201 protein-coding genes and 7 pseudogenes are annotated in these 225,922 nt (G+C 72.1%); 106 read left to right on the top strand and 102 right to left on the bottom strand.

The window, feature by feature from the left end; genetic code table 11:
• Positions 1 to 90: 90 nt before the first annotated feature.
• Complete coding sequence (locus ACH45E_RS30980; protein ID WP_361453426.1) at positions 91 to 336, bottom strand: hypothetical protein; 246 nt, start codon at positions 334 to 336, stop codon at positions 91 to 93.
• Between the two features lie 88 nt (positions 337 to 424).
• Positions 425 to 1,222, bottom strand: a complete 798-nt coding sequence (locus tag ACH45E_RS30975) for an SDR family oxidoreductase (protein ID WP_361453429.1) — start codon at positions 1,220 to 1,222, stop codon at positions 425 to 427.
• Between the two features lie 147 nt (positions 1,223 to 1,369).
• Here ACH45E_RS30975 and ACH45E_RS30970 point away from each other — a divergent pair, with 147 nt between their 5' ends.
• From ACH45E_RS30970 to ACH45E_RS30960, 3 genes are read left to right on the top strand one after another with little or no spacing between them, the layout of a single operon-like run.
• On the top strand, positions 1,370 to 2,407 hold the full coding sequence (locus ACH45E_RS30970; RefSeq protein ID WP_361453432.1) for a PHP domain-containing protein: 1,038 nt from the start codon (positions 1,370 to 1,372) through the stop codon (positions 2,405 to 2,407).
• Between the two features lie 58 nt (positions 2,408 to 2,465).
• Positions 2,466 to 3,131, top strand: a complete 666-nt coding sequence (locus ACH45E_RS30965; protein WP_361453435.1) for an HAD family hydrolase — start codon at positions 2,466 to 2,468, stop codon at positions 3,129 to 3,131.
• Positions 3,132 to 3,190: 59 nt separating this feature from the next.
• On the top strand, positions 3,191 to 4,411 hold the full coding sequence (locus ACH45E_RS30960; protein WP_361453438.1) for an aromatic acid exporter family protein: 1,221 nt from the start codon (positions 3,191 to 3,193) through the stop codon (positions 4,409 to 4,411).
• A gap of 239 nt (positions 4,412 to 4,650) precedes the next feature.
• Here the strand turns inward: ACH45E_RS30960 and ACH45E_RS30955 are convergent, their stop codons facing one another.
• Complete coding sequence (locus ACH45E_RS30955; RefSeq protein ID WP_361453441.1) at positions 4,651 to 5,487, bottom strand: alpha/beta hydrolase; 837 nt, start codon at positions 5,485 to 5,487, stop codon at positions 4,651 to 4,653.
• 168 nt (positions 5,488 to 5,655) lie between these two features.
• Between ACH45E_RS30955 and ACH45E_RS30950 the strand changes: the two genes are divergently transcribed.
• Positions 5,656 to 6,687: an SDR family oxidoreductase gene (locus ACH45E_RS30950; protein WP_361453444.1), complete on the top strand. Its 1,032-nt coding sequence runs from the start codon at positions 5,656 to 5,658 to the stop codon at positions 6,685 to 6,687.
• Between the two features lie 63 nt (positions 6,688 to 6,750).
• On the top strand, positions 6,751 to 6,990 hold the full coding sequence (locus tag ACH45E_RS30945; RefSeq protein ID WP_361453447.1) for a hypothetical protein: 240 nt from the start codon (positions 6,751 to 6,753) through the stop codon (positions 6,988 to 6,990).
• A gap of 27 nt (positions 6,991 to 7,017) precedes the next feature.
• Here ACH45E_RS30945 and ACH45E_RS30940 read toward each other — a convergent pair whose 3' ends face one another.
• From ACH45E_RS30940 to ACH45E_RS30920, 5 genes are all read right to left on the bottom strand, one after another.
• Complete coding sequence (locus ACH45E_RS30940) at positions 7,018 to 8,310, bottom strand: ROK family protein (protein ID WP_361453450.1); 1,293 nt, start codon at positions 8,308 to 8,310, stop codon at positions 7,018 to 7,020.
• An 84-nt stretch (positions 8,311 to 8,394) separates the two neighbouring features.
• Positions 8,395 to 9,372 carry an aminoglycoside phosphotransferase family protein gene (locus ACH45E_RS30935; protein WP_361453453.1) on the bottom strand — a complete coding sequence of 326 codons (978 nt, stop codon included), beginning with the start codon at positions 9,370 to 9,372 and terminating at the stop codon, positions 8,395 to 8,397.
• A gap of 25 nt (positions 9,373 to 9,397) precedes the next feature.
• The gene (locus tag ACH45E_RS30930) at positions 9,398 to 12,562 is read right to left on the bottom strand and encodes a cytochrome P450 (protein WP_361453456.1); all 3,165 of its coding nucleotides are present in this window, start codon (positions 12,560 to 12,562) and stop codon (positions 9,398 to 9,400) included.
• A gap of 128 nt (positions 12,563 to 12,690) precedes the next feature.
• Positions 12,691 to 13,836: a winged helix DNA-binding domain-containing protein gene (locus ACH45E_RS30925; RefSeq protein WP_361453459.1), complete on the bottom strand. Its 1,146-nt coding sequence runs from the start codon at positions 13,834 to 13,836 to the stop codon at positions 12,691 to 12,693.
• The gene (locus ACH45E_RS30920; protein WP_361453462.1) at positions 13,836 to 14,612 is read right to left on the bottom strand and encodes a sporulation protein; all 777 of its coding nucleotides are present in this window, start codon (positions 14,610 to 14,612) and stop codon (positions 13,836 to 13,838) included. The genes ACH45E_RS30925 and ACH45E_RS30920 overlap by 1 nt, the downstream gene beginning before the upstream one ends.
• A gap of 130 nt (positions 14,613 to 14,742) precedes the next feature.
• Here ACH45E_RS30920 and ACH45E_RS30915 point away from each other — a divergent pair, with 130 nt between their 5' ends.
• Positions 14,743 to 15,384 carry a PAS domain S-box protein gene (locus tag ACH45E_RS30915; protein WP_361453465.1) on the top strand — a complete coding sequence of 214 codons (642 nt, stop codon included), beginning with the start codon at positions 14,743 to 14,745 and terminating at the stop codon, positions 15,382 to 15,384.
• Between the two features lie 252 nt (positions 15,385 to 15,636).
• Here the strand turns inward: ACH45E_RS30915 and ACH45E_RS30910 are convergent, their stop codons facing one another.
• Positions 15,637 to 16,551, bottom strand: a complete 915-nt coding sequence (locus ACH45E_RS30910; RefSeq protein WP_361453468.1) for a DUF3626 domain-containing protein — start codon at positions 16,549 to 16,551, stop codon at positions 15,637 to 15,639.
• A gap of 96 nt (positions 16,552 to 16,647) precedes the next feature.
• Between ACH45E_RS30910 and ACH45E_RS30905 the strand changes: the two genes are divergently transcribed.
• The 4 genes from ACH45E_RS30905 to ACH45E_RS30890 all read left to right on the top strand — a co-directional run bounded on the left by ACH45E_RS30905 (position 16,648) and on the right by ACH45E_RS30890 (position 20,910).
• A complete protein-coding gene (locus ACH45E_RS30905; RefSeq protein ID WP_361453471.1) occupies positions 16,648 to 17,142 on the top strand; it encodes an FBP domain-containing protein in 495 nt (164 codons plus the stop codon).
• A 100-nt stretch (positions 17,143 to 17,242) separates the two neighbouring features.
• A complete protein-coding gene (locus ACH45E_RS30900; RefSeq protein WP_361453474.1) occupies positions 17,243 to 18,496 on the top strand; it encodes an FUSC family protein in 1,254 nt (417 codons plus the stop codon).
• A gap of 42 nt (positions 18,497 to 18,538) precedes the next feature.
• Entirely contained in the window at positions 18,539 to 19,570 is a 1,032-nt protein-coding gene (locus ACH45E_RS30895) for a hypothetical protein (protein ID WP_361453477.1), read from the top strand.
• Between the two features lie 134 nt (positions 19,571 to 19,704).
• Positions 19,705 to 20,910, top strand: a complete 1,206-nt coding sequence (locus tag ACH45E_RS30890; protein ID WP_361453479.1) for a lactonase family protein — start codon at positions 19,705 to 19,707, stop codon at positions 20,908 to 20,910.
• On the opposite strand, the gene ACH45E_RS30885 is transcribed toward ACH45E_RS30890, so the two are convergent.
• Complete coding sequence (locus tag ACH45E_RS30885; RefSeq protein ID WP_361453482.1) at positions 20,878 to 21,606, bottom strand: DUF2470 domain-containing protein; 729 nt, start codon at positions 21,604 to 21,606, stop codon at positions 20,878 to 20,880. The genes ACH45E_RS30890 and ACH45E_RS30885 overlap by 33 nt on opposite strands.
• Positions 21,607 to 21,711: 105 nt before the next feature.
• Positions 21,712 to 22,317 (bottom strand): TetR/AcrR family transcriptional regulator, encoded by a 606-nt coding sequence (locus tag ACH45E_RS30880; RefSeq protein ID WP_361453485.1) that lies wholly within the window; start codon positions 22,315 to 22,317, stop codon positions 21,712 to 21,714.
• A gap of 125 nt (positions 22,318 to 22,442) precedes the next feature.
• Here ACH45E_RS30880 and ACH45E_RS30875 point away from each other — a divergent pair, with 125 nt between their 5' ends.
• Positions 22,443 to 23,984 (top strand): cytochrome P450, encoded by a 1,542-nt coding sequence (locus tag ACH45E_RS30875; protein ID WP_361453488.1) that lies wholly within the window; start codon positions 22,443 to 22,445, stop codon positions 23,982 to 23,984.
• Here the strand turns inward: ACH45E_RS30875 and ACH45E_RS30870 are convergent.
• From ACH45E_RS30870 to ACH45E_RS30820, 11 genes are all read right to left on the bottom strand, one after another.
• Positions 23,946 to 24,803 (bottom strand): pentapeptide repeat-containing protein, encoded by an 858-nt coding sequence (locus ACH45E_RS30870; RefSeq protein ID WP_361453491.1) that lies wholly within the window; start codon positions 24,801 to 24,803, stop codon positions 23,946 to 23,948. The two genes, ACH45E_RS30875 and ACH45E_RS30870, sit on opposite strands and share 39 nt — an antisense overlap.
• Before the next feature lie 79 nt (positions 24,804 to 24,882).
• Positions 24,883 to 25,794 carry an RNA polymerase sigma factor SigJ gene (gene sigJ, locus ACH45E_RS30865; protein ID WP_361453494.1) on the bottom strand — a complete coding sequence of 304 codons (912 nt, stop codon included), beginning with the start codon at positions 25,792 to 25,794 and terminating at the stop codon, positions 24,883 to 24,885.
• Positions 25,795 to 25,837: 43 nt separating this feature from the next.
• Entirely contained in the window at positions 25,838 to 26,581 is a 744-nt protein-coding gene (locus ACH45E_RS30860) for a PIG-L deacetylase family protein (protein ID WP_361453497.1), read from the bottom strand.
• 69 nt (positions 26,582 to 26,650) lie between these two features.
• On the bottom strand, positions 26,651 to 27,952 hold the full coding sequence (locus ACH45E_RS30855; RefSeq protein WP_361453500.1) for an alpha/beta fold hydrolase: 1,302 nt from the start codon (positions 27,950 to 27,952) through the stop codon (positions 26,651 to 26,653).
• A 123-nt stretch (positions 27,953 to 28,075) separates the two neighbouring features.
• Complete coding sequence (locus ACH45E_RS30850) at positions 28,076 to 29,101, bottom strand: LacI family DNA-binding transcriptional regulator (RefSeq protein ID WP_361453503.1); 1,026 nt, start codon at positions 29,099 to 29,101, stop codon at positions 28,076 to 28,078.
• Between the two features lie 79 nt (positions 29,102 to 29,180).
• Entirely contained in the window at positions 29,181 to 30,593 is a 1,413-nt protein-coding gene (locus ACH45E_RS30845) for a BNR repeat-containing protein (RefSeq protein WP_361453506.1), read from the bottom strand.
• Positions 30,594 to 30,614: 21 nt separating this feature from the next.
• Entirely contained in the window at positions 30,615 to 30,935 is a 321-nt protein-coding gene (locus tag ACH45E_RS30840; protein WP_361453509.1) for an L-rhamnose mutarotase, read from the bottom strand.
• A 17-nt stretch (positions 30,936 to 30,952) separates the two neighbouring features.
• Entirely contained in the window at positions 30,953 to 32,032 is a 1,080-nt protein-coding gene (rhaS, locus tag ACH45E_RS30835; RefSeq protein WP_361453512.1) for a rhamnose ABC transporter substrate-binding protein, read from the bottom strand.
• 32 nt (positions 32,033 to 32,064) lie between these two features.
• The gene (locus ACH45E_RS30830; RefSeq protein WP_361453515.1) at positions 32,065 to 33,060 is read right to left on the bottom strand and encodes an ABC transporter permease; all 996 of its coding nucleotides are present in this window, start codon (positions 33,058 to 33,060) and stop codon (positions 32,065 to 32,067) included.
• On the bottom strand, positions 33,053 to 34,093 hold the full coding sequence (locus ACH45E_RS30825) for an ABC transporter permease (RefSeq protein WP_361453518.1): 1,041 nt from the start codon (positions 34,091 to 34,093) through the stop codon (positions 33,053 to 33,055). The genes ACH45E_RS30830 and ACH45E_RS30825 overlap by 8 nt, the downstream gene beginning before the upstream one ends.
• The gene (locus ACH45E_RS30820; protein WP_361453521.1) at positions 34,090 to 35,607 is read right to left on the bottom strand and encodes a sugar ABC transporter ATP-binding protein; all 1,518 of its coding nucleotides are present in this window, start codon (positions 35,605 to 35,607) and stop codon (positions 34,090 to 34,092) included. Before ACH45E_RS30820 ends, ACH45E_RS30825 begins: the two co-directional genes overlap by 4 nt.
• A gap of 262 nt (positions 35,608 to 35,869) precedes the next feature.
• Here ACH45E_RS30820 and rhaI point away from each other — a divergent pair, with 262 nt between their 5' ends.
• The 9 genes from rhaI to ACH45E_RS30775 all read left to right on the top strand — a co-directional run bounded on the left by rhaI (position 35,870) and on the right by ACH45E_RS30775 (position 46,344).
• Positions 35,870 to 37,039, top strand: coding sequence for an L-rhamnose isomerase (gene rhaI / locus ACH45E_RS30815; protein WP_361453524.1), 1,170 nt, complete (start codon positions 35,870 to 35,872; stop codon positions 37,037 to 37,039).
• A 147-nt stretch (positions 37,040 to 37,186) separates the two neighbouring features.
• Positions 37,187 to 39,226, top strand: coding sequence for a bifunctional aldolase/short-chain dehydrogenase (locus ACH45E_RS30810; RefSeq protein WP_361453527.1), 2,040 nt, complete (start codon positions 37,187 to 37,189; stop codon positions 39,224 to 39,226).
• On the top strand, positions 39,223 to 40,686 hold the full coding sequence (locus ACH45E_RS30805; protein WP_361453530.1) for a rhamnulokinase family protein: 1,464 nt from the start codon (positions 39,223 to 39,225) through the stop codon (positions 40,684 to 40,686). Before ACH45E_RS30810 ends, ACH45E_RS30805 begins: the two co-directional genes overlap by 4 nt.
• 72 nt (positions 40,687 to 40,758) lie before the next feature.
• A complete protein-coding gene (locus ACH45E_RS30800) occupies positions 40,759 to 41,514 on the top strand; it encodes a (Fe-S)-binding protein (protein WP_361453533.1) in 756 nt (251 codons plus the stop codon).
• Complete coding sequence (locus ACH45E_RS30795; protein ID WP_361453536.1) at positions 41,511 to 42,989, top strand: LutB/LldF family L-lactate oxidation iron-sulfur protein; 1,479 nt, start codon at positions 41,511 to 41,513, stop codon at positions 42,987 to 42,989. Before ACH45E_RS30800 ends, ACH45E_RS30795 begins: the two co-directional genes overlap by 4 nt.
• Positions 42,986 to 43,627 (top strand): lactate utilization protein C, encoded by a 642-nt coding sequence (locus ACH45E_RS30790; protein WP_361453539.1) that lies wholly within the window; start codon positions 42,986 to 42,988, stop codon positions 43,625 to 43,627. Before ACH45E_RS30795 ends, ACH45E_RS30790 begins: the two co-directional genes overlap by 4 nt.
• A 102-nt stretch (positions 43,628 to 43,729) precedes the next feature.
• The gene (locus ACH45E_RS30785; protein WP_361453542.1) at positions 43,730 to 44,587 is read left to right on the top strand and encodes a MoxR family ATPase; all 858 of its coding nucleotides are present in this window, start codon (positions 43,730 to 43,732) and stop codon (positions 44,585 to 44,587) included.
• Between the two features lie 59 nt (positions 44,588 to 44,646).
• A complete protein-coding gene (locus ACH45E_RS30780) occupies positions 44,647 to 45,939 on the top strand; it encodes a VWA domain-containing protein (protein WP_361453696.1) in 1,293 nt (430 codons plus the stop codon).
• A gap of 42 nt (positions 45,940 to 45,981) precedes the next feature.
• Positions 45,982 to 46,344 (top strand): hypothetical protein, encoded by a 363-nt coding sequence (locus ACH45E_RS30775; RefSeq protein WP_361453545.1) that lies wholly within the window; start codon positions 45,982 to 45,984, stop codon positions 46,342 to 46,344.
• A gap of 28 nt (positions 46,345 to 46,372) precedes the next feature.
• Here the strand turns inward: ACH45E_RS30775 and ACH45E_RS30770 are convergent, their stop codons facing one another.
• From ACH45E_RS30770 to ACH45E_RS30760, 3 genes are all read right to left on the bottom strand, one after another.
• Entirely contained in the window at positions 46,373 to 46,741 is a 369-nt protein-coding gene (locus ACH45E_RS30770; RefSeq protein ID WP_361453699.1) for a cupin domain-containing protein, read from the bottom strand.
• A 167-nt stretch (positions 46,742 to 46,908) separates the two neighbouring features.
• A complete protein-coding gene (locus ACH45E_RS30765; RefSeq protein ID WP_361453548.1) occupies positions 46,909 to 47,589 on the bottom strand; it encodes a PAS domain-containing protein in 681 nt (226 codons plus the stop codon).
• Between the two features lie 33 nt (positions 47,590 to 47,622).
• Positions 47,623 to 48,318 (bottom strand): hypothetical protein, encoded by a 696-nt coding sequence (locus tag ACH45E_RS30760; protein WP_361453551.1) that lies wholly within the window; start codon positions 48,316 to 48,318, stop codon positions 47,623 to 47,625.
• Positions 48,319 to 48,388: 70 nt separating this feature from the next.
• Between ACH45E_RS30760 and ACH45E_RS30755 the strand changes: the two genes are divergently transcribed.
• A complete protein-coding gene (locus ACH45E_RS30755; protein ID WP_361453554.1) occupies positions 48,389 to 48,982 on the top strand; it encodes an HD domain-containing protein in 594 nt (197 codons plus the stop codon).
• Between the two features lie 29 nt (positions 48,983 to 49,011).
• Here the strand turns inward: ACH45E_RS30755 and ACH45E_RS30750 are convergent, their stop codons facing one another.
• Complete coding sequence (locus ACH45E_RS30750; RefSeq protein WP_361453557.1) at positions 49,012 to 49,944, bottom strand: LysR family transcriptional regulator; 933 nt, start codon at positions 49,942 to 49,944, stop codon at positions 49,012 to 49,014.
• 102 nt (positions 49,945 to 50,046) lie between these two features.
• Here ACH45E_RS30750 and ACH45E_RS30745 point away from each other — a divergent pair, with 102 nt between their 5' ends.
• A complete protein-coding gene (locus ACH45E_RS30745; RefSeq protein ID WP_361453560.1) occupies positions 50,047 to 50,742 on the top strand; it encodes a type 1 glutamine amidotransferase domain-containing protein in 696 nt (231 codons plus the stop codon).
• Between the two features lie 85 nt (positions 50,743 to 50,827).
• Positions 50,828 to 52,078 (top strand): MFS transporter, encoded by a 1,251-nt coding sequence (locus ACH45E_RS30740; RefSeq protein WP_361453563.1) that lies wholly within the window; start codon positions 50,828 to 50,830, stop codon positions 52,076 to 52,078.
• Between the two features lie 329 nt (positions 52,079 to 52,407).
• On the opposite strand, the gene ACH45E_RS30735 is transcribed toward ACH45E_RS30740, so the two are convergent.
• Positions 52,408 to 53,430 (bottom strand): LacI family DNA-binding transcriptional regulator, encoded by a 1,023-nt coding sequence (locus tag ACH45E_RS30735; protein ID WP_361453566.1) that lies wholly within the window; start codon positions 53,428 to 53,430, stop codon positions 52,408 to 52,410.
• 211 nt (positions 53,431 to 53,641) lie between these two features.
• Here ACH45E_RS30735 and ACH45E_RS30730 point away from each other — a divergent pair, with 211 nt between their 5' ends.
• From ACH45E_RS30730 to hpaD, 9 genes and pseudogenes are all read left to right on the top strand, one after another.
• The gene (locus tag ACH45E_RS30730; protein WP_361453569.1) at positions 53,642 to 55,582 is read left to right on the top strand and encodes a beta-L-arabinofuranosidase domain-containing protein; all 1,941 of its coding nucleotides are present in this window, start codon (positions 53,642 to 53,644) and stop codon (positions 55,580 to 55,582) included.
• Positions 55,583 to 55,613: 31 nt separating this feature from the next.
• A complete protein-coding gene (locus tag ACH45E_RS30725) occupies positions 55,614 to 56,858 on the top strand; it encodes an extracellular solute-binding protein (protein WP_361453572.1) in 1,245 nt (414 codons plus the stop codon).
• A gap of 9 nt (positions 56,859 to 56,867) precedes the next feature.
• Positions 56,868 to 57,836: a sugar ABC transporter permease gene (locus ACH45E_RS30720; protein WP_361453575.1), complete on the top strand. Its 969-nt coding sequence runs from the start codon at positions 56,868 to 56,870 to the stop codon at positions 57,834 to 57,836.
• Between the two features lie 71 nt (positions 57,837 to 57,907).
• Positions 57,908 to 58,669, top strand: a complete 762-nt coding sequence (locus ACH45E_RS30715) for a carbohydrate ABC transporter permease (RefSeq protein WP_361453702.1) — start codon at positions 57,908 to 57,910, stop codon at positions 58,667 to 58,669.
• A 61-nt stretch (positions 58,670 to 58,730) separates the two neighbouring features.
• A complete protein-coding gene (locus ACH45E_RS30710) occupies positions 58,731 to 60,467 on the top strand; it encodes an RICIN domain-containing protein (protein WP_361453578.1) in 1,737 nt (578 codons plus the stop codon).
• Between the two features lie 292 nt (positions 60,468 to 60,759).
• Positions 60,760 to 61,260, top strand: coding sequence for a serine/threonine protein phosphatase (locus ACH45E_RS30705; protein ID WP_361453581.1), 501 nt, complete (start codon positions 60,760 to 60,762; stop codon positions 61,258 to 61,260).
• A gap of 63 nt (positions 61,261 to 61,323) precedes the next feature.
• Positions 61,324 to 62,289 (top strand): pirin family protein, encoded by a 966-nt coding sequence (locus ACH45E_RS30700; protein ID WP_361453584.1) that lies wholly within the window; start codon positions 61,324 to 61,326, stop codon positions 62,287 to 62,289.
• Between the two features lie 859 nt (positions 62,290 to 63,148).
• Positions 63,149 to 63,280 (top strand): dihydrodipicolinate synthase family protein, encoded by a 132-nt coding sequence (locus tag ACH45E_RS30695; protein WP_361453587.1) that lies wholly within the window; start codon positions 63,149 to 63,151, stop codon positions 63,278 to 63,280.
• Positions 63,281 to 63,418: 138 nt separating this feature from the next.
• Positions 63,419 to 64,354 (top strand): annotated as a pseudogene (gene hpaD, locus ACH45E_RS30690) (3,4-dihydroxyphenylacetate 2,3-dioxygenase); the annotation flags it as partial.
• A gap of 181 nt (positions 64,355 to 64,535) precedes the next feature.
• Here hpaD and ACH45E_RS30685 read toward each other — a convergent pair.
• Entirely contained in the window at positions 64,536 to 65,441 is a 906-nt protein-coding gene (locus ACH45E_RS30685) for a LysR family transcriptional regulator (RefSeq protein ID WP_361453705.1), read from the bottom strand.
• 132 nt (positions 65,442 to 65,573) lie between these two features.
• Here ACH45E_RS30685 and ACH45E_RS30680 point away from each other — a divergent pair, with 132 nt between their 5' ends.
• The 4 genes from ACH45E_RS30680 to ACH45E_RS30665 all read left to right on the top strand — a co-directional run bounded on the left by ACH45E_RS30680 (position 65,574) and on the right by ACH45E_RS30665 (position 69,870).
• The gene (locus ACH45E_RS30680; protein WP_361453593.1) at positions 65,574 to 66,692 is read left to right on the top strand and encodes a PrpF domain-containing protein; all 1,119 of its coding nucleotides are present in this window, start codon (positions 65,574 to 65,576) and stop codon (positions 66,690 to 66,692) included.
• Positions 66,689 to 68,140 carry a C4-dicarboxylate transporter DctA gene (gene dctA / locus ACH45E_RS30675; RefSeq protein WP_361453596.1) on the top strand — a complete coding sequence of 484 codons (1,452 nt, stop codon included), beginning with the start codon at positions 66,689 to 66,691 and terminating at the stop codon, positions 68,138 to 68,140. Before ACH45E_RS30680 ends, dctA begins: the two co-directional genes overlap by 4 nt.
• A gap of 72 nt (positions 68,141 to 68,212) precedes the next feature.
• Positions 68,213 to 69,694, top strand: coding sequence for an FAD-dependent tricarballylate dehydrogenase TcuA (gene tcuA, locus ACH45E_RS30670; RefSeq protein WP_361453599.1), 1,482 nt, complete (start codon positions 68,213 to 68,215; stop codon positions 69,692 to 69,694).
• 35 nt (positions 69,695 to 69,729) lie between these two features.
• A complete protein-coding gene (locus ACH45E_RS30665) occupies positions 69,730 to 69,870 on the top strand; it encodes a hypothetical protein (protein ID WP_399041875.1) in 141 nt (46 codons plus the stop codon).
• 18 nt (positions 69,871 to 69,888) lie between these two features.
• On the opposite strand, the gene ACH45E_RS30660 is transcribed toward ACH45E_RS30665, so the two are convergent.
• Positions 69,889 to 71,259 (bottom strand): TIM-barrel domain-containing protein, encoded by a 1,371-nt coding sequence (locus tag ACH45E_RS30660; RefSeq protein WP_399041907.1) that lies wholly within the window; start codon positions 71,257 to 71,259, stop codon positions 69,889 to 69,891.
• A gap of 551 nt (positions 71,260 to 71,810) precedes the next feature.
• Here ACH45E_RS30660 and ACH45E_RS30655 point away from each other — a divergent pair.
• A complete protein-coding gene (locus ACH45E_RS30655; protein WP_399041905.1) occupies positions 71,811 to 72,290 on the top strand; it encodes an FCD domain-containing protein in 480 nt (159 codons plus the stop codon).
• A gap of 120 nt (positions 72,291 to 72,410) precedes the next feature.
• Complete coding sequence (locus ACH45E_RS30650; RefSeq protein WP_361453602.1) at positions 72,411 to 74,339, top strand: right-handed parallel beta-helix repeat-containing protein; 1,929 nt, start codon at positions 72,411 to 72,413, stop codon at positions 74,337 to 74,339.
• A 256-nt stretch (positions 74,340 to 74,595) separates the two neighbouring features.
• Here the strand turns inward: ACH45E_RS30650 and ACH45E_RS30645 are convergent, their stop codons facing one another.
• From ACH45E_RS30645 to ACH45E_RS30595, 11 genes are all read right to left on the bottom strand, one after another.
• Positions 74,596 to 74,976 (bottom strand): alpha-L-fucosidase, encoded by a 381-nt coding sequence (locus ACH45E_RS30645; protein ID WP_399041873.1) that lies wholly within the window; start codon positions 74,974 to 74,976, stop codon positions 74,596 to 74,598.
• A 606-nt stretch (positions 74,977 to 75,582) separates the two neighbouring features.
• Positions 75,583 to 77,928, bottom strand: a complete 2,346-nt coding sequence (locus ACH45E_RS30640) for an alpha-L-fucosidase (RefSeq protein WP_361453608.1) — start codon at positions 77,926 to 77,928, stop codon at positions 75,583 to 75,585.
• Between the two features lie 361 nt (positions 77,929 to 78,289).
• On the bottom strand, positions 78,290 to 79,180 hold the full coding sequence (locus ACH45E_RS30635; protein WP_361453714.1) for an amidohydrolase family protein: 891 nt from the start codon (positions 79,178 to 79,180) through the stop codon (positions 78,290 to 78,292).
• A 5-nt stretch (positions 79,181 to 79,185) separates the two neighbouring features.
• Positions 79,186 to 80,220 carry an aldo/keto reductase gene (locus ACH45E_RS30630; protein ID WP_361453611.1) on the bottom strand — a complete coding sequence of 345 codons (1,035 nt, stop codon included), beginning with the start codon at positions 80,218 to 80,220 and terminating at the stop codon, positions 79,186 to 79,188.
• On the bottom strand, positions 80,217 to 80,975 hold the full coding sequence (locus ACH45E_RS30625) for an SDR family oxidoreductase (RefSeq protein ID WP_361453717.1): 759 nt from the start codon (positions 80,973 to 80,975) through the stop codon (positions 80,217 to 80,219). The genes ACH45E_RS30630 and ACH45E_RS30625 overlap by 4 nt, the downstream gene beginning before the upstream one ends.
• Positions 80,976 to 81,004: 29 nt before the next feature.
• A complete protein-coding gene (locus tag ACH45E_RS30620; RefSeq protein ID WP_361453614.1) occupies positions 81,005 to 81,856 on the bottom strand; it encodes a fumarylacetoacetate hydrolase family protein in 852 nt (283 codons plus the stop codon).
• A 127-nt stretch (positions 81,857 to 81,983) separates the two neighbouring features.
• Positions 81,984 to 82,322, bottom strand: coding sequence for an L-rhamnose mutarotase (locus ACH45E_RS30615; RefSeq protein ID WP_361453616.1), 339 nt, complete (start codon positions 82,320 to 82,322; stop codon positions 81,984 to 81,986).
• Positions 82,323 to 82,588: 266 nt separating this feature from the next.
• Positions 82,589 to 83,476 (bottom strand): carbohydrate ABC transporter permease, encoded by an 888-nt coding sequence (locus ACH45E_RS30610; RefSeq protein WP_361453720.1) that lies wholly within the window; start codon positions 83,474 to 83,476, stop codon positions 82,589 to 82,591.
• Positions 83,477 to 83,560: 84 nt separating this feature from the next.
• Positions 83,561 to 84,475, bottom strand: a complete 915-nt coding sequence (locus ACH45E_RS30605) for a sugar ABC transporter permease (protein WP_361453619.1) — start codon at positions 84,473 to 84,475, stop codon at positions 83,561 to 83,563.
• A gap of 12 nt (positions 84,476 to 84,487) precedes the next feature.
• Complete coding sequence (locus ACH45E_RS30600; RefSeq protein ID WP_361453622.1) at positions 84,488 to 85,852, bottom strand: extracellular solute-binding protein; 1,365 nt, start codon at positions 85,850 to 85,852, stop codon at positions 84,488 to 84,490.
• Between the two features lie 92 nt (positions 85,853 to 85,944).
• Positions 85,945 to 87,060 carry an enolase C-terminal domain-like protein gene (locus ACH45E_RS30595; protein WP_361453625.1) on the bottom strand — a complete coding sequence of 372 codons (1,116 nt, stop codon included), beginning with the start codon at positions 87,058 to 87,060 and terminating at the stop codon, positions 85,945 to 85,947.
• A gap of 127 nt (positions 87,061 to 87,187) precedes the next feature.
• On the opposite strand from ACH45E_RS30595, the gene ACH45E_RS30590 reads away from it, so the two are divergent.
• Positions 87,188 to 87,955 carry a FadR/GntR family transcriptional regulator gene (locus ACH45E_RS30590; protein WP_361453628.1) on the top strand — a complete coding sequence of 256 codons (768 nt, stop codon included), beginning with the start codon at positions 87,188 to 87,190 and terminating at the stop codon, positions 87,953 to 87,955.
• Between the two features lie 96 nt (positions 87,956 to 88,051).
• Positions 88,052 to 88,258, top strand: a pseudogene (locus ACH45E_RS30585) (aldo/keto reductase); the annotation flags it as partial.
• On the opposite strand, the gene ACH45E_RS30580 reads toward ACH45E_RS30585, so the two are convergent.
• Positions 88,213 to 88,446: a hypothetical protein gene (locus tag ACH45E_RS30580; RefSeq protein WP_361453729.1), complete on the bottom strand. Its 234-nt coding sequence runs from the start codon at positions 88,444 to 88,446 to the stop codon at positions 88,213 to 88,215. The pseudogene ACH45E_RS30585 and the gene ACH45E_RS30580 overlap by 46 nt on opposite strands.
• On the opposite strand from ACH45E_RS30580, the pseudogene ACH45E_RS30575 reads away from it, so the two are divergent.
• Both ACH45E_RS30575 and ACH45E_RS30570 read left to right on the top strand, forming a co-directional pair.
• A pseudogene (locus tag ACH45E_RS30575) lies at positions 88,357 to 88,542 on the top strand (aldo/keto reductase); the annotation flags it as partial. The gene ACH45E_RS30580 and the pseudogene ACH45E_RS30575 sit on opposite strands and share 90 nt — an antisense overlap.
• Positions 88,543 to 88,606: 64 nt before the next feature.
• Positions 88,607 to 88,831: an aldo/keto reductase gene (locus ACH45E_RS30570; RefSeq protein ID WP_361453723.1), complete on the top strand. Its 225-nt coding sequence runs from the start codon at positions 88,607 to 88,609 to the stop codon at positions 88,829 to 88,831.
• A gap of 13 nt (positions 88,832 to 88,844) precedes the next feature.
• Here the strand turns inward: ACH45E_RS30570 and ACH45E_RS30565 are convergent, their stop codons facing one another.
• Positions 88,845 to 90,770, bottom strand: coding sequence for an alpha-L-fucosidase (locus ACH45E_RS30565; RefSeq protein WP_361453631.1), 1,926 nt, complete (start codon positions 90,768 to 90,770; stop codon positions 88,845 to 88,847).
• A 285-nt stretch (positions 90,771 to 91,055) separates the two neighbouring features.
• Here ACH45E_RS30565 and ACH45E_RS30560 point away from each other — a divergent pair, with 285 nt between their 5' ends.
• The 4 genes and pseudogenes from ACH45E_RS30560 to ACH45E_RS30545 all read left to right on the top strand — a co-directional run bounded on the left by ACH45E_RS30560 (position 91,056) and on the right by ACH45E_RS30545 (position 95,430).
• Positions 91,056 to 91,775: a FadR/GntR family transcriptional regulator gene (locus tag ACH45E_RS30560; RefSeq protein WP_361453634.1), complete on the top strand. Its 720-nt coding sequence runs from the start codon at positions 91,056 to 91,058 to the stop codon at positions 91,773 to 91,775.
• Positions 91,776 to 92,250: 475 nt separating this feature from the next.
• On the top strand, positions 92,251 to 93,183 hold the full coding sequence (locus ACH45E_RS30555; protein ID WP_361453637.1) for a hydrolase: 933 nt from the start codon (positions 92,251 to 92,253) through the stop codon (positions 93,181 to 93,183).
• A 57-nt stretch (positions 93,184 to 93,240) separates the two neighbouring features.
• A pseudogene (locus tag ACH45E_RS30550) lies at positions 93,241 to 94,314 on the top strand (arabinofuranosidase catalytic domain-containing protein); the annotation flags it as partial.
• A 180-nt stretch (positions 94,315 to 94,494) separates the two neighbouring features.
• Entirely contained in the window at positions 94,495 to 95,430 is a 936-nt protein-coding gene (locus ACH45E_RS30545) for a PHB depolymerase family esterase (protein ID WP_361453640.1), read from the top strand.
• A 35-nt stretch (positions 95,431 to 95,465) separates the two neighbouring features.
• Here the strand turns inward: ACH45E_RS30545 and ACH45E_RS30540 are convergent, their stop codons facing one another.
• From ACH45E_RS30540 to ACH45E_RS30520, 5 genes are all read right to left on the bottom strand, one after another.
• Complete coding sequence (locus ACH45E_RS30540) at positions 95,466 to 96,134, bottom strand: potassium-transporting ATPase subunit C (RefSeq protein ID WP_361453643.1); 669 nt, start codon at positions 96,132 to 96,134, stop codon at positions 95,466 to 95,468.
• A gap of 24 nt (positions 96,135 to 96,158) precedes the next feature.
• Entirely contained in the window at positions 96,159 to 98,288 is a 2,130-nt protein-coding gene (kdpB, locus tag ACH45E_RS30535) for a potassium-transporting ATPase subunit KdpB (RefSeq protein ID WP_361453646.1), read from the bottom strand.
• Complete coding sequence (gene kdpA / locus ACH45E_RS30530; protein ID WP_361453649.1) at positions 98,288 to 99,964, bottom strand: potassium-transporting ATPase subunit KdpA; 1,677 nt, start codon at positions 99,962 to 99,964, stop codon at positions 98,288 to 98,290. Before kdpA ends, kdpB begins: the two co-directional genes overlap by 1 nt.
• Before the next feature lie 8 nt (positions 99,965 to 99,972).
• Entirely contained in the window at positions 99,973 to 100,062 is a 90-nt protein-coding gene (gene kdpF, locus ACH45E_RS30525; RefSeq protein WP_016434100.1) for a K(+)-transporting ATPase subunit F, read from the bottom strand.
• A 425-nt stretch (positions 100,063 to 100,487) separates the two neighbouring features.
• Positions 100,488 to 101,165, bottom strand: a complete 678-nt coding sequence (locus ACH45E_RS30520; RefSeq protein ID WP_361453652.1) for a GntR family transcriptional regulator — start codon at positions 101,163 to 101,165, stop codon at positions 100,488 to 100,490.
• Between the two features lie 96 nt (positions 101,166 to 101,261).
• Between ACH45E_RS30520 and glyA the strand changes: the two genes are divergently transcribed.
• From glyA to ACH45E_RS30485, 7 genes are all read left to right on the top strand, one after another.
• Positions 101,262 to 102,569, top strand: coding sequence for a serine hydroxymethyltransferase (glyA, locus tag ACH45E_RS30515; protein WP_361453655.1), 1,308 nt, complete (start codon positions 101,262 to 101,264; stop codon positions 102,567 to 102,569).
• A complete protein-coding gene (locus ACH45E_RS30510) occupies positions 102,566 to 103,786 on the top strand; it encodes a sarcosine oxidase subunit beta family protein (protein WP_361453658.1) in 1,221 nt (406 codons plus the stop codon). The genes glyA and ACH45E_RS30510 overlap by 4 nt, the downstream gene beginning before the upstream one ends.
• A gap of 10 nt (positions 103,787 to 103,796) precedes the next feature.
• Positions 103,797 to 104,093, top strand: a complete 297-nt coding sequence (locus ACH45E_RS30505; protein WP_361453661.1) for a sarcosine oxidase subunit delta — start codon at positions 103,797 to 103,799, stop codon at positions 104,091 to 104,093.
• Positions 104,090 to 106,933 (top strand): sarcosine oxidase subunit alpha family protein, encoded by a 2,844-nt coding sequence (locus ACH45E_RS30500; protein WP_361453664.1) that lies wholly within the window; start codon positions 104,090 to 104,092, stop codon positions 106,931 to 106,933. The genes ACH45E_RS30505 and ACH45E_RS30500 overlap by 4 nt, the downstream gene beginning before the upstream one ends.
• Positions 106,926 to 107,549 carry a sarcosine oxidase subunit gamma family protein gene (locus ACH45E_RS30495; protein ID WP_361453667.1) on the top strand — a complete coding sequence of 208 codons (624 nt, stop codon included), beginning with the start codon at positions 106,926 to 106,928 and terminating at the stop codon, positions 107,547 to 107,549. Before ACH45E_RS30500 ends, ACH45E_RS30495 begins: the two co-directional genes overlap by 8 nt.
• A gap of 219 nt (positions 107,550 to 107,768) precedes the next feature.
• Positions 107,769 to 111,842, top strand: a complete 4,074-nt coding sequence (locus ACH45E_RS30490; protein WP_361453670.1) for a beta-galactosidase — start codon at positions 107,769 to 107,771, stop codon at positions 111,840 to 111,842.
• Positions 111,843 to 111,951: 109 nt separating this feature from the next.
• A complete protein-coding gene (locus ACH45E_RS30485; protein WP_361453673.1) occupies positions 111,952 to 113,208 on the top strand; it encodes a hypothetical protein in 1,257 nt (418 codons plus the stop codon).
• On the opposite strand, the gene ACH45E_RS30480 is transcribed toward ACH45E_RS30485, so the two are convergent.
• Positions 113,203 to 113,910: a phenylalanine--tRNA ligase beta subunit-related protein gene (locus ACH45E_RS30480; RefSeq protein WP_361453676.1), complete on the bottom strand. Its 708-nt coding sequence runs from the start codon at positions 113,908 to 113,910 to the stop codon at positions 113,203 to 113,205. The genes ACH45E_RS30485 and ACH45E_RS30480 overlap by 6 nt on opposite strands.
• 49 nt (positions 113,911 to 113,959) lie before the next feature.
• The gene (locus ACH45E_RS30475; RefSeq protein WP_361453679.1) at positions 113,960 to 114,796 is read right to left on the bottom strand and encodes an EamA family transporter; all 837 of its coding nucleotides are present in this window, start codon (positions 114,794 to 114,796) and stop codon (positions 113,960 to 113,962) included.
• A 144-nt stretch (positions 114,797 to 114,940) separates the two neighbouring features.
• Between ACH45E_RS30475 and ACH45E_RS30470 the strand changes: the two genes are divergently transcribed.
• From ACH45E_RS30470 to ACH45E_RS30455, 4 genes are all read left to right on the top strand, one after another.
• The gene (locus tag ACH45E_RS30470) at positions 114,941 to 115,531 is read left to right on the top strand and encodes an XRE family transcriptional regulator (RefSeq protein ID WP_361453682.1); all 591 of its coding nucleotides are present in this window, start codon (positions 114,941 to 114,943) and stop codon (positions 115,529 to 115,531) included.
• 36 nt (positions 115,532 to 115,567) lie between these two features.
• Positions 115,568 to 116,056: a MarR family transcriptional regulator gene (locus tag ACH45E_RS30465; protein ID WP_361453685.1), complete on the top strand. Its 489-nt coding sequence runs from the start codon at positions 115,568 to 115,570 to the stop codon at positions 116,054 to 116,056.
• Complete coding sequence (locus tag ACH45E_RS30460; RefSeq protein WP_361453688.1) at positions 116,053 to 116,517, top strand: MarR family transcriptional regulator; 465 nt, start codon at positions 116,053 to 116,055, stop codon at positions 116,515 to 116,517. Before ACH45E_RS30465 ends, ACH45E_RS30460 begins: the two co-directional genes overlap by 4 nt.
• Before the next feature lie 62 nt (positions 116,518 to 116,579).
• On the top strand, positions 116,580 to 116,927 hold the full coding sequence (locus tag ACH45E_RS30455; RefSeq protein WP_361453726.1) for a tetratricopeptide repeat protein: 348 nt from the start codon (positions 116,580 to 116,582) through the stop codon (positions 116,925 to 116,927).
• Positions 116,928 to 117,022: 95 nt separating this feature from the next.
• Here the strand turns inward: ACH45E_RS30455 and ACH45E_RS30450 are convergent.
• The 3 genes and pseudogenes from ACH45E_RS30450 to ACH45E_RS30440 all read right to left on the bottom strand — a co-directional run.
• Positions 117,023 to 117,413, bottom strand: a pseudogene (locus tag ACH45E_RS30450) (M48 family metalloprotease); the annotation flags it as partial.
• Between the two features lie 6 nt (positions 117,414 to 117,419).
• Positions 117,420 to 117,761: pseudogene (locus ACH45E_RS30445) on the bottom strand (BlaI/MecI/CopY family transcriptional regulator); the annotation flags it as partial.
• 23 nt (positions 117,762 to 117,784) lie between these two features.
• Positions 117,785 to 119,194, bottom strand: coding sequence for a PepSY domain-containing protein (locus tag ACH45E_RS30440; protein WP_361453691.1), 1,410 nt, complete (start codon positions 119,192 to 119,194; stop codon positions 117,785 to 117,787).
• Between the two features lie 132 nt (positions 119,195 to 119,326).
• Between ACH45E_RS30440 and ACH45E_RS30435 the strand changes: the two genes are divergently transcribed.
• A complete protein-coding gene (locus ACH45E_RS30435) occupies positions 119,327 to 119,971 on the top strand; it encodes a peptide deformylase (protein WP_361453693.1) in 645 nt (214 codons plus the stop codon).
• Positions 119,972 to 120,195: 224 nt separating this feature from the next.
• On the opposite strand, the gene ACH45E_RS30430 is transcribed toward ACH45E_RS30435, so the two are convergent.
• Positions 120,196 to 121,626 (bottom strand): NAD(P)/FAD-dependent oxidoreductase, encoded by a 1,431-nt coding sequence (locus tag ACH45E_RS30430; RefSeq protein WP_361452655.1) that lies wholly within the window; start codon positions 121,624 to 121,626, stop codon positions 120,196 to 120,198.
• A gap of 120 nt (positions 121,627 to 121,746) precedes the next feature.
• On the opposite strand from ACH45E_RS30430, the gene trxA reads away from it, so the two are divergent.
• The gene (trxA, locus tag ACH45E_RS30425; RefSeq protein ID WP_361452652.1) at positions 121,747 to 122,127 is read left to right on the top strand and encodes a thioredoxin; all 381 of its coding nucleotides are present in this window, start codon (positions 121,747 to 121,749) and stop codon (positions 122,125 to 122,127) included.
• A 20-nt stretch (positions 122,128 to 122,147) separates the two neighbouring features.
• Here the strand turns inward: trxA and ACH45E_RS30420 are convergent, their stop codons facing one another.
• The 3 genes from ACH45E_RS30420 to ACH45E_RS30410 form a co-directional block, all read right to left on the bottom strand.
• Positions 122,148 to 123,593: a benzaldehyde dehydrogenase gene (locus ACH45E_RS30420; protein ID WP_361452649.1), complete on the bottom strand. Its 1,446-nt coding sequence runs from the start codon at positions 123,591 to 123,593 to the stop codon at positions 122,148 to 122,150.
• A 70-nt stretch (positions 123,594 to 123,663) separates the two neighbouring features.
• Complete coding sequence (locus ACH45E_RS30415; protein ID WP_361452673.1) at positions 123,664 to 124,710, bottom strand: LacI family DNA-binding transcriptional regulator; 1,047 nt, start codon at positions 124,708 to 124,710, stop codon at positions 123,664 to 123,666.
• 84 nt (positions 124,711 to 124,794) lie between these two features.
• Positions 124,795 to 125,475 carry a TetR/AcrR family transcriptional regulator gene (locus ACH45E_RS30410; RefSeq protein WP_361452646.1) on the bottom strand — a complete coding sequence of 227 codons (681 nt, stop codon included), beginning with the start codon at positions 125,473 to 125,475 and terminating at the stop codon, positions 124,795 to 124,797.
• A 101-nt stretch (positions 125,476 to 125,576) separates the two neighbouring features.
• Between ACH45E_RS30410 and ACH45E_RS30405 the strand changes: the two genes are divergently transcribed.
• The 3 genes from ACH45E_RS30405 (at position 125,577) to ACH45E_RS30395 (ending at position 128,328) form a co-directional block, all read left to right on the top strand.
• Positions 125,577 to 126,134, top strand: coding sequence for an NAD(P)H-dependent oxidoreductase (locus ACH45E_RS30405; protein WP_361452643.1), 558 nt, complete (start codon positions 125,577 to 125,579; stop codon positions 126,132 to 126,134).
• A 173-nt stretch (positions 126,135 to 126,307) separates the two neighbouring features.
• Positions 126,308 to 127,291 (top strand): alpha/beta hydrolase, encoded by a 984-nt coding sequence (locus ACH45E_RS30400; RefSeq protein WP_361452640.1) that lies wholly within the window; start codon positions 126,308 to 126,310, stop codon positions 127,289 to 127,291.
• Positions 127,292 to 127,323: 32 nt separating this feature from the next.
• A complete protein-coding gene (locus ACH45E_RS30395) occupies positions 127,324 to 128,328 on the top strand; it encodes a helix-turn-helix domain-containing protein (RefSeq protein WP_361452637.1) in 1,005 nt (334 codons plus the stop codon).
• Here ACH45E_RS30395 and ACH45E_RS30390 read toward each other — a convergent pair.
• The 3 genes from ACH45E_RS30390 to ACH45E_RS30380 form a co-directional block, all read right to left on the bottom strand.
• Positions 128,322 to 132,389, bottom strand: coding sequence for a bifunctional nitrate reductase/sulfite reductase flavoprotein subunit alpha (locus tag ACH45E_RS30390; RefSeq protein ID WP_361452670.1), 4,068 nt, complete (start codon positions 132,387 to 132,389; stop codon positions 128,322 to 128,324). The genes ACH45E_RS30395 and ACH45E_RS30390 overlap by 7 nt on opposite strands.
• A 379-nt stretch (positions 132,390 to 132,768) precedes the next feature.
• Positions 132,769 to 133,488, bottom strand: a complete 720-nt coding sequence (locus ACH45E_RS30385; RefSeq protein ID WP_361452634.1) for an alpha/beta hydrolase — start codon at positions 133,486 to 133,488, stop codon at positions 132,769 to 132,771.
• Between the two features lie 20 nt (positions 133,489 to 133,508).
• Complete coding sequence (locus ACH45E_RS30380) at positions 133,509 to 134,480, bottom strand: alpha/beta hydrolase (RefSeq protein WP_361452631.1); 972 nt, start codon at positions 134,478 to 134,480, stop codon at positions 133,509 to 133,511.
• 238 nt (positions 134,481 to 134,718) lie between these two features.
• On the opposite strand from ACH45E_RS30380, the gene ACH45E_RS30375 reads away from it, so the two are divergent.
• From ACH45E_RS30375 to ACH45E_RS30360, 4 genes are read left to right on the top strand one after another with little or no spacing between them, the layout of a single operon-like run.
• Positions 134,719 to 136,599: an amidohydrolase gene (locus ACH45E_RS30375; protein ID WP_361452628.1), complete on the top strand. Its 1,881-nt coding sequence runs from the start codon at positions 134,719 to 134,721 to the stop codon at positions 136,597 to 136,599.
• Positions 136,600 to 136,643: 44 nt separating this feature from the next.
• Positions 136,644 to 137,306 (top strand): hydrolase, encoded by a 663-nt coding sequence (locus ACH45E_RS30370; RefSeq protein WP_361452625.1) that lies wholly within the window; start codon positions 136,644 to 136,646, stop codon positions 137,304 to 137,306.
• Positions 137,307 to 137,326: 20 nt separating this feature from the next.
• Entirely contained in the window at positions 137,327 to 137,845 is a 519-nt protein-coding gene (locus ACH45E_RS30365) for a DoxX family protein (RefSeq protein WP_361452622.1), read from the top strand.
• Complete coding sequence (locus ACH45E_RS30360; protein WP_361452619.1) at positions 137,826 to 138,563, top strand: YoaK family protein; 738 nt, start codon at positions 137,826 to 137,828, stop codon at positions 138,561 to 138,563. Before ACH45E_RS30365 ends, ACH45E_RS30360 begins: the two co-directional genes overlap by 20 nt.
• A 24-nt stretch (positions 138,564 to 138,587) precedes the next feature.
• Here the strand turns inward: ACH45E_RS30360 and glpK are convergent, their stop codons facing one another.
• Together glpK and ACH45E_RS30350 are read right to left on the bottom strand one after the other, a co-directional pair.
• Positions 138,588 to 140,105 (bottom strand): glycerol kinase GlpK, encoded by a 1,518-nt coding sequence (gene glpK / locus ACH45E_RS30355; RefSeq protein ID WP_361452616.1) that lies wholly within the window; start codon positions 140,103 to 140,105, stop codon positions 138,588 to 138,590.
• Positions 140,106 to 140,152: 47 nt separating this feature from the next.
• On the bottom strand, positions 140,153 to 140,920 hold the full coding sequence (locus ACH45E_RS30350) for an IclR family transcriptional regulator (protein WP_361452614.1): 768 nt from the start codon (positions 140,918 to 140,920) through the stop codon (positions 140,153 to 140,155).
• 193 nt (positions 140,921 to 141,113) lie between these two features.
• On the opposite strand from ACH45E_RS30350, the gene ACH45E_RS30345 reads away from it, so the two are divergent.
• On the top strand, positions 141,114 to 141,569 hold the full coding sequence (locus ACH45E_RS30345; protein ID WP_361452611.1) for an ATP-binding protein: 456 nt from the start codon (positions 141,114 to 141,116) through the stop codon (positions 141,567 to 141,569).
• Here ACH45E_RS30345 and ACH45E_RS30340 read toward each other — a convergent pair.
• The 5 genes from ACH45E_RS30340 to ACH45E_RS30320 form a co-directional block, all read right to left on the bottom strand.
• Positions 141,560 to 142,711 (bottom strand): PP2C family protein-serine/threonine phosphatase, encoded by a 1,152-nt coding sequence (locus ACH45E_RS30340; RefSeq protein WP_361452608.1) that lies wholly within the window; start codon positions 142,709 to 142,711, stop codon positions 141,560 to 141,562. The two genes, ACH45E_RS30345 and ACH45E_RS30340, sit on opposite strands and share 10 nt — an antisense overlap.
• Before the next feature lie 102 nt (positions 142,712 to 142,813).
• A complete protein-coding gene (locus tag ACH45E_RS30335) occupies positions 142,814 to 143,572 on the bottom strand; it encodes an IclR family transcriptional regulator C-terminal domain-containing protein (RefSeq protein WP_361452605.1) in 759 nt (252 codons plus the stop codon).
• A gap of 38 nt (positions 143,573 to 143,610) precedes the next feature.
• The gene (locus tag ACH45E_RS30330; RefSeq protein WP_361452602.1) at positions 143,611 to 144,120 is read right to left on the bottom strand and encodes a GNAT family N-acetyltransferase; all 510 of its coding nucleotides are present in this window, start codon (positions 144,118 to 144,120) and stop codon (positions 143,611 to 143,613) included.
• Between the two features lie 289 nt (positions 144,121 to 144,409).
• Positions 144,410 to 145,864: an FAD-dependent oxidoreductase gene (locus ACH45E_RS30325; RefSeq protein ID WP_361452599.1), complete on the bottom strand. Its 1,455-nt coding sequence runs from the start codon at positions 145,862 to 145,864 to the stop codon at positions 144,410 to 144,412.
• 7 nt (positions 145,865 to 145,871) lie between these two features.
• Complete coding sequence (locus ACH45E_RS30320; protein WP_361452596.1) at positions 145,872 to 147,074, bottom strand: polysaccharide pyruvyl transferase family protein; 1,203 nt, start codon at positions 147,072 to 147,074, stop codon at positions 145,872 to 145,874.
• A 175-nt stretch (positions 147,075 to 147,249) separates the two neighbouring features.
• Here ACH45E_RS30320 and ACH45E_RS30315 point away from each other — a divergent pair, with 175 nt between their 5' ends.
• Positions 147,250 to 147,738 carry a DUF1360 domain-containing protein gene (locus tag ACH45E_RS30315; RefSeq protein ID WP_361452593.1) on the top strand — a complete coding sequence of 163 codons (489 nt, stop codon included), beginning with the start codon at positions 147,250 to 147,252 and terminating at the stop codon, positions 147,736 to 147,738.
• 28 nt (positions 147,739 to 147,766) lie between these two features.
• Here the strand turns inward: ACH45E_RS30315 and ACH45E_RS30310 are convergent, their stop codons facing one another.
• Complete coding sequence (locus ACH45E_RS30310; RefSeq protein ID WP_361452590.1) at positions 147,767 to 148,357, bottom strand: HAD-IIIA family hydrolase; 591 nt, start codon at positions 148,355 to 148,357, stop codon at positions 147,767 to 147,769.
• A 208-nt stretch (positions 148,358 to 148,565) separates the two neighbouring features.
• Between ACH45E_RS30310 and ACH45E_RS30305 the strand changes: the two genes are divergently transcribed.
• Positions 148,566 to 149,129: a hemerythrin domain-containing protein gene (locus tag ACH45E_RS30305; RefSeq protein WP_361452587.1), complete on the top strand. Its 564-nt coding sequence runs from the start codon at positions 148,566 to 148,568 to the stop codon at positions 149,127 to 149,129.
• A 455-nt stretch (positions 149,130 to 149,584) separates the two neighbouring features.
• Here ACH45E_RS30305 and ACH45E_RS30300 read toward each other — a convergent pair whose 3' ends face one another.
• From ACH45E_RS30300 to ACH45E_RS30285, 4 genes are all read right to left on the bottom strand, one after another.
• The gene (locus tag ACH45E_RS30300; protein ID WP_361452584.1) at positions 149,585 to 150,112 is read right to left on the bottom strand and encodes a hypothetical protein; all 528 of its coding nucleotides are present in this window, start codon (positions 150,110 to 150,112) and stop codon (positions 149,585 to 149,587) included.
• A 113-nt stretch (positions 150,113 to 150,225) separates the two neighbouring features.
• Complete coding sequence (locus ACH45E_RS30295; RefSeq protein WP_361452581.1) at positions 150,226 to 150,996, bottom strand: metallophosphoesterase; 771 nt, start codon at positions 150,994 to 150,996, stop codon at positions 150,226 to 150,228.
• Entirely contained in the window at positions 150,993 to 151,280 is a 288-nt protein-coding gene (locus ACH45E_RS30290) for a BON domain-containing protein (RefSeq protein WP_361452579.1), read from the bottom strand. Before ACH45E_RS30290 ends, ACH45E_RS30295 begins: the two co-directional genes overlap by 4 nt.
• Positions 151,277 to 151,981: a hypothetical protein gene (locus tag ACH45E_RS30285; protein ID WP_361452576.1), complete on the bottom strand. Its 705-nt coding sequence runs from the start codon at positions 151,979 to 151,981 to the stop codon at positions 151,277 to 151,279. The genes ACH45E_RS30290 and ACH45E_RS30285 overlap by 4 nt, the downstream gene beginning before the upstream one ends.
• Before the next feature lie 218 nt (positions 151,982 to 152,199).
• Here ACH45E_RS30285 and ACH45E_RS30280 point away from each other — a divergent pair, with 218 nt between their 5' ends.
• Positions 152,200 to 153,651 (top strand): cytosine permease, encoded by a 1,452-nt coding sequence (locus ACH45E_RS30280; protein WP_361452573.1) that lies wholly within the window; start codon positions 152,200 to 152,202, stop codon positions 153,649 to 153,651.
• Positions 153,652 to 153,661: 10 nt separating this feature from the next.
• Here ACH45E_RS30280 and ACH45E_RS30275 read toward each other — a convergent pair whose 3' ends face one another.
• On the bottom strand, positions 153,662 to 154,687 hold the full coding sequence (locus tag ACH45E_RS30275) for a YihY/virulence factor BrkB family protein (protein WP_361452570.1): 1,026 nt from the start codon (positions 154,685 to 154,687) through the stop codon (positions 153,662 to 153,664).
• A 38-nt stretch (positions 154,688 to 154,725) separates the two neighbouring features.
• Positions 154,726 to 155,160: a hypothetical protein gene (locus tag ACH45E_RS30270; RefSeq protein ID WP_361452568.1), complete on the bottom strand. Its 435-nt coding sequence runs from the start codon at positions 155,158 to 155,160 to the stop codon at positions 154,726 to 154,728.
• A 74-nt stretch (positions 155,161 to 155,234) separates the two neighbouring features.
• Between ACH45E_RS30270 and ACH45E_RS30265 the strand changes: the two genes are divergently transcribed.
• Positions 155,235 to 155,636 (top strand): AraC family ligand binding domain-containing protein, encoded by a 402-nt coding sequence (locus tag ACH45E_RS30265; protein WP_361452565.1) that lies wholly within the window; start codon positions 155,235 to 155,237, stop codon positions 155,634 to 155,636.
• Positions 155,637 to 155,653: 17 nt separating this feature from the next.
• Here the strand turns inward: ACH45E_RS30265 and ACH45E_RS30260 are convergent, their stop codons facing one another.
• Positions 155,654 to 157,048, bottom strand: coding sequence for a glycoside hydrolase family 43 protein (locus ACH45E_RS30260; protein WP_361452562.1), 1,395 nt, complete (start codon positions 157,046 to 157,048; stop codon positions 155,654 to 155,656).
• A gap of 205 nt (positions 157,049 to 157,253) precedes the next feature.
• Here ACH45E_RS30260 and ACH45E_RS30255 point away from each other — a divergent pair, with 205 nt between their 5' ends.
• Genes ACH45E_RS30255 through fxsT form a run of 5 tightly spaced genes read left to right on the top strand, consistent with a single transcriptional unit; the run spans position 157,254 to position 166,649 of the window.
• Positions 157,254 to 158,678 (top strand): amidase, encoded by a 1,425-nt coding sequence (locus ACH45E_RS30255; RefSeq protein WP_361452559.1) that lies wholly within the window; start codon positions 157,254 to 157,256, stop codon positions 158,676 to 158,678.
• Between the two features lie 27 nt (positions 158,679 to 158,705).
• A complete protein-coding gene (locus ACH45E_RS30250) occupies positions 158,706 to 159,710 on the top strand; it encodes a trypsin-like peptidase domain-containing protein (RefSeq protein WP_361452556.1) in 1,005 nt (334 codons plus the stop codon).
• On the top strand, positions 159,707 to 161,212 hold the full coding sequence (locus ACH45E_RS30245) for a hypothetical protein (RefSeq protein ID WP_361452553.1): 1,506 nt from the start codon (positions 159,707 to 159,709) through the stop codon (positions 161,210 to 161,212). The genes ACH45E_RS30250 and ACH45E_RS30245 overlap by 4 nt, the downstream gene beginning before the upstream one ends.
• Complete coding sequence (locus ACH45E_RS30240) at positions 161,209 to 162,285, top strand: AAA family ATPase (protein WP_361452550.1); 1,077 nt, start codon at positions 161,209 to 161,211, stop codon at positions 162,283 to 162,285. Before ACH45E_RS30245 ends, ACH45E_RS30240 begins: the two co-directional genes overlap by 4 nt.
• The gene (gene fxsT / locus ACH45E_RS30235) at positions 162,282 to 166,649 is read left to right on the top strand and encodes an FxSxx-COOH system tetratricopeptide repeat protein (RefSeq protein ID WP_361452547.1); all 4,368 of its coding nucleotides are present in this window, start codon (positions 162,282 to 162,284) and stop codon (positions 166,647 to 166,649) included. The genes ACH45E_RS30240 and fxsT overlap by 4 nt, the downstream gene beginning before the upstream one ends.
• A gap of 6 nt (positions 166,650 to 166,655) precedes the next feature.
• On the opposite strand, the gene ACH45E_RS30230 is transcribed toward fxsT, so the two are convergent.
• The 3 genes from ACH45E_RS30230 to fxsA are packed head-to-tail and all read right to left on the bottom strand — an operon-like array spanning position 166,656 to position 169,281.
• Positions 166,656 to 167,816, bottom strand: a complete 1,161-nt coding sequence (locus ACH45E_RS30230; RefSeq protein ID WP_361452544.1) for an aKG-HExxH-type peptide beta-hydroxylase — start codon at positions 167,814 to 167,816, stop codon at positions 166,656 to 166,658.
• Between the two features lie 26 nt (positions 167,817 to 167,842).
• Positions 167,843 to 169,072: an FxsB family cyclophane-forming radical SAM/SPASM peptide maturase gene (locus ACH45E_RS30225; RefSeq protein WP_361452541.1), complete on the bottom strand. Its 1,230-nt coding sequence runs from the start codon at positions 169,070 to 169,072 to the stop codon at positions 167,843 to 167,845.
• Positions 169,069 to 169,281 carry an FxSxx-COOH cyclophane-containing RiPP peptide gene (fxsA, locus tag ACH45E_RS30220; protein ID WP_361452538.1) on the bottom strand — a complete coding sequence of 71 codons (213 nt, stop codon included), beginning with the start codon at positions 169,279 to 169,281 and terminating at the stop codon, positions 169,069 to 169,071. Before fxsA ends, ACH45E_RS30225 begins: the two co-directional genes overlap by 4 nt.
• Before the next feature lie 384 nt (positions 169,282 to 169,665).
• Between fxsA and ACH45E_RS30215 the strand changes: the two genes are divergently transcribed.
• The 4 genes from ACH45E_RS30215 (at position 169,666) to ACH45E_RS30200 (ending at position 173,817) form a co-directional block, all read left to right on the top strand.
• Positions 169,666 to 171,120, top strand: a complete 1,455-nt coding sequence (locus tag ACH45E_RS30215) for a chloride channel protein (RefSeq protein WP_361452535.1) — start codon at positions 169,666 to 169,668, stop codon at positions 171,118 to 171,120.
• Positions 171,121 to 171,300: 180 nt separating this feature from the next.
• Positions 171,301 to 171,519 carry a hypothetical protein gene (locus tag ACH45E_RS30210; RefSeq protein ID WP_361452532.1) on the top strand — a complete coding sequence of 73 codons (219 nt, stop codon included), beginning with the start codon at positions 171,301 to 171,303 and terminating at the stop codon, positions 171,517 to 171,519.
• 133 nt (positions 171,520 to 171,652) lie between these two features.
• Positions 171,653 to 173,143: an SPFH domain-containing protein gene (locus tag ACH45E_RS30205; protein ID WP_361452529.1), complete on the top strand. Its 1,491-nt coding sequence runs from the start codon at positions 171,653 to 171,655 to the stop codon at positions 173,141 to 173,143.
• A 218-nt stretch (positions 173,144 to 173,361) separates the two neighbouring features.
• A complete protein-coding gene (locus ACH45E_RS30200; RefSeq protein ID WP_361452526.1) occupies positions 173,362 to 173,817 on the top strand; it encodes a type II toxin-antitoxin system PemK/MazF family toxin in 456 nt (151 codons plus the stop codon).
• Here ACH45E_RS30200 and ACH45E_RS30195 read toward each other — a convergent pair.
• Positions 173,802 to 174,632 carry a TIGR02452 family protein gene (locus tag ACH45E_RS30195; protein ID WP_361452523.1) on the bottom strand — a complete coding sequence of 277 codons (831 nt, stop codon included), beginning with the start codon at positions 174,630 to 174,632 and terminating at the stop codon, positions 173,802 to 173,804. The two genes, ACH45E_RS30200 and ACH45E_RS30195, sit on opposite strands and share 16 nt — an antisense overlap.
• A 254-nt stretch (positions 174,633 to 174,886) precedes the next feature.
• Between ACH45E_RS30195 and egtA the strand changes: the two genes are divergently transcribed.
• The 4 genes from egtA to egtD are packed head-to-tail and all read left to right on the top strand — an operon-like array spanning position 174,887 to position 179,257.
• Complete coding sequence (gene egtA, locus ACH45E_RS30190; RefSeq protein WP_361452520.1) at positions 174,887 to 176,194, top strand: ergothioneine biosynthesis glutamate--cysteine ligase EgtA; 1,308 nt, start codon at positions 174,887 to 174,889, stop codon at positions 176,192 to 176,194.
• A complete protein-coding gene (egtB, locus tag ACH45E_RS30185) occupies positions 176,191 to 177,519 on the top strand; it encodes an ergothioneine biosynthesis protein EgtB (protein WP_361452517.1) in 1,329 nt (442 codons plus the stop codon). Before egtA ends, egtB begins: the two co-directional genes overlap by 4 nt.
• Positions 177,519 to 178,298, top strand: coding sequence for an ergothioneine biosynthesis protein EgtC (egtC, locus tag ACH45E_RS30180; RefSeq protein ID WP_361452514.1), 780 nt, complete (start codon positions 177,519 to 177,521; stop codon positions 178,296 to 178,298). The genes egtB and egtC overlap by 1 nt, the downstream gene beginning before the upstream one ends.
• Positions 178,295 to 179,257, top strand: a complete 963-nt coding sequence (gene egtD / locus ACH45E_RS30175) for an L-histidine N(alpha)-methyltransferase (protein ID WP_361452511.1) — start codon at positions 178,295 to 178,297, stop codon at positions 179,255 to 179,257. The genes egtC and egtD overlap by 4 nt, the downstream gene beginning before the upstream one ends.
• A 48-nt stretch (positions 179,258 to 179,305) precedes the next feature.
• Here egtD and ACH45E_RS30170 read toward each other — a convergent pair whose 3' ends face one another.
• Positions 179,306 to 180,562 carry an extracellular solute-binding protein gene (locus tag ACH45E_RS30170; protein WP_361452508.1) on the bottom strand — a complete coding sequence of 419 codons (1,257 nt, stop codon included), beginning with the start codon at positions 180,560 to 180,562 and terminating at the stop codon, positions 179,306 to 179,308.
• 213 nt (positions 180,563 to 180,775) lie between these two features.
• Between ACH45E_RS30170 and ACH45E_RS30165 the strand changes: the two genes are divergently transcribed.
• Positions 180,776 to 180,991, top strand: coding sequence for a dodecin (locus ACH45E_RS30165; RefSeq protein ID WP_361452505.1), 216 nt, complete (start codon positions 180,776 to 180,778; stop codon positions 180,989 to 180,991).
• A gap of 15 nt (positions 180,992 to 181,006) precedes the next feature.
• Here the strand turns inward: ACH45E_RS30165 and ACH45E_RS30160 are convergent, their stop codons facing one another.
• A complete protein-coding gene (locus tag ACH45E_RS30160) occupies positions 181,007 to 181,498 on the bottom strand; it encodes a hypothetical protein (protein WP_361452502.1) in 492 nt (163 codons plus the stop codon).
• Positions 181,499 to 181,738: 240 nt separating this feature from the next.
• Between ACH45E_RS30160 and ACH45E_RS30155 the strand changes: the two genes are divergently transcribed.
• From ACH45E_RS30155 to ACH45E_RS30115, 9 genes are all read left to right on the top strand, one after another.
• Complete coding sequence (locus tag ACH45E_RS30155) at positions 181,739 to 182,140, top strand: (2Fe-2S) ferredoxin domain-containing protein (protein ID WP_361452499.1); 402 nt, start codon at positions 181,739 to 181,741, stop codon at positions 182,138 to 182,140.
• A gap of 140 nt (positions 182,141 to 182,280) precedes the next feature.
• Entirely contained in the window at positions 182,281 to 184,110 is a 1,830-nt protein-coding gene (locus ACH45E_RS30150; protein WP_361452497.1) for a hypothetical protein, read from the top strand.
• On the top strand, positions 184,097 to 184,642 hold the full coding sequence (locus ACH45E_RS30145; protein WP_361452495.1) for a hemerythrin domain-containing protein: 546 nt from the start codon (positions 184,097 to 184,099) through the stop codon (positions 184,640 to 184,642). The genes ACH45E_RS30150 and ACH45E_RS30145 overlap by 14 nt, the downstream gene beginning before the upstream one ends.
• A complete protein-coding gene (locus tag ACH45E_RS30140) occupies positions 184,639 to 185,727 on the top strand; it encodes a hydrogenase expression protein HypE (RefSeq protein WP_361452492.1) in 1,089 nt (362 codons plus the stop codon). Before ACH45E_RS30145 ends, ACH45E_RS30140 begins: the two co-directional genes overlap by 4 nt.
• A 75-nt stretch (positions 185,728 to 185,802) precedes the next feature.
• Positions 185,803 to 187,599, top strand: a complete 1,797-nt coding sequence (locus tag ACH45E_RS30135) for a nickel-dependent hydrogenase large subunit (RefSeq protein ID WP_361452489.1) — start codon at positions 185,803 to 185,805, stop codon at positions 187,597 to 187,599.
• Positions 187,592 to 188,137 carry a NifU family protein gene (locus tag ACH45E_RS30130; RefSeq protein ID WP_361452486.1) on the top strand — a complete coding sequence of 182 codons (546 nt, stop codon included), beginning with the start codon at positions 187,592 to 187,594 and terminating at the stop codon, positions 188,135 to 188,137. Before ACH45E_RS30135 ends, ACH45E_RS30130 begins: the two co-directional genes overlap by 8 nt.
• Entirely contained in the window at positions 188,134 to 188,748 is a 615-nt protein-coding gene (locus ACH45E_RS30125) for a DUF5947 family protein (RefSeq protein ID WP_361452483.1), read from the top strand. Before ACH45E_RS30130 ends, ACH45E_RS30125 begins: the two co-directional genes overlap by 4 nt.
• Before the next feature lie 12 nt (positions 188,749 to 188,760).
• Positions 188,761 to 188,967, top strand: a complete 207-nt coding sequence (locus ACH45E_RS30120; RefSeq protein ID WP_361452480.1) for a hypothetical protein — start codon at positions 188,761 to 188,763, stop codon at positions 188,965 to 188,967.
• 46 nt (positions 188,968 to 189,013) lie between these two features.
• Positions 189,014 to 189,163 carry a hypothetical protein gene (locus tag ACH45E_RS30115; protein WP_361452477.1) on the top strand — a complete coding sequence of 50 codons (150 nt, stop codon included), beginning with the start codon at positions 189,014 to 189,016 and terminating at the stop codon, positions 189,161 to 189,163.
• A gap of 9 nt (positions 189,164 to 189,172) precedes the next feature.
• Here the strand turns inward: ACH45E_RS30115 and ACH45E_RS30110 are convergent, their stop codons facing one another.
• From ACH45E_RS30110 to ACH45E_RS30085, 6 genes are all read right to left on the bottom strand, one after another.
• Positions 189,173 to 189,697, bottom strand: a complete 525-nt coding sequence (locus ACH45E_RS30110) for a hydrogenase maturation protease (protein WP_361452474.1) — start codon at positions 189,695 to 189,697, stop codon at positions 189,173 to 189,175.
• Entirely contained in the window at positions 189,694 to 191,406 is a 1,713-nt protein-coding gene (locus ACH45E_RS30105; RefSeq protein ID WP_361452471.1) for a hydrogenase maturation protein, read from the bottom strand. The genes ACH45E_RS30110 and ACH45E_RS30105 overlap by 4 nt, the downstream gene beginning before the upstream one ends.
• A gap of 174 nt (positions 191,407 to 191,580) precedes the next feature.
• Positions 191,581 to 192,828, bottom strand: a complete 1,248-nt coding sequence (gene fmdA / locus ACH45E_RS30100) for a formamidase (RefSeq protein ID WP_361452468.1) — start codon at positions 192,826 to 192,828, stop codon at positions 191,581 to 191,583.
• An 85-nt stretch (positions 192,829 to 192,913) separates the two neighbouring features.
• Entirely contained in the window at positions 192,914 to 193,567 is a 654-nt protein-coding gene (locus tag ACH45E_RS30095; protein WP_361452465.1) for an AmiS/UreI family transporter, read from the bottom strand.
• Positions 193,568 to 193,611: 44 nt separating this feature from the next.
• Entirely contained in the window at positions 193,612 to 193,890 is a 279-nt protein-coding gene (locus ACH45E_RS30090; RefSeq protein ID WP_361452462.1) for an FmdB family zinc ribbon protein, read from the bottom strand.
• A gap of 211 nt (positions 193,891 to 194,101) precedes the next feature.
• A complete protein-coding gene (locus tag ACH45E_RS30085; RefSeq protein WP_361452459.1) occupies positions 194,102 to 194,530 on the bottom strand; it encodes a hypothetical protein in 429 nt (142 codons plus the stop codon).
• Between the two features lie 233 nt (positions 194,531 to 194,763).
• Between ACH45E_RS30085 and ACH45E_RS30080 the strand changes: the two genes are divergently transcribed.
• Positions 194,764 to 197,049 carry an ATP-binding cassette domain-containing protein gene (locus tag ACH45E_RS30080; RefSeq protein WP_399041900.1) on the top strand — a complete coding sequence of 762 codons (2,286 nt, stop codon included), beginning with the start codon at positions 194,764 to 194,766 and terminating at the stop codon, positions 197,047 to 197,049.
• A 394-nt stretch (positions 197,050 to 197,443) separates the two neighbouring features.
• Here ACH45E_RS30080 and ACH45E_RS30075 read toward each other — a convergent pair whose 3' ends face one another.
• From ACH45E_RS30075 to ACH45E_RS30055, 5 genes are all read right to left on the bottom strand, one after another.
• The gene (locus tag ACH45E_RS30075; RefSeq protein WP_361452456.1) at positions 197,444 to 198,274 is read right to left on the bottom strand and encodes a lysophospholipid acyltransferase family protein; all 831 of its coding nucleotides are present in this window, start codon (positions 198,272 to 198,274) and stop codon (positions 197,444 to 197,446) included.
• Positions 198,274 to 199,044 (bottom strand): GNAT family N-acyltransferase, encoded by a 771-nt coding sequence (locus ACH45E_RS30070; protein WP_361452453.1) that lies wholly within the window; start codon positions 199,042 to 199,044, stop codon positions 198,274 to 198,276. Before ACH45E_RS30070 ends, ACH45E_RS30075 begins: the two co-directional genes overlap by 1 nt.
• A 157-nt stretch (positions 199,045 to 199,201) precedes the next feature.
• On the bottom strand, positions 199,202 to 199,951 hold the full coding sequence (locus ACH45E_RS30065) for a succinate dehydrogenase/fumarate reductase iron-sulfur subunit (protein WP_361452450.1): 750 nt from the start codon (positions 199,949 to 199,951) through the stop codon (positions 199,202 to 199,204).
• A complete protein-coding gene (locus ACH45E_RS30060; protein ID WP_361452447.1) occupies positions 199,948 to 201,900 on the bottom strand; it encodes a fumarate reductase/succinate dehydrogenase flavoprotein subunit in 1,953 nt (650 codons plus the stop codon). The genes ACH45E_RS30065 and ACH45E_RS30060 overlap by 4 nt, the downstream gene beginning before the upstream one ends.
• A 2-nt stretch (positions 201,901 to 201,902) precedes the next feature.
• Positions 201,903 to 202,574, bottom strand: a complete 672-nt coding sequence (locus tag ACH45E_RS30055) for a succinate dehydrogenase (RefSeq protein ID WP_361452664.1) — start codon at positions 202,572 to 202,574, stop codon at positions 201,903 to 201,905.
• Between the two features lie 120 nt (positions 202,575 to 202,694).
• Here ACH45E_RS30055 and ACH45E_RS30050 point away from each other — a divergent pair, with 120 nt between their 5' ends.
• Positions 202,695 to 203,579, top strand: coding sequence for a LysR substrate-binding domain-containing protein (locus tag ACH45E_RS30050; protein ID WP_361452444.1), 885 nt, complete (start codon positions 202,695 to 202,697; stop codon positions 203,577 to 203,579).
• Between the two features lie 343 nt (positions 203,580 to 203,922).
• Here ACH45E_RS30050 and ACH45E_RS30045 read toward each other — a convergent pair whose 3' ends face one another.
• From ACH45E_RS30045 to ACH45E_RS30035, 3 genes are all read right to left on the bottom strand, one after another.
• Positions 203,923 to 206,067 (bottom strand): EAL domain-containing protein, encoded by a 2,145-nt coding sequence (locus ACH45E_RS30045; protein ID WP_361452441.1) that lies wholly within the window; start codon positions 206,065 to 206,067, stop codon positions 203,923 to 203,925.
• Positions 206,064 to 206,876, bottom strand: a complete 813-nt coding sequence (locus ACH45E_RS30040; RefSeq protein WP_361452438.1) for an SAM-dependent methyltransferase — start codon at positions 206,874 to 206,876, stop codon at positions 206,064 to 206,066. The genes ACH45E_RS30045 and ACH45E_RS30040 overlap by 4 nt, the downstream gene beginning before the upstream one ends.
• A 245-nt stretch (positions 206,877 to 207,121) precedes the next feature.
• Positions 207,122 to 208,117 (bottom strand): SCO0930 family lipoprotein, encoded by a 996-nt coding sequence (locus ACH45E_RS30035; protein WP_361452435.1) that lies wholly within the window; start codon positions 208,115 to 208,117, stop codon positions 207,122 to 207,124.
• Between the two features lie 241 nt (positions 208,118 to 208,358).
• Between ACH45E_RS30035 and ACH45E_RS30030 the strand changes: the two genes are divergently transcribed.
• Both ACH45E_RS30030 and ACH45E_RS30025 read left to right on the top strand, forming a co-directional pair.
• A complete protein-coding gene (locus ACH45E_RS30030; protein ID WP_361452432.1) occupies positions 208,359 to 208,925 on the top strand; it encodes a hypothetical protein in 567 nt (188 codons plus the stop codon).
• 25 nt (positions 208,926 to 208,950) lie between these two features.
• Entirely contained in the window at positions 208,951 to 209,715 is a 765-nt protein-coding gene (locus ACH45E_RS30025; protein WP_361452429.1) for a DUF4239 domain-containing protein, read from the top strand.
• A gap of 60 nt (positions 209,716 to 209,775) precedes the next feature.
• Here ACH45E_RS30025 and ACH45E_RS30020 read toward each other — a convergent pair whose 3' ends face one another.
• Complete coding sequence (locus ACH45E_RS30020) at positions 209,776 to 210,540, bottom strand: LPXTG cell wall anchor domain-containing protein (protein ID WP_361452426.1); 765 nt, start codon at positions 210,538 to 210,540, stop codon at positions 209,776 to 209,778.
• A gap of 334 nt (positions 210,541 to 210,874) precedes the next feature.
• On the opposite strand from ACH45E_RS30020, the gene ACH45E_RS30015 reads away from it, so the two are divergent.
• On the top strand, positions 210,875 to 211,546 hold the full coding sequence (locus tag ACH45E_RS30015; protein WP_361452423.1) for a class F sortase: 672 nt from the start codon (positions 210,875 to 210,877) through the stop codon (positions 211,544 to 211,546).
• 17 nt (positions 211,547 to 211,563) lie between these two features.
• Here ACH45E_RS30015 and ACH45E_RS30010 read toward each other — a convergent pair whose 3' ends face one another.
• Complete coding sequence (locus ACH45E_RS30010; RefSeq protein ID WP_361452421.1) at positions 211,564 to 212,412, bottom strand: polysaccharide deacetylase family protein; 849 nt, start codon at positions 212,410 to 212,412, stop codon at positions 211,564 to 211,566.
• Between the two features lie 168 nt (positions 212,413 to 212,580).
• On the opposite strand from ACH45E_RS30010, the gene ACH45E_RS30005 reads away from it, so the two are divergent.
• Complete coding sequence (locus tag ACH45E_RS30005) at positions 212,581 to 213,042, top strand: universal stress protein (protein WP_361452418.1); 462 nt, start codon at positions 212,581 to 212,583, stop codon at positions 213,040 to 213,042.
• Here the strand turns inward: ACH45E_RS30005 and ACH45E_RS30000 are convergent.
• Positions 212,978 to 214,240, bottom strand: a complete 1,263-nt coding sequence (locus ACH45E_RS30000) for an MFS transporter (RefSeq protein ID WP_361452415.1) — start codon at positions 214,238 to 214,240, stop codon at positions 212,978 to 212,980. The two genes, ACH45E_RS30005 and ACH45E_RS30000, sit on opposite strands and share 65 nt — an antisense overlap.
• Positions 214,241 to 214,344: 104 nt before the next feature.
• Between ACH45E_RS30000 and ACH45E_RS29995 the strand changes: the two genes are divergently transcribed.
• Together ACH45E_RS29995 and ACH45E_RS29990 are read left to right on the top strand one after the other, a co-directional pair.
• Positions 214,345 to 215,313, top strand: coding sequence for a LysR family transcriptional regulator (locus ACH45E_RS29995; RefSeq protein ID WP_361452412.1), 969 nt, complete (start codon positions 214,345 to 214,347; stop codon positions 215,311 to 215,313).
• Positions 215,314 to 215,363: 50 nt separating this feature from the next.
• Complete coding sequence (locus ACH45E_RS29990) at positions 215,364 to 216,791, top strand: amino acid permease (RefSeq protein WP_361452409.1); 1,428 nt, start codon at positions 215,364 to 215,366, stop codon at positions 216,789 to 216,791.
• Between the two features lie 27 nt (positions 216,792 to 216,818).
• Here ACH45E_RS29990 and ACH45E_RS29985 read toward each other — a convergent pair whose 3' ends face one another.
• Complete coding sequence (locus tag ACH45E_RS29985; protein WP_361452406.1) at positions 216,819 to 218,000, bottom strand: CapA family protein; 1,182 nt, start codon at positions 217,998 to 218,000, stop codon at positions 216,819 to 216,821.
• A 221-nt stretch (positions 218,001 to 218,221) separates the two neighbouring features.
• Between ACH45E_RS29985 and ACH45E_RS29980 the strand changes: the two genes are divergently transcribed.
• The 3 genes from ACH45E_RS29980 (at position 218,222) to ACH45E_RS29970 (ending at position 220,244) form a co-directional block, all read left to right on the top strand.
• Positions 218,222 to 218,770, top strand: coding sequence for a sigma-70 family RNA polymerase sigma factor (locus ACH45E_RS29980; RefSeq protein WP_361452403.1), 549 nt, complete (start codon positions 218,222 to 218,224; stop codon positions 218,768 to 218,770).
• Positions 218,771 to 218,910: 140 nt separating this feature from the next.
• Complete coding sequence (locus ACH45E_RS29975; protein ID WP_361452400.1) at positions 218,911 to 219,426, top strand: hypothetical protein; 516 nt, start codon at positions 218,911 to 218,913, stop codon at positions 219,424 to 219,426.
• A 152-nt stretch (positions 219,427 to 219,578) separates the two neighbouring features.
• A complete protein-coding gene (locus ACH45E_RS29970; RefSeq protein WP_361452397.1) occupies positions 219,579 to 220,244 on the top strand; it encodes a zf-HC2 domain-containing protein in 666 nt (221 codons plus the stop codon).
• Between the two features lie 23 nt (positions 220,245 to 220,267).
• On the opposite strand, the gene ACH45E_RS29965 is transcribed toward ACH45E_RS29970, so the two are convergent.
• Positions 220,268 to 221,131: a DNA-formamidopyrimidine glycosylase family protein gene (locus tag ACH45E_RS29965; RefSeq protein WP_361452394.1), complete on the bottom strand. Its 864-nt coding sequence runs from the start codon at positions 221,129 to 221,131 to the stop codon at positions 220,268 to 220,270.
• A gap of 120 nt (positions 221,132 to 221,251) precedes the next feature.
• Entirely contained in the window at positions 221,252 to 223,327 is a 2,076-nt protein-coding gene (locus ACH45E_RS29960) for a SpoIIE family protein phosphatase (protein ID WP_361452391.1), read from the bottom strand.
• A gap of 139 nt (positions 223,328 to 223,466) precedes the next feature.
• Here ACH45E_RS29960 and ACH45E_RS29955 point away from each other — a divergent pair, with 139 nt between their 5' ends.
• On the top strand, positions 223,467 to 224,888 hold the full coding sequence (locus ACH45E_RS29955) for a lipase maturation factor family protein (protein ID WP_361452388.1): 1,422 nt from the start codon (positions 223,467 to 223,469) through the stop codon (positions 224,886 to 224,888).
• Here the strand turns inward: ACH45E_RS29955 and ACH45E_RS29950 are convergent.
• Positions 224,876 to 225,715 carry an amidohydrolase family protein gene (locus ACH45E_RS29950; RefSeq protein ID WP_361452385.1) on the bottom strand — a complete coding sequence of 280 codons (840 nt, stop codon included), beginning with the start codon at positions 225,713 to 225,715 and terminating at the stop codon, positions 224,876 to 224,878. The genes ACH45E_RS29955 and ACH45E_RS29950 overlap by 13 nt on opposite strands.
• Positions 225,712 to 225,922: pseudogene (locus ACH45E_RS29945) on the bottom strand (hypothetical protein); the annotation flags it as partial. The pseudogene ACH45E_RS29945 and the gene ACH45E_RS29950, both read right to left, overlap by 4 nt.

Here is a 225,922-nt window from a genome sequence, read left to right as displayed (position 1 = left end):
CTCGTACTGGACGTACTTGGGTTTTTGGCCGGTGCGGCGAGAGTGCGTGCCGGGCGCCGTGGGTGCTGTGCGGGACTTTCGAAACACCCCCTAGTGCGGTGCCCAGGTGAACTTGCCGCCGCCCACCCAGCGGACCACGTCCGGGTCGTCGAGGTCGTGGACCGTGATGCCGTACGCGGCGGCGGCTTCCAGAACGTCGGTGACGGCGTGCGCCTCACCGACCACCTGACCGTCTATCTCCACGATGCGGAAGGGCGGATCGCCCGGCTTCCCGCGCATCACTCCGTGCACCAGGATCCGCGGGTGGGACATGTAGGGCACTGCTTGTTCGGTCATGCAATTCAGCGTAGAACGCGCGGCGCCCCGACGTGTCATCCGCGACCGCCGCCCGGCGGCTCGGGGGACGGCCGTCTCAAGGGCGCCGTCAGTCGTCGCTGCCGAGGTGCGAGCCGGCCATCGGGCCCATCCGGAGCATGCCGCCGTCGACGGCCCAGGAGGCGCCGGTGACGTAGGAGGCGTCCGGGCCCGTCAGGAAGGCGATGACGGCCGCGACCTCCCGGGCGTCGCCCGGCCGGCCCAGCGGTACGCCGGGGCGGCTCTCGGTGTGCGGGTCCGTGTCCTCCTGGCCGGTCATGGGCGTGGCGATCTCGCCGGGGGCGACGGCGTTGACCGTGATGCCGTACTCGGCGAGTTCCAGCGCCATGACCTGGGTGAGCAGGCCGAGGCCGCCCTTGGCCGCGCAGTACGGGGCCGCGCCCACCCGGGGCTGGTGTTCGTGGACGGAGGTGACGTTGACGATCCGGCCGCCGTCGCCCTGCCGGATCATGTGCCGGGCCGCGTGCTGCCCGCACAGGAACGGGCCGAGCAGGTCGACGTCGATGACCTCGCGGACCTTGTCCGGCTCCAGGTCGAGGAAGGGGGTCGAGGTGCCCGTACCGGCGTTGTTGACCAGGATGTCGAGCCGGCCGAGCCGGTCGCGCAGCTCGTCGACCGCGCCGGCGGCGCCGGGCAGCCGGCCCAGGTCCATCTGCGTCACGACGGCCCGCTGCCCGGCGGCACGCACCTCCTCGGCGGTCTCCTCCGCGCCCTTGAGGTCGGTGTGCCAGGTGATGCCGACGTCCACGCCCTGCCGGGCCAGGCGGACGGCGGTGGCGCGGCCGATGCCGGAGTCGGCGCCGGTGATCACGGCCACCGGGGAACGCGGTACGGCGGGAGCGGACATGACGGGCCTCCTCCACGTGGGGCAGGTGGACGGAGCACCGCAGTACCCGGGTGCGAACCGGGCAAACCGGCAGGCCGCCGTGCGGCCCCCGCGCCGCTGGGGAACCCTGGAGGGGCACGCGCGGAAGGGCGAGGAAGGGGAGGCGCCATGGGCCCCGTCGAGGCACTGGACCGGATCGCCTTCCTGCTGGAGCGGTCCCAGGCGCCGACCTACCGGGTACGTGCCTTCCGCACGGCCGCCCGGGTGCTGACCGGACTGCCTGCCGAGGAGGTGGCCGAGCGGGCGTCGGCGGGGACGCTGGAGTCGCTCAAGGGGGTCGGCCCGAAGACCGCGCAGGTCGTGCGCGAGGCGCTGGCGGGAGATACGCCGGGCTATCTGCGCACGCTGGAGGGCGAGGCGGCCGGCCCGCTCGCGCGGGGCGGCGAGCGGCTGCGGGCGCTGCTGCGCGGCGACTGCCATCTGCATTCGGACTGGTCCGACGGCGGCAGCCCGATCGACGAGATGGGCCGGGCGGCGGCGGGGCTCGGCCACGAGTGGGCGGTGCTGACGGACCACTCCCCCCGGCTGACGGTGGCGCGCGGCCTGTCCCCCGAGCGGCTGCGCGAACAGCTGCGGGTGGTGGCGGAGCTCAACGCGACCTGGGCCCCGTTCCGGCTGCTGACCGGCATCGAGTGCGACATCCTCGAGGACGGCTCGCTCGACCAGGAGCCCGAGCTGCTCGACCGGCTCGACGTGGTGGTGGTGTCGGTGCACTCCAACCTGCGCATGGACGCCCGGTCGATGACCCGCCGCATGGTGGCCGCCGTCCGCGACCCGCACTCCGACGTCCTCGGCCACTGCACCGGACGGCTGGTGACCGGGCGGGGGCGGCCGGAGTCGGAGTTCGACGCGGACGAGGTGTTCGCCGCCTGCGCCGAGACCGGCACCGCCCTGGAGATCAACTCCCGCCCGGAGCGGCTGGACCCGCCCCGGCGGCTGCTGCGGCGGGCGGTCGGGGCGGGCGTGCTGTTCTCCGTCGACACCGACGCGCACGCCCCCGGTCAGCTGGACTGGCAGATCCACGGGTGCGCGCGGGCGCAGGAGTGCGGGGTGCCGCCAGAACGGGTGGTGACCACCTGGTCCCTGGACGAGCTGCTGGCCTGGACGGGGGAGCGCCGGACACCGTCCGGCGTGGCGGGTTCCTGACGTGGTACCCGTGCGACACGAGACGCACCAGCAAGACCCCTGAGAGGAAGGCCCCCGGATGGACCGTGCCCGTGCCGCCGTATTCGACGTGGACGGAACGCTCGTCGACACCAACCACCTGCATGTCGTGACCTGGTGGGAGGCCTTCCGGCAAGCGGGCCACCGCGTGCCCATGCACGCCGTGCACCGGGCCGTCGGGCTCGGCTCCACCGACCTGATCGCCCATCTGCTCGGCGACGCCCGCGACAAGGACCGGGACGGTGAGCTCAGCGCCGCGCACAAGGCGCTGTACGGCCAGTACTTCGACCGACTGCCCGCGCTCCGGGACGCCGGGGAACTGCTCAGGCGCCTGCACGGGGACGGCTGGACGGTGGTCCTGGCCACCTCCGCGAGCGGCGCGGAGCTGGGCGCGCTGCGCCGGGCGATCGACGCGGACGAGGCCATCACGGCAACCGCGAGCGCCGACGACGTGGAGCGGGGCAAGCCCGCGCCCGAGCCCGTCGAGCACGCGCTGGAGCTGGCCGGGGTGCCCGCGGAGCGGGCGGTGTTCGTGGGCGACACCGTGTGGGACATGCGGGCCGGAAGCCGGGCCGGGGTGCGCTGCGTCGGTGTCCTGTGCGGCGGCATCCCGCGCGGCGACCTGGAGGAGGCCGGCGCGGAGACGGTCTACGACGATCCCGCGCACCTGCTGGCGTCCCTGGGCGGCAGTCCGCTGGCCTCTTGACCCGGGGGCCGTGAACTGTGCCGCTTGAGAAAACACGATCTTGGGATACCCGCACCGGCATGACGAGCGTGACATGGATTCCACGGCAGGCGCTGTCCCGGGGCGTGCGCGGCGTCGGCCTGTCCGTCGGGGCGGCCTGGCGCGGACCGGGCCGGGAACGGGACCTGGTGGTGCAGTCGCTCAAGGCCGCCGGGGCCGCGCTGCTGGCCTGGCTGGCGGCGAGCGGGATGGGCGACCCGCTGGCCATGATGGCCCCCTGGGTCGCGCTGCTCATGGTCCAGGCCACGGTGTACAGCTCGCTGAGGCAGGCCACCCAGCAGCTCGCGGCGATCTGCATCGGCACGGTGCTCGCCTCGGCGGCGCACGCGGTCGCGGGGAACACTACGGGCGCGCTCGTCCTGTCCCTGCCCCTGCTGATGCTCCTGGCCAACTGGTCGCGTTTCGGCGAGCAGGGCGTCTATGGCGCGACCACGGCGGTGTTCACCCTCGCCTCCGGAAGCGTCTCGGCGGCCTCGGTCGGGCACCGGCTGGGCCAGGCCGCGCTGGGCGCGGTGATCGGGGTGGCCGTCAACGCGTTCGTGCTGCCGCCGATCCATCTGCGGGACGTGCGGGAGAACCTCGGGGGGCTGGCCCGAGAGGCGGGCGACGTGCTGTGCGAGATCGCCTCCGGGCTCCGCGGCGGGGACTGGGACGCCGATACCGCGGCCGACTGGTCGTACGGCTCGGCCCGGCTCGAGCACCGGCTGGAGTCGCTGCGCTCGGCCCGCGGCTGGAGCCGGGAGAGCCTGCGGCTGACCGACCGGGCCCTGCACGCCCTGGGCCGGGTCCCCTCGGACCTGCCCCCGGAGGAGGAGGACGAGCGGTGGAGCCGGGTCACCGGTCATGTGCGCGCCCTGACCCGGACGCTCGCGGTCGCCGCCGACGACAGCCGTACGGCCGTGGCCCCGGACCCGGCGCTGCTGGAGCCGTACGCGGACCTGCTGGAGCTGATCGCGCGGGCGTGCCATGTGGAGAGCGGCCGGCTGCTCGGGCGGCCCGACGCGGATTCCGCCGGATGTACCGACGGGGACTTCGACAGGGGTTCCGGTGCCGGGCGGGACGGCGACACCGACGACACCGAGGAGGCGCGGCGGGAGCTGCGTCGGCAGCTGCAGGAGGGCCTGCGGGAGCACGCGGGCTGGGAGGCGCCCCGGGCGGCGGTCCTCGGCTCGCTGCTGTTGCTGGCCGAGAACCTGTGGGCGGAGACGGTTCCCCGCGCCCCCGGCGAGTCCGGACAGTGACACACATCACCGCACAGGACGGCACACACCGGAACAACCACCGGTGGTTCCCCGTTGAACCAACCGTGGGTGCGGATGGGACAGTGTCCCCGGGCCTCACCTTTTGCCCACAGGGACGATCGTTCGGCTGAAGCCCTGTGGAGCCTTTCGCCGAGAGGCGACCGCCATCCGCGCCCACACCTCGGCTGCCCCGACCGGTCTTCCCCCGTCCGGTCGGGGCTCTCTCATGTCCGGCTCGGTCATGCCCCGCCGTCGACGAAGGCCCGCAGGTCCGCCGTGAGCCGTTCGCCGTGGGTGAAGGGCAGGCCGTGGCCCGCGTTCTCGTAGACCTTCAGCGTGCCGTCCGGCACGAGCCGCGCCGAGCGGGCGCCGGTCACCTCCAGCGGCGCCGAGAAGTCGTGCGTGCCGTGCACCACCAGCACCGGCATCCGCAGCTTGGGCAGCTCGGCGGTGACGTCCACCGCGACGGCCAGATCCTGTACGGCGATCGACGCGTGCGGGGTGGTGGCCAGGCACCGGTCGATGATGTGGCGCCGGAAGGCCGGCGACACCTCGACGCCGGGCAGGCCGATGCCGAAGAACGGGTCGGCTCCGTCCTCGTAGAAGCCCGCCCTGTCGCGCCGGTAGACCTCGTTGGCGGCGCGCGCGTCGGCGGGGTCCACACCGTCCGGGTTGTCGGCCGTCCGGACCACCCCGGGCGCGATGCCGCTGACGAGGGCGACCCGGGCCACCCGGTCGTCGCCGTGCCGGGTCAGGCAGCGGACCACCTCGACGCTGCCCAGCGAGTGACCCACCATCGTGACCTCGCGCAGGTCGAGGTGGTCGAGGAGTCCGCGCAGGTCGTCGGCGAGGCTGTCGAGGTCGAACCCGCCCCACACGTCGTCGGAGCGGCCGTGTCCCCGCCGGTCCATGCTGACGCACCGGTAGCCCGCCGCCGCCAGCGGCAGCATCTGGAACTCCCACATCTCGCTGCCCAGCCAGGCGCTGTTCACGAAGACGACCACCGGGCCGTCGGCGAGCCCGTAGTCGACGTAGTGCAGGCGTACACCGTCGACGGGGCTCTCGAAGTACGGCATGGGAGTCCTCCTGGAATCCGGTGGGGTGGGTACGTCCTCGATCATTCCGGCCCCGGCGGCCGGGGTCGATTACCTCACGTGTAATGAGCGGCGGCCGGCCGCGTGCATGGTCGGCGAACCGGGTACTCGGAGCGTCCGGCCGTCAGCCGCCACCGAGAGGAGCCGAAGGTGAGCAGCGCAGCGGGCAGCAAGGTCGTGGTCACGGGCGCCACCGGCAACGTAGGTACGAGCATGGTGCGCCTGCTGGCGGAGGATCCGCAGGTCGAGTGGGTACGGGGGCTGGCCCGCCGGACGCCGGAGTGGATGCCGCCGAAGACCGAGTGGTCCCGGGTCGACGTGGCCTCGGAACAGGTCGATCTCGCCGAGCGGTTCGCGGGGGCCGACGCCGTGGTCCACCTGGCGTGGGCGTTCCAGCCGACGCACGACCCGGCGAAGACCTGGCGGACCAATGTCCTCGGGAGCATCCGGGTGTTCGAGGCGGTGGCCACGGCGCGGGTGCCGGTGCTGGTGCACGCCTCGTCGGTCGGCGCCTACTCGCCGGGACCGAAGGACTACGCGGTGGACGAGTCGTGGCCGACGCACGGCTGGCCGGACGCCGCGTACTGCCGCGAGAAGGCCTATCTGGAACGGGCCCTGGACATCTTCGAGCGCGACCACGCCGACGTACGCGTGGTGCGGATGCGCCCGGCCTTCCTCTTCAAGCGGGAGTCGGCGAGCGAGCAGCGCCGGATCTTCGGCGGCCGCTTCCTGCCGGGCCCGCTGGCCCGCCCCGAACTGATGCGCTTCCTCCCGGACGTCCCCGGTCTGCGGGTGCAGGCGCTGCACACCGACGACGCGGCCGAGGCGTACCGCATGGCGCTGCGCTCGCCGGACGCGCGGGGCGCCTACAACCTGGCGGCCGAACCGCCGGTCGACGCCGAGCTGCTGAGCGGGATGCTCGGTACCCGCCCGGTACGGCTGCCCCGGACCGCGGCCCGGTCCGCGCTCGCCGCCGCCTGGGGACTGCACCTGGTGCCGGCCTCCCCGCACCTGTTCGACGCGGTGCTGCGGCTGCCGATCATGGACTGCACGCGCGCGCGTACCGAACTGGGCTGGCGGCCGCAGCGCACCGCGACGGACGTGCTCCAGGAGTTCCTGGGCGGGCTCCAGCAGGGCGCGGGAGCCGGCACGGAACCGCTGCGGGGCCACAAGGTCGGCTGAGGTTTCGCAGGTCAGAGGGCTGGTACTCGTACCCACCGCACAACGACCCGAGGGGAGGACGCCGTGGCCGAAGACCGCCACCAAGAACCTGGTGAGGCGACCCGTCCCGTGCCGCGGGATCTGCCGGACCAGCAGGCCCGACCGGATGAGGACCCGTGGGAGGCGGCGCCGGGCGAGAAGCCCGACGACGCCGCCGAGGAGGACGTGCCCGACACCGACGAGGCCGGGACCGGGCGGCAGGGTGCGCCGCGCTCGGGGACGGAGCAGACCGAGCACCCCGTGCCGGACGAGCCCTCGGCCTGAGGCCTGGGCTCCCGGCCGTGGGCGTCCTCACGCGTCGGGTGCCCGCTCCCGCAGGGCCGTGCGCCAGGCCGGCGACCGGTCCTCGGCGATACGTTCCTCGCGCCGGCCGCCGCGTGCGAAGAAGTCGGCCAGGGGCAGGATCGCCGCTCCCACCGTGACCGCGTCGGGGCCGAGGCGGCCCAGGTCGATGGTGACCTTCTCGGCGGGATGGCGCAGCGCGTACGTGGTGGCGTGCCGGCGTACGGCGGGCAGGAAGCGGGCGCCGAGCTGGAGCCCGGCCCAGCCGCCGATCAGGATCCGCTCGGGCTGGAACAGGTTGATCAGGTCGGACAGGCCGGCGCCGAGGTACTCGGCGGTCTCCTCCAGGACGGCGAGGGCGACCGGGTCCGCGGCCGTGCCCTCGGGCGGGTAGGCGGCGGCGAGCATCGCGGTGAGCGCGGTCTCCTCGTCGGCGCCCTCGGGCGGGCGTCCGCCCTCCTCCCGCCAGCGGTCGAGCAGCGACTCGGCGCCCGCGTAGGCCTCCAGGCAGCCGGGCGCCCCGCAGCGGCAGCGGCGCCCGCGCACCCGTACCGTCAGATGCCCCCACTCGACGGCCCGGCCGTGCTCCACCTCCGGGGTGACGAGGCAGGCCCCGACGCCGGAACCGAACAGCACCACGAGCGCGTTGCGGGCGCCGCGCCCGGCGCCGAACCACATCTCGGCCTGGCCGAGGGTCTTGGCGCCGTTGTCGATGAAGTACGGCACGGTGTCGGGCAGTTGGGAGCCGGAGCGCAGCAGTGACTCCAGCGGTACGGCGTCCCAGCCGATGGTCTGCCCGTGCACCACGGCACCCCGGTCGGCGGTGTGCTCCACGATGCCGGGCACGCCGACCCCGACGCCGAGCAGCCGCTCGGGAGCGGTCCGCGCGCCCGCGAGGACCTCGGCGACGCCGTCGCGGATGTGGCCGACGATGCCGTCGACGTCGTATCCCTGCCGGGTCAAGGGGCGTTCGGCGCGGGCGAGTTCGGTGAGGGTCAGGTCGAACAGCTCGACGCGGACGCGGGTCTCGCCGACATCGACGCCGATCATGTGGCCGCTGTCCGGGGCGACCCGCAGCAGGGTGCGGGGGCGGCCGCCGTCGGAGTCGACGCTGCCGGCCTCCTCGACCAGCCCGTCGGCGACCAGGTCCGCGACCACGTTGCTGACCGAGCCGGAGCTCAGCCCGGTCGCCGGGCCGAGCTCGAAGCGGCTGAGGGGTCCGTCGAAGTACAGCCGTTGCAGCACCGCCGTGCGGTTGCCCCGTCTGAGGTCGCGTACCGTGCGCCCGTTCCGCCCCGCCATGTGGCTCCTTCCGAACCCTGCCCGACCTGCAACATACCTCCGCGGGCGGACTCGGCGCGACATTCGTCCAACCCTTAGTTCACGCTATGAGCTAAGAGGGAGTTCCATGATTTCGTCCAGGGCCGCGACGAGTTCGGGCGCGACCCGTTCCTGGACCCAGCGCCGCTGGCCCTCGTCCGCCTCGCGGGGGACGGTCTCCGTGAGCATGATCAGGTAGAGGTAGGCCCGGTAGAGGGCGAGCCGGAGGAGGGCCGGGATGTCGAAACCGGCCCGCCCGCCGTCCTCCCGGTAGCCGGCCAGGAAGGCCTCGTCCTTCCTGATGTCCCCGAGCAGCGCCAGGGAGACGAAGTCGGCCAGCGGGTCGCCCCAGAACATGCGCTCACCGTCGATCAGTCCGCCGATGCGCACCTTCCCCGCCGAGCGGTCCAGCAGGATGTTGCCCGGCCACAGGTCGAAGTGGACGAGGCTCGGTACGGTGACCTCGTCGAGGGCACCGTAGGCGGTCCGGACGACGCGGGCCACCTCGTCGGCGGGGCGGGGCAGCCGGGCCCCGTAGCGGCGGGCGTCGTCCAGGACGGCGTCCAGCATCGCGGTGAACGCGGTCCGCCAGTCACCGGCGAGGGGGCCGAGCGCTCCGGAGGGATAGCCGAAGCCCGGCCCGGTCACCCGGTGCAGACGGGCCACCTGGCGGCCCAGCTCCGTGCGCAGGGCCGCCCGTTCGGTCTCGGTGACCGAGCCGTCCCAGGGTTCGCCCGGGCAGGCCGTCATCAGCAGATGGCGCACGGCGGTGTCGCCGCCCAGGGCCACGAGGCGTGGTGCCGGCACGCCGGCCTCGGCGGCGCCGCGGTAGAACTCGGCCTCGGAGACGAGCAGCCGTTGCTCGTGGCGCAGTCCGGGGGCGTCCGGCGCGACCTTGAGCACATAGCGGCTTCCGTCGGTGAGCCGCAGTTCCTCGACCGAGTTGTAGGTGCCGCCGTCCAGGGGGCGCAGGTGGGCCAGGAGGCCGGGAGGAATGCCCGAGCCCTCCAGGGCGTGCCGGGCCCGTTCCCAGGAGTCCACCACCGTGTACCCACCCCTCCCCTTCGGGTCAGCCGGCCGCGTACACGTCCTCGACGTAACGGCCCGCTGCCACCAGCGTGTCGAGCCACCGCCCGGCCGCCGCTTCGTCGGCGCCGGGCGTGCGGTCCCGGTACAGCGTACGGAACGCCTCGCGCACGCCGGGCGCCATCCGCGAGCCGTCGCCGCAGACGTACACCCGGGCTCCGGCGCCGAGCAGTTCCCATACCTCGTCGGCCTCGGTGGCGATGCGGTGCTGCACGAAGGTCCCCGCGGTGCTGAAGGCCGGGCGCAGTGAGACGGCTCCGGCGGTCTCGGCGGCGCGGAGTTCGTCCCCGTGCAGGAAGTCGGCGTCGGGGGCGTCGCAGCCGAAGTAGCAGAGTGCTGGCGGGAGTTCCGCGCCGCCGGCGAGTGCGGCGGTGCGGTCGGCGATGGCGCCCCGGAAGGGGGCGAGCCCGGTGCCCGCGGCGATCATGACAACCGGTGCGCCGGCGTCGGTCCTAAACGCCTCCCGGCACGGCTGGACACGGGCGAGCACCGTGTCGCCGGGCTGGAGCGAGGCGAGGTGGCCGGAGCCGGTGCCCCGGTAGACGCCCTTGCCGGAGCGGGCGGGCGCCTGCAGCAGGGAGACCATCAGATCCGCGTGGCCGGGGCCGGCCGCGGGCGAGGAGGAGATGGAGTAGTGCCGGGGGCGCAACGGCGTGAGCAGGTCGAGGAGCCCGGCCCAGTCCAGGGCGCCGCGCAGCGCCGGGTGGTCCTCGATCAGCTCGACGAGGGTGCGCGGGTCGTCGGTCAGGGCGGCGAGGGCGGCCCGCTCGGGCGGGCAGGGGTTGACCGCGGCGAGCGCGGACAGCTGGGCCGGGGTCGGGCGCTCCTGCAACTCCACGTGGTGGGTGAGCAGTTGGCGTACGGTCAGCGGCCGGTCCACCGCGATGCCGTCGCGGCGCGGGCGGGTGGCCCGGATGTCCAGGACGGTGTCGAGGCCGACGCCCAGTGCGGTCGCGGCGCGCTCGACGAGGTCCGGGGCGTTGGCGGGCAGGACGGTGAGGTGGTCGGCGGTGCGGTAGGTGACGCCGTCGGGCAGGGCGACGCGCAGGAACCGCTTGGTGCGCGGATACCCGGGGGCGGTGAGGTCGCGGGCCTCGGTGACCGTCATGGGCAGCAGTCCGTGCCGCTCGGCGAGCGCGTCGAGCGGGCCGCCGGTCAGGGTGCGGACCTCGTACACCGTGCCGGGCTCGGCAGGGGCGCCGGTGGTGGCGTCGGGGTCGCCGTGGTGCTCCAGGATGACGGTCCGCAGTCGGGACGTGAACTCGCGGACGGTGCCGGTCAGGTCGCCGGAGGCGTCGGCGGCGGCGCGGTCGGTGAGCCGGGTGGCGCCGAGTTCGGCGAGGCGGGCGTCGAAGCGGGTCGGGACCTGCTGGTAGGTGGCGGCCCAGTTGCGGTCGCCGACGCCGAGGACGGCGTAGGTCACCCCGGTCAGGTCGGGGGTGCTGTCCAGCCAGGCGGCGAAGGCGGTGGCGTCGTCGGTGGGGCGGCCGTTGTAGGAGGCGGCGGTGATGACGACCGGGCGGTCGGTGGGCAGGCCGTCCGTGTAGGCGTCGAGCGGGGCCACCTGGGTGTCGCAGCCGAGGGCGGCGGCCTCGTCGGCCAGTTGGGCGGCGAACTCGCGGCAGGTGCCGTAGTTGCTGCCGTGCAGGAAGAGGGCGCCGGTGCCGGGGCGGACGCGGGACGGGAGGGCGGCCGTGTGGGTGGCCTCGGGGGCCGGGGCGGGGGTGGCGCCCGGCAGCGGGGTGTGGGCGCGGTCGGCGGGGGTGCGCGGGGTCAGGGTCAGGGTGAAGCCCTCGGGCTTGAGGGTGAGGGTCTCCTTCACGGTGAGCGCGTAGTCGGCGTGGTCGTGCAGCCGGTAGCGGTGGACGAGCATCGCCAGCAGCATCGTCGCCTCGTGCAGCGCGAACTGCCGTCCGATGCAGGCGCGTTCGCCGGTGCCGAACGGTTTGAAGGCGTGCACGGGCCGGGCCGCCTCCGCCTCGGCGGTGAACCGGTCCGGGTCGAACAGTTCGGGGTTGTCGCCCCAGACGGGCTGCCGGTGCAGCATCGGGGCGAGCACGGTGACGGCCTGCCCGGCGCGCAGCGGGATCCGGCCGCCGAGCAGCGTGTCCTCAAGGGCGTGCCGGCCGAAGGCGGCGGCCGTCGGCCACAGCCGCAGTGCCTCGCCCAGGACCTGCCGGGTGTAGGTGAGCCTGCCGACCTCGTCGTACGTCGGCTCGGGGTCGGCGCTGTCGCCCCACAGGGCGTCGGCCTCTCGCTGGACGAGCCGGAGCGCGGTGGGGTGCTTGGCCAGGTAGTACAGGGCGAAGGACATCGCGCCGGAGGTCGTCTCGTGCCCGGCGATCAGGAAGGTGATGACCTGGTTGCGGATGTTGGCCGCGTCCAGCGTTCCCCCGTCGGCGGGGTGTTCGGCGGTGAGCATCAGCCCGAGGAGGTCGTCGGCGCCGCTCTGGTCGGTGCCGGCGCGGGCGGCGATGACGTCGTCCACGACCTGCGCGAGATACGCGGCGTCGGTCCGGAAGGCCGCGTCGGCGACCTCGTAGTCCCTGCCCGGGGTGCGGGCGAGGCGGGTCATGCTCCACTCCAGGCAGCGGACCATCGACTCGACGAAGGGGTGGGGCTCGGCGCGCTCGAAGGAGCCGAAGTCGTAGTCGAATCCGGCGAGTCCGATGGTGTCGAGGGTCATGCGGGTCATGTCGTCGGGCACGTCCACCGGTCGGCCCGCACGCGCGGCACCGTCCCAGGAGGCGATGAGCCGGCGTGCCACCTTCAGCATCACCGGGTGGTAGGTGCGCATCGAGCCGAGGGCGAAGGCGGGCATGAGGATGTCGTGCGCCCGGGCCCAGTTGGGCTCGTCGTTGTACGCGGTGAACAGTCCGTCGGCGGCGAACTCCCGTACGTTCTCCAGGGCGGGGCCGACGTGCTTGGCGAACCGCTGCTCGTCGGCGAGGTCGGCCACCAGGTCGGCGTCGGCCACGAACAGCGTGTCCCGCCCGTGCAGGCGCCGGACGAGGACCGGCCCGTGGGCCCGCATGAGCTCCATGACCTGCTGGATCGGGGTGCGGCCGGGTCCGGTCGCGGTGATGTCGACGACGGGTACGTCGGGGAGGGTGCCGGGGGCCTGGGGGTGCGGCGCGGTGGGGGGCATGCGCGACAACTGCCTTTCGCGGTACGGGTGGTACTGCGCTCCAGCCTGCTCCGCCCGCGGCCTCGGCCGTTACCGCGGGACTACACGATCGTGCAGCCGAAATCCCGCGGCGGGGCTTGCGCCGGCCCTCAGCCCGGGAGTAGGCGCACCTGACCGTCGGGGAGCCTGCGCCACCAGTGCTCGTAGCGGCTGTAGGCCCTGGGTTCACGGCGGGCCAGCAGGGCGGTCAGCGAGCGCGCCTCCTCGGCGAGTCCGTCCCAGGCGGTGGACGTCAGTTCGTGGAAGGCCGTCGCCTCGACGCCGCCCTCGACCGGCCGCCACACGCCCGCGACCCGGCCGTCGACCAGCAGCGTCGGCAGCACGTCGCCGTTGACGCGGATCACCACGCGGCGCAGGTCCTCGGGGATCACCCGGGTGCGGTCGGCGTGGGCGAGGAGGACGCTGTCCCACATTCCGAGGAGGCGGGGCGGTGCCGGTGTGTCGGCGGGCGGGCGCGGCGCGCCGGGAACGTCGAACAGGGCGGTGCCGTCCGCCTCTTTCACCTCCTCGACGGCGTCACCGAGCGCGCGCAGCGTCTGCCGGACCGGTCCCCGGGGCAGCGTGCCGAACTGTGCGATGTCCGCCGGGGACGCCGGTCCGAACGCGGCCAGGTAGCGCAGGACGAGCTGCTCGAGCGCCCGCGGCGCCGCCTCCCGCTCCATGGGCGGCGGCCCCGTCGGCGCCGCGACGAACGACGACCGGGCGCCGAACGACCAGGGCCCGCCGGTCGCGACGTGCAGCAGGTTCGCGTAGGCCTTGAGCCCCCACCAGGCCCCGGTCTTCTTCTCGGCTCCGAGTCGCTCCTCGAGCCACGTCTGCAACTCGGCTGCGGTGCGCGGTCGTTCGGCGAAGGCGTGCAGTTCCGGGAGCAGTTCGTGGGCGTCCGCGGGGGTGAGCCCCGCCGCAGCGAAGCGGTAGCCGAGCCGGGAGGCGTACAGCGTCTGCTGCATCGCCTCCCGGAAGACCCGGTGGTCGCCCCCGTGGACGGCGTGCAGGGTGATCCGCATCAGGGTCGCCTTCACCACGGTGCGGTCGGCGAAGGCGGCGTCCAGCTCGTCCGGGTCGAATCCGTCGACGCGGTTCCACAGCGCCACGTACGGCGAGGCGGGATGCTGGGCCTGGAGCGCGACCACGTGGCGCACGGCCTCGCCGACGCCCAGCGGCTCCCGCCTCAGCAGGAGTTGGCGGGCGAGGGTGGCCCGGTTGAGTTCGCGGGTGGTGAGCTCCGCGGCCATCAGGAGTCCAGCAGGGCGAGTTCCGCGAGGACCCGGCGGACGTGCTCACGGAAGTCGACGCGGCCCACCTCGTGGTGCGCGGCCGGGAAACGGCGGGCGGGCGGCTTGTCCTCCCAGGTGTACTGGGTGCGCTCGGCACGCCGGACGTAGACCATCGCGCCGACTTCGTTGCAGTGGAAGGCGACCTCCAGCTCCGCCAAGCGGTCGCCTCGGGTGCGGTCGGCGAGGACGAAGGTCTGGAAGCGGCCCGGATGGTTCTCGGTGTCCGGGATGTAGTCGTCGATCACCTGCGACTCGTCGAAGAGGTAGCCCTCCTGGGCGAAGGCGTCCAGGACGCTCTCGTACAGCGGGGGCGCGGCCACGTGCACCAGGTCGTGGTCCTGCTCCTCGCTCTCGCGCTCCCAGTCGAGCTGCGTCTTCAGGGACACGACGGTGCCGACCGACCGGCCGCCCAGCTCGGTCACCGGGCACGTCCAGGGGAGCCGCCCGTGGAAAGGCACCCGTTCCTCGGCGCCGGGGGCCACGGTGAAGTGGGAGCGGCGGGCGCTCAGGCTCTTGAACTCCTCCTGCGTGCTGCGGCCCTGGTAGTCGACCATGGTCACGAACAGCCGCAGGTAGAAGTACTCGACCTTGAGGCCGCGGCCGCCGCCCCTGAGTACGATCTCGCCGCCGATGTCCCCGCCGGGAACGGGTGACACGGTCTGGATCTGCGTGTCGATCTCCGCCGGTTCCAGGTTCTCGTCGTCACCGAATCCGAACAGCTGCCTGAGCCCCACCTGTGCCCCTCCCCAGCCCGTGATCAACTCCAAACAGGGTAACTCCGGTGCGGGCGCCGCACCCGAAGTTGCCGCTGACCTGGCCGCTCATCTTTGATGGACGCCGGGCACGGCGCGGCGGGAGGTGCGGATGGAAGCGGGCCGGACCGAGGCGGTGGTGTGGCGCAACCGCGCGCTGACCCTGTTCGACCGGGTCTCCGTGCCGGTCGCGGTGTGCGATGTGTACGGCGTGGTGGTGCTGGCGAATCCGGCGATGGCCGCCGAGTGCGGTACGACGCCGGGGCGGCTGCGCGGGCGGGACGTGCTGGAGCTGTTCCGGCCGCAGGAGGCGACGCAGGTGGAGCGGATCGCCGAGGCGCTGCGGCTCAGGCACCGGTCGCGGTACCAGGTGTCGGTGCGCTGGCGGGCGCCGGGCGGTGCCGAGCGCCGCGGGGAGCTGACCGCGGACCCGGTGAGCGACTCCGTCGAGTCGACGCCGGCGCTGCTGGTGATGCTGCGGGTACTCGACGAGCGCGAGCGGCACACCGAGCAGCCCGCACGGGTCACACCGATGGAGGGCAGAGTGCTGGCCCTGCTCGCCGCCGGCGCCACCACCGCCCGCGCGGCCCGCGAACTGGGCCTCACCAAGGACGGCGTCACCTACCACCTGCGCCGCCTCTCCACCCGCTGGGGCACAGCCAACCGCACCGAACTGATCGCCCGCGCATACGCCTCCGGCGTCCTCGCGGCGGGGGTGTGGCCGCCGGTGGCGAGGGACGCGGAGACGGAGTAGGCGATTCCCGCCGACGAACGCCCGGAGGCCGCCCGTGCACCGGGACTCAGCAAGGACGGGGGCGCCCATCACCTGCGCCGGCTGTCGGCCCGCGCCGCCGCGTGCTCGCGACGGGAGCGTGGCCGCCGGTGGCGAGGGACACGGAAAGCGAAGTAGGTCGTACCCGCCGGCGGACGCCCGGAGGCAGCCCGCCGACCGGGGGTCAAAAGGGCGCGGGGGCGCCCATCACCCGCGCCGGGTGTCGGCCCGTGCCTACGCTTCCGGCGTGCTCGCGACCGGGGTGTGGCCGCCGGTGGCGAGGGGCGGGGAGTAGGCCGTGCCTGCTCCTTCCGGGGCGCCGAAGCGGGCCAGGGTGTGCCAGATCATCTTCAGGTCCTGAAGGGGGTACCGGCCGGTGCGGGCCGCGTCGCCGATGATCCTCGGGTCGAGGACGCCGTGTTCGGCGATGGCCGCGCCGAGGTCGGCGTACTCGGGGCCCCGGTAGTCGGCGTGGCGGCGCAGCTGCGGCACGGTCAGCCGGTAGCCGGGGTGCCATTCCAGCGGGCAAGGCAGGCTGCGGGCGGCGGCCTCGACGGGCGTGCCCCGGTAGCCGGCGTCCAGGACGAGCGCCTCGATGTCCCGGTCGAGCAGCACGCCCCCGTGCACATGCGCCTCGATGTAGTCGTTCAGCGCGTCCTGCTCGTCCGCCTCCGCCAGGGCGAGGAGCGACATTCCGGCGGCCACGCCGAAGTGGGCGGGCTCGGCCGCGCTGTCGGGGTAGCAGAAGGTGGCCCGGGCCTGCGCCGGGGGCGTCAGGCGGAAGTGCGAGGAGCCGAAGCGCGGGGCGGCGCCGACCACTTGGCGGCGGAAGTTCAGGGCGCCGTACACGGGGCGCTCCGGCGGGGGCGCGTCGTCGTAGGAGCCGCCGAAGATGCGGCTCTCCCAGCGCCACCGGTCGCCGCCGGGGTGCGCGGTGAGCCCGCCGTTGCTGGTGCCGGTGACGAATTGCGAGTGGTACGCGCCATCCCTGGCCAGCGCCTGGAGCAGGGGCAGGCCGCCGGAGAGCCGGTCGGGGTGGAAGTTCAGGGTGATGCGCAGGTCCGGGTCGAGGGCGGGGCCCGATGAGACCGTCGTGATGTGGGACAGCGCGGCGTGCGCCGAGCGCGGGAGGTCGTACCCGAAATCCATTGGCTTCCTCTCCCTGGGCCTGCCTATGCTGAAGCCCGTGAACCTAGTGACCCTAGGTTTTTGCCTATTGCTCACTTCGATGTGCCGGGAGCCCTTATGAAATCACTCACCGAGCAGGACATCCGCGACTCCTTCGTCAACTGCTCGAAGGGCGAGGCCAAGCGGCTCACGCTCCCCCGTGATCTCGACCAACGGCCCTGGGATGACCTGGACTTCCTCGGCTGGCGGGACCCCGGCGCCCCCGACCGCAGCTATCTCGTCACCGAGCGGGACGGCGGGCTGACCGGTGTGACCCTGCGCTTTCCCTCCTCGCAGCGCGGGTTCCTGCACCGCAGCATGTGCTCGCTGTGCCTGACGACCCATCGCGGGGGTGGCGTGTCCCTGATGACGGCGCGCAAGGCGGGCGCGGCGGGCCGTGAGGGCAACTCGGTCGGCCTGTACATGTGCACCGATCTGGCCTGCTCCCTCTACGTACGCGGGAAGAAGATCCCGGACTCCGGCGCCCGCTTCGAGGAGAGCCTCACGGTGGAGGAGCAGATAGCCCGTACGACCGGCCATCTGACCGCCTTCCTGGACAAGCTGTACGCCTGAGCCCGGCCCTCTGCCACGGCCACAGCACAATGTGGGCCCCCTTGCCACCCGGCGGATCGGTGTGTTCGATGAGCCACCTGAACGGGAACAGGGGCAAACGATGCGAGTTGTACGTGAGTGGACGGCGCCCCTGTCGCGCTTCCTGCGGCGCCGGCGCGACCCGGTGGTCGTGCAGGCCCTGCGGTCGGCCGTCGCGGCGTCGATCGCCTACGTCATCGCGCTCCGCCTCAGCCCGGAACCGGCCCCGCTGACCGCCCCCCTGACCGCGCTGCTGGTCGTCCAGGTGACGTTCTACGCCACGCTCACCAACGGCATCCGCCGGGTGAACGCCGTGGTCGCGGGGGTCCTCGTCGCCATCGCCTTCAGCCTGCTGGTGGGTCTGACCTGGTGGAGCCTGGCACTGCTGATCGTGGCCGCACTGGCCGTGGGGCACCTGGTGCGGGTCGACGAGTACGTGGCCGAGGTGGCGATCAGCGCCATGCTGGTGCTCGGCGTCACCACCATCGGGTACACCGCCTGGGCCCGGATCGTGGAGACGCTGATCGGCGCGATCGTCGGCATGGGCTGCAACCTGCTGCTCGCTCCCCCGGTGTGGGTGGGCAAGGCCGGGGAGTCCATCGAGGGGCTGGCGCGGCGCCTGCGGCGGCTGATGCTGCGGGTGGGCGAGGAGGCCGCGACCCAGACGCCGGTGGAGGAGACCACCGCACGGCTGTACGAGGCGCGCCGGCTCGACCACGAGATCACGGAGGTGGACGCGGAGCTGCGGCAGGCCGAGGACAGTCTGCGGCTCAATCCGCGGGTGAAGGAGGGCCTGCTGAACCGGGTGGTGCTGCGCACGGGACTGGACACCCTGGAGATCTGCACGGTCGTGCTGCGCGTGCTGGCCCGCTCCTTCACCGATCTGGCCAAGGCCCGCGACCCGGAGCCGCTGTTCGCGCCGGAGACGGGCGCCGCGGTGCAGCAGCTGCTGTCCGAGATCGCCGACGCGGTGGTCAGCTTCGCCGTGCTGGTGACCACCGACCTCAGCCGCAGCGCCGAGTCGGCGGAGGCCCGGCTCACCGCGGAGCTGCACACGGCCGCGGCCACCCGCGACAAGCTGGCCGTGACGCTGCGGGCCGACGCCGAGCGCGACCCCCGGCACTGGCAGCTGCTCGGCGCCGTACTGACCGAGGTCAACCGGATCCTCGACGAGCTCGACACCGAACACCGCTCGCGCCGTCTGCTGGAGGAACTGGACCGCGTCTCCCACGAACAGCGCACCCGGATGCCTCGCCTGACCCGGGTGCGGGAGCGCATGGGGGTGCAGGAGCAGCTGCACCGGAACCGTCTGGGGGCCGGCAGGCGTTTCCCCTGAGAACGGCAATCGAGGGAACTCCAGGGTGAGGGGGGCGTGCGGATGACCGGCACGGCCGTACGGATCGACGGGAACACGCTGCGCCTGCCGGGCGGAGTGGCGGTGCGCTTCGTGCGCACCCTGCGGCTGCCGGAGTCGGGCACCCATCCGCTGCCGCCGGGCCTGGGCGAGTTCCCCGTCCGGCGGATCGCCGACTATGCGGACAGGGTGCCCGAGGAGTGGCGGGCCCGCGGCGGCGTCATGCTGCCGGTGTATCTGCGCGAGGCGATGTGGCTGAGTTTCGCGGGCACCACGGAACCGGCCGCGCTCCAGGTCGGCGTGGGCAAGGTGTGCGCCGTGTCGGGCAAGCCGTTCGGCGACCGGCTCACCCGCGACCCGCAGAACTACCTCGTCCTGCCCCACCAGCCCTGGCTGGACGGCATCAACTCCGGCAAGGGCACGGTCCGCCAGTTCGTGGCGGTGCCGCTGGGGCTGGGCGCCACGGTGGAGGGCCAGGTCACCGGCGAGGAGGGGTGGGGCGGCGTCCAGCTGAGGTCGTTCCCGCTGCGCGAGGATCTCCTCACCGAGTGGCGCGAGGAGCAGCGCGCCCGGCAGGAGCGGACGCGGGGATACGGCGCCGCCCCGATGGCCGCGATGCCCATGGCGGTGGGTGCGGCACCGCCCCCGGCCCCGGCGGGGCGGCCCCGGAAGGCCGCGGCCATGGGACTCGGCGTCGGCGGCTCGATGCGTCAGGAGGTCTACCGGGACGACCGGCCGCTGACCGACTGGTCCCAGGAGCCGTCCGGACGGGTGTTCGTGCACCTGGTCACGCCGCCGGAGTGGCGGCGCATCACGGGCGAGGAGCCCCCGCCGTCCCCGGTGGACCGGGCGGCGTACACCCGGGCGGGACTGCCCTGGTACGACTACTACGACCAGGACGCCGAGGACCTCGCCCCCACGGACGCCCTCGAGTCCGTCAAGCCGGCCGGCGACTGGCTCGGCGACGACCTCGACCCCTGGCAGCAGCCGTCGCCGGGCCAGGTGCAGCAGCTCAAGGACGGGCCGGGTCTGCCGGTGGAGGACGGCGACTGGTAGGCGTGGTGGTCACCGGCACCGGGCGCGTCCATTGCGCCCTGTGCAACCAGCGTTGCCGTTCTTGCACTTGAGGGGCGGTCCGCGCGAAGGTGGCCGTCACGACCGGGGCAACCGACGACCTGAGGTGCGGGCACATGGACAGTGGGGCGCAGGCGGCGAGCGGCGGCTGGAGCAGGCGCCGGTTCGTCGGGGCCGCGGCCGGGACGGCCGCCGTGGTGGCGGTTCCCTCGCCCGCCGCGCCCCGTGGGGACGCGCCGGCACCTGGCGCACGTCCGGCCACCGCGCGGCCGGAGCGCGGGGCGCCCGAGCGGTCCCCGCGCCCGCTCCTCCTTGGCACGTACACCTCCGTCGACGGCGGCGGCACCGGCATCGGCCTCGCCTCGTACGACCCGGCGGCGGGCCGGATCACCGGCGCCGGGACCGTCAGCGGTGTGGCCGACCCCTCGTTCCTCGCGGTGCATCCGGACGGCCGCACGCTGTACGCGGTCGACGAGCGGACGGACGGCGGGGTGACCGCCGTACGCCTGGCCGACCGGAAGGTCCTCGGCACCCGGAGCACCGGCGGCGCGGCCCCCTGCCACCTCTCCGTCCATCCGACCGGGCACTGGCTGCTCAGCGCCAACTACGGGTCCGGCAGCGTGGCCGTACACCCCATCGACACGACGGGCGCGCTCGGCGAACGCACCGATCTCGTCACGCACTCCAGCCCCGCACCCGGCCCCGGCCAGCAGGGTCCGCACGCCCACCAGATCGTCACCAGCCCCGACGGCGGCCACGTCCTCGCCGTCGACCTGGGCACCGACACCGTCTACAGCTACCGCCTGGACGCGACCGCGGGCACGCTCACCGAGGCCGCCCGGGCCCACGCGCGACCGGGAGCGGGCCCGCGCCACCTCACCTTCCATCCGGACGGGCGGTACGCCTACCTGGCCAACGAGGTCGACAACACGGTCACGGTGTGCGCCTACGACCCCGGCACCGGCCGGCTGACGATCGGCGGCCCGCAGTCCACCGGCACCGGCGCGGGCACCAGCTACCCGGCCCAGCTCCTGGTGACCGCGAACGGCGCGTACGCCTACCTCGCCAACCGCGGCGACAACAGCCTCACCCGGTACGCCGTCGAGGCGGACGGCGCCCGGCTCCGCCTCATCGACACCGTCCCGGTCGGCGGGGACTTCCCCCGGCAGATCGCCTTCTCACCGGACGGCGGGCTGCTGTTCGCGGCGAACCAGCGGTCGGGCACGGTGAGCGTCTTCCACGTGGACACCGGCAGCGGGGAACTGCGGCTCGCGGGTGAACCGTTCGCCTCACCGGTCGCCGTCTGCGCGCTGCCGCTGTAGGCCGCGCGGGCAGCGGGGGCCGCCGGCGGCGCTCGCGTGGGAGAGCAGGGCGTGCACGCGCTCGGTGAGCTGGGCGATGTCGTCGGCGGGCGCGTGGAAAGGCAGCCGTACGTCGCCGTGGCCGCGGGCCCGCTCGATGCGCAGCGTCAGTCCGTGGCGGTCCACCGCGAGGGGCGTCACCCGGGTCGCGGCGTGCAGGCTGTCGGGGTCGACGAGCCGGGTGAGCCGTTCGACGGCGTCGGGGTGGGCGTCGGCGAGGTGGGTCAGCAGCCGGGCCTCGGCCGGGGCGAGCGGGTCGGGAGCCGCGGCGGCGAACTCGTCGAGGCCGACGAGCACCGCGCCGGAGGACCGGCGCAGCACCACCCGGGTGGGCCGGAACGCCAGATGGCCGTCCTCGGCGGCGAACCAGCCGGCCAGCCAGACGCGGGCCCGGATCCGGTGCCGCACGGGGACGGGCGCTGCGTCGGCGAACTCCAGCACGGCGGCCGGCTCCCCGCGCGGCGCGCAGACCGCCGCCGCGCGCAGGGCGCTGTCCTCGGGTACCCGCAGCAGCACCCGCCCGTCCTCGTCCACGGTGTGCGCGCCGACGAGTTCCTCGCGCCCGCCGTCCGCCGTCACCGTGCAGGACCACGCCACGGCGAGCACCGAGCGGGCCTGCTCCGCCACGCCGGGCGCGGCCGTCCAGCTGTCACCCATCCCGCAACCCCCTTAGGTAAGCCTTGCCTAACCTATCGAAGATCGTGGTGTGCGCCAACCGCGCCCCGGCCATACCCCTGCCACGGCCGTGCGTTCAGGCCACGGCTAGGCGATCAGGCCGAGCAGCGCCCGCGCGCACAGGTCCCGCACCTGTTCCCGGGACAGGTCGAACCCTCGTAGCCACTCCAGACACACCGCCGTGGTGAAGGCCAGCCAGCCGCGCACCGCGAGGCTGAGGTCGGAGCGCTCCGCGAAGCGCGGGCCGAACTCCGGGTCCGCGGCGAGGGCGGCCAGGATCTGGCGTTCCTGGGCGGCCAGCGCCCGCTGGTAGACCCGGCGCACGTCCTGGTCCCCCGCCGCGTCGGCACGGTGGAAGGCGCGGTAGCCGTGGGCATGGGTCTCGACGTACTCCAGGAAGGCGTCGAGACCGGCGGTGAGCTGCTCACGCACCGGCACCCCGGGCACGGCCTCCGTCATCCGCAGCATGCGTTCGCTCTCGCGCTCGACGACCGCCGCGAAGAAGTCCCTCTTGGTCGGGAAGTAGTGGTACAGCAGCCCGCGCGAGACCCCGGCGATCTCCGCGACCCGCTCGATCCACACGTCGTCGTAGGGACACTCGGAGAACAGCTGCGCGCCCACCGACAGCAACTGCTCGCGGCGCTCCTGGGTACTGAGTCGGCGACGGGTGCCCCCACCCTGGTTCGCGGCCATACCCGCACCTTACTTGACGCGAGTTCAACAACCGGATCACACTGAGAACGCGCTATTGAACCCACGTACAACACGCTCGACCGATGGCGCCTGCCGGGGCACTGAGGATCAAGGGAGATCGCGTCATGGCGGAGACGGGCAGCAGGACCACGGGCGGGGCAGCCCTGCCCAAGGGGTTCCGCGGTGCCGAGCAGGGCTGGCCGGAGCTGGAGCGCATCCCCCACCCGCCGCGCCGGCTGCCGCTGCTCGGCGACGTCCTGGGCGTCGACCGGCGCACACCGCTCCAGGACTCGATGCGGTTCGCCCGCCGGCTCGGCCCGATCTTCAGGCGCAAGGCGTTCGGGAACGAGTTCGTGTTCGTGGCGGGCGCCCGGCTCGCGGCCGATCTCGCGGACGAGACCAGGTTCGCCAAGCACGTCGGCCTCGGCGTGGCCAATCTGCGGCCGGTCGCCGGGGACGGGCTGTTCACGGCGTACAACCACGAGCCCAACTGGCAGCTCGCGCACGACGTCCTGGCCCCCGCCTTCAGCCGTGAGGCCATGGCCGGCTACCACCCGATGATGCTGGACGTGGCCGGCCGGCTGACCGGGCACTGGGACCGGGAGACGGCGGCCGGGCATGCCGTGGACGTGCCCGGCGACATGACCAAGCTGACCCTGGAGACGATCGCCCGTACCGGGTTCGGGCACGACTTCGGCTCCTTCGAGCACGGCCGGCTCCACCCCTTCGTGGCGGCGATGATCGGCACGCTCACCTACGCCCAGCGGCTGAACACCGTGCCCGCCCCGCTGGCGCCGCTGCTGCTGCGCGGCGCCACGCGGCGCAACGCGGCCGACATCGCCCTCCTCAACCGCACCGTCGACGACCTCGTACGGGCCCGGCGCGAGGCGGACGCGGGCGGGGCCGGGACCGGCGACCTGCTGGACCGGATGCTGGCGACGGCGCATCCGGAGACCGGGGAGCGGCTGTCACCGGAGAACGTCCGCTACCAGGTGATCACCTTCCTGGTCGCGGGCCACGAGACCACCTCGGGCGCCCTCTCCTTCGCCCTGTACTACCTCGCCCGGCACCCCGAGGTGGCGGCCCGGGCCCGCGCCGAGGTGGACCGCGTCTGGGGGGACACGCCGGAGCCCGGCTACGACCAGGTCGCCAAGCTGCGGTACGTGCGCCGGGTGCTGGACGAGTCGCTGCGGCTGTGGCCCACCGCGCCCGCCTTCGCCCGCGAGGCCCGGCAGGACACGGTGCTGGCCGGGGAGCACCCGATGCGCCGGGGCGCGTGGACGCTGGTGCTGCTGCCGATGCTGCACCGCGATCCCGAGGTGTGGGGCCCGGACGCCGAACGGTTCGACCCGGACCGGTTCGACGCGAAGGCCGCGCGGGGGCGTGCCCCGCATGTCTTCAAGCCGTTCGGGACCGGGGCGCGGGCCTGCATCGGCCGCCAGTTCGCGCTGCACGAGGCGACCCTCGTCCTCGGCCTGCTGCTGCGCCGCTACGACCTGCGCGCCGACCCCGGCTACCGGCTGCGGGTCTCCGAACGGCTGACGCTGATGCCCGAGGGACTGCGGCTGCGCCTGGAGCGGCGCCCCGTACCCGCCGCGGTGACGGCCCCGGCCGCGGACGGCCCGGCCTCAGCGCCCCGCTGTCCAGTGCACGGGGTGGGCGACTGACCCCGGCAGCCGCGTGCCGGCGCTCCCCCGCGCCGCCTCCAGCTGGGGCTGGGTCAGGAAGAACGCGCCGGTCAGGTCGGCGTCCGTGAGATCGGCGTCGCGCAGGTCGGCGCCGATCAGGTCCGCGCCGCGCAGGTCGGCGCCGGTCAGGTCGGCGGCGATGAGGTAGGCGCCGCGCAGACTGGCGCCGCGCAGATCGGCACCCTTCAGGCGGGCGCCGATGAGGTCCGCGCCCCGGCGGTCCTTCTTCTTGCCGCCCTTCCCGTCCTTCCCGCTCTTGCCGGCGAAGTCCGCCCGCACCAGGTCGCTGGTGCGCAGCAACAGGACGTTGACCTCCTGCCGGTGGGCGGCCACGTCCAGCGCGGCCAGTTCGTCGGGGGTCTGCCGGGTCAGCCGCTCGGTCTTCTCCAGCGCCTCGCGCAGCTCGGCGTGCACGGGGCGGGCGGCGGGCAGGCCCAGCGCCTCGGTGAGGTACCAGAGCAGTTCATGGAGCTGCCGGACGACCGGGAACACGTCGAACATGCGCCGGGCGTCCTCGCGGGAGCCCGTGCGCCAGTCCCGGCCGCCGAAGGTGACCTGGGAGACCTTCTGACCGGCGCCGAAGCAGTCGTAGACCGTGCAGCCGGTGAAGCCCTTGTCCCGCAGCCGGGTGTGGATGCCGCAGCGGTGGTCGCCCCGGAGATTGGGGCAGGGCTGCCCGGCGGGCTTGTCGAGCGCGAAGTCCGCCGAGCGCGCGAAGGGCAGGGCGACACAGCACAGCCCGAAGCACGAGGCGCAGTCCCCGCGCAGTTCCGGCTGGCCGGTTATCTGATCTGGCATGCCCTACAGCCTACTGAGCTGCGGGTCAGCACTCGCCGTGGCCCACGACGGCATGCGCGCGCCGTGCCTGAGGGGCACGTCACTCGGGAAGGGCGGGCAGGTCGAGGCGGGCCAGACGGTCGGGGTCGGCCAGGATGTACATGCCGGTGATCCGGCCGTCGGCCACGGTGAGGGCGGTGACGGACACCGCACGGCCCTGAGGCGCGGTGACGATCCCCAGCGAGCCGTTGACCAGCACCGGCCGCGCGAAGACCGCGAACCGGGAGAACAGCGCCGCCTGTTCGGCCACCGCCTTCGCCCCGTGCACCACCTTGGAGGCGCCCGCGCCCCGTACCAGGGCGCCCGCGTCGGCGCGCAGCACGACGTCCGGGTGGAGGAGCGCGAGGAGTGCCTCGAAGTCGCCGCCCCGGGAGGCGGCAAGGAAGGCGTCCAGCACCTGGCGCTGCCGGCCGAGGTCGGGGTCGGCGGAGGGAGTGGCGCCCTGCACGCGGCGGCGGGCCCGGCTGGCCAGCTGGCGGGTCGCGGCGGGGGTGCGCTCCACGATCGGCGCGATGTCGTCGAACGGCACGGCGAACATGTCGTGCAGGACGAACGCCAGCCGCTCGGCGGGCTCCAGCGTCTGAAGCACCACCAGCAGGGCCAGCCCCACCGAGTCGGCCCGGAGCACCTCCTGCTCGGGGTCGAGGGCCGTCAGGGGCCGGATCACCGGGTCCGGCACGAAGGCGCCGGCCATGTCGGCGATGTCGGCGGTCGGCTCCTCGCGACGGGCGGTGCGCGAGCGCAGCAGGTCCAGGCAGACCCGGCCGACCACGGTCGTCAGCCAGCCGCCCAGGTTCCTGATCTCCGTCGGGTCCGTCCGGCCGAGCCGTAACCAGGCCTCCTGCACCGCGTCCTCGGCCTCGGCGAGCGAGCCGAGCATCCGGTAGGCCACGGCGTTGAGATGCCCGCGGTGTTCCTCGAAGCGGTCGGCCAGGAGCTCGGTGTCGTTCATGTCGTCCCCGTTCGGTCTGTGGTCGCGGGCTGCCTGCCGCGGGCTACCTGGCGAACAGTTCGAAGGCCACCGCCGGCCTGCCGCCGAAGCGTTCGCCGCCGGCCGTGGCGGTCGCGGTGAGGAAGTCCCGGGCGTATGTCTCGGGGTCCTCGTCGGTCAACGCCGCTATGTAGGTGCGGTGTTCGAGCAGGGAACGCACGGCGCGCTCCAGGCCCGGCGTCGCGTCCACGGCGTGGGTCGGCGACGCGGAACCGGCGACGGCCACCCAGCGGACACCGTTCCAGGGGGCGAGGCCCCGCTCGGCGAGTTCGGGGAAGATCCACCGGTTCCCGGCGTCGGCCGCCGCGTCCAGCGTGGCCCGGCCGACGGCCACATGGTCCGGGGTGTTCCAGGCGACGCCGCCCCAGGTGTCCCGGTGGTTGAGGGTGATCACCAGCTCGGGCCGGTGGCGGCGGATCGCCGCGGCGATGTCCCGGCGCAGCGCCGTGCCGTACTCGACGACGCCGTCCCGGTGGTCGAGGAACTCCACGGCCGTAACGCCCACCACGGCCGCGCTCGCCCGCTGCTCCCGTTCCCGCAGCGGGCCGCACTCGGCGGGATCCACGGTGTCGATGCCCGCCTCGCCGCGGGTCGCGAGGACATAGGCGACCTCACGGCCGTCGTCGGTCCAGGCGGCGACGGCCGCGGCGCACCCGTACTCGAGGTCGTCCGGGTGCGCCACCACGGCGAGGGCGCGCCGCCAGTCGCTCGGCATGGGCTTCAGCTGGCCCGTCTCCGGCTCGGTCATGGGCGCAGACTATGCCGCCGGGCCACCGGCGCAACCGCTTTTGTACCGGGCCTCGACGAGCGCCGGGCGTCACACCTCGTCGCGGGCCATCGCCAGCAGCCGGTCCAGTACGCGGGGCGCGCCGACCCGCAGGCCGTCGTGCTCGAACTCGTCGGTGACCCAGGTGCGCAGGCCCCGGATCGAGCGGGCGGTGCGCAGGGAGTGGGCGGTGTCGACGTACATGTCGTCGTGGTAGACGGCGGCGACGGCCGGGACCTCGTTGGCGGCGAGGCGCGCGGGGTCGTAGAGCGGCGGCCAGTCGGTGCGGGCGGCGAGCAGTTCGGCGGTCTCGCGCAGCGGGCGCAGGGCGGGGTCGCAGTCGAAGGTCCAGGGGTGGACGGTCTCGCCGGTGAAGAGCAGCGGCGCGTCGCCCGCGAGCGCCTTGGCCGCGTCGAACTGCGGGAACTCGGCGCGCACCCGTTCCGCGGCCCAGGCGGTGGGGCGGTCGTCCTGGCCGTAGCACGCCTCGTGGACCAGGGCGTACAACGGGTGGCCCGCGTACGACAGCTGGCCCTGCACCTCCTCCTGGAACGCCTCCGACAGCTCCCAGCGGTGCGGGGTGCGGACGAAGGCGTCCTCCAGGAGGAAGTGCAGGCGGTGGCTGCCGTCGCCGGTGCCGAGCAGGATGCCGAGGGACTGGAAGGCCTCGACGGTGAGGCGGTAGCCGTTCGCCAGGACCACGTCGTGGGTCAGCAGGTGGTCGGCGATGCGGCGGGCGCGTTCGACGTCCTGCGGGTAGCGGTCGTAGTGGGCGGTGACCTTGCGTTCGACGCGCGGGTAGGCGGCCCGGTAGACGTCGTCGGCGTGCGCGTCCAGGGAGGGCAGGCCGCCGGTGATCACGGCGGTGCTCAGTCCCTCCGGTGCCAGGGAAAGGTACGTCACCGCGCAGAAGCCGCCGAAGCTCTGGCCGAGGACGGTCCAGGGGGCGCCGCCGGTCAGCCGCGGGCGGATCAGCTCGCAGTCGCGGACGATCGAGTCGGCGCGGAAACGGACGAGGTGGGCGGCCTGTTCGGCGGGGCCGCCGCGCAGCGGGAGCGTCTGCCGGTTGAGCGGCGTGGAGTGTCCGGTGCCGCGCTGGTCGAGGAGCAGGACACGGTGGTCCTCCAGGGCGCGGCCGAGCCAGGCCTGCTTGCCGACGAAACGGTTCGCCCCGAAGCCGGGACCGCCCTGGAGATAGACCAGCCACGGCAGGTCCCGGTCCGCCTTGTCGCTCGCGACGACCTCCCGGGCGTACAGCTCGATGGTCTCGCCCGCCGGATCGGTGTGGTCCAGGGGGACGGTGAAGCGGTGGTCGGTGAGGACGACGCCGGGCTGGCGGTAGCTGACGGTCAACGAATCTCCCGGGACGGACGGATGGTCGCGTCCCAGTTCAGCACATGTCCGTGCGCCTTCCGACCCCCGGGATCATGGAAAGTTACTGAATCGGGAATCAGCGGACCGGGGCAACCGCGGGGTTCAGCGGGTGGCGAGGCTGGAGCGCCGCACCACCAGCTCCGGCTGGAGCACCACCCGGCGGTGTTCGTGCGTGCCGGGGCCGTCCTGTGCCTCCGTCTCCTCCAGGAGCAGTTCCGCGGCGAGGGCGCCCATGGTGACGGCGGGCTGCCGTACGGAAGTGAGTGGGACGGCGGCGGCGGCCGCGAACTCGATGTCGTCGTAGCCCACGATCGCGAGGTCGTCGGGGACGACGACCCCGGCCGCGTACATGGCCTGGAGGACGCCGAGGGCCAGCAGGTCGTTGGCGCAGAAGACGGCGGTCGGCCGTTCGGCGAGGCCGAGTAGGCGGGCGCCGGCGTCCCGTCCGGCGGCCACGTCGAGGCGTTCGGTGGGCAGCTCGCGCAGCGCGTCCGGGCCGAGTCCGGCCTCCGCGAGGGCGTTCAGGGCACCGGTGCGGCGGTCCCTGACCTGGTTGAAGCCGGGCGGGCCGCTGACGTACGCGAGGGAGCGGTGCCCGGCGTCCACCAGGTGCCGGACGGCCAGGGCGCCGCCCGCGACGTCGTCGACGGAGACCGAGCACTCGGTGGTGCCCTCGGCGACCCGGTCGACCAGGACGAAGGGGATGCCGTGCCGCCGGAACGTGTCGATGTTGCGCCCGGTGGCGTCGGCCGGGGTGAGCAGCACGCCGCGCACCCGTTGCTCGGCGAAGAGGGACAGGTACTCGGCCTCCTCGCCGGCGCTCTGCGCGCTGTTGCAGACCATCACGCCGAGTCCGGCCTCGCGTGCCGCCCGTTCGGCGCCGCGCGCCACGTCGACGAAGAAGGGGTTGCCCATGTCGAGGACGAGCAGGCCCATGATCCGGCTGCGGCCGGCGCGCAGCTGACGCGCGGACTCGCTGCGGACGTAGCCCAGCCGGTCTATGGCGGACTGCACGCGGGCACGCGTCTCCGAGGCCACGGTGTCCGGACGGTTGATGACGTTGGACACGGTGCCCACCGACACTCCGGCGACGCGGGCGACATCCTTGATACCCACCGACTGGGCCATCGGGCGGAGACCTCCAGTAAGACGAGGGGGCGGCGGGAGGGCCTTCACATTACCGTCAACCCGCCGCACACCCGACCGGTCAGGCGGGCAGGGCGAAGTCGACGACGTGCAGCGGCGAGGGGGTCGTACCGCTGGACTTCTCCTGGTACAGGAACGACAGCACGTTGTCGGCCTTCACCCGCAGCTCGTCGATCACGACCTCCCCGAAGGCGTTCAGGTCGCTGCCGTCGTACAGCAGCGTCCAGTCGGTGTACCCGGCAGTCTTCGAGGCGCCCGCGATCCGGCCGTAGGGGAAGACGGCGTAGGCATTGTCGTACTTGTCCAGGACCAGCTTGGTGCGCTGGCTGGAGTTCAGCGGGACCGGGATCTCGGTCTTCTGCCAGTTCCCGGAGGAGTTCTTGCGCAGGTGGAAGGCGCGGCCGTTGGCGGTGCGGTCGGCGACGTAATCGGTGGTGCACTGGCCGAAGCGGCCGGGGACGTAGGAGATGACCGCGTGCGGCAGGCCGGTGGAGTCGGTGGCCTGGCTCTCCTGGTTCATCAGGGAGTGGTCCGGGTTCAGCGAGTCGACCACCAGGCCGGCGTCCGTGACCGCCACCGTGTCCAAGGTGCCGGTGGTGCCGACGACGGTGCCCGCGTCGTTGCGCCAGGTGCGGCCCCGGTCGGTGGAGTACACGTAGCCGGTGTCGTGGTTGGTGATGCCGCCGCTGTTGCACATCACGGCGGCGTTCTGCTCCCGCCAGGTGAAGAAGGAGTGCAGGCGGCCGTTGAGGTCGTAGTCGATGCCGTGCAGGTACATGTTGCGGGCCGTGCTGGCGCCGTGCGAGCTGGTGTAGGTGCCGGTGGAGGCGCTCCACTCCCCCAGCGCGGTCCAGGACGAGCCGTCGTACTCGGCGAGGGCGTTGCGTCCGTTGCCGGAGATGCCGACGCGGTAGCTCAGCTGGAGCCTGCCCTCGGGGGTGGAGACGAACTGCGGGTAGGTGAACTGGGTGGTGAGCGCCAGCCCGTCGAGCGAGGTCTGCACGGCGCCGAAGACGGACGAGGTCCATGCGGTGGTCCCCGGGTTGTCGAGGAGTCCGGCGGCCGACTTCACGTAGAAGAAGCCGTCGCTGTGCGAGTCCATGTTCAGGTGCAGCCGGCCGTCGGTCTTCGAGACGCCCATCGAGATGACGTTGTGGGAGTCGTCGCTCTTGAGCCGGTGGGAGAGCGTGACCGTCGACCAGGTGCTCGCGCCCAGCGCCCGGCGGGCGACGACCGCGTCGCGCGTGGACGTGTACCAGGCGGCGTACTGATAGCCCTTGTAGGTCAGCAGGCCGTTCTTCTGGAAGGAGTTGTTGTTGACCAGGCCGTCGTAGGAGACGAAGTAGACGGCTTGGGCGTCGAGTTGCGTGGTGCCCTTCTTGGTGACGGAAGGGCCGGGGGACGCGGCCCGTGCGATGCCCTCAGTTGCCATGGCGGCCAGCATGGCGGACGCGAGCACGGTTCGTCTTCTCATGGATGCGGCTCCTGAGGGCGGTCAGGCGAGGTGGAACACCTCGGTGAGCGGTTTCATCGCTTCGTCGGGCCTGGCGCCGTCCAGTGACTCGAAGAACGGCGCCATCTCCGCCTGCCAGCGGGCGTTGACGTCCGTGGCCTCCATGCCGGCCTGGGCGGCGGCGAAGTCCTCGGTCTCCAGGTAGCCGACGAGCAGGCCGTCGTCGCGCAGGAAGAGCGAGTAGTTGTGCCAGCCGGTGGCGGAGAGCGCTTCGAGCATCTCCGGCCACACGGCGGCATGGCGTTCGCGGTACTCGGCGAGCCGGTCCTCGCGGACCTTGAGGAGGAAGCAGACGCGCTGCATGAAGTACCGCTCCCCTGCTAGAAGTTGAACTGGTCGATGTTCTTGGCGTCGAACACGGTCGGCTTGCCCAGGACGATCACGCCGTCCTTGCCGATGGTGTACGTGGTGTCGCCGGCCTTGAAGGTCTCGCCCTCCTTGCCGCTGATCTGCCCCGACGACAGGGCGACGGCGGTACGGGCGGCCAGGTCGCCCAGCTTCGCCGGGTCCCACAGCTCGAACGCGTCGACGGTCCCGTTCTTGACGTACTTGCGCATGTCGTTGGGGGTACCGAGACCGGTCAGCTTGACCTTGCCCTTGTACTTGGAGCCGGAGAGGTACTGGGCGGCGGCCTTGATGCCGACGGTGGTCGGGGAGATGATCCCCGCCAGCTTCGGGTGCTCCTGGAGCAGGCCCTGGGTCTGCTGGAAGGACTGCTGGGCGTCGTCGTTGCCGTAGGCGATCTTGACGAGCTTGACGTTCTTGTACTTGGGGTCCTTCAGCTCGTCCTTCATGAAGCCGATCCAGGTGTTCTGGTTCGTCGCGGTCTGCGCGGCGGACAGGACCGCGATCTCGCCCTTGTAGCCGATCTGCTTCGCCAGCAGCTGCACCTCGGTACGGCCCAGGTCCTCGGCGCCGGCCTGGGAGACGAACGCGTTGCGGCAGCCGGGGTTGGTGTCGGAGTCGTAGGTGACGACCTTGATGTCGTTCGACATGGCCTGCTTCAGCGCGGTGCACAGCGCGCCCGGGTCCTGCGCGGAGACGGCCATCGCGTTCACCCGCTGCTGGGTGAGGGTGTTGACGTAGCTGACCTGGCCGGAGGTGTCGGTGGCGCTGGACGGGCCGACCTCCTTGTACTTCGAGCCCAGTTCGGTCAGCGCCTTCTCGCCGCCCTTGTCGGCGGAGGTGAAGTAGGGGTTGTTCACCTGCTTGGGCAGGAAGCCGACGGTCAGGCCCTTCTTGGTGGCGGCGTTCGGGTCGGCCTTGCCGGCGGTGGCGGCGGCGGAGTTGTCGTCCTTGACGTCCTTCTTGGTGGTGCCGCCGCAGGCGGTGAGCGCGAGGGCGAGGGAGGTACCGGCGGCGAGGGCCGCGCAGGCACGACGGAGGGATGACTTGCGCATGGCGGGTCCTTTACGAGGGTGAGCGAGCGGAGTTACGAGGCGGCCGGCGTCGAGGCGGCGGCACGGCGGCCCGCTCTCGCGACGGAGATCTGGCGCGCGACCCGGGGGCCGAGCACGGAGACGACGAGCAGCACGCCGGTGACGACGATCTGCGACTGCGCGGAGACGTTGAGCAGGCTCATCACGTTCTGCAGCGCGCCCAGCAGGAACACTCCCGCGATGGCGCCGCCGAGCGTGCCCTTGCCGCCGTCGAAGTCGATGCCGCCGAGCAGAACGGCCGCGACGACGGAGAGTTCGAGGCCGGTGGCGTTGTCGTAGCGGGCGCTGGCGTAGTGCAGGGCCCAGAAGATGCCGGTGAGGGAGGCCATGAGGCCGGTGGAGGTGAACAGGATCAGCTTGGCCCGCTTCACCCGGATCCCGGCGAACCGGGCGGCCTCCTCGCTGGCGCCGACCGCGAACAGCGACCGGCCGAACGGGGTGGCGTGCAGCACGACCACGGCGATCGCGAGCAGCACCAGGAAGGGCAGGAAGGCCTGCGGCAGGAAGCTGCTTCCGACGCGTCCGGCCGCGAAGTCCAGGTACTGCGTGGGGAAGTCGGTCACCGCGTCCGAGCCGAGCACGATCTGCGCGATGCCCCGGTAGGCGGCGAGGGTGCCGATGGTGACGGCGAGGGACGGCAGCCCGAGCCGGGTCACGAGCAGTCCGTTGACAAAGCCGCAGATCAGCCCGAGCAGCAGGCAGATCGGGATGATCGTCTCGATGGCCATGCCGTCGTTCCACAGCTTGCCCATCACCGCGCCGGACAGCCCGGCGGTCGAGGCGACGGACAGGTCGATCTCGCCGGCGACGACCAGCAGCGTCATCGGCAGGGCGATGAGCGCGATCGGCAGGGTGTTGCCGATGAGGAACGACAGGTTGAGGGAGTTGCCGAAGCCGTCGACGAAGCCGAACGACAGCAGCAGCAGGACGATCAGGAGCGCGCCGACGACCGTGTCCCAGCGGATGGCGCGCGTCAGCGAGTCAGGCATGGCGGGCGTTCCTCTTCTTCAGGGCGGAGGCCAGGCGCAGTGCGACGATCCGGTCGACCGCGATGGCGAGCAGCAGCAGGACACCGTTGATGGCGAGCACCCACACGGAGCTGACTCCGAGGGCGGGGAGCACGCTGTTGACGGACGTCAGCAGCAGCGCGCCGAGCGCGGCTCCGTAGACGCTGCCGGACCCGCCGGTGAAGACCACCCCGCCGACCACGACGGCGCTGACGACGGTGAGTTCGTAGCCGTTGCCGGTGCTGGAGTCGACGTTGCCGAACCGGGCCAGGTACATGGCGCCCGCGAGTCCGGCGAGGCCGCCGCAGAAGGTGTAGGCGGCCAGGATCCGCTTGCGCACCGCGATACCGGCGAGGCGGGCGGCCTCCGGGTTCGAGCCGAGGGCGTACAGCTCGCGTCCGCTGCCGAAGTGCTTGAGGTAGTACGCCGTCGCGACCAGCACGGCCAGCGCGATCAGCGCCAGCCACGGGACCGCGGAGATGCCGCCGGAGCCGAAGTCCACGAATCCGCCGGGCAGGTCGGCCGCGGTGATCTGCCGGGAGCCGACCCAGATGGAGTCGACGCCGCGGATGATGTAGAGCGTGCCGAGCGTGACGACGAGCGCGGGTACCTGGCCGAGGCTGACGAGCAGACCGTTCAGCAGGCCGCAGCCGATGCCGAGCAGGACCGCGAGGACGATCGCGACGACCGCGTTCCCGCCGCCGTGCAGATAGGTGCCGGCGGCGAACGCGCTGATGCCGAGCGTCGAACCGACGGACAGGTCGACGTTGCGGGTGATGACCACCAGCGACTGGCCGGTGGCGACGAGGACCAGGATGGTCGCGTTGAGGAGCAGGTCCTTGATGCCCTGCTCGGACAGGAACTCGCTGTTGCCGGCCTGGGTGACGGCGACCATCACCAGGAACACGACGAGGATGGCGAGTTCGCGCATCTTGAAGACACGGTCGACCAGCCGGGTGCCGGTGGACTTGGCCACCTCGGCGACAGGGGTCTCTTCGGGAGCGGCCACCGTCATGCTGCGGCCCTCCCCGTGGCTGCGGCCATCACGGTTTCCTCGGTGGCGTCGGAGCGGGGGATCTCGGCGGTGAGCCGGCCCTCGTGCATCACCAGCACGCGGTCGGCCATGCCGAGGATCTCGGGCAGGTCGGAGGAGATCATCAGGACGGCCACCCCGTCGGCGGCCAACTCGCTGAGCAGGCGGTGCACTTCGGCCTTGGTGCCGACGTCGATGCCACGGGTGGGCTCGTCGACGATCAGCACCTTGGGGCCGGTGGCCAGCCATTTGGCGAGGACGACCTTCTGCTGGTTGCCGCCGGACAGGGTGGAGACGGTGTCGGCGATCCGGGCGTACTTCACCTGGAGCCTGACCGCCCAGTCGAGGGACCGGCTGCGCTCGGCGCCCCGGTCCATCAGCCCGGCCTTCACGGTCGTCCGCAGTCCGGTCAGGCCGATGTTCCGCTCGATGGACATGTCCATCACCAGGCCCTGGGCGCGCCGGTCCTCGGGGACGAGGGCCAGCCCGGCGGACATCGCGACGGAGGGCGCACCGTTCGTCAGCTTCCGCCCGGCGACCTCCACCTCGCCCGCGTCCCACCGGTCGACGCCGAAGACCGCCCGCGCGACCTCCGTGCGGCCGGCGCCGACCAGCCCGGCGAGACCGACGATCTCGCCGCAGCGCACCTCGAAGGAGACGTCGGTGAAGACGCCCTCGCGGGTCAGCCGGCGCACGCTCAGGGCGACTTGGCCCGGCTCGACGTCCTGCTTCGGGTAGAGCTCGTCGAGGTCGCGGCCGACCATGCGCCGTACGAGGTCGTCCTCGGTCATGCCCTCGACCGGTTCGCTCGCGATCCAGGCGCCGTCCCGCAGCGTGGTGACGCGCTCGCAGATCTGGAAGATCTCCTCCAGCCGGTGCGAGATGAACAGCACGGCGGCGCCCTGCTCGCGCAGGGTGCGGACGACGCCGAAGAGACGGGCCACCTCGCTGCCGGTCAGGGCGGCGGTCGGCTCGTCCATGATCAGTACGCGGGCGTCGAAGGAGAGCGCCTTGGCGATCTCCACGATCTGCTGGTCGGCGATGGACAGCCCGCGGGCCGGGCGGTCGGGGTCGAGGACGACACCGAGCCGCTTCATCAGGGCGGCGGTCGCCGCGTGGGTGGCCTTGTGGTCGATGCGGCCCAGCGCCCGGCGGGGCTGCCGGCCCATGAAGATGTTCTCGGCGATCGACAGGTCGGGGAAGAGCGTGGGCTCCTGGTAGATCACGGCGATACCGGCGTCGCGGGCGTCGCCGGGGCCGTGGAAGACGACCGGCTCGCCGTCGAGCAGCACCAGCCCGGCGTCCGGTCGGTGCACCCCCGCGAGGGTCTTGATCAGGGTCGACTTGCCCGCGCCGTTCTCACCGGCGAGGGCGTGCACTTCGCCGGGGAACAGCTCCAGGGAGACGTCCCGCAGGGCGCGTACGGCGCCGAAGGACTTCGAAACACCCTTCAGCGCCAGCACCGGGGCCGGTCCCGTGTCGGACGGGTGGGTCATTGGAGGCTCCTCGACGACGCCGGCGGGACGGCCCTCACGGCGTCGTGAAAGGTTTCAACTGGATGGCCGGGACGTTAGGCATGGCAGACATGTCACGTCAATGGGTAGCGCTCGAAAAGATTTCGATAACGGAAGGTCACGCCCGGATCACGGAGAACAGGCCTGGACGGAAGGCTTGACACACCCCCGGAGGCCCCATAGCTTCCCGTTCTGAATCGTTTCACCCTGAAGCCTCTCCGGCCCGATGTCACAGGAGCCCGAAGTGACCGACCTCGCCGCGGTGAAAGCCGCGCTGAAGACCCAGGCAGTCGAGACGCCGTCGTGGGCGTACGGGAACTCGGGGACCCGTTTCAAGGTGTTCGCCCAGCAGGGCGTGCCCCGTACCCCGCAGGAGAAGCTGGACGACGCGGCGCAGGTGCACGCGGTCACCGGCGTGGCCCCGACCGTCGCCCTGCACATCCCGTGGGACAAGGTCGACGGTTCCGATGGCTACGCAGAGCTGTCCAAGCACGCCGAGGAGCGCGGCCTGAAGCTGGGCGCGATCAACTCCAACACCTTCCAGGACGACGACTACAAGCTCGGCAGCATCTGCCACCCCGACGTGGTGGTGCGGCGCAAGGCGGTCGATCATCTGCTGGAGTGCGTCGACATCATGGACGCGACGGGCTCCCGCGATCTGAAGCTGTGGTTCGCGGACGGGACCAACTACCCCGGTCAGGATGATCTGCGCGAGCGGCAGGACCGGCTGGCCGAGGGGCTGGCGGAGGTGTACGGGCGGCTCGGGGACGGGCAGCGGATGCTGCTGGAGTACAAGCTCTTCGAGCCCGCCTTCTACTCGACGGACGTTCCCGACTGGGGGACGGCGTACGCGCACTGTCTGAAGCTGGGCCCCAAGGCGCAGGTCGTGGTGGACACGGGGCATCACGCTCCGGGAACCAACATCGAGTTCATCGTGGCCACGCTGCTGCGGGAGGAGAAGCTCGGCGGGTTCGACTTCAACTCGCGGTTCTACGCGGACGACGACCTGATGGTGGGAGCGGCGGACCCGTTCCAGCTGTTCCGGATCATGTACGAGGTGGTACGCGGCGGGGGGCTCGGCTCGGAGGTGGCCTTCATGCTGGACCAGTGCCACAACATCGAGGCGAAGATTCCGGCGATCATCCGGTCGGTGATGAACGTCCAGGAGGCCACCGCCAAGGCGCTGCTGGTCGACCGCGTCGCTCTGGCCGAGGCTCAGCGGGCGGGGGATGTGCTCGGGGCGAACGCCGTGCTGATGGATGCGTTCAGCACGGATGTGCGGCCGCTGCTTCGGGAGGTGCGGGGGGAGATGGGGTTGGACCCCGATCCGCTGGGGGCGTATGCGCGGTCCGGGTGGGCTCAGAAGATCGTCGCTGAGCGAGTGGGCGGTGAGCAGGCCGGTTGGGGGGCGTGAGCGTCTGCCTGGTTCTGTGCCTTGCGGACTGCGGGCCACATGTGGCTTGTCGCGCCCACGCGGCGGAGCCGCACATCGATACAGCCCCGCGCCCCTGGGTGGGCTGCTCATCCGCACTCTTTCACGTCACCGAAGGACTGATCATTCATGGCAACGCACCCCGAAGCCGCCGCCCTTCTCGCCCGGTCCCACCGGCTCGGCTCCGATCCCCGGAACACCAACTACGCCGGCGGCAACGCCTCCGCCAAGGGCACTGACACGGACCCCGTCACCGGCGGGGACGTGGAGCTGATGTGGGTGAAGGGGTCCGGCGGGGACCTCGGCACGCTCACCGAGGCCGGGCTGGCCGTACTGCGGCTCGACCGGCTGCGGGCGCTCGTCGATGTGTATCCCGGCGTCGAGCGGGAGGACGAGATGGTCGCCGCGTTCGACTACTGCCTGCACGGCAAGGGCGGAGCGGCTCCCTCCATCGACACGGCGATGCACGGGCTGGTGGACGCGCCGCACGTGGATCATCTGCACCCGGACTCCGGTATCGCGCTGGCCTGTGCGGCGGACGGGGAGAAACTGACCGCCGAGTGCTTCGGGGACACGGTGGTGTGGGTGCCGTGGCGGCGGCCGGGCTTCCAGCTGGGGCTGGACATCGCGGCGATCAAGGAGGCCAATCCGCAGGCCGTCGGGTGTGTGCTCGGCGGGCACGGGATCACCGCGTGGGGCGCCACGTCCGAGGAGTGCGAGCGGAACTCGCTGCACATCATCCGTACCGCCGAGGCGTTCCTGAGGGAGCGCGGCAAGGCCGAGCCCTTCGGGGCGGTCGTCGAGGGGTACGAGGGGCTGGACGAGGGCGAGCGGCGGGAGCGGGCGGCGGCCCTGGCGCCGTACGTCCGGGCAGTCGCCTCCCGGGACAGGGCGCAGGTCGGGCACTTCGACGACAGTGCGGTGGTCCTCGACTTCCTCGCCCGGGCGGAGCATCCGCGGCTCGCCGCGCTGGGAACGTCCTGCCCGGACCACTTCCTGCGGACCAAGGTGCGGCCGCTGGTGCTGGACCTGCCGCCCACGGCTCCCCTGGACGAGGCGATCGCGCGGCTGAAGGAACTGCACTCCGAGTACCGGGAGGAGTACGCCGCCTACTACAAGAGGCATGCTCTGCCCGACTCCCCCGCGATGCGCGGCGCCGACCCGGCGATCGTGCTCGTGCCGGGGGTCGGCATGTTCTCCTTCGGCAAGGACAAGCAGACCGCTCGGGTGGCCGGCGAGTTCTACGTCAACGCGATCAATGTGATGCGGGGCGCCGAGGCGGTGTCGGCGTACGCGCCGATCGAGGAGTCGGAGAAGTTCCGTATCGAGTACTGGGCGCTGGAGGAGGCCAAGCTCCAGCGGATGCCGCGGCCCAAGCCGCTGGCGACCCGGGTGGCGCTGGTGACGGGCGCGGGCAGCGGGATCGGGAAGGCGATCGCCCACCGGCTGGTGGCCGAAGGCGCGTGCGTCGTGGTCGCCGACCTCAACGGCGAGAACGCGGCCGAGGTCGCCGAGGAGCTGGGCGGGGCGGACAAGGCCGTCGCCGTGACCGTGGACGTCACGTCGGAGGAGCAGATCGCCGAGGCCTTCAAGGCGGCGGCGCTCGCCTTCGGTGGTGTGGACCTGGTGGTCAACAACGCCGGCATCTCCATCTCCAAGCCGCTGCTGGAGACCTCGGCGAAGGACTGGGACCTCCAGCACGACATCATGGCCCGCGGTTCGTTCCTGGTGTCGCGGGAGGCGGCCCGGGTGATGATCGCGCAGGGGCTGGGCGGGGACATCGTCTACATCGCCAGCAAGAACGCCGTCTTCGCGGGGCCGAACAACATCGCCTACTCCGCGACCAAGGCCGACCAGGCCCATCAGGTGCGGCTGCTCGCCGCCGAGCTGGGCGAGCACGGGATCCGGGTCAACGGGATCAACCCGGACGGGGTGGTGCGCGGCTCCGGGATCTTCGCGGGCGGCTGGGGTGCCAAGCGGGCCGCCGTGTACGGGGTGGAGGAGGAGAAGCTGGGCGAGTTCTACGCGCAGCGGACCATCCTGAAGCGTGAGGTGCTGCCCGAGCACGTGGCGAACGCCGTCTTCGCGCTCACGGGTGGGGACCTGACGCACACCACGGGACTGCACATCCCCGTCGACGCGGGTGTGGCGGCCGCGTTCCTGCGATGAGCGCCGCCGTGAAATCGTACGCCGCGGTCGACCTCGGCGCGTCCAGCGGGCGCGTCATGGTCGGCCGTGTCGGCCCCGACTCGCTTCGGCTGAGCGAGGCGCACCGTTTCCCCAACCGGCCGGTGCGCGTGCCCGAGGGGCTGCGCTGGGACGTGCTCGGCCTGTACGCGGGGCTGCTGGACGGGCTGCGGGCGGCCGGCGCCGGGTGCGGGGGCCGGCTGGATTCCGTCGGTATCGACAGCTGGGCGGTGGACTACGGCCTGCTGGACGCCGACGGGGCCCTGCTGGGCAACCCCGTGCACTACCGCGACGCCCGTACGGAGGGCGTCGCCAAGAAGGTGTGGGCGAGCGTGCCCGCCGCCGAGCTGTACGCGGCGACCGGAATCCAGTACGCCCCCTTCAACACCCTGTACCAGCTGACGGCCGCCCGGTCGACGGCCCAACTTGGCGCCGCAAAGCGGCTGTTGCTCGTTCCCGATCTGCTGACGTACTGGCTGACCGGTGAGCAGGGCACGGAGCTGACCAACGCCTCCACCACCCAGCTCATCGATCCGCGTACCCGCGACTGGTCGTACGAGGTCGCCGCCCGGCTCGGGATCGACCTCGGCCTGTTCGCCCCGCTGCGGCAGCCGGGGGACCCGGCGGGCATGCTGCGGGCGGAGGTGCTGGAGGAGACCGGGCTGACCGGCCCGGTGCCGGTGACCGCGGTCGGCTCGCACGACACCGCCTCCGCGGTGGCCGCGGTGCCCGCCGGTGGCGAGCGGTTCGCCTACATCTGCACCGGCACCTGGTCGCTGGCCGGGCTGGAGCTGACGAAGCCGGTGCTCAGCGAGGAGAGCCGGGCGGCGAACTTCACCAACGAACTCGGGCTGGACGGCACGGTCCGCTATCTGCGCAACATCATGGGGCTGTGGCTGCTCCAGGAGTGCGTACGGGCCTGGGGCGACCCGGATCTCGGCGGGCTGCTGCGCGAGGCGGGCGCGGTGCCCGCGCTGCGGTCGGTGGTGGACGCGGGGGACGCCGGTTTCCTGGCGCCGGGCCGGATGCCGGAGCGGATCGCCGAGGCGTGCCGGGCGTCCGGCCAGCCGGTGCCCCAGACCCGGGGCGAGGTGACGCGGTGCATCCTCGACTCCCTCGCGCTCGCCCACCGGCGGGCCGTCGAGGACGCCCAGCGGCTGGCCGGGCACCCCGTCGACGTGGTGCACATCGTCGGTGGCGGCACCCGCAACGCGCTGCTGTGCCAGCTCACCGCCGACGCCTGCGGGCTGCCGGTGATCGCGGGGCCCGCGGAGGCGGCGGCGCTCGGCAACGTGCTGGTGCAGGCCCGGGCGCACGGGCCGGCCGGTGACCTCGCCGGCATGCGGCGGCTGCTGGTGCGTACGCAGCCGCTGACGCGGTACGAGCCGCAGGGCGACCCGGCGCGGTGGCGGCAGGCCCAGGCCCGGCTCGCCACGCCGTGAGCCGGGGACTCCCCCGCCCTTCTCTCGCCCACTACGCTGCACTCGTCCGATGACCGACCCCAAGGAGCCGCGATGCGTGTCGCCCTGTTCCTGACCTGTGTCAACGACACGCTCTATCCGGACACCGGCCGTGCGGTGGTGAAACTACTGACCAGGCTGGGTGTCGAGGTCGACTTCCCGATGGCCCAGACGTGCTGCGGGCAGGCGCACTACAACACCGGCTACCGCCGTGAGGCCGAGCCGCTCGCCCGGCATTTCTCCGATGTCTTCGGTGAGTACGAGGCGATCGTGACGCCCTCCGGGTCGTGCGGGGCGATGGTGCGGGAGCTGTATCCGCGCATGGGCGAGCGGGCGCGCGCCGAGGGCCGCGGGGACGCGCTCGCGGCCGTGCTGGCGCCGGTGGTGCCGAAGACGTACGAGCTGACGGAGTTCCTGGTGGACGTGCTGGGGGTGACGGACGTCGGGGCGTACTACCCGCACCGGGTGACGTACCACCCCACCTGCCACGGGCTGCGCGGCCTGGGCCTCGGGGACCGTCCCCGGCGGCTGCTCCAAGCCGTGCGGGGGCTGGAACTGGTGGAGTTGCCGGGTGCCGAGGAGTGCTGCGGCTTCGGCGGGACGTTCGCGGTGAAGAACCCCGACGTGTCGGCGGCGATGGGCGCGGACAAGGTGCGAGGCGCCGAGTCGACGGGAGCGGAGGTGCTGTGCGCGGCCGACAACTCCTGCCTGATGCACATCGGCGGGACCATGACCCGGCTCAGGTCGGGCGTGCGGCCGGTGCACATCGCGGAGATCCTGGCGAGCACGGAGGAGGAGCCGGCGGTATGAGCGGGACGTATCTGGGCATGCCGGCCTTCCCGAAGGCCGCGCACGAGGCCGTGGGTAACGCGACCCTGCGGGGCAATCTGAGGCACGCCACCCACACCATCCGGGCCAAGCGATCCGTGGCTGTGGCCGAACTGGAGGACTGGGCGGAGCTGCGCGAGGCCGGCAAGCGGATCAAGGATCATACGCTCCGTCACCTGGACCACTATCTCGTGCAGTTGGAGGAGTCGGTCACGGCGGCGGGCGGCACCGTCCACTGGGCGGCCGACGCCGAGGAGGCCAACCGGATCGTCGCCGAACTGGTCAAGGCCACCGGAGAGTCGGAGGTCGTCAAGGTCAAGTCGATGGCCACGCAGGAGATCGGGCTCAACGAGGCGCTGGAGGCCGAGGGCATCCGCGCCTACGAGACCGATCTCGCCGAGCTGATCGTGCAGTTGGGCAAGGACCGGCCCTCGCACATCCTGGTCCCCGCCATCCATCGCAACCGGGGCGAGATCCGGGACATCTTCCGCAGCGAGATGCGCCAGTGGGGCCGCCCGGCCCCCGAGGGCCTGACCGACACGCCCGCCGAACTCGCGGAGGCGGCCCGGCTGCACCTGCGGGAGAAGTTCCTGCGGGCCAAGGTCGGCATCTCCGGGGCCAACTTCATGGTCGCGGAGACCGGCACGCTCGTGGTCGTCGAGTCCGAGGGCAACGGCCGGATGTGCCTGACCCTGCCCGAGACGCTGATCTCGGTGGTCGGCATCGAGAAGATCGTGCCGAGCTGGCGGGACCTGGAGGTGTTCCTCCAGACGCTGCCCCGCTCCTCGACGGCCGAGCGGATGAACCCGTACACGTCGATGTGGACCGGCACGACGGACGGCGACGGGCCGAAGACCTTCCACCTCGTCCTCCTCGACAACGGCCGCACCGACACCCTCGCCGACGAGGTCGGCCGCCAGGCGCTGCGCTGCATCCGCTGCTCGGCCTGCCTCAACGTCTGCCCCGTCTACGAGCGGGCGGGCGGCCACGCCTACGGCTCGGTCTACCCCGGCCCCATCGGCGCGATCCTCAGCCCCCAACTGAGGGGAACGGCAAGCGAGATCGACGCCTCCCTGCCGTACGCGTCCTCCCTGTGCGGCGCCTGCTACGAGGTCTGCCCGGTCGCCATCGACATCCCCGAGGTGCTGGTGCACCTGCGGGAACGGGTCGTCGAAGGCGGGACGGTGACGCGGGAGGGCAACAAGGTGGTGCTCCGGCCCGCGAAGGGCCATGCCGCCGAGCGGGCGGCGATGCGCGCCGCCCGCTGGGCGTTCGCCCACCCCGGCGCCCTGCGCACCGGACAGCGGCTCGCCTCCCGCACCCGCCGTCTCCATCCCCGTACGCTGCCCGGCCCGGGCAAGGCGTGGAGCGGCACCCGTGATCTGCCGGCGGTACCCGCGGAACCGTTCCGCGACTGGTGGCAGCGCACCAACGGCGGAAAGGACGGCGCGAAGTGAGCAGCAGGGAAAGAATCTTGGGCCGCGTGCGGCGGGCACTCGCGGACGTGGGACCGGACGACACGCCGTACGAGCAGGCGGTTGCGCGCGACTACCTGCGCGAACACGACGGGCGGAGCGTCGAGGAGACGGTGGAGCTGCTCGCCGAGAACCTGGCGGACTACCGGGCGCTCGTACACCGGTGCACGGCCGCCGAACTGACCGCGACGGTCGGCAGGTTGCTCGCCGAGCGGGGCTCGAAGACGGTGCTGGTCCCGCCGGGTCCGGACGCGGCCTGGCTCGAAGGCCTCGACGTGGAGCAGCTCCCGGACCGCGCCGGGAGCACCCCGCACGAGCTGGACCGGGTCGACAGCGTGGTCACCGGATGCGCGGTGGCCGTCGCCGAGACCGGCACGATCGTGCTGGACGGCTCCCCCGACCAGGGCCGCCGCCGCATCACCCTGATCCCCGACCACCACATCTGCGTCGTCCGCGTCCCCGGCCAGGTCGTCGCCTCCGTCCCGCAGGCCCTCGAACGCCTCGACCCGACCCGCCCGCTGACCTGGATCTCCGGTCCGTCGGCGACCAGCGACATCGAACTGGACCGCGTGGAGGGCGTGCACGGGCCACGGACGCTGGAGGTCGTGCTGGTGGACTGAGCCGGTGCTGGGGTGCACCGGGAAAACCCGTGACAGGCTGGGTGAACAAGCGCTTAGATAGGAGCCCGGACCCGACGCACGACCCGCACCCCGGAGGCCCCGTTGTTCACATCCGTCGACGACGTCTCCGCCCGCCTGGCCGAGACCGGCTACCTGGCCTCGCCCGCCGTCGCCACGACCGTCTTCCTCGCCGACCGGCTGGGCAAGCCGCTGCTGGTGGAGGGCCCGGCCGGGGTGGGCAAGACGGAGCTCGCGAAGGCCGTGGCCGAGGTCGCGGGGGCGCGGCTGGTGCGGTTGCAGTGCTACGAGGGCGTCGACGAGTCGCGGGCGCTGTACGAGTGGAACCACGCCAAGCAGCTGCTGCGCATCAGCGCGGGCCAGGGCGAGACCTGGGACGAGGCACGCACGGACATCTTCAGCGAGGAGTTCCTGCTGCCCCGGCCCCTGCTGACGGCCATCCGCGGCGACGAGCCCAAGGTGCTGCTGATCGACGAGACCGACAAGGCGGACGTCGAGGTGGAGGGGCTGCTGCTGGAGGTGCTCAGCGACTTCCAGGTGACCGTGCCCGAGCTGGGTACGGTCACCGCGACCCGGCGTCCGTTCGTCGTGCTCACCTCCAACGCCAGCCGCGAGCTGTCGGAGGCACTGCGCCGCCGCTGCCTCTTCCTGCACATCGGTTTCCCCGAGGAGGAGCTGGAGCGGCGCATCGTACGGCTGAAGGTGCCGGGGCTCGACGAGGCGCTGGCCGAGTCGGTGGTGCGGGTGGTCGGCGCGCTGCGCGCCATGGACCTGCGCAAGGTGCCCTCGGTGGCGGAGACCATCGACTGGGCCCGCACTCTCCTGGCGCTCGGCGCCGACACCCTGGACGAGACCGTCGTACGAGACACCCTGGGCGTCCTTCTCAAGCACCAGGACGACGTGCTCAAGGCGGCGGCCAAGCTCGACCTGGACGCCGTGTGAGCGCGCCCGGCGTCGCGGAGCGGCTCACCTCACTGGTGGGGGCGTTGCGCGCGCACGGCATGCGGATCGGCACCGGCGAGACCGTGGACGCGGCGGAGGCGGTGGCGGCGCTGGGGCTCGCGGACCGTGAGCTGCTGCGGGAGGGGCTGGCGGCGACGCTGCTGCACGGGCCGGCCCAGCGGCAGGTGTTCGACCCCGTCTTCGACCTGTACTTTCCGCGGGGCATCGGCGCGCCGGAGGGCGAGCGCGCGGGCCGGGAGGAGCTGCGCGACCGGCTCACGGCGGCACTGGCGGCCAATGATGCCGCGCTGATGAGGCAGTTGGCTGCGGAGGCGGTCGACGGGTTCGGCGGATACGGCAACTCGCCGGAATCGCGGGGCTGGTCCTCGTACCAGACCCTGGAGTGGCTGCGCCCGCAGACGCTGTTGACGCGGGTCCGCGAGAGCGTGCGGGCGCGGGACGGGGCGTCGGGGTTCACGGACCGGTTGCTCGACGACGAGATCCGGCGGCGGATCGAGGCGTTCCGCGGGCTGGTGGCCGGGGAGGCGCGGCGGCGGATCGCCGAGCGACGGGACCGGGACGAGCTGGCCCGGCGAGCGGTGGCCACGACGCCCGACCGGGTGGACTTCCTGTACGCGGGGAAACTCCAACTCGCCGAGCTGCGCAGGACGGTTCAGCCGCTCGCCCGCAAGCTCGCCACCCGCCTCGCGGCGAAGCGGCGCCGGGCCGCGCGGGGCAGCGTCGATCTGCGGCGGACGCTGCGCGGGTCGCTGTCGACCGGCGGGGTACCGATGAAGCCGGTGCTGCGCCGGCGCCGTCCGGTCCGGCCGGAACTGGTGCTGCTGTGCGATGTGTCGGGGTCGGTGTCGGGCTTCTCGGACTTCACGATGCTGCTGGTGCAGGCGCTGCACGACCAGTTCAGCAAGGTGCGCGTGTTCGCCTTCGTCAACCGGCTCGACGAGGTGACCGGGCTGCTCCAGCACGGCGCCGCCGACCCGGAGGGGCTCGGCGCCCGCATCCGCGCCGAGGCCACCCTCACCGGCTGGCACGGCAGCAGCGACTACGGCGTGGCGCTGGGCGAGTTCGCGGAGCGGTACGGCGACGCGGTCGGCCCGCGTACCACCGTGTTCGTCCTCGGCGACGCCCGGACCAACATGAGCGACCCGAACCTGGCCGCCGTACGCCACGTCGCCGGACGGGCCCGCCGCTTCTACTGGCTGAACCCCGAACCACGCCCCCAGTGGGGCACGGGCGACTCGGCCGCGCCCGCCTACGCGGAGCTGGTCGAGATGCACGAGTGCCGCACCGCCCGGCAGCTCGGGGCGCTGATCGGACGGCTGCTGCCGGTGTGACACCACGGTGAGCCGACCGGCGGCCGAGCGCCGGAGCGGACGGTGGGCACGGCCCTCGGGGCGAGTGCGACGGCGACCACCTGCCGCCGGGGTCATCCTGACGACACGCTGCCCACGCCCGCGCGGCACTCCCGCAGCGGCGCCCGGGCAGACCCGGAGCTGACGATGGACACGGCCCACGACGGACGCGGCCACGCGCCGCCCGCCACCGGCACCACCCACGGCGACACACTGCCCCACACCCACGCGGCACCCCCGCAGCGGCACCCGGGCGGGGCCGCGGACGGTGGGCACGGCCACGCGACGGGCGCGGCGACGCACCGTCTGCCGCCGGGGCCACCCACGGGGACGCGCTGTCCCCGCGCCCTCGCGGCGCACCCGCAGCGGCGCCCGGCCGCATCATGACGCCGGCGGTGGGCCGCCGCCCGACCCGCTACGTTCCCTCGGCCTTCGCGTACTCCGTCGCCATCTGCCCGGCGAAGTCGTACACGACGACCGGTTCGTCACCGACCACCCAGGCGTCGTGGCCGGGCGGGGACACGAAGACGTCGCCGGGGCCGATCTCGGCCTCGCCGCCCTCCCCGTCCATCCGCACGCGCATCCGACCTTGTACGACATAGCCGTTGTGGTGAACCTGGCAGCTCGCGGTGCCCGCGATCGGGCCGACGGACTCCGACCAGCGCCAGCCCGGTTCGAAGGTGCCCACGGCGAAGTCGAGCCCCGTGAGGTGCACGACTTCGAGGTGGCCCCGGGGGAAGTCGCGCCGCTCGTCGGGCTTCTCGACCGTCTTCACTTCCAGCATGGCCATGACGGTGTCCTCCCTTCCGGCCGCTCACCGCGGCCGGGGCCGGTCCGTCGTCACCCCTCGTCACCCGAGGCCACGTCGGCCCCGTCGCGGCACACGCCGACCGACCCCCACCACTCCATCGTCGGCCCCGCGCCCCGGCCCCGCCATTCGGGGGACAGGCCCTACGCCCGGTCCCCCTCGGACCCGCCGGCCGCCCTGGCCTGCGCGAGGTAGTTGTACGCGGAGGCACGGGAGATCCCGAGGCGCCCGGCGACCTGTTCGACCGCACGGCGCACCGCGAACACGCCCCGTTCGTCGAGGCCCCGGAACAGCTCCAGGCGCTGCGCCCGGTCGAGCTGGGACCAGTCGGCGTTCTGCCGCAGCTGGTGGGCGTCGACGATGGCGTCGACCACCGCGTCGATGTCGTCGCCGAAGGCGGTGGTCGGCGGCTCGGCGGTGTCCGTACCGGTCCCGGCGAGGGCGCCCAGCACGGAGTGCGCCTGGGTCAGCGCGGTGAGGTCGAGATTCACGCACAGCGCGCCGAACACCGCGCCGCCTGAGTCCCGCAGCAGCATCGTGGAGGACTTCACGAGCTTCCCGCCCGGGGTCCGGGTGAGGTAGTTCAGCTCGTCGGCCGCCGCGTCCCCGTGGGCGACCATGCGCATGCCGATCTCGCTCATCGCGCCGCCCACGGTGCGCCCGGTGACTTCCCCGGCGAGGGCGACCACCGATTTCTCCGGCCGCCGGTAGTCGTGCAGGACCACCTCGCAGACCGGGCCGAAGGTCGCCACGATGCCGTCGACGACCGGTCCCAGCGCGGCGATGATCGCGTCCCGCTCCGCCTCCGGGGGCACGTCGGCCATCAGGACTCCTTCACTCGGCGATGCCTGACGAGACTACCCGTCCAGGCCGTGTACGGGGAGTCCAGTCGCGGGAGCCGGGTACGCCGCCGCGCGGCCGGTCTCGCCCGCGCGCCGCCGTACCGCGTACACCGCGTAGGCGTAGGCCGCGTCCAGGACGAAACAGGCCACGTAGAAGTAGTGCATGAGCGAGGTCTCGTGGCGCGGCACCGCGTCCGGGTCGGTGAGCAGCGTCAGCGAGGCGCAGCCGGTGCCGATGAGCTTGGTCAGCGCGATGCCGAGAGACTGGCCGCGGACGCCCCGGCGGGCGGCGAGCATCCCCAGGAACATGGCCGACATCGCCACGTTGCTGCCGAACGCGGTGATGGCGCCCTCGCCGTTGTCGAACTGCTCGGAGGCGAAGTTCATGCCCGGGTAGGCGAGCAGCAGCACGACGGCCAGCGCAGGCAGGAACAACCGGCCGGGCAGGTAGGGGAATTCGGCCCGCCCGAAGCGGACGACGGTGTAACCGATGGCGAGGTCGAAGCAGAACCACACGATGTTGATCACCTGCATGAGACCGGACGGAGGTCTCACGAAGGAGAACATGAACTCCCAGCTGAGATTGGTGGCGAACGCGACCACCGGCATGCCGAAGGTCCGCTCCCTCAGCCCCGTGCGGATCAGCAGCACATAGGCAACCGTCCAGAAGAGACCCGTCCCGAGAAGAAACGCCGTGTGCAACGCCCGCATGGTGACCCTCCGTCAGCTAGCGCCCGTCAGGTGCCGCGTTCCGGTGCGCGGCGGCGACTACTCTGGCACGATGCCCTCGACCGATGTGCTGTCAACTGCCATGGACGACACCGGGAATCCCGCACTGAAGCCGCTGCCCGGGCACGTCGCCGAGTTGCTGCGGCGCGTGGCCGCGCCACCCCGGCTGGTCGCCCACCTCCGGGCGGTGCACGACGTGGCCGTACGGCTCGTCGACTGGGTACAAGTCGACTGCCCTGCGCTGGAGTTCGACCGGGGCGCAGTGCTCTTCGGCGCCGCCACGCACGACATCGGCAAGACACTGCACCCCGCCGAGCTGTCGGGCCCCGGCGCACGGCACGAGGCGGCCGGGCGGGAGCTGCTCCTTTCATGCGGGGTGGGCCCGGAACTGGCCCGGTTCGCCGGGACGCACGCGTCGTGGGCCGAACCGGGCATCCGCGTGGAGGACTTGCTGGTGAGCCTGGCCGACAAGGTCTGGAAGAACAAACGTGTCACGGAGCTCGAGGACCTCGTCGTGGCACGGCTCGCCGAAGCGGGTGGCCGGCCGCCGTGGGAGACGTTCCTGCGTCTGGACTCCTTCCTCACCGACGTCGGTGAGGACGCCGACCGGAGACTGGCCTACCAGGCGTCCCACCCGGTCCGGTGAACCGTACGGGCGGCCACGGCGACCCCTCGCTACCAGGACCGCGCCGCCCGCAGCAGCCGGTCGCGGACGCGCGGCACGTCCGGGTTCTCCGCCGGGCCGGGTCGCTGGACGAGGTAGCCCGTGTTGATGGGCGCGTCCTCGGGTTCGTGGAGGGGTACGAGCGCGCCGGAGGCGAGCTGGTCGAGGCAGAGGTAGCGGGGCAGGACGGTGAAGCCCGCGCCCGCGGCCACGGCGGCCAGCACCCCGCGCAGATCGGGCACGGTCACGGCGGCGGCGCAGGAGAGCCGCCGGCCGAAGGCGTGCCGCCAGTAGCGGCGGGCGATCGGGAGGTCCTCCGCGTATGTGATCAGGGGCACGGAGTGCAGGACGGCGGGTCCCTCGACGGCCAGCCGCTCCTTCACCCGCCCGGCCCAGACGGGGGCGGCGACGAGGACGAACTCCTCGTCCACCAGCGGGACCGCGCGCAGCGTGCGGCCGCGCGGCCGGGACGTCGCGACGACCAGGTCGTGGTGGCCCGCCCGGAGTTCGTCGAGCAGCGCGTCGGTCAGTCCGGTGGCCACGCGCAGCCGTACGCCTTCGGCCACCAGCGGCGCCAGGGCGGGCAGCGCGCGCGTGCAGAGGAGTTCGGCCGGACCGGCCAGGTGGACCGGGTCGGCCGGGCCGCCCGCAGCCGGGTCCGGCCCGGCGACGGCGGCCAGTTCGTCGAGGGGCGCGGCGATACGGGCCGCCAGCTCGTCCGCGACGGCCGTCGGCACGACGCCCCGCGGCAGCCGCGCGAACAGCTCACGCCCGGCCTGCCGTTCCAGCGCGCGCATCTGCGTGGTCACCGTCGGCTGGGACAGCCCCAGCAGCCGGCCGGCGCCGGTGAAGGAGCCCGAGCGGTAGACCGCGAGGAAGGTGCGCAGGAGGTTCAGATCGAGGGAGGTGCTGTCCACGCTTCCGAGTATCCCCGCCACATCCATAGGTTTTCCAATGCCAGGCATTGGATCTTTCATTGGATGCTTATGGGTCCGGTGGCCTACGTTCGATGAACGTCAGTGACCTTCCTCCCCCCGGAGCGACTCATGTCCAAGATCCTTTTCGTGATGACCGGCGCCGACCACTGGACCCTGGCCGACGGAAGCAAGCACCCGACCGGTTTCTGGGCGGAGGAGGCCGCCGCCCCGTACCGGGCGTTCAGGGAAGCCGGTCACGACATCGTCGTCGCCACCCCCGGTGGTGTGGTCCCGACCGTGGACGCGGGCAGCCTGGCCGCCGAGGTCAACGGGGGCCAGGACAACGCCGACGCCGTCCGGCGCACCCTCGAAGGGATGACCGAGCTGGGCTCCCCGGTCCGGCTGGAGGACGTGCGGCTCGACGACTTCGACGCCGTCTTCTACCCCGGCGGGCACGGCCCCATGGAGGACCTGGCCGTCGACGCCGGCTCCGGCCGGCTGCTCGTGGAGACGCTGCGGTCGGGCAAGCCGCTGGGCGTGGTCTGCCACGGCCCGGCCGCCCTGCTCGCGGCGGTCACGGCCGACGGCTCCAACGCCTTCGCCGGGTACGAGGTGGCCGCGTTCACCAACGCCGAGGAGACCCAGGCCGGTTTCGCCGGCAAGGCCAGGTGGCTGCTCCAGGACCGCCTGACCGAGGCGGGCGTGGTCGTCCGGGAGGGCGAGCCGTGGGCGCCGAACGTGGTCGTGGACCGCAACCTGGTCACCGGCCAGAACCCCGCCTCCTCCGCCCCGCTCGCCGTCGAACTGCTGAAGCGGCTGGGCTGAACGCCGGGCCGAACGACGTTCGCCCGAGGGGACGTCGACCGGTGTAGCGTGTGATCCATTCGCCGGGTCGGCAGGGGAGGCGGACGTGACGGCAGCGGAAGGCGATCGTCCGCCGTTATGGGGCACCCGCGCCCGGCGCGTCTTCCTCGCCGTCCAGACCCTGTCGGCCCTCGGTGACTCCTTCGCCTACGTGGCGATCCCGCTGCTGGTGCTGCACAGCACCGGCTCGGTGGTCCAGATGGGCGCGGTCACCGGGCTCACCGGCGTCGCCGCCATCCTCACCGGGCCGTTCGCCGGCGTGATCGCCGACCGGGTCGACCGCAGACGGCTGCTGATGGTCAGCGACACGGCGCGCTGTCTGCTGTACCTGACCGTCCCGGTGGTGTGGGCGTTCGCCACCCCGGTGTGGCTGATCTACACGGTCGTTCCGGTCGCCGGGGTCTTCTCGATGCTGTTCCAGGTCACCTATGTGGCCGTGGTGCCGGCGCTGGTGGGGCCGGGGCAGATCACCCGGGCCAACGGCCGCCTCTACGCGGGTTACGCCGCCGCGGGCGTCGCCGGGCCGGCGCTCGCCGGTCTCGTCGCCTCGTCGGCCGGGCCCGCCACCGCCGTCGGCATCGACGCCGCGACCTTCGCGATCTCCGCCCTCGGCATCCGGTTCGTCCGGTTCGACGCCACGGTCCGGCCGCCCGGCGCGGCCGAACGCCGGCGCCCGCGCGGGGAGTTCCTGGCCGGCGCCCGCTTTCTGTGGGGGCATCCGGTACTGCGCCCGCTGACGGTCCTGCTGTCCGTGCTGACCTTCCTCACCTACGGTCTGACGGACCTCGTGGTCTATCTGGTCAAGCACGAGCTCGGGCACCCGGACGCGACGGTCGGCTATGTCCTCGCCGTCGGCACCCTCGGCACGCTCGCCGCCTCCTTCGTGGTCGCTCGCCTCCGGCGGCGCCTGGGCTTCGGGCTGAGCTGGATCGGCGCCTTCTCCGCCGCGGGCCTCGCCGTCGCCTGCCTGGGCGTGGCCCGGACCGTCCCGGTGGTCGCGGCGCTGGTGACGGTGCAGCTGATGTGCACCGGCGTCGCCGGTATCTGCTCGATGTCCGTGCGCCAGGAGGTCACGCCGGCCCATCTGCTGGGCCGGGTCACCTCGTCGTTCTGGACCATCCACTCGGCCCTGGGCCCGCTGGGCGCCGCCGTCACCACGGCGGCGGCGTCCGATCTCGGCGTCACCACGGTCTGCCTGTTCACCGGATCCGCCGTCCTGCTGGTGGCGCTGACCGGCTCGGTGACCGGCATCCTGCACCCGGAGCCCGGCGAGCCCCGGCTGGAAGAGACGGCATGATCACCACGGCATTCCGGCCGACGTACCAGTAAGGCCGGCGCACACCCCCACCGGACACGCGCCTCTACACACCACCGTCGGCGCCGCCCCTTCCGAACAACCGGCATTCCGCCGCCCGGGCGGACCGGCAGCCGGACGGTGCCGCCGAGCCGCACATCGTACGGACGCCGCCGAGCCCCACGCCGTACGGACGCCGCCGAGCCCCCGCTGGAAAACCCGAGGCACGCCCCCACCGGGCACGCGCCCCCCACACCCCCGTCGACGGCGCCCACCACCCGGACGGCCCGCGCCCCGCCATCCCGCCACCCGGCCGGACCGGCGGAGGCGCTTCAGCTCGACTCGCGTACCACCAGCCGGCACGGCACCGTGTGCACACCGGGTTCCGGCTCGGCGTCGATCGCCTGGAGCAGCAGCAGGGCGGCGATGCGGCCGATCTCGGACAGGTTCATGTCGATCGTGGTGAGCGGCGGGCGGCAGGCCAGTGCCATGGTGTCCCAGTTGTCATAGCCGACCACGGCGATGTCGCCGGGCACGTCCTTGCCCCGTTCGCGCAGCGTGTCGGCGACTCCCCGGGCGATCTGGTCGTTGCCGCAGAAGACGGCGTCCGTGTCGGGGGCGGTACGCAGCAGGGCGTCGGCGGCCCGGCGGCCCCAGGCCTCGCTCCACTCCCCGAAGTGCACGCGGCCCGTGGCCAGGCCGAGTCGGGCGTTGTCCAGGTGCTCGACGGCGTACCGGGCGCGGTCGCGGGCGGCCTGGTGGTGCTCCGGGCCGGTGACATGGGCGATCCGGGTACGGCCGGTGGCCAGCAGGTGCTCGACGGCGAGTTGGGCGCCGCCGTGGTCGTCGGTGACGACGGAGGTGTCGGCGGGGTCGGTGGACGGGGCGAGCGCGTAGACGACGGGTATCGAGGGGTCGAGGCCGGTCAGTGGCGGGCGCGGGTCCGTGCGGCGGCCGGCCACGATGATGCCGTCCACGCGGCGGTCGGTGAGGGTGGCCAGGTGGTGCTGTTCCCGGATGGCGTCGCCCCGGGTGTCGCACAGCAGCACGGAGATCTTCCCGGCGCCGAGCGCGTCCTCGGCGCCCAGCAGCACGGGCGTACTGAACCGGCCGATGCCGTCCGTGGTCATCAGGCCCACCGTCCAGCTCCGCCCGCTGTGCAGGCTCTGGGCATGCTGGTTGGGCCGGAAGCCGAGCGCCTCCACCGCGTCCAGCACCCGCTGCCTGGTCTCGGGACGCATCCGGCCACCGCCGTTGAGCGCCTTCGACGCCGTGCCCACACTGACGCCCGCCAGCGCGGCGACGTCGGCGAGCCGGGCCCGGCCGGCGAGGGGAGAGCCTGGAGCAGAGGTCACGGGCAAACCTTTTCCTGGATGACACGGACGCCTGACATGGTGGCAGTCGCCCAGCGTACCTGCCAAGCGGCTGGGAAACGGAAAAAACTCCTGCCGTGACTCTTGACCGGCCTCCCCCACTGCCCTCTACTTTCACCCCGAGAAAACGGTTGCGCAAAATGGTTGCGCACGGTGGTTCCGTGCCGCCGCCACCTACCGACCCCGGAGAGCCATGCCCCGCACCCCCTCCGCCCCGTCCTCCCCCGTCGGCCCGGTCCGCCCCGGTCCGGAGGCCCATGCCGCGCTGCGCCCCGCGGCCACCCGTATCGACGCCGGCTTCTGGCAAGCCCGCCGCGAGACCAACGCCCGCGTGTCCATCCCGCAGGGCCCCGGCCTGCTGGAGTCCGCCGGCAACCTGCGCAATCTGCGGCTGGCGGCCCCCGCGCCTCAGGCGCTGTCGGATGCGGCGGCCGAGGGCGAGTTCCAGGGCGCCTACCCGTTCGTGGACACGGACGTCTACAAGTGGCTGGAGGCGGCGGCCTGGCAGCTGGCCGACGGCGGTTCGGCGGAACTGGCGGCGGAGGTGGAGCGGATCGTCTCCCTGGTCGCCGCCGCCCAGCAGCCGGACGGCTACCTCAACACCTGGTTCCAGCTGGTCAAGGGGGGCGAGCGCTACCAGGACCTGCGCTGGGGCCACGAGCTGTACTGCGCGGGCCATCTCATCCAGGCGGCCGTCGCCCACCACCGGACCACCGGGCGCACCGAACTCCTCGACGCGGCAAGGAAGTTCGCCGACCACATCGACTCCGTCTTCGGCCCGCCCGGCAGCGGCAGGCCCATCGACGGCATCGACGGGCACCCCGAGGTGGAGACCGCCCTGGCCGAGCTGTACCGGGAGACCGGTGAGCGCCGCTATCTGGACCTGGCCGGCTACTTCGTCGACCGCCACGGCCACGGCCTGCTCGGCGGCGAGGCCTACTGCCAGGACCGCGTCCCCGTGCGCGAGGCGACGAACGTCGAGGGGCACGCCGTACGGCAGTTGTACCTGCTGGCCGCGGCGGCCGACCTGGCCACGGAGACCGGGGAACCCGAACTCCGCGCCGCGAACGAACGGTTGTGGCAGGCCATGACCACCACCAAGACCCACCTCACCGGCGGTCTCGGCGCCCACCACGACCAGGAGGACTTCGGCGACCCCTACGAACTGCCCAACGAGCGCGCCTACTGCGAGACCTGCGCCGCGATCGCCTCGGTGCAGTGGAGCTGGCGCCTGGCCCTGCTCACCGGCCGGGCCCGCTACTCCGACCTGATCGAACGCACCCTCTACAACGGCTTCCTCGCCGGCGTCTCCCTGGACGGCGAGCGCTGGCTGTACGTCAACCCGCTCCAGGTCCGCGACGGCCACACCGACCCCGGCGGCGACCAGTCGGCCCGCCGCACCCGCTGGTTCCGCTGCGCCTGCTGCCCGCCCAACGTGATGCGGCTGCTGGCCTCCCTGGAGCACTACCTGGCGAGCAGCGACGACGACGGCCTCCAGATCCACCAGTACGTCGACGGCGACTACACCGCCGAGGGCGTCACCATCCGCTGCGAGACCGACTACCCCTGGCACGGCACCATCGCCCTCACCGTCGAGGAGACCCCCACCGACCGCCCCTGGACGCTCTCCCTGCGCATCCCGCAGTGGTGCCGTGACCACCGGGTGCGGTGCGGGGACGAGACGTACGACTCCCCCGTCACCGACGGCTGGGCGCGGCTGACCCGCACCTGGTCCCCCGGCGACCAGGTCGTCCTCGAGCTCGGCCTGGAACCCCGGCTGACGGCCGCGGACCCCCGGGTGGACGCCGTACGCGGCTGCGTGGCGATCGAGCGCGGGCCGCTCGTGTACTGCCTGGAGCAGGCCGACCACCCCGGCGGCGGACTGGACGACATCGTCATCGACACCACCCGCCCACTCGCCGTGAAGCACCGCCCGGACCTGCTCGGCGGCGTCACGACGGTCGTCGCGGCGGGCCGGAGGCGGCACATCCCCGACGCGGGCTGGTGGCCGTACGCCACCACCGGCGACTCCCCCGAGACGGACGGCGAGCCCGTCGAACTGACCGCCGTCCCCTACTACGCCTGGGCCAACCGCGAAGACGGCAGTATGCGCGTCTGGCTGCCCACCTCCTGAACAACCCTCCTACGACAACGAGGTCAGCCCCGTGATACCCACCCGCCGCACCCTCCTCGCCGCGACAGCCGCCGTCAGCGCCCTCGCCTCCCTCACCGCCTGCTCAGGCGGCTCCGACGACTCGGGCTCCGCCAAGGCGTCCGGGGGGACGTACACCTTCTGGGACCCGTACCCGCAGTTCGACGCCTCCTCGCCGTGGGGCAGGCTCGTCAGCCAGTGCGGCACGAAGGCCGGGGTGAGAGCCAAGCGCACCGCGTACGACACCACCGACCTCGGCAACAAGGCGCTGCTCGCGGCCCAGCAGGGCAACGCACCCGACGTGATGCTCGTGGACAACCCGGTCGTCTCGACGCTGGTGGAGGCGGGGATCCTCAACAAGACGAGCGACGTCGGGCTCGACACGGCATCGATCCAGAAGAACATCATCGGCGCGGGCACCATCGACAACGCCTCCTACGGCGTCCCGATCGGCGCCAACACCCTCGCCCTCTACTACAACAAGAAGGTCCTGGCTGCCGCCAAGGTCGACCCGGCCTCGATCAAGGACTGGACCTCCCTCACCGCGGCCCTGAAGAAGGTCAAGGCGGCCGGGAAGAAGGGCATCACCTTCTCCGCGATCAACACGGAGGAGGGCAGCTTCCAGTTCCTGCCCTGGTTCTGGGGCGCCGGCGGCGACCTCACCAAGCTGAACTCCGCGAAGGGCACGGCAGCGCTGACCCTGTGGAAGAACTGGGTCGACGAGGGCTACGCGCCGAAGGACGTCCTGCAGAACACGCAGACCACCAGCTGGCAGGAGTTCGCCACCGGCACCTACGCGTTCGGCGAGAACGGCACCTGGCAGCTCGGCAACGCCGACAAGGCGGGCTTCGGCTACGGCATCATCAACATCCCCGCACAGAACGGGGGTTCGGCGCCGGTGCCGACGGGCGGCGAGTTCGTCACCGTCCCCGTACAGAAGGACACCGCGCGCTACGACGTCAGCAAGAAGATCGTCACCTGTCTGACCAGCTCGGCGAACCTGCTGGCCACCGACACCACCCTGACGTACATCGCCCCGACCGCCGCGGTGCAGGCCCAGCAGGTCGAGAAGAACCCGGAGCTCAAGCCGTGGGTGTCCGCCGTGGCCGCCGCCCGTGGCCGCACCAGCGGCGGACTGGGCTCCAAGTACCCCACCATCTCCCAGCCGATGTGGACCGCCGTCCAGTCCGCCCTGTCCGGCGGCAAGAGCGCTCAGGCCGCCCTGGACACGGCCCAGGCGAGCGCCCAGAAGGGCTAGGCCCGCGACATGACCATCGCCCGAGTCGACCGGCCGCGCCGGGCCCCGGCCACGCCGGGGACGAGCGGCTCCGGCCGGCCGCCGCTGGAACGCCGGCAGCGCCGCCGGAGCCGGCTGACCGCGCTCGCCTTCGCCGCCCCGCTGATCGCCTACCTCGCCGCCTTCTACGTCTATCCCCTCTACCGCAACCTCGACCTGAGCCTGCGCGACTACACCGTCCGCTCCTTCGTGGCCGGGGACGCCCCCTTCTCCGGCTGGGACAACTTCCACAAGGTGCTGGACGACCCGACGTTCGGCCCGGCGATGCGGCACACCATGGTCTTCACCTTCGTGTCGATCGCCTTCCAGTACGCCATCGGGCTCGCCCTCGCGGTCTTCTTCAACCGGCACTTCCGGCTCTCCGCCACGCTGCGCGCGCTGTTCCTGATCCCGTGGCTGCTGCCGCTGATCGTGTCGGCGTCCACCTGGTCGTGGATGTTCAACAGCGAGTCCGGCGTGGTGAACTACTTCCTGCACTTCCTCGGCGTGGACCCGGTGGGCTGGCTCACCTCCCCGGACTGGGCGCTGACCTCGGTGATCATCGCCAACATCTGGATCGGCATCCCGTTCAACCTGGTCATCCTCTACAGCGGACTGCAGAACATCCCGGGTGAGCTGTACGAGGCGGCGGCCCTGGACGGGGCGAACGCCTGGCAGCGCTTCCGGCGGATCACCTTCCCGCTGCTGCGCCCGGTGTCGGCGATCACACTGCTGCTCGGGTTCGTCTACACCCTCAAGGTGTTCGACCTCATCTGGATCATGACCAAGGGCGGCCCCGGGGACACCTCCTCCACCCTGGCGACCTGGTCGTACCAGCTGGGCTTCGGCACGCTGCTGCCCAAGTTCGGCCCCGGCGCGGCGGTCGGCGACATCCTCATCCTCATCGCGCTCGTCTTCGGTCTGCTGTACATCCGCGTCCAGAGGAGGCAGGAAGCGTGAAGCCCCCTCCCGTGAAGTCCCCTGCGTCCGGCCGCCGTTACACGGCCATCGGGCTGGTCCTCACCGCGCTGATGCTGTTCCCGGTGTACTGGATGCTGAACGTGTCCCTCACCCCGCAGCAGGACATGCGCAAGGACCCGCCCGACCTGCTCCCGCTGCACCCCACCTTCGAGGGCTACAAGGCGGTGCTCGACGACCAGTTGCCCTATCTCGGCACCAGCCTGCTCATCGGGCTCGGCACCGTCGGGCTCACCCTCGTCATCTCCGCCCCCGCCGGCTACTGTCTGGCCAAGCTGCGCCCGCGCGGCGGCGGCGCGCTGAGCCTGGGGCTGCTGATCGCGCAGATGATCCCCGGCATCGTCATGGCGATGGGCTTCTACGGCATCTTCCTCGACCTGGGGCTGCTCAACTCCTGGTGGGGACTGATCGTCGCCGACTCCACCATCGCCGTGCCGTTCGGCGTGATGATCTTCACCGCGTTCATGTCCGGCATCCCCGGCGAGCTGATCTCCGCCGCCCGGATCGACGGCGCCGGCGCCTGGCGCACGTTTCAGTCGGTCGTGCTGCCGCTGAGCCGCAACGCGATCGTCACGGTCTCGCTCTTCGGCTTCCTGTGGGCCTGGAGCGACTTCGTCTTCGCCAACACCCTGGACGGCGGCGGCGACTGGAAGCCGATCACCCTCGGCATCTACCGCTACATCGGCAACAACAACCAGGAGTGGAACGCGATCATGGCCACCGCCGTCGTCGCGTCCGTCCCGGCAACGGTCCTGCTGGTCCTCGCACAGCGCTATGTGGCCGCGGGTGTGACCGCGGGCGCGGTGAAGGACTGAGCGCGTCAGGACCAGGCCCCCTCCCTTTCCTCCCCTCCCTTCATGAGGAGAACCCCCTTCCATGAGCCGCACGAGACTCTCCGGACGCCTGACGGCCGCCGTGGGCACGGCCGTCCTCACGGCCGCGCTCGCCACCCCCGCCCAGGCGGCCCCCACCGCCGCCACCACCCTGGTGGTCAACGCCGACCAGACCCTGCGCCCGGTCACCCATGTCGCCACCGGCAGCCTCTACGGCCTGGCGGACTCCACGACCCCCGCCGACAGCCTGGTCACCCCCCTCAGCCCGAACACCTTCGTGCAGATGGCCCCCGGCGGCTCCCAGCTGCCCAACGGCGAGCCCAAGCCGGCCGGTGACGCGCTCGTGGTGGCCGCCAAGGCCGCCCGCGCGGGCGCCAAGGTGGTCGTCCGCATGCCGGACTGGTACCCGAACTTCCCCTACAAGTGGGTGAGCTGGAGCGACTGGCTGGCGGCGGTCGACAAGCAGGTCGCCTCCGTGCAGTCGTCCGGCGCCACGGACATCGCCGCGTACGAGCTGTGGAACGAGCCCGACTGGACCTGGGACACCACCAACGCGGGGGCGTTCGACGCCGGTTGGGCACGCACGTACAAGGAGGTCCGCGCCAAGGACACCAAGACGCCTGTCCAGGGCCCGAGTTACTCGGCGTGGAACCAGTCCTGGATGAGCACGTTCCTCACCGACGCCAAGGCCAGTGGCACCGTGCCGGACATCATCGCCTGGCACGAGCTGCAGGGCAGCAAGGACATCGCCGCGCACGTCTCGGCGTACCGCGCGCTGGAGAGCAGCCTCGGCATCAGCCCGCGCCCGATCGCGATAGAGGAGTACGGCACACCCTCCGAGATGGGCAACTCGGGAGCACTCATCAGCTACGCCGCCAAGTTCGAGCGGGCGGGCGTCCACGACGCGGAACTCGCCTTCTGGAACCACTACGGCACGCTCGGCGACACCCTCGTCGACACCGGCGGCTCCCCCAACGGCTCTTACTGGACGTACAAGTGGTACGGCGACATGTCCGGCAACATGCTCGTCACCACGCCGCCCGCCCAGACGGGCATCGACGGCCTCGCATCCCGCAACAGTTCCGGCAACCAGATCAGCGTCATCGCGGGCGGCTGCACGGGCTCCTGCGCGGTGACCGTCAACGGGCTGTCGTCGCTGTCGGCCTTCGGCAGCACGGTACACGTCAAGCTGGAGTACACCCCGAACACCGGGCGTACGACCACCTCCCCCGGCCCGATCACCATCTCGGACGCCGACTACACGGTCTCGGGCGGTTCCATCACCGTGCCGGTCGCGATGAACGCCTCCGACGGGTACCACCTGGTGATCACCCCGAGCGGCACGTCAACCTCGCCGGCCGGGCGCTATCAGATCACCAACAAGAACAGCGGTCTGGCCCTGGACACCCTGAACGCGGGCACCGCCCAGGGCACCTCGGTGGTGCAGGCCACGTCCACCACCGGCACCGACGAGAACTGGACCCTGGTCGCCGCCGGCTCGGGCCTGTACAAGATCGTCAACCAGAAGAGCGGGCTGGTGCTCGGGATCAGCCAGATGAGCACGAGTGACGGCGGCGCGGCCCTGATCTGGGGTGACAACGGCACCGCCGACCACCTGTGGCAGGTCGTCCCGGCCCGGGACGGCTACTACAAGATCGCCGATTACAACAGCGGGCTGCTGCTGGGCGTGGACCAGATGAGTACCGCTTCCGGCGCCCAGGTCCTGCAGTGGAGCGACAACGGCACCGCCGACCACCTGTGGAAGCTGACGGCACGCTGACGCCGGCCCCCGACCGGGGTTCCCGTGCCTGATGTCGGCAGGCACGGGAACCCTGCCCACGTGAACCTGCGCACACTGGGGGCGGTCGGCCGCGTACCGCCCCCGCCGCGGAAGACGCGGAACGCGCGCTGAAGGCCGCCGTGACGGGCGCCGCGACGACGGCCCTCCCACCCGCCGCCCCCGAACCCGCGGCCGGCGCGGGCGCCGCGGCCACCGCACCCGGCGCCTCGCCCTCGCGTCCGGGGCGGCCGTCCTCGCCGCCGCGGCCGTCACCGCGGGCCTCTACGCCACCATGTCGCACCACGGCAGCGGAAATACCTCCACCGTCCGACGCGCTCCCTCCCCCGTCCTCCCCGACGGCTACCACCAGGTCACCGACCGGCGGCTCGGCGTCTCCTTCCCCGTCCCCGACGGCTGGAAGACGGGCCCGGGCGCCGGCGACGAGGTCACCTACACCGACCCCTCCGGCCTGGCCGGGATCACCATCGGCATGGTCGAGCCCGCCGGGACGAGCCCGATGGCCCACTTCGCCGACATCGAGGCCAACACCAAGGCCAACTACCCGACGTACCGGAGGCTGCGGATGCAGCGGACCGCCTTCCGGGGAGAGCCGGCCGTGGTGTGGGAGTTCACCTTCCGGGGCCGCGCCCGCGACTTCCGTGCCGCCGACCTCGGCTACGGCCGGGAGGGCGGCCGGGAGTACGACCTCTACCTCTCGGCCCCCGACGCCCGGTGGGCCACCTTCCGCCCCGTCCTCGACACCCTCCGGAACGGATTCACCGCGACCGGCTGACCGCTCGGGAAGGGGCGGCGGTGTCCGCGCGGGAAGGGGGCGGCAGGGACTAGGTTGGGCGGCATGAGCAACCTTGACCGCGCGCCCGTACCGAGCGTGTGCGGTGGCCGCGGATTCGTCGTCGCCGAGCCCGTCCGCGAACTGCTGAGCCCCCGACACGTCAGACTCGGCGAGTCGACCGAGGTGCGCCGGCTGCTGCCGAACCTGGGCCGCCGCATGATCGGCGCCTGGGCGTTCGTCGACCACTACGGGCCCGACGACATCGCCGACGAGCCCGGCATGCAGGTGCCGCCGCACCCGCACATGGGCCTGCAGACGGTCAGCTGGCTGCACGAGGGCGAGGTGCTGCACCGCGACTCGACCGGCAGCCTCCAGACGATCCGCCCGAAGGAACTCGGGCTGATGACCTCCGGCCGGGCGATCAGTCACTCCGAGGAGAGCCCGAAGTCGCACGCCCGCTTCCTGCACGGCGCCCAGCTCTGGGTCGCGCTGCCCGACGCCCACCGCCACACCGAGCCGAAGTTCGAACACCATCCGGTGCTGCCCACGGTCACCGCACCCGGCCTGACCGCGACCGTCCTCCTCGGCGGCCTGGACGGCGCCGTCTCCCCCGGCACCGCGTACACGCCGATCGTCGGCGCCGACCTCGCGCTCACCCGGGGCACCGACGTCCGGCTGCCCCTCGAACCCGACTTCGAGTACGGCGTCCTCGCGATGTCCGGCGAGGTCCACGTCGACGACGTGCCCGTACTGCCCGGCTCCATGCTCTACCTCGGCTGCGGCCGCACCGAACTGCCGCTGCGGGCCGAGTCCGACGCCGCGGTCATGCTCCTCGGCGGCGAGCCGTTCGCCGAGGAGCTGATCATGTGGTGGAACTTCGTGGGGCGTACGCAGGACGAAATCACCCAGGCCCGGGAGGACTGGACGAACGGGTCGAGATTCGGGGTGGTGAAGGGCTACGACGGGGACCGGTTGCCCGCACCCGGGCTGCCGTCCGTGCCGCTGAAACCACGGGGTCGAGTGCGCTGAGCTGATAGTTTCCAGTACGGCGCACACATAGCAGGCGAAGGGAAGCGCACCCCGACCGGTTCGCTCAGACCACGTGAGCAAACCCCCTGCACACCACCCGTTCCACTCCACCTCGAGGTGCAAGTTTCGCCAGTCGTAGTCAGCTTTGGTCGGACTGATGCTGACTCAACGCTGACTTTACTGACATGCAGTCAGATCTCTGTGGGGACTCCGCTCACACTTCCCGCGTCCCTCTCACTACCGCGTTCTCTAACCCGGTCCGCGAGTCGCCGGCGGATCGCCCTTCCCTCGGCGAGCGCGGAACCCCACCCTCTTCAGAACCATGCTGCCCGCAGCCTCCGGTCATGGGATCTCCACAGACGCAGCGCGTGACGCGACCTGGCGTCCTGACACTGCGCAACACCCCCAATCCCGTCGCAGCCAGCGGCGACACCGTGCACACCCTGCCTGGACACCACATCCCACCCAGCGCACCCAGATGCCCCCCCCAGCCCGACATGATCCAGCCGCGGCCCATGTCATGGAGCCGCAAGACCTGGCCCGCCTGGTTCCGGCCCAACAGCCTGGGCGCGACCCAGGATTCGCAACCTCAGCAGGCTGATCGCCCCAGACGTCGGCATGTACGTGAAGTACAAGGAGACGGCCCGCGGCGGGCTCGCGGTAAACATCATCGAGGGTTCGGGAAACGGGCCCTGAGCAGCGCGTTCGTGTCTTTCCGCGCTGCCATGTCCTTCCCTGCTCACGCGGCGGAAAGTCCCCCGGGAGGTCCCCAGACACGTCGCAGTTTGTGGTTGGGGGGGGCCTGGCGGGAAGCGTTCGAGCAGCGGCGCAAGCAGCAGCCCCAGCAGGGAGATCCGGTATGAAGTTCCGCAGTGACCCGTCCGCCATCCGCGGGTCCATCGCCCCCGTCGTCACCCCGTTCACCGCCGACGGCGCCCTCGACCACGACAGTCTGCGCGACCTGATCCTCTTCCAACTGGATTCCGGTTAGCTCGACGAGACCCTCGAAATCACCGCGGTGACACGGGAGTTGGGTGCGGACGCGGCGCTGTCGCACGCTCAACTGGCCGTCACCGATCGGTGACCGGGTGCCCTTCCTGCCCGGCACCGGCTCCCACAAGACCTCGGCGCCGCCCGCTGGTTCTGGGTCGACATGCTCGGCTTCCACGTGCAGTACGAGGACGCCGAATCCCTGTATCTGCGCGGCACCGACGAGCTCACCCACCACTCGCTGGTCCTGCGCAAGGGCGAGGTCGCGGCCCCCGACCACCTCTCGTTCCGCGTGCGGACCCCGGAGGACGTCGACAAGGCCGAGAAGTTCTTCACCGACCTCGGCCGACCCGTACGGCACGTGAAGAAGGGCGAAGGCACCCACGGTGCAGGCGACGCGGCGCGTGTGATCGACCCGCTCGGCTTCCCCGTCGAGTTCTTCCACGAGATCGAGCACGCCGAACGCCTCATCCAACGCTACGACCTCCGCCACGGCGCCGAGATCGCCCGCCTGGACCACTCCAACATCTGCACCCCCGGCATCCCGGCCGCCTACGCCCACCACGAGTCCCTCGGCTTCGGCTGTCCGGAGACCATCGAGGGCGACGAGCACGAGCTCTACGCGGCCTGGATGTACCGCAAGCAGACCGTCCACGACGTCGCCTTCACCGGCGGCGCCGGCCCCCGTCTGCACCACCTCGGCGTGGCCACGCACGAGTCGCACCAGGTCCTGCGGGCGGCGGACATCGTCGGCGCGCTGCGCAAGGAACACCACATCGAACGCGGCCCGGGGCGCCATGGCGTCTCCAACGCCTTCTACCTGTATCTGAAGGACCCCGACGGTCACCGGGTGGAGATCTACACCTCCGACTACTACACCGGAGATCCCGACCACGAAACGTACCGCTGGAACGTCCACGACGACCGCCGCCGCGACTTCTGGGGCAACGCCGTCATCGAGTCCTGGTACAAGGAGGCCACCCCGGTCCTCGACCTGGACGGTCGCCACCAGCCCGTCTCCGAGGCGCTGCTGGACGAGTCGACCGTCCAGGTCGGCGCGGACGGACTCGGCTGAGCAGACAGTCGGAGCCGGGGCTTCCTGCGGCTCCGGCCGGCAGGGGCGGAAACACCGCGTGCCGTTCGTGCGCGAAGCGGCAACTGCCCAGCATGGTCGGGTCGCCGCTTTCCCGTGCCGGTCCGGACCCGCCGCGCGCACGGCGTCCGCCTCCCGATGTCGCAGATCCGCCGGACGCTGGTCACACGTCAGCGGCCTCGGCGCTGTCCCGCAGGAACCCCGCGAAAGCCTCCGCGGCCGGAGTCAGAGCGTGGTCGCTCATCCGCACGAGGAGGATGCGCCGCACCGGGGCGGGGGGCAGGAGCGGCAGGACGCTGACGCCGCCCCGGATGCCCTCCAGGGCCAGGGTGGGGGCGAGGGCGACACCGATGCCGGCGGCGACCATGGCCTGGGCCTCCTGGTAGTCGTGGGCCTCGTAGGCGATCTGCGGCTCGAAACCGGCCGCGTGGCAGCTGCGGGCGAGGGCCTCGGCCACCGGATGCCGGTCGGCGCGGGTGATCCAGGGATCTTCGGCGAAGTCGGCGAGGGAGGCGGAGGGGCGGCCGGCGAGGGGGTGGTCCCTGCCGACCAGGAGCGCGGGTGGGTCGTCGACGAGCGAGGTGACGACGACGTCCTCGCGGTCGATGCGGTTCCAGTCGTAGTCCCACATCAGGGACATCTCGATCTCGCGGTTCTCCAGCATGGCCCACAGTCCCGCGATACGGGCACTGCGCACCGTCAGCCGTACGTCGGGGTGCGCCTTCCGGAAGGCGATCACGGCCCTCGGGAGGAGGGAGGCACCGACGGTGGGAAAGGTTCCGACCCGGAGCGTGCCCGCGCGCAGGCCGGCGAAGTCGGCGAGGTCGTTCTCCGCGGCCGTCAGTTCACGCTCGATCCGCTCACCCCGCTCAGCCAGCGCACGCCCCGCGTCGGTGACGGTGACGCCCCGCGCATGGCGCTCGAGGAGCGGCTGCCCTGCCTCTGCCTCCAGGCGACTGACCTGCTGCGACACCGCTGACGGCGTGTAGTTGAGGGCCCGTGCGGTGGCCGTGACCGAACCCCGCCGGGCGACCTCGGTGAAGAGCAGAATGCGCCGCACATCGAGCACCTCGCCACCTCCAGCTTTCACTTCAGCTTAATACCCATGCAGATTTCCGAGATTGTACTTCACGGTCTCCGGATCCACTGTGGATCGCACCACGCACGGAAGTGCCGTCGGGTTTTCCACAAGGAGTCTGTTGTGTTGCGTCTGCAGGGCGAGATGATCCGCGGAGGAACCAGCAAGTGCTGGATCTTCGACCACCATGACGTGGTGGCGACCGGTGTGGACGCCGACACCCTGCTGCTCGCCGCCTACAACGCCGCCGACCCGCGCCAGATCGACGGCGTCGGCGGTGCCTCCTCCACCACCTCCAAGGCGGCGATCGTGCGGACCTCGACGGAGCCGGACATCGACGTCGAGTACGCCTTCGCGCAGGTCGGCATCGGCGACGAGCGTGTGGAGTGGACCAGCAACTGCGGCAACTGCGCCACCGCCGTCGCCCTGTACGCCGTGCACAACGCCCTGGTGCCGATCACCTCGGACTCCACCACGGTGCGCATGCTCAATGTCAACACCGGAGCCCGGCTCAGTGGCACCATCCCCACCCCGGGGCGGGCGGCCCCCGACGCGGGCGCGGCCTCCGTGCCGGGTACCGCCGCGCTCGGTGTGCCGGTGCTGCTCGGCTTCGAGGACCCGGCGGGCACGTCGACCGGCCGTGTGCTTCCGACCGGCCACCCCCTGGACACGCTGACCGGGCCCAGGGGCACCGTCGAGGCGTCCCTGGTCGACGCCGGCGCGCCGGCGGCGCTGTTCGATGCCAAGGCGTTCGGTCTCGACGGGACCGAGTCCCTCGACGCGTTCGCGGCGGCGGTGCCCGCCCTGACCGTGCTGCGCCGGCAGGCGGCCCTGGCCATGGGACTGGCCGAGGAGAGCGACCCCGTCAGTCACGCCGTGCCGAAGGTCGGTGTCGTCGCCCGCCCTGCCGCATACCGCACCACCGATGGCATTCTGGTCTCTCAGGACGAGTACGACCTGGCCGTCCGCATGGTCTCCATGCACGCACCCCACCCGGCGATCGGCCTCACCTCCGCCGTCGCCCTGGCCACCGCGGCCGCCATCCCCGGCACTCTCGCCCACCGCGTCGCCCGGCAGACCGCCGACGGCACGCTGCGCCTGGGCACCCCGGCCGGTGTCATCACCGCCCGAGCCGTCCCCGCGGCGGACGGCGCCTCCCCCACGGTGCTGCTGCACCGTGCCGCCCGTCGCATCGCCCGAGCCGAACTTCTCGTTCCCGTCCTGGAAGGACGCCCCGCATGAGCCGCAACGACGCCGCCCCGGGTACCGTCACCGCTCCCCCGAGCCGCCTGCGCAGGGTGCTGTCCCTGCTCTACGTCCAGTGTCTGATCGGCGTCCTGGCCGGGGCCGCCGTCGGCTGGCTGTGGCCCTCCTTCGGAGCCGACCTGAAACCCCTGGGCGACGGGTTCATCGCGCTGGTGCGCATGATGATCGCGCCCGTCATCTTCTGTACGGTCGTCCACGGCATCGCCTCCATGGGCAACGCGCGTGCCGTCGGCCGGGTCAGTCTCAAGGCGCTGATCTACTTCGAGGTCCTGACGACCGTCGCCATGGTGATCGGCCTGGTCGTCGTGAACGTGGTACAGCCCGGCAGCGGCCTGCACGTCGACCCCTCGACCCTGTCCACCAAGGGCCTGCCGCCGGAGGCGACCGCGGGCCACGAGAGCTTCTCCGCGTTCATGCTCGCCATGATCCCGGACACCCTGCTCAGCGCGCTGACCGGCCACGAGATCCTGCCGGTGCTGCTGGTCTCGGTGCTCTTCGGCTTCGGCCTGAACGCCAGCGGGGAGGCGGGTGCGGGGATCGCCCAGGGCATCGAGAAGCTGTCCAAGATCCTTTTCACGCTCATCCGCTGGATCATGCGGCTGGCCCCGATCGGCGCCTTCGGCTCCATGGCCTTCACCATCGGCAACTACGGCCTGGACACCCTGCGCCACCTCTTCCTGCTGGTCGGCTCCTTCTGGCTCACCGCCCTGTTCTTCGTCCTCGTCGTGCTCGGCACGGTCATGCGCATCAACGGCCTGCGCCTGCTGCCCTTCCTCCACTACATCAGGGAAGAGCTTCTGATCGTCCTCGGCACCTCGTCCTCCGAGCCGGTGCTGCCGCGGCTGATGGCCAAGCTCCAGCACGTGGGCGCCTCGAAGCCGGTCGTCGGAATCACGCTGCCCGCCGGGTACTCCTTCAACCTCGACGGCACCGCCATCTACCTGACCATGGGCTCGGTCTTCCTCGCCCAGGCCCTCGGCATCGACCTCAGCCTGACCCAGCAGCTGTCCATGCTCGCCGTCATGCTGCTCACCTCCAAGGGCGCGGCCGGTGTCACCGGCTCCGGGTTCATCGCCCTGGCGGCCACCCTCAGTGCCGTACCGCACGTGCCCGTCGCCGCCCTGGCCCTGATCTTCGGCATCGACCGCTTCATGTCCGAGGCCCGTGCCCTGACCAGCGTCGTCGGCAACGGCGTCGCCACCCTGGCGGTGGCCAAGTGGGAGGGAGCACTGGACGAGAAGCGGGCCAGGGCCGTCCTGCGCGGGGACCTCCCGTTCACCGCGGCGCCCGAGGACGCCCACCTCCCCGAGCGGCAGTCGGAACCCGCGCTCGACGCGGAGGCCGACGAGGGCGAGAAGGGCGGGGAAGCCGACCCGAAAACGGCGGCCGGGGCGGACCGTGAGCCGGTGCCCGCCGCCCGCTGACACTCCGCGCACCGCCGGTCCGGAGCATGGACTCCGGACCGGCCCTTTCTCATGATCAGGAGCACCCCACTCATGGCAGCACCCTGGGACGTCATCGTGGTCGGCGGCGGAAACGCCGGTTTCTGCGCCGCACAGGCGGCACGGCAGGAGGGAGCCCGGGTCCTCGTCCTGGAAAAAGCCCCGCGCCGTTGGGCCGGCGGCAACTCCTACTTCACCGCAGGCGCCATGCGCACCTCTCACGGCGGGCTCACCGACCTCAAGGACCTGCTCGAACCGTCCGCGCGGGACCGCTTCGCCCGCACCGACCTCGCCCCGTACACCGAGGACGACTTCCTCGACGACATGGCCAGGGTGACGCGCGGGCGCACCGACGCCGACCTCGCGCGCGTTCTGGCCGGGGAGTCCCGCGCCACCCTGGACTGGCTGCGCGCCCTGGGCCTGCGGTTCGAGCTGATGTACCACCGGCAGGCGTACGAGGTGGACGGAAGGTACCGCTTCTGGGGCGGCCTCGCGGTCGGCGTGGTCGGCGGCGGCAAGGGGATGATCGAGCAGCATCTGGCGGCCGCCGAACGTACCGGCGTGCGGGTGCGCTTCGAGGCCTCCGTCAGCCGCCTGGCCACCGCGGCGGACGGGGCGGTCCACGGCGTGGTGCTCGCGGGCGGAGAGGTGGTGGAGTCCCGTTCCGTGGTCCTCGCCGCCGGTGGGTTCGAGGCCGACCCCCGGATGCGCGCCGCCCATCTCGGCCCCGGCTGGGACCTGGCCCTGGTCCGGGGCACCCCGTACAACACCGGGGACGGCATCCGTATGGCCCTCGACGCCGGCGCCCAGTCGTACGGCCACTGGAGCGGCTGCCATGCCGTCGCCTGGGACGCGGGCGCACCGGTCACCGGTGATCGCGAGCTGACCAACCAACTCACCCGCGGTGGCTATCCGTTCGGCATCATGGTCAACGCCGACGGCCGCCGCTTCGTCGACGAGGGCGCGGACTTCCGCAACTACACCTACGCCAAGTACGGCGCCGAGATCCTCCGACAGCCCGGCGGTACCGCCGTCCAGGTCTTCGACGCCAAGACCGCGCCCCTGCTGCGCCCCGAGGAGTACGCCTCCCCGAACGTCACCAGCGTCACGTCCGGCTCCGTGCCCGGGCTCGCCCGGGCACTCGGCATCGACGAGGATCAACTCTGCGCCACAGTAAAGGAGTTCAATGCCGCGGTCACCGGCGGCCCGTTCGACCCCACGATCAAGGACAACAGCCGCACCCAAGGGATCACCCCGCCCAAGTCCCACTGGGCCCAGCCCCTCGACACGCCTCCCTACACCGCCTACCGGGTCACCTGCGGCATCACCTTCACCTTCGGCGGTCTGCGGATCGACCCCGACGCGCGCGTCCTCGACACCAGCGGCCTGCCCGTACCCGGGCTGCACGCGGCGGGTGAACTCGTCGGCGGGCTCTTCTACTTCAACTATCCGGGCGGCTCGGGTCTCACCGCCGGTTCGGTGTTCGGCCGACGGGCCGGCCGCTCCGCGGCGGCGGGTGCGCGCTGCGCCGGCTGACCCGGCCGGGTCTGACGGACCCGCCGAAGGTGGTCGTGGTCACGACCTTCGACGACGACGCGTACGTCCACCGCGCCCTGCGCGGCGGTGCCTGCGGCCTCCTCGTCAAGGACTCGGGACCCGCCCTGCTGGTCGAGGCGATCCACCAGCGCGGGCGACGTCGCCGGATGTCATGAGGCGGGCCAGAGCCCCTCTCACCTGATCAGATGACTTACCGGCCGGCCTTCGTAGTGAACAGTGGGATCGTCCGTGGTCAGCTCGCTCGGCCCGAGGCCGCCTCGCGTGCCCACCACGACGGGGCGGAAGTCCCGGTATGCCGGAATCGCGCCGCCCGCGTCGGTGGGCGCCTCGACGAGGAATCGCGCCTCGGCATCGGACCAGCGCAGCGACGTGTACGTGAACTCGCCCCGCTCGTAGCCGAATCCGTCACCGGTATCGTCGTACAGGTCGAACCGGCCGTCAGCACCCGGGTAGACACGGACCTCCAGCGGAGCGTTGCGCATTTCGTCGGCGTGGGGCATCACGGGGCCGAGCGGAAGAACCGACCCGGCCCGCACGAAGACGGGCATGTGCTCGAGCGGAGCCGCGGCATCGATGGTCCGGCCCCCGGTGTGCCGCTCGCCCGTCCAGAAGTCGTACCAGTCGCACCCGGCGGGAAGGTAGACCTGCCGGGTCCGTGTGGACCCGGTGATCGGGATGGAGCCCGGGCCGAAGTACATGGGTTCGGTCACGGGGCAGATCATCAGCGCGGGACCGATCATCAGCTGGTCGTCGATGTCGTACACGGCGGGATCACCGCGGAAGTCGAAGGCCAGCGCGCGCATGCCGATGTAGCCGCGGTGGGCTTCCCAGCCCTGAAGTGTGTAGAGGTAGGGCAGCAGTCGGTAGCGCAGACGGATGAAGGCGAGGATCGTCTCGTAGGTGGTGTCGCCGAGGTCTCCGAAGCGCCAGGGTTCGCGCGGGGTGTCGGTGCCGTGTGAGCGGAACATCGGCAGGAACGCGGCGAACTGCAGCCATCGGACGTAGAGCTCGCGGTAGCCGAGGTCGTCGCAGCCGGCGGGGAAGTCACCGCGCCAGAACCACTGTTCCTTGCGGCCGACGAAGAACCCGCCGATGTCACAGGACCAGCGGGGGTTGCCGGTCATGCAGAAGTTGAGCCCGTCGGCGATCTGGGCGCGCAGCGTGGCCCAGGTCGCGGTCACGTCTCCCGACCAGGTGACCGCTCCGTAGCGCTGCTGGCCCGGGCTGCCGGAGCGGGTCAGCACGACGGGGCGCCTGTGCGGGTCGGCTCCGCGCTGGCCCTCGTACAGGCCGCGGGTGTGCATCAGCGCGTAGGCGTTGAGGTGTTCGGCGTCGAGATACTTCTTGCTCTCGTCGGTGTTGATGCGGGCCCGGGTGGCGGCGTCGGGCTTCACCGTGCCGTTCCAGTCCGCTTCGAACGGCTCGGTGCAGTCGGCCCACCAGGCGTCGACCCCGAACCGGAAGTACCCCTCGTCGGCCTGCTTCCAGTAGAGCTTCCTGGCGTCCGCGCTGAAGGCGTCGTAGGTGGCGTCGTTGCCGAGCAGGTGTCCCCGTTCCCGCAGCAGGGTCTCCAGCGCTGTCCAGCTCTACCCGGGCGGGGTGTTGCGAACCGTTCGGCAGCATGACGACAAGGCAGGAGGAAGTTGTGCTCCGGAACACCGCGGCCGAGGGCGTCAGCTTCACCAGTGGAGTGATGGTCAGCAGCAACCGCTCGCCGATGCTCCTCGCACAGCACCCGGTCCAGCGGATCCGCCGGCATGACGACGGATCCGCGCAGGGGCTCATCGTCACACCATCGCCCCTCTGGTCGGTGCGAATGTGCAGCACAGCGGCCTCGCCCTCCGGCGGGCTGCCCCTCAACCCGTGCCGCCAGACGAACGGCCGATCGGCGGCGGGCACCCGGATCGGAACAGCTCCCGACATCGGTGATGCGCATGGTGTCCCACCTCGCAGAGAAGCCGAAAGCGCACGAGAAACATAATTCGTCATATGAATATCGTCAAGTCTGTCTGGTGCGGGACGACCCTTCGGCCTCCAGGGCTTTGACCACTTCCCGGACGGACGGTGGTGCGACTGACCCCGAAAGGACTGGAACCTGCTGGACCCCGTCGCGCCGATCGTCACCTTCCAGCACGACGACCAACTCGCCGTTCCCGACCGGCTCGTCGGCGCGAGGTCGGCACTGGAGTCCCGGATGGCCGCCCAGGCGGCGGCCCGGGCGACGGAGGGGGACCTCCGCGCCATCGAGGAGCCGCTCGTGCGATGGGACGGGGAGACCGCGCCACCGCACTGCTTCATCGAGACGGATCTCGTCGTCGGCGGCCGGACCATGGAGGCGTCCCGCAACCGGCTCGCCGGCTCCATCGTCCGAAGCCACTCCCAGGCCCAACCGCCTCGCCGTACTGATGCGGCGCCAGTTCACCCGGGATCGCGGGGGGCCGCGAAAACCACAAGTCCCCATCGAGGATGCCTGGCAGCGCCGCCGCTCACCGGCCGACCGTCGACCGGTCTCGCAACCAACGGACAAGTAAAGTTACCGCGCAGTATCTGTTGCAGCAATTCATATGACGACTAATGTAACCGCCGTTTCGTTCCGGCCACTGGAAGGTGCCACGTGCGGTTCACACATTCATTTCCCTCGTCTCAGGGCAGGGCGGGAAGAGCCTGCCTGACAGCGGTCGCGGCCCTCGCCACGGTGACCGCGACGGCGCTGGGCCAGGCGACGCCCGCCTTCGCGGCCCAGACGGCGATCCTCCACGTCTCGCCGGACGGCCACGGCACCAAGTGCTCAGCGGCCCACCCCTGTTCGATCGGGCAGGCCAAGGCGAAGGTGCGGGCCCTCAACTCACACATGAGGGCCGACATCGTCGTCCAGCTCGCGGGCGGCACCTACCGGCTCTCCGCGCCGCTGACCTTCACCCGGGCCGATTCCGGCAGCAACGGGCACACCATCACCTGGAAGGCCGCGCCGGGCGCCCGCCCCGTCCTGTCGGGGGCACGGAAGGCCACCGGCTGGGCACTGCAGGACCGCGCGAAGAACATCTGGAAGGCCAAGGTCGGCACCGGTTTCGACTTCCGGCAGCTGTACGTCGACGGCGCCCAGGCCACCCGCGCCCGTACCCAGCTGAATCGCGCCGACCTGACCTCCGACGCAGGCGGCTACACCTTCACCAGCGGCGCGCTGAAGTACCTGAACAGCCTGGCCGATCCCGGCCGTACCGAGATCGACGCCGTCGGCTCCTTCACCAGCCGCTACTCCCCCGTGGCGGACATCAGCGACGGCGTCATCAGCATGGAACAGCCGGCCTGGAACAACAACACCTTCGGGTACGACACCATCGGCAACCCCTTCCGGCAGGGGCCGCTGTACATCGAGAACGCGTACGAATTCCTCGACTCGGCGGGCGAGTGGTACCTGAACACCCGCACCGGGACCCTGTACTACAAGCCCCTCCCCGGCCAGAACATGTCCACCGTCGACGTGGAGATGCCACGGCTGGAGTCGCTCCTGTCCATCGGCGGCACCTACCATGCCCCCGCGACCCACATCGCCTTCTCCGGCCTGCAGTTCTCGCACACCAGCTGGCTGCAGCCGTCCACCGGCCAGGGGTACGCCGACCAGCAGACCGGCGCGTTCGTCTACGGCGACTGGGCCCGCCCGTCGGACGCGCTGAACTCCTGCCAGTACGGCTGCCCGCTCTTCGAGGCGACCCGTCCCCACTGGCACCAGATGCCGGCCGCCGTACAGGTGTCGGCCGCCTCCCACATCAGCTTCACCGATGACCGGTTCACCCAGCTCGGCCAGGTGGCCCTCGGTATCGGCAACGACGCCGACGCGCACGCCACGGGAGTCGGGCTCGGCGCCGACACCATCAGCGTGACCGGCAACGTCTTCACCCAGGACGCGGGTGGCGGTGTCGTGGTCGGCGGTGTCCAGGCCGACGCCCACCACCCGGCCGACCCCCGCATGACCAACCGGTCCATCACCGTCAGCAACAACGTGATGCACGATCTCGCGCTGGACTACCGCGACATGACGGCCGTGCTGGTCACCTACGCCACCGACGCCACCGTCTCCCACAACGAGATCCACGACATGCCCTACACCGGCATCGCGATCGGATACGGCTGGGGCACCAACGACCCCGGAGGCAGCCAGGACTACGTCAACCGAGGGCTGTACGACTTCCAGCCCGTCTACACCACCCCCACCACCTTGCAGAACCTCAGGATCACCGGCAACCACATACACGACGTGATGCAGACGATGAACGACGGCGCCTGCATCTACAGCCTCTCCGCCGCGCCGGGCACCCGCATCGACCGGAACTACTGCGCCGACAACAACGGCCAGTTCGGCATCTACCATGACGAAGGATCACGCGAGTACTCCGACATCGACAACGTCTTCCGCAACACCGGTGACTGGGACCACGAGAACTCCAACGCCACCAACAACACGGGCGCGCTCACGGTGACGGACAACTGGACGAACAACGGCTCCATCAGCGTGCGCGACGGCCAGCGCGGCAACACGGTGACCGGCACCGTCGTCGTCAGCGACGACAACTGGCCCAGCGGCGCCAAGCGGGTCATGGAGAACGCAGGCGTCCAGCCCAGGTGACCCGCCCGCCGGCGAAGCCGGAAGGTCAGGACAGGGGTTGTTCTGCCCGTATGCACTTCCCTCCGAGCCCTCGGAGGGCGACCTGGGCAGGGGCGACGACCGGTTGCAGTCCGTGTCCGCCTTTGTCCACATCGCCCACCGGGCAGATCCGGGGCATGGCCGGGCTGCTGTCGGACATTTTCGTGACGCCCTCGGCGTCGGAGACGCAACGGAGAAACGGTGCATCATCCAGTGCGTCCGATCGACCCGTATCCGTTCAGGTCGGCTCGCCTTCTCGTCCTCGGTCCCCGGCCGGGCAGGTGCGCCACCTCCCACCGTCGCCCTGCGGGCCCGCACGCGTGGCCGGGGGCAGAGCGCGGCCGTGGATCCCGCCGCGTGAGACGACGTCGACCAGCAGGCGGACGGCGTCCGCCGGATCCAGCAGGTGCTCGGGTCGTTCGGCTTGGTTGTAGCCGAAGGAGAATCCGATACCCCGGGTGTTCTCCCAGCAGGCTGCCCGCTCGTTGGCCCGGTCCGCCTCGTACTCGGAGGTGAGGTAGTCGGCGTGGGCGTTGTCCCAACGGTCGTTCACCACGCCTTCCGGCACGGCGGCGTAGTAGTGGGAGAAGAGCTCCGGCAGGTCCGCCTGGCCCGGCAAGGACGGCCGCCCGCCCATCGGACAGCGCCCGCAGTCTCCCTGCGACACCGAGGCGCGCTACGTCCGCCGGGGACACCGTTCGTGGACCGGCTACCTCGCCCACGTCACCGAGACCTGCGACGACAAGAGCGGCAACGCCATCACGGACGTGGCCACGACGGTCCCCACCAGCGCCAGCACGGCCCTGCCCGGCATCCACACCCGGCTGCTGCCCGCCGAGCACCTGCTCGACGGCGGCCACCTGTCCGTCGTCGGCCTCGACGATGCTGCCCGACGCCACCGTGTCCAGCTGGTCGGACCGGTCAGGCCCGACAACTCCTGCCGGCGCGCGAGCAGGACCGCCGTCGAACGGGAGGACTTCACCATCGGCTTCGACCGCCGCACCGTCACCTGCCCGGCCGGGAGAATCAGCGGGAACTGGCACGAGACATCAGCCCGGGCCCTGACTGGCGCGGTCACCGCCTCGCGATCGAACTCGGCTACAGCGGTGGCCGCTGAGGGACCGCCGCGCCGGCTTCACTTCCCCCGCCGGCGCCAAGGTCGCCGTGGCGCGAGCGGCGTCATGCCGTCGCGACCACGGTCGTGCCCTGGGCGCGCCCTCAGCTCTCAGGCGCGCCAGTGCACTTTGAAGACCCACGCGTGCTGCCCCTCCTTGCGCGCGGCTTCGGGGACGTCGATCACCAGCGCTCCGTCGCTGAAAGTCCATGTCAGGGGGCGGCCGTGCCCGAGCATCGTCACCTTGTCGCCTCTGCGTATCGGGATCGGTGCCTCGACGGTGAGTCTGGCACCCGGCTTGGCCAGGGAGTGGATGTAGAAGGCCTCGTTCGGGCGGACGGTGAAGCGCAGGTCCTCGCCCAGCTCTGCCATGCGGGACCAGTACGTGGTGTCGTAGATCGCCTCGCCGTTGGTCCGCAGCCAGCGGCCCGTCTCACGGAGCCGGGTCTGCATGATCTCGGGGATGGTGCCGTCGGCACGCGGGCCGATGTCGAGGAGGAAGTTGCCGTTCTTGGAGACGACGTCGACGAGGCTGTGCACGACCGCTTCGGTCGTCATGTAGGCGTCGTCGGGTGTGGCCTGGTTGTAGCCGTAGCTGAAGGGGTCCAGGCCGCGGCTGGACTCCCACTTGGCGACGACGGTGTTGTCGTACGTCGTGTACTCGGGCGTGGTGAAGTCGTGGAAGGCGATGCCGGCCCGGTCGTTGACGGTGACCTCGACGGGCCGGGCGCGGTTCTTCGCGTGGTTGAAGTAGTCGGCGAGGACGTGGAGACTGTCGTTGACGCCGCCGATGTCACACCAGATGACCTCGGGATCGTAGCCGTGGATCAGCTCCCTCATCTGCGGAGCCTGGTAGTCCTTCACATAGTCCTTGCCGGCGGTGTAGCCCGTGTACGGCACCGGCTCCTGGGTGTACGGATTGCGCGGGGCGTGCCCCATCCAGGGATTGTCCGGGTTGAACCACTCGGGCATGGAGAAGTACAACCCGCGGTGGAGTTCAGGTGTGTAGCGGCGGGAGGCATCGAAGAGTTCCTTGACGAGGTCTCGCCTCGGGCCCATCTTCACAGAGTTGCGATCGGAGACCTTCGTGTCCCACAGGGCGAAGCCTTCGTGGTGCTTCGAGGTCAGCACGTGGTATTGCGCGCCCGCGTCCCGGAACAGTTCGACCCAGGCGCGTGGATCGAACTTCTCCGCGGTGAACATCGGGATGAAGTCGTCGTAGGCGAAGTCCTCGCCGTACTTCTCACGATGGTATGCGAAGACGGCGTTTCCAGGATCCTGCATGTGGTTCCAGTACCACTCGGCGTACTGCTTTCCGACCGGCGACCAGGCAGGCACCGAGTAGACGCCCCAATGGATGAAGATGCCGAACTTGGCGCCCTGGAACCAGTACGGTGCCTGGTGACCGGAGAGGGAAGCCGCACTGGGCTGGTAGTCGGCGACGCCGAGGGTCAACCGGCTCTCCTGTGAGGCGACCTGGGTTCCACGGCCGGTGACGGTCACCGACCCGTCCCGGGTCGTGCCGGGGGCGGTACCCACACGGTTGCGGATGCCGACGCGGATGCGTGCGTGCTCGCCGGGGTCCAGGCGGCGTATCCGGGCGGTCTCGACGGTGCGGGCCCCCGGAACCTCGACGCGCACCGACACGCGGTCCTCGGCCAGGACGGCGATGGTTCCCGCGTTGACGACGGTGGCTTCGATGCTCTGGGCTCCCGACGATTCCAGGAGCGAGTTCGTGGATCGGGCTCCGCGCAAGGCCAGCGCGCGTCCCTGGGCGGCAGGTTGCAGGGACAGCGCGAACACGTGGAGCGATGGTTTGTTCGCTTGCGCCGGGTTGGTCACCGGGAGCGTGATCGCTACGGCGTCGCGTCGGGCGTCGAGCCACAGTTCGGACGTGCCGATCCCCACACGATGTTCGTCCCTGGTGCCGTCCGGTCCGTAACGGTACGGCGTTGACAGAGATCCACCCGCGGAGTACCAGTCGGATCCGCCGAGGGGGGCGGTCGTGGTCGAGCCGTCCGCGTAGTGGACCGTGGCTTTGCCGGAGGCGTTGCCGTAGCTGCCCGCGGTCAGGAAGACGGCCGAGAGGTAGCGTCCTTGGGGCAGTTCGACGCGCTGGCCGAGTGCGACGACATTGTTCTTCGCGCCGGATGCCGAGGCCGGGAAGACGAAGTGCGCACCATCGACCTCGACACGGCCCGTGGGGAGTTCCTCGCCCGGGAACGTGTAGCCCGAGCCGTCGAAGTCGCCGCCCCGTGCGGAGGCGGTGTCGACCCCGTCGTTGTCGTAGAGGGCATCGAGCGGGACGGGGACGAGGTCGGGGACGGGAGCCCACGGCCCGGCATGTTCAGCGGGTGCTTCGGCGGCGTGTGCGGCCGTAGCTGAGGTGAGGGGAAGGGTTGCGGCGGCGATTCCAGCCGCGGCGCCCAGAACCTGACGTCTCGGATAGGTGTCCATGAGCGACCTCGATTCATCGGATGTCTAATGATTGAGGCGGTGCTCAACACTGTCAATGGTGCCGAAGGAAGGGCAGATTGAAGGAAAGGTGGGATGACATTTGGGGTCCTGGCCCTATAAACCGCGCGCGGTAGGGCAGCAAACACCACGTTCTCGTCGACGGGCAGGGCATCCCGCTCACGGTGTCCCTGACCGGCGGGAACCCCAGCGACGCCACCCGACTCCTGCCCCCCTGCTCGACAGAGTTCCGCCTGCCGCGGGCGTCGGCGGTCGGCCCCGACGCCAGCCCGACGCACTCCTGCCGACCGCGGTGCCGGAGTGGTGGCGTCAACGCCAGGCACGCCGTTGTCGCGACGCGCCGTCACCCACGCGCGGCCGGGAAGCCGGTAGAGGTGAGACCGTAGGTCCGCAGGGCGGTTCCGGTGAAGACCTCGCGGCGTTCGGCGGGATTGAGGGCGGCCGTCAACTCCCGTGCTGTGGCGACGACTTCGGCGTATGTGGCGGCCAGTCGGCAGACGGGCCAGTCGGAGCCGAACATCAGCCGCCGCGGGCCGAAGGCGTCCAGCACCGTGTCCGCGTACGGCCTGAGGTCCTCGACGCTCCACTGGTCCCAGTCGGCCTCGGTCACCATGCCGGAGAGCTTGCAGACGGTGTTGGGCAGGGAGGCCAGCAGGCGCACCGCGTCCGCCCACGGCCGCAGCTCGCCCGTGGCGACGGGGGGCTTGCCCGCGTGATCGAGTACGAAGGTGAGGCCGGGAAGCAGTCGGGCGGTCTCATGGGCGGCCGCGAGCTGGTGGGGCCTGACGACCAGGTCGTACACGAGCCCCGCTTCGGCCACCGCGGCGAGCCCACGCAGCACGTCCGGCCGCACCAGCCAGCGAGGATCGGATTCGCCCTGCACCTGGTGGCGGATACCCACCAGATGCTCGCCACCCGGCCCCTCCCGCAGCGCCGCGAGCGCGCGGGCGACATCCGGGGAGGTCAGGTCGGTCCAGCCCACGACGCCGGCCACCAGGTCGCTGTCCTGGGCCGACGCCAGGAACTCGGGCGTCTCCTCCGGAACGTCGATCGTCTGGACCAGGACCGTCGCGGTGACGCCGGCGGCCCGGGCCTCGGGCTCCAGGTCGGCGAGCAGGAAGTCGCGGCGCAGCGGGGCGAGTTCCCGTCCGGTGATCCAGTCCTGGTCGCGGACGGAGAGATCCCACACGTGGTGGTGTGCGTCGATGACGCCCTCAGCGGTGTTCCCCTCCATGGCGGTCACGCCCACGGCTCCTCGTTCGGTCGACCGGTTTCCTCGACCGGCGTGGCGGCAGGGACGGGGACGTGCGGGGGCAGCAGCCCCTCGGCTCGCAGTCCGTCCCAGACCGCGGCCGGTACCGTTCGCCGCAGCTGGTCCACCGTGTCGCGGACCTCCTCGGCGGAACGCGCGCCGGACAGTACGCTCGCGACCGCCGGGTGTCCGAACGGGAGGCGCAGAGCGGCTGCGCGCAGCGGTACGCCGTGGCGTTCGGTGACTGCCTTCATGCGCAGGGCCCGGTCGAGCACATGTGGTGGGGTGGGCGCGTAGTCGTACATGGCCCCGGGGCTGGGGTCGGTGAGCAGACCCGAGTTGAACACCCCGCCGACGATGACACTCCTGCCGCGGGCGGCGGCCTCCGGCAGTACCTCCGCCAGCCCCTCCTGCTCCAGCAGGGTGTAGCGGCCGGCGAGCAACACCACGTCGATGTCGGTCTCGCGCAGGAAGCGGGCGGGGAGCGCGCACTGGTTCACTCCGATGCCGATCGCCTTGACGACGCCTTCACCGCGCAGCCGTTCCAGCGCCGGGTACGCCTCGGTGAGGGCCTGCTCGGCGTGGTGATCCGGGTCGTGCAGGAGGGCGATGTCCACCCGGTCCAGGCCGAGGCGGTCCAGGCTCGCTTCCAGGGAGCGCAGCACGCCGTCGGAGCTGAAGTCCCAGACTCGCCGGTGGGTGTCGGGCACGGCGAATCCGTGGGCGAGATCGTCGCCGTGGCTGCCTTCAGGGTCGGGTTCGAGCAGCCGCCCGACCTTGGTGGAGACGGTGTACGCGTCGCGGTCGCGGCCGCGCAGCGCGGCGCCCAGGCGTCGCTCGGACAACCCGAGTCCGTAGTGCGGGGCGGTGTCGAAGGTGCGTACGCCCGCGTCCCAGGCCGCCTCCACCGCGGCGAACGCGGCCTCGTCGGTGACCGGGCGGAAGAGGTTGCCGATGCCGGCGGCCCCGAACGACAACTCGGTGATCCGGACACCCGTGCCACCCAGCGTGGTCACTCTCATGAGCCGACCGCCGGGCGCAGCCGGAGCCCCTGCATGCCACCGTCGACGGCGAGGGCAACGCCGGTGACGGATGCCGCGGCGGGGCTCGCCAGGTAGACCACGGCCGCCGCCACCTCGTCCGCGGTGACCAGGCGGCCCAGGGGCTGGCGTGCGTCGAGGGCGGCGCGTTCCGCCTCCGGGTCGTCCGCGGCGTCCAGGAGCCGGGTCACCCAGGGGGTGTCGGCGGTGCCGGGGTTGACGCAGTTGACACGGATGCCCTCACGGACGTGGTCCGCGGCCATCGCCAGGGTCAGCGACAGCACCGCACCCTTGCTGGCGGAGTACACGGCGCGCTGGGGAAGGCCCGCGGTGGCCGCGATGGAGCATGTGTTGACGACCGCCGCGTGCGACGAGCGCCGCAGATACGGCAGGGCGGCCCGGGTGGTGCGCACCGTCCCGAGGACGTTGACGTCGAGGACGCGGTTCCACTCCTCGTCCGGGTTGTCCTCGACGGTACCGACGGCGCCGATGCCCGCGTTGTTGACCAGGATGTCCAGGCCGCCGAGCTGCCCGACAGCGGCGTCCACGGCGACACGTACCGAGGCGTCGTCGCTGAGGTCGGCCTTGATGGCGATCAGCGGCTCGGGGGCGCCGGAGGGGGCGAGGTCGAGGACGGCCACCGTGGCGCCGTGCTCGGCCAGCATCCGGGACGTGGCCAGCCCGATCCCGGACGCGCCGCCGGTGACGACGGCCTTGAGCCCTGACAGGCCGCTCATGCTGCTCGAGTTGCTCACGGGGGCGCCTTTCACGCTTGGCCGAAGGTCTGGAGCTGGGCGCCGAGGCCGTCGACGCAGAGTTCGACGGTGTCGCCGGGGCGGAGGTAGGGGGTGCCGGGGAGGCCGAGGGCCACGCCCGCGGGAGTACCGGTGTTGATGACGTCGCCCGGCTCCAGGACCATGTACTGGCTCAGGTACGCCACGAGGTGGCCGACCGGGAAGATCATGTCGCTGGTGTGGCCGTCCTGCCGCTTCACGCCGTTGACGCTCAGACGCAGTCCGAGGTCCTGCGGATCGCCGGCCTCGTCGGCGGTGACCAGCCACGGTCCGAGCGGGTTGAAGGTCTCGCAGGACTTGCCCAGGTCCCACTGCGGCGAGTACTCCAGCTGGAACTCGCGCTCCGAGACATCATGGCTGATCGCGTACCCCGCGATCACGGCCCGCGCGGCTTCCGGCCCGTCGAGGTAGCGGGCCCGCCGGCCGATGACGACCGCCAGCTCGACCTCCCAGTCGGTCTTCACGGAGCCGCGGGGGATCAGCACCTCGTCGTACGGCCCGACCACCGTCCCCGGGTCCTTCATGAACACCACCGGCCGCGCGGGGATCGCCGCGCCCGTCTCGGCGGCGTGGTCCCGGTAGTTCAGCCCGAGGCAGACGATCTTGCCGGGGCGGGCCACGGGCGCCCCGATCCGCACACCGCCCGCGTCCAGTTCGGGCAGTGATCCCGCCGCGAGGGCCGCCCGGGCCCGCTCGACGCCGTCCGCGGAGAGGAAGGCGCCGTCGATGTCCGAGGCTATGGAGGACAGATCCAGCAGCCGGCCCTCCTCGGTGCGGACGGCGGGCCGCTCCTCGCCGGGCGCGCCGACTCGTAGAAGTTTCACTGGGCGTCTCCTTGCCATGGGTGGTTGTCAGGTGGCTGCAGCCGAGGGGGAGATGCGCGGCCGTCGGCCGTCACTGCACGTCGAACCGGTCGATCACCGGCACGGGCAACGGAGGAGCTGACGGTCGTCACGGTGTGCCGGACTCACTCAGATGCCAGATCTCGGTCAGGTCCGACCAGTTGCCCCCGGTGCCGGTATCGGTCCAGGGCTCCTGACAGGGGCCGGTGAGCTTCCACCAGGCTTGGGTGGCCGCGTCGGCGCCGATCGCGGCCATGTCGGCCTCGAAGTCGTCGCCGTGGTACTCGAAGTAGCCGAACAGCGTGTCCTCGCGCAGAAAGATGCTGTAGTTGCGGATGTTCGCAGCCCGCAGCGCGGCCTCGACGCCCGGCCACACCGCGGAGTGCAGGCGCAGATACGAGTCACGGTGCTCCGGCCGCAGGCGGATCGTCTGGGCAACACGTTTCATCGGGGTCCTTCCGGTGAGTGCGGGCCGCGCTGCCGGACAGCCCGGATCGGGCGTGGCCTCGCGACGCATCGGCGAACGTCGTACGGACGGCGTGGGGCTTGGGACGCCCCCGACGTCAGGGAACGCCGGTTGGGCACGGCGGCCGCGGGCGTTCGACACACTGCCGTGCGGTGTCCTGACGCGGTGCCGAGCACGATCGACGGCTCCCGTCCGTGTCGGCGCGCCATGGGTGGACGGAGGCGTCGCCAGGGGGTGCGGCTGCCGCCTCACTCCTTGGTCGCGCCGGCGAGCATGCCGGACACCAGGGCTCGCTGGGAGAAGAGGAAGACGATCAGGACCGGCACGATCGTGACGAGGGTGGCCAGGGCCAGTTCGGGCCGCATGATCTGGTTTCCCGTGCCGCTGGAGGTGTTGAACAGCGGCGAGGCCGCGAGGAGGTTGTTCAGCCCCACCTGGGCCGGATAGTCGGAGCTGTCGGGCAGCATCACGAACGGCAGGAAGAAGTTGTTCCAGTTGCCGACGAAGTTGAAGAAGCCGACCAGGGCGATCACGGGCTTGGCCAGCGGCAGCGCGACGAGCCGGAAGACCTGCCACTCCGAGCAGCCGTCGATCCGCGCGGCGGCCAGCAGGTCGGAGGGGACGTTGGCGGAGAAGTAGATGTAGGTGAGGTAGACCCCGAAGGGGAAGAAGGAGAAGGGCAGGATCACCGACCAGATCGTGCCGTCCAGGTGAACGGCGTTGACCTCCAGGTAGAGGGGCAGCACCATCGCGGCCGCCGGCATCAGCATCACGAGCATGGTGATGGTCAGCAGCAGCCGTCGCCCGATGAACTGGGTCAGGGCCAGCGCGTAGCCGGCGGGGATCGACGTCACGAGGGTGATGACGAGTGCGCCGAAGGCGTAGACGGCCGAGTTCTGCAACCAGGTGAGGATGGCGCCGTCCTGGAAGGCGTAAAGGTGGTGCCAGGCGTCGGCGATCGCGGTGGGGGAACCGACGGAGAACGGGTTGTCCCGCACGATCTGACTGTCGGTCTTGGTCGGGGCCAGCAGGAGCCACACCACCGGCACACAGAAGAAAAGCAGGAACAGGCCCATGACGAGGATCCAGGCCAGCCGGGCGGCCGGCGACCTCGGGCGGCGGCGCGTTCGGCGCATGGGCTTCCTCGGGCTGGTGCGGGTACCGGCGGTGTCGGCCAGCGGGGCTCGGCGGGCGGTGGGCGTGGAGGCTGTACGCATCTTTCAGTCCCTGTCGAACATGCCGGTGCGGAAGACGACAAGCGCCGCACAGGCGAGGCCCAGCACGAGCAGGTCGACCGAGAGTGCCGCCGCGCCGTTGAAGTCGCCTGCCTGGAAGGCGTACTGGTACGACAGCTGGTTGGGTGACCAGCTGTCGGGGATCAGTCCCCAGCTGGCGACCGAGACCAGTTGCGGCTCGACGAAGAGCTGGGTGCCGGCGGCGAAGGCCAGGATCAGCATGTACGCGATCCACTTGATGATCATGGGGATCTGGACGCGCAAGGCGATCTGGAGGGTGTTGGCGCCATCGATGCGGGCGGCCTCCAGGACCTCGACCGGGATGCTGTTCAGCGCCCCGTACATCACCACGATCCAGCCGCCGGCCCCGGTCCAGAAGGCGATGACCGTGAAGAGCACCGGCAGGTGGCCGGGGGCGTTGACCTCGGCGAGGCTGTTCCAGCCGAAGCCCTCCAGCAGCCGGCCGACGGGGCTGGCCGCCGGGTCGAGCAGGATCAGCCAGAGCAGCACGCTCGCCACCCCGGCGAGGGCTCCCGGCAGGTAGAAGAGGAACCGCAGGGTGGTGGAGGCTCTGCGCATGCGGCCGTGCAGCATCAGCGAGAGCAGCACCACAAGGATCATCAGGGCGCTCAGCCACACCAGCAGGTACAGACCGATGTGCACGAAGGCCGGTACGAAACGGTAGTCGGCGAACGTCCGGGTGAAGTTGCCGAGTCCGACGAGCTGGTTGCGGGAGTTGGACAGCGCCAGCCACACCGCGTAGCAGGTGGGCAGGACGCCGAAGGCGAGCAGGAGGAGGACGTAACCGGAGACGAAGACGTAGCCGGCGCGTCCGGCCGGATTGCGGGCGGAGCGGCCGCGCCGGCGGCCGCCACGCTCCGTCGCGAGGTGGGTGGTCATGGGTCCGCTTCGCTAGTTGACGGTGTAGCCCAGGGACTTGGCCTTGTCGGTGATGGCCGTCTGCCAGGTGCCCAGGGTGTCGGTGAGGGTCTTACCGGAGTTCAGGGCGGGGACCACGGTGGAGGAGTAGATCGCTTCCTGGCTGTACTGAGTGGCGGCCCAGCCGGGCCAGACGAGTCCCGCCGCCTCCTCGAAGACCGGGCTGACGTCCTGGGCGAAGTAGCCGGTCTTCTTCTGGCCGGCCAGCCAGGTGACCGCGGCCTTCTTGTACGCGGGGTAGGTGCCGGCGGTGCCCTGGTAGGCGTCGGAGGTCGTCATCCACGTGACCAGGTCGGAGGCCGCCTTGAGATTCTTGCTGTGGGAGGAGACGAACCACAGACCACCGCCGACGTTGCCGGTGTAGTTCTTGGTGTCGCCCTCGAACTTCAGCGGCGAGGCGGCGGCGATCTGCCCCTTGGGAATCTTGAACGTGGAGTTGAAGAGAACCTGGCCGTACCAGGAGGGGCCGGGGAGCATGAGGACCTTGCTCGCCTTGTTCTTGACGAAGCCGGCGCTGAAGACGGTGTCCTTGGAGACCGAACCCTTGGCGATCAGGCCGTCGAGCAGCTTGGCCATCCGGGTGCACTTGGAATCCTGCAGGTCGACCTTGACCTTCTTGGCGCCGGTCGCCGTGCTGGCAGGGCACTGGCTCGCCCAGAAGTACACCTCGGGGCTCCAGGCGTCCCCGGCGGTTCCGACCAGGTAGCCGGGGTGCTCCTTGGCGGCCTTCTCGCCGAGCGCCTGGTACTCCTCCCACGTGGTCGGAACCTTGTACCCGAACGTGTCCAGGAGCTTCTTGTTGTACCAGAGCACGTTCTGGGCCAGGTCGTTGCGCAGGCAGTAGCTGTTGCCGTTGAAGGTGCAGGGGCGCAGCGCGCCGTCGGCGAAGCCCTTGAGCGTGGACGGGGAGACCACGCCCTGGTTGACGGGCGCGGCATAGGGGGTCTTGCCCTGGGACGCCCAGCTCCCGTCGTTGACATTGGCGCTGAAGGCCACGTCCGGCCACCCGCTGCCGGTCCGGTCGAACAGCTGGACCTTGGTCTGCAGGTCGTTGGCGCCGTTGGCGTCCCCGCTGTACGTGACGATCTTGATTTTCACCCCCGGGTGCGCCTTCTGGTACGCCTGCACGCCGGGCACACGGGCGGCATCCGCCCAGACCGTGATCTCGCCGCCTTTCTGCTGCGCGACGGGCTTGAAGGCCGCGGGGGAGGATGATGTCGCGGGTGCGGGGTCGGTACTGCCGCAGGCGGCGAGCCCGAGCAGGGAGACGGCGCCCAGGACCGCGACGGCCGTGTTTCTGAGCTGGCGGCGGGAGGAAACCGGAACGTCGTCGTTCATGACTGACCTCAGATCTTGGGAAATGGCGCAGTAGCAAGAGGCGCCGCGTTCGGGATGTTCGAGACAGGCGGTCGGGCCGGGGGCTCCGGTCATCAAGCCCGAGGTGGAGTGACAGTCTCCTTGTCGACAAAGGCCTGAAGGGCGGGAGGGTAGTCCAAGCCCGCCGGAAGGGCGACGCCCGGGCCGGTGGGGGCGTGGACAAGGCCTTGGGCGTCGATGCCGCTCTCGCGACTGATGGGGTTCCCCATGACCAGCGACTCGTAGTAGGTGGTGTTCGAGATGGCCATGCACAGATGCCGGTTGGGGATCTCCGGCCCGTGCACCTCGGCGCGCAGCCGGTAGGCGTCGGCGAGGTGGGCGGTGCGCATCGCGCCGGTGAAGCCGCCGCGCAGTTGGGTGGAGGCGCGGACTCCGAAGGTGGCGGCGCCGGCCTGGATGAAGTCGGCCGAGTTCATGTGCGCCCCGTCGGAGGTCTCGGCCACGAGGAGGGGAACGGCCACCGCGTCGGCGAGACGCTTGTACGCGGTGACGCTGAACTCCCGCATCGGCTCCTCGTACCAGAGGTAGCCGGCGTCCGAGAGGGCGCGCCCGAGATGGATCGCGTCGGGCAGGTCGAAGCCCGCCGACCCGTCGAACATCAGCGGGACGCCGTCCCCCACGTGTTCACGCACCGCCACCGACAGGCGGGCGTCGCGGCGGGCGTCACCCCAGGCGTGGAGCTTGATGGCCGGGTAGCCGAGCTCCAGGGCCTGGTCGGCGATGTCCAGGTACTCCTCGACCGAGGAGTAGGTGACAGTGGACGCGTAAGCGGGTATCGAGGTGCGGTAACCGCCGAGCACCTGCCAGGTGGGCCGGTCGGCGAGCCGTCCGGCCAGGTCCCACAGCGCGGTGTCGACCAGACCCAGCAGATAGAGCGGGAGCTCCTCCGTGCGGTCCAGCTCCCACATACGGTGCCAGAGCCATTCCCGCTGCAGGGGATCCTGCCCCACCAACTCCTCGCGCAACACGCGGTCCAGCAGGTCCGCCAGGATGACAGCGCTGCCCCGCCGAGGGGCCATCGCCACCCCCTCGACCCCTTCGTCCGTACAGATGCGCAGCACCGCAGCCTCGCCCTCGGACGGGCTGCCCAGAAGTCCGTCCCGCCACACGAAGGGCGGACTGACTCCCGGCACCCGGACCGGATAGCACTCGACTTCGGTAATGCGCACGGCTTGCACCCCTTGGAGCGGGAAGTACGGCTGCGAAATTTTCGTGTAACGTAAGTCGTCATACGAATGCTGTCAAGAAGTTCTGCACAGTAGACTCGCCGTCATCCGCATCAGCAAGGGGGCACACATGGCCAAGGACAGCACCGGCAGAGCAGGAGAGCCTCCCGTCCTCAAGCCCTGGCCCAAGCGTCCGGCCCGACTGGCGCAGGCCGTCATGGAGAGCCTGACCGACACGATCGTGTCGGGCGTCATTCCTCCAGGATCGACCCTGCCGGTGGAACCCGAGCTCTGCGAGACGTTCGGCGTCAGCCGCATCACCATCCGCGAGGCGGTCAAGTCCCTGGAGGCCAAGGGGCTGGTCCTCGCCCGGCAGGGCTACGGCACCACCGTCACCCCGCCCGAGGAATGGAACCTCCTCGACCCCGTCGTGCTCGCCGCGACGGTCCAGCACGACGACGAACTCGTCGTCCTCGACCAGCTGGTCGACATCCGGTCGACCCTGGAAGCCCAGATGACCGCCCAGGCCGCGGAGCTGGCCACCGACGACGACCTGCGAGCGGTCGAGCGGCTACTCGCCCGGCTCGACGAGGAGACTGTCGTCCCGGCACGCTTCATCGAGACCGATGTGGCCTTCCATGACCGGATCATGCAGGCATCCCACAACAGGCTCGGCCGTTCCATCATCCGGATCCTCCACGCCCAGGCACGCACGACGTACCTGTACAACGGCACACCGGACGCGACCGCATGCGAGCGGGCCAACGCGGAGCACCGCGCAGTCGCCGAGCGGCTACTGGCCCGGGACTCCGACGGGGCCGCGCAGGCCATGGCGGCACACATCCAGACGGCGTGGAGCCGCCGCCGCTTGCCGAACGTGAGCCCCCCCGCCTCCTGAGGGCGCCCGCACCCGACCTCGCCCCCGAGCCGACAGGCCGCGGGCGTTCGCACGCCCGTGCCAACTCCTGCCGAGTCGGCACGCGCGATCGGCACCATGTGGCTCACCGGACCCGGCGTGTGGGGCGAGCCCGCCGACCGGCCCGCCGCCCTCCGCGTCGTCCAGGCCGCCGTCGAACGGGGCGTCAACTTCATCGACACCGCCGACTCCTACGGCCCGATGGTCACCGAGCGGATCATCGCCGACGCCCTGCACTCCTACCCGGAGGGCGTGGTCGTAACGACCACGGTCGGAAACACCCGCCCCGCCCCGGGCGTGTTCGTGCCGGTCGGCCGTCCCGCCTGCCTCAGGCAGCAGGTGGAGCTCCCCTGCGCGAGCTGCGGACCGAGCGGATCGATCTCATGCAGCTGCACCGCATCGGCCCCGAGGTCCCCCTGGCCGACCAGATCGGCGCCCTGGCCGAGCTCAAGGCGGAGGGCAAACTGCGCCACATCGGCCTCTCCGAGGTGTCGGTGGAGCAACTGAAGGGGGCCCAGGGCATCACCGAGATCGCCGGCGTCCAGAACCTCTACAACCTCGTGACCCGCCAGTCGCAGGACATGCTGGACTACGCCACCGCCCGGAGCATCGCGTTCATCCCCTGCTTTCCCGATCGCCGCCGGCAAGCTCGCCCAGCCGGGCAGCCCGGTCGCCGATCTCGCCGCCGAACCGGGGGCCACCCCGGCTCAGGTCGCCCTGTCCTGGCTGCTGCACATCTCGCCCGTCGTCCTGCCCATCCCCGGCACCACCTCCCTGGACCACCTCACCGAGAACCTCCAGGCGGCCAAGCTCTCCCTGACCGACGACGAAGTGGCGCGACTGAATTCGCTCGGCTGAGCCCAGGGCCGGATCACACCGCCACGATCCGCCACTGCTGCCGTGCGGCCCGCGTGTACGTCCACTGGTTGATGTCGGCGCCGTCCGCTGCGGAACCTCCGTCGACGTTGAGAGCGAGTCCGGAGAGGCGGTTGGTGAGGCAGTAGTGGCCGTCGCCGGTCGGAGTGACCGCCCAGTGCTGCTGCGGGACACCGTCGTCCGACCAGATGCCGACGTTGCCGCCGTCCGCCCGCGAGAGCCCGGCGACCTCCAGGAGCGTGCCGCTGCCCAGGTTTCTGACCTTGTAGTAGCCGTCGCCGGTGGAGACGAAGGTCCACTTCTGGTTGGCCTGGTCGCGCCAGGGCCGCTGGCGCACGTCGGTGCCGTTGGCGGTGCCGCCGTCGAGGACGTCGGCCACCTCACCGCTGGCACGGTTCACCAGCCGGTACACCGTCGAGTCCCCCGGCAGAACCCGGGAGACCAGCGCGGGCTTCTTCTTCCGGCCGCCGATCCGCACGTTGCCCACGTTCACGTAGCCACCGGTGCCCTCCACGGCTTCGATACGCACGTAGCCCGCCTTCCGCGGAGCCCACTCCACGACTTTCGTCGCCCGGCTGCCACCCCAGATGCCCTCCGCGGCCTGAGTGAACGTGGTGCCGTCGGTGCTGGTGTGGATCGTGTACGAGATGATGTCGCCGTCGGTCGAGTCGTTGCGGTTCCACTGCTTGGGCAGGTACTCGAGTGTGGAGACGTCGCTCCAGACCCCGCCGAGATCGATCGTGATCGATTGCGGCAGGTCCAGGGACCACGTGGACCAGCAGGTCTCGAAGTTCTTGTCGCTCAGCCCGTCGATCGCGTTCATCGGCCCCTCGCCCTGGTGGAAGCCCGTGGCGTAGGCGCTGACCGGTGTCACCGGGTGTTCGGCGCGCGGAAGTTGGGGCGGCAGCGGCTTGCGTGACGTGTCGGGTCGCCATGCGGCACCCACCTCGGCCAGCCGCTTGACGATGTTGTCGTCCAGCCTGCCGTCGCGGCTGGGCGGGCAGTTGAGGATGAACGAGGTGTACTTGGGCTCCAGATCGACGAGATGGGACAGGATCGACGCTTTGCTGACGGGGTTGGTGGTCGGCGTCGAGGGGTGCCAGAACCATCCGTTGCTGATGGTCTGCCCCTGCAGCGCGGCGTGCGTGTTCCCCTCCGGCGCCGTGATGCCCAGCGGCTCCTCGAAGTAGATCGCGTCGCCGAGGAACGGCTCCGAGAGCCCGCCGTGGTCGATCATGACGATGTCCGGCTGCAGGGACTTCACATGCTCGCGGATCCGCTGGTACGAGACGGCCTGCTGCCCCATCTGCCAGGCGTAGCCGTCCGTGACGAACATGTCGATCGTGCCGTAGTTCGTCAGCAGTTCGGTGATCTGGCCGAGGATGTAGGTCAGGTCGGCGGGCACGATGAACTGGTCCGCGCCCACTCCGTGCCGGCTGTCGTATCCCTGGACGTCGTACGAACGGTCCCAGATCGAGAAGTACAGGCCCACCCGGAGCCCTTCCTTGCGGAAGGCGTTCACGTACTGGGCGACGATGTCCCGCTGGTAGCGGCTGGTGGCGACGTTGTAGTCGTTGTACTCGGTCGGCCACAGGCAGAAGCCGTCGTGGTGCTTGGTGGTCAGCACGCCGTAGCTCATTCCGGCGGCCCTGGCCGCAGCGGCCCACTGCGCGCAGTCCACGCCGCTGGGGGCGAACAGCTTGGGGTCCTGGTGGGGCGCGGCCCACTCCTCGTCGGTGAACGTCCCCATGTTGAAGTGATTGAACATCCCGAACCGCATGTCCACCAGCCTGCTCAGGCTGGACTGCGGGCCGCTGACCGCGACAGCCGGGGTACTGGCGAGCGCGGGCAGCGCCGTCGCCGCGGCGGTCACGCCGGCGGCGGTCAGGAGGGAGCGGCGGGACGGGCTTGCTGACGGCATGGTCTGACTCCTGGGTCCGGGGTGACCCGAACCTCTTGCAGTCGACCTGGTCATGTCAACCACTCCGCTGGGATGAAAAACACTTTCCGCCGAGTGATTCATCCCTTCTATTGAGTTTTCATGTGGTTCGGTACGCGACAGTCATCACATGAATGGGAAGAGGTCGGGCCGCGCCCCCCCTTCACCCGCCCCGCTATCATCAACGTCACCCTTGCCGCACCACACCGAACCGATCGCTTCGCGAACAGGCCCGGAGGCGCAGCACACTCACGGAAGGAGCTCCCGTTGTCCCTGACGGACAGGGCCATCGAGCAGATCCGTGAGCTCATCCGCTCGGGCGCGCTGCCGCCTGGCGCGAAACTGCCCCCGGAACCGGAGCTGGCGGCACAGCTGGGGCTCTCGCGCAATCTGGCCCGCGAGGCGGTCAAGGCGCTGGCCGTCGCCCGGGTCCTGGAGGTCAGGCGGGGCGACGGAACGTACGTGACCAGCCTCCAGCCGAGCCTGCTGCTGGAGGGGCTCGGCGGTGCGGTGGAGCTCCTCCAGGGCGACACGCGTGCCCTGTTGGACCTGATGGAGGTACGACGGCTGCTCGAACCGCTCGCAGCGGGGCTCGCCGCCACCCGGATATCGGATGACCAACTGGCCGAGGTCAAGGACCACCTGGACGCGATGCGCGAGGCACGCGACGATGTCGAGCAGCTCAACGCACACGACGCGGCCTTCCACCGCGCCGTGGCGGCGGCGACCGGCAACGAGACCCTGCTCACGCTCCTGGAGGGCATCTCGGGCCGCACCCTGCGCGCCCGCGTCTGGCGCGGACTGGTCGACGGCCAGGCGTCCGATCGCACCCTCGCGGAGCACGAGGCCATCTACGCCGCCCTCCGCGGCCACGACGCCCCCCTGAGCCAGGCCGCCACCCTGCTGCACGTCAGCAACACCGAGCACTGGCTTCGGGAGCACCTGCGGTCCGGCGACTCCGAGGGCCAGGGGACTCCCGCGGACTGAAGGTCCTGGCTTCGCGTCCTCGGGTCCAGCGCCCATCAGTCATCACATGTCTCAGCCCGAGCGGAACAACCGCCGGGCGGGCAGACGAGGGTGACCGGCGTCGATCACAGCGCTTTCACAGAATCCAGCGACAGCCATTGACCATTGCGATGGGATGTCTATCATCCTGAGAGTCCGAAGAACCGATCGGGGTTCGATATTTCGGACGAGTGTGCAAGAACCCGGGCGCCGGCCGCTCCGGCTCCCGCACGGCGGACAAAGCCACTCACCATCCCTTGGAGTTCGGTATGCCTCCGACCCCTTGACCACGCTGTACGCCTGCTCCCTCCCCCGGGAGCCGTCGGCTCCGGCTGTCCCTCCGACGCCGCGGAGAACGCCGTACAGGCCAACATCGCCGCCGCCGGCTGCCGCTGAGCCCGCAAGCGGCGAACTCCGTTCTTTCACACCCGAGTTGGACGAACGAAGGAGTGAAGTGATGACGAGACCCAAGTTATGGCCCGTCCTGGTGGGGGCGCTTGTCGCTCTGGCCATGGTCACCGGCGGCACATCGCTGCGCACCGGTGCCGGCGACGGTGGGCGGCACACGACCCTCACGGCCGCCCATGCCGCCGCGGCGACCGCCGGTTGCGGCAGGGCCCCCGGCCTGACGAGCGGCACCCACACCCTGCAGATCAACGGCAAGAGCCGCACCTACATCCTGAAGGTGCCGGACAACTACGACAAGAACCACGCCTACCGGCTGGTCTTCGGCTTCCACTGGCTGGGCGGCACCGCCACCGACGTCGCCACGGGCCGCACCGTGGAGAACGGCACCTGGGCGTACTACGGACTCCAGCGGCTGGCCGACAACAGCGCCGTCTTCGTCGCGCCCCAGGGCCTGGGCAACGGCTGGGCCAACTCCGGTGGGGAGGACCTGAAGTTGACCGACGCCGTGATCAGCCAGGTCGAGGGTGCGCTCTGCGTGGACACCACCCGGCTGTTCTCCGTGGGGTTCAGCTACGGCGCGGCCATGACCTACGCGCTCGCGTGTGCCCGGGCGACGGTGTTCCGCGCGGTCGCGGTCCAGTCCGGCGGGCAGCTCAGCGGTTGCAGCGGCGGCACCCAACCCATCGCATACCTCGGAGTGCACGGCATCCGGGACAACGTTCTGAACATCTCCGGCGGACGAGCCCTGCGCGACAAGTTCGTCCACAACAACGGCTGCACCGCCCAGAACCCGCCCGAGCCCGCACAGGGCAGCCGTACCCACCGCATCACCACCTACTCCGGGTGCTCGGCCGGACATCCCGTGGAGTGGGCCGCGTTCGACGAGGGCCACATCGCCGCACCACAGGACGGGGCCGGCGGTGACAGCGGCTCCAGGACCTGGGTGCCGGGCGAGGTCTGGAAGTTCTTCACGCAGTTCTGAAGCCGCATGCCCGTACCGGGTGAGACAGCTGCCCCCCACTCTCGAAGGAGCTCAGTCATGCCCATCCGCTCACGGTTCGGCACGTTGCAGCGCGCGCTGCTGGCGACAGGCGCGGCAGCCGCCCTCAGCGTCGGCGTGCTCACCGGCACGGCGCCGGCCGCACCCGCCGCCGCGGCCGCCGGCTCGGCGCCGTGCGACCTGTACGCCGCCGGCGGCACCCCCTGTGTCGCGGCGCACAGCACGACCCGCGCCCTGTACTCCTCCTACAACGGCCCGCTGTACCAGGTCCGCCGCGCCTCCGACAACGCCACCCGCGACATCGGCGTCCTCAGCGCCGGCGGATACGCCAACGCCGCCACCCAGGACTCGTTCTGCGCCCGCACGACCTGTCTCATCACCGTCATCTACGACCAGTCCGGGCGGAACAACCGCCTCACCCAGGCACCCCCCGGCGGGTTCTCCGGCCCGGCCGCGGGCGGGTACGACAACCTCGCCAACGCCACCGCGGCACCGATCACGATCGGCGGCCACAAGGCGTACGGCGTCTACGTGGCACCGGGCACCGGTTACCGCAACAACAACACCAACGGTGTCGCCAAGGGAGACCAGCCGGAGGGCATGTACGCCGTCCTCGACGGCACGCACTACAACGGTGGCTGCTGCTTCGACTACGGCAACGCCGAGACCAACAGCCGGGACAACGGCAACGGCACCATGGAGGCCATCTACTTCGGCAACATCAAGGTCTGGGGCTACGGTTCGGGCAACGGCCCCTGGATCATGGCCGACCTCGAGAACGGCCTGTTCTCCGGCGTCAACCAGCGCTACAACGCGGGCGATCCCTCGATCAGCCACCGCTACCTGACCGCCGTCGTCAAGGGCGGCCCCAACCACTGGGCCATCCGCGGCGGCAACGCCCAGTCGGGCGGCCTGTCGACCTTCTACAACGGCACGCGCCCCAACGTCGCGGGCTACAACCCGATGAAGAAGGAAGGAGCCATCATCCTCGGCATCGGCGGCGACAACAGCCACGGTTCCGCCGGCACCTTCTACGAGGGCGTCATGACGTCCGGCTACCCCTCGGACGCCACCGAGAACGCCGTACAGGCCAACCTCACGGCGGCCGGCTACGGCAGGTAGAAACCCCAGCCGGTCCGAGCAACTCCTGAACCACGGGCGGCGCGGGAAGAGGGGCGCAACGGTGGAACGGTTCCCCGGCCAGTGGCCTTCTTCCCGTGCCGGCCCCGGCCGCCCGCGCCGTGCCGCACGGGCGTCCGTCGGTCCTGCCGAAGAAGAGGAGGCAATACCCCCATGAACAGGTTGCTTTCCGCTCTGACCGCACTCGCCGCCGCGTGCCTGACGGCGGCGGGTGCGCTGATGGCGCCGGTGCCGGCCTCGGCGGCGACGCGGGCAGCGGCAACGCTGACCGAAGTCACCGGCTTCGGATACAACCCGTCCAACCTGAGAATGTACGAATACGTGCCGCAGAACGCCGGCGCCCACCCGGCGATCCTGGTGGCCAATCACTATTGCGGAGGCTCCGGACCGGCCATGCACTCGGGCAGCGAGTTCGCTTCGCTGGCCGACCAGCACGGGTTCATCGTCGTGTACCCGTCGGTCACCCGCGCCAGCAAGTGCTTCGACGTGTCGTCACCGCGCGCGCTGACGCACAACGGCAGCAGCGACCCGGCGGGCATCGTGTCGATGGTGCGGTGGGAGGAACAGCATCGGGGCGCAGACCCGAACCGCGTCTACGTCACCGGCTTCTCCTCCGGCGCGATGGAGACGAACGTGCTGCTCGGGGACTACCCCGACATCTTCAAGGCCGGCGCGGCGTTCTCGGGCGTGCCCTTCGGCTGCTTCGCCACCACCAACGGCTCGGAGTGGAACAGCGACTGCTCCGGCGGAAGGATCACCAAGGCACCGCAACAGTGGGGCGGCCTCGTGCGCGCCGCGTATCCGGGGTACAGCGGACCCCGGCCGCGCATGCAGGTGTGGCACGGCACCCAGGACACCACGCTGAGCTACGTCGACTTCGGTGAAGAGATCAAGCAGTGGACCAACGTGCTCGGTGTCAGCCAGACGCCGGCCTTCACGGACCACCCCAGGTCGGCCTGGACCCGCACCCGGTACGGCGGCACCGGCACCACCGCCCCCGTCGAGGCGATCAGCGTCCAGGGCGTGGGGCACGGCCTGCCGCAGAGCGGCATGGTACCGATGGCCCTGCAATTCATGGGACTGACCTGACCGGCACCGCGGCGCGTGCGGGGCGCGTGAGGCCGTCACCGCTTGGCCACGAGGGTCTTGAGCGCGATGTTGAGTTCGAGGACGTTCACGCGGGGTTCGCCCATGAAGCCCAGGGTGCGGCCCTCGGTGTGGTCCTTGACGAGCTTCGCCACCTGGGCGACGGACAGGCCGTTCTCCTCGGCGACCCGGTGCGTCTGGAGGCCGGCGTACTGCGGGGAGATGTCCGGGTCCAGGCCGGAGCCCGAGGAGGTGACCGCGTCGGCGGGAACCTGGGAGGGCCTGACCGTGTAGCCGGGCACCGAGTTGTCCTTCATGACGGCGGACTTGGCGTCCTCGACCTGCTTGAGCAGATCCTTGCTGTCGGCGGACAGGTTGGTGGCTCCGGACAGCAGCAGCTTGTACCCCGTGTTGACGCTGTTGGTGCCGAGCCCGTTCGCCGGGCGGCCCTGGAACCACTTCAGGTCCGGGTCCGGGGTCTCCTGGCCCTTCCTCAGCGGCAGGTTGTACCGCTGCCCGATCAGGGAGGAGCCGACGACCTTGCCTTCCGCCCTGATCTCGGAGCCGTTCGCCTTGCCGGGGAACAGCCCCTGGGCGATGCCGGTGACGACCAGTGGGTAGAGGACTCCGGTCACCAGGGTCAGTACGAGGAGGGCGCGCAGGCCCGCGCCCAGCAACCGGGCGGTGTTCACAAAGGAGTTGTTCATGTTCTTCAGCACGCCTTCGAGGAGTTACAGCCCGGGGATCAGCGAGATGAGGAGGTCGATGATCTTGATACCGATGAACGGCGCGATCAGGCCGCCGATGCCGTAGATCCCGAGGTTGCGGCGCAGCATCCGGTCCGCGCTCATCGGCCGGTACCGCACGCCCTTGAGGGACAGCGGCACCAGCGCGACGATGATCAGCGCGTTGAAGACGACGGCCGAGAGGATCGCGGAGTCGGGCGAGGACAGGTGCATGATGTTCAGCCTGTCCAGGCCCGGGTAGACCGCCGCGAACAGCGCCGGGATGATCGCGAAGTACTTCGCGACGTCGTTGGCGATGGAGAACGTGGTCAACGCGCCGCGGGTGATCAGGAGTTGCTTGCCGATCTCGACGATCTCGATGAGCTTGGTCGGGTCGGAGTCGAGGTCGACCATGTTGCCGGCCTCCTTGGCGGCCGACGTACCGGTGTTCATCGCCACGCCGACGTCCGCCTGGGCGAGCGCGGGTGCGTCGTTGGTGCCGTCACCGGTCATCGCGACCAGCTTGCCGCCCGCCTGCTCCCGCTTGATGAGGGCCATCTTGTCCTCGGGCGTGGCCTCGGCGAGGAAGTCGTCGACGCCCGCCTCCTCGGCGATCGCCTTCGCGGTCAGCGGGTTGTCACCCGTGATCATGACCGTCCTGATGCCCATGCGCCGCAGTTCCTCGAACCGCTCCCGCATACCGTCCTTGACGACGTCCTTCAGGTGGATGACGCCCAGGATCCGGGCGCCGTCGGTGTCCTCCACGGCGACGAGGAGCGGAGTGCCGCCCGCCTCGGAAATGCGGTCGGCGAGCTGTTCCGCGTCCTGAGCGACCGTGCCGCCCTGCTCCTCGACCCAGGCGACGACGGAGCCGGCCGCGCCCTTGCGGATCCTCTTGCCGTCGATGTCCACACCCGACATGCGGGTCTGTGCGGTGAAGGCGATCCAGTCGGCGTGCGCCAGTTCGCCCTGGTGGCGTTCGCGCAGCCCGTACTTCTCCTTCGCCAGTACGACGACGGAGCGGCCCTCGGGGGTCTCGTCGGCCAGCGAGGACAGCTGGGCGGCGTCGGCGACCTCGGCGTCCGTGCTGCCCCGCACCGGCAGGAACTCGGCGGCCCGGCGGTTGCCGAGGGTGATGGTGCCGGTCTTGTCGAGCAGCAGTGTGGAGACGTCACCGGCGGCCTCGACCGCACGGCCGGACATGGCCAGCACATTGCGCTGGACCAGGCGGTCCATGCCCGCGATGCCGATCGCGGAGAGCAGCGCGCCGATGGTGGTCGGGATCAGGCAGACCAGCAGGGCCACCAGCACGACCATCGACAGGTGCGTGCCCGCGTAGTCGGCGAACGGCGGCAGCGTGGCGCAGGCCAGCAGGAACACGATGGTCAGGGACGCCAGCAGGATGTTCAGGGCGATCTCGTTCGGCGTCTTCTGCCGGGCCGCGCCCTCGACCAGGTTGATCATCCGGTCGATGAAGGTCTCGCCGGGCCTCGTCGTGATCTTGATGACGATCCGGTCCGACAGCACCTTCGTACCGCCGGTCACCGCGGACCGGTCACCGCCGGACTCGCGGATGACGGGGGCCGACTCGCCGGTGATCGCCGACTCGTCGACGCTGGCCACGCCCTCGACGACGTCACCGTCGCCCGGGATGACGTCCCCGGCCTCGCAGACCACCAGGTCACCGATCCTCAGCTCGGTGCCGGGCACGTGCTCCTCGCCGTCGCCCATGAGCCGGCGGGCGACCGTGCCGGTCTTGGCCTTGCGCAGGGTGTCGGCCTGGGCCTTGCCGCGGCCCTCGGCGACCGCCTCCGCCAGGTTGGCGAAGACCACGGTCAGCCACAGCCAGGCGCTGATCGCCCAGCCGAACCAGTCACTCGGGTCCTTGAACGAGAACGCGGTGGTCAGGACCGAGCCGATCCACACCACGAACATCACGGGCGACTTGACCATCACCCGCGGGTCGAGCTTGCGGAAGGCGTCCGGCAGCGACTTGAGCAGCTGCCTGGGGTCGAACAGGCCCGCGCCGACACGGCCCTCGGCGGCCTTGTGACCGGTGGGGACGTCGCTGTGCGGCGCCCGGGCCGGGGTGACTGCGGACATCGAGTCCTCTTGCTTCTTCGTGTCGGTGGTCATCACGCCAGCCCCTCGGCGAGCGGGCCCAGTGCGAGGGCGGGGAAGTAGGTGAGCCCGGTGATGATCAGGATCGCGCCCACCAGCAGGCCCGTGAACAGCGGCTTCTCGGTGCGCAGGGTGCCCGCGGTGACCGGCACAGGCTGCTGCTCGGCGAGCGAGCCGGCCAGGGCCAGGACGAACACCATCGGCAGGAAACGGCCGAGCAGCATCGCGAGCCCGGTCATGGTGTTGTACCAGTCGGTGTTCGCGTTCAGACCGGCGAAGGCCGAGCCGTTGTTGTTCGCGGCGGACGTGAAGGCGTACAGCACCTCGGAGAAGCCGTGCGCACCGGGGTTGAGCATCGAGTGCGGCGGCGTGGGCAGCGCCATCGAGGCCGCGGTGAACACCAGCACCAGGGCGGGGGTGATCAGGATGTAGCAGGCGGCGAGCTTCATCTCCCGGCCGCCGATCTTCTTGCCCAGGTATTCGGGCGTACGGCCGACCATCAGACCCGCGATGAACACCGCGATGACCGCCATGATCAGGATGCCGTAGAGGCCGGAACCCGTGCCGCCGGGTGCGATCTCCCCCAGCATCATGCTCAGCATGGTGATGCCGCCGCCGAGACCGGTGAAGGACGAGTGGAAGGAGTCCACCGCGCCGGTCGAGGTGAGCGTGGTCGACACCGCGAAGATCGACGAGGAGCCGACGCCGAAGCGGACCTCCTTGCCCTCCATCGCACCGCCCGCGGCCTGCAGCGCCGCGCCGTGGTGGGCGAACTCGGTCCACATCATCAGGGCCACGAAGCCCAGCCAGATGGTGAACATCGTGGCGAGGATCGCGTACCCCTGCTTCACGCTGCCGACCAGCACGCCGAACGTGCGGGTCAGCGAGAACGGGATCACCAGCAGCAGGAAGATCTCGAAGAGGTTCGTGAACGGGGTGGGGTTCTCGAACGGGTGGGCGGAGTTGGCGTTGAAGTAGCCGCCACCGTTCGTACCGAACTCCTTGATGGCTTCCTGCGAGGCGACCGCGCCGCCGTTCCACTGCTGCGACCCGCCCACGCTGTGCCCATGGAAGAATTGACCGACCTCATGGATGCCGGAGAAGTTCTGTATCGCGCCGCACGCGACGAGCACGACGGCGGCGATCGCCGCGCCCGGCACCAGGACGCGGATGGTGCCGCGTACCAGGTCGGACCAGAAGTTGCCCAGTTCCCCGGTACGCGAGCGGGCGAAGCCGCGTACCAGCGCCACGGCGACGGCGATGCCGACGGCCGCGGAGACGAAGTTCTGCACGGCCAGACCGGCGGTCTGCACGACGTGCCCCATGGTCTGCTCGCCGTAGTACGACTGCCAGTTGGTGTTGGTCACGAACGACACGGCCGTGTTGAACGACTGTGCCGGGTTGACCGAGGCGAAGCCCACAGAGCCGGGCAGGACGCCCTGCAGCCGCTGCAGCAGGTAGAGGAAGAGGACGCCGACGGCAGAGAAGGCGAGGACACCGCGCAGGTACGCGGGCCAGGTCATCTCCGCGTCGGGGTTGGCGCCGATGCCCTTGTAGATCCACTTCTCGATGCGCAGGTGCTTCTTCGAGGAGTAGACCCCGGCCATGTAGGTGCCGAGCGGGATGTAGGCCAGTGCCAGTGCGCCTGTGAGGGCGAGGAGCTGGAGCAGGCCGGCGAGTACGGGACCCATGGCTGCTCTCAGAACCTCTCCGGGAAGATCAGGGCGAGGACGAGATAGCCCAGCAGGGCGACGGCCACGACCAGGCCGACGATGTTCTCGGCGGTCACAGCTTCGTCACCCCCTTGGCGACGAGCGCGACCAGCGCGAAACCCGCGAGCGTGATGACGACGAAGGCCAGATCGGCCATCGCGAACTCCTGGAGTGAGGTTCGTTCGAATCGGACGATTCGAGGAAACCTCCTGACCGGCCGGATCGGAGTCCTCGTTGACGGCTCCCATACGGCGGCCCCCGCGGCCTTGACGGGACTCTTACGGCCGACGACGCGACAGCACACGCGGTGCGCCGGGGACCGGGCGGCGCCGCTGGTGTGCGGTGCCGCCCGGTCCCCGGCGCTTGGTCAGGAGCCCGTCACGGCCGTCGGGCTCTGGGCAGGTTGCCCGGGTGAGGGCGCGCCGTCGCGGATCCACAAGGGCACCCGCGCCATGTCAGGGCCGGCCGGCGCGCGATGCTGGGGGCCCGCCGGTCTGAGACCTCAGATCGCTTCGCGAATGGCCCGCTCGAAGCCGTTGACGTGGCTGCGGGCGAGTTCTGCCGCCCTGTCGGGCTCACCGGCGACGAGCGCCTCGATCAACGGTCCGTGCTCCCCGACATGCCCGGCCATGTCGGACAGCCGGTCGATGAACAGGCACCAGATGCGGGTGGCCAGGTTGTCGTAGCGGACGAGGGTGTCCTCCAGGTACGGGTTGTGCGTGGCGGCGTAGACGGCGCGGTGCACCTGGAGGTCCAGGTGCAGGAGTTCGGTGGCGTCCTGACCACGGGAGCCCGCCCCCTCCAGCTCCAGCCGCAGCGCGGTCAGGGCCGCCCGGTCCGCGGCCGTCGCGCGTCGTGCGGCCTGGGCGGCGGCCAGGGGCTCCAGCTCCAGGCGGACCTCGGAGATATGGGCCAGGTCGGTGATGTTGACGTCGGTGGCGAAGGTGCCGCGCCGGGGAAACGTCGTGATCAGACGCTCGTACTGGAGCCGCTTGAGCGCCTCGCGCACCGGAGTCCGGCCGACCCCGAGCAACTGCCCCAGCTGTTCCTCGTTGATCGGCGCGCCGGGGCGGATCTCCAGCATGACGAGCCGGTCCCGGATGGCGCGGTAGGCACGCTCGGCGAGCGACTGCTCGTCCCCCTTGGCGTCTCCCGTGACTGTGGCCGCCACCTGCTGCATGGATGCCCCCTTGACCCGGTGCGATGAGCTCACATACCTTACCGCACAGGCTGATATACCAGTCATCTTTCAGTCGTCTCCCAGGATGGTGTGCAGATGACAACCGCCCCGACCCCGGTCACCTCCACCCTCTCCCGTCCGCTGAGCGAGCTCGACCCCGACGTCGCCGCCGCGGTGGACGCCGAACTGCACCGCCAGCGGTCGACGCTCGAAATGATCGCTTCGGAGAACTTCGCCCCGGCCGCCGTCCTTCAGGCCCAGGGTTCCGTGCTCACCAACAAGTACGCCGAGGGCTACCCAGGCCGCCGCTACTACGGCGGCTGCGAACACGTCGACGTCGTCGAGCGGCTGGCCATCGCCCGGGTCAGGGAACTGTTCGGCGCCGAAGCCGCGAACGTGCAACCGCACTCGGGCGCCCAGGCCAACGCGGCCGCGATGTTCGCGCTGCTCCAGCCCGGCGACACGATCCTGGGCCTCGACCTGGCGCATGGCGGGCATCTGACCCACGGCATGCGCGTCAACTACTCCGGCAAGCTGTACAACGTCGTGCCGTACCACGTGCGCGAGTCCGACATGCGCGTCGACATGGACGAGGTCGAACAGCTCGCTCTCGCCCACCGGCCCAGGATGATCGTCGCCGGCTGGTCGGCGTATCCCCGCCACCTCGACTTCGCCGGGTTCAGGCGGATCGCCGACGCGGTCGGCGCCTACCTGATGGTGGACATGGCGCACTTCGCCGGCCTGGTCGCCGCGGGCCTGCACCCGAGCCCGGTGCCGTACGCCGACGTCGTCACGACCACCACCCACAAGACCCTCGGCGGCCCGCGCGGCGGGGTGATCCTCAGCCGCGCCGGCCTCGCCAAGAAGATCGACTCGGCGGTCTTCCCGGGCCAGCAGGGCGGCCCGCTGGAGCATGTCGTCGCGGCGAAGGCGGTGGCCTTCAAGGTGGCGGCGGGCGAGGAGTTCAGGGAACGCCAGCGGCGCACCCTGGCCGGCGCCCGTATCCTCGCCGGACGGCTGCTGGCCGACGACGTGGCCGAGGCCGGGATCACCGTGCTGACCGGCGGCACCGAGGTCCACCTGGTCCTCGTCGACCTGCGCGACTCCGCGCTCGACGGCAAGCAGGCCGAGGACCGGCTGCACCGCATCGGCATCACCGTCAACCGCAACGCCGTGCCCTTCGACCCCCGCCCGCCGATGGTCTCCTCCGGCCTGCGGATCGGCACCCCGGCCCTGGCCACGCGCGGTTTCGGCGAGGCGGAGTTCCGGGAGGCCGCCGACATCGTCGCCGAGGCCCTGAAGGGCGAACGGCCGGACGACGAACTGCGCGACCGGGTCGGGAAGCTCGCCGCAGCCTTCCCCCTCTACCCCCACCTGCCCCACGTGAACGGAGACGCGGCATGACCGCCGAGCCGCTGCCGGAGCATCCGGACTTCCTCTGGCGCAACCCCGAGCCGCGCTCCTCGTACGACGTCGTCATCGTCGGCGGGGGCGGCCACGGCCTGGCCACCGCCTACTACCTCGCCAAGAACCACGGCATCACCAATGTCGCCGTCCTGGAGAAGGGCTGGCTGGCCGGCGGCAACATGGCCCGCAACACCACGATCATCCGCTCCAACTACCTCTGGGACGAGAGCGCGGCGATCTACGAACACGCCCTCAAGCTGTGGGAGGGGCTGCCCGAGGAGCTGGACTACGACTTCCTGTTCAGCCAGCGCGGTGTCCTCAACCTCGCGCACACCCAGCAGGACGTCCGCGAGGGCGTGCGCCGCGTCAACGCCAACCGCCTCAACGGAGTCGACGCCGAGTGGCTGGAGCCGGACGAGGTCGCCGAGGTCTGCCCCATCCTCAACGTCTCGTCCCGCACCCGGTATCCGGTCCTCGGCGGCACCTTCCAGCCGCGGGCAGGCATCGCCAAGCACGACCACGTCGCCTGGGCGCTGGCCCGCCGCGCCGACGAGCTGGGCGTGGACCTGATCCAGGGCTGCGAGGTCACCGGCTTCGTCAAGGACGGCGACCGGGTCGTGGGCGTCGAGACCGACCGGGGCCGTATCCTCGCCGGCCGGGTCGGACTCGCGGCCGCCGGGCACAGCAGCGTGCTGGCCGCCCGGGCGGGCGTACGGCTGCCGGTGCAGTCCCATCCGCTCCAGGCGCTGGTCTCCGAACTCCACGAGCCGGTGCACCCCACGGTCGTCATGTCGAACCACGTGCACGTCTACGTCTCCCAGGCCCACAAGGGGGAACTGGTGATGGGCGCGGGTGTCGACTCCTACAACGGCTACGGGCAGCGCGGCTCCTTCCATGTGATCGAGGAGCAGATGGCCGCCGCCATCGAGCTGTTCCCGGTCTTCGCCCGCGCGCACGTACTGCGGACCTGGGGCGGCATCGTCGACGTCACCCCGGACGCCTCCCCGGTCATCGGCCCCACCCCGGTCGGGAACCTCTACGTCAACTGCGGCTGGGGAACAGGCGGGTTCAAGGCCACTCCGGCCGCCGGCTGGACCTTCGCGCACACCCTCGCCACGGGCGAGGCGCACCCCCTGAACGCCCCCTTCGCCCTCGAACGCTTCGCGACGGGCGCACTGATCGACGAACACGGCGCCGCGGCCGTGGCCCACTGAGGAGGACCTCGTGCTGCTGATCGACTGCCCGTGGTGCGGTCCCCGGGACGAGACCGAGTACCACTACGGCGGACAGGCCCACGTCCCCTGTCCCGAGAACCCGGCGGGCCTCACCGACGAGCAATGGGCCGAGTACGTCTTCTACCGCGACAACCCCAAGGGCCCCTTCGCCGAGCGGTGGATGCACAGCACCGGCTGCCACCGCTGGTTCAACGTCCTGCGCGACACCGTCACCTACGAGGTGCTCGCCGCCTACGGGCTCGACGAGCCCCGCCCCGAACTGCCCCAGGCCGGAGGGAACCGATGACCGACCAGCGATTCCGGCTCCCGGACGGCGGCCGCGTCGACCGTGGCACAGTGCTGCGATTCACCGTGGACGGACGGGAGTTGACCGGGCACCCCGGGGACACCGTCGCCTCGGCGATGCTGGCGAACGGGCTGGTCCAGGTCGCCCCGTCGCTGTACCGCGGCCGCCCGCGCGGAATCGTCTCCGCGGGCGTCGAGGAGCCCAACGCCCTGCTCCAGATCGAGGGCCCGTGCTCGGAGGGCATGCTCGCGGCGACGGCGGTGGAGCTGTACGACGGACTGAACGCCACGACGCTGTCCGGCATGGGCCGGCTCGACCCGGCCCCCGATCCGGCCGCCTACGACAAGAAGTACGTGCACACCGACGTCCTGGTCGTCGGCGCCGGGCCGGCCGGGCTGTCGGCCGCCGCCGCTGCCGCCGCGTCCGGCGCACGGGTGATCCTCGTCGACGACCAGCCGGAGCCCGGCGGTTCGCTGCTCTCCGGCACGCGGAGCGCCCTGGACCGGACGGCCGGCGCCCGCGCGGCACTCGACGCCGCCCCCGAGGCCGTCGTCCTGCACCGCACCACGGCGTTCGGGTCGTACGACGACAACTACGTGCTGGCCCTCCAACGGCGCACCGACCACCTCGGCACCGCCGCCCCCGAGGGAGTGTCACGCCAGCGGCTGTGGCACATCCGGGCCCGCCAGGTGGTCCTCGCGACCGGCGCACACGAGCGCCCGCTGGTCTTCGCCGGCAACGACCGGCCGGGCGTGATGCTCGCCGGTGCCGTCCGCACCTACCTCAACCGGTACGGCGTGGCGACGGGTTCGCGGGCCGTGGTGAGCACCACCAACGACAGTGCCTACGACACGGTCGCCGACCTGCACGCCGCGGGCGTCGCGGTGGCCGCCGTCGTGGACGCCCGACCCGGGTTGTCCGAGCGGGCCGCCGAGGTCGCCGCGGCGACCGGCGTACGGGTCCTGACCGGCAGCGCGGTCGTCGGCACCGAGGGTGAGGGGCGGATCACCTCGGTCACCGTCCGGGGACTCGACGCGGGCGGCCGACTCACCGGTACTGCCGAACGGTTGGACTGCGACCTGCTCGCCGTCTCCGGCGGCTGGAGTCCGGTGGTGCACCTGCACAGCCAACGTCAGGGACGGCTGCGCTGGGACGAGGACCTGGTGGCCTTCGTACCCGACGGCACCGTACGGAACCAGCACGTCGTCGGTGCGGCCCGGGGAACGTACTCGCTCGACGGGTGCGTGGCCGAGGGGGCGCGAGCCGGGGCGCTGGCCGCGACGGAGGCCGGGTTCCCGGTGCCGGTACCGACGGCGCCGTACGAAGAGCCACGCCCTGACGTGCGCGCCCTGTGGCTGGTGCCGGGCCCCGACGATGCCTGGGACACCCACTTCGTCGATCTCCAGCGCGATGTCACGGTCGCCGACGTCCGGCGGTCCACCGGCGCCGGCATGCTCGGCGTCGAGCACGTCAAGCGCTACACCTCCCTCGGCACGGCGAACGACCAGGGGAAGACCTCCGGCGTCAACGCGATCGGTGTGATCGCCGAGGTCCTCGGCGGTTCGCTGGGCGAGATCGGCACGACGGCCTACCGTGCGCCGTACACGCCGGTGGCCTTCGCCGCCCTGGCCGGCCGGGAGCGCGGCGATCTCTTCGACCCGGAGCGCACGACGTCCATCCACGACTGGCATGTGGCGCACGGCGCGGTGTTCGAGGACGTCGGCCAGTGGAAGCGTCCCTGGTACTACCCCCAGGCCGGGGAGGACATGGACGCGGCCGTGGCCCGCGAGTGCCGCGCGGCCCGTGAGGGGGTGGCGTTCATGGACGCCTCCACCCTCGGCAAGATCGAGATCTGGGGCGCGGACGCGGGTGAGTTCCTCAACCGCGTCTACACCAACGCCTTCAAGAAGCTCAAGCCCGGCACGGCCCGCTACGGCGTGATGTGCAAGCCCGACGGCATGATCTTCGACGACGGTGTGACGCTGCGTCTCGACGACAACCGTTACTTCATGACCACCACGACCGGCGGTGCCGCCGGGGTCCTGGACTGGCTGGAGGAGTGGCTGCAGACCGAGTGGCCCGAACTCGACGTCCACTGCACCTCGGTGACCGAGCAGTGGGCGACGATCGCCGTCGTCGGCCCGCGGTCACGCGACGTCGTCGGCCACCTGGCCCCCGACGTCGACCTGTCCGCCGAAGCCTTCCCGTTCATGGCCTTCCGCGAGACCACCCTGGCCTCCGGCATCCCGGCCCGCGTCTGCCGGATCTCCTTCTCCGGTGAACTCGCCTACGAGATCAACGTGTCCGCGTGGTACGGCCAGGCGGTCTGGGAGGAGGTGGACGCGATCGGGCGGCCGTACGGCATCACCCCGTACGGCACCGAGACCATGCACGTCCTGCGCGCCGAGAAGGGCTACGTCATCGTGGGCCAGGACACCGACGGCACCGTCACCCCGCAGGACGCCGGCATGTCCTGGGTGGTCTCCCGGCAGAAGGACTTCATCGGCAAGCGGTCCCACTCCCGGCCCGACACCGCCCGCGCCGACCGCAAGCAGCTGGTCGGCCTGCTGCCCCTCGACCGCACGACCCGGCTGCCCGAGGGCACCCAGCTCGTCGCGCCGGACGTCAGCCTGGAGGCGGTGCCCGTGCCGATGCTCGGCCACGTCACCTCCAGCTACCACAGCCAGGCCCTCGGCCGCCCCTTCGCCCTCGCCCTCGTCGCGGGCGGACGGGCACGGCTCGGCGAGACCCTGCTCGCCCCCGTGGGCGAGGACCTGGTGCCCGTCGAGGTGACCGACTCCGTCCTCTACGACCCCGAAGGGACCAAGCGCGATGGCTGACCCGACCGACCTCGCCGGACCGGTGGCACTGCGCCGCAGCCCACTGGCGCACCTGGAGGAGCGGATGCGCGCCGCCGCCCTCACCGGGGCCCGCGGCGTCGCGCTGACGGAGCGGGCGTTCCTCACCATGGTGAACGTGCGCGTCGATGCCGCTTCCGAAGCGGCCGAACGCATCGGGAAGGCGTTGGGGGCGCCCCTCCCCCGTCATTGCGGCGGCACCGCCTCCCGCGGCCCCCGCACGGTCGTATGGCTCGGCCCGGACGAATGGCTCGTGGTGTCCCAGCCCCTGGACGCCACTGTGACCGCCGACCTGCGCGAGGCGCTCGCGGGAGAGCCGGGCTCGGTCGTGGACGTCTCGGCGAACCGCACCACGCTCGAACTGAGCGGCCCGGCCGCCCGGCCGGTACTGGAGAAGGGCTGCCCGCTGGACCTGCATCCCCGCGCGTTCGCCCCCGGCCGGGCGGTGTCGACCACGGTCGGCCCTGTCCCGGTACTGCTCTGGCAGGTCGATGACCTGCCGACATACCGGCTCCTCCCCCGCTCCTCCTTCGCCGACTACCTGGGCCGCTGGCTCATCGACGCGATGAGCGAGTACCGCGTCCCGGAGATCCTTTGACGCGTTGTTGGGCGAACGCCGCCGGACTCCCCATTGTGTTGAGCCTTGTGCCCCTTTACTGTTCGGCTTTGCCTGAGTCTGTTTGATACTGATTGCTCAGGCGGTATGGAGGCCGCAGTGCGGAGTAATCGGATCGATTCAGAAGCTGCGAGACCCGGTCGGCGCCGATGGTGGAGGGCGGCCCTCGCGACGGCCGCGACCATCGCCCTGGCCGCGGGCATGACCGCGCCCGCCGCGGCGCGGGACCTCGGCGGGCAGGCACCCGCCGCCGCTCCTGCCGCCGGTGCGGGGGCGCACACGGTGAGCCTCGACGGCTACTCGTTCCTCGTCGACGGCAAGCGCACCTACCTGTGGTCGGGCGAGTTCCACTACTTCCGGCTCCCGAGCCCGGACCTGTGGCGCGACATCTTCCAGAAGATGAAGGCGGCCGGGTTCAACTCCACGTCGCTGTACTTCGACTGGGGATACCACTCGCCGAAGCCGGGGGTGTACGACTTCAGCGGGGTGCGGGACGTCGACAAGCTGCTCGACATGGCCGAGGAGGCCGGGCTCTACGTGATCGCGCGCCCGGCGCCGTACATCAACGCGGAGGTCGACAGCGGCGGCCTGCCCGGCTGGATGACCACCAAGGCCGGGCACAACCGCAGTGACGACCCGCAGTTCCTGAAGTACGCGGACGAGTGGCTGACCCGGATCGACCGGATCATCGCCCGCCACCAACTGACCAACGGCACCGGCTCGGTCATCGCCTACCAGGTCGAGAACGAGTACTACAACGGCTCGGCCGCCGGACACTCCTACATGAAGCACCTTCAGGACAAGGCCCGCGCCGACGGCATCACCGTACCGCTGACCGGCAACAACAACGGCACCTTCAACTCCGGTACCGGCGCACTGGACGTCGACGGACCGGACTCCTACCCGCAGGGCTTCAACTGCTCGAACCCCTCGAAGTGGAACGGCGTACCGGACATCAGCTACGACCACCCGGACGGCAAGCCGCTGTACTCGCCGGAGTTCCAGGGCGGCGCCTTCGACCCCTGGGGCGGGCCGGGCTACGACAAGTGCGCCCAGCTGATCAACGACCAGTTCGCCAACGTGTTCTACAAGCAGAACATAGCCGTCGGCGCCACCGCGCAGAGCTTCTACATGACCTACGGCGGCACCAACTGGGGCTGGCTGGGCATGCCGCAGAACTACACGTCCTACGACTACGGGGCGGCGATCCGGGAGAACCGCCAGCTCGATCCGAAGTACTACGAGGACAAGCTGATCGGGTACTTGACGCAGTCGGTCGCCCCGCTGACCAAGACCGCGGCGATCAGGTCCACCCCGCCGGACAACTCCGCCGTCGTCGACACCGCCCGGATGAACCCCGACACCAAGACGCAGTTCCACGTCCTGCGGCACGGGAACTCCACCTCCACGGCGGTCGACAAGACCCATATCTCGCTGGACCTCAACGCCCAGCCGTCCGCGGACACCACCTACACCTGGGACGACCCCGACTCCGCGCTGCAGTACACCGGTTCGTGGTCGCACGTGGCCGACACGAGCTACACCGGCGGCGACTACAAGCACACCGAGTCCTTCTCCGACAAGGCCGGTGACTCGCTCACCGTCCCCTTCGACGGCACCGCGGTCCGCTGGATCGGCTCGAAGACCAACAACCACGGCAACGCCGACGTCTACCTCGACGGCACCAAGGTGGCGACCGTCGACGACTCCGGCGGCGAGAACCAGGCGGTGGTCTTCCAGAAGACCGGCCTGACGGACGGGGCGCACACCCTGAAGATCGTCGTCGCCGGGAACCACAGCTCGGGGTCCACGGCCAACTACGTGGCCATCGACGCCATCGACGTGCCCAAGGGCGCCTCCGCCGCGGAGCCGACCTACCCGGTCGTACCGCAGCAGCCGGGCACCGCGATCACGCTCGACGGGCGCGACTCGCACGTGATCGTGTCGAACTACCGGCTCGGGGACTCGCAGTTGCAGTACTCGACGTCGGAGATCATGACCCACGCCGCCATCGGCGCCCGGGACGTCGCCGTGCTCTACGGTGACCAGGGCAGCGACGGCGAGACCGTACTGCGCTACTCCTCCAAGCCCACCGTGACCACCAGCGGCGGCACCGCCACGACCACCTGGGACGAGGCCACCGGTGACCTGCGGCTGAACTACACGCACAAGGGCCTGACCCGCATCAGCGTCAGCGGCGGCGGAAAGCGCCCGCTGCTGCTGCTCGTCGGCGACAAGGCCACGGCGGAGACCTTCTGGCGTCAGGACACGGCGACCGGCCCGGTACTGGTGCGCGGCACCCATCTGCTGCGGACGGCGACCGGCCTGGACGGCGGCGACACCGTGGCGCTCACCGGTGACAACGCCGACGACCAGGACATCGAGGTGTTCACCACCGCCGGCCATGTCACCTGGAACGGCAGGGCATTGGACACCCGGGCCACCGGGACGGGCAGCCTCACCGGGAAGATCCCGGTGGCCGCCCCGATCCACCTGCCGGCGCTGACGAACTGGAAGCACGCCGACGAATCCCCCGAAGCGGCCCCCGGTTTCGACGACTCCGGCTGGCAGGTGGCCGACAGGACGACCACCAACAGCGTCTCCGGCGTCAACTCGCTGCCGGTGCTCTACGCGGACGACTACGGCTTCCACACCGGCAACACGTGGTACCGCGGCCGCTTCCGCGCCGGCGGCAAGGAGACCGGCATCCACCTGGTCTCCGACTCCGGCGGTGACGCGCAGGCGTTCTCCGCCTGGCTCAACGGAACCTTCCTGGGCAGCTCCACCACAGGCAGCGCCGACTTCACCTTCCCGGCCGGTGCGGTCAAGTCCACGGGCGACAACGTCATCTCCGTGCTCACCGTGAACATGGGGCACGAGGAGGACTACAACTCGACCAACGGCAACAAGACCGCCCGCGGCCTGACCAGCGCCTCCCTCGTCGGAGCGCCGCTGACCGCCGTCACCTGGCGGCTGCAGGGCGTACGGGGCGGCGAGGACCCCGAGGACACGGTGCGCGGCCCGCTCTCGACGGGCGGCCTGTACGGCGAGCGGGCCGGCTGGTCCCTGCCGGGCTACCCGGACGGCGGGTGGAGCACGGTGTCCCTGCCGGCGAAGGACACCCGCCCCGGGGTCTCCTGGTACCGCACCGACGTCGACCTGGACCTGCCGCACGGCCAGGACACCTCGCTCGGACTGACGTTCACCGACGACCCGTCACGCAAGTACCGTGCCACGATCTTCGTGAACGGCTGGCAGGTCGGCAACTACGTCAACTACCTCGGCCCGCAGCACACGTTCCCGGTTCCCGACGGGATCCTGGACCCGAACGGCCACAACAGCGTCGCCATCGCCGTGTGGAACCTGGACGGCAGCACCGGCGGGCTCGGCAAGGTCTCGCTCACGAACTACGGCAGCTATGCCTCGTCCCTGCGGGTCGCGCAGAACGACAGCCCCCGCTACAGCCACAAGAAGTACGCGATGCCGAAGCGGCCGGGGGCGGACGTCACCCTGGACGTGCCGGACACCGCTCAGTCGGGAAAGGCCTTCACGGCCGAGGCGACGGTGCGGGTACCGAAGGACAGGGCGTCCGCCTCCCGGCTGACGGCCTCGCTCCTGGCGCCCGACGGCTGGAGCGTGAGCGCCACGGGCCCCACGTCGGTCAAGCGCCTGCGCGCGGGCGCCTCGGCCACCTTCGCCTGGAAGGTCCAGCCGCCGGACGGGAAGCTGCCGTCCGCCTCGGCGCTCACCGCCACGGTGCACTACCGGCAGAACGGACGGCAGACCACCAACGGCGACGAGCGCATCGTCGGCGGGATTCCGCCGGCTCCCCCGTCCGGGAAGAGCGCGGTGAGCGACCTGCCGTTCCTGTCGTCCACGAACGGCTGGGGTCCGGTGGAGCGTGACAGCAGCGTCGGCGAGCAGGCGGCCGGGGACGGCCGCCCGATCAGCATCGCCGGCACCGGTTACACCAAGGGCCTGGGCACCAACGCGGTCAGCGACGTCGAGCTCTACCTCGCCGGACAGTGTTCGCGGTTGACGGCGGACGTCGGGGTCGACGACGAGACAGGTGGCGGGGGAACGGTGACGTTCTCCGTGATCGCCGACGGCAAGACCCTGGTGACCACACCGACGCTCCACGGCAAACAGGCCGCGGTGCCGGTCGACGTCGACATCAGCGGCGCCCAGGTGGTCGACCTCAAGGTCGGTGACGCCGGCGACGGCAACGGCCAGGACCACGGTGACTGGGCGAAGCCGACGCTGACGTGCGGCTAGCGTCGTCCGCGGACCGACAGAGCAGCACCGGCGCCTCGGCCGACGGGAAACCGTGGGCCGGGGCGCCGGTCCCTCTCCCCCCACACGCAGGACAAGAAAGGCTCATGCCGTGACTCACCTCCTCCCCAGGCCCTTACGCACCACCGTCCCCGCCGTGGTGGCGCTCGCCGGCGCCCTGAGTGTGCTCCCGGGCCCCGCACAGGCCGTCGCCCGGGACGAGGCACTGGGCACGTACAACCAGAGCCGCGGCACCGTCTCCCTCACGGGCCGGCAGTACGGCACCACCGCCGACGACGTCAACGCGGTACTGGTCTCGGGCGGCACCCTCGGTCTGGACGACTCCACGGTCACCAAGTCCGGCGACACCACCTATCTCGACAACAGCCGCATCTACGGCCAGAACGCCGCGGTGCTCGCCGAGTACGGCGCCGCGATCAACCTCACCGACAGCGAGGTCGTCACGGACGGGACGGGCGCCAGCGGGGTCTTCGTCACCAACGACGGCTCGGCCCTGTCCGTGACGGGCGGCCGGGTCACCACCTCCGGCAGCTACTCCAACGGCGCCGACGCCAATCTCGGCGCCACGATGAGCCTGCGGGACGTCGACCTCAGCACGACCGGGGAGCAGTCCGCCGCCGCGGCGGCCACGCTGGCCGACGCCCGGCTCACCCTCACCGGCGGCACCGCCACCGCCACCGGCCCCTCGTCGCCCGCCCTCGCCTCCACCGGAACGCTCACCGCCTCCGGCACCACGATCGACTCGGCGGACGACTACGCGGCCACCGTGGACGGCGCCAACACCCTCACCCTCGACCAGGTGACCGCCGCCGGCGCGGCAGGCGGCATCAGGGCCTTCAACAGCGCCGGCGGCACCCCGCGCGGCCCCGCCACGGTGACGGTCCGGGGCGGCTCGCTGGACACGGGCGGCGGCGACGCCTTCCGCGTCGACGGCACCCACGCGAACCTCACCGTCCAGGACGGCGCGGCGATCACCGCCGACGGCCGCCTCCTCACCGTGCTGAACGGCGGCACGGCCACCCTCACCGCGGTCGGCGAGGCACTGACGGGAGACGTACTCGCCACCGGCGGCGGCGACGCCACGGTCGCCCTCACCGGAGGAACGACCCTGTCCGGCAGCGCGACCGGCACGGCACTGACCCTCGACGCCGGCAGCGGCTGGAACGTCACCGCCGACTCCGCGGTCACCGCCCTCTCCGATCCCGGCGGAATCTCCGGCGACACCATCGCCAACATCATCGGAAACGGTCACACCGTCACGTACGACCCCGCGCTCAGCGCGAACAAGGACCTGGACGGCCGCACCTACACCCTGCGGGACGGAGGTTCACTGCGCCCGGCTTCATGACCGGGGTGACCCAAGTGCCGGGCCGAGGTAGGCCACCGTGGTCTGTCCGGCGTGCGCGGCCAGGAGGGCCTGGAGTTCCTCGGCCGCGACCTCGAGGAGGTCGCCGTCGCGGGTGGCGTCGAGGGTTTCGAGGAGGAAAGCGACGTGCGTGGAGTCCTCGGTGACGCGGGTGCGGTGGGCGTCGCGGTGGTTCCAGTGGCGGGTCAGGACGCCGGTGGTGTCCGCGTAGATGATCTCGCCGGGCCTGGGGTTCTCCACGGTGCCGGGTTCGCCGAGCGGGGTGAAGGACTCGGTGCCGTCCGCGTGGCGGATGTCGACGTCGCCGGTGACGTGGTCCAGGTCGAAGGCGCCGGCGGGCAGGCCGTGCCGGACGGAGACGGCGTTGTAGGAGTCGACGGCCGGGTTGATGCGCGGCAGGGCGCCCTTCTTGGCCAGACGGCGGCCGAGGGCGTCGACGCTGGGCCGGATGCGGCGGGGGTTGGTGCCGAAGGAGCGGTAGGCGGTGTGCCAGGTCTCGATGCGGGGGTCGGTCTCGCCGGCGGGGTGCCAGGTGCCGTCGGCGAGCTGTTGCTCCAGCTCCGCCAGGGCGGCGGCGGTGTGCGGCCAGGGCTCGTGGCCGCGCAGGCCGGTGGCGGTGACCAGGGCGATGAGGGTGTCGGGGAAGGCCGCTGCGACGGCGGGGGCGAGGCGGAAGGCGGGCATGGGCGGGGTTTCCGTTCCTGTTGTGCGGGAGCCTCTGCTCGGGTCGGGCTCAGGTCAGGGCGAGGAGGCCGACGGCCACGGCGGCGGTGCCCAGGCCGACGAGCTGGCCTCGATGGATGCGTTCGGCGAGCACGCCGCGGGCGAGCAGGACGGTGCCGGCCGGGTAGAGCGCGGTGATCACGGCGACCACGGTCAGGTCCCCGCTGCGAGCCGCGAGCAGGAACAGCAGGTTGGCCAGCGAGTCCAGTACGCCCGCGGCCGCCGACATCGCGTACGCGGGCCGCTCGGCGCCCAGCCTGCGGTGCAGCAGCCCCGCCGCGGCCAGGGTGACCGCCGAGGCGACGGCCCGGCCGGTGATCAGCGGGGCCACCCCGCTGTCGGACGGTGCCTGGTGCAGGCAGATCAGCTGTAGGGCGATGGCGGCGCCCGCGCCGAAGGCCAGCAGCAGCGCCGTACGCGACGGACGGACGGCGCCCGCGCCGTGTCCGGCGCTGACCAGCACCACCGCGGCCAGCGCGAGCGGCAGCCCCACCAGTCCGGCAGCGGTCAGCCGTTCACCCTGGAGCAGTCCGACGCAGACGGGCAGCGCGGCGGAGACCAGCGCGGTCACGGGCGACAGCACGTTCATCGGGCCGATCGCCAGGGTGCGGTAGAGCAGGGCGAACGCGGCGGCCGAGGCGACCCCGGACGCGGCGCCCCAGACGAGGGCGCCCGCGCCGAACGAAGCGCCGAGCACCGGCCACAGCAGCAGCTCGACCGCGAGACTGGCCGGGGCCGCGACCATCACGGTACGCAGCACATGGGCCTTACGGGCGCCGAGGCCGCCGAGGAAGTCGGCGCATCCGTAGGCGAGTGAGCTGCCCAGGGCCAGCAGCAGAGCGATCACGGCACATCCCTTATCATCAGTGGAACGACTAGACCGTACAACGCAACGACCGGCTGATGTCAACCGAACGACCGCGCGGTGCATCGAAGTGGTCCACCGGCAAGGACCGGCAAGGCCGACACGGCCGGCCAGGATGGAGTGCACATGCCCGAGACGGCCGCGGCCCTGCGGACGGTCGCGTACAACGTCCGGGCGGCCCGCACCCGCGCGGGCCTGTCCCTGGACGAGCTCGGCCGGCGGGCCCAGGTGAGCAAGGGGGCCCTGGTGGCACTGGAGAAGGCCCAGGGCAACCCCAACCTCGCGACCCTCGTCCGGCTGGCCGACACCCTGGGCATCTCCGTGTCCGCGCTGATGCAGGGACCGTCCGACGGCCGCGTCCGGGTCGTGTCCGCCGACGCCGTCGCGCCCCTGTGGACCGGAGAGCGGGGCAGCGAGGCCAGGCTCATGCTGACGACCTCGGGCCCGGCGCCGGTCGAGGTCTGGCGCTGGCGGCTGGAACCGGACGAGGAGTACCCGAGCCATCCCCACCAGGCCGGGGTCGTGGAGACCGTCAGTGTCGTCTCCGGCCGGATGACCCTCGTGGTCGACGGCACCGAGCACTCCGTCGAAGCGGGCCAGACCGCCACGTTCGACGGCGACACCCCGCACACCTACCGCGGCGCGGGCAGCGGGACCTGCCACCTGATCATGACGGTCCATCTGCCACCGGGTCCCGCCGTCACGGCCCCGAAATAGTAGCCATGTACATAGTAGCCATGTACCGTATCCGCCATGAGCAGCGGTCCAGAAGGAGCCACGCCCGGATTCCTGGTGTGGCGGTTGTCGATGAAGTGGCGGGTCGCGGTCGACCGGGCGGTGGCCCCGCTGGGCCTCACCCACGCCCAGTACTCCCTCGTGGCGTCGCTGTACGGCATGCGGCGCTCGGGACTGCGGCCCAGTCAGCGCCAACTCGCCGACCACACCGGCCTGGAGCCGCTGTACGTGTCCAAGCTGGCGCGCTCCCTGGAGTCCGCCGGGCTGATCGAACGCGCCAGGGACCCCCGCGACCCGCGCGCGGTGCAGCTCGCGCTCACCGAGCAGGGCCACGAGGTCACCGGGCGGGCCGTCGAGGTCGTACAGGGACTGCTGCGGCAACTGCTGGAGCCGCTCGGCGGACCCGGCAGCCCGAGGGCCCGTGACTTCACCCGCGACCTGGCGACCCTGCTCGACGCACCGCTTGATCCTTTCACCTCGAACGGCAACGAGACGGAGCAGTCATGACCACCACCGCACCGGCTGTCGGCCCCCGCGTCATCGCCCTCGCCCACTACGCCTCCCGGGCGGTCCTGGAGCGCGTACTGGCCTCCCACGGCATCAGCTTCCAGCAGTCCGTCACCCTGCGGCTCGCCGCCGTCGCGGACGGGCCGGTCGAACCGGCCCACCTCGTCGACGGCGTCACCGGCGCCCTGAAGGTGGACGAGTCCGACGTGCGCGGCACGGTCGAGGAGCTGATCACTCTGGGGTTCCTGACCCCCGAGGAGCCGTCCCGCCTCCGTATCACGGACGCCGGACGGGAGTTGTACGCCAGGGTCTCCGCCACGACCGGGCCCGTCACCGCCAGGATCTACGCCGGCATCTCCGAGGAGGACCGGGCCGTCGCGGGCCGTGTGCTCACCCTGATCACCGAGCGGGCCGACGCCGAGCTGGCCGCCCTGGCCGCCCCGGCCACCCTGGCCAAGTAGTGGAATATTGAACAACCGGGTTCCGTTGTGGGCCTCGAAGGAGGTCACCAGTGGAGTCTCGAGTGGACACGACGTACTACGACCAGGGGACCGCGGCGGAGCGCTGGGAGCGGGCGCGGCTGTTCTTCGACGCCAAGGACTACGCGGGCGCGGCCCGTGTGCTGGCCGGGCTGGTCGAGGAGGTGCCGGAGCAGACCGGCCCCCGGCTGCTGCTGGCGCGCTCCTACTACCACTCGGCCCAACTGCGGCGCGCCGAGGCCGAGTTGCGCCTCATCGTCGAGCGCGACCCGGTGGAGCACTACGCCCGGCTGATGCTGGGCCGCACGCTCCAGCGGCAGGGGCGGCACACGGAGGCTGAGTCGCATCTGCGGATCGCCTCGGCGCTCGCGGGCGACTTCGAGACCGTCTGAAACAGGGTGACCGCCGAGTTCGCCGAGGACATGGCGGAGACCAGCGTGCCCACGGCGGCGCCCCAGGGCCAGCAGGGCCGCCACCCTGCGCGGTAGAACAGGGCCCGCCGTTCGGCCGGGGCGAGGCCGTCGAGCAGTCCGCTGGTGACGACCACCCGGCCCGGGGTGCCCGGGAGCGCGTAGGCGTACGGTGCGGTGTCGGGCAGGACGGCCACCGTGGTGCCGAGGGCTCCGGCCGGCGCCCGCCGGGCCCGGCGGGTCACCCGGCGGTGCCGGGCCAGGGTGCGTCCGCAGGCCGCGGCCACCAGGGCCAGGGCGGGGATGGCGGCGCGCCCGGCGATCTCGTCGTGCGGGACGGCGGCCCGTACCTCGGGGTCGGACCAGCCGCCGGGTGGCCGTGAGCGGGTGCAGGTGCCCCTCGGCGAGCCGGGCGACCGGCCCCGCGGACAGCGGAAGCACCAGCGGCAGGAAGACGAAGACCCCCATGGGGCGTCAGTGCGCCTCCCCGGTCTCCGCGGCCTCCAGCAGGGCGCGCAGGACCTGTTCGTCGCCGGGCGGCAGGGCGGTGACGAAGCCGGCGAGGACGGCCTCGCGGTCCCGTTCGCCGTCGAGGAGGCGGCGCATGCGGAGGGCCGCGAGGCGGGCCACGTCGGCGGTCGGCATCCATACGAAGGAGCGGCCCTGCCGTTCGCGGGAGACGACGTCCTTGGCGAGCAGCCGGGTCAGGATGGTCACGACAGTGGTGTGGGCGAGGTCGCCGCCGAGCCGCAGCCGCACCCAGGACGCGGTGACCGGCCCCTCCGCCTCGCGCAGCGCGCCGAGGACCTGGCCCTCCGGCGTCGGCGTGTCGGACCACGCTACTTCACGTCGGCCGCGCTCCCGTACGTCCTGTGCCCACGGCGGTGGGCGATCTCGCCGAGGACGATGTCCACGGCCAGGAAGGCGGCCAGCGGGATGCCGAGCAGGGGGACGAAGTATCCGAGGACGGCGATCGCCGCCATCGCCGGGACCAGGATGTACGGGGGCACCTGCGCCCAGGCGCCGCGCGGGACCGGGCGGCCGAAGGCGGAGCCGCGGCCGCGCTGCCACCACATGCGGTAGCCCCACAGGATCAGCAGGACCAGGGCGAGCGCGAGCAGGGCCAGCGCGATCTGGTTGACGATCCCGAACAGGATGCCGGTGTGCAGGTCGATGCCCCAGCGGGTCAGCTTGGCGAGCACGGGGTGGTCGTCGAACCGCACGACGTCGGTGACCTGGCCGGTGGCCGGGTCGACGGCCACCGCGTCCTGCTTCTCGGGCCAGCTGCGCTGGACCTGCTTGACGACGTACGCCGAGTTCGCGTCGGCGGGCGGGACGATCTCGACCGGGTCGGTGAGGCCCTTCGCCCGCGCCGCGGCGAGCACCTTGTCGAGACCGACGCCGTGCCCGGCGTCTCCTCCGGAGGCGGCGGCCGAACCGTGGCCCGCGTGCTCGCCGCTCGCCGCGGCCGAGACCGAGGGGGTGGCCTGGCCGAGGGAGGTACGCAGTTCGTCGACATTGGCTCCGGCGTACGTGGACCAGGTCAGGCCGGTCGCCGAGAGGAAGAAGAAGCCGGCCGCGGCCCACACGCCGACGGTGCCGTGCAGACCGAGGGTGCGGCGCCGTCCACTGGTGCCGCGCACCTTGCGCAGGGCGCGGCGCCGGGAGAACCACAGCGCCAGACCGCCGCCGGAGATCACCCACAGCCAGCTGGCGGCGAACTCGCTGTAGAGGCGGCCGGTGTCACCGAGGTGCAGATCGCGGTGGAGTTCGTCGATCCAGGTGCGCAGGGGCAGCGCGCCGGTGGATCCGTACTGTTCGAGCGCGCCGCGCACCTTGGCGGTGTACGGGTCGACGAAGACGGCGAGGGTGCGGTCGGCGCCGACGCCCTCGACGCCGGACAGCAGCACCCTGGTCGTCGCGTCGGCCTCCGGCGAGGGGCGTACGGCGGAGACGGTGCCCTCGGGGTGGGCCTTGCGGGCGGCGGCCACCTGCTCGGAGATCGGCAGCTTGCTCTTGCCGGCCGGGACGGTCAGCTCATGGCCGTACACGAGTTTCTCGGCCTGGAACGAGCCCGCGTACAGCAGGCCGGTCACGGCGGCGACGAGCAGGAACGGCGCGACCAGTACGCCCGCGTAGAAGTGCAGACGGAGGATCAGGGGACGCAGCGGGGCCCAGCGGCTCGGGGAGGGGGCCGGGGCGGGGCGTCGGGGAGCCTCGTCCGTGGTGGTCGAGGGAGCGGTGGACATCGGCGGTGTTCTCCGGGGGCTTGTTTCGCACGGTTGGTGGTCCAGTGGTCGGGGCGTCGTACGGTCCAGTTCCCGGCATGTGAAGTGGCGTCCGTCACATGGACGGTGCGGAGGGCGTGCGATCCTGGCGAGATGGCATCTCCCTCCGGTCGTACGCCCCTTGCCGAGCGGGTCGAGGAACTCCTCGCCACCGACGGTCCGTTGCCGATCATGGCGGCCGGTGACCCGGTGCTGCGGGACGGAACCGAGCCGTTCGAGGGCCAGTTGGAGCCCGCGCTGCTGGCCCGGTTCGTCCAGGCGCTGCGCCTCACCATGCACGCGGCCCCGGGCGTGGGGCTCGCCGCGCCGCAGGTCGGGGTGGGACTGCGGATCGCGGTCATGGAGGACCCCGCGCCGGTGCCGGAGGAGATCCGGCTGGCCCGGGGGCGGGTGCCGCAGCCGTTCCGGGTGCTGGTCAATCCGTCGTACGAGCCCGTGGGCGACGGCCGGGCGGCGTTCTTCGAGGGCTGTCTGAGCGTGCCCGGCTGGCAGGCGGTGGTGGTCCGGCACGCCGAGGTACGGCTGCGGGGCGAGGACGAGCACGGGCATGCGGTCGACGAGCTCTTCACCGGCTGGCCCGCCCGCATCGTCCAGCACGAGACGGACCACCTCGACGGCACCCTCTACCTCGACCGGGCCGAGCTTCGCTCCCTGTCCTCACCCGAGGCGATGGCGTCCCGCTGGAACGAGCCGACGCCCGAGCGGGCCGCGCGGAAGCTGGGGTTCGACCTGCCCTAGGCGGTCCGGGCTGCTGGGGGCTCCGCCCCCAGACCCCCGGCCTATGCCCACCCACCACCCGTGCGAGTGGGCTGGGAGGCGTGGCTCTCCTCTGTCGTCGCCGTCGGCTGGAAGGCGAGGCGCGCTCTTGTCAGCCCGTCTGGGGGTGCCCCCTCTGGGGGAGTTTGAGGACGAGGCCGTTCAGGCCGAAGGGGGGTCCAGGGGGCGCAGCCCTCTGGGCATGCTCAGCCCCGGTAAGCCTCCAGCAGCCGCAGCCAGACCTCGCTCAGGGTCGGATACGACGGGACGGCGTGCCACAGGCGGCTGACGGGGACCTGGCCGGCGACGGCGATGGTGGCCGAGTGGATGAGCTCGCCGACACCGGGCCCGACGAACGTGACACCGCGCAGGATCTCCGACTCCAGGTCGACGACCATACGGGCACGCCCCCGGTAGCCGTCGCCGTACAGCCCCGCCCCGGCGACGGACGAGAACTCGACATCGACGGCACGGACCCGGTACCCGGCCTGTTCCGCCTCGGCGAGGGAGAGGCCGACCGCGGCGGCCTCGGGGTCGGTGAAGACGACCTGCGGCACGGCGTGGCGGTCGGCGGTGGCGGCATGGGCGCCCCACGGCTCGGAGTCCGGCACGCTCCCGCCGGAGGCCCGGGCGGCGATGGCGGCGCCCGCGATACGGGCCTGGTACTTGCCCTGATGGGTGAGCAGGGCACGGTGGTTGACGTCGCCGACGGCGTACAGCCACTCGGTGCCGGTGACGCGCAGGCTGTCGTCGACGTCCAGCCAGGAGCCGGGCTCCAGGCCCACGGTGTCGAGGCCGATGTCGTCGGTGCGCGGAGCGCGCCCGGTGGCGAACAGGATCTCGTCGGCCTCGATCCGGTCGCCCGACCCGGTGACGGCCACGACGGTGCCGTTCTCCCGGGTCACCGACTCCACGGACGTGCCGGTGCGGACGTCGACGCCGGCCTCCGTGAGCGCCTCGGCGACCAGTTCACCGGCGAACGGCTCCATCCGGGGCAGCAGGCCCTTGCCCCGGACCAGGACGGTGACCCGCGAGCCGAGGGCCTGCCAGGCGGTGGCCATCTCGGTGGCGACGACACCGCCGCCGACCACGATCAGCCGGCCCGGCGCGGACTTTCCGCTGGTTGCCTCCCGGCTGGTCCACGGCCGCACCTCGGCGAGCCCGGGCAGGTCCGGCAGCCCGGCACGGGTGCCGGTGCACACGGCGACGGCCTGCCGGGCGGTGAGGGTGGTGACGCGGCCGTCGGGGCCGGTCACGGTGACCGTACGGGGCCCGGCGAGCCTGCCGTGGCCCCGGTGGAGGTCGGCGCCGATGCCGTCCAGCCAGCCGACCTGGCCGTCGTCCTTCCAGTGCGAGGTGTACTCGTCCCGCCGGGCGAGCACCGCGGCCGCGTCGAGGGGCCCCTGGACGGCCTGGCTCAGGCCGGGCAGGCGGCGGGCGTCGGCTCGGGCGATGACCGGGCGCAGCAGCGCCTTGCTGGGCATGCACGCCCAGTAGGAGCATTCGCCGCCGACCAGCTCGCTCTCGACGACCGCGGTGGTCAGACCCGCCGCACGGGTGCGGTCGGCGACGTTCTCCCCCACCGGGCCGGCCCCGAGCACGACGACGTCGTAAACGATGGATTCCGTTTCCGTCATGGGCCCAGTCTGGTGGGTGGTGTGCCGGGTGGCCACATGGGTAGGCGGCCGGAATATGTACTCAGCGGGCCGTGTTTTCGCCCACGGCTTCCGCCCCTATGCCCAGGAAGAGGTAGACACATGAGCAGCACCGTGGAGCTCACCAAGGAGAACTTCGACCAGACGGTCACGGAGAACGAGTTCGTCCTGATCGACTTCTGGGCCTCCTGGTGCGGGCCGTGCCGTCAGTTCGCACCCGTGTACGAGCAGGCGGCCGAGGAGAACCCGGACCTGGTGTTCGGCAAGGTGGACACCGAGGCCCAGCCGGAGCTGGCCCAGGCGTTCGGTATCCAGTCGATCCCGACCCTGATGATCGTCCGTGACCAGGTCGCCGTGTTCGCCCAGCCCGGCGCGCTGCCCGAGTCCGCCCTCACGGACGTCATCGGGCAGGCCCGGAAGCTGGACATGGACGAGGTCCGCAAGAGCATCGCCGCCCAGCAGGGCGACGCCGAGGGCGAGTAGCCCCCGGCGCGCCCGGGCTTTTAGAAGGGGTAGGCCGCAACGTCGCCGCGCACCGTCGTCCAGCGCACCTCGGTGAAGGCCTCCAGGTTGGCCTCGCCGCCGAAGCGGGCGCCGGTGCCGGACGCGGCGATCCCGCCGAAGGGGGCCACCGCCTCGTCGTTCACCGTCTGGTCGTTGATGTGGACGATGCCGGTGGGAATGCGCTCGGCCAGGTCCAGGCCGCGTGCCGCGTCCCTGGTGACGATGCCCAGGGAGAGCCCGTACGGGCCGTCCGCCGCGAGGGCGGCCGCCTCGTCGGCGGTACGGAACGACCGCACGGGCGCGACGGGGCCGAACACCTCCTCGGCGTACGCGGGGGTGTCGTCGTCGACGCCCGCGAGCACCGTCGGCCGGTAGAAGAGCCGGTCGTGCGTGCCGCCCGCGGCGAGCTTCGCGCCGCGCGCGGTGCTCGCCCCGACCAGGCCGTGGATCTTGGAGAGCTGGCCCTCGTCGATGACCGGGCCGAGGTGCACCTGGTCGCGGTGCGGGTCGCCGACCGCCAGGGAGTCGGCCTTGGCGGCGAGCCGTTCGACGTACTCCTCGTAGAGGGAGGCGTGCACCAGGTGGCGGCCGGTCGTCATGCAGATCTGCCCCTGGTGGAAGAACGAGCCCCAGGCGGCGGTGGAGATCACGGCGTCGAGATCGGCGTCCTCCAGCACGAGCAGTGCGGAGTTCCCGCCGAGTTCGAGGTGCGCGCGCTTGAGATGGCGGCCGGCCGCCTCGCCGACCGCGCGGCCCGCCGCGGTGGACCCGGTGAAGGAGATGACCGGCACCCGCGGGTCCTCGACCAGGGCGGCGCCGACCTCGGCCCCGCCGGGCAGTACGTGCAGCAGGCCCTCCGGCAGCCCCGCTTCCGCGAAGACGGCGGCGAGGGCGAGCCCGCCGCAGACCGCGGTGCGCGGATCCGGCTTCAGCAGCACCGCGTTGCCCAGGGCGAGGGCCGGGGCGACGGAGCGTATGGAGAGGATCAGCGGGGCGTTGAAGGGGGAGATCACACCGACGACGCCGGCCGGGACCCGGCGGGTGTACGACAGCCGGGGGGCCTCGCTGGGCAGGACCTGTCCGGCCGGGCGGGAGGCGAGGGCGGCGGCCTCGTAGCACTCCTGGGCGGCGACGTGCAGTTCGAAGTCCGCCTTGCCGGGGATGGAACCGGATTCGCGGACGATCCACTCGCGCAGCTCTTCGGCGTGCGCGGTGAACAAGTCACCGGCCCTGCGCAGCACTTGGGCGCGGATGAAGTGGGGGGTGTTGGCCCAGTCCCGCTGCGCGGTACGGGCCGCCCGCGCGGCCGCCTCGACGTCCTCGGGGGCGGCGAGGACGACCGTGCCGAGCGGGTCGCCGGTGGCGGGCTCGGTGACGGAGTACTGAATTCCCCGCAGAACAGGGGAGTTGGCGGACTGCCAGGTCTTGGGTTCGAGCAAGGGCATGGCGGCTCTCCGATCGCCGGGGGGCATTTGGTTGAGCGCGCAACATCCTAGTCCGCGATCAGCTCCGCGATCAGCTGGAGTCCCGCTGCACCACCGACGCGCCCAGGACTTTGTGCGTCTCGGGTGCGGCGCCGGGTTCGCGCACCGCGCGGTCGACGAGTTCGGCGAGGTCGCGGCCGGAGGGCAGCTCGATATGGATCGTGCTGAGCCGGGGCCGCAGCAGCCGGCCGAGCATCAGGTCGTCGGACCCGATCACCGCCGTCTCCTCGGGGATGCGGACACCCTCGTCCTGAAGGGCGCGCATCAGCAGCATCGCGTACTCGTCGTTGTACGCGAACACCGCGTCGAGGCCCAACTCCCGCCAGCGCGCGGCCAGTCGGGCGGCGGCCTGCTCGTCGTGGGCGAGCGGGAGCGCGGTGACCGTGGCGTCCGTGTCGCGCAGGGCCTGCCGTACGCCCTCCAGGCGGGGCCGGGAGAAGACCTCGAGGCCGGGCTCCTCGGGGACGACGACCCCGATGCGGCGCCGGCCGCGGGCGTGGAGGTGGGCGCCGGCACACTGGCCGACGCCGGCATGGTCCATCAGTAACGCGTGCGCCCCCTCGACCCGTTCGGGGCCGAGGGTGACGACGGCTCGGGCACCGGCCCGCTTGAGTACGGCGACACCCGCGGGGCCGGGTCCGGCGCCGGGCACCAGGACGGCGACCGGCCGCAGTTCGGCCCAGGCCCGGGCGGCCTCGTCGCCGTGCAGGCCGACGGTGCCGTACTGCACGACGGTGTAGTCCAACCGGCCGAGGGCCCACTGGAGTTCGTTGATGAACTGGCCGTAGAGCGGGCCGACGGGCACGGTCGGGGCGGGCATCAGCACCATGCGGCTGTGTCCGGCGCGCAGACTGCGGGCCGCCGCGTGGGGCACGTACCCGAGTTCCTTCGCGGCCTGGTGGACACGGCGGCGCGTCGGCTCGCTGATCCGTACCGCACTGGTGTTGTTCAGGACGTAGGAGACGGTCGCGCGCGAGACGCCTGCCAGGCGGGCCACATCGGCGCTCGTGGGAACGGAGCGCGGTGCGGGTGATCCGGGCGGGGGCGAGTTCGGTATCTGCACCATGACGTACCGCATCTTGGCAGAAGGCCTGGGGCCGGGGGCGCGCGGGGGAAGGTGGTTCACGGTTGCACGAAACATCGAACACATGGCCCTCGGGCCTCAGGCGGGCCGCACCGCACCCGTCACGCGGTCGACGAGGTCGGTCCAGCCGGCCTCCAGCCGCTCCATCGGCATCCCGCACTGCCGGGTCAGATGGCTGATCAGGGCGGGGTCGAGATACGCCATCAGTGTCAGGGAGAGCAACTCGCAGTCGGCGTCCGGCAGGATCTGCCGCAGCAGCACCATGACGTGCGTACGCAGGGCCCGGAACGCGGGGTGGGCGAACCGGCGGGTCGGCTCCGACTGGGCGGCCAGCTCCAGATCCAGCCGCTCGGCCGAGCGGTACAGCACCGCCACGCCGAACGCCCGCAGCCGCTCCAGGGGCGGCGCTCCGGGGCCCAGCGGCGGCGGCCCGCCGAGGAAGTCGGCCTGCAACTGCCTGCCCGAGTGGTCGAGCAGCGCCATCAGCAGCCCGGTGCGGTCGCCGAACCGGCGGAAGACGGTCCCCTTGCCCACCTGGGCCGCCGCGGCCACCGCCTCCATCGTGACCCCGGCCACCCCCTGCTCCGCGATCAGCCGGGCCGCGGCCTGAAGGAGCTTCGCGCGGTTTCGGGCGGCGTCGGCGCGCAGGCACGGCTCATCGGGGGCCGGGCCGACCTCCAGCAGCTGGGGCGTGTCGACGGGCTCCTCGGACTTGGGGAAGGGCGGCAGGGCGCTGGACATGAAGACAGCGTAAAGCACCCGGAACAAAACTGGACCGCGGTCCGTTTAGGGTGCTAGAAAGTTAACCGGACCCCGGTCCGGATCGTTACAGCGATGTTTCAGCCCCTTGGAGAACCCCCATGTCTGTTCGCATCCTTGCGCTCGTCGGCAGCCTCCGCGCCGGTTCGCACAACCGTCAGCTCGCCGAGGCGGCCGTCAAGCTCGCTCCCGAGGGTGCCGAGGTCGACCTGTTCGAGGGCCTGGCCGACATCCCCTTCTACAACGAGGACATCGACGTCCCGGGCAGCGTCCCGGCCGCCGCCGCCAAGCTGCGCGAGGCCGCCCAGGCCGCCGACGCGTTCCTGCTCTTCTCCCCCGAGTACAACGGCACCATCCCGGCCGTCCTGAAGAACGCCATCGACTGGCTGTCCCGCCCGTACGGCGCCGGCGCCTTCGGCGGAAAGCCCGTCGCCGTGGTCGGCACCGCCTTCGGCCAGTACGGCGGCGTGTGGGCCCAGGACGAGGCCCGCAAGGCCGTGGGCATCGCCGGCGGCAAGGTCGTCGAGGACATCAAGCTCTCCATCCCGGGCTCCCTGACCCGCTTCGCCGAGACCCACCCGGCCGACGACGTCGAGGTCGCCGCCCAGCTGACCGAGGTCGTCGCGCGCCTGCACGGCAACGTGGGCGTGGCCGCCTGATCCGGGCCACCGCACCCTGAAGGGGCCGCAGCCTCATGGGCTGCGGCCCCTTCGCGTACCACCGGGCCACCCGCCGTACGGCGGGCAGGTTCCGCCGTACGGCGGCCTCCTGGCGGGCGGCGGTGCGCCGATGATGACGGTACGAGCCGCAGCACCCCGTGTGAGGAGAAGCCATGCCTTCGACCCCGCCCCCGCCCCCGTTCGACCCGGAACTCGCCGCCGCCCTGGAGACGATCAGGGACGCGATCTCGCCGGGGCTCACCCCGGAGGAGATCGACACCGCCCGGCAGGGGCCGGGGATCGAACTACTGGCGGATCTCGACCTCACCCTGGGCGGGGTGTTCGACGTGGAGGACCGCACGGTCCCGGGCCCCGCGGACGCACCCGACGTCTCCCTCCTCGTCTGCCGCCCGGTAGCCCCGGCGGGCAGCGGCCCGCTGCCGGTGATCTATCACGTCCACGGGGGCGGCATGATCCTCGGCAACAACCGGGTCGGTGTGGACGGCCCGCTGGAGTGGGCGCGGGAACTGGGCGCGGTCGTGGTCTCCGTCGAGTACCGGCTCGCCCCGGAACACCCTCACCCGGCGCCGGTCGACGACGTCCTCGCGGGCCTGCTGTGGACGGCGGAGCACGCCAAGGAGATCGGCGGCGACCCCGAGCGGATCGTGCTCGCCGGGGCCAGCGCGGGCGGCGGCCTCACCGCGGCGCTCGCCCTGCTGCTCCGCGACCGCCGGGGCCCGAGACCCCTCGGGCAGATGCTGCTGTGCCCGATGCTCGACGACCGCAACGACACCTTCTCCAGCCACCAGATGGCGGGCCTCGGCATATGGGACCGCACCGCCAACGAGACCGGCTGGGGTGCCCTCCTCGGCGCGAGCCGGGGCGGCCCCGACGTGTCGCCGTACGCCGCCCCCGCCCGCGCCACCGACCTCTCCGGCCTCCCGCCGGCCTTCCTCGACGTCGGCTCCGCGGAGACCTTCCGCGACGAGGTGGTCGCCTACGCCTCCCGGATCTGGAGTTGCGGCGGCACCGCCGAACTCCACGTCTGGCCCGGCGGCTTCCACGGCTTCGACGGCTTCGCCCCCCAGGCCGCCCTGTCCCAGGCGGCCCGGACGGCACAGCTTCAGTGGCTGCGCAGACTGCTGGCCGGGGGCTGACCGACCGCGGCGGGATGCCGCACCATGAAGGCATGAAAGAACTGGCCGGGCGGCTGGCCGCGGTGGATCCGGATGCCGGGGCCGCGGTCCGGGTCATCGCCTACTTCGACCGGCTGGCCGAGAGCCGGGCCGGGCTGGAGGCGTTGGTGCGGGGGGCCGCCGTGCTGGCCGGGTGTGCCGCGCGGCTGGTGGATGAGGAGCGGCGGGTCGGGTTGCGGGTGGGGCCCGACGGGCGGCGGGCGGAGGTGGCGGGGGCGCCGGATCCGGGCTGGCCGTGCGCGCCGCTGGTGCCGGGCGGGCCGCCGGCGCTGTGGCTGGAGCGGGTGGCGGCCGAGCCGAGCGTCGTGGACGCGGTGGTGCTGGAGCGGGCCGCGGCGGCCGTGCGGGCGGTGCTGGACCGTACCCGGGGGCGTGCCCCCACCGCACCGGTCGACGATCCGGCGCTGGTGGAGGCGGTCCTGGATGCCGGTGCGAGCGAGCAGGTACGGCTGCACGCGGCCCGGCGCCTCGGCCTGGACGGGAGGGCCAGGGTCGTCGCACCTGCCGACGGGCCGCCCCGGATCGTGCCCCGGGAGGCCGGTGTCGTGCCGCCCGCCGGGCGGGTGGGCGTCGGCCCCGCCGTGCCCGTGCTGGAACTCCCGCGTTCCTGGGCCGCCGCCCGTACCGCGCTGCGGTTCACGAGCGCGCGGGAGCCTGGGCAGCGTGTGGTGTGGGCCGAGGAACTGGGCGATGTCGCGCTGCTCGCCGAGCTGGTCGCGCCGGGTGCCGAGCCGCCGCCCGATGTGCGGGCCGTGGAGGCCGCCGCGGCGGACGCGCCCTGGATGCTGCGCACGCTGCACGCCGTGGCCTCGACGGCGAGTCTGCGGGCGGCCGCCGCCGAGGCCGGCGTGCACCACTCCACGCTCCAGGACCGGCTCGCCCACGCCGAGCACCTGCTGGGCTGGCCCGTGCGCACCCCGCAGGGCCGGTTCCGGCTGCAACTCGCCCTGACGATGAGGCACTTGGCGCGGGACAGGGTCCACGGCGAGGATCAGTAGACGTCGCGGACGTAGCGCTTGTCGGCGGTGAGCTGCTTGACGTACGCCGCCGCGTCGTCCTCGGTCAGTGAGCCATGGACCACGGCGATGTCCTTCAGGGCGCGGTCGACGTCCTTGGCCATGCGGGAGGCGTCGCCGCAGACGTAGAAGTGGGCGCCGTCCTTCAGCCAGGACCACAGCAGGGGGCCGTGTTCGCGCATCCGGTCCTGGACGTAGACCTTGGCGCGCTGGTCGCGGGAGAAGGCGGTGTCCAGGCGGGTGAGGGTGCCCTCGGCGAGCAGGGCGGTCAGCTCCTCCTCGTAGTAGAAGTCGGTGGCCCGGTGCTGTTCGCCGAAGAACAGCCAGTTGGGGGCCTTGTGGCCACGGGCCCGGCGCTCCTGGAGGAAGCCGAGGAAGGGGGCCACGCCGGTGCCCGGGCCGACCATCACCATCGGGGTGGCGGGGTCGGCCGGCGGGCGGAAGTTCGGCGAGCGCTGGACGTGGACGGGCACCGGGGTGTCCGGGTCGGCGTCGGCGAGGAACGGGGAGCAGACGCCCTGCCGGGCGCGGCCGTCCAGGTTCTCGTAGCGGACGACGGACACCGTCAGGGACACCAGATGGGGGTCGGTCAGCGGGCTGGAGGAGATCGAGTACAGGCGGGGTTGCAGACGGCCCAGCACGTCGGTCCAGGCCTGCGCGTCCGCGCGGACCCCGTACTCGGTGACGACGTCCACCGCCTGCCGGCCCCAGGACCACTTCGCCAGCTCGCCCTTGTTGTCCGGGCGCAGCAGCTTGCGCAGCTCGCGCGGGTCGCGGGCCCGGTCGGCGACGAAGCGCAGCAGATCGGGGCCGAGGCGGGTGATGTCCAGGTGGCGCAGGAAGGCGTCGCCGAGGGGCAGTTCCCCCACTCCGTCCACCCGTACCGCCGCCTGGGCGTCCAGGCCGGTGACGGCCAGCCATTCCGTCATCAGCTCCGGGGAGTTCAGGGGCCGTACGCCCAGCGCGTCGCCCGCCTCGTAGACGAGGGGCTCCTCGCTGTCGCGGGTGTCGAAGGTGAAGCGGCGGACCTCCTTGCCCGCGCCGGGCAGGCTGAGCAGCCGGTTGCCGGTCAGGCGGGCGGTGACCGGGGCGGGCTTGCGGGCGCGGCCGGCGGACGGGGCCGACGTGGGGGCCGGGGCGGGGGCCGGGGCCGTCTGGGCGGCGTCCTTGAGGGCGGTGAGCACCTCGTCGAGCCAGGCCTCGGCGGTGCTCTCGTAGTCGGGTTCGCAGTCGGTGCGCGGGGCCAGGCGGACCGCGCCCAGTTCGTCGAGGCGCCGGTCCAGACGGCGGCCGTGCCCGCAGAAGTCGTCGTACGAGGAGTCGCCGAAGGCCAGTACGGCGTAGCGCCGGCCCTCCAGGCGGCCGGCGTCGGGCGCGGCCAGGGTGTCCCAGAAGCCGGCCCCGTTGTCGGGGGCGTCGCCGTCGCCGAAGGTGCTGGTGATCAGCAGCAGGTCGGCGTCGGACGGCAAGGTGGTGAGGTCGGCCTCGTCCATGGCGAGGAGGGAGGCTGCGTGCCCGCCGGAGGTGATCCGGTGGGCGGTGGCGGCCGCGAACTCCTCGGCGTTGCCGGTCTGCGAGGCCCACAGGATCACGACCTGGCGGCCGGCGGCGGTCACGGCCTGCGGGACGCCGGCCGCCCTGGAGTACATCCCGGCGAGGGTGCCGTTGACCCACAGGGCGTGCTCGGGGCTGAACGGGGCGTCCGGCGGCAGCACCGGGACACCGGGGGCGCCGGCGGGGATGCCGGCGAGGAAGCCGACCAGGTACTGCCGTTCGCGCTCGGTGAGCACGGGCGGCGGGGCGGGGTCGAGCCCGAAGACCGAGGCGGCGGCATTGAGCAGGCTCGCGGACACGGGATGCGGCGTCACGACCGCCGGTGTCTCCTCGCGCGCAGGCCGCACGGTCACCGGCGCCGACACCTTGGCCAGCGACACCGCGCACACCTTGAACTCGGGCTGGAAGGACAGCGGGTCCACGGCGTCGTTCGTGACGGCGTTGACGCTGAGGTACTCGCCGAACAGGTCGTTCCAGTGGAAGGGCGCGAAGCAGCAGCCCGGCCGCACCCGGTCGGTGACGACGGCGGGCAGCACGGCGCGCCCGCGCCGGGAGGCGACCTCCAGCGAGTCGCCGTCGGCTATGCCCAGGGCGGCGGCGTCCTCGGGGTGCACCTCGACGAAGGGGCCGGGGTTGAGCTTGTTCAGCTTGGCCACCTTCGCCGTCTTGGTGAGGGTGTGCCACTGGTGCTGGAGCCGGCCCGTGCCCAGCACGTAGGGATAGTCGTCGTCCGGCATCTCGGCGGGCGGCAGATGCGGGCGGGCGTGGAAGACGGCGCGGCCGGAGGGGGTGGGGAAGGTGAGGCTGCCGTCCTCACCGACGTAGCGGACCGGGTTGCGGTCGGGGCCGTCGGCGGTCGGCGCGGGCCACTGGACGGGGGTGTCGCGCAGCCGCTCGTACGTCACCCCGCGCAGGTCGTAGCCGGTCAGCGGGTTGTGGGCGCGCTTGATCTCCTCGAAGACCTGCTCGGCGCTGTCGTAGGAGAAGCCCTGTTCGTAGCCCATGGCGCGGGCGACGGCGGCGATGATCCGCCAGTCGGCGGTGGCCTCGCCGGGCGGGTCGGCGGCGGGCCGGGCGAGGGTGAGGTTGCGTTCGCTGTTGACGAGGACGCCCTCGGACTCGGTCCACAGGGCGCCGGGCAGGACCACGTCGGCGTACGCATTGGTCTCCGTGTCGGTGAAGACGTCCTGGGTGACGACGAACTCGGCGGCCTCCAGGCCCTCGATGACCGTACGGCGGTTGGCGACGGACGCGACCGGGTTGGTGCAGATGATCCAGCACGCCTTGATGTCCCCGTCGGCCATCTTCTGGAACATCTCCACGGTGCCCCGGCCGACGCCGTCCGCGCGGAGGGTGCCCGGGGGCAGCTCCCACAGCTCCTCCGTGAAGGCGCGGTCGGCGTCGGCGAGCACGGACCGCTGGCCGGGCAGGCCGGGGCCCATGTAGCCCATCTCGCGGCCGCCCATGGCGTTGGGCTGGCCGGTGAGGGAGAAGGGGCCGCTGCCGGGGCGGCAGATCTTCCCGGTGGCGAGGTGGAGGTTGACCAGGGCGTTGGTGTTCCAGGTGCCGTGGGTGGACTGGTTGAGGCCCATGGTCCAGCAGCTGGTCCACTCCCCCGCCTCGCCGATCAGCCGGGCCGCCTCGCGGATGTCGTCCTCGGCCAGGCCGGTGAGCTCGGCGACGGCGGCGGGCGGGTGGTCGGCGAGGAAGGCGGGCATCGCCTCCCAGCCCTCGGTGTGGGCGGCGATGAAGTCGGGGTCGGTGTGCCCGTTGACGTGCAGCAGGTGCAGCAGGCCGTTGAGCAGCGCGAGGTCGGTGCCCGGCCTGATCTGGAGGAACAGGTCGGCCTTCGCGGCCGTGGCGGTGCGGCGCGGGTCGACGACGATCAGCTTGGCGCCGGCCGACTTCACCCGGTCCATCATGCGCAGGAAGAGGATGGGGTGGCAGTCGGCCATGTTCGAGCCGATGACCAGGAACACGTCGGCGCGGTCCAGGTCCTGGTAGGAGCCGGGCGGGCCGTCCGCGCCGAGCGACAGCTTGTAGCCGGTGCCGGCGCTGGCCATGCACAGCCGGGAGTTGGACTCGATCTGGTTGGTGCGGATGAATCCCTTGGCGAGCTTGTTGGCGAGGTACTGGGCCTCGAGGCTCATCTGTCCCGACACGTACAGGGCGACCGCGTCGGGCCCGTGCTCGTCGACGATCGCCCGCAGCCGCCCCGCCGTCTGAGCGACCGCCGCGTCCAGCGGGGCGGGCACCGGCTCGTCGCCGCGCTCGGGCCGGATCAGGGCCGTGGTCAGCCGCCCCGGGGCGGAGAGCATCTCGGCGGTGGTGGCGCCCTTGGTGCACAGCCGGCCGAAGTTCGCCGGGTGCTCCTTGTCGCCGGACGCCTTCAGGACCGTACGGCGTCCGTCCGGTCCCCTGCCGATGCCCAGGACCATGCCGCAGCCCACACCGCAGTACGAGCAGACCGTCCGCACCGTCTCCGGCATGCCGTCGGTCCCCGAGTCCGGCGCGGCCACGGGCGCCCCCCTTGTCGTGTACTGGGTCGTCCTGTCGTACGCGGCGACGGTACGAAGGGCTCATTACACGAAGGTCGCTGAGCGGATCACCGGGAGTTAAGACCGCCGCACACAGCGGGCCGGGGGCGTGTGAGCGCCCTGCCGCACGACGCCGCGCGAACGCTCCACCTGGGAGGACGCGTCACTCCCCCGGCTCCGGGATCAGGTCGGCGGCCCCCTCGGGCTGCGAGAACCCGATCGCATGCGAAGCATCCACGCCGGCTGAGCCCACGCACGGACCGGAGAACCACGCCGCGCGAACGCTCCCCCGGAAGGGACACGTCCGCGCGGCTGGAGCCCCGTGTGCCGGTCAGCCCGCCGCGCGGACCGCCTCGCGGATCAGGTCGGCGACCTCCTTGGGCTGGGAGACGGCGACCGCGTGGGAGGCGCCCTCGAGTTCCACGACGGTGGCGCCGGCGCGCTTGGCGCCGAAGCGTTCCACCTCCGGGTTGATCGCCTCGTCCGCGCCGGCGATCAGCGCCCAGGAGGGCTTGGTCTTCCAGGCCGCCGCGGTGGCGGTCTCCTCGAAGGCGGCGGCCGCGAGCGGACGCTGGGCGGCGGCGAGGATCTTGGTGACGCCGGCGGGCACGTCGGCGGCGAAGACCGAGGGGAAGGCGTCCTCCGCGATGGTGACCTCGACGGCGCGCTCGCCGCCCGCCACCGGGTACGTCCACTCCTTGAGGTTGCTCACCAGCGGGGAGAGCGGGAAGCGGCCCTGGAGCTCGCCGAGGCTCTCGCCCTCCTCCGGGACGTAGGCGGCCACGTAGACCAGGCCGACGACGTTCTCGGTGGTGCCGGCCACGGTGATGAGGGCACCGCCGTAGGAGTGGCCGACCAGGACGACGGGGCCGTCGATCTGGGCGGCGACCGAGGCGACGTAGGCGGCGTCGGAGGCGAGGCCGCGCAGCGGGTTGGGCGGGGCGATCACGGGGATGCCGTGGCCCTGGAGTTCGGCGATGACCCCGGACCAGCTGCCGGCGTCCGCGAAGGCGCCGTGGATCAGGACGACGGTGGGGGTGGAGGTGGTCATGTCGGTGTGTCTCCCGGGGTTCAGGCGGTGTGCAGGGCGGCGCGCAGGGTGTCCGCGGCCAGCGTGATGGCGAACTGGGCCGCGTGCGTCTCGCGCATGGCGTTGACCATCACGAAGTCGTGGATGATGCCCTGGACCCGGACGGCGGTGACCGGGACCCCGGCCGCGCGCAGCTTGTTCGCGTAGGCCTCGCCCTCGTCGCGCAGCACGTCGGCCTCGGCGGTGATGACCAGGGCCGGAGGCAGACCGGTGAGCTGCTCGGTGGTGGCGCGCAGCGGGGAGGCGGTGATCTCGGCGCGCTGGTCCTCGTCGGTCGTGTACTGGTTCCAGAACCACTGCATGCCGTCGCGGCGCAGGAAGTAGCCCTCGGCGAACTGGTGGTAGGAGCCGGTGTCGAAGCTCGCGTCGGTGACCGGGTAGAAGAGGACCTGCTGGACCAGCGGCAGACCGCCGCGCTCCTTGGCCATCAGGGTCAGGGCGGCGGTCATGTTGCCGCCGACGGAGTCACCGGCCACGGCGAGGCGCGAGCCGTCCAGGTCCTTGGTGCCGCCCTGTTCGACGACCCACCGGGCGACCGCGTAGTTCTGCTCGATGGCGACCGGGTAGCGGGCCTCGGGCGAGAGGTCGTACTCGGGGAAGACCACCGCCGCGCCGGCGCCGACGGCGAGTTCGCGGACCAGGCGGTCGTGGGTGTGGGCGTTGCCGAAGACCCAGCCGGCGCCGTGGATGTAGAGGATCACGGGAAGCTGCCCCGTCGCTCCCGCCGGGCGGACGACGCGGGCGCGGACCTCGCCGGTCGGACCGCCGGAGACGGTGATCCACTCCTCGTCGACGGCGGGCTTGCCGATGTCGCCGGACTGCACCTCGTCGACCGCCTTGCGCCCTTCCGCGGGGGGCAGGTCGAAGAGGTAGGGCGGGTTGGCGGTCGCCTCCGCGAAGGCGGCCGCCGCGGGCTCCAGTACCGGCGTGACCGGCCGGACGGCGTCGGACATGGATTTCTCCTGGTGTTCACAGTGGTGCGGTGATGACTCGATACGCCGGTAACGGTAAATGCGCCGGGGGGCCGGTAATTGCCTGCGAGTGCACTTCCCGTGTTCTCACAGCGCACCGAATGCCAGTGCACTGTGGGAACGGATTCGGTGCACGGACGGAACACCCGGCCCCGCCGGACCGGCTTAGCGTGACACCGCAGCGATTCGATTTCGGGAGGGGTTTCCCACGGTGTCATCCATGCCGGTCGGCGGGCTGGTCCCGCGAGCCACCGACAATGCCGCGGAACTCGTGGTCCGCAATGCGCGGATCCATACGCAGGACCCGCGCCGCCCGCACGCGACGGCGCTCGCCGTGCGCGACGGTGTCATCACGGCCGTCGGTGACGACGCCGACGTGGCGGGGAGTATCGGTGCGGACACGCGGGTGGTGGACGCGCTCGGCCGGCGGGTGGTGCCGGGCCTCAACGACGCCCATCTGCATGTGATCCGCGGCGGGCTCAACTACGTACTGGAACTGCGCTGGGACGGCGTGCCGACGCTGCGCCGGGCCCTGGCGATGCTGCGCGAGCAGGCCGCGCGCACCCCGAAGGGGCAGTGGGTGCGGGTGGTGGGCGGCTGGTCGGCGGAGCAGTTCGCCGAGCGGCGGCTGCCGACGGTCGCGGAGCTGAACGCCGCCGCGCCGGACACCCCGGTGTTCGTACTGCACCTGTACCAGGCGGCGGTGCTCAACCGGGCGGCGCTCAAGGCGGCCGGCTTCGGCAAGGACACGCCCGACCCCAGGGGCGGGCAGATCGTCCGCGGCCGGGACGGGGAGCCGACGGGCCTGCTGCTGGCCGCCCCGAGCGCCCTGCTCCTGTACTCGACACTGGCCAAGGCGCCGGCGCTGGAAGGCGAGGACGAAAAGACCTCGACCCTGCATTTCCTGCGCGAACTCAACCGGTTCGGGCTGACGTCGGCGATCGACGCGGCCGGCGGCTTCCAGAATTTCCCCGACAATTACCGGACGGTCGTGGAACTGGCCGCGGAAGGCCGGCTGTCGCTGCGGATCGCCTATCACCTTTTCCCGCAGACACCGGGGCAGGAGATATCCGACCTCACCCGCTGGATCGAAATGACCCGCCCCGGGGACGGGGACGCCTGGCTGCGCCTCAACGGCGCGGGTGAGAACCTCACCTGGGCGGCGGCGGATTTCGAGAACTTCAGCCAGCCGCGCCCGGAACTCGCCCCCGGTTACGAGGCGGAGTTCGAGAAAGCGGTCCGGCTGCTCATGGAGAACGGCTGGGGCTTCCGGCTGCACGCCACCTACGACGAGACCATCCGCCGCGACCTCGCGGTGTTCGAGTCACTCGCCGCGGACGGGCTCTTCCCGGCCGGGAACCGCTGGCTGTTCGACCACGCGGAGACCGTCTCCCCCCAGAGCCTGGACCGCATCGCCGCGCTCGGCGGGGCGCTGTCCGTGCAGAACCGGCTGTCCTTCCAGGGTGAGGCCTTCCTGCGCCGCTATGGCTCCGGAGCCGCCGCGGACGCCCCGCCGATCGGCGCCATGCTGGAGCGCGGGCTGACGGTCGGCGCCGGTACGGACGCCACCCGGGTCTCCAGCTACAACCCGTGGATCGCCCTGCACTGGCTGGTCAGCGGGCGCACCGTCGGCGACCTGGCGCTGCGCGCGCCCCGGCACCGCCTCGACCGGGAGACCGCGCTGGCGCTGTTCACCCGGTCCGGGGCCGCGCTGACCGGCGAGGAGGACGTCAAGGGCGTACTGCGGCCCGGCTGCTTCGCGGACCTCGCGCTCCTGTCCGAGGACTTCCTCACCGTGGCCGAGCCGCTGATCCCGCACATCGAGTCGCTGCTGACGGTCACCGGCGGCCGGATCGTGTACGCCGCCGCCGAGTACGAGGGCCTCGACGAGGAACCGCCCCCGGTCAGCCCCGCCTGGAGCCCGGTGGCGCACTTCGGCGGCTACCAGGCGGCACCCGGCGCGGGCGTGCCCGGCGCCCGGCAGGCCGAGTCGCTGGCGGAGGCCGTCGCCGAGGCGGAACTGCACCGGCAGTGGCGGGTACGGCGCGGCACCCTCGCACCGACGGCGGGCGCCGCCTTCGACCCCTGCTTCTCTCTCTGATCACCACGTCTCAACACCCCGTCCACACAAGGAAAGGCACACGCATGACCGACATCGCCGAGGTCACCGCGGCCCCCAGCCCCGACCTGCTCACCCCCGACAACTGCACGGTGCTGTTCGTGGACCACCAGCCACAGATGTTCTTCGGCACCGGCAGCGGCGACCGCACCGCGATCATCAACGCGACCGTGGGCCTGGCCAAGGCCGCCGAGGTGTTCGACGTCCCCGTGGTACTGAGCACGGTGGCCGCCGAGTCCTTCTCCGGCCCGATCCTGCCGCAGCTCGCGGCGGTCTTCCCGGAGCAGAAGATCATCGACCGCACCACGATGAACGCCTGGGAGGACCTCGCCTTCGTCGAGGCGGTCAAGGCCACCGGCCGCGGGAAACTGGTCCTCGCCGGGCTGTGGACCGAGGTCTGCGTCGTCCTGCCGGCCCTGTCCGCGCTGGCCCAGGGCTACGAGGTGTACGTGGTCACCGACGCGTCCGGCGGCGTCAGCCCGCAGACCCACGAGCACGCGGTGCAGCGCATGGTCCGGGCGGGTGCCGTCCCGGTCACCTGGGTGCAGGTGCTGCTGGAGCTCCAGCGGGACTGGGCCCGCACCGAGACGTACGTCCCGGTCACGGAGGTCGTCAAGGAGCACGGCGGCGCCTACGGCATGGGCATCGTCTACGCGCAGTCCGTCATCGGCGCCCACGCGGCCGGCTGAACCGGGGCGGGCACGACACGATGGACACCGGACTGTTGGTCCTGAGGCTGGTGGCGGGTCTCCTCATCGCCGGCCACGGAGTGCAGAAGGTCAGTTTCCGGCTGGGGGGCAACGGTCTGGCGGGCGGTACCGAGGAGTTCCGGCACGACGGCTTCCGCGGCGGCCGGCTCACCGCGCTCGCCGCGGGCGGCAGCCAGACCGGCGCGGGCGTGTTCCTGGCGGCCGGGCTGCTGACGCCCGCGGCGGCGATGGCCGCCATGGGGGTGATGACGGTCGCGTCCACCGTGAAGTGGCGCAACGGGCTGTGGGTGCAGAACGACGGCTACGAGTATCCGGTGGTCCTCGTCGTCGTCTCCGCGGTGCCGGCGCTGACCGGCCCCGGCCGCTGGTCGGCCGACCACGTCCTCGGGCTGGCCCCGTGGCCGTGGTGGGCCGGGGTCGCGGCGATCGTGGCCGGTCCGGTCAGCGGGCTGCTCACCCGGGCGGTGCTGCACCGCCCGGCACCGGAAGGGGCCCGGTATGCGCCGGCTGCTGACTGACGCGGCCCGCACCCTGGTGCCGCCCGCCGGTGACCGGCACGGCCCGCTGCCGCCGCTGATGCTGACCCTGACCGTGGTCACGGGGCTGGTCGACGCGGTGAGCTATCTGGCGCTCGGACACGTCTTCGTCGCCAACATGACGGGGAACGTGGTCTTCCTCGGCTTCGCCCTGGCGGGCACGGCCGGCCTGTCGGCGCTCGCGTCCGTCGTGTCGCCGGCGGCGTTCCTGCTGGGGGCGCTCGCCGGCGGCCGGCTCGGCACCCGGTTCGCCGCCCACCGCGGGCACCTGCTGCGTACGGCCACGGCACTGCAGACGGTGCTCGTGGCCGCCGCGGTGGCGGTCGCCGCGCTCTGCGGCGGCCATGTCACCACCGGCGGGCGGTACGCCCTGATCGTGTCCCTGGGCCTGGTCATGGGCCTGCAGAACGCGGTCGCCCGCCGGCTGGGCGTGCCCGACCTCACCACGACCGTCCTGACGCTCACCCTGACCGGACTGGCCGCCGACTCCGCTCCGGCGGGCGGGGCGGCGCCACGGCCGGGCCGCCGGGTGCTGTCGGTGCTGGCCATGTTCGCCGGCGCGTTCACGGGCGCCGCGCTGATCCGGCACGGCCACCTGGTGCTGACGCTGGGGCTCGCCCTCGTACTGCTCGCGGTCACCTCGCTGGCCGCGCACCGGCTCTCCACGGCCGACGCCGGCTGGGTGAGGGCGCAGAGCTGACCGGGTGCTCCTCACGAGTGCTCCTCACGCGTCGTTCTTCAGCTGTCTGATCCAGCCCAGTGAACGCTCCACGGCCCGCTGCCAGTTGTCGTACTCCTGCGCCCGCCGCTCGGGGTCCATGTCGGGCAGCCACTGGGCGGCCCGGTGCCAGTTGCGGCGCAGGACCTCCAGGTCCGGCCAGTAGCCGGCGGCGAGGCCCGCGGCGTAGGCGGCGCCGAGGGAGACCGTCTCGGCGACCATGGGCCGTACCACGGGCACGTCGAGCACGTCGGCCACGAACTGCATGAGCAGGTTGTCGGCCGTCATGCCGCCGTCCACCTTGAGCTCCCTCAGGGGGAGCGGGGAGTCGGCGTTCATGGCGTCGACGACCTCGCGGGTCTGCCAGCCGGTGGCCTCCAGGACGGCCCGGGCCAGGTGGCCCTTGGTGATGTACGAGGTGAGGCCGACGATGACCCCGCGGGCGTCACTGCGCCAGCGGGGGGCGAACAGCCCGGAGAAGGCGGGGACGATGTAGCAGCCGCCGTTGTCCTGGACCGACAGCGCGAGGGTCTCGATCTCCGGCGCGGTGCTGATCAGTCCCAGCCGGTCCCGGAACCACTGGACCAGGGAGCCGGTGACGGCTATCGAACCCTCCAGGGCGTAGACCGCCGGCTGGGGGCCGATCTTGTACGCGACGGTCGTGAGGAGTCCGTGCCGGGACCGCACGAGGTCGGCGCCGGTGTTGAGGAGCAGGAAGCTGCCCGTTCCATAGGTGCACTTCGCCTCGCCCGGGGAGAAGCAGGTCTGCCCGAAGAGGGCGGCCTGCTGGTCGCCGAGCGCGGCCGTGACGCGGATGCCCGGCAGGACCGAGCGGGCCTCGCCGTAGGTCTCGGCGGAGGACCGGATCTCGGGCAGCATCGGCCGGGGCACGCCGAAGAACGCCAGCAGCTCCTCGTCCCAGGCGAGCGTGCGGATGTTCATCAGCATGGTGCGGCTGGCGTTGGTGGGGTCGGTGATGTGCAGACCGCCGTCCGCGCCCCCGGTGAGGTTCCAGATCAGCCAGCTCTCCATGGTGCCGAACAGCACCTCGCCGTCCCTGGCGCGCTGTTCCAGCCCGTCGACCTGGTCGAACAGCCAGCGGATGCGCAGCGCGGAGAAGTAGGTCGAGGGGGGCAGGCCGCAGCGCTCGATGAAGAACTCCTCGCCGGGTTCGCGCTTGAGGTGCTCGACGAGCGGTGCCGTGCGGGTGTCCTGCCAGACGATCGCCCTGCCCAGCGGGTCACCGGTCCGCCGGTCCCAGAGCACCGTCGTCTCCCGCTGGTTGGTGATGCCGATGGCGGCGATCTCCTGGACGGCGACGTCGGCGCCGGACAGGGCCTCGGGCACGATCCGCAGCAGATTGCGCCAGATCTCGACGGCGTCGTGCTCGACCCATCCGGGCCTGGGGAAGTGCTGCCGGTGCTCACGCTGGGCCACGGACACCAGCCGGCCGTGGTGGTCGAACAGAATGCATCGGGTGGAGTTGGTGCCCTGATCGACGGACATCACATACCGCTCAACCATGATCGGGTCTGCCCTTCCGATGTGTCACGGCGGGGACTGGCGGCGCATCACCAGCGGGCGGCTCCCAGGTCTCTGGAGATCGCCCGCGCGGCCTCGCGCAGCAGCGTGATCAGGTTCGGCCGGGGCCGGCCCTGGTTGTCACAGATCCGCTCGACCGGGCCGGACAGTCCGATGGCACCCACCACGAGGCCGCCGTGCCCCCGGATCGGCGCGGCGACACCGGCCTCGCCCATGCTCATCTCCTGGACCTCGGCGGCCCATCCGACCTCCCTGACCTCGGCGAGGGCCCGGTTGAGCTGCTCCGGGACGGCGAGGGTGTGGCGGGTGTACGCCTCGAGACCGGGCTCCAGGGCCTCCTCCAGGGGCGCGGTCCCGAAGGCCAGCAGGACCTTGCCGAGCGAGGACGCGTGCAGCGGCAGCAGCGAGCCCACGTCCAGGGTCTGAAGGCTGTCGTCCGGCCGGAACACGTGGTGGACGACGAGGACCTGGCCCTCCAGCGGGGTGCCCAGGCGGACCGCTTCGCCGCTGCGGGCGGCCAGGGCGTCGGCCCAGTTGATGGAGCGCGACCGCAGTTCGTTGACGTCGAGATAACTGGTGCCGAGGTGCAGCAGGGCTGCCCCGAGCTGGTACTTTCCGGTCGCCGCGTCCTGCTCGACGAAGTCCACGTGCTGGAGTGTGCGCAGGATGCCGTGGGTGGTGCCCTTCGCCAGCCCGAGCGAGGCCGCCACCTCGCCGAGTCCGAGTCGGCGAGGTCCACCGGCGAGCAGACGCAGGATCGCCGCCGCCCGTTCGATGGACTGGACCGGGCCGGTCATGGACCGAGCCTATTACCGCCGTGGTCTGTCCGCCTTTCGTGCGGGTCGAAGGCTCCGCCACGGTCGGCCCCCCAGCGTTCGACAATGCCGACCGACGTTCATTGACCCGGTTCGTCCGGCTTCTTAGTTTGCTACGAGGCCCGGCAAAGCGCGCTGAGGCCCGGCGCACCGCCGGCTCACGGGAGGAGATCTGATGTCGGTACAGCTGGAGCTCGATCCCATGCCTGGCGACACAGTGGAGCACATCTTCGCGCTGCCGCCGGTCAGCGGTGCCGTTTCCGCCGTGCGTCGACGGGCCGGGGCTGTCCTCGCCGACTGGGACGTGGCCCCGGAGGTCGTCGAGGACTCTCTGCTCGTGGTCTCGGAGCTGCTCACCAACGCGCTCGTGCACGCCCTGCCTCCCGCGGAACTGCGGCTGTCCTGGGTCCGGGGCGAGGGAGCCGGCACCCTGCGCGTCGAGGTCACCGACGCCGGACCGGCTCGCACGGCCGGACGGTCGCCGGCCTGTGTCGACCCGGACGAGCACGGCCGGGGCGAGCACATCGTCCACGCGCTGGCCGCCCGGCACGGCATCCGCATCCACCCCGGCGGAATCACCCGGTGGGCCGACCTCGTCACGGCGGCACGCGGCAGGACGGCTCAGACCTGAGCGAATCCGGCGACGGCGGCCTCGGCGACCGGCGCTTCCGTGGCGGCCGGCATGCGCAGCAGGAGCAGCGCGGCGTCGTCGTGCAGCCGGCCGCCCACATGGGTCAGCAGTTCGTCATGGAGCGCGTCCAGGGTGCGTGCCGGTTCGCCGGACACATGGCGGGCCAGCCCTTCGGCGAGCGGATAGAACTCACCGCCGTGGTCGCGGGCCTCGGTCACCCCGTCCGTGTACAGCAGCAACTGGTCCCCGTCGGCGAACGGCAGCACCTGGAGGCTGGGGACCTCGCCGGAGAGGGCGCGCAGGCCGAGCGGCGGGGCCGGCTGGATCGGCTCCACCGCTTCGACGCCTCCGGCGGACTCGCGCACCAGCAGCGGGGGCGCGTGTCCGCAGTTGACCACTTCGAGACGCCCGGGTGAGGGGTGTCCGGCGACCACGGCGGTGACGAAGTCGTCGTCTCCGAGGTTGCGCGCCAGGCTCCGCTCGATCCTGCCGACCACGGCGAGGAGATCGGGCTCGTCGTAGGCGGCCTCCCGGAAGACGCCGAGGACCAGCGCGGCGGTACCCACGGCGGGCAGTCCCTTGCCGCGTACGTCACCGACGATCAGCCGCACCCCGTAGGGGGTGGGCACCAGGGCGTAGAGGTCCCCGCCGATACGGGCCTCCGCGGCGGCGGCGCTGTAGCGGACGGCCACCTGGAATGGTCCGACCGTCGTGGGTACGGGCTTGAGCAGCGCGTGCTGGGCGGCCTCCGCGACCGACCGGACGGCCGCCAGCACCCTTTCCCGGCGGCCGCGCCGCGCGCTGGTCAGGCAGCTGGCCAGGGTGACGGCCAGCAGGGCGGACAGCACAGCGGACAGTTCGGCGAGCGGAACACCGTCGCGGGAGCCCAGCGTCGCGCTCAGCGCGGCGGCGAGCAGCCCGACGCACAGCACTCCGCGCGGGCCGTTGGTGGTGGCGGACAGCGCGGGTCCGGCGGCGAGCAGCGGCAGCCAGATCATCCCGGCCCCGCCGAGGAGGTCGACGAGCACGACGAGGCAGACGATCAGTACGGGCAGTACGGGGGCCGCTCGGCGACCGGCCGCCCGGCTCCTGAGCAGTCGTATCGGCCACTGGTCGCCGCCATGGTCTCGGGCCTGACTCATGTGTCTTCCGCAGTCCTCATCTGTCAGCCGGGGGGAGACTCCCGAAAAGTCCGTTTCATCCAGGAAACGGGTTTGTTCCCCTGTGAGACAAGCCACGGAATTTCAGATAGTGAGCGACAGGCCCCTGGTCACGCGGCTCGAGGTCGACAGCAGCCGCGCCCTGATCTCCTCGATCCGGGAGATCCGGTCCGCGGGCAGCGAGACGCCGAGCGAGCCGAGCGTGTTCCCGCTGTAGACGGGCACCGCGACGCACACCGTGCCGAGACAGTACTCCTCCAGGTCCGTGACCGCCGGGGCCACGGGCGAGGTGTCGAGCCGCCTGAGCAGTTCGACGGGGCTGGTGATGGTCCGCGGGGTGAGCCCGGGGAGGCGGTGACGGGAGAGGTAGTCCTGGCGGGAGTCGTCGTCCAGCTCACGCAGCACGGACTTGCCCAGCGCGGTGGCGTGCCCCGCGTCCTCGAACCCCACCCACAGGTCGACCCGGGGCGCCCGGGGGCCGTCGACGATCTCCGCGACCCGGATCTCGCCCTCCTCGTAGAAGGTCAGGTAGGTGGCGGTGGCGAACTCGTCCCGCAGTGCGGCGAGCGAGGGCCGGACCCGGCTGAGCAGTGTCTGCCCGCTGCCCCTGGTGTGCAGCGTCTGGAGCCTGTCGCCCAGGACGAAGACGCCGTCGTCGAGCTTGCGTACGTATCCGTCGTACACCAGCGTGCGCAGCAGGTGGTAGGCGGTGGCCAGGGGCAGGCCCGTCTCCCGCGCCAACTGCTTCGCCGGCGCGCCGTTGGCGTGCGCGCTCACCGCCTCCAGCAGCCGGAACGCCCGTTGGACGGAGCCTATGAGCGTGGGGCCGTCGTGACCAGGCATACCACCAGCGTGCGCCGAGCACCTGAGCCAGGCAAGGTCTACGCCAGGTCCCGGGTGAAGGTCACGCGGTCGAGGCCGGGGCCGTCGTAGTCGGGCCGGACGGGGGAGACGGTGAAGCCGAGGCGGGTGTGGAAAGCCTGGGAGGCGGTGTTCTGCGGGCTGGTGACGCAGTGCACGTAGCGGCGGCCGTGGGACCCGGCCAGCCGGAAGAAGGACCGGTAGAGGGCACGGCCGACGCCCCGGCCGTGCAGTGCCGGGTCGACGCCGACGAAGTGCACGTAGGCGGCCTCGTGGTCGGTCTGCGACAGGAATCCGACGAGGAAGGCCGCGAGTTCGCCGTCTCCGCGCTCACCGTTTCCGTGCTCGACCAGGTAGCTGGTGGTGGTGAAGTGCTGGAAGTACAGGCGGGGCAGCAGCAGGGCGCGCTCCCGGGCTCCGGCCGCGCCCTTGAGGCCGCCCCACCACGCCTCGAGCACGGCCAGCACCTGCGGATGGTCCTCGGCGACGGGGTGCCGGGCCGTGAGTCCCTCGGGGAGATCGTCGATCACGGGGGCAGTCTCCCAGCGGCGCGGGCGTGACGGGCGGAATACGGGGAACACACAGCTTTTCCCGCGAAGGAGGCGAACATGGTTCAGCCAGTCCAGCCACCCATCCCCGTCCCGCCGGAGCCCACGCCGCCGGTGCCGGGCCCGGGCCGGCCCGATCCGGCTCCCGGGCCGCCGCTGCCGGACCCGGTGCCCGAACCGCCGCCCGGCCCGTCGCCCACCCCGCCCCCCGACCCGCGTCCTCCGGAGCCCGCTCCCGTACCGGAGCCGTCCCCGGTGTGAGTCTCGCCGGTCAGTGAGGCGTCGGCGCGAGGTCGGCGGCCTCGCAGCGCAGGCGGGCGCCCTGGCGCAGGAGTTCCTGCTGGACGACCCGGTGGGGCACCTCGCGGGGGCGCCGGCCCAGGCGGACGGCGAGCGCGGCGCACACGCCCGCGGCCTGGCCGGTGGCCATCGCGATGGGCATCACGCGGTACGAGGAGTGCGCCACGTGGGTGCCGGAGATGCAGCGGCCGGCGACCAGCAGCCGCTCGATGCCGCGGGGCAGCAGCGCGCGCAGCGGGATGTCGTAGAAACGCCCCCGGGGCACGCGCTTGAGGACGGTTCCGGTGCCCTGCGGGTTGTGGATGTCGATCGGGTACGCGCCGTGCGCGACGACGTCCGGGAAGGCGCGGGCCTGGAGGATGTCGTGTCCGGTCAGCTGGTAGTCGCCGAGGATGCGGCGGGTCTCCCGTACGCCGATCTGGGTGCCGCTCTGCACCGCGTAGGCGTTCTCGAAGCCGGGCACGCGGGTGCGCAGGAACCGGTCGATCTGGGCCATCTGGTGGCGGGCCAGGTACTCGGCCCGGGTCAGGTCCCAGACGTCGATGCCCAGCGCCCCGGTGACCCGGGTGCTGTTGACGGCGACCTCGCCCGGGTGCGGGGTGCCGAAGAACAGGATGTCCTCGCGCGGCAGCCGCAGCTCGCCCGCCGCCGTGGCCTCCTCGACCAGGTCCCACAGCCCGTGCACACCGCGCCACTGGTCGGGGTGGGAGCGCACGTACTCGGCGAACCGCGGCCGTGCGAAGTCGGCGACCCGGAACATCAGCGTCATCGGCTGCACCAGGCCGTCCTCGGGGCGCCCGATCTCGCAGGGCGCTCCGCAGGCGGTGGCCACGTCGCCGTCGCCGGTCGCGTCGACCACGGCCCCGGCGTCGATCACCACCGGTCCCGACTTGGTCTCGAACACCACCCGCCAGCCGTCGTCCAGGGGCAGCGCGGTGGAGGCGAAGGCGTGCAGCAGCAGGTGCACGCCCGCGCCGTCGAGCAGGTCCAGCAGGACGAGCTTGAAGATCTCCGGGTCGAACGGCACGGTGTAGCCGGTCTCCAGCGAGGGCGGGACACAGCCGCCGCGTTCGGTGAGCCGGTCCAGCAGCCGCCGCAGGAAGCCGGCGACCACCGCCTCGCCCTCGCCGTGGTCGCCGGGCAGCAGCCGGTCGCCCTGCTCCCCGGGGCCGGTGAACACGGCCTGCTTGTGCTCGTTGTGGAAGGACATCAGCGGCATCACGAGGGCCACCGTGGCGTTGCCGCCGAGGAACCCGTAGCGCTCCACGAGCACGACGTCGGCGCCGGCGTCCGCGGCCGCGTACGCGGCGGCGGTTCCGGCCGGGCCGCCGCCGACCACCAGGACGTCCGTCCGCCCGCCGTGCCGGGCCGGGCGCGGCGGGAGGGTGACGGTGCCGGGCCGGCGCGGTTCTTCCAGCAGGGGCATCGCCGCGCTACCTTCCGTCGGCCCGGACCGCCGCCGTACCCGTGGTGAACAGGCACAGGCCGGGCTCCCGGTGCCGTACGGGCTCCCGCGGGCCGCCGTCGAGGGAGTCGAGGAGGTCACCGCAGCGCACGCAGGTCTCGGCGGCCAGTGCCCGCAGCCCGGCCACCCGGGTGCCCAGGTCCGCACGGCGCTCGGGGAACTCGTCCCAGAGCCGGTCCACCTCGGCGAGCAGCAGTCCGGCCTGTTCCCGGGCCACGCCGACCAGTGCCGGGGCGCCGGTGCGGCGGGCGAAGTCGAAGACCTTGCCGGCGTACGGCAGCGGCAGGTACGGCAGACCCGTGACCGCCGCGAAGATCACCAGGTGCAGGCGCATGCCGACGACGAGGTCGAGGTGGCGCATGAAGCCCAGCACCTGGCCCGGGCTGTACTGGTTGTGGAGGATCCGCCCGAGGTCCGGAGCGCTCATCCGGGACAGTACGCCGTGCGCGTGGTGGACGTCCTGGCGTTCCATCGGCACGAAGACCACGTGCGCGTCCAGGCGCCGGGTCAGGAAGTCGGCCACGTCGGCGAGGAGCGCGTGGTAGCTGGCCTCGTCGAGGTTCTCCGCCGCCCGGCCCGGTTCCCGTACGGACATCCCGATGAGCCGGCCGCCGACGGGGAGGCCCTCCTCGCGCATCATCTTCTCGGTGAACGGCTCCGGCGGCAGCAGCAGCGCGGGGTCGGCGGTGACGGTGAGCTCGCACTCGACGCCGACCTCCTCCAGCACCAGCCGGGACTCCTCGTCGCGGACCACGACGTCGTCCATCGCGGGCAGCACGGCGCGTACCGCCTCCCGGTCCTCCGGTTCGCGCAGCGGGCCGGCGCCGACGGCGTAGGCGAAGCTGCGCACGCCCCGTTCGTGGGCCGCGCGGACCAGCCGCAGATAGCGGCGCGCCTCCCCGTCGTACAGGATTCCGCCGCCGCCGAGCACCAGCAGGTCCAGGCTCGCCAGGGCGTCGAGCACGGGTTTCTGCGGGACTCCCTCCCAGGCGACCACCTCGTCGGCCTGTGGCTGGTGGAGCCGGGTGTGCTCGGCGTGCCGGCTGAAGACGACCAGGTGGGCGTCGGGGCGGTGCGCGCGCAGGCAGCTGAGCACGCACCGCAGGATCGCCTCGTCGCCGATGTTGCACCCGCCGTAAGAGCCGAGCAGGCCGATCCGCATCTGGGTCATCCGGAACTCCTTGTCGAAGGTTCGTCTCCGGGAAGGGCTCCGTACGCAGATCCGTACGTAGCAACAGTATGGGCGGTCGGGTCGCGCCTTGCCTCAGGACGACGTGTGACGGCCACGCCCCGGGGAACTCGGGGCCGGCCCGCATGCGGGGGCCGGCGTGCAACGGGGAGGTGCCATGACGACGGACAGCGTGCGCTACGAGGAGGGCGAGGAGCCCCTCGGGGGCTACGCCGTGCTCGCGGGTGTGTTCACGGCGGGTGCCGCCGGGTTCGCCGCGGTGGCGCACCGGCGCGGTGTGCGGCTGCCGCAGCGGGTGCCGCCCTGGGACGTCGCCCTGATGGGGGCCGCCGCCTACAAGGGTTCGAGGCTGCTGACCAGGGACAAGGTGACCAGTTTCCTCAGGGCGCCGTTCACCCGACGCGAGTCCGGGGGCGAGGCGAGCGAGGTCTCGGACACACCGCGCGGCAGCGGGGTCCGGCGTGCCGTCGGTGAACTGGTGTCCTGCCCGTTCTGCACCTCGGCCTGGCTGGCCGGCGTCCTGGTGTGCTCCTACGCCTCGGCGCCGCGCGCCACGCGCCTGGTCTGCGGCGGTCTCGGCGCGCTGACGGTGGCGGACTGGCTCCAGTACGCCTGGACCTGGACGCAGCAGGCAGCCGAGGAGTGACCGGCCGCCCGGTGAACGGCCGGGCCCTTCAGCAAGAGTCGCCCCGCTCTCCCTCTTCGGTTTCGGTGAGGATCCGTCGTACGGCCATGAGCAGGCCGGTGGCGGGGTCGGGCACCAGTACGGCCCGGGCACCCGCGGCTCGCGCGGCCAGGACGTCGGCCTCGATGCCGCCGATCACCACACAGTGCCGGGGGTCCACGCCCAGGCGCCGGGCGGCCTCGAGGATCAGGCCCGGGCGGGGTGTGCGGCAGGGACAGCCGGCCTCGGGCGGGTGCGGGCAGTGCACGAAGGTGCCGAGCCCGCCGAGCAGGGCATCCACCCGGTCGTCGACCCGGCGCACGTCGGCGTCGGTGAGCAGTCCGCGTCCGATGCCGGACTGGTTGCTGACCACGCCGGTCGGGATGCCCGCCGTCCGCAGCAGTGCCACGGCCTCCCTGGCGCCGGGCAGCAGCCGCACCCGGTCGGGGTCGCCGTTGCAGGGGACGTCCTCGACGAGCGTGCCGTCGCGGTCGAAGAGGACGGCGGCCACGGCGGTGCGGTTGGGCGTCCGGGGGTGCACCGGGTCCTCCACGGCGGCGGGCTCCGCGCACCAGGCGTGGTGTGCGGCGGCGCCGTTCACGGCGTACTCCCGAGCGGTCCCAGGTCGGCGGTCGGCATGGCCTCCTCCGTCTCCTCCGCGGTCCCCGTATCAGTGGTTCTCACACGTCAACGCCTATTGTGCGGAGATCCGGCGGTACGCGCGATTCGTGTGAGCCGGCCGTCGCCGGGCACTCGGGGTCCGTGGCGGATCCGACCGGAGCCGTCGTGCTCAGGCTGGAGGTAAGGACATGGGACACGGTGGGAACGTCATCGACGAACTGGTGACCGATCACCGGGAGGTCGAAAACCTCTTCGGCAAGATCGAGGCGCTGCCGTCCGGTGACAGGAAGCGCAAGATATACGCCGACCAGGCCACGATGGAGCTGGTGCGGCACTCGGTGGCCGAGGAGGCCTACATGTACCCGGCCGTGCGGGAGCACGTGGAGGGCGGCGGCGCCTTGGCCGACAAGGAGCTCGAGGACCACGCCAAGGCCGAGCAGATCATGAAGGACCTGGAGAGCTGCGAGGCCGACAACCCCGAGTTCGACCGGCTGGTGACCTCGCTGATGGGCGAGATCCGCATGCACATCCGCGACGAGGAGCAGAACCTCTTCCCGCGGCTGCGCGCCGCGTGCCCCGCGGACGCGCTGAACGAGCTCGGCGACAAGGTCCGGCAGGCGAAGAAGACCGCTCCGACCCGCCCCCACCCGTCCGCCCCGGACAAACCCCCCGCCAACAAGATGCTGGCCCCGGGCACCGGCCTGGTCGACCGGGTACGCGACGCCGTGTCCGGCCGCGGCAAGATGGACTGACGCCCCCCAGCCTGACTTCCGACCAGACACGCACGAGGGCCCGCCGCGGTGACGGCGGGCCCTCGTCCATGTCCCCGAGTACCTCACAGCAGGGGCCGAGGGCGCGGAGCCCCCGGCGGGGATGCAGGGACGCGGGACGCAACCCCGGCAGAGTGCAGGGGCAGCAACCCCGGGCGGGGTGCAGGGGCGCAGCCCCGCAATGGCCCAGGGGCACGGGCCCCGGCAGGGTGCAGCGCAGCCCCGCAAGGGTCCTGGGGGCGCAGCCCCCGACCGGGGCGCAGGGGACCCAACCCCGGCAGGGTGCAGCCCCGCGGGGGTGCAGGGCGCGGAGCTCCCGGTGGGGTCGAAGGGGCGGAGCCCCTGGGGATGGGGATGGGCAGGGGCGGCGGGGGCGAGGAACAGGCGGTGGCTGTCCGGGCGTACGCACGCCCCCGACGGCCGGGCCCCCGCCGGGATCAGGCGGCCAGCGCCCGGCCCGGGCCGAGGCGGTCCAAGAGCTGGGCGCGGTGGAGTTCCGCGACCGGGGCGAGGAGGTCGGGGTGGCGGAGCAGGGCCGCGGCCCGGCGGTCGGCCTCGTCGGGCCCGGTCAGGCGGCGGAACTCGACCGGCGTGCCGGTGGCGTGCTCGCCGTCCGCCAGCGCGGCCACCGCCCGGGCGGCCAGCTCCGGGTCGGTGAGCAGTCCGGCCGCCCAGCTCGCGACGACCTCGTCGACCCACGTGCGCCACGCCCACGTCTCCGGCTCGTCGTCCTCGGACACGGTCACCCCGGTGATCCAGTCCAGCGCACCGGACCCACCGGCCCCGGCCATGCCGACCAGGGCGGCGTCCATGGCGGTGGGGTACCGCAGCCAGGCGGCGACCGTGACGGCCTGCCGCGCCTGCACCTCGCACAGGGCGGAGGCGAGCGCCCCGCCGCTGGGCGGGTAGGCGCGCAAAAGCCATTGGGCGGTCGCCGCGATGAGCGGGGAGAGATCTGCGAGCACTCAGGGGCCGTCCGAGCTGCCGGGGAAGGGGGACGAGGGAAACTACGTAAAACGGTAGCCCCGCCGACCCCCCGCCGGTGACGTGTCATCGGCCACACCCCACGTCAGCGACGTCAACCCGACGCGGCCCCGTCCCCCGCCGACGCCCCCACCGGCTCCCGTTCCCGCAGGTGATAGACGTGGAAGGCGCGCCCGATGACCGGCTGGGCCACATTGCGCACCTTGACGCCCCCACCGGTCATCCCGTGTTCCGTACCGGCGTGCGCGTGCCCGTGCACCGCCAGATCGGCACCGCCGGTGTCGATCGCCTCGGCCAGCAGATAGCTGCCGAGGAAGGGATAGATCTCCAGCGGCTCCCCGGCAAGGGTGTCCGGCACGGGCGAGAAGTGCGTCAGCGCGATCCGCGCGTCGCACCCCCACTCGTCCAGCTCCCGCAGGGACGCGCACAGCGCGTCCGCGCACCGCCGTGAGTACCGCACGAACTCCTTCATGATCGGCTCGCCGAACTCCCCGGCGCAGCGCCCGACGAACCCGCCGCCGAACCCCTTGGTGCCGGCCACGCCGATCCGCGGCCCGTCGCCGCCGGTCACGACGACCGACTGTCCTTCGAGGACGTGCGCGCCCGCGTCCCGCAGGATGGCGGTGACCTCCTCGGGCCGGTCGTCGTGGTGGTCGTGGTTGCCCAGCACCGCGACGACCGGGACCCCGAGGTCCTTGATCTCCCGGGCGACCACCTGGGCCTCGTCGGGCGTGCCGTGCCGGGTGAGGTCCCCGGCCAGCAGCAGCACGTCGGCGCAGTCGGGCAGCGTCTCGAACGAGGGCCGGAGCACTCCCTGGCTCTCGGGCCCCATGTGGATGTCCCCCACGGCCGCGACCCGGATCATGCGAGTTCCTCCGCCTCGCCGGGCGAGGAGGTCCCCGCGACACAGATGTCCGAGTGGACCTGGTGCCCCGCCAGCGCCTCACGGGCCAGGCGGAGGATGTCGTCGCGGCACTGAGCGGACGGCACCGTACCGGTCAGCAGCACGGCCTCGCCCCGGATCTCGGCCCGGACCCCCAGCTCACCGAGGGGCCCCGCGGCCAGCCGGTCGGCGAGGTGGGCGACACGGTAGTCCAGGTGCTCGACCGTCTCGGGGCCAGGCGCGTGGACGGCGCCCTGGTCGGTCATGGCTGCTCCTCACGCGGTTCGATGACGTGCAGGCGTTCCAGGAGGAAGAGGAAGGCCGCGGGCATCGGCTCGTCCCCGCAGCTCTTGCGTACGTCCTCCCAGTCGACCTTCTCGCGCAGCGCACGGGCGACGGGCAGTACCGACCCGAAGTCGCAGTGGTGCTCGGAGAAGGCGGTGATGAGGCTGCGCATGAGGTCGGTCGGCGCCAGTACGGGCATGTGCACGGAGTCGACCGGGAGGTACTGCGCCCGCTGGAGCAGGTCGGGGCTGACCGGCCGCTGCGCCAGCTCGAAGATGATGTCGACGTCCTGCTCGAAGCAGGTCGCCTTCAGCAGCCAGTCCTCGGGCGGCACCCGGACGCCGAGTCCGGCCTCGCGCAGGGTCGCGGCGACCCCCTCGGCGTCCTCGGGGAGGATGCAGAAGTCGGCGTCGTGCTGCAGATGCCGGCTGCCGCCGTGCGCGTACACGGCCACGCTGCCGGCCAGCGCGAAGGTGTGCCCCTTCCGTTTGAGGACCGCGCCCACCCGTTTGGCGGCCTCGAGGATCGCCTGGCTGCGGTCCTGGGGCAGGTCACGTGCCTGCGGGTGCGGTACGGGTTCCGTGGGCCTCGGGGCCTGTGCGGTCGCGGCGGGGCCCTCCGCCGCCAGGTGGAGTTCCGCCCGCCGGCGGGCGAGTGTCACGTCCTCCTCGTGCTGCGTCATGGCCACTCCCATCTCCGCGCCCCGCCGTGCCCCGCGCGGCCCCCTTCGGCCCCGGCCGCCGGCCGGGCTCTCCTAGTACCCGGCGCCCGAGGGTCGACACGCGGAACGCGCCTGCTCCCGACCGGCGCCCCGGGCAAGAGTCCGCACCGCGGGACTGGTGCTTCCGCATCCGGGGGAAGAACATGGCCACAGTGACGATCGAGCACTCGGGAGGCACCATGACCACCCAGACGACTCCCCGGGTGACGGGTCTGGAGATCCGCTCGATCGACTACGTCCCGCTGGACGAACGGCACGGCAAGCTGTGGCATCTGGGACCCCTGTGGTTCATGTCCAACGCGCAGATCGCGACCCTCGCGGTGGGGCTGATCAGCATCACCTCGGGCGGCAACCTCATCTGGTCGCTCATCGCGATCGTGGCCGGCACCGTCATCGGCACGTTCTTCATGGCCTTCCACTCGGCCCAGGGCCCCCAGCTCGGACTCCCCCAGATGATCCAGTCGCGGCCGCAGTTCGGCTACGTCGGTGCCCTGCTGGTGTGGATCTTCGCCTATGTGCAGTACGCGGGGTTCAACGTCTTCAACACCATCCTCGCCGGAGAGGCGCTGCACAGCACGCTGCACGGGGGCGTCAAGCTGTGGGTGATCGTGGTGACCGCCATCGCGTTCGTCGTCGCGCTGGTCGGCTACGACATCATCCACAAGGCCGAGCGCGTCCTGACGTACACCTTCCTGGTGGTCTTCGGCGTCTTCACGGTGGGTGTGCTGACCACGCTGCACTACCCGGCGGGCTCCTTCGACCTCGGTCACTTCGCGTGGACGCCGTTCCTCGCCCAGTTCGGCGTGGTCGCCGGCTACCAGATCAGCTGGGCCATCTACGTGTCGGACTACTCGCGCTACCTCCCGCCGGACGTCACCGTCCGCAAGACCTTCTACTGGACGTACTTCGGCTCGGCGCTCGGCGGTATCTGGCTGATGGTCCTCGGGGCGCTGCTGGCCGCCTGGGCGGGCAAGGGCTTCGACACGATCGCCTCGATCAACGCGGCCGGCGACAAGGTGTTCGACGGGTTCGGCGCGATCGTGCTGCTCTTCGCCACGCTGGGCCTGGTGTCCGTCACCGCGCTGAACATGTACGGCGGCTCGCTCACCCTCATCAGCGCCATCGACTCCTTCCGGCGCGTGACGCCGACCCTGACGGTCCGGCTGGTGACCATCGGGCTGACCGCGGCGCTCTCCGTGATCGGCGCGCTGGCGGCGACCGCGAACTTCCTCAGCAACTTCGAGAACTTCCTGCTGCTGGTCCTCTACCTCTTCATCCCGTGGACCGCGGTGAACCTGATGGACTACTACGTCGTGCGCCGCGGGCACTACGCGATCGCCGAGATCTTCCACCCGCACGGGATCTACGGGCGGTGGGGCTGGCACGGGATCATCGCCTACCTGGTGGGGTTCGCCACGATGGTGCCGTTCTTCTCCGTGGGCACCCTGTACGTCGGCCCGATCGCCAGGGCGCTCGACGGTGCCGACCTCTCCCTCTTCGTCGGTCTGCCGGTGTCCGCGGTCCTGTACTGGCTGCTGACCCGGGACATCGACGTGGCGGCGGAGACCCGGCTGGCGCAGGCCGAGGCGCAGGCGCTGGAGAGCGCGGCGCACGAACACCGCGAACCGTGACCGGACGCCCTCACCCGCCGTGGTGCCGGGCCTCCTCCTCAGCGCGCTCCTCCGCGCGCTCCTCCACCTCCTCCATGTGGCGTTGCTCCTCCTCGCTCCAGGCACGGGTGTCGCGGGGTGGCAGATAGGGTTCCGCGTCCTCGGGCAGCCCTTCGGCGACGGCGCGGCGGCGGGCCAGTTCGGCGTCGAACTCGAGGCCGAGGAGGATCGCGATGTTGCTGATCCACAGCCACACCAGGAAGACGATCACACCGGCGAGCGTGCCGTAGGTCTTGTTGTACGAGGCGAAGTTCGACACGTAGAAGGCGAAACCGGCCGAGGCGATCATCCAGACGACCAGGGCCAGCACGCTGCCCGGTGTGATCCACTTGAAGCCGCGGCCCTTCACATTGGGCGCCGCCCAGTACAGCAGCGCGATCATGACCATCACCAGGACGACCAGCGCCGGCCACTTCACGACCGACCACACCGCCAGGGCGGAGTCGCCGATGCCCAGCGCCCCGCCGGCCTGGCGGGCGATGCCGCCGGTGAAGACCACGATCAGCGCGCTGATCACCGCGAGCAGCAGCAGCGCGACCGTGACGCCCACCCGTACGGGAAGGATCTTCCACATCGGCCGGCCCTCGGGCATGTCGTAGACGGCGTTGGCCGAGCGGATGAACGCCGCGATGTAGCCGGAGGCCGACCAGACCGCCAGCAGGATGCCGACGACGGCCATGGCCGAGCCGACGCCGCCCCGGCCCTGCAACTGCTGCACCGCGTCACCGATGAGGTCCCGCGCCGAACCGGGGGCCAGCTTCTGGATGTTGCCCAGGACCTCCTGGGTCGCCGACTTCCCGGCGATGCCCAGCAGGGAGACCAGTACCAGCAGCGCCGGGAACATCGACAGCACCCCGTAGTACGTCAGCGCCGCGGCCCGGTCGGCGAGTTCGTCGCCCTGGAACTCCTTGACCGTGCCCTTCAGCACCGCCGGCCAGGACGGTCGGGGCGGTTGTGCGGGCTCGTCCGGCTGAGTGGATCGTGATGTCGGTGCCATACCTCCCCGGTAACCCGTGCTGTCCAGGACATGCCCGGTCAGGTGATCGCCGCCAGCGCCGTGATGCCCAGCGCCGGCAGAACCACCACCTTGGCCACCTCGAGGGCCACGTACACCAGATGAGCGCGGGAACGCCCGGCCTCCTCCCCCGCCAGGATCCGGTCGGAGCGGCGGTTGAGCACCGGGCGGACGCCGGCGATCTGCACCGCCGACAGGCCGGCGGCCAGCCCGGTCAGGACCGCCACGGGAGCGGGCGGACCGCCGACGGCGACGGCCGTGACCACGGCGGCGGCCAGCACCGCCTCGACGAGGTTGAGGGCCCGGAAGACGAGACGGCCGATGCCGAGCCCGATGCGCACGGTCACCCCCGGGGCCCGGAACTTGAGCGGCGCCTCCAGGAAGGAGATGGCGAGCACCATCCCCAGCCAGACGAACGTGACCCCTGCGGCTGTCGCGGCCGACCCGGTCGTCATGCCCTTGCCCCTCTCGTCTCGCACCGGGTGTCCGCGCACCCGGAAATATGCATGCCAGATGCTAATTTATAGGTGTGACACATGATGACGGCGACCGCCCCCGCCCGGCAGCACAGCCCCCGGTCCCCCGGATCCTGTGCGACACCGGGTCGCTCACCGCGCCCGACGACACGTCGGCGGGCGCGCTGTGGCGGCTGGCCGAACCCGGACGGCAGCTCGACGCCAACATCGTCCGCCTGCCGCCCACCCGGCGCGTCGACCCCCACACCGAGCCGGACCTCGACGTCCTGCTGCTGGTCGTCGCCGGCGAGGGCACGCTGGTCTCCACGCAGGGCACGCAGCACCTGGGCACCGGAAGCATGGCCTGGCTGCCGCACGGCAGCACCCGGGGCCTGGTCGCGGGCGCGGCCGGCCTGTCGTACCTGACCGTCCACCGACGCCGCCCCGGCATGCAGATCCGCCCGCCCCGCCCCTAGGGCCTGTCTGACAGGCCCTAGCTCCAGGCCGCCACCGGCACGAAGGAGCTGTCCTGCCGGAAGAGGTCCGTGCCGTCGGACTCCTCGACGCGCAGCTGGTAGTCGTAGTGGCGCAGGTAGTGGCCGGGGTAGTTGTACGACTCGAGGCGCACCGAGCCGCTGGCCGAGCCCGCCCGCGCGATGAAGGTGGCGTCCTTCGCGAACGTCGTCGTCCCGTCGCCTGCGTCGAAGCGGCCCCGGAAGCCGTAGTGCCTCAGGTAGTTGCCGGACGCGTCGCGGAACGAGTAGCCGTTCGCGTCCGCCAGGCCGGCGACCACGGTGAACGTGGCGGCCTGCTTGTCGGCGGTGGCACTGGAGGCGGTCACCACCGGCAGGTTGAGCAGGGCGGACAGTTCCTCCCAGTACCGCGTCGGGTAGTTGGCGGACCGGAAGGAGCGGGTGGCGTTCCTGGTGAGGCTCGCGCCGCCGGACACCGTCTCCTTGACGACGGTGAAGTGGCGGGCGGTGCCCGAGATGCCGGGCAGCGCCTTCGGCGTGCTCCATGTGGCGAAGGTGTCGTAGCTGTCGCTGTAGTAGTAGGTGCCGTCGCCGTAGCCGTCGAAGAAGATCCGCCAGGCGCCGTTGTCGAGCTGGATCACCGAGGGACCCTCGCGGTAACTGCCCCAGCCGGCCCAGTCTCCGGTCCTGGAGATCGTGTAGGGGCCGGTGAGGCTGGTGGCGGTGGCGTACTCGATGTACTTCGCCGTCTCGTTCTTGGTGAAGGCGTGATAGGTCGAGCCGATCCGCACGATGTACGTGTCGATGTGGTTCGCGCCGATGCCCGACAGGGCCACCGGTGAACTCCAGGCCGTCAGCGCTGTGTTGGTGGCCTTCAGCAGATACGGCGTGAAGATCCACTCGTCGTCGGCGGTCGAGCACGACACGATGACGTTGACGCTGCCGTCCGAGTCCACGAACCATTCGGGGGCCCAGGCTCGGGACAGGTTCGCCAGCGGGACGGTGTAGTCGTACAGGAAGGTCCAGTCGGTCCGGTCGGCGCTGCGGGCGAAGCCGATGGTGGTGCTGACGTCCTGCCAGGTGTGGGTGGTGTAGGTGAGGTAGTAGTAACCGTCCGTGTGCTTGAAGACACTGACGTCCCGGATGCGGTTCGCCGGCGGGGTGTACGCGGAGGCCTTCACCAGGCGGAAGTCGGTGGCGTCGTCCGACTGGTAGACGTTCACCGTGCCGTCGTCGCTGCCCAGGAACGGCACGATCGTGTAGCGGGTGGCGGAGCCGCTCGCGGGCGCGGCGGCCTCGGCCGTGCCGAGCAGACCGGGGAGCCCGCCCAGCGCGACCGCCGAGGCGGGCAGGGCGGCCAGTGCGCGCAGGAGGCTGCGGCGGGACGGGGCGGGGGCGGGGGGTCGGCTGGTCACGGGCGGCTCTCCCTGGAAGAACTCGAACTCGAAGGATCGTTCGACTTTTCGAACCAAGTTCGAAAAGTCGGCAAGAAGTTAGAGGTACGGCAGGTGCACGTCAATACTTCCGACGTGGCTGGATGCCACCTGTGGAAAAGCTGTCCGTCGCGCCTCCCGGACGTTACCGTTCGGTAGACGACGTGCTCCCCGGAGGTGTCCCGCAATGACGCTCGACCGTGCCGCAGGCCTGGCGGAGTCCGCTCGCGCCCTGGCCGAGGGGGAGGTGACCTCCCGTGCCCTGGTCGAGGCGGCCTTGGCGCGGATCGAGGCCACCCAGGATTCGCTCAACGCCTTCCGGATCGTGCGGACCCGGGCCGCGCTCGCCGAGGCGGACGCCGCCGACCGGGAACTGGCCACCGGAGTCCGGCGACCGCTGCTCGGGGTGCCCGTCGCGGTGAAGGACGACATGGACGTGGCGGGCGAGCCGACCGCGTTCGGCTGCCGGGGCACGTTCCCACCGGTGCCCGAGGACGGCGAGGCGGTACGGAGGCTGCGCGCGGCCGGGGCCGTGATCGTCGGCAAGACGAACACCTGCGAGTTCGGACAGTGGCCGTTCACGGAGGGACCCGCCTTCGGCGAGACCCGCAACCCATGGCACACGGAGCACACGCCGGGCGGCTCCTCCGGGGGTTCGGCCGCCGCCGTCGCGGCCGGTCTGGTCCCCGCCGCGCTCGGCTCCGACGGCGCCGGGTCGGTGCGGATCCCGGCGTCCTGGACCCATCTGATCGGCGTCAAGCCGCAGCGCGGCCGGGTCTCCACCTGGCCGCGCGGCGAGTCCTTCCAAGGCATCACGGTCAACGGCACCCTGGCCCGTACGGTCGCCGACGCGGCCCTGCTGCTGGACGCGGCGAGCGGCAACCACGCGCTCGACCCGCACCGCCCGCCGGCCGTCGACGCCGTCGCCGCGGTCGGGCGCGACCCCGGCCGGCTGCGCATCGCGCTCGCCCTCAAACCGCCGTTCACCGCCGTGCCCGCCCGGCTCCGGCCGGAGGTACGGACCCGGGTCGTCGAACTCGCCGGGAAACTGGCCGCGTCGGGGCACATCGTCGAGGAGGCCGACCCGCCGTACGGGCAGATCGGGCTGACCTTCGTACCACGCGCCACGGCCGGCATCGCCGAACGGGTCCGGGAGGCGCCCGAGCCCGCGCTGCTCGACCGGCGCACCCACGGCGCCGCCCGTATGGGCCGGCTGCTCGGCGGGGCCCCGCTGCGGGCGGCCCGGCGCGCCGAGGCGGCTCTGCACCGCAGGATCGGCGGGTTCTTCCAGTCGTACGATGTCGTCCTCGCCCCGACGACCGCCGCTCCCCCGCCTCTGATCGGCGCCTTCCACGACCTCGGCGGCCTGGCCACCGACCGCGCCATGATCGCCGCCTGCCCCTACGCCTGGCCGTGGAACGTGCTGGGCTGGCCCGGTGTCAACGTCCCGGCCGGCTTCACCGACGGCGGCCTGCCGGTGGGCGCCCAGCTGCTCGGCCCGGCGAACAGCGAGCCGCTGCTGCTCTCCCTCGCCGCCCAACTGGAGGCGGAACTGCGGTGGTACGAGCTGTGGCCGCCCGAGCCGAGCACCGCCGCCGTCGGGGCTGCGTGAAGCGACCGCGGTGACACCGGCAGACGGGTGTCACCGGCAGCCGTTCTCTGTCAACATCGTGTCAAGACGGAGCGAACGGGGCGCGGGGTGTCGCAGTCGATCGAGGACTCTTGGCGGGTACGCCTTCTCGGCGCGGACAACACACCGGTGGGATCGGGTGTTCTGCTGGACGGGGGACGGGTACTGACCTGCGCTCATGTGGTGAGCGCCCTACTGGGCCTGGCGGACGACGAGAGCCCGCTGGAGCGGCTGGTCGCGCTCGACCACCCGGTCTCGCGGACCGGGCAGGTCTCTCATGGTTCCGTGCTGCCGGGCGGCTGGGCCCCGCCGGACGGGCAGCACGCGGACGTCGCGGTCCTGCGGCTGAACGCTCCGGCGCCGGCCGACTGCCGGCCGGCCCGGCTGCGGCCCTGCGGGCCCTCACGTGGCCGCGGCGTCCGGGTCTTCGGACAGGCCGCGGACGAACCGCCCGGCATCTGGGTCGCCGCCCGGCTGCTCGGAGCGGCGGGCCCGGACTGGGTCCAGCTGGACGGCCTGGACCAGACGGCCTCCCGGGTGCGCGGCGGCTACAGCGGAGCGGGGGCCGTCGACGAGGCGGGCGACGTCGTCGGCATCGTCGTGGCGGCGCTGCGGTCCGGGCCGGCCACCGCCTGGATGATCCCGGTCGAGTCCGCCGTACGGCACTGCCCGGTGCTCGCCGACGCGGTGCCGGACGAGCCGGAGCCCCGGCGCGGCTGGCCGCGCGGCGCCGACCGGGAACTGGCCGCCGCCCTGGCCCGGGTGCCGAGCATGCGGGATCCACAGCGCCGGGAGAGCGTGCTGCGGGACGCCGGTGACGACATCTTCGACCTCGCGGAACGCTCCCCCGTGCTGATCGAGGACATGCGCGGTGTCGCGGAGCTGTGCGTCCAGTACGCCGACGGCGTCGACCGGCTCGTCGACGCCCTTCGCTGGTACGAGCGGGACTCGCTGCCGATGCGGGAGCTGGAGCGGGTCGTGCGCGGGCTGCGCGACGGCGGGCCGCCACCGTGAGAGACACCGGGACACCTCGCACGGACCTGTTCTGGGAGCTGGCGGGTCTGATCGCACGCATCCCCGGCCTCGACAGGCGTCTGCCGCTGCGGCGCGCCGCCGACGCCTTCGCCGAGCACGTCGGGCCGCTGGACGTCGAGCAGTCGGGGATCCTCCGGGAGGACCTGTACGCCATGCTGCGCCAGTGCGACGCGTATCCGGGCGGGCTGCGCTTCTACCTCGACACCCTCGGCAGCGGCCGTACCGGCACCCTGGCCTGGGCGGAGGTCGAACGCATGTATCTGCGGCTGTACCCGGTACGGCTGCTCACGCGGGCCGAGCGCGAGGAGCTGACCGGCCTGCTGGCCGCCCGGCGCTGCGGTCCGCCCCTCGAACAGGTCGCGCTGCGCTTCCTGCCGTCCCTGGAGTCGGCCACCCTCGGCGACCCGGAGCGGCAGGACCCCACCGCGGACCTGCTCGACGCCCTGGAGGACGCGCTCGTACCGCCGGACGGGGCACATCCCCTGGTCTCCTTCGTCGAAGCCGTCGCCGTCCACCAACCAGGGGCACGGGGAGACGGGTTACGGGCCTGGAACGACAGGGTGGCCCAGCGCATCGGCTGTGCCTCGCAGCGGCTGGCCCGGGTCCGGGCCCAGGAGTCGGCCCGGCTCGGGCGCCCCTTCCGTCCGTGCCGGCTGCTGGTGGAGATCGTGGCCCACCCGGCCGCACCGGACGAATACCACGTGCGGGGCTGGCTGCTGGCGCCCGGCGAGGGGCCGCGCTCCCTGCTCGGGGACTGCAGGGTGACCTCGCGCCGGGCGCTGGAGGAGACGGTCGCCGGACTGCACCAAGGAGTGCTGGACCGGCTCGGAGAGCTGAGCGCCGGACTGACGGTGGAGTTCCTGCTGCCGAGACCCCTGCTGTGGCTCGAGGTCGACCAGTTCAAGGTCAGACCCGCCGGCTCGGTGGCCCGCCCGATCGGCGCCGACCACACCGTCCTGGTACGCAGCCGCGACCGGTTCCGCAACCGCCACTGGTGGCCCGCGCTGCGCCGCCGGCTCGCCTGGCTGGAGTCGCATCCGAACGGGGCCTTCGACGCCCCGGCCGTACGGTTCGTCGCCTCCGGCACCATCCCGGAGCCGTACGACCTGCTCAGCCAGCTCCGGGACGGTGACACGCCGTTCTGCTTCGTTCTGCTGGAACCGCCGCCGTACGAGGGCGACTTGCAGACGGATCCCGTCTACGTCCTTCTGGAGGTCGGCATACCGGCCATCGTCGCACTGCGCGGTCCCTACCAACACGCCGACGTGCGGCCCGAGTTGGGGAAAGTCCTGGCAGGCAGGTTGGCCGCGCTGCCGGACCGGGTACGACATCTTCGGGGCGGTGCCACACCGCACGCCGGCGGCCCGTCGGCGACGCTGGACCTGCATCGCCGCGTGACCCTAGTCTGGGACAGCCAAGACGGACTGGAGGGGGCGGAGGCCGCGCTGGGGCATCCGCGGACCGGGGGTGGCCATCCATGAGCGGGGAGACGACCGACGTCCGGCAGGCGCGGCCCCCCGGACCCCCCTCCTGGTGGGTGTTCCGGGACAGCGGCGCCCATCACGCGCCCTCCGATCCGCTGCCCCCACTGCCCTCCCCGCCGCCCTGGCGGCGCTTCAGGCCCGGCACCGACAGCCCGCCCCTGGAGATCCCCGTACCGCCCGACTCCTCGGACGTCGACCGCAAGCTGGGCGCGCGCCGGGCCGGCACCCTGGACCCCGCGGTCGTCGACGTGATCAACGCCGCGATCCAGCTCCGCCGCCCCCTGCTGGTCAGCGGCCAACCGGGCACGGGCAAGTCCAGTCTCGCCTACCAGATCGCCGCCGAACTGGGCCTGGGCCGTGTGCTGTGGTGGCCGGTGGTCAGCCGGACCACACTGCGCGACGGGCTGTACGACTACGACGCCATCGGCCGGGTGCAGGACGCCCCCGTCGGCCCGAGCGCCGTCGGGCAGCGCGGCCCCCTGCCCGACGTCGGCCGCTACCTCACGCTCGGCCCGCTGGGCACCGCCCTGCTGCCCTGGAAGCGGCCGCGGGTACTGCTCATCGACGAACTCGACAAGAGCGACGTCGACCTGCCCAACGACCTGCTGCACATCTTCGAGGAGGGCGAGTTCCGCGTCCGGGAGCTGGAACGGCTCGGCCGGTCGCGCCGCGAGGCGAGTGTCGGCACCGCCGACCACGGCGCCCCGGTCGTGGTGCGCGACGGCAGGGTGCGCTGCTCCGAGTTCCCGGTGGTCGTCATCACCAGCAACGGGGAGCGGGCCTTCTCGCCCGCCTTCCGGCGCAGATGTCTGGAGGTGGAGCTGGCCGCCGCGGACGAGGACCGGCTCGCCGCGATGATCGAGTCGCACTTCGGCCCGGACACGGACCCCCGCGCCCGGCAGCTGATCCGTTCCTTCCTCGAGGAGCGCGGGGACGCCCCGCTCGCCGCCGACCAGCTCCTCAACACCGTGCACATGCTCACCAACGGCGCCGCCGACGCCGACGAGGCGTCCTGGACCCGGTTGCGGGCCGCGCTCTGGCGCAGCCTGTCGACGGACTCCTCACCATGACGGGCCGCACCACCGGCCTGGAGCCGACCGCGCGCGAGTGGGCCGAGGCGCTGTGGCTGGCGCGGCGCATCGGGGCGGGCGACGAGGCGTTACGGGACCGGGCGCCGTACCCGCACGCCGGACAGCGCACGGAACGTACCCCGCCCGCCCTGGAGGACCCGCGGCCCGTCGACACCCCGCAGGTGCCGGACGCCACCGCCGCCGTACCCCGCGGTGTCCCGCCCGCACCGCACCCGGAGACGGCGCCCCCGCCCGCCGAGGAGCCGGCCGGGCTCACCACCGCCACCGCGGCGGCCCCGGCGGTCCGGCTCGCCCCTGACCGGATACCGCGGTCCCTCTTCGACCCCGACATCCGCCCCGGCGTCCTGCGCGACCCCCTCCGGCTCGCCCGGGCCCTCAGGCCGTTCAACCGCCGGGTCCGCTCCCGGCACCGGCACACCCTCGACGAGGAGGCGACAGCCGTCCGGTCCGCCGAGCTCGGCCGGTGGAACCCCGTGCTGCGGGCCGAGCCGGACCGGTGGTTCGAGGTGGCGCTGGTCGTCGAGCAGAGTGTGTCGATGGCCCTGTGGTGGGGCGTCGCCGAGGAGCTCGCCGAACTCCTGCGGCGGCAGGGCGCGTTCACGGACGTACGGGTCTGGCGGCTGGACACCCGGGAAGGCAAGGCGGCCCGGTTGCGTCCGGAGCGGGGCGGCCCGGCCCGGGCCCCGGACGAACTGTTCCACGCGGGGGGCAGGCGGCTGGTGCTGCTGATGACCGACTGCGTCGGGGACGCCTGGGCGGCCGGCACCGTTCCCCGGCTGCTGCGCCGCTGGGCACGCCACGCACCCGTGGCGGTGCTCCAGCCGTTGCCCAGCCGTCTGTGGGATCTGTGCGAGGCGGTGCCCCGCGACGTACGGGTGCGCGCCGGCACGGCCGGAATCCCGAACTCGTGGTTCCTGCTGCGGCACGGCCGGCGCTGGGCGCCGCCGGGGACGGTGGCCGTGCCGGTGCCGGTGCTGGAGCTGGAGGCCTCCTGGTTCGCGGGGTGGGCCCGCATGGTCACGGGCGAGGCCGGCGGGCACAGCGATGTGGCGGCGCTGCTGCTGGACGAGAACGGCCTGGCACCCGCGTCCCTGCCCCCGCTGGCCGCCGGCCGCCGAAGCCGTCCGGCCACCCCCGAACAGGCGGTGCGCCGCTTCCTGCGCCACGCCTCCCCCCAGGCCCAGCGGCTGGCGACCCGCCTGGCGATGGTGCCGCTGCGGCCCGAGGCGGTCAGCGCCGTACAGCGTCTGCTGGGGCGCGCGACCGGGCCGCTGCCGCTCGCGGAGATCCTGCTCGGCGGTCTGCTGTCGGCGCGCACCGACACCGACGCCGACGGCCCGCGTTACGAGTTCCTGGACGGCGTACGCGACCGGCTGCTGCGGGGCCTCGGCCGTACCGAGACCCTGCGCACCCTCCAGGAGGTCTCGGAAGCCGCCGGACGGGCGATGGGAGCGGCCTCCGGGCTGCTCGGCACCCTGGTGTCGGCACCCGCGGAGCTGGACGGTGTCCGGCTCGGCGCCGCGGAGCGGGAACTGCTGTCCGCGGCCGTCCCCGCCCTGGCCGCGCTCGGACCGGTCTACGGAGGTGCACTGGCCCGCGCACGGGAGCACATGTCTTTGGACGCACCGGCCGGTGGGGAGGAGAACGGGCGTCAGCCGGGCACGCCTCGGGAGGACTCGGCGCCCGCCACCACTCCTCGTCCCGGGCACCCGGCTCAGCACACGGAGGTCGCGTCGATGGATCCCGCCCCTTCTCCCACCACGCCACCGGACCCCGCCACCGGTCGCCCCGCGTCCGGTGGCGCTGCGTCCGGTGGTGCGGCACCCCCCGCCGCCCGGCCGCAGCGGCCCGCCCGGCTGCCGCGCGCCATGCCCCTGCCCCAGGCCTCCTACTTCACCGGCCGGGAGGCCGAGCTGGACCGGTTGCGGTCCCTGCTGAATTCGGGCGACCGGGTCGCCGTCCTGCCGTACGCCCTGTACGGCATGGGCGGGGTCGGCAAGACCAGGCTCGCCGTCGAGTACGTGCACCGCCACCACACCGAGTACGAGCGGATCTGGTGGATCGACGCCGAACAGCCCGCCGTGATCCGGCAGCAGCTCGCCTCCCTCGTACCGGACTTCGGCGCCGCCGCCGAAGGAGCGGGGGACCCGGTGGACCGGGTGCTCGCGGCGATGGCGACCGGGGACCCGTTCAGGCGCTGGCTGCTGGTGATGGACAACGCGGGAGCGCCCGAGGACGTCGTCCCCTACATCCCGTCCCTGCTCGGCGTGCCCGACGGCGCCGGTCACGTCCTGGTCACCTCGCGGCACTCCGGGTGGGCCGAACGGGTCAACGCGCTGCACGTGGACGTGTTCACCCGTCAGGAGAGCATCGGGTTCCTGCGCCACCGCACGCCGTGGGCGACCCCCGAGGAGGCGGACCGGCTCGCCGAGTCGCTCGGCGACCTGCCGCTGGCGCTGGAGCACTCGGTCGCCGCGCAGGCCCAGTCCGGCATCCGCACCGGGGTCTACCTGGACCTGCTGGAGCACCGCCGCCAGGAGGTGCTCGCCGAGCCCTCGGCCTCCGGCATCCAGCCCGTCGCGGCCACCTGGCGCACCTCGGTGGACCTGCTGCGCGCACAGAACCCGCAGGCCCTCGAACTGCTGCGGCTGCTGGCCTTCTTCGGGCCGGAACCGATCGCCCAGTCGTTCCTGCGCGACGCCCGCACGCTGCCCCTGCCCGACACCCTCGCACCGGTGGCGCGGGACGAGCTGGCCCGGGGGCGGGCCATCCGGGCCATCAACCAGTTCTCGCTGCTGACCGTCAACCCCGCGACCGGCACCCTCCAGGTGCACCGCCTGCTCGCCGGCGTGCTCCAGGACGAACTGTCCGAGGACGAGGGCACGGTACAGCGCCACCTGGTGCACCGGGTCATCGCCGCACACGACCCCGGCGACTCCCAGCGGCCCCAGAACTGGCGCAACTACGCCGACGTCCTCCCCCATCTGGAGCCGACCGGTCTGCTGCACTGCGGGGACGAGACCGCCCGCGAGACGGCACTGAACATCCTCGGCTATGTGATCGCCTCCGGCGACTTCCGGGGCGCCACGCACCTGGGCCGCCGGATCACCGACGTGTGGACCGCCACGCTGGGCCCCGACCACACCCAGACCCTGTGGGCACGGCGTCAGCAGGCCAGCGCCCACTGGCAGCTGGCCGAGTTCGAGGCGTCCCGGCGGATCAACGAGGACGTACTGCGACGGCTGCGGGCCACGGTGGGCGACGACCACGAGTACACCCTCACGGTGGCCGGCGCGACCGCCGCCGACCTGCGCGCGGCGGGCCGGTTCACCGAGGCGCTGGCACTGGACCGGGACGCCTACCGGCGCAGTGCCCGGCTGCACGGCGCCCGCGCCCCGAAGGCCCTGACCGTCGGGCACAACTACGGGGTGAGCCTGCGCGTCAACGGCCTGTACGAGGAGGCGCTCGCCGTCGACGAGGAGATCCACGAGGCCCGCCTCGAGATCCTGGGCCCCACCGCACGCTCCACGCTGTTCTCCATCAACAACGTCGCTCGCGACATGCGCGAATGCGGCCGGTACGAGGATGCGCTCGTGCTGCAGACGAGCACCCTGGCGCGGTACCGCGAGCAGTACGGCGACCAGCACCCGCACACCCTGCGCGCCATCAAGAACACGTCGGTGACCTGCCGCAAGGCGGGCGAGTTCGAGCAGGGGCTCGCCCTCGCGCGGGAAGTGCTGGAGCTGTACCGGGGGCACTTCGGCCCCGAGCACATCGACACGCTGGCGGCGCTGACCAACCTCTCCAACGACCTGCGCATGACCGGCGATCCGGAAGCGGCGCGCGCCCACAGCGCCGAGGCGCTGCGCGGCTACCACGCGGTGCTGGGCGCTGGGCACCCGCTCGCCGGCGCCGCCGGCGTGAACCACGGCGCCGCCCTGCGCGCCACCCGGCAGCACGCCGAGGCCCGCCGGGTCGACCAGGAGACGGCGGAGGCACTCGGGACCGCGCTCCCCGACGACCACCCGTGGCTGCTGCTCGCCCGGGTCAACCTCGCCACCGACCTGTCCCTGGCCGGCGACCCGGAGACGGCCCGGGCGCTGGGCGAGGACTGCGCCCGCAAGCTGGAGGCCCGCTACGGCGACCGGCATCCCGCGACGCTGGCCGCCCTCACCAACGTGGCACTCGACATGGCCGCGACGGGCGACCCGGCGGCGGGCGAGGAGCTGCTCGCCTCGGTGCAGCGCCGCTATCTCGCGACGCTCGGCGCGGACCATCCGGAGAGCCGGAGCGCGGCCGCCGGGACGCGCGCGGAGTGCGACATCGAGCCACCGCCGATCTGAGCCTCGTCAGGGCGGGCCCTCGGCGTCCCACTCGGTGAGGACGTCCAGCAGGGCGTCCACGAGCCGTTGTCCGTCGGCGGTGAGCCAGCCCGCGGGCCCCAGTTGCTGCGCGGCCCTGCGGGCGGTGCCGCGCCAGCGCTCGTACGGCGCGTGCGCGGCGGGGTTGCCGTGGGCCGCCTCCGTGCGCCAGAACCCGGCCGTGGCCAGGAACGCGGCGGCACCCTGCAGCAGGGCCGAGGGCGGCCGGGGGCGCTCGCTCCAGGGGGCGGGGCCGCGTGTGCCGGGTGGGGCGTCGAGGAGCCGGGTGAGGTCCTGCAGGGCGTAGAGCAGCGAGTGCTGGGCCTCGTGGACGAGGGCGGCGGCGAGTTCGGCCGGATCGTCGAGGGGCGCGAGGGCGACGAGTCCGACGGCGTCGCCGAAGGAGGCGCTGAGCCAGCGCGCGGGCGGCCCCGGGGCGAGGGGGGCGACCGCTCGCACCGTGCCGCGCACCGTCCCGGCCCGGTCGGGGTGCCGTTCGGCCAGCCACGCCCAGGCCGCGCCGAGCCGCCCCCGCCAGCGGGCGAGCGCCGGCGGTTCCTGGGCCGCACCGAGCGGCGGCGGCCCGTGGCTGTCCAGCCGCGCGGCCCACTGCGCACCCTGCGCGACGAACCGGAGCCGGGGCACCGGTGTCCAGCCGGCCGTGCCGTCGCCGGGCCCGTCCGGGACCGTCACCGGGGTGTGCGCGTCGGCGGTGACGACGGTGGGGCCGTGCGGCGCGCGTGTCACGCGGGCCGTGGTCGTGTACGGGGCCAGGGTGGTGTGGCCGAGGCCGGGCAGGACGAGCGTGCCGTCGCGTACCGGGACGTCCAGGCGGAAGGGGATGCCGGCGCGGTGCCCGGCGGCCGCCGCGAGGACGGCCACGGCGTCGTGACGGCCGCCGCGTACGGCGTCGGCGAGCAGCAGACCGGTGGCCGGGTCCTGGATCAGCGCGTCGAACACGGCGGGCGCGTGCCGCCGCGCCGTCGCGAGGATCTCGGTGCCCGGTGTCCGAAGGCCCTGGTGGAGCGCGCGCAGCAGCAGGAGGTTGCGGCCCGCGCGGGCGGCGGCGAGCAGCCGCAGTGTGCCGGGGTCCGGCGTGCCGCGGGCGACCTGCCGCCACAGGTCCGGCGGCAGGCTCAGCGCGGGCACGCGTGCGACGGCCGGCGGGTGGTGCGTCAAGGGCGGGCCCCGGCGGCTCGGTCGAGGTCCGCGCGGAGGACCCCGGCCACGTGCCGGATCAGCGCCAGCAGGTCGGGGCAGTACACGGAGGGGTTGAGGTAGCCGGCTCCGGCGCGGTAGCGATGCGGGTAGTGGCCGCCGCCGCACACCGCGACCACCGGGCAGGCCCGGCACCGCTCGGCGAGCCCGCGCGCGGCCAGTTGCCGTGCCACCACCCCGGGATGGTCGAGGAGCGCGTCGAACGCGTGGCGGTGGACGTCGAGCCCGCTGCGATCGGCCCCTTCGTACGCGGACTTGAGCTGGTCGGACAGGGTGAGTGAGCCGTCGGTGTCGACGACGGCGAGCTGGGAGGGCGCCCCGCCGATGGTTTCGGTGCGGGTGACGCCGCCGAGCAGCAGGTCGAGGATCGACTCGAAGAACGCGAGGCGCACGGGTGGCCCCGGCGAGCGGTACCAGCGGTCGAACACGGTGGCCAGCCACCGGCCGTAGGGCGTGTCGGAGGGGTCGGCGGTGCGGTGCGGGGGCCGGTCGGTCCAGTTGCCCAGGGGCAGCAGCAGGCGGAGCGCGGGCGGGTCGTAGGACAGCAGGTGTGCGTAGGTGGCGACGGGGTCGGCCGTGACGTCGACGGTGCACAGGATGCCGGCCCAGACGGCGCGGTGTTCGGGTGCGCCGAGGCGGCGCAGCGCGGCGGCGACCCGGGCGTGGCTGCCGCGTCCGGCGTGGTCTCGGCGTGCCCTGTCGTGGACCTGGGGGGTGCCGTCCAGGCTGACCGCGATGGCGATGTCGTCCTCGTGGCACAGGCGCAGCACGTCGTCGTCGAGGAGGGTGCCGTTGGTCTGCACGAGTACCTCGGCGGTGGTGCCGGCGGGGAGCATTCCGCGCAGGGTGCGGGTCAGGCGGCGCAGCAGGGGGAGGCCGGCGAGCAGGGGCTCGCCGCCGTGCAGGACGACGCGCAGGGTGGGCGGCCGGTGCCGTTCGGCGTGTTCGGCGATCCGACGGCACGTCTGTTCGGCCGTCCGCCACGCCATGGTGTGCGGCTGGGTCCGCCAGTGCTGGTCGGCCGCCTCGTACACATAGCAGTAGGTGCAGGCGAGATTGCAGCGACTGTGTACTTTGACCACGAACTCCCTGAAGGGGTACGGGCGTTGCCCTGCCGCGCGCAGTGCGGTGACATCGAGGAGGTCGTCGGGCCACCGGCCGTGCGGGGTACCGGCCGGGGGTGTCACGGCGCGGGAGCGGAGGGTGCGTGGGGTCCTTCGGAGCTGTCGCCCCCGGAGTCGTAGGCGGCCACGGGCGCCTCCTCGCCGGCCAGGTGGCGCAGGACGCGGTGCAGTGCCGCGGACAGGGCGGGGTCCGCGCCCTCCAGGATGAATTCCAGGGGCAGACCCGTCAGATCGGGCATGTCCGCCGCGCGCTCGCCCGTCCCGCTGTGCATCGGCATCGGCCCCCTGTCGCTGTCACCCGATGGCTGTCCGTTGAACCGGCTTCGAATGAACCGGCTTTGAGGATAACCAGAGGAACGTGAGCAGGTCAGCCCATGATTCGGGCGGCCCGGGATGCTGCTGCCGGGGCTCGGGGGGTGGTTGGGCGATATGCGGCCGACGTCGGCCGCGTCATGTGATCATCCGTCAATCTCCTTGACGCGCCGTGGAGTTGACCATCGGCGCCCTGGCCCGTCAGGCTCTAGGGGACGAAGGTGCCGGCTGTCGGGAGCGTGCGGGTGGACACGGGGGCGCGTGGTACGGGTGGGCGTGCGGGACGCCGTTCCTTACGGACGCTCGCCGTCCGGTTCCGGCCGTTGCCGGGCACGGACGACTCCTTGGCACGCTGGGCGCCGACGGCCGCCCTGATCGGGGTGGTGGCGGGACTGGGGGCGGCCGCGCTGTTCGGGCTGCTGCACCTGTGCACCGGCTGGCTCCTGGAGTCCGTGGCCGGCTACCGGCCCTACCGCTCCTCCGCGGAGGGCGGCTTCCGTGAGCTGGCCGGATCCGGCCGCCCGTGGCTGGTGCCCCTGGTGGCGGCCGGCGGCGCGCTGCTCGCCACGGCGTTCGCGGTGTGGCTGGCGCCCGAGGCGCGCGGCCACGGCACGGACGCCGCGATCGCGGCGGCGCACCGGGATCCGACGGGGATGCGGGGCCGGGTGACGGTGGTGAAGCTCGTGGCGTCGGCCGTGACCATCGGCTCGGGCGGCTCGGGCGGTACGGAGGGGCCGGCCGCGCAGATCTCGGCTGCGTTCGGCTCCGTCATCGCCCGGCGCACCGGCATGTCACGGCAGCAGGCCCGTACCGCACTGGTGATCGGTCTCGCGGCCGGGGTGGGCGCCATCTTCAAGGCACCGCTCGGTGGAGCGCTGCTCGGGGCGGAGTTGCTGTACCGCAGGGACATGGACGCCCGGATCCTGCCGAAGGCGCTGATCGCCTCGGTCGCGGGCTGGCTGGTGTTCGGCGCCTGCTACGGGTTCGCGCCCGCGCTCGGCGGGCACGGCGGTCAGGGGGCCGGCGGTGCGGCCGGGCTGGCCCTCGTGGCCGTGGTCGGCCTGGTCGCGGGCGGAGCCGGGCGGCTGTACACGTGGTGCTTCTACGCCGTACACACGCGCGTGGAGGCACGGGCCCGCTCCACGCTCGCCCGGATCGCGGTACCGGCCGTGGCGGCGCTCCTGGTCGGCGGTCTGGGTCTGCTGGTGCCGGGGGTGCTGGGTACCGGGTACGGCCTGATGGAGGCGCTGACCTCGCGGCGGCTGCTGCTGGACCTGCCGCTGGCGGTGGTGCTGGCGATCCCGGCGGCCAAGATCGCGGGTACGGCGCTGACGGTCGGCTCGGGCGGTTCGGGGGGCATCTTCGGGCCCTGCATGGTCGTGGGCGCCGGGGTCGGCGCGGCGGTGTGGCGGCTGGCGGAGCCGCTCGGACTCGCCCCCGGCGGTCCGCTGGTCGCGGTCGCGGCGGGCATGGCCGCCTGTCTGGGCGCGGTGGCGAACGCTCCGCTGGGCGTGCTGGTGATGGCCGCGGAGATGCTGGGTGACGCCTCACTGCTCGGCCCGGGCATTCTGGCGGTGCTCTGCGCACGGGCGGTCACCGGCGGCGTGACGCTGTACCGCAGCCAGCTGGACCGGATCGAGGACGAGCCGGACCACGGCAGACGCCCACCCCCGCCCGACCGCCCGAACCGCACCCAGCGCCGCACGCGACGCCGCACAGTGGTCGCGCCGGTACGACGACCCCCCGCACCCGGCGCCGACCCGGTGGCGGTCAACTCACCGGACCCCGTGCCGGACTGAGCCCTCGGCCGGGCGGGCATGGCCGGCCGGCTGGACCGGACAGAGCGTCGCACCATGGCCGCCCCCGTACGCGGTGCGCCGCCCCCGCGCCGACCCGGTGGCGGTCAACTCATGCGACTCCATGCCGGACTGAGCCCTCGGCCCGGTCGCCGGGCCGTCGTGAGGACCTACCCTGTGGCCATGGACGATGCGTCGATGGTCGGGCTCATGGGACGGGTCACCGGGACGGTCGGGCCCGGGCTGGTCGGTGAGGTGATCGTCCGGGTGCGCGGCGGCGCCGAGCACTTCCTGGCGTACGCGGCCGAAAGCGGCGGCCGGATCGAGCCGGGCACGGTGGTGATGGTGGTCGAGTACCTGCCGCCGAGAACGGTGTACGTGGCTCCGGCGTACGACAGTTGAGCATGCCGCGCCGCAGGTGAGGGGCGCATGCGTCAAGATTGCAACAAGGATTCGTCAGCGTCTTCTCCCCGGTCTCACCCAGGAGCACACTCCCTTCGTTCGGTGCCGAAAGGGCACCATGCAAAGGGGGCGTATGCCGATGGTTGTCGGCGTCGTTGCGGGGGCGGCGGTCGTCGCCGTTCTCGTATTGATCGGTCTCTTCAAGATGATGTGGCGGGTCGCCGAGCCGAACGAGGCGCTCATCATCTCCGGTTCCAAGCACCGCACCGAGGGCCTCGAGGAGGGCATGGGGTTCCGCATCGTCACGGGGCGCGGCACGCTGGTGCTGCCCGGTGTGCAGGCGGTGCGCAAGCTCTCCCTCGACCTGTACGAGACCGAACTGCACGTGGACTGCGTGACCCACCAGGGCATCCCGCTGAAGGTGCGGGGCGTGGTCATCTTCAAGGTGGGCGACGACTTCGTGTCGATCGCCAATGCCGCCCGCCGTTTCCTGGACCAGCAGAAGCTGATGACGGAGCGGGTGCACAACGTCTTCGCCGGTCATCTCCGCTCCATCGTGGGCGGGTTGACGGTGGAGGACATGATCCGCGACCGGGAGAAGCTGACCGGGCAGACCCGGGCGGCCTGCGGAACGGAGATGGAGAAGCTCGGCCTGATCGTCGACTCGCTGCAGATCCACGAGATCGAGGACCCGACCGGGTACATCCAGAACCTGGCGATGCCGCACGCGGCGGCCGTCCAGCGGGACGCGCGGATCGCGCAGGCGGAGGCGAATCGTCTCGCCACCGAGGCGGAGCAGCAGTCCTTCGCCCGGATGGCGGAAGCCACCCGGGACAGCGAGATCCTCCAGGCGGGCTACCAGGCCGAGCGGGACAAGGCGGCGGCGAAGGCCAGGCAGGCCGGTCCGCTCGCCGACGCGGGCGCCCGGCAGGAGGTCGTCGTCCAGGAGACGCGCGTCGCCGAGCTGGAGGCGCACCGGCGCGAACAGCAGCTCCAGGCCGACGTCCGCAAGCCCGCCGACGCCAAGGCCTACGAGAAGCGCACGCTGGCCGAGGCCGAGCGCGACGCCCGTATCTCGGCGGCGCAGGCCAAGGCGAAGGAGACGGAGCTGGCGGCGGCGGCCGAGGCGACCCGGGTGAAGACGGCCGCGGGCGCCGAGGCCGAGGCGACGAAGACCAGGGGCGCGGCCACCGCGGCGGCGACCCGGGCCACCGGTGAGGCCGAGGCGGCCGCCGCGCAGGCCAGGGGTCTGGCTCAGGCCGAGGCGACCAAGGCCCAGGGTCTCGCCGAGGCGGAGGCGATCAAGGCCCGCGCCGCCGCCCTCGCCGAGAACCAGGAGGCGGTCGTCGCCCAGCAACTCGCCGAGAACTGGCCGGAGATCGTCCAGGCGGGGGCGTCGGCCTTCGGCAACGTCGACAACATGGTGCTGCTCAACGGTGCCGACGGCATGGCCGAGTTGTTCGCGAAGGCGCTCACCATGGGCGGCACGGGCCTGGGACTGGCCCGCCAGCTTCTCTCCTCGATGAACCACAACGGGCAGAGCCCGGCGGGGACTTCGCCGCTGAACGGGACCGTGGCGCCGCCGCCGGCGCAGAAGGTGCCGGTGGAGGACGACGGGAGGTAGCCCCCGGTTCGGATCACGGGGCGGCGCACGCGGCCGGCGTGCGCCGCCCTCTTCGTTCAGCACCCGGCGAGCACCTCGTCGGCCACCCGGTGTGTCGCCCCGGAAGCCGGTCATCTCCCGCAGCCCGGAGCAGCCGGATGCCACCTTGAAACCGGTGGACGACCATCCGCGCGGGACCGGTGGCCACGCCGGCTCCGACGCCCCGTAGGGTGCCACCCGTGACCGCCTTCACCGATGAGACCGACGAGAACGTCCCCGGCCGCCACGGCCCCCGCGCCACCACCGAGGCCGACCCCCGCGAGGTGGGCCGGGTGCGCACCGAGTACTCCCCCGCGCACGACGGCGACCCGGACCCCGGGGAGATCGTGTGGACCTGGGTGCCCTTCGAGGAGAACGACGGGCGGGGCAAGGACCGCCCGGTGCTCGTGGTGGCCCGGGAGGCCGCGGGGACGTTCCTGGCCGTGCAGCTGTCCAGCAAGCGGCACGACGGGGACCGGGAGTGGGTGGCGATCGGCAGCGGGCCCTGGGACCGCACGGGGCGCGACTCCTGGGTCGACGTGGACCGCGTCCTGCGGCTCCACGAGGAGGGCATGCGACGGGAGGCGTGCGCGCTGGACCGCGGCCGGTTCAACCTGGTCAGGCACCGGCTGCACGAGCGCTACGGCTGGAGCTGACGCTCCGGAAAGGCCCGTACGAAGGCCTCTCGCACCACGGCTCCCGGTGTGCGGTCCAGGATCCCGAACACGATGTGCTCGAAGGTCCCGGCGAACCGCCCGCCGGGGCCGAGCAGCCCGCGGAAGGCGCCCGCGACCTGCGCGGGGTCGTTCTGGAAGACTCCGCAGCCCCAGGCGCCCAGCACCAGCCGCCGGTACCGGTGCGCCGCGGCGGTCTCCAGCACCCGCTCGGCGCGCGCCGACAGGGCGGACGGCAGCTCGGCCGCGCGCTGTGGGGCCGTACGCCGGACGACCCCGGCGTTGGGCGCCGGCGAGGTCAGGAATCCCGCCGTGTACGGCTCGTCCAGCAGGCGGCCGCGGTCGTCACGGAAGACGGGCACGGCGGGTGAGTGGATGACACGGTCCGTGTAGAACGGGTCGCGGTGGGCGCGATGGTGGTCGTAGTACTCCGGGGCCCTCAGCAGGCACGTGTACAGGGCGGAGGCGCGGCACAGGGCCTCCTCCTGGGCCTGGGCGCCGCCCAGGTAGCCGCCGCCGGGATTGCGGGCGGAGGCGAAGTTCAGGACGGCGACCGGTTCCGCGAGGCGGCGGGCGGCCTCCAGGCTGCTCTCGCCGGTGACCTCGAAGACCGTGTCGGCCGCGGAGGCCGCAGGCACGGGCACGGGCACGGGATCGGGGCCGTGCAGCCGTGTGCCGGCCCGGGCGGCCTCGATCGCCGCCGCGAGCGCGACCTCACGGCCGGCGGGCGTGCGGTACGAGCCCGCCGCCACGATCTCCTCGGTCTCGCGTGCGATGCCGCGCAGGCGCGCGCTCATGGCACCACCCCCGTCGGCGCCATGAGCGCGGCCCGCGCGGCCTCCCCCGTCGTGCTCATGAACGCATCGTGAGCGATGCTGGTCCTGCGGTGCAACAGAGTTTCCCGGCCGTGGAAACAGAGATTCCAGCACCCGATCGCCCCGATTTGCACCCTTGTGCGAATCGGCGAGAAGGTCTTGGGTGGGACGGATGACGCCGTCCCGGCCCACCCCGGCCGGGCGGTGGCATGGTGGAATCTCAGGAGGATCCCGACATGTCCGATTCGGCAAGTGATGTCGGCGACTGTACGAAGCACCGTACCGTCGTCACCGAACCCGAGGTGGAGGCCCTGGTCAGGGGCATCTGCTTCAAGACCGGACCGCCCCGCACCCTCGGGGTCGAAGTGGAATGGCTCGTTCACGAGCTGCGGCAGCCGCGGCTGCCGGTGACACCCGAACGTCTCGAAGCGGCCTATGCCGCACTGCGCACCGTCCCCCTGGGCTCGGCGCTCACCGTCGAACCCGGCGGCCAGCTGGAACTGAGCTCGCCGCCCGCCGCCTCCCTCATGGAGTGCATAGGCACCGTCTCCGCCGACCTGGCCGCCGTCCGCGCGGTCCTGGCCGAGGACGGCCTCGGCCTCGTCGGCGCCGGCCACGACCCCTGGCACGAGCCCCGCAGGTTCCTGCACGAGCCGCGCTACGACGCCCTGGAGACCTGCCTGGACCGCACGGGCGCGGCCGGCCGGCACATGATGTGCACCTCCGCCTCCGTCCAGGTGTGCCTGGACGCCGGCTACGAGGAGCCGGGCCCGCTGGGCCACGGGCGGCGCTGGTGGCTGGCACACCAGCTGGGCGCGGTCCTGGTGGCCGCGTTCGCCAACTCCCCGCTCGTCGGAGGGGAGCCCACGGGCTGGCTGTCCACCCGGCAGCTGCTGTGGATGGAGATCGGCGCGGGCCGTGCGGGCGCGCCCCCGGCCGGTGAACCGCGTACCGCCTGGGCGCGGCACGTGCTCGACGCGCCGGTGATGTGCGTACGGCTCGACGGCGAACCCTGGGAGGTACCCGAGGGGCTCACCTTCCGGGACTGGATCCAGAAGGCGGAGCCCCGGCCGCCGACCCGCGCGGACCTCGACTACCACCTCACGACGCTGTTCCCGCCGGTCAGGCCGCGCGGGCACCTGGAGCTGCGCATGATCGACGCGCAGCCCGGCGACGACGGGTGGATCGTGCCGCTCGCGGTGACAGCCGCGCTCTTCGACGACCCGCAGGCCGCCGAGACCGCGTACCGCACCGTGAAGCCCCTGGCCGAACGGACGCTCGGGCTGCCCGCGCCGCACAACCCGTTGTGGACGGACGCGGCCCGGTACGCGCTGGCCGACACCGAGCTGCGGGAGGCCGCCGTCGCCTGTTTCGCGGCGGCGCTGGAGGCGCTCCCCCGGCTCGGCGCCACGGCCGAGGTCACGGACGCCGTCGCGGCGTACTCCGACCGCTACGTCGCCCGGGGCCGCTGCCCTGCCGACGACATGCTGGACCGCCTGCGCGGCACGGCCCCTCGCACCCACGGGAAGGACATCCGCCCATGACCGCCGCCGAGACCGAGCACGAGACCGATCACGAAGGCCTCCGGGAGCGCGCGCTGGCCTCCCTGACCACCGCGCGCGCCCGGACCGCCCTGCTGACCGACTGCGTCGACGAGCCGGACCTCACCGCCCAGCACTCGCCGCTGATGTCCCCGCTGGTGTGGGACCTCGCCCACATCGGCAACCAGGAAGAGCTGTGGCTGCTGCGGGCCGTCGGCGGCCGGGAGCCGATGCGGCCCGAGATCGACGGCCTGTACGACGCGTTCGAGCACTCGCGGGCCGAACGGCCCTCGCTGCCGCTGCTGCCGCCCGCCGAGGCCCGCGGCTACGCGGCCGAGGTACGCGGCCGCGCCCTGGACCTGCTGGGGAGCACCGCGCTGCGCGGCACCCGGCTCACCGAGGCGGGCTTCGCCTTCGGCATGATCGCCCAGCACGAACAGCAGCACGACGAGACGATGCTGATCACCCATCAGCTCCGCAAGGGCCCGCAGGTCCTGACCGCACCCGACCCGGACCCGGCGCCGCTGTTCACCGGGCCGGCCGAAGTCCTCGTCCCCGGCGGCCCGTTCACCATGGGCACATCCACCGAGCCGTGGGCGCTGGACAACGAACGCCCCGCGCACCGCGTCGAGGTGGCCCCTTTCCGCATCGACACCACACCGGTGACGAACGCCGCGTACCAGGCGTTCATCGAGGACGGCGGCTACGACACCGAGCGCTGGTGGACACCCCAGGGCTGGGCGCACATACAAGGCAACCGCATCAGCGCACCGCAGTTCTGGCGCCGCGACGGCGGCCAGTGGCTGCGGCGCCGCTTCGGCGTCACCGAGGTCGTCCCGCCCGACGAGCCGGTGCTGCACGTGTGCTGGTACGAGGCCGACGCCTACGCCCGCTGGGCCGGGCGCCGGCTGCCCACCGAGGCCGAGTGGGAGAAGGCCGCCCGGCACGACCCCGCCACGGGGCGCTCCCGGCGCTACCCGTGGGGCGACGCCGACCCGGCGCCGGAACACGCCAACCTGGGCCAGCGGCACCTGCGCCCGGCCCCGGCGGGCAGCTACCCGGCGGGCGAGTCGCCGCTCGGCGTACGCCAGTTGATCGGCGACGTGTGGGAGTGGACGGCGAGCGACTTCCTGCCGTACCCGGGGTTCACCGCGTTTCCGTACAAGGAGTACTCGGAGGTGTTCTTCGGGCCGGAGTACAAGGTGCTGCGCGGCGGCTCGTTCGCCGTGGACCAGGTGGCCTGCCGGGGCACGTTCCGCAACTGGGACTACCCGATCCGGCGGCAGATCTTCTCCGGCTTCCGCACCGCCCGCTCGGAGGACGTCTGATGTGCCGTCATCTGGCGTACGTGGGGCCGCCGGAGCCGCTGGGCGAGGTGATCACGGAGCCCCCGCACGGCTTGTACCGCCAGTCGTGGGCGCCACGGCGGCAGCGGTACGGCACGGTCAACGCCGACGGTTTCGGCGTCGGCTGGTACGCCCCGGACGATCCGGTGCCGGCCCGCTACCGGCGGGCCGGGCCGATCTGGGCCGACCAGTCCTTCGCCGACCTGGCCCGGGTGGTCCGGACGGGCGCGCTGCTCGCCGCGGTGCGTGACGCCACCCTGTCGGGCGCCGACGCGGAGGCCGCGGCGGCGCCGTTCGCGGCGGGCCGGTGGCTGTTCAGCCACAACGGCGCGGTCAGGGACTGGCCCCGGTCCGTGGCCCCGCTGGCCCCCACGCTGCCCCCGGTCGACCTGCTGTCGCTGGAGGCGCGCACCGACTCGGCCTTCGTCTGGGCGCTGGTCCTGCACCGGCTGCACTCCGGGAAGGAGGCGGGCCCAGCCCTCGCCGAAACGGTTCTCCAGGTCGCCGAGGCGGCCCCCGCCTCCCGGCTCAACCTGCTGCTCACCGACGGCGAGACCATCACCGCCACCGCCTGGGGCGACACCCTCTGGTACCTCACGGAGCCCGGCCGCGCCGTCGTCGCCTCCGAGCCGTACGACGACGACCCGCGCTGGCAGGAGGTCCCCGACCGCACGCTGCTCACGGCCGACCGGGCCGGCGCCCGGCTGACCCCCCTGACGGAAGCCCTCGCCCCTGTACCACCGAAGGAGCCCTGCACGTGAGTCCCCTGCACGTCACCCGCACCCTTCCCGAGGACGCGACGGACGCCGCGCTGCGCGCCGACGTCCTGCAAGGCCTCACCGCCGACCCCAAGACCCTGCCGCCGAAGTGGTTCTACGACGCCCGGGGCAGCGAGCTGTTCGAGCAGATCACCGAACTCGACGAGTACTACCCGACCCGCGCCGAACGGGAGATCCTCACCACCCGCTCCGGCGAGATCGCTTCCGCGACCGGGGCCCGTACGCTGGTCGAACTGGGCTCCGGTTCCTCCGAGAAGACGCGGTACCTGATCGACGCGCTCACCAACCTGCGCGTCTACGTCCCCGTCGACGTCAGCGAGAGCGCCCTGACCCAGGCCGGGCAGGCCCTCGTCGAGGAGCGGCCGGGGCTCGAAGTGCACGCCCTGATCGCCGACTTCACGGCCGCGCTGGCCCTTCCGGACACGCCCGGCCCCCGGATGGTGGCCTTCCTGGGCGGCACCCTCGGCAATCTCCTGCCCGCCGAACGCGCCCGGTTCCTCGCCTCGGTCCGCGCGCTGCTGTCGCCGGGCGACGCCCTGCTGCTCGGCACGGACCTGGTCAAGGAGGAGGACGTCCTCGTCCGGGCGTACGACGACGCGGCCGGGGTGACGGCCGAGTTCAACAAGAACGTCCTGGCCGTCGTCAACCGCGAACTGGGCGCCGACTTCGATCCCGGCGCCTTCGAGCACGTGGCCCTGTGGGACGCGGAGAACGAGTGGATCGAGATGCGGCTGCGCTCCGGCGCGGCCCAGACCGTGAAGATCCCCGCGCTGGACCTCGCGGTCGACTTCGGCGCGGGCGAGGAACTGCGCACCGAGGTGTCGGCGAAGTTCCGGCGGGACGGGATCTCCGCCGAACTGGCCAGTGCCGGGCTGGAGTTGACCCACTGGTGGACCGACTCGGAGCAGCGTTTCGCGCTGTCGCTGAGCATGGCCCGGTGACCGGGAACACGGCCCGGTGACCGGTGGGGCCCGTCCGCGCCGGCCGCTTCAGTCCAGGTCGGGCGCGAGCTCGTCGGTGATCCGGCGGGAGGCGCGGCGGGCCTCGGTCGCCGGGTCGGCGCCGCCGAGCACCTTGCTCATGTACTCCTTGATCGGGTTGTCGGTCTCGACCGCGGTCCACTGAGGGGTGCTGGGGGTCGCCCGCCCGTGTGCGGCGCCCGCCGCCATGGCGGCGACCCCCTCCTCGCCCGCGACCGCGCTCGCCAGGGTCGTCCTGTTGGGCACGTAGTTCATGGTGCGGGCCAGTTCGGTGTCCCACTTGGCGCCGGTGAGGGCCGCGACGACCTCGACGGCGCGGTCCGGCTGGTCGGTGTTGCGGGGCACGATGAGGTCGGAGCCGCCCGTGAACACGGTGCCGGGCCGGCTCGCGGTCTTCCCGGGCACCGGGAAGTAGCCCAGCTGGTCCTTGAGTTCAGGGTTCTGCTGCACGATCGACTGCGCGAGGCCCGGCACGGCCACGATCTGCGCGACCTTGCCGCCCGCGAACACGCCCGCCTGGGGCGGGTGTTCCTCGTCGGTGCCGACCGGACCCCGGCCGAGGGCCTGGAGCCTTCGGTAGAAGTCCATGCCGCGCAGCGCCGCCGGGGTGTCCAGGGTGCCCTTCCAGCGGAAGCCCTTCTCCTCGGCCAGGTCGCCGCCCTCGTCCCAGACGAAGCCGGCGAGTGTGTACCAGTCCTGTCCGGCGAGGTAGATGCCCTGGTTCCCGCCGGAGTCGAGCTTCCCGGTGTCGGCGAGCCACTCCTCGCGGGTCTTCGGCGGCCCGGTGATGCCGGCCCGTTCGAAGAGGTCCTTGCGGTAGATGACGACGCGGTTGGCGGCGTACCAGGGGATGCCGTACTGCTGGGTGCCCTGGTGCCCGGGCTCGGTCAGGCCGGGCAGCCAGTGGTCCTTGTCCCAGTCGCGTACCGACTCCAGGGTGAGGTCGGTGAGGCGGTTGCCCTCGACGTAGCGCGGGACCTGGGTGTTGCCGACCTCGATGACGTCCGGGGCGTCGTCCGAGTCGCTCCTGAGCGCGCTCTGCACCTTGTCGACGATGCCGGTCCATTCCTGGATGCGGATACGGAGGCGGATGTCGCCGTGGGTGCGCTCGAAGTCCTCGGTGAAACGGCGCAGGAAGTCCTTCGACGCGCTGTCCTTCATCAGCCACACGGTGACGGTGTGGCGCTCGTCGCCGCCCGGCAGGACACCGCAGCCGGCGGCGAGGGCGGCGGACACACAGACGAGGGCGAGGAGTCGACGTCGCACGAGGGGTCCTGTTCTGTCTGCTGGACAGGGGAGGGGGCCCGACGTGGGGGACGAGCGCGGACGCTCGTACGGGCGTGCTGGATTTTGGTATGGACCAATCCGGAGGTCAAGGCCTACCCCGGGTTTCGGCCCGACGCCTCGCAATCCACCTCCGCATACGGCACGGTGGAGTGACGCGTGGCACACCTGTCACCAAGGAGAGGAGCACTCGCCATGTCGAACCACACCTACCGGGTCACCGAGATCGTCGGCACCTCCCCCGAAGGCGTCGACCAGGCCATCCGCAACGGCATCGCGCGCGCCGGCCAGACCCTGCGCAACCTCGACTGGTTCGAGGTGACACAGGTCAGGGGGCAGATCGAGAACGGCGAGATCGGGCACTGGCAGGTCGGGCTGAAGGTGGGCTTCCGTCTCGACGACGAGGGCTGACCGGCCCGGCCCTCCTCAGGTCCGCCCCTCCCGCTCCTGGGCGTCGGCCAGCGCGGCCGACGGCTGGGCCCAGCGGGCCCGTACGACGGTGAACCCGGCCCGTTCGGCGTCGCCGCACACCAGTTCGTCGTCGTCCACCAGGACCCGGACCTCCCGGTCACGGGCCAGCCGGCGCAGGATCTCCAGCTTGGTGTGGCGGGCGGGCCTGCGGTCGGCGTCGCGCCGCATGAACACGCGCCCCTCGGGCAGACCGTGCGCGGCGAGCCAGTCGAGCGTGTCGCGCCGGCAGCGCTCGGGCCGCCCAGTGAGGTAGACGACCTCGCACTCCTCGGCACTGCCACGCGCCAGCGCCACCCCCTCGGCGAGCGGCGGATCCGCCGGGGCGGCGCCGAAGAAGCCGTCCCAGTCCCGCGGCCTGCTCTCAAGGAACCGCTGCCGGTGCGCCGTGTCGGCCAGGGTGTTGTCGAGGTCGAAGACGGCGAGCGGCCGCCGGCTGCTGTCTGTCACACGCCCACCCTAGGGCCAGTCTGACAATTCCCGTCGTCCGCCCGAAGGGCGGGCCCCGCGGCGGCGATGGGGGTCCCCCCGCGCGAGCGAAGCCGAGCGTGGGGGAGTGCGTGCCAGACGCCGCGGGGCAGGCGGGAATTGTCAGACAGGCCCTGGACACCCCGGCGGCCGGCCGGCCCGCCGTCCCGGAACCGGGCCCCGCCCTCAACCCGGCCCTGGGTGAAGGCTCATGCTTCTCCCATGTCCCCTTCCCCTCCGGCCCCCCGGCCGGCCCCGGACCGCCCCTGCACCCTCGTCGTCTGCCGCGGGTGCTGCTGCGGCGATCCGGGCAAGCACCCCGGCACCGACCACGCCCGCCAGCTCCAGCGGCTGCGGGAGGCGGCGGCCGAGCGCGGGTTCGAGGTGCGCACCACCGACTGCCTCGGGCCGTGCGACCAGGCGAACGTGATGGTCGTGCGACCGTCGGCCACGGGACGCCGGGCCGGTGGCCGGCCGGTGTGGGTCGGGTTCGCGATGGACGACGACTGCACCGAGGAGATCGTGGAGTGGGCCGGGGCGGGCGGTCCGGGTATCGCCGAGCCGCCGCTCGCGCTGGAGTTGCAGTTCATCCGGGCACCTCGCGCGGGGCGGGTACGGCGCTGAGTCCCCGCTGCGGCTGAACGCTCACCCTTCGCTCACCCTTCGCTCCCCCGAGTGGACCAATCCCGGGGGCCCACAGGAGGCCGACTGGTGTGAGCGGTGTGACGCTGGTGGAAGGGATGGCCGGCGTGACAGGAGACAGGATGGTGGACGGTACCGCCAGGAGCGGATGCGCTGCGCTCGCATCACGTGACGAGGCGCTCCAGCGGCTGCGCACGGTCGCCGACGCCGTGCTCTACGAGGGCTACCTTCTTTATCCGTACCGCCGGTCATCCCCCAAGAACCGGGTGCGCTGGCAGTTCGGCGTCCTCACCCCGCGCGAGTGGGCCGAGGCGGACGGGCCGGTGCCGCCGGGGGTGTCCGGCTCGGTGGACTCCTGGTACCAGCAGACCGAGTGCCTGCTGCGGGCGTCCGGCGACGCCCGGCTGCGGGTGACGGTGCGATACCTCCAGCTCCAGCGCAAGCAGGTGGAGCAGTCCACCGGCGACGGCCTCCACCGGCCGGTGGAGTCGCTCCAGACGGGGGCGGACGTCCATCTGACCTTCGACGAGGCGGTGCCCCGCGAGGCGGAGATCGACGTGCCGCTGGCCCGGCTCCTCCAGGGCCCCCACCGTACGACGGTCGGGTCGCCCGGCGGTGCGGGGACGGAGCAACTGGGCGGCGGGGCGGGCCGGGTGGTGCGCCGCCGGGACCCCGTCCACGCCGTGACGACGGTCCGGGCCGAGCGGATCCGGGACGACGGCGACGGCCACGGCACCGCGCTGTACCGGCTGCGGGTGCGCACCGAGAACACGGGGTCCCTGCCCGGCGGCGCCGGCGTGCCCCGGGCCGAGGCGCTGCGGCACGCCCTCATGGCCACCCATACCCTGATCTGCGGCGCCGGCGTCGAGTTCGGGTCGCTGATCGAGCCGCCCGAGGCGGACGAGGAGCATGCCCGCGGCTGCCGGAACCTGTTCGCCTTCCCCGTCCTCGGCGGCGAACCGGGCCGCGGGGACGCGGTCCTGTCCTCGCCGATCATCCTGCCGGACCACCCGCAGGTGGCCCCCGAGAGCCCGGGCGACCTGCACGACGCCGCCGAGATCGACGAGATCCTGAGCCTGCGCACACTGCTGCTGACCGACGACGAGAAGCGCGAGGCCCGGGCGACCGACCCGCGGGCCGCGGACATCCTCGACCGGGTCGAGAACATGCCGCCGGAGATGTTCGCCCGCCTGCACGGCGCGATCCGCTCCCTCCAGCCGGCGACCCGCACCCCAACAGCCGCCGCCCGGCCGTCAGCCGCCCCCGCCCGTTCGGACACGGCCCACCACGGCGTCCCCCCGGCCGGCACCCCCGAGCCCGACGCCGGTCGGCCCGACCTCGCTTCGACCGGTCCCACCCCGGCCGGCCCCGCCCGCTCCAGCACGGCCCCCACCACAACAGCCGCCGCCCGGCCGTCAGCCGGCCCCGCCTGTTCGGGAACGGCCCACCACGGCATCGCCCCGGCCGGCACCCCCGAGCCCGACGCCGGTCGGCCCGCCCCCGCCGGCCCCGCCCGCTCCAGCACGGCCGCTACCGGGCCGGCCGCCGGGGCCGGGGTCCCGGGGGGCGAAGACCCGTTCGGCGCAGTGCCGGTGGCAGCCGGAGCGCGCGGAGTGGTGCCCTGGTGGCAGGAGGGCGGTGACGAGGGTCTGTCGCCCACGACCGACAGCGTGCTCGTGGACGGTGTGCCGGTCGCGGCCGGGAGCGCCGTGCGGCTGCGGCCGGCCGGGCGCGGAGCGGACGCGCAGGACATGTTCCTGGCCGGCCGCACGGCCCGGGTGGCGGCCGTCTTCCACGACGTGGACGGCAGTACGCACCTGGCGGTCACGCTCGACGACGACCCGGCCGCGGAGCTCAACGCCTGGTACGGCCGCTACTTCTACTTCCGCCCGCACGAACTCCAGCCACTGACCGCCACCGTGGACGAGGGAGCGCCCGATGGACGCCCTTGAGCTGCTGACCCACGACCACCGCAGGGTGGAGCAGTTGTTCCGCAACTACCACTTGGCCGCCTCCGACCGTCAGCGGCGGGGCGTCGTCGAACTGCTCGTGCGGGAGCTGTCCCGGCACGCCGCCCTGGAGGAGACGTACGTCTACCCCCTGGCGAGGAAGGTCTTCGTCGACGGCGGACGCGAGATCGACGAGCACCTCGGCGAGCACATGGCGGTCAAGGAGACGCTGCTCGCCCTGGACCGGCTCGACGAAGGCGACGAGAGGACGGACGAACTCGTCGCCCGGCTGCGCCGCGAGGTCGAGGAGCACGTGCGCGAGGAGGAGGAAGTGTTCATGCCCCGGCTGCGCGCCTCCGTCTCCCGCCGCCGGCTCGACGACCTCGGGCAGCTGCTGGCGAAGGCCAGAGGGGACGTACCGACCCGCCCCCACCCCCATGCGCCGGACCATCCACCCGCGCTCACCCTCGCCGGGCCCGTGGCCGCGGCGTACGACCGACTCAGGGACCGATTGCAGCGGAGGCCGAGTACATGACCACCCAAAGCGGCACCACCGAAGTCAGCCAGGACCCCAGCCGGTCCGAACGGCGCGAGGGCTTCGACGAGATCACCATCCTCTGGATCTCCGAGGGCATGAGCTGCGACGGCGACACCGTCTCGCTCACGGCCGCCGACCAGCCCTCCATCGAGGACGTGGTGCTCGGCCTGATCCCCGGTCTGCCGAAGGTGAACCTGGTCAACAAGGTGCTCTCACCGAGCCTGGGCGGCGAGGACTTCCTCGCCCCGTACCGGGCGGCGGCCCGCGGCGAACTGGCCCCGTTCATGCTCGTGATCGAGGGCTCGATCCCGAACCAGAACATCATCAAGGGCGACGGCTACTGGACGTCGTTCGGCAACGACCCGGACACCGGCCAGCCGCTGCCCCTGAACTGGTGGATCGACCAACTGGCGCCGAGGGCCTGGGCCGTGGTGGCCGCCGGCACCTGCGCCACCTACGGCGGCATCCACGCCATGGCGGGCAACCCCACCGGGTCCATGGGTCTCGCCGACTACCTCGGCTGGGACTTCGTGTCGCAGGGCGGTCTGCCCATCGTCAACGTGCCCGGCTGCCCCATCCAGCCCGAGAACTTCATGGAGACCCTGATCTGGGTGCTCCAGCACGCGGCCGGGGCCGCTCCCCCGCCGCCGCTGGACCACATGCTGCGCCCGCAGTGGCTGTTCGGCAAGACCGTGCACGAGGGCTGCGACCGGGGCTCGTACTACGAGCAGGCCAGCTTCGCCAAGGACTACAACTCGCCCAAGTGCCTGGTGAAGACCGGCTGCTGGGGCCCGGTCGTCAACTGCAACGTGCCCAAGCGCGGCTGGATGGCCGGCATCGGCGGCTGCCCGAACGTCGGCGGCATCTGCATCGGCTGCACGATGCCCGGCTTCCCCGACGCGTTCATGCCGTTCATGGACGAACCGCCCGGCGGAACGCTGTCGTCGCTGGTCATCAAGCCGTACGGGGCGGTCGTGCGCCGGCTGCGCGGCCTGACGAACGACATCGTGAACCACGAGCCCAAGTGGCGGCACAACAAGCGCAAGCTGACCAGCGGTTACGACCCGCACTGGCGCGCCTGACACGGCGGCACCGGGGGGGGAGGGGGGACCCACCACTCACCGATGGAACCCGAACAGCGAGGGGCAGCAAGCCAGATGACGACAACCGAGGCCCGGTCCACGGGGCGCAAGCCCGCCCAGCTCGTGGACATGTCCTGGGATCCGATCACCCGGATCATCGGCAACCTGGGCATCTACACGAAGATCGACTTCGCCAACCGGGAAGTCGTCGAATGCCACAGCACCTCGTCGCTGTTCCGCGGCTACTCGGTGTTCATGAAGGGCAAGGACCCGCGCGACGCCGGCTTCATCACCTCGCGCATCTGCGGGATCTGCGGCGACAACCACACCACCTGCTCGAACTACGCCCAGCAGATGGCCTACGGCGTCAAGCCGCCGCGGCTGGCCGAGTACATCACCAACCTCGGCGAAGCCGCCGAGTACATGTTCGACCACACGATCTTCCAGGACAACCTGGTGTTCGTGGACTTCTGCGAGGCGATGGTCAAGTCCACCAACCCCGGACTGCTGGCCCGTGCCGAGCGCACCGACGCGCCCCGCGGCGACATCCACGGCTACCGCACCATCGCCGACATCATGAAGGCCTTCAACCCGTTCGAGGGCGAGGTCTACAAGGAGGCGCTGAAGGTCAGCCGGGTCACCCGGGAGATGTTCTGCCTGATGGAGGGGCGGCACGTCCACCCGTCGACGCTGTACCCGGGCGGCGTGGGCACGATGCCGCAGCCGAACACCTTCACCGACTACCTCAGCCGGCTGATGCGGGTGATCGACTTCGTCAAGAAGGCCGTCGCGATGAACGACGACGTCTTCGACTTCTTCTACGAGGCGCTGCCCGGCTACGAGGAGGTCGGCAAGCGGCGCATCCTGCTCGGCTGCTGGGGCGCCTGGCAGAACCCGGACGTCGTCGACTACCGCTACGAGACGATGAACCAGTGGGGCAAGGCGATGTACGTCACCCCGGGCGTCATCGTCGACGGCAAACTGGTCACCAACAACCTCATCGACATCAACCTCGGCATCCGGATCATGCTCGGCAGCTCGTACTACGAGGACTGGGTCAACGAGCAGCCGTTCGTCACCCACGACCCGCTCGGCAACCCGGTCGACATGCGCCACCCGTGGAACCAGACGACCGTCCCGGTACCGCAGAAACGCGACTTCGCGGAGAAGTACAGCTGGGTGATGAGCCCGCGCTGGTACGACCAGGGCAGCGGCGACCACCTCGCCCTGGACACCGGCGGCGGCCCGCTGGCGCGGCTGTGGTCGACCGCGCTGAGCGGCATCGTCGACACCCCGTACGTCAAGGCCACCGGCCACAGCGTGCGCATCTCGCTGCCCAAGGGCGAGAGCCTGCCGGAGACGACGCTGGAGTGGCACATCCCGAAGTGGAGCAACACCATCGAACGGGACCGTGCGCGGCCGTACTTCATCGCCTACGCCGCGGCCATGGCCCTGCAGTTCCTGGAGGAGTCGATGGGGCTGCTCCGGGCCGGCGACACCAAGATCTTCGAGAACTTCGAGGTGCCGGACGAGGCGATCGGCTGCGGCTTCCACGAGGCGGTGCGCGGCGTGCTCTCGCACCACCTGGTGATCAAGGACAAGAAGATCGCCAACTACCACCCGTACCCGCCCACCCCGTGGAACGCCAGTCCCCGGGACATCTACGGCACCCCCGGCCCGTACGAGGACGCCGTACAGGGACAGCCGATCTTCGAGGAGAACGGCCCCGACGACTTCAAGGGTGTCGACATCATGCGCACCGTGCGCAGCTTCGACCCCTGTCTGCCGTGCGGTGTGCACATGTACGTGGGCAAGGGCAAGACGCTGACCACGCTGCACTCGCCGACGTACGGAGCCGCCGGCCATGGCTGACGGCACCCGGCTCGACGAGGCGTCCCTCGCCGCGCGGCTGGCCCGCCTCGACGACCTGCTGGAGCACCTGGAGGAGACCCCGGGCCCGACCGCCCGGGAGGCCCTCGAGGCGGTACGGGCGCTCACCGAGGTCTACGGCGAGGCGCTGGCCAGGATCCTGGACCGCGCGCAAGCCCCCCTGGCCGGGGAGATGGCCGAGGACGAACTCCTCGCCCACCTGATGGTCCTGCACGGCATCCACCCCGAGCCGGTGGAGGTCCGGGTGGCCCGGGAGGTGGAGCGGCTGGGCGGGGAGCTGCGCGAGCGGGGCGGCGACCTCGAACTGGTCGCCGTCGAGGGGGAGGTGGTCCGGGTCCGCCTGGCGGTCAAGGGCTGCGGCTCGTCGTCCGCCGGGATCCTGGACGCGGTCCGGGAGGCGGTCCTCGGGGTGGCACCCGAGCTTCAGGCGGTGGAGCAGGTGCGGGACGCCCCGCCCCCCGCCTTCGTACCGCTGGACGCCCTCACCCACCGTGCCCGGCAACCGCGGGTGGCGCGGTGACCGGCGGCGCGCTCGGGCGGGTCATCCGCTCGGCCGCCGCCCGGCGCACGGCGGCCGAGGAGCTGTGCGACCTGTGCGCCGCCCCGGTGCCGGACGACCACCGCCATCTCCACGACGGCGCACGGGAAGAGGTGCTGTGCGCCTGCCGGCCCTGTGCGCTGCTGTTCACCGAGGGCGAGGAGGGCGACGGGCGCTACCGGCTGATCCCGCTGCGCCGTCTGCGGCTGCCCCCGGTGGACACCGAACCGCTGGGCGTGCCCGTCGGACTGGCCTTCTTCGTGCCCCGCCCGGACGGCGCGGTCCTCGCGCACTACCCGAGCCCGGCGGGCGCCACCCGCTGGGAGGTGGACGCGGACGCCTGGCGGAAGGTCGTCGCCGGCTGCCCGCCGCTGGCCGGCCTGACACCCGAGGTGGAGGCGCTGCTGGTGAACACCGCCCGGGGTCTGGCGCACCACTGGATCGTGCCGGTCGACGACTGCTTCCGGGTCGTCGGACTGGTGCGCCAGGAGTGGCAGGGAATGTCCGGCGGAGAGACGATTTGGCCGGTACTGGAACGTTTTTTCACCGAACTGGCCGCCACGCAGCCGGTGGCACCGGCCGCACGACCGTAAGGAGGACACACCATGGGCAGCATCCGGGTCGGGAGAGCGCAGGCGAAGCCCGACACGCCCAGCCACGTCTACGGCCTCCACCAGGGCAACAAGGGCCCGTACGAGCACCAGACGGGGCATCACGAGGACGGCACCGCCGACGCGCGCCGGTCCACGGGCATCCACTGGAAGAAGCACGAGGCGATCCTGAAGATCATGCCGAACATTCCGCCGGGCTGAGCGGGCTTAGGGAGCAGAGATGGCAAGGGCAAAAACAAGGACGACGGTGACGGCCAGACGCGTACTGACGGCACAGGCGGTGCTGGTCGGGAGCACGGTGCTGGGCCTGCTGGTCTGGGAGCTCCCCGGGCTGGTGCGCGAGATCAGGATCTGGCGCATGGCCGGTTCCTCCTCCGGCGTCCGGCACGCCCACTGACCTGCGGGGTCAGCCGGCCGCGAGCGCGGCGCCGGCGTCGGCCAGCAGCCGCTCCACCACCGTGTGGAGCAGTGGCACGGCCCGTTCGACGGCGTCGCGCACCGGCGCGCTCAGACCGACGGTGACGTCCGGGTCGTCGGCGTTCGGCACCGCCTCGGGCTCGCAGGCGAGGACGACGACGCGGGGCAGCGCGCCCTCCCCGAGGTGCGTGGCCAGCGCCAGTACCTTCACGGGGTCCATGCCGTGCGCCTCGGGGGCGTGCCGTGCGGTGTCCGCGGCGTCCGGCAGGTCGGGCTCGATCAGCGACAGCGTGCCCGGTGCCAGGCCGCGCGGGGCGGCGTCGACGAAGACGGCGGCGTCGTAGCCGTCGAGGAGCCGGTAGGCGAGGTCCATGCCGCGGATGCCGAAGTCCCGCACATGGACCTCCGCGGGCAGGGGCCGCCCGGCCAGGGCCTTGATCACCTCGGGCCCGAAGGCGTCGTCGGCGAGGAAGATGTTGCCGATCCCGGCGACCAGCAGGCGCGGAGCCGTCATCGGACCTCCCCCAGCGGTGCCGGGGCGGGTGACAGGGGCCGGGGTGATCCGCTCGGCTGCTTGCGGACGAACGCGGAGCGCAGGGCGTGGTAAGGGGCGCCGGGGTCGAAGAAGACGCGGTGCATGCGGGCGAGCTCGTCCTCCCGGTACGCGGCGAGCGGCCGCCGTTCCTCGTCCCTGGCCCGTGCCGCCGCCTTGGCCGCGATCCGCTCCCGTACGTCCGGTGTTCCGGCGAGGGCGGCGGCGAGCCGGCGTGCCTCCTCGGGGAAGGCGCCCGGGGCGGCGGTCACCGTCCGGTCGGCGAGGCCGAGCCGGACGGCCGTGGCGGCGCTCACCGGCAGCGCCTCGCGGGTCAGCCGCTCGGCCGTGGCGTCGCCGACGCGCCGGGGCAGGCTGTACGTCCAGTACTCCGAGCCGTACAGGCCCATCCGCCGGTAGTGCGGGTTCAGGACGACGCCGGAGCGGCACCAGACCTCGTCCGCCGCCAGCGCCAGCATCGCCCCGCCCGCCGCTGCGTTGCCGCCGAGCGCGGCGATCACCAGGCGGTCCGTGGTCCGCAGCACCGCTTCGACCAGGTCGTTCATGGCGTTGAGATTGGCCCACGACTCTTGCGCCGGGGCGGCGGCGGACTCGATGACGCCCAGGTGGATGCCGTTGGAGAAGAAGTCGCGCGCCCCGCCGAGGACGAGGACGGACGTGGGCCGGGTCAGGGCGTGCCGGTAGGCGGCGAGGAGGCGGCGGCACTGGGAGGTGCTCATCGCCCCGCCCGGGAAGGAGAACGCCAGGTGGCCGATGTCGCCGTGCCGTCGGTAGCGGATGTCGCTCCAGGTGCGCCGGCCCGGGAGCGGCTCCAGGGGGGCGGGCACCTCCGGTACGTCGGGCAGCCGGTCGCCGAGCACGTCGGTCGCCGGGCGCCGGAAGGGCGCCGGGTCGCCGGAGCAGCGGCGGGGCCGGAGTTCCGGGATCCACACCGCGCCGTCCCGGGTGGCCCGGCACACGGCGCCGTTCCGGGTGGCGAGCAGTTCGCCGGGGCGGCCCCGCAGCCCGTCCTCGGGGTGGCCGCCGTGCAGGAAGACCTCGTGTCCGAAGAGGTCGTCGAGGACACCCGGCTGGGAGTCGGCGCCGCGCAGCTTGCGCAGCACGGTGGCGGTGTCGTCGTACCGCCAGTCGACGCGCCGCCGCTCCTGCCGGAAGAAGTCGCGCCAGGTCACGGAGATCCCGGGGTCGCTCTGCGGGCGCGGTTTGTACGAGCCGCCGGCGTAGCGTTCCACCGCCAGCAGGACGGCGGTCACCGCGGCGTCGGAGACCTCGCCCCGGTACAGGTCGCTCTTGCCGACGGGCTCCACGGTGAACGGCACCGACGCCCAGACGTCACCGGCGTCCAGGCCCGCCTCGGCCTGGAGCACGGTCACCGCCCACCGTCCGGCGTCCTCGGCGACGGCCCAGTCCAGGGACGACGGACCCCGGTCGCCGGGCGGGCCCGGGTGCACGATCAGGCAGGTGCGCTCCCGCCACACGTCCTCGGGGAGGGCGGTCTTCAGCATCGGCGCGACGATCAGCTCCGCAGCGGTGTCCCGCACGGCCTCGCGCACCGCGTCGTCCCCGTGCGAGGCCAGCACCACCTCCACGCGGTGACCCCGGTCGGCGAGCTCGACGTGGACGCGCTGACACAGACTGTTGAAGGCGCTGGCGACGAGGAGGATGTCCATACGGCCTCAGCATCGTCGCCGGGCCGTGGCCCGGGAAGGACCCGGGCGGCGGCGCGGGACAAGTTCCTCCGGACGGATGCGCACCCGCACGGCGAGGCCGGTGGCGTGCCGTGCGGGTGCCAGGAGGCGGGTGCCGGGACGCGGGATCTTCTCCGGTCCGGGCATCCCCGGATGTCAGGAGGTCACCGCGCACTGCCCGCGGTCCGCGCTCTTCGGTCCCTCCGCGGTGGGACGGACGTCGAAGTCGAAGATCCCGGTGGGCAGATAGAGGGAGCAGCAGGCGTTGGGGATGTCGACGATCCCGCTGATGCGTCCCTCGATGGGGGCCGCGCCGAGCAGCAGGTAGGCCTGCTGTCCGGTGTAGCCGAACCTCTTCAGGTACTCGACCGCGTTCAGGCAGGCGCGGCGATAGGCGACCGTCGCGTCCAGGTAGTAGTTGGTGTTGGTGTCGTGGTCCACGGAGATCCCGATGAAGGACATGAACTCCGAGTACCGCGGCTCGACGTTGCCGGGCAGGAAGACGGGGTTGGTGCTGATGCCGTACTTCTCCATGCCGCCCTTGATCAGATCGACGTGGAAGTCGATGAAGCCGCCCATCTCGATGGCGCCGCAGAAGGTGATCTCACCGTCGCCCTGGCTGAAGTGCAGATCACCGCCCGACAGCTTGGCGCCCTTGACGTGGACGGGGTAGAAGACGCGTGCTCCGCGGGTGAAGTTCTTGATGTCGTGGTTGCCGCCGTTCTCCCGTGCGGGAACAGTACGCGCGCCCTCCCGGGCGATGCGTTCGGCGTCCGATCCCGTCGCCTGGCCGGCGAGGGCCTTGTCGGGGTCGGGCGTGAGTCCCAGGGGCGGGACCCTGTCCGGGTCGGTGTCGACCAGTGCCTGCTCACGCCTGTTCCACCGGTCCAGCAACTCCGCGGACGGTGCCGTGCCGAAGAGGCCGGGGTGGGTGATGCCGGTGAAGCGGACACCGGGAAGGTGCCTGGAGGTCGCCGTCTGGCCGTGGAAGTCCCATATCGCCTTGTAGGCGTCCGGGAAGTAGTCCGTCAGGAAGCCACCGCCGTTGGCCTTGGCGAAGACACCGGTGTATCCCCAGGACTGACCCGGCGCGTCCCCCACCTGCTGGGGTACGGCCCCCAGGTCGAGGATGTCCACGACGAGCAGGTCGCCCGGCTCGGCGCCCTCGACGCCTATCGGCCCGCTGAGCATGTGGGCTCGCATCAGATCGACGTCACGGACATCGTTGGCGGAGTCGTTGTTGCCGATCTGCGCGTCGGTCCATTCGCGGCATTCGACACGGAACTCGTCCCCCGGGCGGACCATGGCGACAGCCGGGATGTCCGGATGCCACCTGTTGTGCCCCGGTACGGTCTGTTCAGCCATCGGCCGGGACTGGTCGACGCTGAAGATTATTTCTGGCATGTCGATTCCTCATGTGGTGCTGCCGTTCCCCCGATGTGCGCCTCTGTTGTCCCGTCGACCACCTCCCGCACGGTGGGACCGGCCGTCAGCCGGGGCTGCCGGTCGGGGCGCCCGCGGCGCCGTACTCCCGGGAGGGCTTCTGGTGCTCCCTCCGCCGGAGAACGATCCACAGCGCTCCGAAGACCAGCACGCCGAACGCTCCCAGCGCGATCGCCGTGTTGTTGTAGTTCTGGGGGACCCAGTAACCGGTCAGGAGCAGGAACGCCGGTATGACACCGGTCACCCAGCCCTCGATCGCGGTCACCCAGCCGACATAAGTCGTCAGGGCCTCCATTTTCAGTCCCAGGAGCAGGAAGAACAGGAACCACAGGAACGCCCAGTAGAGCCAGATCACTCCGAATGGTTTGTCGTTCACGAGCCGGAAGCTGACGAACGAATAACCACAGGCCACGATGGCCACGAAGAGTGAGTAATATCCCACGCCTGTCGAGTCAAGACCGATCAGCAGCCCGATTCCGACATACAGGTATGTGAAACCGAAGAGAAATATGCCGGAGGCCAGCATTATCAGTCTGGGATCGCCGTTCGCGACGATGATGAGATAGATGGGTGTCAGGACCTGAAGCCCGCCCACGAACAGGTTGAACACGGCCGCCGCCCGGGCGTCCACCTTTCCGAGCAGCATCAGCCCGTTCATGAACAGCACCGCACCCACGAAGAGAAGTCCGACGTTGCCCAAGGGGACTCACCTCCCGATATTCCGCGCTTCGGCGGCTACCGCCCTCAGGGCCGGGGGAGCCGGGCGACCGCCGGATGAGCCGGCCTCTGCGCAGCCCTCCTGGGCGGAACTCGCGTCACCACCGCCGGGTTTTCCCGCGACCGCTCTTCCTGCTCACGCAAGGCCGTGACCGCGGGCGACGTGGACACGAGCGCAGGAGAGGAGTACACACGGCGCGCCGGCCCGGAGCACCGCGGGCAGCTTTGCCGGGCCGGCGCGGCACCGATCGGCAGCCTCACGTCGAACGCTCCACAGCGACTGCACGAATATTCGTACGTAGCCATAAAACCTCCAACTCGCCGCGTCCGAGCCCGCGCGGAAGCGCACGGATCCAATCAAGCCGAAGGGCGTCGCAATGCTCCGCACTCAATTCAAGGCAACGCCTCACAGGGCCGGGTGTCAAGGCAGCTCAAGGCGGCGCCCGCGGGGCGCCGCCTTGAGCTGTGAGTATGTGAGCCGCGAGTAATTACCGGCGATTGTGTACGGGGTACGGCGTCAGGGCGTGCCCGCAATCGCGCACGCGCGGCACGGGGGCCGGCCGCAGGTGCACTGCATGATTCCGTCGAGCACCCCGCGATCGTGGTAGAGGCATTCGTCCCGGCACGTGTGACGCGGAACGAAGCCCGCCTGGTGCTCGTCCGGCCAGGGCTCCTCGCCCTCCCGGCAGCGCACGAAGCGCTCGGGGTCCGTGGTGTGCAGCTGGTGCATGCGGTCCCGGGCCTCGCCCTCCAGGTCGCGCGCCGCGGCGACCACGGCCTTGAGCTGGTCCGCGAGGCCGGAGAACCTGGCGTCGCCGGTCCGCACATGGGCGGCGCTCAGTGCCATGACAGCGTTGCCCAGGAACCGGCGGGCGTCCTGGAGATCGGTCACGTGGTGCAGTTGGATTCCGGTCACACCTCGAACCCACACGGCGTCTTCGCTCACTTGTCCACCTTCCAGGGTCGAGTCTCTCCGGATATCACCCATGAGAGTTCACATGAGAGTCACATGTATGACGAAGACAGTAGAGCCCGGCTTTAGGAGCAATCCAGTTGAATCCCAGTGAATTGACTCACAAGCATTCTCATTCGGATCTTCCTCATCCGGATCTTCGTGCCGACGGGCCGCACCGAATTCACGACCCGTACGTCCGCGTCCGCGGCGCCCGTGAGCACAACCTGAAGGGCGTGGACGTCGACATCCCCCGGGACGTGGTGGCGGTGTTCACGGGCGTGTCGGGCTCGGGGAAGTCGTCGCTGGCGTTCGGCACGATCTACGCGGAGGCCCAGCGGCGCTACTTCGAGTCGGTGGCCCCGTACGCCCGCAGGCTGATCCACCAGGTGGGGGCGCCGAAGGTCGGGGAGATCACCGGGCTGCCGCCCGCGGTGTCGCTGCAGCAGCGCCGTGCGGCGCCGACCTCGCGCTCCTCCGTGGGCACGGTGACGAACCTCTCCAACTCGCTGCGCATGCTCTTCTCCCGCGCCGGCAGCTACCCGGCGGGCGCCGAGCGGCTGGACTCCGACGCCTTCTCCCCCAACACGGCGGCCGGCGCCTGCCCGGAGTGCCACGGGCTGGGCCGGGTGCACCGGACCGGCGAGGAACTGCTGGTCCCCGATCCCGGCCTGTCGATCCGGGAGGGTGCGATCGCCGCCTGGCCGGGTGCGTGGCAGGGCAAGAACCTGCGGGACATCCTCGACGCGCTCGGGTACGACGTGGACCGGCCCTGGCGCGAGCTGCCGGCCGAGCAGCGGGAGTGGATCCTGTTCACGGACGAGCAGCCGGTGGTCACCGTCCACCCGGTACGGGACGCCGACCGCATCCAGCGGCCGTACCAGGGCACGTACATGAGCGCCCGCCGGTACGTGATGAAGACCTTCTCCGACTCCAGGAGCGCGGCCCTGCGTGCCAAGGCGGAGGGCTTCCTGACCAGCGCGCCCTGCCCGGCGTGCGGCGGCAGCAGGCTGCGGCCCGAGGCGCTGGCGGTGACCTTCGCAGGCCGCACGATCGCCGGGCTGGCCGCGCTGCCGCTGACGGAGCTGGCCGGCCTGCTCGTGGGCGGCTCCGAGACCGCGCGGGTCCTCACCGGGGACCTGCGGTCCCGGATCGCGCCGGTCGTCGAGCTCGGCCTCGGCTATCTGAGCCTCGACCGGGCCACGCCCACCCTGTCGGCGGGCGAGCTGCAGCGGCTGCGGCTCGCCACCCAGCTGCGGTCGGGGCTGTTCGGGGTGGTGTACGTCCTGGACGAGCCGTCCGCCGGACTGCACCCGGCGGACACCGAGGCCCTGCTGACCGTGCTGGCCCGGCTGAAGGCGGCGGGCAACTCGGTGTTCGTGGTGGAGCACCACCTCGACGTGGTGCGCGGCGCCGACTGGCTCGTGGACGTCGGCCCGCGCGCGGGCGAGCACGGCGGGCAGGTGCTGCACAGCGGCCCGGTGGAGGAGCTGGCGTCGGTCGACGAGTCGGCGACGGCCCGTTTCCTCTTCGGCCGGTCTCCCGGGCCGGTACGCCCGGTCCGTACTCCGCGCGGGTGGCTGAACGTCGGCCCGGTGACCCGGCACAACCTGCGCGACGTGACCGCCGGGTTCCCGTTCGGCGCGTTCACCGCCGTCACCGGCGTGTCGGGCTCCGGGAAGTCCACGCTCATCGGCGCGATCACGGAGGAGCTCCCCGGGGTCGGGCGGCTCGTCTCGGTCGACCAGAAGCCGATCGGCCGCACCCCGCGCTCCAACCTGGCGACCTACACCGGCCTGTTCGACGTCGTGCGCAAGGTGTTCGCGGCCACCGACCCGGCCCGGGAGCGCGGCTACGGCGTGGGCCGGTTCTCCTTCAACGTGCCGGGAGGGCGCTGCGAGACCTGCCAGGGCGAGGGGTTCGTGAGCGTCGAGCTGCTCTTCCTGCCGAGCACGTACGCGCCATGCCCGGACTGCGCTGGGGCCCGCTACAACCCCGAGACGCTCGACGTGACGTACCGGGAGCGGAACATCGCCGAGGTGCTGGACCTGACGGTTCAGGGCGCGGCGGAGTTCTTCGCGGACATCCCGGCGGCGGTCCGCAGCCTGGGCACGCTGCTCGACGTGGGTCTCGGCTACCTGCGCCTCGGACAGCCCGCGACGGAGCTGTCGGGCGGGGAGGCCCAGCGCATCAAGCTCGCCGGGGAGCTCCAGCGCGGGCGCCGCGGCCACACGCTCTACCTCCTGGACGAGCCGACCACCGGTCTCCACCCGGCCGATGTGGAGGTGCTGCTGCGCCAGCTGCACGGCCTCGTCGACGCCGGGCACACCGTGGTGGTCGTCGAACACGACATGAGCGTGGTCGCGGGCGCCGACTGGGTCATCGACCTGGGACCGGGCGGCGGCGACGCGGGCGGCCGGATCGTGGCGGCGGGCCCCCCGGCGGACGTGGCCCGGACGACGGGCAGCGCGACGGCACCCTATCTGGCCCGCGAGACGCCACCCACCCGGTGACCACCGGATGGCCCGCGCCCCCTCACGCCCGACCGCCGGCCAGGGGTCCCGCCCCGCGGTACCGGAGGCGTGGGTCCCGGCGCGACGAGGTCGAGTACGACGGGCAACGCGACGGCGCCCTGTCCGGCCCCGGAGCCGGCGCCGGCGACCCGGTGATCACCCGATGGCCCGCGGGCCCCCTCACGCCCACCCGCCCGGCCAGGGTCCCGCCCCGCGGTACCGGAGGCGTGGGTCCCGGCGCGACGAGGTCGAGTACGACGGGCAGCGCCACGGTGCCCTGTCCGGCCCGGGAGCCGGTGCCGGCGACCCGGTGACCACCGGATGGGCCGCGGGCCCCCTCACGCCCGCCCGCCGGGCAGGGTGCCGCCCGGCGGCGACCACGGCGTGGACCTGGTCAGGCCGCACCCGGGGTACGGCCACCGAGTACCAGTGCCGTGTGGGTCCAGGCGGGCTCGGTCGTGAGGGGCTGGGCTGCGTGGGCCAGTGAGCGGCGGTCGGGGTGGGTGCCCGGTTCGATCAGCGGGCGCACCTCCACCTCGGCGACCAGACCGCGTGCCGAGACCACCCGCCACACCGAGGCCAGCAGCGTGTCCTCGCCGACGAACGCGGGGACCGTGCTGGCCGCGCCCCCGGCGGCCCGGTAGTGCAGCCGCACCGGCTGCACGGGCACGCCCGCGTCCAGCGCGGCCTGGAAGACGGCCCGGTGGAAGCGGCCCTGTGCCCGCCCGCACCAGGTGCTGCCCTCGGGGAAGACACCGACGGCCGCCCCGCCCCGCAGCACCCCGGCGATGCGGGCGACCGTGTCCGGCAGGGCGCGCAGCCGGTCCCGCTCGATGAACAGGGCCCCGCCCCGGGCCACCAGCGCGCCCGCCACCGGCCAGCCGCGGATCTCCTTCTTGGCGAGCATCCGCGCCGGGCGCACGGCGGCCAGCAGCGGTATGTCCAGCCAGGAGATGTGGTTGGCGACGAGCAGCAGCCCGCCCGCGGGCGGGGTGCCGCCGGTGACGCGGATGCGGACCCCCGCGGCCCGGACGACCGCCCGGCACCAGCGCCTGACCCACTCGGCGGGGATCCTCCCGCCGAGCGGGGACAGCGCGATCCCGGCCAGCAGCAGGGCGGTGACCCCCGCCAGCCGCAGCACGGCACGCGGCACGGCCGCCGCGGACCCCGCCCGTTCCACGCACGCCCCCGGGGTGCAGGGCGCGCCGGGCAGCCAGACGCTCATCAGGCCGGTACGAGGGAGAGGAAGTGCCGCAGGTAGCGCTGGTTGACCCGGCGCATCGACAGCAGCACGTACAGGTCGGCGACACGGAAGTCCGGATCGTGCGCGGGCTCGGCGCACACCCAGGCACCGAGGCGAAGATAGCCCCGCAGGAGGGCCGGGAGTTCGGTGCGCGCCGAGGGGGCCGGCCCGCTCGGGGTCCAGGGCAGCAGCGGGCGAACCCGGAACTCCTCCGGAGCCAGGTGCTTGGCCCGCACCCGGTCCCAGGTGGAGCTCGCCAGCACACCGCCGTCGCCCAGCGGGATCGAGCAGCAGCCCGCCAGCCACTCGTGGCCGCGGTCGATCATGTAGCGGGCGATCCCGGCCCAGATCAGGCCGATGACCGCGCCGTCGCGGTGGTCGGGGTGCACGCAGGACCGGCCGACCTCGACCAGGCCCGGCCGGATCGAGTCCAGCGGGGCGAGGTCGAACTCGCCCTCGGAGTACAGGCGTCCGGCGACGGCGGCCCGCTCCGGCGGCAGCAGCCGGTAGGTGCCGACCACCTGCCCGGTCACGGTGTCGTGCACGAGCAGGTGGTCGCAGTACGCGTCGAAGGCGTCGATGTCGTACCCCGGCTGCGGGCTGGACAGCAGGGCGCCCATCTCCCCGGCGAAGACCTCGTGCCGCAGCCGCTGCGCGGCACGCACGTCGGCCTCGTCGCGAGCGAGGGTCACGGTGTAGCGGACGGGTGCGGCGGACTGCGGAGCGCGGTCGAGCGTGATGACGCCGGTCATGGCTTACTCCTGGACACGGGCCGGGTCGGCGGGGACGGCGGGACCGCTCGGACGCGGCCCGCTCCCCCAAGTTCTTCCGACGCCGGTTGGCGCCCGCGTGACCGAAGCCAGGAGAGTGGATGTGCGGCTGTTGAACGGCGCACATCGCGGCACGCCGCTACCGCTTCGCCGCCTTCCGCGTGGCCCGCAGCCACTCCTTGTTCATGCCGGTGATGGACATGAGGGGGATGCCCTTGGGGCAGGCGGTGGCGCACTCACCGGTCAGCGTGCACCCGCCGAAGCCCTCCTCGTCCATCTGCGCCACCATGTCCAGCACCCGGGTCTCCCGCTCGGGCGCGCCCTGCGGCAGCACGTTCAGGTGGTTGACCTTGGCGGAGGTGAACAGCATCGCCGCCCCGTTGGGGCACGCGGCGACACACGCCCCGCAGCCGATGCACTCCGCGTGCTCGAAGGCGAAGTCGGCGTCCGGCTTGGGCACCGGTGTGGCGTGCGCCTCCGGCGCGGACCCGGTCGGCGCGGTGACGTAGCCGCCGGCCTGGATGATCCGGTCGAACGCCGACCGGTCCACCACCAGGTCCTTGATCACCGGGAACGCCGCCGCCCGCCACGGCTCGATGTCGATCGTGTCGCCGTCCCGGAAGGACCGCATGTGCAGCTGGCAGGTGGTGGTGCGCTCCGGGCCGTGCGCGTCGCCGTTGATGACGAGGGAGCAGGCGCCGCAGATGCCCTCGCGGCAGTCGTGGTCGAAGGCGACCGGGTCCTCGCCCTTGAGGATGAGTTCCTCGTTGAGGGTGTCGAGCATCTCCAGGAAGGACATGTCGGAGGAGATGCCGTCCACTTCGTAGGTGGACATGGCGCCTTCGGCGTCGGCGTTGTGCTGCCGCCAGACGCGCAGGGTGAGCTTCATGCGTAGCTCCGCTGGGTGGGGTGGACGTACTCGAAGACCAGGTCTTCCTTGTGCAGGGTCGGGGCTTCGCCCGTACCCGTGAACTCCCAGGCGGCCGCGTAGGAGAACGCGTCGTCCTTGCGGGCGGCCTCGCCGTCGGGGGTCTGGGACTCCTCGCGGAAGTGACCGCCGCAGGACTCGGCGCGGTGCAGCGCGTCGAGGCACATCAGCTCGGCGAGTTCGAGGTAGTCGACGATCCGGTTGGCCTTCTCCAGCGACTGGTTGAACTCCTCGCCGGTGCCGGGCACCTTGATCCGGCGCCAGAACTCCTCGCGGATCTGCGGGATCCGCTCCAGGGCCTTGCGCAGTCCGGCGTCGGTGCGGGCCATGCCGCAGAACTCCCACATCAGTTCGCCGAGTTCGCGGTGGAAGGAGTCCGGGGTGCGGTCGCCGTCGACGGCCAGGAGCAGGCCCAGCCGGTCCTCGGTCGCGGCGAGCACCTCCTGGACCACGGGGTGTTCAGCGGTCACCGTCTCCTGGTGCGGGTTGCGGGCCAGGTAGTCGTTGATCGTCGCGGGGAGCACGAAGTAGCCGTCGGCCAGGCCCTGCATCAGCGCCGAGGCGCCGAGGCGGTTGGCGCCGTGGTCGGAGAAGTTGGCCTCGCCGATCGCGAACAGGCCCGGGACGGTGGTCTGCAGGTCGTAGTCGACCCAGAGGCCGCCCATCGTGTAGTGCACGGCGGGGTAGATCCGCATGGGCACCTCGTACGGATCCTCGTCGGTGATCCGCTGGTACATGTCGAAGAGGTTGCCGTACTTGGCCTCGACGGCCTGACGGCCCATGCGCTCGATGGCGTCGGCGAAGTCCAGGTACACACCCTGTCCGCCGGGGCCGACGCCCCTGCCCTCGTCGCAGACGTTCTTCGCGGCGCGGGAGGCGATGTCGCGCGGGACCAGGTTGCCGAAGGACGGGTAGATACGCTCCAGGTAGTAGTCGCGTTCGTCCTCGGGGATCTCGCGGGGCGGGCGGTCGTCGCCCTTGGCCTTCGGCACCCAGATCCGGCCGTCGTTGCGCAGCGACTCGCTCATCAGGGTGAGCTTGGACTGGTGGTCGCCGGTGCGCGGGATGCAGGTGGGGTGGATCTGGGTGAAGCACGGGTTGGCGAAGTACGCGCCCCGCCGGTGCGCCCGCCAGATCGCGGTGGCGTTGGAGTTCATGGCGTTCGTCGACAGGTAGAAGACGTTGCCGTAGCCGCCGCTCGCCAGTACGACGGCGTCGGCGAAGTACGTGCCGGTCTTCCCGGTGATCAGGTCCCGGGCCACGATCCCGCGTGCCCGGCCGTCGACGACGATCAGGTCCAGCATCTCGGTACGCGGATGCATCTCGACGTTCCCGGCGGCGATCTGCCTGCTGAGGGCCTGGTAGGCGCCCAGCAGAAGCTGCTGGCCGGTCTGGCCGCGGGCGTAGAAGGTGCGCGAGACCTGGACGCCGCCGAAGGAGCGGGTGTCGAGCAGGCCGCCGTACTCGCGGGCGAAGGGCACGCCCTGCGCCACGCACTGGTCGATGATCTCGACGGAGATCTGCGCGAGCCGGTGGACGTTGGACTCGCGGGCCCGGAAGTCGCCGCCCTTGACGGTGTCGTAGAAGAGGCGGTGGACGGAGTCGCCGTCGTTGCGGTAGTTCTTCGCCGCGTTGATGCCGCCCTGCGCGGCGATCGAGTGGGCGCGGCGCGGCGAGTCCTGGTAGCAGAACTGGACGACGTGGTAGCCCTGTTCGGCGAGGGTGGCGCCGGCCGAGCCGCCCGCGAGACCGGTGCCGACCACGATGACGGTGTGCTTGCGCCGGTTGGCGGGGTTGACGAGCTTGGCCTCGAAGCGGCGCTTGTCCCAGCGCTCGCCCACGGGGCCGGAGGGGGCCTTGGTGTCGACGACCGGCTCACCGGTCGCGTATGCAGCGTACTCAGCACTCATGTTCAGCTCACCACTTTGGTCATGACGCCCACGGGTACGGCGATGAAGCCGGCCGTGAGCAGCAGTGCGAGGACGTCACCGATGATCTTCAGGGCGCGGTCGCGGCTGCGGCTGCCGACGCCGAGGGTCTGGGCCGCGCTCCAGAAGCCGTGCCGGATGTGCAGGCCGAGCGCGAGCATCGCGACGATGTAGATGACGTTGCCGTACCAGGTGGAGAAGGTGTCCACGACGTTCTGGTACGGGTGGCCCTCCTGGAAGCCGCCGGAGTGCACGGTGCCGGTGGTCAGGTCCAGGATGTGCCAGACGATGAACAGGCCGAGGATGATCCCGCCCCAGCGCATGGTGCGCGTCGCGTAGCTCGCCCGCGGCCTCTTGTGCACGTACCTGCTCGGCCGGGCCCTGATGTCACGGCGGCTGAGCTGGTAGGCGGAGGTGGCGTGGGCGGCCACGGCGACGACCAGGACGACGCGGACGAGCCACAGCGTCCATTCGTAGTGCATGAACGGCTCGCCGACGGTGCGCAGCCAGTGCGCGTAGTGGTTGAACTCCCCGGCCCCGAAGAAGATCTTCAGGTTGCCGATCACGTGGGCGACCAGGTACAGCAGCATGATCAGGCCGCTGACGGCCATCACGGTCTTCTTGCCGACGGTCGAGTCCCACACGGTTCGCGCCATGGACGGCCGTCGGTCCGTCCGCGTTGCCAGTGCCATGTTCAGGAACGCTAGAGCCGAAGGTCCCCATCGGTCCAAGACATGGTCCAGCTGGTTTCCATAGGGAAGGGCTATGCTGGCGGGGTGCAGTTCCAGCAGCTCCAGTACTTCGTCGCGGTCGCCGAGACCCGGCACTTCACCCGGGCCGCCGAACTGGTCCACGTCGCGCAGCCCTCCCTCTCGCAGCAGATCAAGGCGCTGGAGCGGGAGCTCGGGGCGGATCTGTTCCTGCGGGCGCGGGGCAACATCACGCTGACCGACGCCGGTGCGGCGCTGCTGCCGCTGGCCCGGCGGATCCTGGCCGACGCGGACACCGCCCGGCACGAGGTGCAGGAGCTGGTGCAGTTGCGCAGCGGCCGGGTCCGGCTGGGCGCCACCCCGAGCCTGTGCACCGGGCTGCTGCCGGACGTGCTGCGCGCCTTCCACGACCGGTATCCCGGCATCCGGCTGCTGGTGGAGGAGGGCGGCTCCCACGACCTGGTACGGGAGCTCGCGCGCGGCGCCCTGGACCTCGCCCTGGTCGTACTCCCGCTGCCGACGCCGTCGCCCGCCCTGAACACGGTGGAGCTGCTGCGCGAGGACCTGGTGGTCGTGTCGTCACCGGAGGCGCCGGCGCCGGGCCGGGGCGGCCGGGACGTCCGCATCGCCGACCTGGAGCGTGAGCGCCTGGTGATGTTCCGGCACGGCTACGACCTGCGGGAGCTGACCGTGGCCGCGTGCCGCTCCGCCGGGTTCGAGCCGGACTTCGCGGTGGAGGGCGGCGAGATGGACGCCGTGCTGGGGTTCGTACGGGCGGGACTCGGGGTCGCCGTCGTACCACGCATGGTCGCGACGAGATCCGGCCACGGCCTGCGGGTCACTCCACTGGCCCGCCCCGGCCTGCACCGCACGATCGCCCTGGCCCACCGCAGCGACGTGGCTCCGCCGAGGGCCGCGAGGGAGCTGCAGCGGATGCTGCTGGAGCGGTGAGGGCGCTTGCGCCCCGGTTGCGTCCGCCATGTGGGCGCCGTCCGGCAGTACGGGCGAATGGTCGCGACAGGCCCGGGCAGGAGTCGCGGGTCACTCGGCCGACCCGGCCGGGGCTGCACCGCACGATCGCCCTGGCCCACCGCAGCGACGTGGCTCCGCCGAGGGCCGCGAGGGAGCTGCAGCGGATGCTGCTGGAGAGGTGACCGTAGGCTGAATTCCCCTCAGCGCCGTTTGTGTCGAGTGACGTTCGGGGGCGCGGGTCCACTGTGGTTGCTCGCGCCGTTCCCCGCGCCCCTTTCGGGGCGCTGTCCTTCGCGGCACCGGGCGGGGCACCCCCGTCACCTCACCCCGTCGCGTCCACCAGAGCCAGGTCGTGCAGGCGTTCCGGTGGGCCCGGGCGGGCGTAGTACCAGCCCTGGGCGGTGTCGCAGCCGAGGATGCGGAGTTGTTCGGCCTGGGCACCGGTTTCCACGCCCTCCACGGTGACCGCGAGGTCGAGGCTGTGGGCGAGGGTGACGATCCCCTCGACGATCTTGAGGTCGACGGGGTCGGCGGGGAAGCGCTGCATGCTCTGGGTGAAGGAGCGGTCCAGCTTGAGGATGCTCACCGGCAGGCGGCGCAGGTTGGCGAGGTTGGAGTACCCCGTGCCGAAGTCGTCGAGGGCGATGTCGACGCCCATCTCGTGCAGTCGGCGCAGAGGTTTGAGCAGGTCGTCGTCGGCGCCGATGAGCGCGGACTCGGTGACCTCCAGGCACAGCGAGTCCGGGGCGATGCCGACCCGCTCGAGGATGTCCACGGTGTCCTGCACCAGCCCGGGGTGGGTCAGCTGGCACGGCGAGAGGTTGACGTTGATGCGCAGCGGACCGGAGGCCGCCTGGTCGCCGTACCGTTCCCGCCAGTCGCGGGCCTGCCGTACGGACTCCTCCAGCACCCAGCGGCCGAGCGGCACGATCAGGCCGGTGTGCTCGGCGAGCGGGATGAACCGGTCCGGGCCGAGCACGCCGTGCTGCGGGTGCAGCCAGCGCACCAGCGCCTCCGCGCCGCGCACGCTGCCGTCGCCGAGGTGCACCAGCGGCTGGTACTCGATGAAGAACTCGCCCCGGTCCAGGGCCGTGGGCAGGGCCGTGGTCAGCCCGTGCCGGGTGATGGCGCGGGCGTCGGCCTCCGGGTCGGCGAGCTCGGAGCGGTTGCCGCCCGCCGACTTGGCCCGGTACATGGTGATGTCGGCGCTGCGCAGCACCTCCGCCGGGGTCCGCTCCCCCGCCGGGCCCTCGACGATGCCGATGCTGCCGCGCACCAGCAGGTCACGGCCGTCGATGCTGACGGGGGTGATCAGCGCGTGCATGATGCGTTCGGCGAGCTCGTCGACCTCCTGCTCGGTGCCGGGCCCGGTGGTCAGCGCCACGAACTCGTCGCCGCCGAGCCGGGCCACCATCTCGCCGGGCGCGGTCGCGCAGGACTGGAGCCGGTCGGCGACCTCCACCAGCAGCCGGTCCCCGGCCGCGTGGCCGAGGCTGTCGTTGATGGTCTTGAAGCCGTCCAGATCGAGGTAGCACAGCCCGAAGCGCTGGCCCTCGCCCGCGTTCAGCGCCTTCTCCAGGCGCTCGAAGAACAGCGTGCGGTTGGGCAGACCGGTGAGCGCGTCGTGCGTGGCCTCGTAGCGCAGCCGGAGGTTGAGCAGCCGCCGCTCGGTGGTGTCCTCCATGAGGGCGAGCTGGTACTGCGGGTCGCCGTCGGCGTCGCGCAGCAGGGAGACCGTCAGGTTGGTCCACAGGGCCGTGCCGTCCGGGCGGTAGAACGGCTTCTCCACGTGGTAGTGCTCGCGGTCGCCGCGCACGAGTTCGTCGTAGAGTTTCCAGACGTGCGGCGCGTCCTCGGGATGCGTCCACTCCATGACGTTGCGGCCGCGCACCGCCTGCTCGGAGCCCCCGAACATGCGCAGCAGCGCGGTGTTGACCTGGAGGATGTTGCCGTCCAGGTCGGCGATGCCGATCCCTATGGCGGCGCCCTCGAAGACCGCGCGGAAGCGGGCCTCGCTGGCGTGCAGCGCCTGCGCCACCACACCCTGCGCCCGCAGCGCCGCCTGGGCGATGGCCTCCTGCTCGGCCAGGGTGCGCTCCCTGAGCGCCTGCGCGAACCCGGCGGCCATCGCGTGCTGGAGCCGCGAGCAACGCATCCTGAGCTCGTCCTGGGGGCCGTCCGCACCGCAGTAGAGCACCAGATAGGCGTCGACGCAGTCCAGGGTGCGGCTGAGCGCCTCGGGATCGGTGCAGTGCGCCTGGATCAGCGCCGCGCCGACCGCCCTGCCCTCGTCCGCGTCGAAGCTGCGCGCCCGCACCACCTCGCTCAGCCGGCGCGCGAGCGGCAGCAGTTGCTCCTCGAACTCCGGCCGGGTCAGCGACGTCGAGGTCACCGGGAACACCGCCCGGCTCCAGATGGTCGCGAACCGGCGAAGTCTGCCCTCCGGCCCGTCCGGTTCCGCGCTCACGCCGTGCGCCCCACGCCGGCGAATCCGGAGAAGGCGTACGGATCCTCCTCCTCCGGCGGCGTCTGAGGCCGCCAGTGCGGCATCGGCACCAGTCCGGGTTCCACCATGTCGTACCCCTCGAAGAACCGCGCGATCTCGTCGCGCGAGCGCATGATCAGCGGATTGCGAATGCCCTTGTACACGTCCACCGCGCCCTCGGCCCGCTCGGCGGCGACGGGGATTCCCTCGTACGAGGCATGGGTGAGGATCAGCAGGCTGCCGGGCGCGAGCGCCTGGCTCAGCCGGGCCACCGCACTGTAGGGGTCGTCCGCGTCTTCCACGAAGTGCAGTATGGCAACGAGGAGCAGGGCCACTGGCCGATTCAGGTCGATCAGTGCCTCGACCTGGGGGCTGGCCAGGATCTCGTCGGGCTTGCGGAGGTCGGCGGCGACCACACCCGTGCCGGTGTTGCCGGCCAGGACCGCCTCGGTGTGCGACACGGCCACCGGATCGTGGTCCACGTACACCACGCGTGCGCCCTCGGTGGCCGACCGAGCCACCTCGTGCACGTTGCCGAAGGTGGGTATGCCGGAGCCGATGTCGAGGAACTGGGTGACGCCCTCGGCGCAGGCGAAGCGCACCGCCCGGCGCAGGAACGCCCGGTTCGCCTGCATGATCTTGGGGAGCCCCGGCATGAACTGCAGGGCCTTGCGGGCCGCTTCCCGGTCGACCTCGAAGTTGTACGAACCGCCCAGGTAGTAGTCGTAGATACGCGCGACGCTCGGCACCGAGATGTCGATGCTCCGTGGAGCCCAGGCGGGACGTTCCATGTAGCTCTCCAAGGCGTAGGCGATCCGGTGTTCGAGCTGAGGCTACTGATCGCCCGCCAAAGGAGCGACCCGAAACGGAAATTGACCATCCGTTCCCGGTCACGGCCTGCGGTGTGTGCCCGCGCGGTGCCACCACGTGACGGGCGCCCGGCACAGCGGTCCGCCCCCTCCGTGCGGTGCGGAGGGGGCGGACCAGTGGCCGGGCGCCTGTTGTCGTCGTGCGATCAACCCTGGGGAGGTGATGACTACTTCGACGGGGCGCCGACCAGCTTTCCGGTCGGCGAGACGGCGTACCACGTGCCGCCCACGCCCTGACCGTTGGTCTCCCCGGCCTTCTTGTCGCCGGAGAAGGTGTAGATCGGCCAGCAGTCGACCGTCATCTGCTTCTCGCCGTTGTCGGTACGGGCGAAGCCCATCAGGCCCTTCTTCTCGACGCCCTTGGTGTCATTGACGTTGACCTCCGCGACGGCCGGCCACTTCTCCAGGCAGGCTCCGGTGCAGTTCGAGACGGGCTTCGGCCACGCCTTGTCCTTGATGAAGCGGTAGACCGTCATGCCGTTCTTGTCGACGATGATGTCGCCGAGCTTGGCGTCCTTGCGCACGGACAGGCCGGGCAGGGCCGAGAGGGTCGCCTTCTTGCCGTCGGGGGCCAGCGCGAACCACTTGCCGCCCACACCCTGGCCGTTGACGTCACCGGCGTTGACGTCCTTGGCGTAACGGTAGGCGGGCCAGCCGCCGATGGTCAGCTGCTTGGTGCCGTCGGGACGGGTGACCTCGCCCAGCAGCGACTTGTCGATGCCGGCGCCGGCCGCGGCGTCGTCCGCGGGGACCGGCGGCCAGGTGGTGGCGCAGTCGCCTTCGCAGTTCGACTTGGGGGGGTTGGCGGTGTCCTTGTCGAAACGGTAGAGCGTGAGGCCGGCACCGTCGGTCAGGACCTTGCCGAGATCGGGGTTGCTGGCGACCGTCAGCTTGCCCGCGGGCTCCACCGCCGCGGGGGAAGCGCTGCTCTGCTGCCCGTCGGCGCCGTAGCCGTTGCCCGCACCGGTGCCGGTGCCGGAGGTCGTCCCGGCAGTCGTGCTCGTACCGGCACCGACACCGCCCGACGTCGCCGGGGCCGTGGCGCCGACGTTCTGGGCCGCCGAGGACGGAGTGGTGGAATTGTCCTGACCGCACGCCGTCGTCAGCGCAAGCACCGACACGGCTGTCGCCGCCAGTGAGGCGCTCCGCCAGGAGGTCTTCATCGGTAACTCCCCATAATCGCCTGGATATTGCAGCGCCTGCTGCGCCGCCGCACGACAATGGGTACGCACGGGACGGGCGGAAGTGTTCAACGGGCGCACAAATTTCTTTCGGAACTCTGTGCCCGCCGTGGTCCGCGGCCCCCGCCGACGGACAAACCACCCAGGGCCGTTTGTCCCTCCTTCGGGCCAATCCGCCCGCTCTCCGGCTTATGGGGCCCCGCGGCGCCTCATGATCTCCGACGTGCATGGACCCGAACCGACCCGACTCGCCATGGCCGCAAGGGCGTTGGCTCTGGCGGCGCTGACCTGGGGGCTCGTGGGCTGTCCGGTCGGCACGGCGGCGGCCGACGCCTGCGCGTACGCCTCTGCGGGCCCGGACGGCACGTGGGCGGTGGCCGTCGCCGGAGACTCCTGGCCGACGCCCCCGGCCTGCCCGACGCCGACTCCCCCGCCCTGCCCGACACCGACGCCGACACCCACCCCGGCCCCCGTGCCACCCAGCCCCACTCCCACACCCGAGCCGCCCCCGCCCCCTCCGAAGCCCAAGCCCGCTCCGGCCCCGGCCCCCAAGCCCAAGCCACCACCTCCCGCCCCGGCGCCACCCCCGAAGCCCACACCCACACCACCCCCACCCCCGCCACCACCGCCGAAGCCGAAGCCGACCCCGCCGCCGGCCCCGGTGAGCTATCCGCGGTACCAGCCGCAGCCGCCCCACCGCCCGTCGCACGGCGGCACCTCCCCCGTCACCTACGTCCTGCTCATCACGGCGCCCGCGGTGGTCGCCGTCGCCGCGCTGCGCCCGCGTTGACGCGCCGAACCCTTGGAGGAGTCCATTGTCGGAATGGCTTGTTCTCGCCCTCGCGATGCTGGCCGCGTGCGCCGTGGTGGTCGTCATCACCCTGGTACGGCACCGCAGGGCACCGGAGGACGAGGACCCCAACGACACCCCCGACGTCATCGAGTACATGACGATGTGGATCGGTGTCGTGTACGCCATCGTGCTGGGCCTGGCCATCGCCGGGGTGTGGGAGACCCGCAGCGCCGCCCAGGACCATGTGCAGGCGGAGGCCCAGGCACTGCACGAGATCTCCGAGCGGGTCCGGGTCTATCCGCCGGACGTCCGTGACCGCATTCGAGCCGATGTCAACGCCTATGTCGGACACGTCGTCACCACCGAGTGGAAGACCATGTCCGACCACGGCCGTGTCACCGAGCGCGGCACCGAGCTGCTGAACCGCGTCCGCGTGGACGTCACGGACTACCAGCCCAGGACGGATTTCCAGGCGCAGGCCTACCAGCCGCTCGTCGACCAGGTGGCCGCCGCCGACCAGGCGCGCAACGCCCGGGCGGACTCGACCGGGTCGACCATGCCGGGCGTGGTCTGGTTCGGGCTGCTGACCGGTGCCGTGGTCACCATCTGCATGGTCTTCGCGTTGCAGATCAGGCGCACGGCACGCGAACTGATCCTCGCCGGGCTGTTCTCCGCGCTGATCGCCTTCCTGCTCTTCCTGATCTGGGACTTCGACGCGCCCTACAGCCGGGGCATCGCGGCGTCGGCGGAGCCGTTCCTCAACCTCTTCCCGAACATCAGGGGATGACCTGACGGGCTTTGGCCGCGGCTCCGTCGGGAGTCCGGGGCGAAAGCCCGTCAGGCCGGGTCAGATCCGCTTCTCGTTGCGTCGGCGCAGCACGTACAGGCCTCCGCCGATCACGGCCGCGCCGACCAGCGTGCCGCCGATGGCCATGTCGGCCGCCGTCGCCCCGGAGGTGCTGCTGCCGCCGACCCCGCCGAGCACTCCGCCGATCACGGTGAAGGCCGTCGGGTTGGTCAGGGTGCGGCCGTTGCAGTTGACCCTGATCTCGTCCGCGCCGGGGCGGGTGCCGCTGTTGACCGTCGCGATGCCCCTCGAGACGTTGTTGCCGATCGCCGTCAGCACGGCGCTGCCGAAGGCGGGCGAGGTCATGCTGCCGCCGTTGCACCCGTCCACCGTGACGGTGAGCCGTCCGCCGGGGGCGATCGCGCTGGGCGAGGCGACGATGTTGCGGGTGACGAGATTGTTCCCGGTGCCCTGGAGGGTGCCATTACCCGAGAGGGTGCCACTGCCCGGGAAGACGCCGTTGCTCGAAAGGGTGCCGTTGCCGGGGATGTTCCCGCTTCCCGGGATGTTCCCGTTCCCCGGGAAGTTGCCGTTGCCCGGCAGGTTGTTGCGGCCCTGGTTGCCGAAATTGTGGTGGCCCTGGTTGCCGAAGTTGTTACGCCCCTGACCGGCGAACGGGTCGACGACCACACCGCTCACACCACCCAGGTCATTGCTGCTCGTCACGCCTCCGTTGCCCATGCCGTCCGCGACGGCCACGGGGGCGGTGAGCCCGAGTACGGCGACCGCTGTGCAAGCGGCCGCCAGGGCACGAGAGTTGCGCATGTGATCCTCCGCGGGAGGCGTTCCGGGGTCCGTCCCCGGACGATCGGCGAGAAAGCACCTCCCGCATAGACCCTGAGGCGCGCGGAACACGCCCGCATGTCGAGAAGGGTCCGTCCGGGTGAGACAACACCCCCCGAGAAAAGCGCACCATCGGATAATTGCGCAGGTCACGGGCCGTCAGAAAATTTCTCGGAACGGCAACTCGGATGGCGCACGCCCCATCCGTTCGGGCCACCCGTTCGCCCGCCACCCCGTCGCCGGGCGCGCCCCGGGGACTTAGCGTTTTCCCATGCGCGAGGGACGTGGTGACGGCCGTGTCGAGAGAGGATGGCGCATGCCTGCGTCCGACCCGGCCGCGCTGGCCGAAGAGGAGGCGCGGCGCAAGAGGCGCGCCCCCTGGGGCGTGATCGCGCTGGTCCTGCTGACCGGTCTGGCGCTGATCCGCAACGGCTCGGGAGAGTTCGACACGGGCCCGCCGCAGCCCGCGTCGGCGGCGGCCGCCGACAGCGGTGCCGGTGCCGGCGCCTTCGCGGACTCCCCCGCCCCGCTGGCGTTCTCCGTGGTCGGCCGGGTGCGGATCCCCGCGATCCAGGTCGACGCCCCGGTCGTCCCGGTCGGTCTGGACTCGGACGGCTGGGTCGGCGCACCGCCCCCGGACAACCCCAACCTGGCCGGCTGGTTCACGGGTGCGGTGTCGCCCGGCGAGAAGGGCACGGCCGTCATCGTCGGGCACGTCGACAACCAGCAGGGCCCCGCCGTGTTCTACGGGCTCGGGGCCCTGAAGAAGGGCAACCGGATCGATGTGGCCCGCCAGGACGGAAAGATCGCGGTGTTCGAGATCTACGGCGTCGAGGTCTTCGCGAAGAAGGACTTCCCCGGTGACCGGGTCTACGCGTCGAAGGGCACACCGGAGCTCAGGGTCATCACGTGCGGCGGAGGTTTCTCCAAGCAGAACGGCTACGACGGCAACGTCGTCGTGTTCGCCCGCCTGACCGAGGTCCGCTGAGCACCGGGCGCGTCCGGTCAGCCGCGGCGCCGGCGGGGGACGGTGATGTGGTAGCCGGAGTCCAGGAGGTACGGCAGATACGTGCGCAGCGCCTGGACGCTCTGCGAGCGGTCGCCCCCGGCGTCGTGGGAGAGGACCACGACGCCGGGGCCGGCGCCGCTCTCGACCCGGTCGACCACGGTGCGGGTGCCGGGGGTCGTCCAGTCCCGGCTGTCGACCGTCCAGGCGAGCGGCTCCATGCCCATCTCGGCCTCCAGCTGGAAGGCCGCGCGGTTCCAGGCGCCGTAGGGGGCGCGGAACCACTGGGGGCGCTCGCCGTAGGCGTCCTCGATGACGTCGCTGGTGCGCTCCATCTCGTCCCGGATCTCCGCCCGCTTCAGCAGGGTGAGCTGCGGGTGGGTCCAGGTGTGGTTGCCCACGATGTGCCCGTCGTCGGCCATCCGCGCCAGCAGTTCCCTGTTGTCGACGGCCATCTCACCGCACACGAAGAACATCGCGCGGACGTCGTACTTCGCCAGCGTGTCCAGGATGTGCGGGGTGTAGTCGGGGTCCGGACCGTCGTCGAAGGTCAGCACCATGGACCGGCCGCGTACGGGGAAGTCCATGATGGGTTCGGTGCGCACGGCGAGCCGTCCGGGCCGGGCGCGCGGCGGCGCGTCCCCGGTCAGCGGCTGGAGGCGGTAGGCGGACGGCTTGAGCGCGGCGCGCGCCTGCGGGCCGGCGGCGGGACCGGCACCGGCTCCGGCCCGTACGGGTTCCTCCCCGCCCGTCCCCGCGATGAACAGTCCGGCCGTCCCCGCGGCCCCCACGACGGCGGCGCCGGCGAGGAGAGCCTGGCGGCGCGTGAGCAACTGGTCCTTCGTCATGACTCATCAGTCGCCCGGACGCCGTCGGCACACCACGACGACACCGGTGCGGCGGCACGAAAGCACTCGCCCGGCGCAGCCGGGCCCGGCCGAACGCGTGACCCGGTGACAGCCCGGCACCGGACTCCGGCACCGGCGTGCCACACGGGTTCCGATAGCCTCGCAGCCGTGACGGAACAGCACTCCCACCAGTTCGAACGGGGCACGGACGGGCCCAAGGTCATCGTCGCCGGCGTGGACGGCTCCGAGTCCTCGCTCCGGGCCGCCGCCTACGCGGGCGGTCTCGCGCGGCGGCAGCACGCCCTGCTCGCGGTCGTGTACGTACAGCCGGTGATGGCGGCGGGCGCGGCCCTCGGGGTGCCGGTGTCGGAGACGACCGACGAGATCGCCGAGGACCTGGCCACCCAGATCCGGGAGGCGGCGGAGCGCGTCAAGGGCATCTACGACGTCCGCTGGGAGTTCCACACCTTCCGCGGCGACCCCTTCAACGGCCTGGTGAAGGCGGCGGACGACCTCAAGGCCGACGCCGTGGTCGTCGGCGCCTCGGAACAGGCCGGCCACCGCATCATCGGCTCGGTGGCGATCCGGCTGGTGAAGGCGGGACGCTGGCCGGTGACGGTCGTTCCGTAGCCTCTCGGGGCTCTCGCGGGCCCAGCCACAGCAGTGGCGGGGTCGCGAGGAGCAGTACGCCGGCGAGGGCGACGGCGGTGCGCGGGCCGGTGAGGGCGGCCGGCAGGCCCCACAGTGCCGTCAGGGCGGCTGTCGTGGCCTTGCCGGTGACCGACCAGGCGGACAGGGTGCGGACGATCCGGTCGTCGGGGGTGCACTCCAGGCGGCGGGTGGCGTACACCGGGCTGTAGACGCCCGAGCAGGTGATCACCCCGAGCTCGACGGCCATCACCAGCAGCAGTCCGGGCAGCCCGGGCCGGACGAAGGCCAGCCCGAGGGGCCAGACGGCGCGCAGGGTGCCCGCGGCGCGCAGCACCCGCAGCTGCCCGTGGCGGGCGACGAGCGGCCGGGCCAGCCGGGAGCCGAGCAGTCCGCCCAGGCAGGGCACGGCGAAGGCGAGGCCGTACTGCCAGGGGGCGAAGCCGAGCGGGCCGAGCATGAGGACGGCCAGCGGCGGTGTGGCGACCATGATCAGGGCGTTGGCCGCGAGGTTGTTGAAGAACAGCGGCCGAAGGGCCGGGCTGGTGAGGATGTGCCGCCAGCCGTCGAGCAGATCGGCGGCCCGCAGGCGTTCCGCGGTCCTGCGCTCGGGGCGTGGCTCGCCGCCGCCGACGGCCCGGAGGCCGAGCGCCGACAGCAGAAAGCTGACCGCGTTCGCCACGACCGTCGTGACCGGGCCGAACAGGCCGATCGCGGCGCCGCCGAGGGGCGGTCCGAGGACCAGGGCGGTCCAGTTCGTGGACTCGAACCGGGCGTTCGCGGTGAGCAGCCGGTCGGCCGGTACGAGGCTCTTCAGGAAGGCGCCGGAGGCCGCGTTGAAGGTGATGTCGGTGGCCGCGACGATCACGGAGACGAGCAGCAGCTGACCGAGGCCGAGCCCGCCGAGCGCGTAGGCGGCGGGGATCGTCAGCAGTGCGGCGAACCTGACCAGGTCCATCCCCATCATCACCGGCCGCTTGCGCCGGAACTCCACCCACGGCCCGAGCGGCACCGCCAGCACGGCGCCCACGGCCGGCCCGGTCGCGGCGAGCAGCGCCACCTCGGCGGACCCGGCGTGCAGCACCAGGACCGCGATCACCGAGAACGCGTCGAAGGCGAGCCAGGTGCCCACCGCACTCACCGAGTACGCGGCCCACAGCCACCCGAACCGCCGTCCCATGCGTAACCTCCCCGTAGCCCCGGGACATGAAATCGGGCAGGTGGCCGCCGGATCAAACAACTTCCGGGACCAGCTGCCACAACCATGGGTTGTACGGTGACGGCGTGGACCTCAAAGCCGTGCGCACCTTCGTCACCGTGGCCGACTCGGGGCAGTTCCAGGAGGCGGCGGCGGTGCTCGCGGTCACCCAGCAGGCCGTCTCCAAGCGGATCGCCGCGCTGGAGAAGGAGCTGGGCGTGCGGCTGTTCTCCCGGACCGCCCGGGGTGCCGCCCTGACCGTCGACGGCGAGGCCTTCCTGCCGCACGCCCGCGAGTTGCTGCTGGCCGAGGAACGGGCCGCCGCCTCCGTGCGGCCGGGGCGGCGCGCCCTGCGGGTCGACGTCATCGGCGCGCGGCTCGCCCCCGCGGAGCTGCTGCGCGGTTTCCACGAGGCGCACCCGGACATCGCCCTCGACGTCGTCACGCTCTTCGACGTGGACTCGGCGCTCACGGCCCTGCGCTCCGGCGCGGTCGACGCGTCCTTCCGCGCCGTCACCATGCCCGGCCGGCCCCTGCCCGCCGGTGTCGAGGCCGCCCGGGTGTACGACGAGCCGATCCAGTTGCTCACCGGCCCGGGGCACGCCCTGGCCGGCCTCCGCTCGGTCACGCCCGGGGAGCTGGCCGGGCACCGGATCTGGATGCCGGGAATCGTGGACGGCACCGAGTGGGCCGCCTACTACGCCTCCCTCGCCGCCGAGTTCGGCCTGACCATCGACTCCGCCGGCCCCAACTTCACCGGGGCGGTGCTCGACGCGCTCGCCGGCTCCGGGGCGCCGGCCACCCTCGTGGGCGAGCGGACCCGTCTGGTCCGGCCCGCCGAGCACGACCTCAGACGCATCCCCCTCATCGACCCGGCTCCCGTCTACCCGCACTCCCTGCTGTGGGCCGCCGCCAACCCGCACCCCGGGCTGGCCGCGCTGCGTGCCCATCTGGCCGCCCGGCCGCCCGGCCGCCCGCGGGGCGAGGTCTGGACGCCGGTGTGGGCGGATCCCGACGCATCCGTGCGCGGGGGGTTCACTCCTGCGCGCCGCTGAGCCATCATGATCCGCCGTCAGCCGTTACGGTGGGCGAAGAGGTGAGGCGCATGGCCAGGCTCCGCGCGGGTGAAGGCATTCTCCGTCGCAAACCCATCGAACACATCGAGGAGACCGAGCTCGGCGAGGGCCCCCGCCTCGACAGATCGCTCGGCCTGTGGCAGCTCACCGCGATCGGCGTGGGCGGCATCATCGGCGCCGGCATCTTCACCCTGGCCGGCACGGTGGCCAACGGCACGGCGGGGCCCGCGGTGCTGGTCTCCTTCCTCATCGCCGGTGTCGCCAGCGCCTGCGCCGCCCTGTCGTACGCCGAGTTCGCCGGGCTGATCCCGAAGGCGGGCTCGGCCTACACCTACGGTTACGCGGTGCTCGGCGAGTTCGCGGGCTGGTTCATCGGCTGGGACCTGCTGCTGGAGTACACCGCGATCGTGGCGGTGGTGGCGATCGGCATCTCCGGGTACTTCGGCTTCCTGGTCGAGGAGTTGGGCGCGCACCTGCCCGCCTGGATGCTGGGAGCGCCGGGAACCGGGCCCGGGCACCGGGTCGACCTGTTCGCCGCGATCCTGTGCCTGCTCATCGCCTGGCTGCTGACCCAGGGCATCCGCAGCGCGGCCCGCTTCGAGACGTTCGTGGTGGCGCTGAAGGTGCTGGTGGTGCTGGTGGTGATCGGGGTCGGCGTGTTCCACATCAACTCCGCGAACTACCACCCGTTCTTCCCGTTCGGGATCAGCGGGGCGTTCACGGGTGCGGCGACCGTGTTCTTCGCGGTCTTCGGCTACGACGCGATGTCGACGGCGGCCGAGGAGTCGCGGGACGCCCAGCGGCACATGCCGAAGGCGATCATCTACTCGCTGGCGATCTCGATGGTCCTGTACGTGGCGGCCTGCCTGGTGCTGACCGGGATGCAGAACTACAAGGACATCGACCCGGAGAGCGGCTTCTCCACGGCGTTCAAGTCGGTGGGGCTGAGCGGGCTGGCGGACGTGATCGCGGTGGGTGCGATCATCGGCATCCTCACGGTGATGTTCACCTTCATGCTGGGTGTCACCCGGGTCTGGTTCTCCATGTCCCGCGACGGGCTGCTGCCCCAGTGGTTCGCCAAGACGCACCCGACGCGGCACGTGCCGACCCGGGTCACGTGGATCGTCGGAGCGGCGTCGGCCCTGATCGCCGGGTTCGTCCCGATCGGGCAGGCGGCCGAGCTGACCAACATCGGCATCCTGCTGGCGTTCGTGGTGGTGTGCACCGCGGTCGTCGTGCTGCGCTACCGGCAGCCGGACCTGCCGCGCGGCTTCCGCACACCGTGGATGCCGTTCGTGCCGGCGCTGGGGGTCGTCTTCTCGATCTGGCTGATCACGTTCCTCCAGTGGCAGACGTGGGTGCGGTTCGCCGTGTGGTTCGTGGTGGGCTGCGTGATCTACTTCAGCTATTCGTACCGGCGTTCGGCACTGGCGCGGAGTACGCCGGCGCAGGACTGACCCGACAGGGGTGACCCGACAGCGGTGTCACCGGCCCATCCGCAGGCCGTCCTTCGCCCCGCCGCGGGCGAGCACCGTGTCGCGGATCTCGTCGCGCACGCCGGTCAGGTCGGCGCCGCCGGCGATCGCCTGGCCGAGGTCGACCACCCGGCCGGCGTCGAGGTCGTACATCTGCGGGACGAACTCGGCGCGGGTGACCTCCCAGCGGCCGCCGGGGCGGGCCGGCGGGGTGAAGGTGAAGCGGCCGAGGGTGGACTCGTTGCCACTCCGGTTGCGGGCGTTCCTGTCGTCCGGCGGGGCGCCGGTGACCTGGTCGCCGAGGCCGTAGGCCACCCAGGTGCCGTTGACCTTCTCGTAGGCCTGCGGGACGTGGGCGCCGGTGCCGAGGACGAGGTCGATGGCGGGGCGGCCGCCCGTGCGCGCGGCGGTGAGCCGCTTGGCGAGGGCGAGCTGCCGCTGGTCGGGGGCGCCCTGCCCCGCGGTGCCCCAGTGCACGGAGACGACGACCACGTCGGCGCCGGCCCGCCGGGCGGCACGGGCGTCGGCGAGGACGCGGTCGTCGTCGATGAGGTCGACCAGATCGACGGCCCAAGGCTGTCCCGGGGGCAGCCGGACGGCGTCGGTGGCGTACGTGTACGCGAGATGGGCGACCTTCGCCGGGCCCGCGCGCAGGATCGTGAGGGTGCGCGCCTCGGCCTCGGTGCGCGCGGTCCCGGTGTGGCGCAGGCCTGCCTTGTCCAGGGCGTCCAGGGTGCGCCGGATGGCGGCGGGGCCGCCGTCGGTGGCGTGGTCGGAGGCGGTGGAGCAGCTGTCGTAACCGGTGGCGACGAGCGCCCCGGCCAGCTCCGGCGGGGTTTCGAAGGCGGGACGTCCGCCGGTGCCGGGCTCGGCGCCCTGGACGGTCTGAAGGTGACACAGGGCCAGGTCGGCCGTGTCGACGGCGCCTTGGGCGCCGGCCAGCATCGGGCGGAAGTCGTGGCCGGTGCCGCGGGCGTCGAAGCGGGCCCGGTCGACGGCGGCACGGTCCGGCAGGACGGCGCCGGAGGCGACCAGGGTGAAGCCGGGCGCCGCGGCGGGCGGCGCGGGCCGTCCCGGCCGTGCCGACGGGGCCGGCGGCCTCGGCTCGCTGCGCAACTGGGACTGGCAGGCAGCGCCCCCTGCGAGGAGCGCGGTCAGGGCCAGGGCCACCTGCCGTCTGAGTGCGATCATCAGTTCACCCCAGGGTTATCGCATTTACAGATAATGCAGATAAATAGGTACGAAGCTGGATGGCATCGCAAACAGCTCCGGCACCCTCATTGACCCGTCCGGTGTCACGACGGCAGCGGAGCGGACCGTTCAGCGAACCGTTCACCGACGCGATCGACCGTCCGTCGCAGATCCCCGTGCGCCCCCTGTCCCCGGGCCGGACCCTGCGGTGCCATACGGCCATGACGGCCGGAACCACCCTGCCCACCGGGACGACGACCGCCGAGCACGAGCTCGCCGCGCTCCAGCGCGAGCACGGCCGACCGCTCTTCGCGCTGCTGCTGCGGCTGTGCGACGGGGACCGGCAGCGTGCCGAGGACCTCGTACAGGAGACCCTGGTACGCGCCTGGCAGCATCCCGAGGCGCTGCGCGCCGACGACTTCGACTCCGTACGGCCCTGGCTGCTGACCGTGGGCCGGCGGCTCGCCATCGACGCCCGCCGGGCCCGGCAGGCACGGCCGCCGGAGGTCGGCGACGCGGTGCTGGAGAACGCCCGGGTGATCGGCGACCACGCCGATAGGGCTGCCGCGATGCTCGATGTGCGCGAGGCTGTGAAGACACTCACTCCGGAGCACCGTGAAGTCCTGGTGCTCGTGTATTTCCAAGGGGCGAGTGTTGCGGAGGCCGCGCAGGCCCTCGGGATTCCGCCCGGTACCGTGAAGTCCCGCGCGTATTACGCGCTGCGCGCCCTGCGCCGGGTGCTTCCGGGGTACGCGGCCGACCTGCGATGAAACCTCCGTAGAGCAAAACCTTCGTAAAGCGCCTTGCTGAGGACCCCGGTTGAGCAATCAGCTGTCTTCATCCGTGTTCCGGACTGGGGGTTCGGGCGACGCGCGCACGTACCGCACGTACCGGAGGAAGGCAGGAAGGGATGCTGCACAGAGGCCAAGAGGGCACGCCCGGCGCCGGCGGCGGTGAACTGACCGTCCCCATGGCTTGGCTGTACGCCGAGTACATCGCCGACGAGCTGCTGCGGACCGGGGACCTGATGCCGCCGACGTCCTTCGAGTTCCGGGCCGGCCGGGAGGCGCTGGCGCTGACCATCTTCCTGTCCGACACCGACGGCGAGCTCTCCGGCATCCGGGTCGTCTCCCAGCTGGAGACCTGGCTGTCGCTGACGGCGTACGACCAGCCGTGGCAGGACTGGGTGCGCGAGCGCATGGCGCAGCTCGCCGCCGAGACGGCCGGGGCGGACACCCCGTCGCCGGACCTGGCGCTGGCCGCGGACGCCTGGCGGTGGCTGGAGGAGACCGAGCTGCTCGCACCCGATCTGGACGCGGTGCCGGGCGGCGGGCCGATGGTCTCGGAGGACGACGGACCGAAGGTCTGGACGCCCGCGTGGCGGCTCGGTCTGCCCCTCGGTCACCTGGCCATCCAGATCTTCTGAACTTTTTTCGAAGACGGACCAATCCGCGTGCCCGGCCGTTACGAATCCGTTGGTTACGATTCTGTACGCGCCTTGAGTGATTCCTCTGTCCGGTGCGTACGGGTGGGAGCAAGGAGTAACCCCACCCGCACCCATCGGCATGAGGATTCGGCATGAGGTCCCTGGAACGGCATCGCGACGTCGGCGCTTACGCGCTCGGCGTGCTCGACGAGGCGGAGGCTTTCCGCTTCGAGGACCACCTCATGGAGTGCCCCCAGTGCGCGGCACACGTGACCGAATTTGGGCCCGCGGCCCGGCAGTTGCTGCTGTACCGGCGGGCGACCCCGCGCTTCGTGCACCCCATGGCGCAGCCCGGGCCCCGGATGCTGGACAGCCTGCTGGCCGCGGTGTCCACCCGGCGGCGGGCCGGCCGCCGGCGCTTCCTGTACGGCCTGGCCGCCTCGGTGGTGTTCGCCGTGGCCGGTTCCTCGATCGCCCTGTACGCGAGCCAGGCGAGCGGCGCCGAGGGCGCCACGGCTCAGGTCATGGCGGCGACCGACGCGCACTCGGGTGTGTGGGCCCAGGTCACGGTCAAGAACGACGAACACGGCAGCGACGTGCAGCTGAAGGTCAAGGACGGGGTCGGCTCCCGGTCCTGCCGTCTCATCGCCGTCGGCCGTGACGGCTCGGAGCAGGTCATCACCAGCTGGTCCCAGGCCGGCCACGGCGCCGACATGGCCACCGTCGAGGGCGGCTCCTCGATGCACATGGACGAGGTCGCCACCTACGAGGTGCGCACCGCGGCGGGCGAGAAGCTGCTGACGCTGGACGCCGGGTAGGCCCTGTGCGGGCGTGCGGGCGGCTACTTCAGCAGCCGTGACATCCTGCGGTCCGCGAGTGGCTTGCCGCCCGTCTGGCAGGTGGGGCAGTACTGGAGCGAGGAGTCGCTGAAGGAGACCTCCCGGATGGTGTCGCCGCAGACCGGGCAGGGCTCGCCGGTGCGGCCGTGCACCCTCAGGCCGCTCTTCTTCTCCGCCTTCAGCCGGCCGGCGGCCAGACCCCGGGAGCGTTCGACCGCCTCGGTGAGGGTGGTACGCAGGGCCGTGTGAAGGGTGCGCACCTCGTCCGGGGTCAGGGAGGCGGTCGGCTTGAAGGGGGACATGCGGGCCGCGTGCAGGATCTCGTCGCTGTAGGCGTTGCCCACACCGGCGATCAGGCTCTGGTCGCGCAGAGCGCCCTTCAGCTGTCGCCGCTCGCCCTTCAGCAGGGCGGCGAGCCGGCCGGCGTCGAAGTCGTCGGCGAGCGGGTCAGGACCGAGGCGGGCGATGCCCGGGACCTCCTGCGGATCGTGTACGACGTACACCGCGAGCCGCTTCTGCGTGCCGGCCTCGATGAGATCGAAGCCCTCGCCGGTCGCCAGGGCCACGCGCAGCGCGAGGGGGCCCTTGCCGGGGCGGGGCGGCCCGTCGGGGAGCCGGTCCTTCCACTGGAGCCAGCCGGCGCGGGCCAGGTGGGTGACGAGGCGGGGGCCGCCGTCCGTCGCGATGTCCAGGAACTTGCCGTGCCGCCGCACCGCGGTGACCTCACGGCCCTCGAGAGCGGTGAGCGGCGGCTCGTACGTCTTCAGCACGCTGATCGCCACGGGCAGCACCCGCACCACCTCGTGACCGACCAGCCGCTCGACCAGGAAGTCCTTCAACGCCTCGACCTCGGGCAGTTCCGGCATACGTCCAGAGTGCCATCCGCGACCCGCGGGGTCAGCTCCACTCCGGCCCGGACCCGCGCCTCCGGGCCCCACGCGCCGGTGAGCCGGCCGACCGGCGGGCGGCATCCCGGGCCCGTGCGGTCAGGGCCGCTCCGGCACCGTGAACTCGCACCAGACGCATTTGCCGCCGCCGCGCGCCTCCACGCCCCAGGCGTCGGCGAGGCGGTCGACCAGAAGCAGGCCGCGGCCGGAGACCCCGGATTCACCGGCGTCGCGGCGGCGGGGCAGGGCGCTGGAGGAATCCTCGACCTCGACACGCAGCCGGCGGTCGATGCCGCTGAGGACGCGCAGGGTGACGATCGCGGAGCCCTCGGTGTGCATCAGGGCGTTGGTGATCAGTTCGTCGGCGACCAGTTCGATCTCGTCGGCGCGTTCGCCGACGCCCCAGGCGCGGACCGCGGCGCGGATCATGTGCCGGGCGAGGCGGAGGGCCTCGGGGTCGCCGGGGGCCACGTGCTGCTGGAGCCGGCCGCCGGTGCGCGGGAGGTCCCGGCCACGGCGGCGCAGCAGGAGCAGGGCCACGTCGTCCTCGCCGCCGCGTTCCTCGGCCACGTCGATGAGCAGGCCGGCGAGGTCGCGCACGTCGTCCGGGCCCGCCTCGATGAGCGCGGTCAGGGTGCGCAGCCCGTCGTCGAGGTCGGCGCCGGGCTGTTCGACGAGTCCGTCGGTGCACAGCAGCAGGGTCTGGCCGGGGTCGAGCTCGACGGTGGACACCGGGTACTCCAGGCGGCCGAACTCGGCGGACAGGCCGAGCGGCAGGCCGCCGTCGACGGACACCCGGCGGCAGGACCCGTCGGTGTGCCGGATCAGCGGGTCGATGTGGCCGGCCCGGACCATCTGGACCACGCCGGTGGCGAGGTCGGCCTCCGCGTACAGGCAGGTGGCGAAGCGGTCCGTGTCGAGTTCGTGCAGGAAGCCGGAGGCACGGGCCATCACGGTGGCCGGGGTGTGCCCCTCGGCGGCGTACGCGCGCAGCACGATGCGCAGCTGCCCCATGACGGCCGCCGCGTGCGTGTCGTGTCCCTGCACGTCGCCGATGACCGCGCCGACCCGGCCGCCGGGCAGCGGGATGAGGTCGTACCAGTCGCCGCCGATGTCCCGGCCGAGCGACGCCGAGCGGTAGCGGACCGCCACGTCCGCCCCGGCCACGCTGGGAATGGTGCGCGGCAGCATCGCCTGCTGGAGGCCCTGGGCGAGGTCCTTCTCCTCCTCGTACAGCATGGCCCGCTGCAGGCTCTGGGCGATGCTGCTGCCGAGGGCGACCAGGACGGTGCGCTCCTCGTCGGAGAAGCCGCGCCGGTCGCCGTAGAGCAGTCCCATCGCGCCGATCGGGCGGGCCTGCGCGATCAGGGGCAGATAGGCGGCGGAGGTGATCCTCAGGTCGGTGATGTGCGGCCACAGGATCGGGTAGCCCTCGGCGAACTCCTCCGGGGACTCGATGAAGCGCGGGGCGAGGGTCCGTACGACCTCGCTCATGGGGTAGGGCTCGTCGATCCGGGTGATGCTGGTGCCGGGCACGATGCCGGTCTCCGGCCCCTCGGCGACCATCCGGATCCGGCCGGCCTCCACCAGGCCCATGACCAGGCTGGTCGCGCCGAGGTGGCGGACGCCGTGGCTGTCCTTGAGGACGTCGATGACGTCCTGGACGCTGCGGGCGTGCGAGAGGGCCGCGGTGATCACCTGTACGACGCCGGTCTGCCGCCGCACCGCCGCGTCCTGGGCGGCGCGCAGGCTGCGGGCCTCGCTCTGAGCCAGCTCCTGGGTGGCGTCCCGGACGATGCCGACGACCCGGCGCGGGCGGCCGGTCTCGTCGCGCCGGATGTAGCCCTGGGTGTGCGTCCAGCGCCGGCTGCCGTCGCGGCAGCGCAGCCGGAAGTACGCGCCGTAGTTCTCGCTGCCGTCCTTGATGGCCTGGGCCACCACGGCGTCCAGCTGGCCGGACTCCGGCGGGGGCACCCGGCTGGCGAGGGTCTGAGGACGGCCGTCGTACTCCTCGGGCAGGATGTCGAAGACCTCGTGCGCCTGGGCGTCCATGTGGAACAGACCGGTGTCCAGGTCCCAGTCGAAGGTGCCCATGTGGTTGAGCGCCAGGATCGGATCCGGATGGGCGGTCCAGTCGTCCGGGAGTGGCAGGGCGCTCGCGCCCCGGTGAGCCATGGAGCCACCTTGCCAGCATTCGGCCGATTCTTCGAGTGGGGTGACCGCCGGGATCGGCCGGGTTACGCAACCGCCGGCGTGCGGTACACGGAGTGACGGGCATCCGGGGCGTCCACCGTGGAGGGAGGAGCGCACGGCCGTGAACTGGTTCACCGCACCCGAGTACTGGCTGAGCCGGCTGGTCTTCCAGCGGGCGCTGGCCGCCGTGTACCTCGTCGCGTTCCTCGGCGCGGCCCTGCAGTTCCGGGCCCTGCTGGGCGAGCGCGGCATGCTGCCGATCCCCCGGTTCGTCGAGCGGGTGCCGTTTTGGCGTGCCCCGAGCCTGTTCCAGCTGCGCTACTCGGACCGCCTCTTCGCGGCCTGCGCCTGGACGGGCTGTGCCGTCTCGGCGGCGCTGCTCGCCGGCCTCGACTCCCAACTGCCGCTGTGGGGCGGCATGCTGCTGTGGCTGGTGCCGTGGGCGCTGTATCTGTCCATCGTCAACGTGGGCCAGACCTGGTACGCGTTCGGCTGGGAGTCGCTGCTGCTGGAGGTCGGTTTCCTGGCCGTCCTCCTCGGCAACGACGAGGTCGCCCCGCCGGTCGTGGTGCTCTTCCTGCTGCGCTGGGTGCTGTTCCGGGTGGAGTTCGGCGCCGGTCTGATCAAGATGCGCGGGGACGCCTGCTGGCGGAAGCTGACCTGTCTGGACTACCACCACGAGACCCAGCCGATGCCGGGGCCGCTGAGCTGGTTCTTCCACCATCTGCCCCGGCCCCTGCACCGGGTGGAGGTGGCCGCCAACCACTTCACCCAACTGGTGGTGCCCGTGGTGCTGTTCGCTCCGCAGCCCGTGGCGACGGCCGCCGCCGCCCTGATGATCGTCACCCAGCTGTGGCTGGTGCTGTCCGGCAACTTCGCCTGGCTGAACTGGATCACCATCGTGGTGGCCCTGTCCGCGGTGCGGTTCCCCACGCGTCCGCCGTCCGTGCCCGCGGCGCCCCTGTGGTACGAGATCGTGGTGCTGGCCGTCGCCGCGCTGCTGGTGTTCCTCAGCTACCGTCCGGTGGTGAACATGGTCTCGCGCGGCCAGGTGATGAACCGCTCCTTCGACCCGCTGCACCTGGTGAACACCTACGGCGCGTTCGGCAGCGTCAGCCGGTTCCGGTACGAGGTGGTGGTGGAGGGCACGCTCGACGCCGTACCGCGGGAGGATTCGGGCTGGCGGGAGTACGAGTTCAAGGGCAAGCCGGGTGATCCCGGGCGCTGGCCGCGCCAGTTCGCGCCCTACCATCTGCGCCTGGACTGGCTGATGTGGTTCGCCGCGCTGTCGCCCGGGTACGCGGGGGCGTGGTTCGGCGGCCTGGTGGAGCGGCTGCTGGAGAACGACCCCGACACCCTCAGGCTGCTGCGCCGCTCCCCCTTCCCGCCCGGCGAGCCCCCGCGCCATGTCCGCGCCCGTCTCTTCCGCTACCGCTACACCACCTGGCGGGAGCTGCGGGAGACGGGCACGTGCTGGGAGCGGACGTTCGTGCGGGAGTATCTGCCGCCGACGCGGCTGGCGGGGGTGGCTCAGAGGTCGTAGACGCGGGTGGCGGTGGTCTCGTGGACCGCGGAGCGTTCGGACGCGCTCAGGCCGGCCGTCACCTCCCTCACCATGGCGAGTGCCTCCTCGTAGGTGGCCGCCAGGGTGCACACGGGCCAGTCCGAGCCGGACATCAGCCGGTCGGGGCCGAAGGCGGACAGGGCCACGTCCGTGTAGGGGCGCAGGCCCGCGGCGGTCCGGGAGGCGGGGCCGGCCTCGGTGAGCAGGCCGGAGAGTTTGGCGACGGTGTTGGGGAGTGCGGCGAGCGACCGCAGGGCCGACGCCCAGGGCTCGAGGGCGCCGGAGGCGATGGGCGGCTTGCCCAGGTGGTCCAGCACGAAGATGAGCCCGGGGAGCGACTCGGCCGCCTCGACGCAGGCCGGGAGCTGGTGGGGCAGGACGATCAGGTCGTAGGCGAGGCCCGCCTCGGCGACGGCGGCCAGGCCGCGGCGCACGTCCGGGCGCAGCAGCCACCGCGGATCGGGCTCGGACTGGACCTGGTGGCGGATGCCCTTCAGGTACCGGCCGCCGGGCAGTTCGCGCAGCCGGGCCAGTTCCTCGGCCACGTCGGGCCGGGTGAGGTCCATCCAGCCGACGACGCCCGCGATCAGCTCGTGCTCCTCGGCCAGCGTCAGGAACTCCGGGGTCTCCTCCGCGACGGTGACCGTCTGCACCAGGACGGTGCGGTCCACGCCCGCCGCGCGGGCCAGGGGTTCGAGGTCCGGCACGCGGAAGTCCCGGCGCAGCGGCCGGAGCGCCGGGCCGGTGATCCACCCCTGGTCGCGGACCGACAGGTCCCACACGTGGTGGTGGGCGTCCACCGTCATGGCAGCCTCCACACGACGGGCAGACCGGCGTCCGCCCTCGGACAGTCGTGCCCCCCGGCCGGCGCCAGGCACTCCCCCGGCACACGGAAGTCGCGGCGCGGCGAACTCGGTGCCGGGCCGGTGATCCACCCCTGGTCGCGGACCGACAGGTCCCACACGTGGTGGTGGGCGTCCACCGTCATGGCAGCCTCCACACGACGGGCAGAC

Source organism: Streptomyces sp. NPDC020299, assembly GCF_044387825.1.
Classification (GTDB): domain Bacteria; phylum Actinomycetota; class Actinomycetes; order Streptomycetales; family Streptomycetaceae; genus Streptomyces.
Note: the sequence above shows the minus strand (reverse complement) of the source record. Positions and strands in the feature narration are given on the sequence as shown.

Bases quoted from the DNA above. Each gene is read 5' to 3' on its own strand.
- ACH45E_RS30755 (WP_361453554.1), top strand. From the start codon at position 48,389: ATGCCCTCGACCGATGTGCTGTCAACTGCCATGGACGACACCGGGAAT.
- ACH45E_RS30205 (WP_361452529.1), top strand. From the start codon at position 171,653: ATGCCGATGGTTGTCGGCGTCGTTGCGGGGGCGGCGGTCGTCGCCGTT.
- ACH45E_RS30820 (WP_361453521.1), bottom strand. From the start codon at position 35,607: ATGACCCACCCGTCCGACACGGGACCGGCCCCGGTGCTGGCGCTGAAG.
- ACH45E_RS30290 (WP_361452579.1), bottom strand. From the start codon at position 151,280: ATGACCGACCAGGGCGCCGTCCACGCGCCTGGCCCCGAGACGGTCGAG.
- ACH45E_RS30760 (WP_361453551.1), bottom strand. From the start codon at position 48,318: ATGCGGGCGTTGCACACGGCGTTTCTTCTCGGGACGGGTCTCTTCTGG.
- ACH45E_RS30060 (WP_361452447.1), bottom strand. From the start codon at position 201,900: ATGAGTGCTGAGTACGCTGCATACGCGACCGGTGAGCCGGTCGTCGAC.
- ACH45E_RS30090 (WP_361452462.1), bottom strand. From the start codon at position 193,890: ATGGCTACGTACGAATATTCGTGCAGTCGCTGTGGAGCGTTCGACGTG.
- ACH45E_RS30320 (WP_361452596.1), bottom strand. From the start codon at position 147,074: ATGACCCAGATGCGGATCGGCCTGCTCGGCTCTTACGGCGGGTGCAAC.
- ACH45E_RS30405 (WP_361452643.1), top strand. From the start codon at position 125,577: ATGTCTGTTCGCATCCTTGCGCTCGTCGGCAGCCTCCGCGCCGGTTCG.
- glyA (WP_361453655.1), top strand. From the start codon at position 101,262: ATGACAACCGCCCCGACCCCGGTCACCTCCACCCTCTCCCGTCCGCTG.
- ACH45E_RS30805 (WP_361453530.1), top strand. From the start codon at position 39,223: ATGAGCGCCGCCGTGAAATCGTACGCCGCGGTCGACCTCGGCGCGTCC.
- ACH45E_RS30745 (WP_361453560.1), top strand. From the start codon at position 50,047: ATGTCCAAGATCCTTTTCGTGATGACCGGCGCCGACCACTGGACCCTG.
- ACH45E_RS30520 (WP_361453652.1), bottom strand. From the start codon at position 101,165: ATGCAGCAGGTGGCGGCCACAGTCACGGGAGACGCCAAGGGGGACGAG.
- ACH45E_RS30610 (WP_361453720.1), bottom strand. From the start codon at position 83,476: ATGCGCCGAACGCGCCGCCGCCCGAGGTCGCCGGCCGCCCGGCTGGCC.
- ACH45E_RS30870 (WP_361453491.1), bottom strand. From the start codon at position 24,803: ATGCCAGATCAGATAACCGGCCAGCCGGAACTGCGCGGGGACTGCGCC.
- ACH45E_RS29985 (WP_361452406.1), bottom strand. From the start codon at position 218,000: ATGATCGCACTCAGACGGCAGGTGGCCCTGGCCCTGACCGCGCTCCTC.
- ACH45E_RS30975 (WP_361453429.1), bottom strand. From the start codon at position 1,222: ATGTCCGCTCCCGCCGTACCGCGTTCCCCGGTGGCCGTGATCACCGGC.
- ACH45E_RS29990 (WP_361452409.1), top strand. From the start codon at position 215,364: ATGGCCAGGCTCCGCGCGGGTGAAGGCATTCTCCGTCGCAAACCCATC.
- ACH45E_RS29970 (WP_361452397.1), top strand. From the start codon at position 219,579: ATGAGGTCCCTGGAACGGCATCGCGACGTCGGCGCTTACGCGCTCGGC.
- ACH45E_RS29965 (WP_361452394.1), bottom strand. From the start codon at position 221,131: ATGCCGGAACTGCCCGAGGTCGAGGCGTTGAAGGACTTCCTGGTCGAG.
- ACH45E_RS30055 (WP_361452664.1), bottom strand. From the start codon at position 202,574: ATGGCGCGAACCGTGTGGGACTCGACCGTCGGCAAGAAGACCGTGATG.
- ACH45E_RS30905 (WP_361453471.1), top strand. From the start codon at position 16,648: ATGAAATCACTCACCGAGCAGGACATCCGCGACTCCTTCGTCAACTGC.
- ACH45E_RS30590 (WP_361453628.1), top strand. From the start codon at position 87,188: ATGGCCAAGGACAGCACCGGCAGAGCAGGAGAGCCTCCCGTCCTCAAG.
- ACH45E_RS30980 (WP_361453426.1), bottom strand. From the start codon at position 336: ATGACCGAACAAGCAGTGCCCTACATGTCCCACCCGCGGATCCTGGTG.
- ACH45E_RS30340 (WP_361452608.1), bottom strand. From the start codon at position 142,711: ATGAGTCAGGCCCGAGACCATGGCGGCGACCAGTGGCCGATACGACTG.
- ACH45E_RS30600 (WP_361453622.1), bottom strand. From the start codon at position 85,852: ATGAACGACGACGTTCCGGTTTCCTCCCGCCGCCAGCTCAGAAACACG.
- ACH45E_RS30350 (WP_361452614.1), bottom strand. From the start codon at position 140,920: ATGACCGGCCCGGTCCAGTCCATCGAACGGGCGGCGGCGATCCTGCGT.
- ACH45E_RS30730 (WP_361453569.1), top strand. From the start codon at position 53,642: ATGCCCCGCACCCCCTCCGCCCCGTCCTCCCCCGTCGGCCCGGTCCGC.
- fxsA (WP_361452538.1), bottom strand. From the start codon at position 169,281: ATGCACAGCGGGACGGGCGAGCGCGCGGCGGACATGCCCGATCTGACG.
- tcuA (WP_361453599.1), top strand. From the start codon at position 68,213: ATGGCAGCACCCTGGGACGTCATCGTGGTCGGCGGCGGAAACGCCGGT.
- ACH45E_RS30750 (WP_361453557.1), bottom strand. From the start codon at position 49,944: ATGGATGTGGCGGGGATACTCGGAAGCGTGGACAGCACCTCCCTCGAT.
- ACH45E_RS30810 (WP_361453527.1), top strand. From the start codon at position 37,187: ATGGCAACGCACCCCGAAGCCGCCGCCCTTCTCGCCCGGTCCCACCGG.
- ACH45E_RS30145 (WP_361452495.1), top strand. From the start codon at position 184,097: ATGGACGCCCTTGAGCTGCTGACCCACGACCACCGCAGGGTGGAGCAG.
- ACH45E_RS30255 (WP_361452559.1), top strand. From the start codon at position 157,254: ATGACGCTCGACCGTGCCGCAGGCCTGGCGGAGTCCGCTCGCGCCCTG.
- ACH45E_RS30275 (WP_361452570.1), bottom strand. From the start codon at position 154,687: ATGGCACCGACATCACGATCCACTCAGCCGGACGAGCCCGCACAACCG.
- ACH45E_RS30380 (WP_361452631.1), bottom strand. From the start codon at position 134,480: ATGTCCGACGCCGTCCGGCCGGTCACGCCGGTACTGGAGCCCGCGGCG.
- ACH45E_RS30285 (WP_361452576.1), bottom strand. From the start codon at position 151,981: ATGACGCAGCACGAGGAGGACGTGACACTCGCCCGCCGGCGGGCGGAA.
- ACH45E_RS29975 (WP_361452400.1), top strand. From the start codon at position 218,911: ATGCTGCACAGAGGCCAAGAGGGCACGCCCGGCGCCGGCGGCGGTGAA.
- fxsT (WP_361452547.1), top strand. From the start codon at position 162,282: ATGACGGGCCGCACCACCGGCCTGGAGCCGACCGCGCGCGAGTGGGCC.
- ACH45E_RS29960 (WP_361452391.1), bottom strand. From the start codon at position 223,327: ATGGCTCACCGGGGCGCGAGCGCCCTGCCACTCCCGGACGACTGGACC.
- fmdA (WP_361452468.1), bottom strand. From the start codon at position 192,828: ATGCCAGAAATAATCTTCAGCGTCGACCAGTCCCGGCCGATGGCTGAA.
- ACH45E_RS30840 (WP_361453509.1), bottom strand. From the start codon at position 30,935: ATGCAGCGCGTCTGCTTCCTCCTCAAGGTCCGCGAGGACCGGCTCGCC.
- ACH45E_RS30630 (WP_361453611.1), bottom strand. From the start codon at position 80,220: ATGAGAGTGACCACGCTGGGTGGCACGGGTGTCCGGATCACCGAGTTG.
- ACH45E_RS30335 (WP_361452605.1), bottom strand. From the start codon at position 143,572: ATGCCTGGTCACGACGGCCCCACGCTCATAGGCTCCGTCCAACGGGCG.
- ACH45E_RS30615 (WP_361453616.1), bottom strand. From the start codon at position 82,322: ATGAAACGTGTTGCCCAGACGATCCGCCTGCGGCCGGAGCACCGTGAC.
- kdpB (WP_361453646.1), bottom strand. From the start codon at position 98,288: ATGACCACCGACACGAAGAAGCAAGAGGACTCGATGTCCGCAGTCACC.
- ACH45E_RS30375 (WP_361452628.1), top strand. From the start codon at position 134,719: ATGCCGGTCGGCGGGCTGGTCCCGCGAGCCACCGACAATGCCGCGGAA.
- ACH45E_RS30105 (WP_361452471.1), bottom strand. From the start codon at position 191,406: ATGGACATCCTCCTCGTCGCCAGCGCCTTCAACAGTCTGTGTCAGCGC.
- sigJ (WP_361453494.1), bottom strand. From the start codon at position 25,794: ATGAACGACACCGAGCTCCTGGCCGACCGCTTCGAGGAACACCGCGGG.
- ACH45E_RS30900 (WP_361453474.1), top strand. From the start codon at position 17,243: ATGCGAGTTGTACGTGAGTGGACGGCGCCCCTGTCGCGCTTCCTGCGG.
- ACH45E_RS30555 (WP_361453637.1), top strand. From the start codon at position 92,251: ATGACGAGACCCAAGTTATGGCCCGTCCTGGTGGGGGCGCTTGTCGCT.
- ACH45E_RS30875 (WP_361453488.1), top strand. From the start codon at position 22,443: ATGGCGGAGACGGGCAGCAGGACCACGGGCGGGGCAGCCCTGCCCAAG.
- ACH45E_RS30150 (WP_361452497.1), top strand. From the start codon at position 182,281: ATGGTGGACGGTACCGCCAGGAGCGGATGCGCTGCGCTCGCATCACGT.
- ACH45E_RS30305 (WP_361452587.1), top strand. From the start codon at position 148,566: ATGGGACACGGTGGGAACGTCATCGACGAACTGGTGACCGATCACCGG.
- ACH45E_RS30565 (WP_361453631.1), bottom strand. From the start codon at position 90,770: ATGCCGTCAGCAAGCCCGTCCCGCCGCTCCCTCCTGACCGCCGCCGGC.
- ACH45E_RS30635 (WP_361453714.1), bottom strand. From the start codon at position 79,180: ATGGAGGGGAACACCGCTGAGGGCGTCATCGACGCACACCACCACGTG.
- ACH45E_RS30915 (WP_361453465.1), top strand. From the start codon at position 14,743: ATGGAAGCGGGCCGGACCGAGGCGGTGGTGTGGCGCAACCGCGCGCTG.
- glpK (WP_361452616.1), bottom strand. From the start codon at position 140,105: ATGGTTGAGCGGTATGTGATGTCCGTCGATCAGGGCACCAACTCCACC.
- ACH45E_RS30910 (WP_361453468.1), bottom strand. From the start codon at position 16,551: ATGGATTTCGGGTACGACCTCCCGCGCTCGGCGCACGCCGCGCTGTCC.
- ACH45E_RS30120 (WP_361452480.1), top strand. From the start codon at position 188,761: ATGGGCAGCATCCGGGTCGGGAGAGCGCAGGCGAAGCCCGACACGCCC.
- ACH45E_RS30965 (WP_361453435.1), top strand. From the start codon at position 2,466: ATGGACCGTGCCCGTGCCGCCGTATTCGACGTGGACGGAACGCTCGTC.
- ACH45E_RS30465 (WP_361453685.1), top strand. From the start codon at position 115,568: ATGAGCAGCGGTCCAGAAGGAGCCACGCCCGGATTCCTGGTGTGGCGG.
- ACH45E_RS30420 (WP_361452649.1), bottom strand. From the start codon at position 123,593: ATGCCCTTGCTCGAACCCAAGACCTGGCAGTCCGCCAACTCCCCTGTT.
- ACH45E_RS30280 (WP_361452573.1), top strand. From the start codon at position 152,200: ATGACCACCCAGACGACTCCCCGGGTGACGGGTCTGGAGATCCGCTCG.
- ACH45E_RS30040 (WP_361452438.1), bottom strand. From the start codon at position 206,876: ATGGAACGTCCCGCCTGGGCTCCACGGAGCATCGACATCTCGGTGCCG.
- dctA (WP_361453596.1), top strand. From the start codon at position 66,689: ATGAGCCGCAACGACGCCGCCCCGGGTACCGTCACCGCTCCCCCGAGC.
- ACH45E_RS30075 (WP_361452456.1), bottom strand. From the start codon at position 198,274: ATGAGCGTCTGGCTGCCCGGCGCGCCCTGCACCCCGGGGGCGTGCGTG.
- ACH45E_RS30780 (WP_361453696.1), top strand. From the start codon at position 44,647: ATGCGGATCGGCACCGGCGAGACCGTGGACGCGGCGGAGGCGGTGGCG.
- ACH45E_RS30155 (WP_361452499.1), top strand. From the start codon at position 181,739: ATGTCCCCTTCCCCTCCGGCCCCCCGGCCGGCCCCGGACCGCCCCTGC.
- ACH45E_RS30940 (WP_361453450.1), bottom strand. From the start codon at position 8,310: ATGGCGGGGCGGAACGGGCGCACGGTACGCGACCTCAGACGGGGCAAC.
- ACH45E_RS30925 (WP_361453459.1), bottom strand. From the start codon at position 13,836: ATGGCCGCGGAGCTCACCACCCGCGAACTCAACCGGGCCACCCTCGCC.
- ACH45E_RS30625 (WP_361453717.1), bottom strand. From the start codon at position 80,975: ATGAGCGGCCTGTCAGGGCTCAAGGCCGTCGTCACCGGCGGCGCGTCC.
- ACH45E_RS30065 (WP_361452450.1), bottom strand. From the start codon at position 199,951: ATGAAGCTCACCCTGCGCGTCTGGCGGCAGCACAACGCCGACGCCGAA.
- ACH45E_RS30400 (WP_361452640.1), top strand. From the start codon at position 126,308: ATGCCTTCGACCCCGCCCCCGCCCCCGTTCGACCCGGAACTCGCCGCC.
- ACH45E_RS29980 (WP_361452403.1), top strand. From the start codon at position 218,222: ATGACGGCCGGAACCACCCTGCCCACCGGGACGACGACCGCCGAGCAC.
- ACH45E_RS30640 (WP_361453608.1), bottom strand. From the start codon at position 77,928: ATGGACACCTATCCGAGACGTCAGGTTCTGGGCGCCGCGGCTGGAATC.
- ACH45E_RS30545 (WP_361453640.1), top strand. From the start codon at position 94,495: ATGAACAGGTTGCTTTCCGCTCTGACCGCACTCGCCGCCGCGTGCCTG.
- egtB (WP_361452517.1), top strand. From the start codon at position 176,191: ATGACCGCCGCCGAGACCGAGCACGAGACCGATCACGAAGGCCTCCGG.
- ACH45E_RS30385 (WP_361452634.1), bottom strand. From the start codon at position 133,488: ATGACCACCTCCACCCCCACCGTCGTCCTGATCCACGGCGCCTTCGCG.
- ACH45E_RS30195 (WP_361452523.1), bottom strand. From the start codon at position 174,632: ATGAGCGCGCGCCTGCGCGGCATCGCACGCGAGACCGAGGAGATCGTG.
- ACH45E_RS30490 (WP_361453670.1), top strand. From the start codon at position 107,769: ATGACCGCGCCCGCCGCGGCGCGGGACCTCGGCGGGCAGGCACCCGCC.
- ACH45E_RS30930 (WP_361453456.1), bottom strand. From the start codon at position 12,562: ATGCCCCCCACCGCGCCGCACCCCCAGGCCCCCGGCACCCTCCCCGAC.
- ACH45E_RS30495 (WP_361453667.1), top strand. From the start codon at position 106,926: ATGGCTGACCCGACCGACCTCGCCGGACCGGTGGCACTGCGCCGCAGC.
- ACH45E_RS30270 (WP_361452568.1), bottom strand. From the start codon at position 155,160: ATGACGACCGGGTCGGCCGCGACAGCCGCAGGGGTCACGTTCGTCTGG.
- ACH45E_RS30795 (WP_361453536.1), top strand. From the start codon at position 41,511: ATGAGCGGGACGTATCTGGGCATGCCGGCCTTCCCGAAGGCCGCGCAC.
- ACH45E_RS30315 (WP_361452593.1), top strand. From the start codon at position 147,250: ATGACGACGGACAGCGTGCGCTACGAGGAGGGCGAGGAGCCCCTCGGG.
- ACH45E_RS30440 (WP_361453691.1), bottom strand. From the start codon at position 119,194: ATGTCCACCGCTCCCTCGACCACCACGGACGAGGCTCCCCGACGCCCC.
- ACH45E_RS30470 (WP_361453682.1), top strand. From the start codon at position 114,941: ATGCCCGAGACGGCCGCGGCCCTGCGGACGGTCGCGTACAACGTCCGG.
- ACH45E_RS30015 (WP_361452423.1), top strand. From the start codon at position 210,875: ATGCCTGCGTCCGACCCGGCCGCGCTGGCCGAAGAGGAGGCGCGGCGC.
- ACH45E_RS30955 (WP_361453441.1), bottom strand. From the start codon at position 5,487: ATGCCGTACTTCGAGAGCCCCGTCGACGGTGTACGCCTGCACTACGTC.
- ACH45E_RS30770 (WP_361453699.1), bottom strand. From the start codon at position 46,741: ATGCTGGAAGTGAAGACGGTCGAGAAGCCCGACGAGCGGCGCGACTTC.
- ACH45E_RS30390 (WP_361452670.1), bottom strand. From the start codon at position 132,389: ATGCCGGAGACGGTGCGGACGGTCTGCTCGTACTGCGGTGTGGGCTGC.
- ACH45E_RS30130 (WP_361452486.1), top strand. From the start codon at position 187,592: ATGGCTGACGGCACCCGGCTCGACGAGGCGTCCCTCGCCGCGCGGCTG.
- ACH45E_RS30885 (WP_361453482.1), bottom strand. From the start codon at position 21,606: ATGGGTGACAGCTGGACGGCCGCGCCCGGCGTGGCGGAGCAGGCCCGC.
- ACH45E_RS30710 (WP_361453578.1), top strand. From the start codon at position 58,731: ATGAGCCGCACGAGACTCTCCGGACGCCTGACGGCCGCCGTGGGCACG.
- ACH45E_RS30135 (WP_361452489.1), top strand. From the start codon at position 185,803: ATGACGACAACCGAGGCCCGGTCCACGGGGCGCAAGCCCGCCCAGCTC.
- ACH45E_RS30370 (WP_361452625.1), top strand. From the start codon at position 136,644: ATGACCGACATCGCCGAGGTCACCGCGGCCCCCAGCCCCGACCTGCTC.
- ACH45E_RS30765 (WP_361453548.1), bottom strand. From the start codon at position 47,589: ATGGCCGACGTGCCCCCGGAGGCGGAGCGGGACGCGATCATCGCCGCG.
- ACH45E_RS30695 (WP_361453587.1), top strand. From the start codon at position 63,149: ATGAAGTTCCGCAGTGACCCGTCCGCCATCCGCGGGTCCATCGCCCCC.
- trxA (WP_361452652.1), top strand. From the start codon at position 121,747: ATGAGCAGCACCGTGGAGCTCACCAAGGAGAACTTCGACCAGACGGTC.
- ACH45E_RS30605 (WP_361453619.1), bottom strand. From the start codon at position 84,475: ATGACCACCCACCTCGCGACGGAGCGTGGCGGCCGCCGGCGCGGCCGC.
- rhaS (WP_361453512.1), bottom strand. From the start codon at position 32,032: ATGCGCAAGTCATCCCTCCGTCGTGCCTGCGCGGCCCTCGCCGCCGGT.
- ACH45E_RS30540 (WP_361453643.1), bottom strand. From the start codon at position 96,134: ATGAACAACTCCTTTGTGAACACCGCCCGGTTGCTGGGCGCGGGCCTG.
- kdpA (WP_361453649.1), bottom strand. From the start codon at position 99,964: ATGGGTCCCGTACTCGCCGGCCTGCTCCAGCTCCTCGCCCTCACAGGC.
- ACH45E_RS30880 (WP_361453485.1), bottom strand. From the start codon at position 22,317: ATGGCCGCGAACCAGGGTGGGGGCACCCGTCGCCGACTCAGTACCCAG.
- ACH45E_RS30895 (WP_361453477.1), top strand. From the start codon at position 18,539: ATGACCGGCACGGCCGTACGGATCGACGGGAACACGCTGCGCCTGCCG.
- ACH45E_RS30000 (WP_361452415.1), bottom strand. From the start codon at position 214,240: ATGGGACGGCGGTTCGGGTGGCTGTGGGCCGCGTACTCGGTGAGTGCG.
- ACH45E_RS30415 (WP_361452673.1), bottom strand. From the start codon at position 124,710: ATGCGGTACGTCATGGTGCAGATACCGAACTCGCCCCCGCCCGGATCA.
- ACH45E_RS30430 (WP_361452655.1), bottom strand. From the start codon at position 121,626: ATGACGGAAACGGAATCCATCGTTTACGACGTCGTCGTGCTCGGGGCC.
- ACH45E_RS30365 (WP_361452622.1), top strand. From the start codon at position 137,327: ATGGACACCGGACTGTTGGTCCTGAGGCTGGTGGCGGGTCTCCTCATC.
- ACH45E_RS30210 (WP_361452532.1), top strand. From the start codon at position 171,301: ATGGACGATGCGTCGATGGTCGGGCTCATGGGACGGGTCACCGGGACG.
- ACH45E_RS30035 (WP_361452435.1), bottom strand. From the start codon at position 208,117: ATGAAGACCTCCTGGCGGAGCGCCTCACTGGCGGCGACAGCCGTGTCG.
- ACH45E_RS30140 (WP_361452492.1), top strand. From the start codon at position 184,639: ATGACCACCCAAAGCGGCACCACCGAAGTCAGCCAGGACCCCAGCCGG.
- ACH45E_RS30705 (WP_361453581.1), top strand. From the start codon at position 60,760: ATGTCGCACCACGGCAGCGGAAATACCTCCACCGTCCGACGCGCTCCC.
- ACH45E_RS30395 (WP_361452637.1), top strand. From the start codon at position 127,324: ATGAAAGAACTGGCCGGGCGGCTGGCCGCGGTGGATCCGGATGCCGGG.
- ACH45E_RS30480 (WP_361453676.1), bottom strand. From the start codon at position 113,910: ATGCCCGCCTTCCGCCTCGCCCCCGCCGTCGCAGCGGCCTTCCCCGAC.
- ACH45E_RS30860 (WP_361453497.1), bottom strand. From the start codon at position 26,581: ATGACCGAGCCGGAGACGGGCCAGCTGAAGCCCATGCCGAGCGACTGG.
- ACH45E_RS30510 (WP_361453658.1), top strand. From the start codon at position 102,566: ATGACCGCCGAGCCGCTGCCGGAGCATCCGGACTTCCTCTGGCGCAAC.
- ACH45E_RS30720 (WP_361453575.1), top strand. From the start codon at position 56,868: ATGACCATCGCCCGAGTCGACCGGCCGCGCCGGGCCCCGGCCACGCCG.
- ACH45E_RS30960 (WP_361453438.1), top strand. From the start codon at position 3,191: ATGACGAGCGTGACATGGATTCCACGGCAGGCGCTGTCCCGGGGCGTG.
- ACH45E_RS30165 (WP_361452505.1), top strand. From the start codon at position 180,776: ATGTCGAACCACACCTACCGGGTCACCGAGATCGTCGGCACCTCCCCC.
- ACH45E_RS30800 (WP_361453533.1), top strand. From the start codon at position 40,759: ATGCGTGTCGCCCTGTTCCTGACCTGTGTCAACGACACGCTCTATCCG.
- ACH45E_RS30700 (WP_361453584.1), top strand. From the start codon at position 61,324: ATGAGCAACCTTGACCGCGCGCCCGTACCGAGCGTGTGCGGTGGCCGC.
- ACH45E_RS30110 (WP_361452474.1), bottom strand. From the start codon at position 189,697: ATGACGGCTCCGCGCCTGCTGGTCGCCGGGATCGGCAACATCTTCCTC.
- ACH45E_RS30850 (WP_361453503.1), bottom strand. From the start codon at position 29,101: ATGGCCCAGTCGGTGGGTATCAAGGATGTCGCCCGCGTCGCCGGAGTG.
- ACH45E_RS29950 (WP_361452385.1), bottom strand. From the start codon at position 225,715: ATGACGGTGGACGCCCACCACCACGTGTGGGACCTGTCGGTCCGCGAC.
- ACH45E_RS30240 (WP_361452550.1), top strand. From the start codon at position 161,209: ATGAGCGGGGAGACGACCGACGTCCGGCAGGCGCGGCCCCCCGGACCC.
- ACH45E_RS30845 (WP_361453506.1), bottom strand. From the start codon at position 30,593: ATGAGAAGACGAACCGTGCTCGCGTCCGCCATGCTGGCCGCCATGGCA.
- egtA (WP_361452520.1), top strand. From the start codon at position 174,887: ATGTCCGATTCGGCAAGTGATGTCGGCGACTGTACGAAGCACCGTACC.
- ACH45E_RS30715 (WP_361453702.1), top strand. From the start codon at position 57,908: ATGCTGTTCCCGGTGTACTGGATGCTGAACGTGTCCCTCACCCCGCAG.
- ACH45E_RS30435 (WP_361453693.1), top strand. From the start codon at position 119,327: ATGGCATCTCCCTCCGGTCGTACGCCCCTTGCCGAGCGGGTCGAGGAA.
- ACH45E_RS30360 (WP_361452619.1), top strand. From the start codon at position 137,826: ATGCGCCGGCTGCTGACTGACGCGGCCCGCACCCTGGTGCCGCCCGCC.
- ACH45E_RS30825 (WP_361453518.1), bottom strand. From the start codon at position 34,093: ATGACGGTGGCCGCTCCCGAAGAGACCCCTGTCGCCGAGGTGGCCAAG.
- ACH45E_RS30010 (WP_361452421.1), bottom strand. From the start codon at position 212,412: ATGACGAAGGACCAGTTGCTCACGCGCCGCCAGGCTCTCCTCGCCGGC.
- ACH45E_RS30325 (WP_361452599.1), bottom strand. From the start codon at position 145,864: ATGCCCCTGCTGGAAGAACCGCGCCGGCCCGGCACCGTCACCCTCCCG.
- ACH45E_RS30295 (WP_361452581.1), bottom strand. From the start codon at position 150,996: ATGATCCGGGTCGCGGCCGTGGGGGACATCCACATGGGGCCCGAGAGC.
- ACH45E_RS30830 (WP_361453515.1), bottom strand. From the start codon at position 33,060: ATGCCTGACTCGCTGACGCGCGCCATCCGCTGGGACACGGTCGTCGGC.
- ACH45E_RS30890 (WP_361453479.1), top strand. From the start codon at position 19,705: ATGGACAGTGGGGCGCAGGCGGCGAGCGGCGGCTGGAGCAGGCGCCGG.
- ACH45E_RS30460 (WP_361453688.1), top strand. From the start codon at position 116,053: ATGACCACCACCGCACCGGCTGTCGGCCCCCGCGTCATCGCCCTCGCC.
- ACH45E_RS30070 (WP_361452453.1), bottom strand. From the start codon at position 199,044: ATGACCGGCGTCATCACGCTCGACCGCGCTCCGCAGTCCGCCGCACCC.
- ACH45E_RS30970 (WP_361453432.1), top strand. From the start codon at position 1,370: ATGGGCCCCGTCGAGGCACTGGACCGGATCGCCTTCCTGCTGGAGCGG.
- ACH45E_RS30500 (WP_361453664.1), top strand. From the start codon at position 104,090: ATGACCGACCAGCGATTCCGGCTCCCGGACGGCGGCCGCGTCGACCGT.
- ACH45E_RS30345 (WP_361452611.1), top strand. From the start codon at position 141,114: ATGTCGGTACAGCTGGAGCTCGATCCCATGCCTGGCGACACAGTGGAG.
- egtC (WP_361452514.1), top strand. From the start codon at position 177,519: ATGTGCCGTCATCTGGCGTACGTGGGGCCGCCGGAGCCGCTGGGCGAG.
- ACH45E_RS30020 (WP_361452426.1), bottom strand. From the start codon at position 210,540: ATGCGCAACTCTCGTGCCCTGGCGGCCGCTTGCACAGCGGTCGCCGTA.